This is a genomic window from Nitratireductor pacificus pht-3B (assembly GCF_000300335.1).
Taxonomy (GTDB): Bacteria; Pseudomonadota; Alphaproteobacteria; order Rhizobiales; family Rhizobiaceae; genus Nitratireductor; species Nitratireductor pacificus.
The window spans coordinates 1-172,843 of sequence record NZ_AMRM01000009.1; the positions used below are offsets into that span (position 1 = coordinate 1).

At 66.5% G+C, this 172,843-nt stretch carries 164 protein-coding genes, 1 pseudogene and 1 riboswitch; of the genes and pseudogenes, 71 read left to right on the top strand and 94 right to left on the bottom strand.

Translation table 11 applies throughout. From position 1 onward, the window contains the following. Positions 1-140: 140 nt before the first annotated feature. The 12 genes from trxA to NA2_RS09490 all read right to left on the bottom strand — a co-directional run bounded on the left by trxA (position 141) and on the right by NA2_RS09490 (position 17,815). The gene (gene trxA / locus NA2_RS09435) at positions 141-464 is read right to left on the bottom strand and encodes a thioredoxin (RefSeq protein WP_008596445.1); all 324 of its coding nucleotides are present in this window, start codon (positions 462-464) and stop codon (positions 141-143) included. A gap of 75 nt (positions 465-539) precedes the next feature. Continuing rightward, positions 540-4,064 (bottom strand): double-strand break repair helicase AddA, encoded by a 3,525-nt coding sequence (gene addA / locus NA2_RS09440; RefSeq protein WP_008596446.1) that lies wholly within the window; start codon positions 4,062-4,064, stop codon positions 540-542. Further along, positions 4,061-7,186 carry a double-strand break repair protein AddB gene (gene addB, locus NA2_RS09445; protein WP_040677391.1) on the bottom strand — a complete coding sequence of 1,042 codons (3,126 nt, stop codon included), beginning with the start codon at positions 7,184-7,186 and terminating at the stop codon, positions 4,061-4,063. Before addB ends, addA begins: the two co-directional genes overlap by 4 nt. Continuing rightward, positions 7,176-7,901 carry a nucleotidyltransferase family protein gene (locus NA2_RS09450; protein ID WP_008596449.1) on the bottom strand — a complete coding sequence of 242 codons (726 nt, stop codon included), beginning with the start codon at positions 7,899-7,901 and terminating at the stop codon, positions 7,176-7,178. The genes addB and NA2_RS09450 overlap by 11 nt, the downstream gene beginning before the upstream one ends. Before the next feature lie 8 nt (positions 7,902-7,909). After that, a complete protein-coding gene (locus NA2_RS09455; RefSeq protein ID WP_008596451.1) occupies positions 7,910-9,418 on the bottom strand; it encodes a bifunctional tRNA (adenosine(37)-N6)-threonylcarbamoyltransferase complex ATPase subunit type 1 TsaE/phosphotransferase in 1,509 nt (502 codons plus the stop codon). Between the two features lie 9 nt (positions 9,419-9,427). Next, positions 9,428-11,950, bottom strand: a complete 2,523-nt coding sequence (locus tag NA2_RS09460) for a sensor histidine kinase (protein ID WP_040677394.1) — start codon at positions 11,948-11,950, stop codon at positions 9,428-9,430. Between the two features lie 203 nt (positions 11,951-12,153). Beyond that, positions 12,154-13,554 carry an adenosylhomocysteinase gene (gene ahcY / locus NA2_RS09465; RefSeq protein WP_008596453.1) on the bottom strand — a complete coding sequence of 467 codons (1,401 nt, stop codon included), beginning with the start codon at positions 13,552-13,554 and terminating at the stop codon, positions 12,154-12,156. Positions 13,555-13,797: 243 nt separating this feature from the next. Then, positions 13,798-14,118 carry an HPr family phosphocarrier protein gene (locus NA2_RS09470; RefSeq protein ID WP_008596455.1) on the bottom strand — a complete coding sequence of 107 codons (321 nt, stop codon included), beginning with the start codon at positions 14,116-14,118 and terminating at the stop codon, positions 13,798-13,800. Beyond that, entirely contained in the window at positions 14,115-14,516 is a 402-nt protein-coding gene (locus tag NA2_RS09475) for a PTS sugar transporter subunit IIA (protein WP_008596456.1), read from the bottom strand. Before NA2_RS09475 ends, NA2_RS09470 begins: the two co-directional genes overlap by 4 nt. Before the next feature lie 294 nt (positions 14,517-14,810). Beyond that, entirely contained in the window at positions 14,811-15,269 is a 459-nt protein-coding gene (locus NA2_RS09480) for an HPr kinase/phosphorylase (protein ID WP_008596457.1), read from the bottom strand. A gap of 6 nt (positions 15,270-15,275) precedes the next feature. Next, positions 15,276-17,051, bottom strand: a complete 1,776-nt coding sequence (locus tag NA2_RS09485; RefSeq protein WP_008596458.1) for a sensor histidine kinase — start codon at positions 17,049-17,051, stop codon at positions 15,276-15,278. A 62-nt stretch (positions 17,052-17,113) separates the two neighbouring features. After that, positions 17,114-17,815: a response regulator transcription factor gene (locus NA2_RS09490; RefSeq protein WP_008596459.1), complete on the bottom strand. Its 702-nt coding sequence runs from the start codon at positions 17,813-17,815 to the stop codon at positions 17,114-17,116. Positions 17,816-18,115: 300 nt separating this feature from the next. Between NA2_RS09490 and NA2_RS09495 the strand changes: the two genes are divergently transcribed. The 4 genes from NA2_RS09495 to NA2_RS09510 all read left to right on the top strand — a co-directional run bounded on the left by NA2_RS09495 (position 18,116) and on the right by NA2_RS09510 (position 21,850). Further along, positions 18,116-19,726, top strand: coding sequence for a phosphoenolpyruvate carboxykinase (locus NA2_RS09495; protein ID WP_008596461.1), 1,611 nt, complete (start codon positions 18,116-18,118; stop codon positions 19,724-19,726). A gap of 205 nt (positions 19,727-19,931) precedes the next feature. Further along, on the top strand, positions 19,932-20,366 hold the full coding sequence (arfB, locus tag NA2_RS09500) for an alternative ribosome rescue aminoacyl-tRNA hydrolase ArfB (protein ID WP_008596462.1): 435 nt from the start codon (positions 19,932-19,934) through the stop codon (positions 20,364-20,366). 119 nt (positions 20,367-20,485) lie between these two features. Next, positions 20,486-20,941 (top strand): peptidoglycan-binding protein LysM, encoded by a 456-nt coding sequence (lysM, locus tag NA2_RS09505; protein ID WP_008596463.1) that lies wholly within the window; start codon positions 20,486-20,488, stop codon positions 20,939-20,941. Between the two features lie 282 nt (positions 20,942-21,223). After that, on the top strand, positions 21,224-21,850 hold the full coding sequence (locus tag NA2_RS09510) for an alpha-ketoglutarate-dependent dioxygenase AlkB family protein (RefSeq protein WP_008596464.1): 627 nt from the start codon (positions 21,224-21,226) through the stop codon (positions 21,848-21,850). Here the strand turns inward: NA2_RS09510 and coaA are convergent. Genes coaA through hisB form a run of 9 tightly spaced genes read right to left on the bottom strand, consistent with a single transcriptional unit; the run spans position 21,837 to position 27,059 of the window. Further along, entirely contained in the window at positions 21,837-22,796 is a 960-nt protein-coding gene (gene coaA, locus NA2_RS09515) for a type I pantothenate kinase (protein ID WP_008596466.1), read from the bottom strand. The genes NA2_RS09510 and coaA overlap by 14 nt on opposite strands. Positions 22,797-22,831: 35 nt before the next feature. Next, on the bottom strand, positions 22,832-23,152 hold the full coding sequence (locus NA2_RS09520) for a phosphoribosyl-ATP diphosphatase (protein WP_008596467.1): 321 nt from the start codon (positions 23,150-23,152) through the stop codon (positions 22,832-22,834). Continuing rightward, entirely contained in the window at positions 23,149-23,949 is an 801-nt protein-coding gene (gene hisF, locus NA2_RS09525; protein ID WP_008596468.1) for an imidazole glycerol phosphate synthase subunit HisF, read from the bottom strand. Before hisF ends, NA2_RS09520 begins: the two co-directional genes overlap by 4 nt. Next, positions 23,946-24,272, bottom strand: coding sequence for a hypothetical protein (locus NA2_RS09530; protein ID WP_008596469.1), 327 nt, complete (start codon positions 24,270-24,272; stop codon positions 23,946-23,948). Before NA2_RS09530 ends, hisF begins: the two co-directional genes overlap by 4 nt. Then, positions 24,269-25,003, bottom strand: coding sequence for a 1-(5-phosphoribosyl)-5-[(5-phosphoribosylamino)methylideneamino]imidazole-4-carboxamide isomerase (gene hisA / locus NA2_RS09535; RefSeq protein ID WP_008596470.1), 735 nt, complete (start codon positions 25,001-25,003; stop codon positions 24,269-24,271). The genes NA2_RS09530 and hisA overlap by 4 nt, the downstream gene beginning before the upstream one ends. A 4-nt stretch (positions 25,004-25,007) precedes the next feature. After that, positions 25,008-25,322 (bottom strand): DUF1330 domain-containing protein, encoded by a 315-nt coding sequence (locus tag NA2_RS09540; protein ID WP_244423621.1) that lies wholly within the window; start codon positions 25,320-25,322, stop codon positions 25,008-25,010. Continuing rightward, positions 25,319-25,969, bottom strand: a complete 651-nt coding sequence (gene hisH, locus NA2_RS09545; RefSeq protein WP_008596474.1) for an imidazole glycerol phosphate synthase subunit HisH — start codon at positions 25,967-25,969, stop codon at positions 25,319-25,321. Before hisH ends, NA2_RS09540 begins: the two co-directional genes overlap by 4 nt. Before the next feature lies 1 nt (position 25,970). Next, a complete protein-coding gene (locus tag NA2_RS09550; protein WP_008596475.1) occupies positions 25,971-26,447 on the bottom strand; it encodes a DUF2628 domain-containing protein in 477 nt (158 codons plus the stop codon). A gap of 3 nt (positions 26,448-26,450) precedes the next feature. Beyond that, a complete protein-coding gene (hisB, locus tag NA2_RS09555) occupies positions 26,451-27,059 on the bottom strand; it encodes an imidazoleglycerol-phosphate dehydratase HisB (protein WP_008596476.1) in 609 nt (202 codons plus the stop codon). Positions 27,060-27,252: 193 nt separating this feature from the next. Here hisB and hslV point away from each other — a divergent pair, with 193 nt between their 5' ends. From hslV to NA2_RS09575, 4 genes are all read left to right on the top strand, one after another. Then, entirely contained in the window at positions 27,253-27,801 is a 549-nt protein-coding gene (gene hslV, locus NA2_RS09560) for an ATP-dependent protease subunit HslV (protein ID WP_008596477.1), read from the top strand. Further along, positions 27,791-28,345 carry a GNAT family N-acetyltransferase gene (locus tag NA2_RS09565; RefSeq protein WP_008596478.1) on the top strand — a complete coding sequence of 185 codons (555 nt, stop codon included), beginning with the start codon at positions 27,791-27,793 and terminating at the stop codon, positions 28,343-28,345. Before hslV ends, NA2_RS09565 begins: the two co-directional genes overlap by 11 nt. Continuing rightward, the gene (gene hslU / locus NA2_RS09570) at positions 28,342-29,652 is read left to right on the top strand and encodes an ATP-dependent protease ATPase subunit HslU (RefSeq protein WP_008596479.1); all 1,311 of its coding nucleotides are present in this window, start codon (positions 28,342-28,344) and stop codon (positions 29,650-29,652) included. Before NA2_RS09565 ends, hslU begins: the two co-directional genes overlap by 4 nt. A 135-nt stretch (positions 29,653-29,787) precedes the next feature. Continuing rightward, positions 29,788-30,765 (top strand): DUF1402 family protein, encoded by a 978-nt coding sequence (locus NA2_RS09575; protein WP_040677404.1) that lies wholly within the window; start codon positions 29,788-29,790, stop codon positions 30,763-30,765. 195 nt (positions 30,766-30,960) lie between these two features. On the opposite strand, the gene NA2_RS09580 is transcribed toward NA2_RS09575, so the two are convergent. The 4 genes from NA2_RS09580 to NA2_RS09595 are packed head-to-tail and all read right to left on the bottom strand — an operon-like array spanning position 30,961 to position 33,751. Beyond that, entirely contained in the window at positions 30,961-31,344 is a 384-nt protein-coding gene (locus NA2_RS09580) for a helix-turn-helix domain-containing protein (RefSeq protein WP_008596481.1), read from the bottom strand. Continuing rightward, complete coding sequence (locus tag NA2_RS09585; protein WP_008596483.1) at positions 31,341-31,904, bottom strand: Smr/MutS family protein; 564 nt, start codon at positions 31,902-31,904, stop codon at positions 31,341-31,343. The genes NA2_RS09580 and NA2_RS09585 overlap by 4 nt, the downstream gene beginning before the upstream one ends. Beyond that, on the bottom strand, positions 31,901-33,040 hold the full coding sequence (gene mltA / locus NA2_RS09590; RefSeq protein ID WP_008596484.1) for a murein transglycosylase A: 1,140 nt from the start codon (positions 33,038-33,040) through the stop codon (positions 31,901-31,903). Before mltA ends, NA2_RS09585 begins: the two co-directional genes overlap by 4 nt. A gap of 3 nt (positions 33,041-33,043) precedes the next feature. Continuing rightward, positions 33,044-33,751: a Tim44/TimA family putative adaptor protein gene (locus NA2_RS09595; RefSeq protein ID WP_008596486.1), complete on the bottom strand. Its 708-nt coding sequence runs from the start codon at positions 33,749-33,751 to the stop codon at positions 33,044-33,046. Positions 33,752-33,961: 210 nt separating this feature from the next. Here NA2_RS09595 and NA2_RS09600 point away from each other — a divergent pair, with 210 nt between their 5' ends. Then, on the top strand, positions 33,962-34,468 hold the full coding sequence (locus NA2_RS09600; RefSeq protein ID WP_008596487.1) for an FxsA family protein: 507 nt from the start codon (positions 33,962-33,964) through the stop codon (positions 34,466-34,468). A 116-nt stretch (positions 34,469-34,584) separates the two neighbouring features. Next, on the top strand, positions 34,585-35,094 hold the full coding sequence (gene secB, locus NA2_RS09605; RefSeq protein ID WP_008596489.1) for a protein-export chaperone SecB: 510 nt from the start codon (positions 34,585-34,587) through the stop codon (positions 35,092-35,094). 102 nt (positions 35,095-35,196) lie between these two features. Here the strand turns inward: secB and dnaQ are convergent, their stop codons facing one another. The 5 genes from dnaQ to NA2_RS09630 all read right to left on the bottom strand — a co-directional run bounded on the left by dnaQ (position 35,197) and on the right by NA2_RS09630 (position 38,876). Then, positions 35,197-35,898 carry a DNA polymerase III subunit epsilon gene (dnaQ, locus tag NA2_RS09610; protein WP_008596491.1) on the bottom strand — a complete coding sequence of 234 codons (702 nt, stop codon included), beginning with the start codon at positions 35,896-35,898 and terminating at the stop codon, positions 35,197-35,199. Positions 35,899-35,992: 94 nt separating this feature from the next. Beyond that, positions 35,993-36,592, bottom strand: a complete 600-nt coding sequence (coaE, locus tag NA2_RS09615; RefSeq protein ID WP_008596493.1) for a dephospho-CoA kinase — start codon at positions 36,590-36,592, stop codon at positions 35,993-35,995. Next, entirely contained in the window at positions 36,589-37,440 is an 852-nt protein-coding gene (locus NA2_RS09620) for a shikimate dehydrogenase (RefSeq protein WP_008596494.1), read from the bottom strand. Before NA2_RS09620 ends, coaE begins: the two co-directional genes overlap by 4 nt. After that, positions 37,433-38,038 (bottom strand): Maf-like protein, encoded by a 606-nt coding sequence (locus tag NA2_RS09625; protein WP_008596495.1) that lies wholly within the window; start codon positions 38,036-38,038, stop codon positions 37,433-37,435. Before NA2_RS09625 ends, NA2_RS09620 begins: the two co-directional genes overlap by 8 nt. Position 38,039: 1 nt before the next feature. Then, positions 38,040-38,876 (bottom strand): pyruvate, water dikinase regulatory protein, encoded by an 837-nt coding sequence (locus NA2_RS09630; RefSeq protein WP_040677432.1) that lies wholly within the window; start codon positions 38,874-38,876, stop codon positions 38,040-38,042. A gap of 396 nt (positions 38,877-39,272) precedes the next feature. Here NA2_RS09630 and hemE point away from each other — a divergent pair, with 396 nt between their 5' ends. The 3 genes from hemE (at position 39,273) to rho (ending at position 42,286) form a co-directional block, all read left to right on the top strand. After that, complete coding sequence (gene hemE / locus NA2_RS09635) at positions 39,273-40,298, top strand: uroporphyrinogen decarboxylase (protein ID WP_008596497.1); 1,026 nt, start codon at positions 39,273-39,275, stop codon at positions 40,296-40,298. Continuing rightward, a complete protein-coding gene (gene hemJ / locus NA2_RS09640) occupies positions 40,298-40,831 on the top strand; it encodes a protoporphyrinogen oxidase HemJ (protein WP_157188187.1) in 534 nt (177 codons plus the stop codon). The genes hemE and hemJ overlap by 1 nt, the downstream gene beginning before the upstream one ends. Before the next feature lie 189 nt (positions 40,832-41,020). Beyond that, positions 41,021-42,286 carry a transcription termination factor Rho gene (gene rho, locus NA2_RS09645; RefSeq protein WP_086005960.1) on the top strand — a complete coding sequence of 422 codons (1,266 nt, stop codon included), beginning with the start codon at positions 41,021-41,023 and terminating at the stop codon, positions 42,284-42,286. 45 nt (positions 42,287-42,331) lie between these two features. Here the strand turns inward: rho and NA2_RS09650 are convergent, their stop codons facing one another. Then, positions 42,332-44,338 (bottom strand): thioredoxin domain-containing protein, encoded by a 2,007-nt coding sequence (locus NA2_RS09650; RefSeq protein WP_008596500.1) that lies wholly within the window; start codon positions 44,336-44,338, stop codon positions 42,332-42,334. Between the two features lie 63 nt (positions 44,339-44,401). Here NA2_RS09650 and mnmE point away from each other — a divergent pair, with 63 nt between their 5' ends. The 5 genes from mnmE to NA2_RS09675 all read left to right on the top strand — a co-directional run bounded on the left by mnmE (position 44,402) and on the right by NA2_RS09675 (position 50,270). Continuing rightward, positions 44,402-45,733: a tRNA uridine-5-carboxymethylaminomethyl(34) synthesis GTPase MnmE gene (gene mnmE, locus NA2_RS09655; protein ID WP_420798701.1), complete on the top strand. Its 1,332-nt coding sequence runs from the start codon at positions 44,402-44,404 to the stop codon at positions 45,731-45,733. Between the two features lie 262 nt (positions 45,734-45,995). Next, positions 45,996-47,864 carry a tRNA uridine-5-carboxymethylaminomethyl(34) synthesis enzyme MnmG gene (mnmG, locus tag NA2_RS09660; protein ID WP_008596502.1) on the top strand — a complete coding sequence of 623 codons (1,869 nt, stop codon included), beginning with the start codon at positions 45,996-45,998 and terminating at the stop codon, positions 47,862-47,864. Then, positions 47,861-48,526 carry a 16S rRNA (guanine(527)-N(7))-methyltransferase RsmG gene (gene rsmG, locus NA2_RS09665; RefSeq protein ID WP_008596503.1) on the top strand — a complete coding sequence of 222 codons (666 nt, stop codon included), beginning with the start codon at positions 47,861-47,863 and terminating at the stop codon, positions 48,524-48,526. The genes mnmG and rsmG overlap by 4 nt, the downstream gene beginning before the upstream one ends. A gap of 23 nt (positions 48,527-48,549) precedes the next feature. Beyond that, positions 48,550-49,338: a ParA family protein gene (locus tag NA2_RS09670; protein ID WP_008596504.1), complete on the top strand. Its 789-nt coding sequence runs from the start codon at positions 48,550-48,552 to the stop codon at positions 49,336-49,338. A gap of 59 nt (positions 49,339-49,397) precedes the next feature. Continuing rightward, positions 49,398-50,270: a ParB/RepB/Spo0J family partition protein gene (locus tag NA2_RS09675; protein WP_008596505.1), complete on the top strand. Its 873-nt coding sequence runs from the start codon at positions 49,398-49,400 to the stop codon at positions 50,268-50,270. A 108-nt stretch (positions 50,271-50,378) separates the two neighbouring features. Here NA2_RS09675 and holA read toward each other — a convergent pair whose 3' ends face one another. The 8 genes and pseudogenes from holA to NA2_RS09715 form a co-directional block, all read right to left on the bottom strand. Continuing rightward, positions 50,379-51,419, bottom strand: a complete 1,041-nt coding sequence (holA, locus tag NA2_RS09680; RefSeq protein WP_008596506.1) for a DNA polymerase III subunit delta — start codon at positions 51,417-51,419, stop codon at positions 50,379-50,381. 63 nt (positions 51,420-51,482) lie between these two features. Next, the gene (locus NA2_RS09685) at positions 51,483-52,295 is read right to left on the bottom strand and encodes an ATP-binding cassette domain-containing protein (RefSeq protein WP_008596507.1); all 813 of its coding nucleotides are present in this window, start codon (positions 52,293-52,295) and stop codon (positions 51,483-51,485) included. Then, a pseudogene (locus NA2_RS09690) lies at positions 52,288-52,728 on the bottom strand (AAA family ATPase); the annotation flags it as partial. The gene NA2_RS09685 and the pseudogene NA2_RS09690, both read right to left, overlap by 8 nt. Positions 52,729-52,853: 125 nt before the next feature. Next, the gene (locus NA2_RS09695; RefSeq protein ID WP_008596509.1) at positions 52,854-53,741 is read right to left on the bottom strand and encodes an ABC transporter ATP-binding protein; all 888 of its coding nucleotides are present in this window, start codon (positions 53,739-53,741) and stop codon (positions 52,854-52,856) included. Next, complete coding sequence (locus NA2_RS09700; protein WP_008596510.1) at positions 53,738-54,583, bottom strand: ABC transporter permease; 846 nt, start codon at positions 54,581-54,583, stop codon at positions 53,738-53,740. The genes NA2_RS09695 and NA2_RS09700 overlap by 4 nt, the downstream gene beginning before the upstream one ends. Next, positions 54,576-55,583, bottom strand: coding sequence for an ABC transporter permease (locus NA2_RS09705; protein ID WP_008596511.1), 1,008 nt, complete (start codon positions 55,581-55,583; stop codon positions 54,576-54,578). The genes NA2_RS09700 and NA2_RS09705 overlap by 8 nt, the downstream gene beginning before the upstream one ends. Before the next feature lie 74 nt (positions 55,584-55,657). Further along, positions 55,658-57,193 carry an ABC transporter substrate-binding protein gene (locus tag NA2_RS09710; protein WP_008596512.1) on the bottom strand — a complete coding sequence of 512 codons (1,536 nt, stop codon included), beginning with the start codon at positions 57,191-57,193 and terminating at the stop codon, positions 55,658-55,660. 99 nt (positions 57,194-57,292) lie between these two features. Next, positions 57,293-58,867, bottom strand: coding sequence for a phytoene desaturase family protein (locus NA2_RS09715; protein WP_008596513.1), 1,575 nt, complete (start codon positions 58,865-58,867; stop codon positions 57,293-57,295). 121 nt (positions 58,868-58,988) lie between these two features. Here NA2_RS09715 and NA2_RS09720 point away from each other — a divergent pair, with 121 nt between their 5' ends. From NA2_RS09720 to NA2_RS09740, 5 genes are read left to right on the top strand one after another with little or no spacing between them, the layout of a single operon-like run. After that, on the top strand, positions 58,989-59,777 hold the full coding sequence (locus NA2_RS09720) for a cyclase family protein (protein ID WP_008596514.1): 789 nt from the start codon (positions 58,989-58,991) through the stop codon (positions 59,775-59,777). Positions 59,778-59,793: 16 nt separating this feature from the next. Continuing rightward, on the top strand, positions 59,794-61,374 hold the full coding sequence (locus tag NA2_RS09725; protein WP_008596515.1) for a phytoene desaturase family protein: 1,581 nt from the start codon (positions 59,794-59,796) through the stop codon (positions 61,372-61,374). Continuing rightward, a complete protein-coding gene (locus NA2_RS09730; RefSeq protein WP_008596516.1) occupies positions 61,374-61,856 on the top strand; it encodes a MarR family winged helix-turn-helix transcriptional regulator in 483 nt (160 codons plus the stop codon). The genes NA2_RS09725 and NA2_RS09730 overlap by 1 nt, the downstream gene beginning before the upstream one ends. A gap of 47 nt (positions 61,857-61,903) precedes the next feature. Then, complete coding sequence (locus NA2_RS09735; protein WP_008596517.1) at positions 61,904-64,057, top strand: thiamine pyrophosphate-dependent enzyme; 2,154 nt, start codon at positions 61,904-61,906, stop codon at positions 64,055-64,057. A 9-nt stretch (positions 64,058-64,066) separates the two neighbouring features. Further along, complete coding sequence (locus tag NA2_RS09740) at positions 64,067-65,605, top strand: indolepyruvate oxidoreductase subunit beta family protein (protein ID WP_008596518.1); 1,539 nt, start codon at positions 64,067-64,069, stop codon at positions 65,603-65,605. Positions 65,606-65,675: 70 nt separating this feature from the next. Here the strand turns inward: NA2_RS09740 and NA2_RS09745 are convergent, their stop codons facing one another. From NA2_RS09745 to NA2_RS09765, 5 genes are read right to left on the bottom strand one after another with little or no spacing between them, the layout of a single operon-like run. Next, complete coding sequence (locus tag NA2_RS09745) at positions 65,676-67,157, bottom strand: aldo/keto reductase (protein ID WP_008596519.1); 1,482 nt, start codon at positions 67,155-67,157, stop codon at positions 65,676-65,678. Between the two features lie 6 nt (positions 67,158-67,163). After that, positions 67,164-68,153 carry a branched-chain amino acid ABC transporter permease gene (locus NA2_RS09750; protein WP_008596520.1) on the bottom strand — a complete coding sequence of 330 codons (990 nt, stop codon included), beginning with the start codon at positions 68,151-68,153 and terminating at the stop codon, positions 67,164-67,166. Next, positions 68,150-69,064, bottom strand: a complete 915-nt coding sequence (locus NA2_RS09755; protein WP_008596521.1) for a branched-chain amino acid ABC transporter permease — start codon at positions 69,062-69,064, stop codon at positions 68,150-68,152. Before NA2_RS09755 ends, NA2_RS09750 begins: the two co-directional genes overlap by 4 nt. Continuing rightward, positions 69,061-69,816 carry an ABC transporter ATP-binding protein gene (locus NA2_RS09760; RefSeq protein ID WP_008596522.1) on the bottom strand — a complete coding sequence of 252 codons (756 nt, stop codon included), beginning with the start codon at positions 69,814-69,816 and terminating at the stop codon, positions 69,061-69,063. Before NA2_RS09760 ends, NA2_RS09755 begins: the two co-directional genes overlap by 4 nt. Further along, positions 69,813-70,634, bottom strand: coding sequence for an ABC transporter ATP-binding protein (locus NA2_RS09765; RefSeq protein ID WP_008596523.1), 822 nt, complete (start codon positions 70,632-70,634; stop codon positions 69,813-69,815). Before NA2_RS09765 ends, NA2_RS09760 begins: the two co-directional genes overlap by 4 nt. Positions 70,635-70,922: 288 nt before the next feature. On the opposite strand from NA2_RS09765, the gene NA2_RS09770 reads away from it, so the two are divergent. The 5 genes from NA2_RS09770 (at position 70,923) to NA2_RS09790 (ending at position 75,815) form a co-directional block, all read left to right on the top strand. Further along, positions 70,923-71,630, top strand: a complete 708-nt coding sequence (locus NA2_RS09770; RefSeq protein WP_008596524.1) for a GntR family transcriptional regulator — start codon at positions 70,923-70,925, stop codon at positions 71,628-71,630. Beyond that, the gene (locus NA2_RS09775; protein ID WP_008596525.1) at positions 71,623-71,973 is read left to right on the top strand and encodes a TIGR04076 family protein; all 351 of its coding nucleotides are present in this window, start codon (positions 71,623-71,625) and stop codon (positions 71,971-71,973) included. Before NA2_RS09770 ends, NA2_RS09775 begins: the two co-directional genes overlap by 8 nt. A 7-nt stretch (positions 71,974-71,980) precedes the next feature. Beyond that, positions 71,981-73,030, top strand: a complete 1,050-nt coding sequence (locus NA2_RS09780) for an aldo/keto reductase (protein ID WP_008596526.1) — start codon at positions 71,981-71,983, stop codon at positions 73,028-73,030. Positions 73,031-73,155: 125 nt separating this feature from the next. Then, the gene (locus NA2_RS09785; RefSeq protein ID WP_008596527.1) at positions 73,156-74,412 is read left to right on the top strand and encodes an ABC transporter substrate-binding protein; all 1,257 of its coding nucleotides are present in this window, start codon (positions 73,156-73,158) and stop codon (positions 74,410-74,412) included. Between the two features lie 179 nt (positions 74,413-74,591). Then, the gene (locus NA2_RS09790) at positions 74,592-75,815 is read left to right on the top strand and encodes an argininosuccinate synthase (protein ID WP_008596528.1); all 1,224 of its coding nucleotides are present in this window, start codon (positions 74,592-74,594) and stop codon (positions 75,813-75,815) included. A 300-nt stretch (positions 75,816-76,115) separates the two neighbouring features. Here NA2_RS09790 and NA2_RS09795 read toward each other — a convergent pair whose 3' ends face one another. Continuing rightward, positions 76,116-76,931: a lytic murein transglycosylase gene (locus tag NA2_RS09795; RefSeq protein ID WP_008596529.1), complete on the bottom strand. Its 816-nt coding sequence runs from the start codon at positions 76,929-76,931 to the stop codon at positions 76,116-76,118. Positions 76,932-77,144: 213 nt separating this feature from the next. Between NA2_RS09795 and NA2_RS09800 the strand changes: the two genes are divergently transcribed. The 5 genes from NA2_RS09800 (at position 77,145) to rpsP (ending at position 80,953) form a co-directional block, all read left to right on the top strand. Continuing rightward, positions 77,145-77,765, top strand: a complete 621-nt coding sequence (locus NA2_RS09800; protein ID WP_008596530.1) for a DUF1236 domain-containing protein — start codon at positions 77,145-77,147, stop codon at positions 77,763-77,765. A gap of 307 nt (positions 77,766-78,072) precedes the next feature. Beyond that, a complete protein-coding gene (ffh, locus tag NA2_RS09805; RefSeq protein ID WP_008596531.1) occupies positions 78,073-79,632 on the top strand; it encodes a signal recognition particle protein in 1,560 nt (519 codons plus the stop codon). 10 nt (positions 79,633-79,642) lie between these two features. Beyond that, entirely contained in the window at positions 79,643-79,975 is a 333-nt protein-coding gene (locus NA2_RS09810) for a chorismate mutase (RefSeq protein WP_008596532.1), read from the top strand. 3 nt (positions 79,976-79,978) lie between these two features. Next, positions 79,979-80,482, top strand: a complete 504-nt coding sequence (locus tag NA2_RS09815) for a GNAT family N-acetyltransferase (RefSeq protein ID WP_008596533.1) — start codon at positions 79,979-79,981, stop codon at positions 80,480-80,482. A 24-nt stretch (positions 80,483-80,506) separates the two neighbouring features. After that, positions 80,507-80,953: a 30S ribosomal protein S16 gene (rpsP, locus tag NA2_RS09820; RefSeq protein ID WP_008596534.1), complete on the top strand. Its 447-nt coding sequence runs from the start codon at positions 80,507-80,509 to the stop codon at positions 80,951-80,953. Positions 80,954-81,241: 288 nt separating this feature from the next. Here the strand turns inward: rpsP and NA2_RS09825 are convergent, their stop codons facing one another. After that, a complete protein-coding gene (locus tag NA2_RS09825) occupies positions 81,242-82,276 on the bottom strand; it encodes an aspartate-semialdehyde dehydrogenase (protein ID WP_008596535.1) in 1,035 nt (344 codons plus the stop codon). 374 nt (positions 82,277-82,650) lie between these two features. Between NA2_RS09825 and NA2_RS09830 the strand changes: the two genes are divergently transcribed. Together NA2_RS09830 and NA2_RS09835 are read left to right on the top strand one after the other, a co-directional pair. Continuing rightward, positions 82,651-83,046 (top strand): DUF6152 family protein, encoded by a 396-nt coding sequence (locus NA2_RS09830; protein WP_040677408.1) that lies wholly within the window; start codon positions 82,651-82,653, stop codon positions 83,044-83,046. A gap of 22 nt (positions 83,047-83,068) precedes the next feature. After that, entirely contained in the window at positions 83,069-83,521 is a 453-nt protein-coding gene (locus NA2_RS09835) for a hypothetical protein (protein WP_008596537.1), read from the top strand. Between the two features lie 99 nt (positions 83,522-83,620). On the opposite strand, the gene leuB is transcribed toward NA2_RS09835, so the two are convergent. Further along, a complete protein-coding gene (gene leuB, locus NA2_RS09840; RefSeq protein ID WP_008596538.1) occupies positions 83,621-84,730 on the bottom strand; it encodes a 3-isopropylmalate dehydrogenase in 1,110 nt (369 codons plus the stop codon). Positions 84,731-84,967: 237 nt separating this feature from the next. Next, the gene (gene leuD / locus NA2_RS09845; protein WP_008596539.1) at positions 84,968-85,573 is read right to left on the bottom strand and encodes a 3-isopropylmalate dehydratase small subunit; all 606 of its coding nucleotides are present in this window, start codon (positions 85,571-85,573) and stop codon (positions 84,968-84,970) included. A gap of 116 nt (positions 85,574-85,689) precedes the next feature. On the opposite strand from leuD, the gene NA2_RS09850 reads away from it, so the two are divergent. The 3 genes from NA2_RS09850 (at position 85,690) to NA2_RS09860 (ending at position 87,240) form a co-directional block, all read left to right on the top strand. Beyond that, positions 85,690-86,580 carry an HpcH/HpaI aldolase/citrate lyase family protein gene (locus NA2_RS09850; protein WP_008596540.1) on the top strand — a complete coding sequence of 297 codons (891 nt, stop codon included), beginning with the start codon at positions 85,690-85,692 and terminating at the stop codon, positions 86,578-86,580. Beyond that, positions 86,577-86,783, top strand: coding sequence for a DUF1737 domain-containing protein (locus NA2_RS09855; RefSeq protein WP_008596541.1), 207 nt, complete (start codon positions 86,577-86,579; stop codon positions 86,781-86,783). The genes NA2_RS09850 and NA2_RS09855 overlap by 4 nt, the downstream gene beginning before the upstream one ends. 76 nt (positions 86,784-86,859) lie before the next feature. Continuing rightward, the gene (locus tag NA2_RS09860; protein ID WP_008596542.1) at positions 86,860-87,240 is read left to right on the top strand and encodes a DUF6693 family protein; all 381 of its coding nucleotides are present in this window, start codon (positions 86,860-86,862) and stop codon (positions 87,238-87,240) included. A 79-nt stretch (positions 87,241-87,319) separates the two neighbouring features. On the opposite strand, the gene NA2_RS09865 is transcribed toward NA2_RS09860, so the two are convergent. Continuing rightward, positions 87,320-87,742: a metallopeptidase family protein gene (locus NA2_RS09865; protein ID WP_008596543.1), complete on the bottom strand. Its 423-nt coding sequence runs from the start codon at positions 87,740-87,742 to the stop codon at positions 87,320-87,322. Positions 87,743-87,937: 195 nt separating this feature from the next. Between NA2_RS09865 and ybgF the strand changes: the two genes are divergently transcribed. From ybgF to NA2_RS09895, 6 genes are all read left to right on the top strand, one after another. Further along, positions 87,938-88,897 (top strand): tol-pal system protein YbgF, encoded by a 960-nt coding sequence (gene ybgF / locus NA2_RS09870; RefSeq protein WP_008596544.1) that lies wholly within the window; start codon positions 87,938-87,940, stop codon positions 88,895-88,897. Then, positions 88,891-90,192, top strand: coding sequence for a tRNA lysidine(34) synthetase TilS (tilS, locus tag NA2_RS09875; RefSeq protein WP_008596545.1), 1,302 nt, complete (start codon positions 88,891-88,893; stop codon positions 90,190-90,192). The genes ybgF and tilS overlap by 7 nt, the downstream gene beginning before the upstream one ends. 142 nt (positions 90,193-90,334) lie before the next feature. Next, on the top strand, positions 90,335-92,275 hold the full coding sequence (gene ftsH / locus NA2_RS09880) for an ATP-dependent zinc metalloprotease FtsH (protein WP_008596547.1): 1,941 nt from the start codon (positions 90,335-90,337) through the stop codon (positions 92,273-92,275). A gap of 303 nt (positions 92,276-92,578) precedes the next feature. Next, positions 92,579-93,931, top strand: coding sequence for a phosphoglucosamine mutase (gene glmM / locus NA2_RS09885; RefSeq protein ID WP_008596548.1), 1,353 nt, complete (start codon positions 92,579-92,581; stop codon positions 93,929-93,931). Positions 93,932-94,228: 297 nt separating this feature from the next. Next, positions 94,229-95,074 carry an outer membrane protein gene (locus tag NA2_RS09890; RefSeq protein WP_008596550.1) on the top strand — a complete coding sequence of 282 codons (846 nt, stop codon included), beginning with the start codon at positions 94,229-94,231 and terminating at the stop codon, positions 95,072-95,074. A 206-nt stretch (positions 95,075-95,280) separates the two neighbouring features. Further along, the gene (locus tag NA2_RS09895; RefSeq protein WP_008596551.1) at positions 95,281-96,123 is read left to right on the top strand and encodes an outer membrane protein; all 843 of its coding nucleotides are present in this window, start codon (positions 95,281-95,283) and stop codon (positions 96,121-96,123) included. Between the two features lie 371 nt (positions 96,124-96,494). Here the strand turns inward: NA2_RS09895 and polA are convergent, their stop codons facing one another. Then, entirely contained in the window at positions 96,495-99,428 is a 2,934-nt protein-coding gene (polA, locus tag NA2_RS09900; RefSeq protein ID WP_008596553.1) for a DNA polymerase I, read from the bottom strand. Positions 99,429-99,857: 429 nt separating this feature from the next. Next, positions 99,858-100,289, bottom strand: coding sequence for a Fur family transcriptional regulator (locus tag NA2_RS09905; RefSeq protein ID WP_008596555.1), 432 nt, complete (start codon positions 100,287-100,289; stop codon positions 99,858-99,860). 197 nt (positions 100,290-100,486) lie between these two features. Here NA2_RS09905 and NA2_RS09910 point away from each other — a divergent pair, with 197 nt between their 5' ends. Genes NA2_RS09910 through NA2_RS09925 form a run of 4 tightly spaced genes read left to right on the top strand, consistent with a single transcriptional unit; the run spans position 100,487 to position 104,020 of the window. Next, entirely contained in the window at positions 100,487-101,380 is an 894-nt protein-coding gene (locus NA2_RS09910) for a metal ABC transporter substrate-binding protein (protein ID WP_040677412.1), read from the top strand. Next, entirely contained in the window at positions 101,377-102,282 is a 906-nt protein-coding gene (locus tag NA2_RS09915) for a manganese/iron ABC transporter ATP-binding protein (protein WP_008596560.1), read from the top strand. Before NA2_RS09910 ends, NA2_RS09915 begins: the two co-directional genes overlap by 4 nt. Then, positions 102,279-103,154, top strand: a complete 876-nt coding sequence (locus NA2_RS09920) for a metal ABC transporter permease (RefSeq protein WP_008596561.1) — start codon at positions 102,279-102,281, stop codon at positions 103,152-103,154. The genes NA2_RS09915 and NA2_RS09920 overlap by 4 nt, the downstream gene beginning before the upstream one ends. Beyond that, entirely contained in the window at positions 103,151-104,020 is an 870-nt protein-coding gene (locus NA2_RS09925; protein WP_008596562.1) for a metal ABC transporter permease, read from the top strand. Before NA2_RS09920 ends, NA2_RS09925 begins: the two co-directional genes overlap by 4 nt. Positions 104,021-104,164: 144 nt before the next feature. On the opposite strand, the gene NA2_RS09930 is transcribed toward NA2_RS09925, so the two are convergent. The 13 genes from NA2_RS09930 to NA2_RS09990 form a co-directional block, all read right to left on the bottom strand. Then, positions 104,165-104,572 carry a RidA family protein gene (locus NA2_RS09930; RefSeq protein WP_008596564.1) on the bottom strand — a complete coding sequence of 136 codons (408 nt, stop codon included), beginning with the start codon at positions 104,570-104,572 and terminating at the stop codon, positions 104,165-104,167. Positions 104,573-104,607: 35 nt separating this feature from the next. Further along, entirely contained in the window at positions 104,608-105,294 is a 687-nt protein-coding gene (locus NA2_RS09935) for an ABC transporter ATP-binding protein (RefSeq protein WP_008596565.1), read from the bottom strand. Next, positions 105,291-106,040 (bottom strand): ABC transporter ATP-binding protein, encoded by a 750-nt coding sequence (locus NA2_RS09940; RefSeq protein ID WP_008596566.1) that lies wholly within the window; start codon positions 106,038-106,040, stop codon positions 105,291-105,293. The genes NA2_RS09935 and NA2_RS09940 overlap by 4 nt, the downstream gene beginning before the upstream one ends. Beyond that, positions 106,033-107,004, bottom strand: a complete 972-nt coding sequence (locus NA2_RS09945; protein ID WP_008596567.1) for a branched-chain amino acid ABC transporter permease — start codon at positions 107,002-107,004, stop codon at positions 106,033-106,035. The genes NA2_RS09940 and NA2_RS09945 overlap by 8 nt, the downstream gene beginning before the upstream one ends. 9 nt (positions 107,005-107,013) lie before the next feature. Next, positions 107,014-107,934: a branched-chain amino acid ABC transporter permease gene (locus NA2_RS09950; RefSeq protein ID WP_008596568.1), complete on the bottom strand. Its 921-nt coding sequence runs from the start codon at positions 107,932-107,934 to the stop codon at positions 107,014-107,016. A 209-nt stretch (positions 107,935-108,143) separates the two neighbouring features. Beyond that, positions 108,144-109,280 carry an ABC transporter substrate-binding protein gene (locus tag NA2_RS09955; protein ID WP_008596569.1) on the bottom strand — a complete coding sequence of 379 codons (1,137 nt, stop codon included), beginning with the start codon at positions 109,278-109,280 and terminating at the stop codon, positions 108,144-108,146. 185 nt (positions 109,281-109,465) lie between these two features. Then, complete coding sequence (kynA, locus tag NA2_RS09960; RefSeq protein ID WP_008596570.1) at positions 109,466-110,305, bottom strand: tryptophan 2,3-dioxygenase; 840 nt, start codon at positions 110,303-110,305, stop codon at positions 109,466-109,468. Further along, positions 110,302-111,924: an AMP-binding protein gene (locus NA2_RS09965; RefSeq protein WP_008596571.1), complete on the bottom strand. Its 1,623-nt coding sequence runs from the start codon at positions 111,922-111,924 to the stop codon at positions 110,302-110,304. The genes kynA and NA2_RS09965 overlap by 4 nt, the downstream gene beginning before the upstream one ends. A 10-nt stretch (positions 111,925-111,934) precedes the next feature. After that, positions 111,935-113,077 (bottom strand): acyl-CoA dehydrogenase family protein, encoded by a 1,143-nt coding sequence (locus NA2_RS09970; RefSeq protein ID WP_008596572.1) that lies wholly within the window; start codon positions 113,075-113,077, stop codon positions 111,935-111,937. Between the two features lie 200 nt (positions 113,078-113,277). Beyond that, a complete protein-coding gene (locus NA2_RS09975) occupies positions 113,278-114,090 on the bottom strand; it encodes an enoyl-CoA hydratase family protein (protein WP_008596574.1) in 813 nt (270 codons plus the stop codon). After that, positions 114,087-114,563, bottom strand: coding sequence for a MarR family winged helix-turn-helix transcriptional regulator (locus tag NA2_RS09980; protein WP_008596575.1), 477 nt, complete (start codon positions 114,561-114,563; stop codon positions 114,087-114,089). Before NA2_RS09980 ends, NA2_RS09975 begins: the two co-directional genes overlap by 4 nt. Beyond that, positions 114,557-115,315 carry an SDR family NAD(P)-dependent oxidoreductase gene (locus NA2_RS09985; protein WP_008596577.1) on the bottom strand — a complete coding sequence of 253 codons (759 nt, stop codon included), beginning with the start codon at positions 115,313-115,315 and terminating at the stop codon, positions 114,557-114,559. Before NA2_RS09985 ends, NA2_RS09980 begins: the two co-directional genes overlap by 7 nt. A 166-nt stretch (positions 115,316-115,481) precedes the next feature. Then, complete coding sequence (locus tag NA2_RS09990; protein WP_008596579.1) at positions 115,482-117,773, bottom strand: bifunctional salicylyl-CoA 5-hydroxylase/oxidoreductase; 2,292 nt, start codon at positions 117,771-117,773, stop codon at positions 115,482-115,484. A gap of 223 nt (positions 117,774-117,996) precedes the next feature. Here NA2_RS09990 and NA2_RS09995 point away from each other — a divergent pair, with 223 nt between their 5' ends. The 7 genes from NA2_RS09995 to NA2_RS10025 all read left to right on the top strand — a co-directional run bounded on the left by NA2_RS09995 (position 117,997) and on the right by NA2_RS10025 (position 124,566). After that, positions 117,997-118,827: an alpha/beta hydrolase gene (locus tag NA2_RS09995; protein ID WP_008596581.1), complete on the top strand. Its 831-nt coding sequence runs from the start codon at positions 117,997-117,999 to the stop codon at positions 118,825-118,827. A 78-nt stretch (positions 118,828-118,905) separates the two neighbouring features. Continuing rightward, positions 118,906-119,142, top strand: a complete 237-nt coding sequence (locus tag NA2_RS10000; protein WP_008596582.1) for an Lrp/AsnC ligand binding domain-containing protein — start codon at positions 118,906-118,908, stop codon at positions 119,140-119,142. 183 nt (positions 119,143-119,325) lie between these two features. After that, complete coding sequence (locus NA2_RS10005; protein WP_008596583.1) at positions 119,326-119,823, top strand: hypothetical protein; 498 nt, start codon at positions 119,326-119,328, stop codon at positions 119,821-119,823. 151 nt (positions 119,824-119,974) lie between these two features. Continuing rightward, complete coding sequence (locus NA2_RS10010; RefSeq protein ID WP_008596584.1) at positions 119,975-120,250, top strand: acyl carrier protein; 276 nt, start codon at positions 119,975-119,977, stop codon at positions 120,248-120,250. A 1-nt stretch (position 120,251) separates the two neighbouring features. Continuing rightward, positions 120,252-121,466 carry a beta-ketoacyl-[acyl-carrier-protein] synthase family protein gene (locus tag NA2_RS10015; protein WP_040677414.1) on the top strand — a complete coding sequence of 405 codons (1,215 nt, stop codon included), beginning with the start codon at positions 120,252-120,254 and terminating at the stop codon, positions 121,464-121,466. 171 nt (positions 121,467-121,637) lie between these two features. Then, the gene (locus NA2_RS10020; protein WP_008596587.1) at positions 121,638-122,894 is read left to right on the top strand and encodes an imelysin family protein; all 1,257 of its coding nucleotides are present in this window, start codon (positions 121,638-121,640) and stop codon (positions 122,892-122,894) included. Between the two features lie 157 nt (positions 122,895-123,051). Beyond that, the gene (locus NA2_RS10025; protein WP_008596588.1) at positions 123,052-124,566 is read left to right on the top strand and encodes a di-heme oxidoreductase family protein; all 1,515 of its coding nucleotides are present in this window, start codon (positions 123,052-123,054) and stop codon (positions 124,564-124,566) included. A 242-nt stretch (positions 124,567-124,808) separates the two neighbouring features. Here NA2_RS10025 and nrdF read toward each other — a convergent pair whose 3' ends face one another. From nrdF to NA2_RS10055, 6 genes are all read right to left on the bottom strand, one after another. Continuing rightward, complete coding sequence (gene nrdF, locus NA2_RS10030) at positions 124,809-125,798, bottom strand: class 1b ribonucleoside-diphosphate reductase subunit beta (RefSeq protein WP_008596590.1); 990 nt, start codon at positions 125,796-125,798, stop codon at positions 124,809-124,811. Between the two features lie 12 nt (positions 125,799-125,810). After that, positions 125,811-128,051, bottom strand: coding sequence for a class 1b ribonucleoside-diphosphate reductase subunit alpha (gene nrdE, locus NA2_RS10035; RefSeq protein WP_081582652.1), 2,241 nt, complete (start codon positions 128,049-128,051; stop codon positions 125,811-125,813). After that, on the bottom strand, positions 127,949-128,353 hold the full coding sequence (nrdI, locus tag NA2_RS10040) for a class Ib ribonucleoside-diphosphate reductase assembly flavoprotein NrdI (protein WP_008596592.1): 405 nt from the start codon (positions 128,351-128,353) through the stop codon (positions 127,949-127,951). Before nrdI ends, nrdE begins: the two co-directional genes overlap by 103 nt. 8 nt (positions 128,354-128,361) lie before the next feature. Continuing rightward, positions 128,362-128,583 (bottom strand): glutaredoxin-like protein NrdH, encoded by a 222-nt coding sequence (gene nrdH / locus NA2_RS10045; RefSeq protein WP_008596594.1) that lies wholly within the window; start codon positions 128,581-128,583, stop codon positions 128,362-128,364. A gap of 103 nt (positions 128,584-128,686) precedes the next feature. Further along, positions 128,687-128,896: riboswitch (cobalamin riboswitch) on the bottom strand. A gap of 39 nt (positions 128,897-128,935) precedes the next feature. Then, the gene (locus tag NA2_RS10050) at positions 128,936-130,354 is read right to left on the bottom strand and encodes an MFS transporter (RefSeq protein ID WP_051011614.1); all 1,419 of its coding nucleotides are present in this window, start codon (positions 130,352-130,354) and stop codon (positions 128,936-128,938) included. Positions 130,355-130,567: 213 nt separating this feature from the next. After that, positions 130,568-135,367 carry an NAD-glutamate dehydrogenase gene (locus NA2_RS10055; RefSeq protein WP_008596596.1) on the bottom strand — a complete coding sequence of 1,600 codons (4,800 nt, stop codon included), beginning with the start codon at positions 135,365-135,367 and terminating at the stop codon, positions 130,568-130,570. A gap of 122 nt (positions 135,368-135,489) precedes the next feature. On the opposite strand from NA2_RS10055, the gene NA2_RS10060 reads away from it, so the two are divergent. Further along, positions 135,490-136,056: a peroxidase-related enzyme gene (locus NA2_RS10060; RefSeq protein WP_008596597.1), complete on the top strand. Its 567-nt coding sequence runs from the start codon at positions 135,490-135,492 to the stop codon at positions 136,054-136,056. A gap of 12 nt (positions 136,057-136,068) precedes the next feature. On the opposite strand, the gene NA2_RS10065 is transcribed toward NA2_RS10060, so the two are convergent. Next, positions 136,069-136,617 carry a L,D-transpeptidase family protein gene (locus NA2_RS10065; RefSeq protein WP_008596598.1) on the bottom strand — a complete coding sequence of 183 codons (549 nt, stop codon included), beginning with the start codon at positions 136,615-136,617 and terminating at the stop codon, positions 136,069-136,071. Between the two features lie 163 nt (positions 136,618-136,780). Between NA2_RS10065 and NA2_RS10070 the strand changes: the two genes are divergently transcribed. Then, positions 136,781-137,464, top strand: a complete 684-nt coding sequence (locus NA2_RS10070; RefSeq protein ID WP_008596599.1) for a response regulator transcription factor — start codon at positions 136,781-136,783, stop codon at positions 137,462-137,464. Positions 137,465-137,517: 53 nt separating this feature from the next. After that, positions 137,518-137,973, top strand: a complete 456-nt coding sequence (locus tag NA2_RS10075; protein ID WP_008596600.1) for a Crp/Fnr family transcriptional regulator — start codon at positions 137,518-137,520, stop codon at positions 137,971-137,973. Between the two features lie 159 nt (positions 137,974-138,132). Here NA2_RS10075 and NA2_RS10080 read toward each other — a convergent pair whose 3' ends face one another. From NA2_RS10080 to tesB, 6 genes are all read right to left on the bottom strand, one after another. Beyond that, positions 138,133-138,939 (bottom strand): exodeoxyribonuclease III, encoded by an 807-nt coding sequence (locus NA2_RS10080; RefSeq protein WP_008596602.1) that lies wholly within the window; start codon positions 138,937-138,939, stop codon positions 138,133-138,135. A gap of 119 nt (positions 138,940-139,058) precedes the next feature. After that, entirely contained in the window at positions 139,059-139,700 is a 642-nt protein-coding gene (locus NA2_RS10085) for an outer membrane lipoprotein carrier protein LolA (RefSeq protein WP_008596603.1), read from the bottom strand. 107 nt (positions 139,701-139,807) lie between these two features. Beyond that, on the bottom strand, positions 139,808-142,357 hold the full coding sequence (locus NA2_RS10090) for a DNA translocase FtsK (RefSeq protein ID WP_040677445.1): 2,550 nt from the start codon (positions 142,355-142,357) through the stop codon (positions 139,808-139,810). A 334-nt stretch (positions 142,358-142,691) separates the two neighbouring features. Then, entirely contained in the window at positions 142,692-144,038 is a 1,347-nt protein-coding gene (gene amt, locus NA2_RS10095; protein WP_008596605.1) for an ammonium transporter, read from the bottom strand. Positions 144,039-144,065: 27 nt separating this feature from the next. Next, a complete protein-coding gene (locus NA2_RS10100; RefSeq protein ID WP_008596606.1) occupies positions 144,066-144,404 on the bottom strand; it encodes a P-II family nitrogen regulator in 339 nt (112 codons plus the stop codon). Between the two features lie 219 nt (positions 144,405-144,623). Further along, positions 144,624-145,487 carry an acyl-CoA thioesterase II gene (gene tesB, locus NA2_RS10105; protein WP_008596607.1) on the bottom strand — a complete coding sequence of 288 codons (864 nt, stop codon included), beginning with the start codon at positions 145,485-145,487 and terminating at the stop codon, positions 144,624-144,626. A 123-nt stretch (positions 145,488-145,610) separates the two neighbouring features. On the opposite strand from tesB, the gene NA2_RS10110 reads away from it, so the two are divergent. The 3 genes from NA2_RS10110 (at position 145,611) to NA2_RS10120 (ending at position 148,631) form a co-directional block, all read left to right on the top strand. Beyond that, positions 145,611-146,861 carry a ubiquinone biosynthesis hydroxylase gene (locus NA2_RS10110; RefSeq protein WP_008596608.1) on the top strand — a complete coding sequence of 417 codons (1,251 nt, stop codon included), beginning with the start codon at positions 145,611-145,613 and terminating at the stop codon, positions 146,859-146,861. An 82-nt stretch (positions 146,862-146,943) separates the two neighbouring features. Next, positions 146,944-147,387, top strand: coding sequence for an OsmC family protein (locus tag NA2_RS10115; protein WP_040677448.1), 444 nt, complete (start codon positions 146,944-146,946; stop codon positions 147,385-147,387). A gap of 128 nt (positions 147,388-147,515) precedes the next feature. Next, positions 147,516-148,631, top strand: coding sequence for a Glu/Leu/Phe/Val family dehydrogenase (locus tag NA2_RS10120; RefSeq protein ID WP_008596611.1), 1,116 nt, complete (start codon positions 147,516-147,518; stop codon positions 148,629-148,631). A gap of 211 nt (positions 148,632-148,842) precedes the next feature. Here NA2_RS10120 and msrA read toward each other — a convergent pair whose 3' ends face one another. Then, a complete protein-coding gene (gene msrA / locus NA2_RS10125) occupies positions 148,843-149,487 on the bottom strand; it encodes a peptide-methionine (S)-S-oxide reductase MsrA (RefSeq protein ID WP_008596612.1) in 645 nt (214 codons plus the stop codon). A gap of 169 nt (positions 149,488-149,656) precedes the next feature. On the opposite strand from msrA, the gene NA2_RS10130 reads away from it, so the two are divergent. Then, positions 149,657-150,970, top strand: a complete 1,314-nt coding sequence (locus tag NA2_RS10130; protein ID WP_008596614.1) for an MFS transporter — start codon at positions 149,657-149,659, stop codon at positions 150,968-150,970. A gap of 99 nt (positions 150,971-151,069) precedes the next feature. On the opposite strand, the gene NA2_RS10135 is transcribed toward NA2_RS10130, so the two are convergent. The 6 genes from NA2_RS10135 to NA2_RS10160 all read right to left on the bottom strand — a co-directional run bounded on the left by NA2_RS10135 (position 151,070) and on the right by NA2_RS10160 (position 155,669). Next, on the bottom strand, positions 151,070-151,849 hold the full coding sequence (locus tag NA2_RS10135) for a succinate dehydrogenase iron-sulfur subunit (RefSeq protein ID WP_008596616.1): 780 nt from the start codon (positions 151,847-151,849) through the stop codon (positions 151,070-151,072). Positions 151,850-151,861: 12 nt separating this feature from the next. Beyond that, positions 151,862-153,694, bottom strand: a complete 1,833-nt coding sequence (gene sdhA / locus NA2_RS10140; protein WP_008596617.1) for a succinate dehydrogenase flavoprotein subunit — start codon at positions 153,692-153,694, stop codon at positions 151,862-151,864. An 8-nt stretch (positions 153,695-153,702) separates the two neighbouring features. Then, positions 153,703-154,086 (bottom strand): succinate dehydrogenase, hydrophobic membrane anchor protein, encoded by a 384-nt coding sequence (gene sdhD / locus NA2_RS10145; protein ID WP_008596618.1) that lies wholly within the window; start codon positions 154,084-154,086, stop codon positions 153,703-153,705. 2 nt (positions 154,087-154,088) lie between these two features. After that, entirely contained in the window at positions 154,089-154,496 is a 408-nt protein-coding gene (gene sdhC / locus NA2_RS10150) for a succinate dehydrogenase, cytochrome b556 subunit (RefSeq protein WP_008596619.1), read from the bottom strand. Positions 154,497-154,816: 320 nt separating this feature from the next. Continuing rightward, a complete protein-coding gene (locus tag NA2_RS10155) occupies positions 154,817-155,191 on the bottom strand; it encodes a hypothetical protein (RefSeq protein ID WP_244423622.1) in 375 nt (124 codons plus the stop codon). Further along, positions 155,181-155,669, bottom strand: a complete 489-nt coding sequence (locus NA2_RS10160; protein ID WP_008596621.1) for a GNAT family N-acetyltransferase — start codon at positions 155,667-155,669, stop codon at positions 155,181-155,183. The genes NA2_RS10155 and NA2_RS10160 overlap by 11 nt, the downstream gene beginning before the upstream one ends. A gap of 135 nt (positions 155,670-155,804) precedes the next feature. Here NA2_RS10160 and NA2_RS10165 point away from each other — a divergent pair, with 135 nt between their 5' ends. The 3 genes from NA2_RS10165 to NA2_RS10175 are packed head-to-tail and all read left to right on the top strand — an operon-like array spanning position 155,805 to position 158,348. Further along, positions 155,805-156,167 carry a hypothetical protein gene (locus tag NA2_RS10165; RefSeq protein WP_008596623.1) on the top strand — a complete coding sequence of 121 codons (363 nt, stop codon included), beginning with the start codon at positions 155,805-155,807 and terminating at the stop codon, positions 156,165-156,167. 40 nt (positions 156,168-156,207) lie between these two features. Then, positions 156,208-157,518, top strand: a complete 1,311-nt coding sequence (locus NA2_RS10170) for a hypothetical protein (RefSeq protein ID WP_008596625.1) — start codon at positions 156,208-156,210, stop codon at positions 157,516-157,518. Then, complete coding sequence (locus tag NA2_RS10175; RefSeq protein WP_008596627.1) at positions 157,515-158,348, top strand: COG3904 family protein; 834 nt, start codon at positions 157,515-157,517, stop codon at positions 158,346-158,348. Before NA2_RS10170 ends, NA2_RS10175 begins: the two co-directional genes overlap by 4 nt. Positions 158,349-158,363: 15 nt before the next feature. Here the strand turns inward: NA2_RS10175 and NA2_RS10180 are convergent, their stop codons facing one another. Both NA2_RS10180 and NA2_RS10185 read right to left on the bottom strand, forming a co-directional pair. Next, positions 158,364-158,576 carry a helix-turn-helix domain-containing protein gene (locus NA2_RS10180; RefSeq protein WP_008596628.1) on the bottom strand — a complete coding sequence of 71 codons (213 nt, stop codon included), beginning with the start codon at positions 158,574-158,576 and terminating at the stop codon, positions 158,364-158,366. Between the two features lie 3 nt (positions 158,577-158,579). Continuing rightward, the gene (locus tag NA2_RS10185; protein ID WP_008596630.1) at positions 158,580-159,125 is read right to left on the bottom strand and encodes a DUF2975 domain-containing protein; all 546 of its coding nucleotides are present in this window, start codon (positions 159,123-159,125) and stop codon (positions 158,580-158,582) included. Between the two features lie 82 nt (positions 159,126-159,207). Between NA2_RS10185 and NA2_RS10190 the strand changes: the two genes are divergently transcribed. Further along, positions 159,208-159,795: a hypothetical protein gene (locus tag NA2_RS10190; RefSeq protein ID WP_008596632.1), complete on the top strand. Its 588-nt coding sequence runs from the start codon at positions 159,208-159,210 to the stop codon at positions 159,793-159,795. A 167-nt stretch (positions 159,796-159,962) separates the two neighbouring features. Here NA2_RS10190 and leuC read toward each other — a convergent pair whose 3' ends face one another. Together leuC and NA2_RS10200 are read right to left on the bottom strand one after the other, a co-directional pair. Further along, positions 159,963-161,378, bottom strand: coding sequence for a 3-isopropylmalate dehydratase large subunit (gene leuC / locus NA2_RS10195; protein WP_008596633.1), 1,416 nt, complete (start codon positions 161,376-161,378; stop codon positions 159,963-159,965). Positions 161,379-161,625: 247 nt separating this feature from the next. After that, positions 161,626-162,180, bottom strand: a complete 555-nt coding sequence (locus NA2_RS10200) for a MarR family winged helix-turn-helix transcriptional regulator (protein ID WP_008596635.1) — start codon at positions 162,178-162,180, stop codon at positions 161,626-161,628. A 91-nt stretch (positions 162,181-162,271) separates the two neighbouring features. On the opposite strand from NA2_RS10200, the gene NA2_RS10205 reads away from it, so the two are divergent. After that, the gene (locus tag NA2_RS10205; protein ID WP_008596636.1) at positions 162,272-163,033 is read left to right on the top strand and encodes a hypothetical protein; all 762 of its coding nucleotides are present in this window, start codon (positions 162,272-162,274) and stop codon (positions 163,031-163,033) included. Positions 163,034-163,071: 38 nt separating this feature from the next. Here the strand turns inward: NA2_RS10205 and NA2_RS10210 are convergent, their stop codons facing one another. From NA2_RS10210 to NA2_RS10230, 5 genes are all read right to left on the bottom strand, one after another. Continuing rightward, positions 163,072-163,614, bottom strand: coding sequence for an MgtC/SapB family protein (locus NA2_RS10210; protein ID WP_008596637.1), 543 nt, complete (start codon positions 163,612-163,614; stop codon positions 163,072-163,074). Positions 163,615-163,637: 23 nt separating this feature from the next. After that, a complete protein-coding gene (locus tag NA2_RS10215) occupies positions 163,638-164,459 on the bottom strand; it encodes an amino acid ABC transporter permease (RefSeq protein WP_008596638.1) in 822 nt (273 codons plus the stop codon). A gap of 38 nt (positions 164,460-164,497) precedes the next feature. After that, positions 164,498-165,304: a transporter substrate-binding domain-containing protein gene (locus NA2_RS10220; RefSeq protein ID WP_008596639.1), complete on the bottom strand. Its 807-nt coding sequence runs from the start codon at positions 165,302-165,304 to the stop codon at positions 164,498-164,500. Between the two features lie 121 nt (positions 165,305-165,425). After that, entirely contained in the window at positions 165,426-165,881 is a 456-nt protein-coding gene (locus NA2_RS10225; protein ID WP_008596640.1) for a thermonuclease family protein, read from the bottom strand. A 51-nt stretch (positions 165,882-165,932) separates the two neighbouring features. Then, a complete protein-coding gene (locus tag NA2_RS10230) occupies positions 165,933-166,199 on the bottom strand; it encodes a DUF1674 domain-containing protein (protein ID WP_081582654.1) in 267 nt (88 codons plus the stop codon). A 63-nt stretch (positions 166,200-166,262) separates the two neighbouring features. On the opposite strand from NA2_RS10230, the gene htpX reads away from it, so the two are divergent. The 3 genes from htpX (at position 166,263) to NA2_RS10245 (ending at position 170,462) form a co-directional block, all read left to right on the top strand. After that, positions 166,263-167,276: a zinc metalloprotease HtpX gene (gene htpX / locus NA2_RS10235; protein ID WP_008596647.1), complete on the top strand. Its 1,014-nt coding sequence runs from the start codon at positions 166,263-166,265 to the stop codon at positions 167,274-167,276. Beyond that, complete coding sequence (locus NA2_RS10240; RefSeq protein WP_008596650.1) at positions 167,273-168,652, top strand: RsmB/NOP family class I SAM-dependent RNA methyltransferase; 1,380 nt, start codon at positions 167,273-167,275, stop codon at positions 168,650-168,652. The genes htpX and NA2_RS10240 overlap by 4 nt, the downstream gene beginning before the upstream one ends. A gap of 151 nt (positions 168,653-168,803) precedes the next feature. Then, a complete protein-coding gene (locus NA2_RS10245) occupies positions 168,804-170,462 on the top strand; it encodes a heparinase II/III family protein (protein ID WP_008596652.1) in 1,659 nt (552 codons plus the stop codon). 20 nt (positions 170,463-170,482) lie between these two features. On the opposite strand, the gene NA2_RS10250 is transcribed toward NA2_RS10245, so the two are convergent. Beyond that, entirely contained in the window at positions 170,483-171,484 is a 1,002-nt protein-coding gene (locus NA2_RS10250; RefSeq protein WP_081582655.1) for an AraC family transcriptional regulator, read from the bottom strand. Between the two features lie 77 nt (positions 171,485-171,561). On the opposite strand from NA2_RS10250, the gene NA2_RS10255 reads away from it, so the two are divergent. Continuing rightward, positions 171,562-172,758 (top strand): MFS transporter, encoded by a 1,197-nt coding sequence (locus NA2_RS10255; RefSeq protein ID WP_008596655.1) that lies wholly within the window; start codon positions 171,562-171,564, stop codon positions 172,756-172,758. The last annotated feature ends 85 nt before the right edge of the window (positions 172,759-172,843 follow it).

The following is a 172,843-nucleotide window of genomic DNA, read 5'->3' on the forward strand; positions in this document are numbered from 1 at the left end:
TGGTGAGCTTGTCGAACCACGCAGGTGGTCACTGCAATGGGGCGTCAGGCCATTCCACCCGACTGCAGAAAGCCATACCCCAGCCAACAAAAAAACCCGGCGCGATGCCGGGTTTTTTGTATCAGTGAAAGTGTGCGGGATCAGGCGACGTTGCCGCTGATCCAGGCGGAAAGCGCGGTCTTCGGTGCGGCACCGACCTTGATGTCGGCCACTTCGCCGCCCTTGAACAGCATCAGCGTCGGGATCGAGCGGACGCCGTACTGCGCCGCGATCTCGGGATTCTCATCGATGTTCAGCTTGGCGATCTTGACCTTGCCGTTCAGCTCGGTGGCGATCTCGTCCAGCGCCGGGGCGATCATCTTGCAGGGGCCGCACCATTCGGCCCAGAAATCGACGACCACGGGCTCGGCTGCCTGCAGCACATCGGACTGGAAATTGCTCTTGTCCGTTTTCACGGTGGCCATCGGAAGTCTCCTTGTCGGCAAAAGAAGTCACACCACATGTGGGGGCGGCGCGAAGCTGCGTCAAGCTCCCTTGTGTCACGCGGAGCCGAGTCGGGCAAGCGCCTCGACCAGCCGCGCCGCAGGCACCGGCAGGAGCAGCGGCGCCTCGGTGAAGAGAAGCGCCGCATGGACGGTGTGTCCGGGGTAGAGCGGTTTCAAAAGCTCGGCATAGAGCGCGAGCTGGGCCACATAGGCCGGCGGCGCGCGGTCGAGCGTTTCGGGCGCGGGGCGGTTGGTCTTGTAATCGACGATCAGCACCGTGTCGCCGGTCACCGCCAGCCGGTCGATCTTGCCTGACACCGACCGGCGCGCCCCGGCGAGGTCCAGCTCGCCGGTGACCGCGACTTCCGCCCGCGAGCCCTCGGCGAAAAGGGGCTGGAACCGCGGATCGTCGAGAATGGCTTCGACGGACCGCCACGCGGCCTCGCGCTCCGCCGCGCTCCAGTCCGCGCCGGCGCGCGCCAGATAGCGCCGGGCGGCCTCTCCGCGCGTCTCCGCCGGGCAATCGGGCAGCATCTGCAGCAGGCGGTGGACGGCCAGGCCGCGCCGGATGGCGAAAGCCGGTGCGTCGGCGCCATCGAGCACCGGCGAGCGGGGCGAGGCGACCGGTTCGTGCTCCGCCTCGATCAGCGCGCCGGCGCGCGAGGGCGACAGGGGGCGCGGCAGGTTCACCTGCGCCGGCGGCGGCGCGAGCAGGGCAGGCGGCAGCACCGGCGTTTCGGCCGCCGCCGGGGCTGTCTCCGCCACCGGCTTGCGCGGCGGCGCGTCGCTGACCCTGTAGCGATAGACTGGGGCGCAGATTTCCGGACCGGCCAGTTCCTCGGCCTCCGCCGCGCCCGACAGGGCATCGCGCACGATGTTCTGCCAGGTCAGCGCCTGCGGCTCGCGCATGCCGTGATAGCCGCAGACGATCAGCCTGTCCTCGGCGCGCGTCATGCCGACATAGAGCAGGCGGCGGTATTCCTGCTCGGCCTTCTCGCGGGCCTCCCCCTCGAAGCCGGCGACGGCAGCATTGGCGACATCCTTGCCGGCGCGCCAGAGGAACCCCTTGCCCTGCCACCCCTTGCCGGCGGGCGAGAACGGCATCAGCTTCGGCAAATGCTGTGCCGAGAAGGGCGCGCTGCCGGGATCGACCAGAAACACCACCGGCGCCTCCAGCCCCTTGGCGGCGTGAACGGTCATGATGCGCAGCTCGTCGCGCGTCTGGTCCATCTCGCGCTTGATCTCGGGTGCCTGCCCATCGAGCGCCGACAGGAGCGCCTCCAGCCCGTGCAGGCCGGCGCGCTCGCCCGCCAGCGCGAAGGACAGGAACTCGTCGAGGATATCGTTGGCCTCATGGCCGAGCCGGGCGACGAACAGCCGCCGCGCGCCTTCCCGCCGGCGCGTGCCGGACAAGAGCCCCGCATAGAACTCGAAGGCCGGGCGGAACGCCGCCTCGTTCTGCCAGCCCTGCAGGGTCTCGACCATCTTCTCCAACGCCGGGTCTGTGAGCGCCTGGGCGCGCATGGCGTCGAACAGGGGGGTCGCGGCGCCGCGCTTCCAGGCGAGGCGGAACAGGCGTTCCTCGTCCATGCCGAAGAGCGGGCTTTTCAGCACGGCGGCCAGCGACAGATCGTCGTGCGGCTGGATCAGGAAGCGGCCGAGCGCGATCAGGTCCTGCACGGCGATGTGCGCCGTCAGCCGCAGGCGGTCGGCGCCGGCCACGTCGATATGGCGGTTTTTCAGGCTGCGCGACAGGGCGTGGACGAAGCGGTCGCGCTTGCGCACCAGAACCAGCACGTCTCCCGCCGTCAGGCGCTTGCCCGTGCCTTCGATGATCTCGCCGTCGCGGATCCAGCCCTCGACCGTCGCCGCGATGGTTTCCGCCAGCCGCACGGCGGGCGCCGAGGCGTGGTCGATCGCCTCGGTCCAGTCGTCCGGTTCCTCGACGATCTCGGGCGCGATCGGCGACCAGACCTCCACATAGCCGGGCTGTGCTGCGCGTACCGCCAGATGCTCGATGGGTTCGGGATCATGAGTCAGCCCCTGCGCCACGTCCGCCCTGGAAAACACCAGATCGGCGGCGCGCAGAACGTCCTCGGTGGAACGGAAGGAATAGCGCAGTTTCAGGCGTTCGAAGGGACGCTCGGCCGCGCGCACCTTTTTCTCGAAGGCGCGTCCGCTTTCGCCGAAGGCGGCAGGTTCCGCGCCCTGGAACGAGTAAATCGACTGCTTCTCGTCGCCGACGGCGAAGATGGTGCGCATGAGACCTTCGCGGGCACTTTCGCCGGCAAAGAACTCTTCCGCCAAAAGCCGCACGATCTGCCACTGCTCGGGGCTGGTGTCCTGCGCCTCGTCGATGAGGACATGGTCGATGCCCTTGTCCAGCTTGTACTGCACCCAGGGACCCGCATCGGCGCGCGCCAGCAGGCGGATGGTGCGCATGATCAGGTCGTTGAAATCGAGAAAGCCGCGCGCGCGCTTCAGCCGCTCATAGCGGGCGATCATGCCGTCGGCGATCGTCAGCGCGGCGCGCGTCGCCTCCAGCATGCGGAACAGCGCCAGCCGGTCCGCCGTGTCGCGGATGAGGCCAGCCGCCTCCGCATAGCGCTCGACGATGCCCGGCACGGCGTTGCGCAGGGCCGCCTTGAAGGTGCTTTCGCCATAGATGCCGCCATCGGCCTTGAGAAAACCCTTTCGCAGATGCTCCAGCCGCCGCAGCGGGTCGCGTTCCTCGAAGGCGAGCGTCGCTTCCGGCACGATGCTCTTCAGCACCGTCTTCGCATCCACGGCCTCGGCCTCGGCGACGAAGGCGCAGAAGGCGCCGGCATCGAAACCGGGAAGCGGCCAGACGGAGGATGCGATCGCCTCGGCGTCGTCGTCCGGCGCGAAGCCAAACGCCTCGAAAAGTGCTGCATAAGGCACCGGGTCGTTGCCGATCTCGTCGATGAAGGCGCGCAGGCCATCGCGGCGGGCGACGATCTCGGACAGGAGATCCTGCAGGCCGCTTTCGCCGCCGCGCTCCAGCACCGCAGCGAAGGCTTCCGCCAGGGAATCGCCATCGCCCATCGCCGCCGTCAGCAGGTCGCGCCGCGCCTCGGCCAGCAGCGCCTCCTCCATCTGCGAATCCAGCAGCTCGAAATGGCCGGCAATGTTCGCCTCCAGCGGAAACTGGTGCAGGATCGCCTCGCAGAAGGCGTGGATGGTCTGGATCTTCAGGCCGCCCGGCGTCTCCAGCGCGCGGGCGAACAGCCGGCGCGCGCGGGCCAGCATGGCGGCGTCGGGCGCACGTCTTTCCAGATCCGCGATGATCGCCGAAAGGTCGGCGTCGGGCATCAGGCTCCAGCCCGCCAGGTCGCGGAACACGCGGTTCGCCATGTTGGCGGCGGCGGCACGGGTGTAGGTCAGGCAGAGGATTTTTGACGGGTCCGCGCCCTGCAGCAGCAGGCGGATGACGCGCTGCGCCAGCACATGGGTCTTGCCGGAGCCGGCATTGGCAGACACCCAGGCGGAGTTGGCGGGATCGGCGGCCAGCGCCTGCGCCTTCAGCGTGTCCGGCGGGATGGTGAAGGCCTTCTTCATTCGCCGTCCCCGCCATCGCCCGCATCGCCGCCGGCCGACCATTCGAGCACGCGGGCCAGATGGTCGTAGTCGCCATCCACATCGCCCTCGCGGAAGGGGAGGACGCGCGACTTGTAGCCGGTTTCCGCGCGGTGATAGTGCGCCAGAAGGCTGGCCAGCCTGCCCCAGGCCTCCTCGGCCATGCCGGGAGCGGTCTTGTCGCTGTCCTTCATCTTGAGGATCGATTCCTGCAGCACCTCGCCATTGGCCCGGAGCCGGACATAGGCGAGTTCGGCGGGTTCGGCCGGGCCGATGACGGAGAACGCGCCACGCTGGAGAAGGGCCGCCTCGAGCGCCAGTTGCGGCGACAGCAGCGTGTGCGCCTGACGCCGCGAGGGCGACGCGCCGGTCTTGTAGTCGAGCACCTCGGCACCGCCGTCGTCGCGGATGTCGATGCGGTCCGCCCGGCCCGACAGGGTCAGCCCGAGGCCCGCGACCTCCGTCGCCTCGGCCGCGATCTCCGCATGACGCGCGGCGATGCCTTCGGCGCGGCTGCGCTCCCAGTCGACAACCGAGGCGGCGGTGCGCTCGAAACGCGGCCACCACACGGCTGCGACATCAGCCGGCAGGGCGATCTCCTCAAAGCGGCGGCGGCCGGCGGCGATCAGCCGGTCAAGCGCATCCGGCCCGGCCGGGTCGCCCTCCTCACGGATGAAATCCTGCAGGATGTCGTGGAACAGATTGCCCCGTTCGGCGGCGCCCGGATCGCGGATCAGCGGGTCGAGCGCCGACAGCTCCAGGACGCGCCGCGCATAGACCGCATAGGGGTCGCGGCGCAGCGTCTCCACCTCGGTGATGGAGAAGCGCACCGGTCGCGCCTCCACGGGCGGCGCGGGCTCGGGCCGGGGGGCGAAATCCTCGTCCGGCTTGTCGTCGAGCAGGCGCGCCCAGCCGATCAGCTCCCGGCCGCGCGCGCGCATCGCCCCGGCCTCATCCTCGCCGGCAAAGGCCATCAGACGCTGGAGCCAACGGGAGGCGACGGCCGGCGCGTCGCCGGCGCGGGCCGCGCGCGTCAGCACCACCTTCGGCGCGCCCATGGCCATCATGAAATCATGCGCCGCCTGGCCGATGCGCCGTTCCGGCGGTTCCAGTGAAAGCTCGGCCTTCATGAGCCGCGACATGAAACGGTCGGACGAGGGGATGTTCGGCCACGTGCCCTCGTTCATGCCGCCCAGCACGACCGTATCGACGCTCTGCAGCCGCGCCTCCAGCGCGCCCCAGATGGCGACCCGCCGGTCGGCGCCCATGGGCGGCTTGACTACTTCCGTCGCGATCAGCGCCGCGAACACGGAGGGCCACTCGGCCGCATCGAAGGGCAAGCCGGTCTGCGAGCCAACCAGGCCGCGCAGGAAAGCCGCCATCGCCTGGCCGCGCTCGCCGTCATACAGCGGAGCGAGGCTGCCATCCTCGGCGCGGCCCAGCGCCTCGAGCGATTCGACAGTCAGCCGAGCCATCTCCGGCAGGCTTGCGGAACGTGTCCCGCGCATGTCGCTTAGCCGGCTTATCGAATGCTCCAGCGCGGCCAGGACCGCGCGAGCCTCCGTCAAGGCCGCATCGTTGACGCGGGCAAACCAGAACGGCTTGCGCCGGGTTTCCCCCAGCGCCTCCCACCGGGTCTCGAACAGGGCCGAGAGGGTGCGGATGTCGGGCCGGCCGGTGCCGCCGCGCAGCGCCACCAGCTCGATGGTTTCGGCCGCTCGGCGCACCGTGGCGCGGCGCATGCCGAGCCGGAGCAGGGGATGCTTCAGGAGCGCCACCAGCCCGACCGGCTCGCCCGGCCGGAACACGGTTTCGAGCAGCAGGCGCGCCAGCGTTGCCGACGCCGTGTCGGCCAGCGGCGTGCCGCCCGAATCGTCTGCCTCGATGCCGAAACGGGCAAGCTCCACCGCGACGCGCCGGGCGAGACCGCGATCCGGCGTCACCAGCGCGGCCGTCGCGTCCGGCTCGGCGATGGCGAGCCGCAGCGCCACGGCGATGGACAGGGCTTCCTCCCGCTCATTGGCGGTTTCGACAAGCGTGACGTCGGCGAGGGCGCCATGCTCGGCAGCGCCGGCGGCCAGGGCGCGGTTCTCCATCCAGGCGTCGGTGGTTTCGGCGGGCCGCAGCGCCTCGCCGACCAGCGCGCGGCGCGCAGCGAGCATGGGTTCGGGCCGGCCGAGTTCGACCACGTCGTCGCGCGTGACGCCGATCGCCGCGAGCAGCTTCTTCAGGCCCGTCTGCGGGTGGCCGAAGGCCGAGGGGTGCTCGGCCGCGCCGATGGCCTCCCAGGCCCGCGCATCGATCTGCCGGTCCAGGCCCGGCAGAACGACGGCACCCCTGTCGAGGCCGGCAATGGTGGCGAGAAGGCGCGCCGTGGCGGGGATGGAACCGGTCGAGCCGGCAGCGATGACCGGACCGGCGAGGCCGCCCGCCTTCAGCCGCGCCGCCTCGGCGGCCAGCATCGCGTTGCGGTGCGCCGCCGGGTTGGAACGGTCGAGTTCCTGCAGGAGCTGCGGCCAGTGCGCCGTGACGATCCGCAGGAACTCCAGCGTGACCTGCCACCAGTGCGCCAGCGCATCGGGGGCCAGGCTGGCCAGTTTCGTCCAGTCGGCTTCCTCGGTCTCGATCTCGTCCATCAGCCCGGCCAGATCGCGCGCCAGCCAGATGGAGTCCGATGCGGAGGACGGCACGACCACGCCTTCCTCGAACAGGGCCGCCACATGGGCCGGCAGGCGCGCCTTCCACGCCTGAACCAGCGGCGCGAGCAGCAGGATGCGGTCGAGCGCGGCGATGGGCGGCGCATGATCCACCGCCGCCGCACCGTCCATGTCGAACAGCGCGGCTTCCTCGTCGAACTCGCCCAGGGGGCGGATCGACGGCAGGATCGCGGCGTGGCCGGCCAGTTGCTCCACGAACACGCCGCGCAGCGCGCGGGCGGCGCGGCGGGTCGGCAGGTAGATGGTCGCGTCGGCAAGCGCCAGCGGGTCGCCGGTACGATGAAACCCCGGTACCAGACGTCCGTCGAGAAGCGCCTCGGCCAGGGCCGGCAGAAAGGGCACGCCGGACGGTATGGAGAAGATTCGGGGCTGGGATTTAGCCGGCATCGCGTTTCTGCGCGCGCGCCGCGACGACCGCTTCCGCCGGCGCGATGGCGTCAGGCGTGCCGACGGTGATCCAGTCGCCGTCCATCTTCATGCCGAACAAGCGTCCGCCGGCGGCGGCGGCGTCGAAATAGCGGTTGAGCGACTGGGGCGCATCATCGGCTTCGGCGAAGATGCGGGGAGCGAGAAGGATCGCGCCGGCGTAGATCACGCCCGTCTCGCCCTTTTGCGCGCGGCGCAGCCGCCCGGCACCGTCCATGACGAAATCCACCGAACCCGTGTGGCCCGTCGCCTGATCGAAATCCGCAACCATGAGGAGAATATCCATGGCCGCGTCGTCCCAGGCAAGGGCCAGTTTCTCCAGATTGGGTTGCGGGCCGTCGAGCCAGAAGGTGTCGGCATTGAGGATGAAGAAGGGGGCGGCGCCCAGATGCGGCAGCGCCCTGATCACCCCCCCGGCCGAATCCAGCAATTGCGCGCGCTCGTCGGAAATGACGATGCCTGGCGCCGTGCGGCCGGCAAGATGCGTTTCCATCTGATCGGCCAGATGGTGGACATTGACCACCGCCGTGCCGACGCCGGCGCGCGCCAGCGTATCGAGCGCCCAGTCGATCAGCGTCCGGCCGGCCACCTTCACCAGCGGCTTGGGCAGCGTCTCGGTGATCGGCCGCATGCGCTTGCCGAGCCCCGCCGCCAGAACCATCGCCTTGTCGGGCATTCTCGCGCTCACACCTCGTCTCCCGTCAGGAACCCGGCCGCGCGGTAGAACGCCTTGAGCTCCGCCAGGACCGGGTGGCGCATGGCGCGGTTCAGGTAGGCGCGGATGCGCGGCAGATGGCGGATGTAGAACGGCTTGTGATCGCGCTGCTCGAGGCGGACGAAGATGCCGAGCAGCTTCGAGTTGCGCTGCGCCGCGCAGATCGCATAGGCCTCGTCGAAACCGGCGCGGTCGAACGGCCCCTGTTCGGCGCGGGCGGCGCAATAGGCCTCGACGACCTGCCGCTCCAGCGCCTCGGGCATGGTCACGCGGGCATCGAGCGCCAGCGACGCGACATCGTAGGCGGCCGGTCCCAGAAGTGCGTCCTGCAGGTCGATCAGCCCGAGCCGGTCGAACCCGTCGCGCTCGGCGCGCCAGATGATGTTCGGCGAATGGAAGTCGCGCAGGACGAGGTTCTTCTCGGCGCTTTCCAGCCGCTCGAACAGACGCTCCCAGCAGGCCATGTAGCCGGCGCGCTCCTCCCGGTCGGCGGGGCGGCCGGCCATGAACGGCATGTACCAGTCGGTCAGGAGGCTCACCTCGATGCCGAGCGCCTCGCGGTCATAGGGCGGCAGAACGTGGCGGACACCCCCGGCGACCGGCAGCTCGGCCGGCCAGTCGGCGCCATGGATGGCCGCCAGCAGGCGCGCCGCGGCCAGGTAGCGGTCGGCGATCGGCTCGCCCTCCGGCGACAGGAAGGCGGTGTCGCCCAGATCCTCGACCAGCAGCAGACCGGCGGGCAGGTCCTGCGCATAGATGTCGTAGGCCGAAAAGCCGCGCGCGCGCATGGCCCTCGCCATCGCCACCGAAGCGGAGACGGACTGCGCCAGATGCGCGACGTGGCTGTAGGGGCGGCCGCTGTCGAGCAGCGGCTCGTCGCGGCGCTCCGGCGCGTTCATCAGGATGCGCCGCTCGTCGCCCGCCGTGGTGATCGCTTCGTAGGCGCGCAGCGAAGCATCGCCAAGCAGGAACGCGCGATGTGCCCGCTGTTCTCCGGAGCGGTTAAGGAAGTCGCGGATGAGGAAGCTGCGCTCGATCCGGTGCATCGCCTCGTCCGGGCCGGTCATGACGGCGAGGCGGCCTTCGCCGCTGTCGTGCAGGTCGAGGCGGATGGCCCCGGCCAGCGCATCGCCCGCGCGCTCCGGCCATTCGACCAGCGCCACTCCGTCCTGCGCCGCCTCGGCCAGGCCCAGCTCCTCCAGCTCGTCGGCGGCGGCAAGCCGGTAGAGGTCGAAATGATGAACGGGAATGCGCGCGTCGTAGCTCTGCACCAGCGTGAAGGTGGGGCTCGGCACGTCGAGCGCCGGATCGCCGGCAAGGGCGCGGATGACGGCGCGGGCCAGCGTCGTCTTGCCGGCGCCGAGATCGCCCTTCAGCGCCAGCACGTCGCCGGGCCTGAGCGCGATGGCGATGTCCTCGCCGAAAAGCGCGCTGGCCTCTTCATCGGGCAGGAAACGCTCCAGGACGCGGGCGGTCATGCGGCGCGGCTACTCGGCGGCGGCGCGCGCCTGGGTCGGCGCGGAGGGGAAGCGGCAGGTCACCGTGGTGCCGCGCCCTTCGCCCGTTTCGATATCCACCGAGCCGCCATGCAGCTCGACGAAGCTCTTGACGATGGAAAGGCCGAGACCGGCGCCGCGCTTGCGGCCGCCGTTCACGCGCGGCTCGAAGCGCCTGAAGATCGTCTCGAGCACGTCCGGCGCCATGCCGGGGCCATCGTCATGGACGCGGAACTCCACCGCGTTGTCGCGCCAACGGACGGTCATCACGATGGTGCTGTTCTCGGGCGCGTAGTTTGCGGCGTTGGACAGCAGGTTGAACAGGACCTGGCGCACGCGGTTCTCGTCTGCGTGGAAGGTCAGCGCCGCATCGTCCATGTCGATCTCGAGATGGATGTCGTGCTCGCGCAGGCGCTCGGCGATCAGGCCGGCGGCGGTGCTGACCATGTCGCCGACGCGGACCTCTCCGATCTCCAGCTCCATGATGCCGGCATCGACCGTCGCCAGGTCGAGGATGTCGTTGACGACGGTCAGGAGCACCGAGGAGGACGAGCCGATATGGTCGAGATAGTCGCGCTGGCGCTGCGTCAGCGGCCCGGTGTCGGGCTGGGTCAGAAGTTCGGTGAAGCCGATGATGTTGGTCAGCGGCGAGCGCAGCTCGTAGGAGACATGCTGGACGAAATCGTTCTTCAGCTTGTCGGCCTTCTGCAGGGCGTCGTTCTTTTCCTTCAGCGCCCGCTCGACATTGACGCTGTCGGTCACGTCGACAAAGGTCATCATCACCTGGCCGTTCGGCAGGTGGATCGTCGCATGGCTGAGCACGGTGCCGTTGGCCAGCTCGACCTGACCGTGCTGGTTGCGGCGCTCGTCGTCGAAGCCGGTGACGGAGGCGACGAAGGCGGCCCAGGGACTGGATTTCGCCAGCGGGTCGCAAACGGCCCGGATGTCGGCGATGTGCGCGCCCGGCGCGATCAGCATTTCGGGCAGGTTCCACAGGGTCTGGAAGGCCGGATTGGACAGGCGCAGGCGGCCATCGGCGCCGAACACGGCGACGCCCTCGGCCAGATTGTCCAGCGTCTCGCCCTGGACGCGCATGGCCGCGTTGTAGCGGCTTTCCAGGTCGAGCTTCTCGGTCAGGTTCTCGAACACCCAGGTGACGCCGCCCCGGGGCTGCGGATTGGCGATGACGCGGATCGTCCGGCCATCGGGCAGGTGCCACCAGTGTTCCTGCGGCTTGACGCCGCGATAGGCCGACAGGAGCGCTTCCTTCCAGCGCCGCCATTCGGGCTGCTCGGCCAGCGTGCCGTCGCTGCGCAGCCGGTCGAGAAGGAGCGCGTTTTCCGGCGCGCTTTCCAGGAAGGGCGTGTCGAGATCCCACAGCTTCTGGAACGACTGGTTGAAGAAGCGCAGCTTCTGGCCCTCGTCGAAGATCGCCACCGCCGTGGTGAGCTGGTCGAGCGTCTCCGCATGGCTCTGCAGCGTGCTCTCGTGCTCGCGGCGGATCGCCTCGATCTCGCTGATGTCCGCCGCGATGCCGGCAGAGCCGCTGGTGCCTGCATAGTCGGTGACAGCGAAGACGCGGCGCTCGCCGCGCACCACCGCCGACAGGGACTGCTTGTAGACGTCGCTGGCCTCGCGATGCCGGTTCGTGATCTCCTCGCGCGCCGCGGTGGGCAGGAACTCGCGCCGCTCCGCCGTCACCGCCGCGCTGTCCGCGGCATCCACCGCGCCGGCAAACGCCTTGTTGACCCAGGAGAGCTGTCCGGCCTTGTCGCGCAGCCAGAACGGCATGTCGAGCGCATCGATCAGGCCGAAAATGTTCTCACGGTCGGCAAGCAGTGCCTGCTGATCGAGCTTCAGCCGCCCCAGTTCCTGCTGGCTGGCCGACAGCGAGACGAAGCGCAGCGCGGTGTGCTGGGCCGACTTGCGGCCCTGCGCCTCGAGCACCGTTCCCGTGCGGGTCTCGACGGCGAGGTCGAAGTTCTCGCCAGTCTCGCGCAGGGCTTCCACGGCGCGGTCGATCGCCGACGCCGAGCGCGGCATCAGCCATCGCCCGAACGCCAGGAAGGCCGAGCGCTCTTCCGGCGCGCCGCTGCCCACTGGCAGATCGCCGACAATGGCCGGGCGGTCGGCCGCGGCACTCCAGACAACGGTACGCTGGTCCTTCAGATTGAGTAGGGCTTCGGAGCGGCCGAGCGCCCCGCTCAATTCGGCGACGCGCGTGCGAAGCTCCCCGTTCTCCGCCGCGATGCGGGCGCGCTGGCGGATCAGCCAGATAGCCGAGACGAAGGCGGCGCCCATGATGCCGGCAAAGATGGAAAGCTGGATGACCTCGAGTGTCCCGACGGACAGGTTCGGAGCAAGCTGCGCGACGGCCTGCGCCGCCGCGGGAAACGGAGTTGCCGCGGTCGTCGCCAGCGCCCAGAGCCACGTCTTCCCCCGAAGGACGCCTGCTTTTCGCTGTCGGCCCAAAGGGCCAGTAGATCCGCCGTTCAGCGGGTCCAGCCCCGGCATGTCTCGTTCCTTCTCCGCCGCATGATCTGGCAAGACCGCCCCTTCATTTCACCAGGCAAACGGCCCGGAAGGTCAGCCGCCTCGCGAATCACTTCACTGTACAGTGTGGGCGAATCGCCGTGAAGAAGGGGCGCCGACAAAAATAATGCCGGGCCAAAAGTCAATGGCCCGGCATCAATATATTGTGGCTTGGTTAAGCTGGATCAGTATCTGTAGTGTTCTGGCTTGAAGGGGCCCTGCGGCGTGACGCCGATATAGTCGGCCTGCTCCTGCGAAAGCGCGGTCAGCCTGGCGCCCAGCTTGTCGAGGTGCAGGCGGGCGACCTTCTCGTCCAGATGCTTCGGCAGCACATAGACCTCGTTCTGGTACTTCACACCGCGCACGAACAGCTCGATCTGCGCCAGCACCTGGTTGGTGAAGGAGGCCGACATGACGAAGCTCGGATGACCGGTGGCGTTGCCGAGGTTGAGGAGGCGGCCTTCGGACAGGAGAAGCATGCGCTTGCTGTCCGGGAAGGTGATCATGTCCACCTGCGGCTTGACGTTGGTCCATTTCAGGTTGCGCAGCGCCGCAACCTGGATCTCGTTGTCGAAATGGCCGATGTTGCCGACGATCACCATGTCCTTCATCTTGCGCATGTGATCGAGGGTGATGACGTCCTTGTTGCCGGTCGTCGTGATGACGATGTCGGCGGTGGGTGCCGCCTCGTCGAGCGTGACGACCTCGAAGCCGTCCATCGCCGCCTGAAGGGCGCAGATCGGATCGACCTCGGTGACCTTCACCCGGGCGCCGGCGCCGGCCAGCGACTGGGCCGAGCCCTTGCCGACATCGCCGTAGCCGCAGACGACAGCAACCTTGCCGGCCATCATCACGTCGGTCGCCCGGCGGATGCCGTCGACCAGCGATTCCTTGCAGCCGTACTTGTTGTCGAACTTCGACTTGGTGACGGAATCGTTGACGTTGATCGCGGGGAAGGGCAGCAGGCCCTTCTTCTGGAGCTGGTAGAGGCGGTTGACGCCCGTGGTCGTCTCCTCGGTGACGCCCTTGATGGCTTCCTTCTGGCGGGTGAAGAAGCCCGGCGTCGCAGCCATGCGCTTCTTGATCTGCGCGAAGAGGATCTCCTCTTCCTCGCTGCCCGGTTTCGAGAGGACGTCCTCGCCGGCTTCGGCGCGCGCGCCGATGATGATGTACATCGTGGCGTCGCTGCCATCGTCGAGGATCATGTTGGACGGCTGGCCGTCGGCCCACTGGAAGATCTGGTCCGTGTAGGCCCAGTACTCCTCAAGCGTTTCGCCCTTGATGGCGAAGACCGGCGTCCCGCCGGCGGCGATCGCGGCGGCAGCGTGGTCCTGGGTCGAGAAGATGTTGCAGGAGGCCCAGCGCACCTCGGCGCCGAGCGCCTTCAGGGTCTCGATCAGGACGGCGGTCTGGATCGTCATGTGCAGGGAGCCGGAGATGCGCGCACCCTTCAACGGCTTGTCGGCACCGAACTCCTCGCGGCAGGCCATCAGGCCCGGCATCTCGGTTTCGGCGATCTCGATCTCCTTGCGGCCCCAGTCGGCCAATGCGATGTCGGCGACCACATAGTCCTTGTCAGCGCTCATCAGCGTAAACTCCGATTTCATGATAATGGCGGGCTTCCGGCGAACGCACGGGCCCGAATGCTGCGCCCTGCCTACCAGATCGCAACCCATGCGACAATCCATATAAAGAAATCTTTATTCGTGCATGTCTCTACGGCGCCTCGCGTCCTTCCGGACGCATAGAGGACGACCCAAATCGCTGATGGAGCATCGGAGTGACCGAAAACCGGCTTCCCCTTTTCGATCCGCTGCCCTGGCGCGCGCTCAGACCTCTTCGCCGAAGCGCGCGGCGATCAGCGCGCCCAGCGCATCGAGCACTGCCTCGGCCTGCGGCCCCTCGGCCCGGACAAGAATGCTGCAGCCGGGGCTGGCGGCCAGCATCATCAGGCCCATGATGGAGGTGCCTCCGACGGTGATGCCGTCCTTCTCGACCGCGACGTCCGCATCGTGCGCATCGACGGTCTGCACGAACTTTGCCGAGGCACGGGCATGCAGGCCGCGCTGGTTGACGATGGTGAAGCTCCGGCTGACCACCCTGGCGGCGTTCGGCTTTGCGTTCTGCTTCTCGGTGGAAACGCCGCTCATTTGCCGGACAGCACCTGGCTGGCGACGTTGATGTACTTGCGGCCGGCGGCCTGCGCCTCCTCGAGGGCCTGCGCCATGTCGTCGGTGACGCGGGCGGAGGAGAGCTTGATCAGCATCGGCAGGTTCATGCCGGCGATCACCTCGACGCGGCCGGCGTCCATCACCGAGATGGCGAGGTTGGAGGGCGTGCCGCCGAACATGTCGGTCAGGATGATGACGCCGGCGCCCGTATCGGCGCGCGCGACCGCATCGACGATGTCGCGGCGGCGCTGCTCCATGTCGTCCTCTGCGCCGATGGAGACGGTCTCCATGTTTTCCTGATGGCCCACCACATGTTCAACGGCGTGGCGGAATTCCTCGGCCAGCTGGCCGTGCGTGACCATGACAAGCCCGATCATCGGCGCGTCATCCGGCCGACGTCGCTGCTATGCGAAACTGTGCTCGAGGCTGTCACACTGTCACTCCATCCGAATGGCATCCGCGGCAGGACCGCGTATCCGGTTACCCGTTGTTCAAGCGCGGTTCCCGTCATCAGCCCCCTTGCGGGTTCCGTGACGGCCGCGCCCGGGACAGCGATCCGGTTCACACAACACACGGATGCCGCCCACGACTGCCTCACGACAAGAGCGCTATCTTGTCAACGCACAAGCCGTTGACAAGCCCAAAACTGCGGCGATTCGCCTAAATTGTGTTCAGCGGGTGACGTGTTTGCCGTCGAACGGGGGCAAACCGAGACAGGCGGCGACGGCCTGCACCGCACCGCGCGCCGACCGCGCCGGCAGGTCCAGGCACGGCAGGACGACCCCTTCGCAGGCGATCGTCCGCTGATCGTGAACGCGTGGCGCGTGACCGGGATCGACCAGCCGAATCACCAGGTCGATCACCGCCGCGGGAACGTGTTCGATGGAGGCGGGTCCGAAACCGCGTGCCTCGGCCAGCCCGCCGATGGTCCCCGGCGCACGGGCAACCAGCCTGCCGTTATGGGCGGCGAGGAAAACCTGGTCGTCGGACACGAGGCGCGCGAACAGGCCGGCGGCCGAGAAGGCGGCGATCAGCTCCAGAGCCAGCATCGTCTTGCCGGCGCCCGACGCGCCCTCGATGACGATGCCGCTGTCGGCAAGGACAAGCGCCGTCGCGTGGCGATTGCGCATCCGCCGTCAGCCCTCCGCCGGCAGGGTCACGGTGAAGCGCGCGCCCCTGATATCGCCCGGCTTGGCGCCGACGATGTTCTCCGCGGTCAGCGTTCCGCCATGCGCTTCGACGATCTGGCGGCTGATCGACAGGCCGAGGCCGGAGTTCTGGCCGAAGGCCTCGCCCGCCGGCCGGTCGGTATAGAAGCGCTCGAAGATGCGGTCGATGTTCTCGACGCGGATGCCAGGGCCGTTGTCCTCCACGGTGATGAGGATCCGCCGGCCGGCGCGCGAAAGCACGACGGCGATGCGGCCCGTTCCCTCGGGCACGAAGGAGCGGGCGTTCTCGATCAGATTGGTGATGACCTGGCCGAGCCGCAGGTCGTGTCCCTGGATGAAGAAGCCCCTGCCGCCGGCGCCCTGCGGCGCCCGCGCCTCGAAGGTGATCTTCGCCGGCTTCTTCGCCGAGCCGGCCTCCACCGTCGCGCGAATCAGCTCGCCGACGAACTTCTCCAGGTCGATCCGCTCCGCGTCCTCCCGCGACAGTTCGGCGTCGAGGCGCGAGGCATCCGAGATGTCGCTGATCAGCCGGTCCAGACGGCGCACATCGTGCTGGATGATCTCCAGCAGGCGGTCGCGCGAGCGCTGGTCCTTGGCAAGCGGCAGGGTCTCGACGGCGCTGCCGAGCGAGGTCAGCGGGTTCTTCAGCTCATGGGCCACGTCGGCGGCAAAGCTCTCGATGGCGTCGATGCGCGCATAGAGCGCCTTGGTCATGTCGCGCAGCGCCGCGGACAGATTGCCGATCTCGTCCTGGCGGTGCGAGAAATCGGGGATCTCCTCGCGCGAGCGCGCGCCGCGGCGCACCCGGACGGCAGCCGCGGAAAGCCGGCGCAGCGGATTGGCGATGGTCGATGCGAGCAGAAGGGAGAGGATCGCGGTGACCAGGGCCGCGACGACGAAGACGCGCAGGATCGCCTTGCGCTCGGCGGCGACGATCTTGTCGATGTCGCCGCCCTGGGTCGACAGGAGCAGCACGCCGAGCACCGCGCGGAAACGCTGGATCGGCACGGCGACCGAGACGATCTGCTCGCCCTGCTCGCTGAGGCGGACGACCTTGGTGGTGGTGCCGGTCAGGGCGGTCATCACCTCGGGATAGGCGATCCCGTTGCCGCCGGGCTGTTCGCGGTAGATCGGCAGGTCCGTGCGGCGGAAAAGCCCGCGCGCCCTCTGCCAGATGCGCTCGAAGAGGTTCGGCTCCTCCTCCTCGATGGCCGGCAGCTGATAGCGCAGGACCTGGCCGAGATACTGGGAATCGAGCAGCAGATTGGCATCGGGATCGTAGATGCGCGCGCGGGTGCGGGTCTGCGGGATGAGCCGCCGGAGCAGCGGCGCGACACGCTCGGGGTTGATCGGGAATTCGAGGCTCTCGAGCTGGTCGGCGCGCGGCGGCAGGCTCTCGCCGGCCTGCAGCTCCAGGAGCTTGTCCGGATCGACGAGGATCGAATCGGTCTCGACCTCGGCGGAACTGGCGATGGCGCCGGCGATGATCTCGCCCTGGGTCATCAGGCTTTCGACGCGGGCGTTGATCAGCTCCTCACGGAATTCGTTCAGATAGAGAACGCCGACCACCAGCACGCCGAGCGCCGCCAGGTTCAGGAACAGGATGCGGCGCGTCAGGCTGGAAAAGACGTAGTGGCCGAGCAGACGCCGCAGCGGCACGGCAAGCCGGCCGAACGGAGCCTTTCCGCCCGGGCGTGTGGCCTTCAGCGGCCGCGCTTCCGTCTTTTCCGTGTCTGCCTTCATCGCCACCGTCTTGCCCGGACTGTCAGGCCGCCGGCAACCGCTTCCGCCCCGCCGGCAGGAACTCAGATCTCGCGGAAGCGGTAACCCACGCCGTAGAGCGTTTCGATCATGTCGAACTCGACGTCAACCGACTTGAACTTCTTGCGCAGCCGCTTGATGTGGCTGTCGATGGTGCGGTCGTCCACATAGACCTGTTCGTCATAGGCCGAATCCATCAGCGCGTCGCGGCTCTTGACCACGCCGGGCCGCTGCGCCAGCGAATGCAGGATCAGGAACTCGGTCACGGTCAGCGTCACCGGCTCGCCCTTCCAGGTGCAGGTGTGGCGCTCCTGGTCCATGACGAGCTGGCCGCGCTCAAGCGATCGCGACTGCTTGCCCGGCGCCTTGGCGGCCAGTTCCCGCGTGCTGGCGCGGCGCAGGACAGCGCGCACCCGCTCGACCAGCAGGCGCTGCGAGAAGGGTTTGCGGACGAAATCGTCGGCGCCCATCTTCAGGCCGAACAGCTCGTCGATCTCGTCATCCTTCGAGGTCAGGAAGATCACCGGCACGTCGCTCTTCTGGCGCAGGCGGCGCAGCAGCTCCATGCCGTCCATGCGCGGCATCTTGATGTCGAGAATGGCCAGATTGGGCGGCCGCGCGCCAAGACCTTCCAGAGCCGAAACCCCGTCCGTATAAGTCTCGACGCGGTATCCCTCCGCCTCCAGCGCAATGGACACGGATGTCAGAATGTTGCGGTCGTCGTCGACAAGCGCGATCGTTGCCATCTCAAGCGGCTCCCTCATGGGCGTTTCGTCCCTCTCTGCATCGATGGGTGCGCAGATGCAGGACAAATTGGGTACAAAATGTGGCACAGAACACGGGCTGTGTCACACCACCGCAGCCGACGGCGCACAGGCGCTGGCCGATACACCTAAAAGTTGCCCACAGGCATTCAGTGGATTTAAACGATTTAGACGATTTTAAAATCTTTAAATCGATTAATGGTTTGAAATCCCTCGGTTATTTGTGTTTTCACCTTTGACCGCCCGCGCAGACGGGCATCTCTAGGGATTCTGGTGAACAGTATGAACGAAACCGGCATGCGCAACCCGGATTGCGGTATCGAAGCCTGCGGTCTGAAAACGACGGGCGTCGTCCGTTACAATCTTCAGGCCGCCGCGCTCTACGAGGAAGCGATCCGGCGCGGCGAGGCGCGGCTGTCGGCGCATGGCGCGCTGGTCGCCGAGACCGGCCAGCACACCGGGCGTTCGGCGAAGGACAAGTTCGTCGTCCGCGACGCGGCGACCGAGGGCGCCGTCTGGTGGGACAACAACAAGCCAATGGCGCCCGAGCATTTCGCGGCGCTGCACGCCGATTTCCTCGCCCATGCGGCCGACCGCGACCTGTTTGTCCAGGACCTGGCGGGCGGGGCGGACCCGGAGAACAGCCTGCCGGTGCGCGTCGTCACCGAATATGCCTGGCATTCCCTGTTCATTCGCAATCTGCTCCTGCGGCCCGAAGTCGAGGCGCTCGCCTCCTTCATGCCGCGCATGACCATCATCGACCTGCCGTCCTTCCGCGCCGACCCGGCACGGCACGGCTGCCGCACGGACACGGTGATCGCCGTCGACCTGACGCGCATGATCGTGCTGATCGGCGGGACGTCCTATGCGGGCGAGATGAAGAAATCCGTCTTTACCGCCCTCAATTATCTGCTGCCGGCGCGCGGCGTGATGCCGATGCACTGCTCGGCCAATGTCGGTCCCGACGGCAACGCCGCCGTCTTCTTCGGCCTGTCCGGCACCGGCAAGACGACGCTCTCGGCGGATCCGTCGCGCACGCTGCTCGGCGACGACGAGCATGGCTGGGGCGAAACCGGCCTGTTCAACTTCGAGGGCGGCTGCTACGCCAAGACGATCAACCTGTCGCAGGAGGCGGAGCCGGAAATCTTCGCCACGACGCGCCGCTTCGGCACGATCATGGAGAATGTGGTGCTCGACGCGCACGGCATGCCCGACTTCTCCGACAACAGGCTGACGGAGAACACGCGCTGCGCCTATCCGCTGCATTTCATCCCGAATGCCAGCGACACGGGGCGGAGCGGCCAGCCGAAGAACATCATCATGCTGACGGCGGACGCCTTCGGCGTGCTGCCGCCCATCGCCAAGCTGACGCCGGCGCAGGCCATGTACCACTTTCTCTCAGGCTACACGGCCAAGGTGGCGGGCACGGAGAAGGGCGTGACCGAACCGGAAGCGACCTTCTCGACCTGCTTCGGCGCTCCCTTCATGCCGCGCCATCCGTCCGAATACGGCAATCTGCTGCGCGACCTGATCGCCCGGCACGGCGTCGATTGCTGGCTGGTCAACACCGGCTGGACCGGCGGCGCCTACGGCACCGGCAGCCGCATGCCGATCCGGGTGACGCGCGGCCTCTTGAACGCCGCACTGAGCGGCGCGCTCAACAGCGCCGAATTCCGCACCGACCCCAATTTCGGCTTCTCGGTCCCGGTGGACGTGCCCGGCATCGACGCCGGCCTGCTCGATCCGCGCTCGACCTGGGCTGACAAGGCCGCCTATGACGCGCAGGCGCGCCGGCTGGTGGAGATGTTCATCGACAGTTTCGCCAAGTTCGAGACCCATGTGGACGCCAGCGTCCTGGCCGCCGCGCCGGGCCGCGCGGAAGCCGCCGAATAGACGGAACTTGCACATAAGCGCATCCATGCGCATCTTCGGGCCCGGCGGAAACGCCGGGCTTTTCGTTGCCCGGTCGGGAAACACTAGAGCGCCGTGCGTCCATTTGGACGCACAAGGACGCTCTATCTATTTGTTTTTTCTGCATTTATGCGGACGTCAGGTGATTCCACCTGACTGCAAAATGCTATAGGGCTGGAAGCGTGTGATGGCCGAGGGCGATCTGATCATCGGGAATGGCGTCGTCGTCCACGAGGACGAGCTGCAGGAGCAGTTCATCCGCTCCTCGGGGCCCGGCGGGCAGAACGTCAACAAGGTGGCGACCGCCGTGCAGCTCCGCTTCGACGCGGCCAATGCGCGGGGCCTGCCCGAACGCGTGCGTGTGCAGGCGCTGAAGCTGGCGGGCAGCCGGGCCACGAAGGAAGGCCATATCGTCATCGAGGCGAGCCGCTTCCGCACCCAGGAGCAGAACCGCTCCGACGCCCGCGACCGGCTGGCCGAGCTGATCGCGCGCGCCGCCGAGCCACCGCCCAAGCCGCGCAAGAAGACCCGCCCGTCGCGCTCCGCCGTCGAGCGGCGCCTGAAGGCCAAGGCAGGCCGCGCCACGGTGAAGAAGATGCGCGGCAAGGTGTCTTCCGAATAGACCAGGCCGGCGGCCGGATGACCGTTCGCACCGTAAACTTCCGCGCGGACCTGTTTTGGAGTTGAAATCTTGGCGTGTTACCCGTCAAATGACGCATATTTCTAAACCGGAGACTTTCCATGGGTATTTTCGATTTCGTCAAATCGGTGGGCAAAAAGCTGGGCGTTGTGGACGAAGAGGCGCCGGAGGCGACCGAGCTGAAGAAGGAACTCGATTCCCATAAGCTCGGCACGGACAAGGTCGACGTCGTCGTCGAGGGCGACAAGGTGGTGCTGAAGGGCGAAGTCGCCGACCAGTCGGCGTTCGAGAAAGCCGTGATCGCCGTCGGCAACACGCTGGGCGTCTCCAAGGTCGAGGCGGGCGAACTGAAGGTCGCCGCGAACGCCGCCAAGGAACCAGTGTTCTACACGGTCAAGAAGGGCGACAATCTCTGGAAGATCGCCGAAGCCCATTACGGCAAGGGCAAGGGCGCCAAGCACACGGTCATCTTCGAGGCCAACAAGCCGATGCTGTCCCATCCGGACAAGATCTATCCCGGCCAGGTGCTGCGCATCCCGGATCTTGCCGAGGCGTAATCTCCGGCAACGGGACAGGGACGACGGCGGCTTTCGGGTCGCCGTTTTCTTTTGCGGGTGTAAGATTCCTTCGCGACGGTGCACGGCGCGTGCCGTGTTCGGTCGTGCGTGGTTCGACAAGCTCACCATGAGAGGTGTGGGGCCTGGCAGAACGCTCTGGTTCCGCGGTGTCGCGGGCAGGTTCTGCATGCACATACCCATCCTCATGGTGAGCTTGTCGAACCACGCACCACATCAATGCAACGGGGCATCATCCACCATGCCCGATGCAAGGAGACCCGATTGCCCATCCTGACCGAAGGCGTCCGTCATCTGCCGGGCCATCTTGACCGCGCCGCGCAGGAGGCACTGGTTGAGGAGATCCGCACAGTGGTGCGCGAAGCGCCGCTGTTCGTGCCGGCCATGCCGCGCACCGGCAAGGAAATGAGTGTGCGCATGACCAATTGCGGCGTTCTCGGCTGGGTCACCGACAAGGAGCGCGGCTACCGCTATCAGGAGACGCATCCGGTGACGGGCGCGCCATGGCCGCCAATCCCCGCGCGCCTCATCGCGCTGTGGGACGAAGTGGCCGGGCACGCCGCCGCGCCCGAGGCATGCCTCGTCAATTTCTACGGCGAAGGCGCCAAGATGGGCCTGCACCAGGACCGCGACGAGCAGGAGTTTTCCGCGCCCGTCGTATCCGTCTCGCTGGGGGACACATGCCTGTTCCGCGCCGGCGGCCCGAAACGCGGCGACAAGACCGTTTCGGTGAAGCTGCAGAGCGGCGACGTGGTGGTGATGGGCGGCGCGGGCCGTCTCGCCTTTCACGGCGTCGACCGCATCTATCCTGGCACGTCGACGCTGCTCAAATCTCCGGGCCGGATCAACCTGACGCTGCGGCGCGTGACGCCCGCCGTCACAGCTTCCTGAGCGCCACTTCCTCCGTAAGGTGGTTGGCGCCCTTGCGCAGGATCAGGTCGGCGCGCGGCCGCGTCGGCAGGATGTTGTTGCGCAGGTTCTTCAGGTTGATGTTCTGCCAGAGCCCCTCGGCGATGGCCAGTGCCGCATCGGGCTTCAGTTCCGCATAGCGGTGGAAGAAGGATTCGGGATCCTTGAACGCCGTGTCGCGCAGCCGCATGAAGCGGTCGACATACCACTGGTGGATCAGCTCCTCCGGCGCATCGATGTAGATCGAGAAGTCGAAGAAATCCGACACCACGGGCACCGCCGTGCCGTCCTGCGGCAGGTCGCGCGTCTGCAGAACGTTGATGCCCTCGAAGATCAGGATGTCGGGGCGGTCTATGGTGCGGAACTCGCCGGGCAGGACGTCGTAGGTCAAGTGCGAATAGAGCGGCGCGCGGACATCCGGCATGCCGGCCTTGATGCTGGACAGGAAACGCAGCACCGCGCCGAGATCGTAGCTTTCGGGAAAGCCCTTGCGCTCCATCAGGTTCTCGCGGCGCAGGACCTCGTTGGGGTAGAGGAACCCGTCCGTCGTGACGAGGTCCACCTTGGGGCTGGACGGCCAGCGCGCCAGGAGTTCCTTCAGGACGCGGGCGGTGGTGGACTTGCCGACGGCGACCGAGCCGGCGATGCCGATGATGAAGGGGGCCTTCACCACGTCGTCGGAGTTGAAGAACACCTGCCGCTGACGGAACAGGAGCTGGCTCGCCTCGACATGCGCCGAGAGAAGGCGCGACATGGAGAGGTAGATGCGACGTACCTCCTCCAGATCGACCGGGTCGTTGAGGGAGCGCAGGCGCCGCACTTCGTCCTCGGTCAGGTCGAGCGGCGTGTCGGCGCGAAACTGCGCCCATTTGTCGGCCGTAAATATGCGGTAGGGGGAGTATTTCTCCCCCGAGACAAGCTGGTCCATGAAATCCGCGGCCCCCTTCCTCGCCGCCATCTGCATCAGTCCTTCCGCGCCGCCTTTTCCGCCAGGCCAGATTGCCCCGTGCGGCTTTCGAGCTCCCGCATCACCTCGTCGAGCGGGACGCCTTCCAGCGCCAGCACGACGAGCCAATGATAAAGGAGATCGGCGCTTTCGGAAACGAGGCCCTGGCGGTCGTGCTTCACGGCGGCGATGACGGTCTCCACCGCTTCCTCGCCGAGCTTCTGCGCGGCCTTTTCCGTGCCCTTGGCGAAGAGCTTCGCCGTCCAGGAGCCGGCATCGCCCGAACGGGCGCGCTCGGCGATGATGGCTTCGAGTTTGGCGAGATCGAACGCGCTCATGCCTGCTCCGGGGTCTGCACCGGGTCGAGCCGCATCGGGATGCCGGCTTCGGCCATGTGCCGCTTGGCTTCACTGATCGTATAGGTGCCGAAGTGGAAAATCGAGGCGGCGAGGACCGCCGCCGCATGGCCGTCGCGCACGCCGGCGACCAGATCGTCCAGCGTTCCGACGCCGCCAGAGGCGATGACCGGCGCGCGCACCGCATCGGCGACCGCCCGCGTCAAGGCGATGTCGTAGCCGACCTTGGTGCCGTCGCGGTCCATCGAGGTGAGCAGGATCTCGCCCGCGCCGAGATCGACGACGCGGCGGGCGAAGTCCACCGCGTCGATGCCCGTCGCCTTGCGCCCGCCATGGGTGAAGATCTCCCAGCGGCTGGCCTCGCCTTCACCCGACACTTTCTTGGCGTCGATGGCGACGACGATGCACTGGTTGCCGAACTTGTCGGCGGCGCGGCCGACGAAATCCGGATCGTTCACCGCGGCTGTGTTGATCGACACCTTGTCGGCGCCGGCCAGGAGAAGCCTGCGGATATCGGCCACCTCGCGCACGCCGCCGCCGACGGTCAGCGGCATGAAGCACTGCTCGGCGGTGCGCGCCACCACGTCGAAGATGGTTTCGCGGTTGTCGCTGGAGGCGGTGATGTCGAGGAAGCACAATTCGTCGGCACCGGCGGCGTCATAGGCCTTCGCGGCCTCCACCGGATCGCCGGCATCGACCAGATCGACGAAGTTGACGCCCTTGACGACGCGGCCGTCCTTGACGTCGAGGCAGGGGATGACACGGGCTTTCAGGGTCATGCGGCCTCGGCCTTTCTGCGCGAACGGATCCAGAAGATGATTGCGACGACGGTCCAGACTGCGAGGCCCGCGACGCCGAGCGGTATCGTCATCAGCATGAGCCAGCCGAGCACGAACATGGTGTTGAGCATCCCGCCCAGATCGACGCCGGCGACGACGCAAGGATGGATATTGCCTTCATTCAGCGTGCAATCGGTGGATCCGGCGATGAGGGTGGCGATCAGCACTGAGATGATCGGCAGGCTCGCCAGCAGGACGATCGCCACGAAGGCCACCGCGAAAAGGATCACGACACGCCGGCGGGATCCTGCCGCGCCTGTCATGCCGCGTTCCCACGCAGCACTTCCAGCGCTTCCGCCGGATCGATGCGGCCGTCATAGAGGGCGCGGCCGGAGATGGCGCCTTCCAGCTTCCGCGCGTCGGGCATGGTCATGCGGACGATGTCGGCGATGGAGGCGAGGCCGCCGGAGGCGATGACCGGGATCGAGACGGCCTCGGCGAGATCGATGGTCGAACCCCAGTTGATGCCCGTGAGCACGCCGTCGCGGTCGATGTCCGTGTAGATGATCGCGGCAACGCCCGCACCCTCGAAGCGGCGGGCCAGCTCGACCGCCGCCAGGTCGGAGGTCTCGGCCCAGCCCTCGACGGCCACCTTGCCGCCGCGCGCATCGATGCCGACGGCGATCCGGCCGGGGAAGGCCCTGCAGGCCTCCTTCACCAGATCGGGATCGCGCACCGCCACCGTGCCGAGGATGACGCGCGCCAGCCCCTTGTCCAGCCACGCCTCGATATGCGCCAGCGTGCGGATGCCGCCGCCGAGCTGAACCGGGTTCTTCGTTGCCGCGAGGATCGCCTCGACCGCCGCGCCATTGACGCTTTCGCCGGCGAAGGCACCGTTCAGGTCGACCACATGCAGCCATTCGAAGCCCTGATCCTCGAAGGCTTTCGCTTGGGCGGCGGGATCGGGGTTGTAGACGGTCGCCTCGTCCATGTCGCCGAGCTTCAGGCGCACGCACTGACCGTCCTTCAGGTCGATGGCGGGGAACAGGATCATGCGGTCAGACGCCCTCGATGATGGTGAACTTCGCCGTCGAATTGGCGAGACGGATTTTCAGCGCTTCCTGGTATTCCGGCGATTCGTAGCAGGCGACGGCCTGCTCGTAGGATGCGAACTCGATGATCACCTGCCGGTCGCCCGCCGGACCCTCGGGATCGGTATGCCGGCCGCCACGGGCAAGGAACTTCGCGCCATACTTCTCGAAGGCTGCCGCATTGGCCGCGATATAGCCCTTGTAGGCTTCGGGGTCGGCGATCTCGACCATCGCGATCCAGTAGCCCTTCTTCGTCTGCGTGCTCATGGTCTCAGCAGTCATGGCGCCCACCTCAGGAAGTTGGCGATCAGGGCCAAGCCGAGCGCCTGGCTCTTTTCGGGATGAAACTGCGTGCCCGCGAGATTGTCGCGCGCCACGGCCGCTGTGATCGGCCCGCCATAATCCGCCGTCGCCAGAACCTCGGCGTCGTTCGTCGCGGCCAGATGGTAGGAATGGACGAAATAGGCGTGCAGGCCCTCGGGTCCGGTGGGAATTCCCTCGAACAGCGGGTGGGAGTGTTTCACGTGAATCGTGTTCCAACCGATCTGCGGGATCTTCAGCGCCGGGTCCGACGGCGTCATTTCCGTCACGTCGCCGTCGATCCAGCCGAGGCCCTGTGTCACGGACTTTTCCAGCCCGCGCGCGCTCATCAGCTGCATGCCGACGCAGATGCCCAGAAAGGGGCGCGCCTTGCGGATCGCGACGTCGTCGATGGCCTCGGCCATGCCGGGCACCGCGTCGAGGCCCCGGCGGCAATCGGCATAGGCGCCGACGCCGGGCAGCACGATCCGGTCGGCGGTGCGCACCCGTTCCGCGTCGGCCGTCACCTCGATGCCGGCGGCGATGCCGGCCTCGCGGGCGGCGCGCTCGAAGGCCTTCGCCGCAGAGCGCAGATTGCCCGAGCCGTAATCGATGATCGCAACCTGCATCTCAGCGCGCTCCGGGATAGGAGAACAGGCCGAGCGCCGGGCCGGTATCGCGTCCGGCCGTCTTCGCCGGCGGAGCCGGGAGTTCGGGCAATGGCGCCACCGGCGCCGGTTGCTCCTCATCGAACAGTTCGGTCATGTAGCGGGTTTCGGCATCCGCCCCATTGTCGGCCTCCACCACGCCCCATTGCCGCCAGCCGCGCCGGCGCAGCATGGCCACGCGCAGGCCGCGCGCCTCGAGGCCGAGGAACAGCGACAGGCAGAGCGACATCAGGGTCGAGGCGGCGGACCAGCCCTGCACCGTGCCGAGCGTGCCCAGCAGCAGAGCGGCGGCGAGGGCGGCAGCGGCCTCCAACCACATGCGGTGCCACAGGAACCACAGGAACGGCACGATAAAGGCCAGAAAGGCGAAGCCGTCGCGCACGAGGACCGCGTCCCCGGCTCCCGCCTCCTTCGGCACCATCACCACATAGCTTGCCATCGCCTATCCCTTCAGGCTGCCCTTGGTGGACGGCACCGCATCCCGCTGGCGCGGGTCCGGCTCGCAGGCGGCGCGCAGCACGCGCGCCACGGCCTTGAAGCAGGTCTCGGCGATGTGGTGGCTGTTGACGCCGTAATGGTTGGTGACGTGCAGGGTGATGCCGGCGTTCTGCGCCAGCGCCTGGAAGAACTCGCGCACCAGCTCGGTATCGAACGCGCCGATCTTCTGCGTCGGGAAGACCACGTCCCAGACGAGGAACGGCCGGCCCGAAACATCGATCGCCGCCCGGGTCAGGCAATCGTCCATGGCAAGGTCGAGCGAGGCATAGCGGGTGATGCCACGCCGGTCGCCGAGGGCGTCCGCAATCGCCTTGCCGATGGCGATGCCGCAATCCTCGACCGTGTGGTGGTCGTCGATGTGCAGGTCGCCGTCCGCCTTCAGCGTCAGGTCGATCAGGGAATGACGCGAGAGCTGCTCCAGCATGTGGTCGAAAAAGCCGACTCCGGTCGCCACGTCGTAGCGGCCTTCGCCGTCGAGGTCGACACGGACGCTGATCGCCGTCTCGTTGGTCTTGCGGCTGATCTCGGCCGTGCGCGTCTTGCTGGAAACCATGGCCCGTCTTCCCTGGTGGTTCAGAAGGCCTGCCTTCTAGCAGCATGTTTCCGCAGCGCCAAGCGCCCTCGTGGTTCGACAAGCTCGGACAGCATGGCGTTTGCAATCCGCCGGCGCCCACTTACATAATCGCTCTGACCGCGCCGCGCCTCTTCCGGCGGGTGCTTTTGCGGAACCTCTCTGGGAGTGCGCGATGAGCGACAACAATTCCATGCACGCCACGACGATCGTCACCGTGCGCAAGGGCGGCAAGGTGGTGATCGCCGGCGACGGGCAGGTCAGCCTCGGCAACACCGTGATGAAGGGCAATGCGCGCAAGGTGCGGCGCATCGGGAAGGGCAATGTGATCGCCGGGTTCGCCGGCGCGACCGCCGACGCCTTCACCCTGCTGGAGCGGCTGGAAGCGAAGCTGGAACAATATCCCGACCAGCTGATGCGCGCCTGCGTCGAGCTGGCCAAGGACTGGCGCACCGACCGCTATCTGCGGCGACTGGAGGCGATGATGCTGGTGGCCGACAAGAACGTCACGCTGGCGCTGACCGGCAATGGCGACGTGCTGGAGCCGGAGCAGGGCGTGATGGCCATCGGCTCGGGCGGCAATTTCGCGCTCGCCGCGGCGCGCGCGCTGATCGACACCGACAAGAACGCCGAGGACATCGCGCGCAAGGCGATGGAGATCGCCGCCTCGATCTGCATCTACACCAATGACAATGTCGTGGTGGAAACCCTTGATGCAGAATGAAACGGGACCGAACGACGCTGGCCGGATCGCCTTCGCGCCAGTGACGGCGGAGCACTACCCCTTGCTTCTCGACTGGCTCAACCGGCCGCATGTGCGCGAATGGTGGGGCGACCCCGAAACCGAGGTGAACAATATCCGCGCCAAGGTCGAAGGACGCGACAGCACGCGGCCCTTCATCATCGAGCTCGACGGCCGGCCGATCGGCTACATCCAGTACTGGTTCATCGCCGATAACAGCGACGAGACCACCCTGGCCGACGCGCCGTGGCTCGCCGAACTGCCGGTCGATGCCGTCGGCATAGACCTGACGATCGGTGAGAAAGACCTGCTGTCCCGAGGGATCGGCAGCGCGGCGGTCGGTCTGATGGTGCGGCAGCTCCTGGAAGCGGGACACGCCAACATCATCATCGATCCGGCCCCGGAGAACGCGCGCGCGGTGCACGCCTACGAGAAGGCCGGGTTCCGGGCGGTGCCCCATCTGGTCGGGCGCACCGAAGGCGCCCTGATCATGCAGTACGACACGAATAACGGAACGAACACATGAGTACTTTTTCCCCGCGCGAGATCGTCTCCGAGCTCGACCGCTACATCATCGGCCAGAAGGACGCCAAGCGCGCCGTGGCCATCGCGCTGCGCAACCGCTGGCGCCGGCAGCAGCTCGAGCCCGACCTGCGCGAGGAGGTCATGCCGAAGAACATCCTGATGATCGGCCCGACCGGCGTCGGCAAGACCGAGATCTCGCGCCGCCTGGCGAAGCTCGCCGGCGCGCCCTTCATCAAGGTCGAGGCGACCAAGTTCACCGAAGTGGGCTATGTCGGCCGCGACGTCGAGCAGATCATCCGCGACCTGGTGGAGGCGGCCATCGGTCTGACCCGAGAGAAGATGCGCGAAAGCGTCAAGGCGCGCGCCCATATGAATGCCGAGGAGCGGGTTCTGGAAGCGCTGGTCGGCAAGACCGCCAGCCCGGCGACGCGCGACAGTTTCCGCCAGAAGCTGCGCAATGGCGAGCTGGACGACAAGGAGATCGAGGTCGAGGTCTCGGATTCGGGCGGCGGCATGCCCGGCTTCGAGCTTCCCGGCATGCCGGGCGCCAATATCGGCGTGCTCAACATCAACGACATGCTGCAGAAGGCCATGGGCGGGCAGCAGACCAAGAAGCGCAAGACGACCGTCAAGGAATCCTACGGCCTGCTGATCAACGACGAATCCGACAAGCTGCTCGACCAGGACGAGGTGGTGCAGCGGGCGCTCGATTCGGCGCAGAACGACGGCATCGTCTTCCTCGACGAGATCGACAAGATCGCCAACCGCGAAGGCGGCATGGGCGCCGGCGTGTCGCGCGAGGGCGTGCAGCGCGACCTGCTGCCGCTGGTCGAGGGCACCACCGTGGCCACCAAATATGGACCGGTGAAGACGGACCACATCCTGTTCATCGCCTCGGGCGCGTTCCATGTGTCGAAACCGTCCGACCTCTTGCCGGAGCTGCAGGGCCGACTGCCGATCCGCGTCGAGCTGCGGGCGCTGGAGAAGGAGGATTTCCGCCGTATCCTGACGGAAACGGAAGCGAGCCTGATCAAGCAGTATGTGGCGCTGATGGCGACGGAAGGCGTCGAACTGGCCTTCACCGACGACGCCATCGACCGGCTTGCGGCGATCGCCGTCGACCTCAACGCCACCGTCGAGAACATCGGCGCGCGGCGGTTGCAGACGGTGATGGAGCGCGTCCTCGACGATATTTCCTTCCATGCGCCGGACCGTTCCGAGACGAAGCTCACGGTCGATGCGGACTATGTGGAGAAGAATGTCGGCGACCTGGCGAAGAACACCGATCTGTCGCGCTTCATCCTCTAGCGTCAGGTGTGGCATCCGTGCCGCGGTCGGGCGGACGCGTGCGCCGGTTAGAGAAAGTCTCTCGACTCGGTTGCAGCGTTTGCCTAATTTGCGCGCCATCCAGACACGATGAATCGGGGGCGCAGGCGGCGCATAATGGCATCACGGGCTCAATTGGTTGTCGGCTTGTGTCTCGGCCTTCTCGGCGCGAGCGCCCTTCCCGTGGCCGCGGCAAAGCTGGTGCCGGAGGGCAACCGCAACGCTGAACAGCCCGCCGTGCCGGGCGGTTCTGCCAAGCGTACCCGCTCGGGCAAGACGACCTTCGACGCCAAGTACGACAAGGTCTACCAGCTCCTGAAGAATGACGGTGCTCTGATCTCCAAGATCAGCGCCGTGGCGACGCGCTACAATGTCGATCCCGTGCATATGGTGGGCGCCATCGTCGGGGAGCACACCTACAATGTGGACGCCTACGACCGGCTGCAGACCTATTACGTCAAGGCCGTTTCCTACCTGAAGAGCGATTTCTCCTTCAAGCACAATGGCGAGACCGTCAGCCAGTTCGTTGCCCGGGAGGAATTTTCGGACTGCAACGGCAAGAGCGACAGCTACGATCTGTGGATCTGCCGGGAGAACGTGTGGGACGCGGTCTTCCGCGGCAAGACCGTCGACGGCAAGAGCTGGCCGAACGACCGCTTCGGCGCGGTCTTCTTCCAGCCCTTCTATGCCGGCCAGACCTTCGGCATCGGCCAGCTGAACCCGCTGACCGCGCTGCAGATGACCGACACGGTTCACGCGGTTTCGGGCTTTCGCAAGCTCGACGACGGCGACCCGCAGGAGGTCTACCGGACCATCATGGACCCGGACAAGTCGCTGGCCTACATGGCCGCGGTCGTGAAGACGTCCATCGCCGCCTACCGCAAGATCGCCGGTTTCGACATCTCGGCGAATCCCGGGCTGACGGCGACGCTCTACAACCTCGGCAATCCCGAGGCGCGCGCGGCCCGTCTGGCCGCGGAAAACCGCCTGCGGGCAACGCGGGGCGAAGCCGCGAAATGGCCCGAGGAGAATTACTATGGCTGGCTCGTCAACGACAGGCTGGACGAGCTGAAGGCGCTGTTCCAGGGATCATAGAGCTTACCCTTGTTGCGGAGGGGCGCGCCTGATCTGGCGGCAACAGCCTTGTGCGTGGTTCGACAAGCTCACCATGAGGAAGGTACTGGCTGCAGAGCCGGCGTGCGATCTCGTGCAACAAGCTCCCTGCCGAACCCGAACGTCCTCATGGTGCGCTTGTCGAACCACGCACCCCGTCCATGCCATCAGCGCGGATCATTGCTTGCCGCCCTTCGGCCTGTCGCCCGCCATCGCCCTGACCTGATCGAGCAGCACCACGATCTCCGCATCCTTCATCTTGCCGATGTGGAGGGCGAGCAGGTTGGCGAGTTCCGTCGCGCGCGGCGACAGGCGCGCGGTATCGACCACGACGCGGGGATGCGACAGCTCGGCGATGCGCTGCAGCTCGTCCGCCTCGTCCCAGATGACGTTGAAATAGCCGATGATCTTCTGCACCATCGCCCAGTTGGGTGGGCTGGCGCGGCCATGCTCGAGCGCCGAGAGATAGGCCGGGCTGACGCCGATGGCCGCCGCCATGTCCTTCTGGCTCAGCCCGCGCTCACGCCGGAGCTTGCGGATCTTCTCGCCGAGCGGCGTCACGGGCCGGTCCCGCCGTGCCGCTTCAGGCGGATGTAGAAGGCGCCGCCGCCGCCGTGCCGCCGGCTGGCTTCGTCGAGGCCGCTGACCAGCGTAGAGAAGGGCGGCGTCGCCAGCCATTGCGGCAGCACGCGGCGCAGCACGCCGTCGCTGCCGAGCGAGGCGCCCTTGCCGGTGATGACCAGCACATGCCTGAGGCCGCCAGCATGGGCGCGGCTCAGAAAGGAAAGCAGCAGGCCATGCGCTTCCGACTGGGTCAGCCCATGCAGATCGACCCGCCCGTCGATCGGCAGGCGGCCGCGCGCCAGCTTGGTGTGCGTCGGCCGGTCGATCCGGCGCGCCGGATGCGGTTTCGCCAGGGTGGGGGCCGCGGCAGGCGGCGGCGCGGTCTTGCGACCCTCCTGCGCGACGGCGACCAGCCGCGCCAGCTCGGCCATCGTATCGTCTGCGGGGACGGGCGGCGTCTCCAGAACCTTGCCCTTCAGCGGCTCGGTGGTCTGCGCCACCCTGTTCCAGAGAATCCGGTCCTCGAGGCTCAGGCGCTTGGGCGTGTGGCGGGTCATCGCCCGGTCTCCACCAGGCTGCGTGGCACCAGCGCGTAGAAATCGGCGGGATGGCGCACGACGCCGGCGATCTCGCCTGCCGCTGCACCCGTGCCGGCGAACAGGTCGCCGCGCGCCGGGCCAGTGATGGCCGAACCGGTGTCCTGGGCAACCATCAGGCGGCGGAACGGCGCGCCGTCGAACGCCGTCAGCGTTGGCGCGTCGATGAAGAACGGCGTGCCGAAGGTGTGCAGGAGGCGGTCCACGGCGATCGAACGGCCCGGTTCGAGCTGAACCTTGGCGGCCGCCACCGGCCCGATGGACGGATCGCCCGGTTCGGTCTCGCGGAAGAAGATGTAGGACCGGTTGCGCCACAGGATCTCGTCGATGCGCTCCGGGTTGTCGCGGAACCAGGCGCGGATCGTCTGCATGGTGACGGTTTCGAGCGCCAGCTCGCCGAGCCCCACCAGAACCTTCCCGGCGCCGGTGAAGGGATGGCCGCTCTTGGCCGCATAGGTGACGCGCATGGTCGTGCCGTCGGTCAGGGCCAGGCGCGCCGCGCCCTGCACGTGGATGAAGTAGGCATCGACCTGGTCTTCCAGCCAGACGAGCTCCAGCTTCCGGCCGTCGAGCGCGCCCCAGTCGATCGCCCCGCGGTCGTGATATTCGACCAGCCGCCCGTGATTGTCGCGGGCGAAGGCGAAGGAGGGTTCCATGCCGGCCGGCCGGTTCGTGTCGTCCACGTCCACGAGGTCCTGCGGCCTTGCGTGGAGCGGTACGCTGAACCGTTCCGTACGGACACGGGAGGCCTGTGCCTCCGGCTCGTAGAAGCCGGTGACGAGGCCCGGCCCGCCATCGGGCGCGGCGACGTGGCACGGCGTGAAGAAGCGTTCGAAGAAGGCGCGGGCCCCGGCCTCGTCGGGCGCCCGCATGGCGCGGGCCGCCTCATGTGCCGGAGCGAAGGCCGCGAGCGCGATGCCGAGGCTGCCCGTGCGGTAGGGTTTGACCAGAACCTGGCCCGCGGAGCGCGCGAACGCCCGGAACGCCGGGAGAAGCGTATCGGCCCGCCAGCCGGGCACGGCGTCGAAGGGGACCGGCGTCAGAAGGGACGAAAGCGCCGCGGGCGCTGCGGCCGTATGCGCTGCCGTCCCTGGCAAGGATCAGTCCTCGGCTTCGGTAGCGACGAGCTTCCAGTTGGGGTCGCGGGCGCGGGTGTCGCGGGCGAAGGTCCAGACGTCCTTGACCTCGGCGACCGTCTCCGGATCGCCGTCGATCACCTCGCCGGCGCTGTCGCGCGTGGCGGAGATCAGCTCGCTGACGACGCGCAGGGTGACATGCGCCTCGCTGCCCTTCATCTCGGCGGCGATGATGTCCATGCCGTCGATGCCGACAAAGGAGGATTCGATCTTCTCCTTGCGCTTCTCGCGCTCGTCGATGGCCGCGACGAAGCCCTCGTAGACCTCGCGCGAAAGCAGGTTCTTCAGGGTGCGCCGATCGCCGTCAGCATAGGCCATGACGATCATCTCATACGCCATCTTGGCGCCCTCGACGAAGCTCTTCGGCTGGAACGAAGCGTCGGCATCGCGGATGGCGCGCATGCCCTTGTTCAGCTCGGTGCCGGGCTTGGCCACCTTGTCGATGTCGGCATAGGTCTGGTCCGGCTCGGCCGCGCCCTTGCGGCGCGGCAGCGAGACGACGTTCTCGCGCTCCCCGGCGCCGTTCTCGGCGGCCGGCTTGCGGTTTGCCGAATAGGGATCGAAGGGCGGGCGCTCATTGCCCGTGCGGCGACCCAGAACATTGCGCAGCTGGAAAAAGATCACCGCCGCGGCAATGAGGAAGAAGATCGTGCCGAAATCGAAGAATTCCATATTGTCCAGCCAAACAAGCCACTTTGATCCGCAACGCCAACCGGCTCTGGGAGAGGCGCATGGTCGACGGCACCCCGTCCTTATGGGAAATCATATAGAACGCAGGGAGCCATCATTCAAATTTCCGGTCAGAATACCTATGTTTTCGTCACTGACCAGCATGGAGCGGTCAGAATCTCTCGCAAAAACGATCAACAGGGCTAATGCTTCGTGCGATTTTCCATCGTTCCCTTCCTTCTCCTCGCCATTCCGCTCGCGGAGATCGCCACATTCGTCATGGTCGGCAGCCAGATCGGCGTCTTTCCAACCCTCGGCCTCGTGCTGGTGACGGCGGTGGCCGGCTCGATCCTGCTACGCATCCAGGGCTTCGGTGTCGTTCGCCGCATCCAGGAAACGATGAACCAGGGCGGAACGCCCGGACGCGAACTGGTGCACGGCGTGATGATCCTCGTCGCCGGCGTCCTGCTTCTGACGCCGGGCTTCATCACCGACACGCTGGGTTTCCTCCTTTTCGTGCCCGCGGTGCGCGATGCGGGCTGGTCTTTCCTGCGCAAGCGGGTGGTGGTGATGGGCATGCCCGGCGGATCCGCCTCTTCCGGGCCGGCATCCGGACGGAGCCGGCGCGACGGCGGGCCGCGCACCATCGACCTGTCGAGCGACGACTATAACGAGACCGACGCGAAGAACTCGCCCTGGCGGAGGCCCGGGCAGGAGTAGGCAGGCGTTCGCCCGATCCGCGTGCCTTGCCTTGTCATGCAGCGGTGCCCATGCTAGCGAGCAGGCAACATCAGGGGAGCCGCGCGGCTGCCGAAACAGACCGAGGAAGAACACGCATGGCCAAGAAACCAGAAGAAAAAGCGGAAGCCGCGAAGGAAGCAACCGCCGCCGGCAACGGCGCGCAGCCCTCGCTGAACGTGCTGACGCAGTACGTCAAGGATCTCTCCTTCGAGAGCCCGGGCGCACCGCAGTCGCTGCGCGGCCGCTCCGAAGCGCCGGCGATCAACATCAACGTCAACGTCAACGCCAACCCCCTCGGCGAGAACGATTACGACGTCGTGCTGACGCTGAACGCCAAGGCGGAGGCCGACAAGGCCGTCCTGTTCAATGTCGAGCTGGTCTATGGCGGTGTCTTCCGCATCGCCGGCTTCCCGCAGGAGCACATGCTGCCGGTGCTGTTCATCGAATGCCCGCGCCTGCTGTTCCCGTTTGCCCGCCAGGTGATCGCCGATGCGACGCGCGGTGGCGGTTTCCCGCCGCTGATGATCGACCCGATCGACTTCGCCCGCATGTTCCAGCAGCGGGTCGCCGAGGAACAGGCAAAAGCCAAGGTCATGGCTTCCTGATCCAATCCAGAGCATCGGACCGAAAAGTGAAATCCGGTTTTCGGTTGGTCCGATGCTCCATCGGCGATAGGGCCGGTGGCAATACCGCCGGTTCGTAACTGCTCAGGCGCGCAGCGTACGCCAGAGCGCCTTTTCGCCTAATTTCTCCACCAAAGCATCGTGAGCGGCGCGTTCCGCGTCGCTCAGCCTCGGGGCAAGCGGCGCGGGCCTTTGCGCGATGCTGACGGCCTCGCCCGCATCGCCGGCGTTTTCCTGCGGTCCGCCAGCCGAAATCTCCAGCCCGAGTGCTGCCTGCTTGCCGCCGATCAGCTCGATATAGACTTCCGCCAGCAGCTCGGCATCGAGAAGCGCGCCGTGCTTCGTGCGGCGGCTGTTGTCGATGCCGTAGCGGCGGCAGAGCGCGTCGAGCGAGTTCGGCCCCATCGGATGCTTGCGTCGGGCGATCGCCAGCGTATCGACGACGCGGCCCGGATCGACGGGCGGTTGCCCGAGCCGATCGAACTCCGCATTGATGAAGCCCATGTCGAAATTCGCGTTGTGGGCGACGAGCCTGGCGCCGTCGATGAACTCCATGAATTCATCGAGGATCGCTGCGAAGACGGGCTTGTCCGCCAGGTCGGCGTCGCTGATGCCATGGACGGCCAGCGCATCGGGATGAACCGACCGGCCCTGGGCGTTGATGAAGCGATGCAGCGTGCGGCCGGTGGGAAACCGGTTGACCAGTTCGACGCAGCCGAGTTCGATCACCCGGTCGAGGCGCGGGTCCAGTCCGGTGGTTTCCGTGTCGAAGATGATTTCCCGCATCGCTCCGCTCGCTCAATCCTGTCGTTTCCATATCCGCACCGCGTCGGGACGCCGGGCAGCATGCGCGCTGCCGCATCTCCGGGCAAGAACGGCCTCAGCCGGGCCCGCTTTCATCTGGGGACAGCGCGGCGAGGATCGTCCTGACCGCGGCGCGCGCGGTCTCCTTGCCGCCACCCGTATCGATGACGAAATCGGCGCGGCGGCGCTTCTCCGCGTCGGGCACCTGGCGCGCCAGGATCGCTTCGAATTTTTCCTCGGTCATGCCGGGACGACGCAGCACCCGGGCGCGCTGTTCCTCGGCCGGCGCGCTGACGACCACGATCCTGTCGACCCGGTCCATGCCTCCGGTCTCGAACAGGAGCGGAGCATCGAGGAGGACGATGGGCGCGCCGCGCGCCCGGTGCTCTGCCACGAAGGCATCGGCATCCGCGCGCACCAGCGGGTGAATGATCGCCTCCAACGCCTTCAACGCTTCCGGATTGCCGAGAACCGCCTGCGCCAGCCGGCTGCGATCGACGGCGCCATCGACGACGACGCCTGGAAAACGGGCTTCGATGAGCGGCGCGGCCGCGCCGGCGTAAAGGCGATGCACCGCGGCATCGGAATCGTGAACCGGAACGCCTTCGTCGGCGAACATCTTCGCCGTGGTCGACTTGCCCATGCCGATGGAGCCGGTCAGGCCGAGAACGATCATGCGCCGTTCCCCAGATCGGCCAGCACATGGCTGCGCAGTGCGTCGGTGACAGCCGGGCGGACGCCGAACCAGCGCTCGAAACCCGGAGCCGCCTGATGCAGCAGCATGCCCAGACCATCGACCGTCGCCAGGCCGCGCGCCTCGGCGACGGCCAGAAGATCGGTCCTCAGCGGCGCATAGACGATGTCGCTGACGATGGCATGGTCGGGTAATGGCTCCAGAGCGATTTCCAGCGGCGGCTTGCCGGTCATGCCGAGCGCGCTGGTGTTGACCAGAAGGTCGGCGCTGGCAAGCAGAACGGGCAGTTCCTGCCAGCCATGCGCGCTCGTTCCGCCGCCGAAACGCAGGGTCAGCTCGGTCGCGCGATCCAGCGTCCGGTTGACGATGCGGACATCCTTGTAGCCGGCTTCCTGAAGCGCGTGGATGATCGCGCGCGCGGCGCCGCCGGCGCCGAGCACCACCGCGGTACGGCCATTGCGCCAATGCGGCGCGGACGCATCGAGATGCGCGGCATAGCCATAGGCGTCGGTGTTGCCGCCGCAAAGCGTCGCGCCCTCGAACCAAAGCGTGTTGACCGCGCCGATCATCTCGGCGGCGGTGTCGCGCCTGCCGACCAGGTGAAACGCCGCTTCCTTGTGCGGCAGGGTGACGTTGCCGCCGGCAAAGCCGGCTTCGGCGATACCCCGCAGGAACGGCTCGAAATCGAGCGGCGCCACGTCGATGCGCTCATAACTGCCGGGAATCTGGTGCACGGCAAGCCAGTGCCCGTGGATGAGCGGCGAGCGGGAATGAGCGATGGGATGCCCACAGACAAAGGCGTGCGGACCGGCGGTTTGCGGATCAGCCATCGATGGCCCCCAGCGTGCGCAGTTCGGCGAGCAGCGGCAGGAGAGGCAGGCCGACAATGGTGAAATTGTCGCCCTCGATCTTCTCGAAAAGCTGGATGCCCTCGCCCTCGATCTGGTAGGCGCCGACGCTGCCCAGCGCCTTCTCGCCGACCCGCGCCAGATGACGCCCGATGAAGGCCGGATCGAGCTGCCGCATGGTCAACCGGGCGATGCCGACGTGACGCCACAGCACCGCGCCCGCCTGCGCCAGAACCACGGCGCTGTTGAGCTGATGGGTGCGGCCCGACAGTTTCAGCAGATGGTTGCGGGCGCCTTCCATGTCGGCCGGCTTGTGAAACACCTCGTCCCCCAGCGACAGGGTCTGGTCGGCGCCGATCACCAGCGCATCGGCAAAACGTTCGGAAACCTCCACCGCCTTGGCCTCGGCCAGCACCTGTGCCACGGTTTCGGGATCGGCCTCGCTGCCTTCAAGCGCTTCCTCGACGGCGCGCTCGTCGATGGAGGAGCGCTCGACGCGGAACCGGAGCCCGGCGTTTTCCAGCAGCATCCGGCGAAACGGGCTGCCGGAAGCGAGGATGATCTGCGGCGCATCAGTCATGTCAGGCCTCCCTGCTTTCACGCGATTTCGCATGCAGCGCCAGAATGGCGGCGGCGGTTTCCTCGATGGAGCGGCGCGTGACGTCGATCACCGGCCAGCCGTGCCGGGCGCAGATCTGCCGCGCGTAGGCGATCTCGCGGGCTATCGTGCCACGATCCGTGTAGGGATTGAAATCGTCCTCGTTGACCGTGCCAAGAATGCGGTTCTGGCGGATCTGCGAGATGCGTTCCGCCGAGGCGACGAGGCCGACGACCAGCGGCTTCTTCGCCAGCGCCAGATCCTCCGGCAGCGCCATATCGAGAACGATCGGGACGTTGGCCGTCTTCACGCCGCGATTGGCCAGATAGATGCTGGTCGGCGTCTTCGAGGTGCGCGAGATGCCGACGAGGATCACGTCGGCTTCCTCCATGTCGAGCGGCAGCTGGCCGTCATCATGGTCCATGGTGAAGTTCAGCGCCTCGATGCGGCGGAAATACTGGGCGTCGAGCACATGCTGGGCGCCGACGCGGCGGCCGGCCGGCGTGCCCAGATAGGACTGGAACACCATCAGCACCGGTTCGAGCACCGAGACGCAGGGCAGGCCGAGCGCGGCGCAGCTCTCGTCGATCCGGCGGGCGAGGTTCTGGTCGACCACCGTATAGAGGACGATCCCCGGCTCCTCCTCGATCTCCTCGAGGACGCGGGCGAGCTGCCGGTCGTTTCGAATCAGCGGGTAGATGTGCTCGATCGAGCGCGCGTCCTTGTATTGCGCGGCCGCCGCCCGTCCCGCGGCCAGCAGGGTCTCGCCGGTCGCATCAGAAATCATGTGAAGATGGAAGAAGCGTTGTGGTTGCTGCACGGATTTCTGCCTGCCCATGTGGATGGCTGTTGATAACGCGCGGCGCGGCGATTGGCGAGGCTGGCCCCTTTGAAAAACGAGCCGATTCATCCACAGCGGCGGGTTCTGTGGAACGGAGACCACCAATGTGGAGAACAATCGTCACTCCGGAAAAAGCTCAAGATGATGCACAGGGGAAGAGATGATCAGGATCGGCCAAGCGCCTGACCAGCAAACAGGAATCCAGACGATCCCCGTTCTTCTCAAGCAGTGGGAACGTCGAGGGCGCGGCAATTGGCCCGGCCGGATCCGGCGGCTTTCCGTGGACAGAATTGAATCCACGTTACAAACAGACTCATAGAATCAATAGATTCCTCATAGAGAATTATCTTTGACTCCTGACTGTGGAGCAGCCTGATGGGGCAACGACGAATCCTCGACGTGCTGAGAGGCGAGACCGTCTTTCCGCCACCTGCATGGATGATGCGGCAGGCGGGACGCTATCTGCCCGAGTACAGGGAAACGAGGAAACAGGCGGGGAGCTTTCTCGACCTGTGCTACAATCCCGATCTGGCCGTGGAAGTGACGCTGCAGCCGATCAGGCGCTTCGGGTTCGACGCTTCGATCCTGTTCTCCGACATTCTCGTCGTGCCGCATGCGCTCGGCCGCGACCTACGCTTCGAGGAAGGCCGCGGGCCGCTGATGACGCCGATTGACGCGGCGGGTATCGCCAAGCTCGACGACGCAGGCGCACGTGATCATCTGGCGCCGGTCTATGAGACGGTGCGTCGTCTGCGGAAGGAGCTTCCCGACGAAACCACCTTGCTCGGCTTCTGCGGTGCGCCCTGGACGGTGGCGACCTACATGATCGCCGGGCACGGAACGCCAGACCAGGCACCGGCCAGGCTGTTCGCTCACCGGGAGCCGGAGGCGTTTGCCGCGCTGATCGGCCTTCTGGCGGACTGCTCGGCGGATCATCTGGTGCGCCAGATCGATGCAGGCGCGGATGCGGTGCAGATCTTCGATTCCTGGGCCGGCGTTCTCGACGAACTGTCCTTCGAGCGCTGGTGTGTCAGGCCGGTAGCGCGGATGGTGGCGCGGGTGCGGGAATCGCATCCCGATGTGCCGATCATCGGCTTTCCGAAGGGTGCGGGTGCGCTCTATGCCGGTTACCGCCGGCAGACGGGGGTGACGGCGCTTGGACTGGACTGGACCGTGCCGATGGGAACGGCGCGGCGCCTGCAGGCCGAAGGCGCGGTGCAGGGCAATCTTGACCCGCTGCGGCTGGTGGCCGGCGGGGATGCTCTGCTCGAGGCCGTGGATGCGATCGTCGGCGGCCTGAAGGATGGTCCCTTTGTGTTCAATCTCGGACATGGAATCACGCCGGACACGCCGATCGCCCATGTGGAAGCGATGCTGAAACGCGTCAGGGAGCAGGGATGATGGCTGCTCGGCAGGACACGGGTGGAAGGAAAGCAGCCTTGAGGGCCTTTGTCGCGCTGGCGATCTTCGCCGTTCTGGCGGCGCTTCTGTTCTATTTCGATCCGGACGGCTTCTATCCGTGGGCGAAGGCGATCCATGTGATCGCGGTCATCTCCTGGATGGCCGGCATGCTCTATCTGCCGCGGCTCTTCGTCTATCACGCCGAGACCGAGCCGGGATCGCAGCAGTCCGAGACCTTCAAGGTGATGGAAGGACGCCTGCTGCGGCTGATCATCAATCCGGCGATGATGGTGACCTGGGTGCTCGGCCTGTGGCTCGCCTGGAAGGGATTCGGCTTCCAGGGGGGCTGGCTGCACGCGAAGATCGCGCTGGTGTTCGCGATGTCGGGCGTGCATGGCTATTTCTCGGGCGCCGTGCGTCGTTTCGCGGCCGATGCAAACACGCGGCCGGCGCGTCATTGGCGTATAATGAACGAGGTCCCGACGCTGCTGATGATCGTCATCGTCATCCTTGTTATCGTCAAACCCTTCTGATACTGGAATCCGAAGCCGCATTCGACAACGGTACCGGCTAGGCTATCTTGCTCTTTGGCAAGGACAGCGATAAAACACGGTTCCTTCCTTTTTGTCCGGTTCCCCGATCCCTTCCGTATCGAGTGAAGCTGGCCGGCCCCGTATCCGCCGCATCTCCATCATTCCACCGCCTTTTCCAGAGTCCGCCACATGCAGGAAATGAAACTCCAAGAGCTGAAAAGCAAATCGCCGACCGATCTGATCGCGTTCGCCGAATCGCTCGAGGTCGAGAACGCCAGCATCATGCGCAAGCAGGAGCTGATGTTCGCCATCCTCAAGAAGCTCTCGACGCAGGACATCGAGATCATCGGCGAGGGCGTGGTCGAGGTCCTTCAGGACGGGTTCGGCTTCCTGCGCTCGGCGACCGCCAACTATCTGCCCGGCCCGGACGACATCTACATCTCGCCCTCGCAGATCCGCCGCTTCTCGCTGAAGACCGGCGACACGGTCGAAGGACCGATCCGCAGCCCGAAGGAAGGCGAGCGCTATTTCGCGCTGCTGAAGGTCAATACGATCAACTTCGAGGATCCGGAGAAGATCCGGCACAAGATCCATTTCGACAATCTCACGCCGCTCTATCCCGACGAGCGGCTGAACATGGAGATCGAGAACCCGACGACGAAGGACCTGTCGGCGCGCGTAATCGACCTGGTGGCGCCGCTCGGCAAGGGCCAGCGCGGCCTGATCGTCGCGCCGCCGCGGACCGGCAAGACGGTTCTGCTGCAGAACATCGCCCATTCGATCACGTCGAACCATCCGGAATGCTTCCTGATCGTTCTCCTGATCGACGAGCGTCCCGAGGAAGTGACCGACATGCAGCGCTCCGTGAAGGGCGAGGTGGTGTCCTCGACCTTCGACGAGCCGGCGTCACGGCACGTGCAGGTGGCCGAGATGGTCATCGAGAAGGCCAAGCGGCTGGTCGAGCATGGACGCGACGTGGTGATCCTGCTCGATTCCATCACGCGCCTCGGCCGCGCCTACAACACCGTCGTGCCGTCCTCCGGCAAGGTTCTCACGGGCGGCGTGGACGCCAATGCCCTGCAGCGCCCGAAGCGCTTCTTCGGCGCGGCGCGCAACATCGAGGAAGGCGGTTCGCTGACCATCATCGCGACGGCGCTGATCGATACCGGCAGCCGCATGGACGAAGTCATCTTCGAAGAGTTCAAGGGCACCGGCAACTCGGAAATCGTGCTCGACCGCAAGGTGGCCGACAAGCGCATCTTCCCGGCGATCGACATCCTCAAGTCCGGCACCCGCAAGGAAGACCTGCTGATCGCGCGCCAGGACCTGCAGAAGATCTTCGTCCTGCGCCGCATCCTGGCGCCGATGGGCACCACGGACGCCATCGAGTTCCTCAACGACAAGCTGAAGCAGACCAAGGCCAATTCCGAGTTCTTCGATTCGATGAACACGTGATCATGGACCGGCGCGTTAAGCGCCAGTTAACCATGTCTTCCGCCGTTACTCGCGCAGCGCTTCCTCGAGCGCCGAAGGCTCGGTAAAGGGCGGCAGGCAGGTCTGGCCGATGCACAGATAGGCTGCGGGGCGCGTGGTATCCACTACCACATCACCCGGCAGAGTTACCTTCTCTCCGCCTGTCGAAACAACGCTGTCGAAACGCCTCGGATCAGGGTTTCGATTCGCTACCGGAATGAACACTACGCTCCCCGCCGGCTCGACCATCACCAGTTTGCGGGCCGAAACCGCCACAGAAGCCGCATGAACGGTGCCGGCCTGTCCATAGGGTTGCCTGGCGGCACGGCCGAGCGCGGTTCGCGCGGTTTCATGCAGAAGGCCTGTCATCTCCTCGTCACCGGTAAGCGTGGCCAGGGCGGCAAGGGCTTCGATCACCTGGCTGGTGGCGGAAGGGATCGCCTCATCCACGTCGCCTCGGATTCGCATGGGCACGTCGCCTGAATCGGAGGCCGACATGTAGAAGCCCGAACCCGCCTTGTCCTGGTGCCAGCGCTGAAGCTGGCCGGCCCATTTCCGCGCCTGCTGCAACAGCGCATCGTCGCTGGTGGCGCCGTAAAGCGCCGTTGCGGCGGAGATCATCGCGGCATAGTCGCTGGACAACGCGGGAAACAGCTGCTTGTCGCCACGTATACTGTGGGGCAGGCGGCCGTTCTCCATCGATTCGCAGACGAAACGAAATGCGGTCCGAGCGGCTTGGGTCCAGTCGGGCCGGTCGAGCAGCCGTCCCGCGGTCGCGAGCGCTGTTATGGTCATCCCGTTCCAGTCGACCAGCAACTTGTCATCGCGCCCAGGCTGCGGCCGGGCCTGCCGGGCGACCAGGAGCCTGTCGAGGAGCGTGCGCATGCGGGTCTCCGACGCAGGATCGGTAGCGGCGGGATGATTGAGCCTGTGCAGGATCGGGTCCCTATGCCAGTCGGCTGGCTTCTCCAGGGTGAACACATCCAGAAAAGCCCCGGCCTCCGAGCCAAGCACTTCGCCCAGCTCCTGCCGGGACCAGACATAGGTCTTCCCCTCCTCGCCATCCGTGTCCGCATCGAGGCTCGATGCGAATCCACCGCCGTCGACGCGCATCTCACGCAGGAGCCAATCCACGGTCTCTTCGATTCGGATACGGAACAATTGATCGTGCGTCCGGGCGTAGACCCAGCACAGAAGCTGCAGGAGCTGCGCATTGTCGTAGAGCATCTTCTCGAAATGCGGGACAACCCAGCGATCATCGACGGCATAGCGGGCAAGGCCGCCGCCGACGTGATCATAGATCCCGCCGGACAGCATGTGCCGAAGACTGTCGGCGACGGCTTCGATCCGCGTCCGGTCGCCGTGCTGGATGCCATCCAGCCAGAGGATCTTCATGAAGGGGGCGTTCGGAAACTTCGGCGCGCCGCGCAAGCCGCCAAGCGCCGGATCGATCATGCCGTGGACGCGCGCCGCGAGGTCACGCAGCATCGCGTCCGGTTCCGGCGGCTCTCCGGGCGGCGGCGCGAGGCTCGCCTGGACATGGGCCTTGAGGTTCCCGGCGCTTTTCGTCAGCTCGTGACGCTTCTCCCGCCAGGCGGCATCGATTGCCTGCAACACCTGGACGAAGCCCGGCCGGCCGAAGCGCGGCTCCGGCGGAAAGTAGGTTCCGCCCCAGAACGGACTGCCGTCCGGCGTGAGGAACATGGTCAGCGGCCAGCCGCCCTGCTCCCCGGTGGCCGCCAGCGCGGCCATGTAGATCTGGTCGATCTCCGGGCGTTCCTCCCGATCTACCTTGATATTGATGAAAAGTCGGTTCATGACGGCGGCCACCGCGTCGTTCTCGAAGGATTCATGCGCCATGACGTGGCACCAGTGGCATGCGGCATAGCCGATGGAGAGCAGGATGGGCCGGTCGAGCGCCTGCGCCTCGGCCAGCGCTTCGGGGGACCAGGCGCGCCAGTGGACGGGATTGTCCCTGTGCTGCTGAAGATAGGGACTGGTTTCCTCGGCAAGCAGGTTCCTGGCTGGCAGCACGGCGGGGCCTCATGAGATTCGATCGGCGACAGGGATCAGAGCGGGGACGGTAGGGCGCTTTCGATGACAGGGCAAATGCAGATGCGCGAAACGATCTTCGCACTCTCGAGCGGCGGGCTGCCGGCCGGCGTCGCGATCATCCGCCTGTCGGGCCCCGGCGTGACCGATGCGCTGGCAGCGATGGCGGGGGAGGTTCCTCCGGCGCGCCGCGCGCGGCTGACGGATATCCGTCGTGAGGACGGCGCTCTGCTGGACCGGGGCCTCATCCTGTTCTTCCCGGCGCCGCACAGTTTTACCGGTGAGGATTGCGGCGAACTGCATCTGCATGGCGGGCGTGCCGTGGTGCAGGCGGTGCTTGACCTGCTGGGCCATCGTCCGGACTTCCGTGCGGCGGAAGCGGGCGAGTTCACCAGGCGGGCCTTCCTCAACGGCAAGCTGGACCTGACCGGTGCCGAGGCACTGGCCGATCTGATCGCGGCCGAAACCGAGGCGCAGCACCGGTTTGCGCTGGCAAGCGGCGATGTCCGGCATCAGCAGCTCTACGCCGGTTGGCGGCGGACCCTGATCCGCGCCCGGGCGATGATCGAGGCAGAGCTGGATTTCGCCGACGAGGAGGATGTGCCGGGATCGGTTTCCGGCATGGCCTGGCGGGAGATCGAAGACCTCTGTTCGCAGATGGCGAAGCATGCCGACGGTTATCGCGATGCCGAGATCATCCGCGACGGTTTCCGGGTCGTGATCCTCGGAGCGCCAAATGCCGGCAAGTCCAGCCTGCTCAACGCCATGGCGCGGCGCGACATCGCCATCGTCACCGACGAACCGGGAACGACGCGCGATGTGCTGGAGGCCGTTCTGGACATCGGCGGCGCAAAGGTGATCGTTACCGATACGGCGGGGATCCGTGCGAACCCGGGGCGCATCGAGGCGATGGGCATGGACCGCGCAATGGACCGCGCGCGCGATGCCGACCTGATCCTTCTGCTCGAGGATGCAGACAATCCGCAGCCCGTCGCGCCGCCGGAGAATGCCCGTCACATCCGCGTCGCCAACAAGATCGATCTTCTGGCCGGACGACTCCTGCCGGACGGCTATGACTGCGCGGTTTCGGCGGCGTCGGGAGAAGGGCTGGATGCACTCTTTTCCGAGATCGGGACGATCAGCGGAACGAGCACGCGCCGCGCCGCCGACCTGCTTCCCTTCAGGGAACGGCATGTGCGCCTGATACGGGCAGCCATCCGGCATGCGCGCCGCGCGGCTGACATGAATGGCCTTGACCTGGAGTTGCGCGCGGAAGAACTGCGTCTGGCGGCGGACGCGCTTGGCCGTATTGCCGGGACGATTGACGTTGAAGACCTGTTGGATACGATCTTCTCGCAGTTCTGCATCGGCAAGTGACTCACGTGAAACACGGAGTGCCGCGTCGCCGTCCGTGACTCACGTGAAACATTCACGCCGGATGGGGGCTGACTCACGTGAAACACTGATGCGCGGGGTGGCGACAATAGCGAAAGATTGTTTCACGTGAAACGTATTCTTGCACCGCGTCCCTTGACGCAGCAGCGATAAGGGGACATGTCTCCGCCATTCTGATCTCAGAAGCAGGACAATCGCGCGCAACCGACCGCAGCGGCACCCTGCGTTCAGGCAGGGACAGGCCATGATTGAACAGTATGACGTGGTGGTGATCGGCGGCGGTCACGCAGGTTGCGAGGCAGCGGCCGCTTCCGCGCGCACCGGCGCTCGAACGGCGCTGGTGACGCTGCGCGCCGACACGATCGGCGTCATGTCGTGCAACCCGGCCATCGGCGGGCTGGGCAAAGGTCACCTCGTTCGAGAAGTCGATGCGCTCGACGGGATCATGGGCCGCGCTGCCGATGCGGCCGGCATACAGTTTCGCCTGCTCAACCGCCGCAAGGGACCGGCCGTGCGCGGCCCGCGCACCCAGGCGGATCGCAAGCTCTACCGGCTTGCCGTGCAGGATGCGGTGCGCCAGCAACCGGGTCTCGATGTCATCGAAGGCGAGGCGCTGGAGCTCTCGATCAGTGAAGGCCAGGTTTCCGGATTGATCATCTCCGGCGAACGGCGTCTGCAATGCGCGGCAATCGTCCTGACGACCGGCACGTTCCTGCGCGGCTTGATTCACATCGGTGAGAAGACTATTCCTGCCGGCCGGATGAACGAGCAGGCGGCCATGCGCCTTTCGGGCTCGCTCGAGGAAGCGGGCTTCCGGCTTGGACGCCTGAAGACGGGCACGCCGCCGCGGCTGGACGGCCGCACCATCGACTGGTCCGGGCTGGACATGCAACCGGCCGACGACGATCCGACACCGTTCTCGTTGCTGACGAACCGCATCGTCAACCCGCAGATCGCCTGCGGTATCACACGCACCACCGACGAAACGCATGCGGTGATCCGCGCCAATCTGCATCGCTCGGCGATGTATTCCGGCGCCATCGACGGCATCGGCCCGCGTTACTGCCCTTCGATCGAAGACAAGATCGTCAAGTTCGGCGATCGCGAGGGACACCAGATCTTTCTCGAGCCGGAAGGGCTCGACGACGATACGGTCTATCCGAACGGCATCTCGACATCGCTGCCTCAGGATGCGCAGGAAGCGCTGCTGAAAACGATACCCGGGCTTGAGCGCGCCGTGATCCTGCAGCCCGGCTATGCCATCGAGTATGATCACGTGGATCCGCGCGAACTGGCGCCGTCGCTCGAATCGCAGAAGGTGAAGGGCCTGTTCCTGGCCGGGCAGATCAACGGAACCACCGGCTATGAGGAGGCCGCGGCGCAGGGTATTCTCGCCGGCATCAACGCGGCCAATCGCGCCTCGGGGGGCGATGCGGTGGTTCTCAGCCGGGCGGACGCCTATATCGGTGTCCTTGTCGACGACCTCGTCACGAAGGGTGTCAGCGAGCCATACCGCATGTTCACGTCGCGGGCGGAGTATCGCCTCTCCCTGCGGGCCGACAATGCGGACGCGCGGCTGACGCCGCTCGCGATTCGCCTGGGCATCGCCTCCGCCGAGCGCGCGCGCCGCTTCTCCGAGCAGGAGGAACGGCTCGCCGCGGCGCGGGAACTGATTCGGAGCCGGTCCATCAGCCCGAACGAGGCGGCGAAGCATGGCATCATGCTCAACCGTGACGGGGTGCGGCGCAGCGCCTACGACCTCCTGTCTTATCCGGATGTCGATCTGGCGCGGATCACCCGAATATGGCCGGAACTGTCTGAAATTCCTTCTCTTTTATGTGAGAAGCTGGAAACCGAAGCACGCTATGCCGTGTATCTGGAACGGCAGAGCAATGATGCGGCGATGCTGCGCCGCGAGGAAGCGCGGGAGATTCCCGGAGACCTCGACTTCTCCGCCGTCCCCGGACTTTCAAATGAGTTGAAGCAGAAGCTGGCACTGCGCCGGCCGCGCAACGTCGCCGACGCGCAGAAGATCGACGGCATGACGCCAGCGGCGCTTGCCTTGATCATCGCGATGATACGACAGATGGACCTTGAACGAGGCGTGGCGTGAGTTCCGAACGGTTTGCACAACTGCAGACAATCGCCGGTCCGGTTTCACGTGAAACATTCGATCGCCTGACGGCCTTCGAGGCGGTCTTTCAGCGCTGGGCGAAGCGCATCAATCTGTCCGCACCGTCGACACTTGGCGCGCTCTGGGAGCGGCACATCCTTGACAGCGCGCAGCTCCTGCGCCTGGCGCCCGAAGCGAAGCACTGGGTGGATGTCGGTTCGGGTGGCGGATTTCCTGGTGCGGTGATCGCGATCCTGCTCGGCGACCGGCCCGATTGCTCGGTCCAACTTGTGGAGAGCAATCGCAAGAAAGCGGCATTTCTCGTGGCGGCGCTGAACGAAGTGGGGATCGCACCGCGCGTCCACGCCCGGCGAATCGAGGACAGCTACGCACTGACCGGAACCCCCGAAGTCGTTACGGCCCGCGCCCTGGCGCCGCTGCCGCTGCTGCTTGCACTGACGGAGCCGTGGCTGGCACATGGTGCGCGCGCGCTGTTCCACAAAGGCCGGGATTACCGGCGCGAAGTTGAAGAAAGCATTAACGAGTGGCGATTCGATCTGGTAGAACATGCTGACAAGGTTGATGCGGCCGCTGTTATTCTGGAAGTGAGTAACCCACGTCGAATTTCGCCGGGAGCGGCGTCGCGCAAACCTTCCGTATAGGTTCATTCGGGGTACCAGCAGCGATGCACAGCGGAACGCGAATCATCACGGTGGCAAACCAGAAGGGTGGGGTCGGCAAGACCACCACGGCGATCAATCTCGCCACGGCCCTGGCGGCGATCGGCGAGAACGTGCTGGTTGTCGATCTCGACCCGCAGGGCAATGCCAGCACCGGCCTGGGCATCGACCGCAAGGAGCGGCATGTGTCCTCCTATGACGTGCTGACCGGCCGCGCCGGCCTCATCGAGGCGGCGATGGAGACTGCGGTGCCCGGCCTGTCCGTGGTGGCCTCGACGCTCGATCTGCTCGGCATCGAGATGGAAATCTCCGGCGCGCCGGACCGCGTTCTGAAGCTGCGCAACGCGCTGAGGGACGAGGCCTATCCTTACTCTTACGTCTTGGTCGATTGTCCGCCGTCGCTCAATCTGCTGACGCTGAATGCCATGGCGGCCGCCGATTCGGTACTGGTGCCGCTGCAGTGCGAGTTCTTCGCCCTCGAGGGCCTGAGCCAGCTTCTCGAGACCGTCGAGCAGGTGCGCGGGTCGATCAACCCGAATCTGGGCATCCAGGGCATTGTCCTGACCATGTTCGACCGTCGCAACAATCTGGCGAACCAGGTCGTCGAGGATGTGCGCGCCCATATGGGCGACACGGTCTACGATACGGTCATTCCGCGCAATGTCCGGGTTTCGGAGGCGCCGTCCTATGGCAAGCCGGCGATCCTGTATGACCTGAAATGCTCGGGCAGCCAGGCCTATCTGCAACTCGCTTCGGAGGTGATCCGTCGCGAGCGGCGGTTGCGGGCCGCGTAGCATGGTGGCGGGGGTGCCGTTGCGAAACATGTCAGTCTGGTGCTTGGTGGTGTTGTAAGATGAACGAAGATCCCTCACGTAAACGCCTCGGACGGGGCCTCGCGGCCCTGATCGGCGAGATGGACAAGCCCGAAGCGGCCCGGCAGCAGCCAGTGCGCGCCGACCGGGCCGTGCCGATCGAGTTCATCTCCCCCAACCCGCGTAACCCGCGCCGCCAGTTCATCGAGGCGGATCTCAGCGATCTGGCGCAGTCGATCCGCGAACACGGGATCGTGCAGCCAGTGGTGGTCCGCTCCGGTTCCGCCCCCGGCCGTTTCGAGATCATCGCCGGCGAGCGCCGCTGGCGGGCGGCGCAGAAGGCCGGGCTCAACGAAGTGCCGGTGATCCTGCGGGAAGTGGACGACAAGGCGGCGCTGGAACTGGCGATCATCGAGAACGTGCAGCGCGCCGACCTCAACCCGCTGGAGGAGGCGCGCGGCTACCAGCAATTGATCGACGAGCACAGCTATACCCAGGCGGACCTCGGCCAGGTGATCGGCAAGAGCCGCAGCCATGTGGCAAACACGCTGCGGCTGCTCAAGCTGCCGGACGTGATCGGTGATCTGATCGTCGACGGGTCCCTGTCGGCCGGCCATGCGCGGACGCTGGTGACGGCGGAAGACCCGCTTGGCCTTGCGCGGCGCATCGTTGAGGAAGGCCTTTCCGTGCGGCAGGCCGAGGCGCTGGCCAGCGCCCCGCCTCCCGCCCAGTCTCCGGATGGCGGCAAGGAGCGCAAGGAGAAGGATGCCGACACTCTGGCATTGCAGAAGCTTCTCAGCGACCAGACCGGCCTGAAGGTGGTGATCAACCACAAGGAACGCGGCGGCGAGATGCGCATCGCCTATCGCAGCCTGGAGCAGCTCGATGAGCTCTGTCGCCTGCTGAAGCAGTAGATCAGCGGCGACCTATCTCTCTGTTTTTTAGTCTTTTTGCAGTTCTACTGGAGTTGGGTCTGCGCCTATTCCCGGCTGTCCTGTCGGAGAATTATGGTTAGCCGAAGGTTAACGTCGGCCCCGCGCGCCCTCTATGGCGAGCGCCATCAGAGCCTGGCGGGCGATCGGCACGGCTAATGCCGGTTTCTGCCGGGTGCGCAGGATCGCGGCCTGCAGGCGCTCGCCGGCGTTCTGCAACGCGCTGCTGCTCCAGCGGCTCAGAGCCGTTTCGACGGTCTTGCGGCGTGAGAAGAAGACAGGCGGGCGCGCAGAGGCGACCGCCGCGCTCGCCGACTGCCCGCCGGTATCCATGGCGTGGCGCAGGGCCTGCAGCGCGTGGATCTGCCGCAGCGTCGCGGAAAGCACTAGGAAGGGCGGATTGCCGGCCGTCAGGAAACGGCGAAAGGCGCTGTCGAATGCCTTGAACTGGCCGACGATGACGGCATCGACAGCCTCGTCGGCGCTCAGGCCGGAGACATCGCCCGTGAGCATGCGGATATCCTCCGCCGTCACCTGGCCGTTGCCGGCGCAGTAGAGCGCCAGTTTCTCGAGCTCGCCGCGGGTCGCCAGCCGGTCCCCGCCGAGATTGGCCTTCAGGAGCTGGCGCGCGTCCAGCGCGATGCCGAGGCCTGCGGCGCCCAACGCCTCGTCGATCACCGCGTCGATGCCGCGCCCGTCATCGGCGTAGCAGGGAAGCGCCATGCCGCTGCTGCCGCGCTCGACCGCCGAGCGCAGGGACGCGCCCTTGCGCAGGTCACCGGCCTCGACAAGGATGATGCAATCGGCCGGCGGCGCTTCCAGAAGGGCGGTGATGTCGGCGACGAGCGCCTTCTGGTTTCCCGCACCCTTCACCCAGATCAGGCGCTGCGGTGAGAACATCGGCACGGTCAGCGCCTCGTCGGCCAGCCTGCCAGGCTGCTGCTCCACTTCCGCGGCGTCGAGGCGCACGGTGGTGAAGGGGTCGTCGAGAGGGAGCTTCGTGGCTTCCGCAAAGCGGCGCGCGCGCTCGCTGACAAGGCCACGGTCGGGGCCGTAGATCAGGACGATGCGGGCCGCCTTTTCGGGCTGGGCCAGCCATCGATCGACTTCATGTGCTTTCTTCTGCGCCATATCCGCTCAATATCACGGGAAACCGGCTTGGACATCCCGCCCGTGCGGTGGGCTGTGCAAACTTCACCGCGTGAGCCAGTCGTCGTCGATCTCGGGCAGCGGTATCGCGGCTATCAGCTCGCGCGTGTAGTCCTCGCGCGGCGCGGCAAACAGGGCTTCCGTCGGGCCGGCCTCGACGATGCGGCCGGCGCGCATGACGATGGTGTTCCTGCACAGCCGGCGGATCACGGAGAGGTCGTGGCTGATGAAGGCGATGGTCAGGCCCATTTCGCTGGCGAGCTGATCGAGCAGGGTCAGGATCTGCGCCTGTGTCGAGACGTCGAGGCCCGAGACGATCTCGTCGGCGAGGACGAATTTCGGCTCGAGCGCCAGCGCGCGGGCGATGCCGACCCGCTGGCGCTGTCCGCCGGAAAGCTGGTGCCTGTAGCGCGAAGCGAAATCCTCCGGCAGGCCGACACGGGTCAGCGCCGCGGCGACGCGTTCGCCGATGCGGTCCGAGAGGCCGTGATGGCGCATCGGCGCCGCGATGATCGCGCCGATGGTGCGGCGCGGATTGAGCGACGACATCGGATCCTGAAAGATCATCTGCAGATCGCGGCGCAGCGGCTTCAGTTCCGTTTCCGGCAGATGGGCGATTTCCCGGCCGTCGAAGGCGATGCTGCCGGCGCTTGGTTCGAGCAGGCGGACCAGGGCGCGGCCGAACGTCGACTTGCCGGAACCGGATTCGCCGACGATGCCGGTGATGCAGTTGCGCTCGATGGCGAGATCCAGGCCATGGAGGATGTCGAGCATGGGGGCGGAGCCGAGAAGCGGCTTCCGGGTCATGTCGGGCAGGGAGACCTTCAATCCCCGGACGGTGAACAGGGGATCAGCCATGCGCGCGCTTCCACTCATTGTCTGCGTTCTGCACCTCCAGCGCGAGCTCCGCCAGAACCGCGCTGCCGACCGGCTGCAGGCTGGAGGCCGGGTCCGTGTAGCGCGGTGTCGCCGCCATCAGCGCCCTGGTATAGGCATGCTGCGGCGTGGCGAAGAGTGCCGGCGTCGGCGCGCGCTCGACCACCATGCCGGCATAGAGAACGGTGACGCTCTGGCTGATCTTGGCCACCACGCCGAGATCGTGGGTCACGAACAGGATCGCGGTGCCGTGCTGGCGCTGCAGATCGGCGATCAGCCGCAGGATCTGCTTCTGCACGGTGACGTCGAGCGCCGTGGTCGGCTCGTCGGCGACGATCAGGCGCGGTTCGGCGGCAAAGGCGGCGGCGATGAGCACGCGTTGGCGCATGCCGCCGGAAAGCTCGTGTGCCGGTGATGCAGTTGCGCTCGATGGCGAGATCCAGGCCATGGAGGATGTCGAGCATGGGGGCGGAGCCGAGAAGCGGCTTCCGGGTCATGTCGGGCAGGGAGACCTTCAATCCCCGGACGGTGAACAGGGGATCAGCCATGCGCGCGCTTCCACTCATTGTCTGCGTTCTGCACCTCCAGCGCGAGCTCCGCCAGAACCGCGCTGCCGACCGGCTGCAGGCTGGAGGCCGGGTCCGTGTAGCGCGGTGTCGCCGCCATCAGCGCCCTGGTATAGGCATGCTGCGGCGTGGCGAAGAGTGCCGGCGTCGGCGCGCGCTCGACCACCATGCCGGCATAGAGAACGGTGACGCTCTGGCTGATCTTGGCCACCACGCCGAGATCGTGGGTCACGAACAGGATCGCGGTGCCGTGCTGGCGCTGCAGATCGGCGATCAGCCGCAGGATCTGCTTCTGCACGGTGACGTCGAGCGCCGTGGTCGGCTCGTCGGCGACGATCAGGCGCGGTTCGGCGGCAAAGGCGGCGGCGATGAGCACGCGTTGGCGCATGCCGCCGGAAAGCTCGTGCGGATAGGCGGCGATGACGCGGTCGGGTTCGCGGATATGCACCTCGGCCAGCATCTCGCGAATGCGGTTGCGGGCACGCTCGGCCGGCCAGCCGAGGATGTGGGTCAGCCGATCCGACATCTGCGGGCCAATCCGGCGCGACGGGTTCAGTGCCGTCAGGGGATCCTGCGGGATGAGCGCGGTGCGGGCGCCGATCAGGCGGCGTCGCGCGGCGGCGCCGAGCGTCTCCAGCTCCGTTCCCTCCAGGGCGATGGACCCCTCAACCTGCCGGACACTGGGCGGCAGGACGCCGAGCAGGGCCTTGCCGATCATGCTCTTGCCGGCGCCGCTTTCGCCGACCAGCGCATGGACCTCGCCGGGCTTCACGTCGAGCGAGACGGAGCGCAGGACGCGGCTGCCATTGGGCAGGATGGCCGTCAGGCCGCTGATGGAAAGGCAGGACGGTCTGGCGTTCATCGGAGCACCGGGTCGAAGCGGCTTTTCAGCCCTTCGCCGAACTGGCTGAAGGAGAGCACGGTGAGAAACAGGGTTACCAGCGGGAAGACGAGAATCCACCAGGCCTGATGGATCGACAGGCGCCCCTCGGCGATGATGCCGCCCCAGGTCGGATCGTCGGTCGAGATGGACAGGTTGACGAAGGACAGGATGGCCTCGACGATCACGGCGATGCCCATCTCGAGCGACAGAAGGGCGACGATGGGCGGCAGGACATTCGGCAGCACCTCGCTCAGCATGATCCGCCAGCGGCCGAAGCCGGCGATGCGGGCGTTCTCGATGTAGTCCATGCGGGCCTGAACCATTGTCTCGGCGCGCACCACGCGGCAGAAACGGGTCCAGTCGATGACGGCGATGGCGATGATGACGGAGTGCAGGCCGGTGCCCAGCACGGCGACCAGCAGGATCGCGAACAGGACGGGCGGAAAGGCCATCCAGATATCGACGATCCGCGAGATGATGCGGTCCGCCCAGCCGCCGTAGTAGCCGGCTATCAAACCGAGCGCCGATCCCAGGACGCAGGCCGAGAGGGCGGCGGTGAAGGCGACCAGAACGGCGATGCGCGCGCCGTAGATCAGGCGCGAGAGCAGATCGCGGCCGAGGCTGTCCGTGCCCAATGGATAGCCGGATTCAGACCCGTTCATCCAGAAGGGCGGCAGGCGCTCGTAGAGGAGGTCCTGCGCCAGCGGATCCTGCGGCGCGAGGAGGGGCGCGGCGACGGCGGCAATGAAGACGAGCGCCAGCCAGAAGCCGGCAAGCCAGAGACGCGCGCCGGAGCGACGGGTGATGCGGGCGCTATCCATGGCGCAATCTCGGGTTCAGGAGAGCGTAGGAAAGATCGACGGCCAGGTTGATCAGCACGAAGATCAGGGCGAAGACGAGGACGATGCCCTGGATCAGCGGAAGGTCGCGGTTGATCACCGCGTCGATGGCCATGTTGCCGAGCCCCTCGTAGGAGAACAGGCGCTCGACGATCACCGTGCCGCCGATGAGGAAGGTGAACTGCACGCCGATCAGGGTGAGGGTCGGCAGGGCGGCGTTCTTCAGGGCCTCGCGCAGGATGACCTGCGTCTCGGAAAATCCCTTCACGCGCGCCAGAACCACATAATCGAGGTCCATCACCTCCTTCAGCGATTGTTTCAGCAGCAGGGTGATGATGGCGGCAAGCGGCAGCGCCAGGGCGAGCGCCGGCATGAACATGTGCGACAGCAGGTCGGCGGTGAGGTCGAAGCGTAGCCGGAGGATGCTCTCGACCAGATAGAACTGGGTGGAGAACGGCAGGTCGAGACTGGGCGATACCCGGCCGGAGATTTCGAAGATCGGCGCGAGAACGCCGAACAGGAGGATCAGGACAAGGCCCCAGAGAAAATCCGGGATGGACAAGGCCGCGCCTCCAGCCACGTCGATGCCGGCCTCGACCGCGGTGCCGCGCTCGCGCGCGCCGATGACGGCGAGCGGCCCGCCGATGATCAGAGCGATCAGCAATGCGACGGTGGCGAGTTCCAGCGTCGCGGGCAGGCGGCCGAGCACAAGGGACAGTACGTCCTGGCGCAGCGAGATCGAGGTGCCGAAATCCCCCTGAACGACGCCGCCGAGCCAGATGAGAAACTGGTGCGGCAGGCTCTTGTCCAGACCGTAGAGGGCGCGCAGGCGCGCGATGTCCTCCGGTCCGGCGCCGGGCGGCAGCATCATGGCGATGGGGTCGCCCGGGGCCACGCGAATGACGATGAAGACCACGACCGCGACGCCGAACAGCGTCACCGCCATGGTGATGAGACGCAGCAGGAATTTTTGCAGAATCACATGCGAATCCAGATTTCAGGACAAGCGCCGGCGGGATCGCGCAGAGTCCCGCCGGCCAGTTTATCTCGGCAAGGTCAGGCGGGCGTCATCAGCGCCGGCAGCAGGGCGCCCGAGATGTGCGGCACCACATTGACGCCCTTCGCATGGACGATCGGCTGCACATACTGGATCAGCGGGATGACATAGGCCTGCTCGGCAATGTGCTTCGACACGGCTTTCCAGCCGTCGATGCGCCTGGCCTCGTCTGCCTCGCCCCAGAGCGGGTTGATCATGTCGATCACGTCCTGCCCGTCCCAGACCGAGTGGGGGCTTGGGCCGTACATGGCGAAGCCGGTCGATGTGGTCGGGTCGCCGATGGCGTTGCCCCAGTTGTAGAAGGCGGCGGGCGCGAGCTGGTCGGCGGCGCGCAGCTCGAAATGCTTGGCGATCTCGTAGACCTCGATCTCCGCCTCGATGCCGACCTTGCGCCACATGCCGACGATGGCCTGGATCATCTCGTAATCCTTCGGCTTGAAGCCGCGCGTGGTCTGGATCTTGAACTTTACCGGGTTGTCGGTCGAATAGCCGGATTCGGCCAGCAGCGCGCGCGCCTTGTCGGGATCGTAGGGCACCTTGATGCTGTCGTCGAAGGCGGCGTATTCGGGCGCTTCCAGCGTGTCGATGGGCTTGCCGTAGCCGCGCAGCAGGCGGTCGACCAGCAGCTTCTTGTCGATCGACATGACGGCGGCCTGGCGCACATTGCGGTCGGTCATCACGTCGATGTCATTCAGGAAGATCATGCCGATGTCGGAAATGGGCGTGGCGGCGCCGGCAAGCCCGTCCTTGGCGATCAGCCGGTCATATTCCTCGTAGGGGATTTCCAGCGTCACCTGCGAGCGGCCGGATTCCACTTCGGCGACGCGGCTGGCGGCATCGGTCACGAACTTGATGGTGACGTTCTCGAAGGCAGGCTTGCCGCCCCAGTAGTTGGGGTTGGCCTTCAGGCGCAGGAAGGCGTTGCGCTCGAACTTGTCGACCATGTAGGGGCCGGTGCCGATGGGCGCGGCCTCGAACCCTTCGGCTCCGACCTTCTCGTAATAGGCTTTCGGCAGCACATAGCCGGTCAGGAACGACATCCATTTGAACAGGGTCGGCTCGAAGGAGAGCACATCGCCGGTGATCCTGTTGCCGTCGATGCTGAAATTGCCGACCTTCGACCAGACGAACTGAATCGGGTTGCCGGTTTCCGCCTTTGCGGCGCGTTCGAGCGACCAGACCACATCCTCCGCCGTGAAGGGCGAGCCGTCATGCCAGGTGACGCCCTCGCGCACGGTCATGTGGATCTTGCTGCGGTCGTCGCTCCAACCCCATTCGGTGATCAGGCCGGGGGCGAAGGAGAGATCGGGCTTCTGGGCGATGAACTGGTCGAAGACCGACTGGTAGAAGCCCTGAACGGTGGGATTGACCGCCGAGGGACCGGTGGTCGGGTCCCAGGACGGCAGGTTGACGTTGTAGGCGATGGTGAGTTCCTCGCCGGCGGCGCGCGCCGAGACCGGCAGGCCGAATGCCGTCGCGCCGAGTGCGGCGGCGCCGTAGCCCAGGATGTGTCGTCTGTTTGGTGTCCAGCTCATTTTGGTTCCCCTTGTGTTTGCCTTGCTGGCCGCCGGCTCGAGCCCGTTGCGGTTTGCAGGTATCGTTGTGGTCGCTGGTCTGGTCGTCAGGTCCGGGTGTCAGCGCCCTCCCAGTTGCTGGGCGAGCATGAAGCCGGAGGCCGCGCCAACGCCGGCGCCCGGCCAGGTCGCGGCGCCCGCCAGATGCAGGTTCGCGACCGGCGTGTTCCAGCCGGCGAAACCGGGCGCCGGGCGGAACAGAAAGTTCTGCGACAGGTGATGGCTGCCGCAGATCTGGTCGCCGCCCACGAGGTTCGGGTTCTCCCGTTCCAGATCGAGCGGCGAGAAGACGGCGCGACCGAGGACCTTTGCCGAGAGGCCGGGGGCATAGCGCTCGATGATCGACAGCGCGCGATCGGCATAGGCCTCCTTGACGGCGTCCCACGCCTCCGGGACGATCCGGCCGGCCGCGTCCGACCGGATCTCGGCGGGCAGCATGCGCACCTGCACCCACAGCACATGCTTGCCGTCCGGCGCGCGCGAGGGGTCGATTGCGGTCGGCTGGCCGACCACAAGCACCGGCTCGTCCGGCAGCGCGCCGGCCACGGCCTGCTGGTAGGTGCGCGCCATCATGTCAAGCGAGGGCGCGAGATGCACATAGGCGAAGCGCTGCAGCTCCGCGCCTGCCGACCAGTCCGGCAGGCCGTCGAGCGCCAGGTGGATCATCATCGTGCCGGGGGCATGGCGGAAGCCGCGCGCCGCCCTGTCGAAGGCCCCGTCGCCGCTGCCGCCGGGCAGGAGACCCGCGCCGAGGGCGCGGGGCGCGACAGTGGCCACCACGGCGCGGCGCGCCTCGAGAACCTCGCCGCCTGCCAGCCGCACGCCGGTGGCGCGGCCGTTTGCACGGATGATCTCCTCGACCGGCGCGTCGGTGCGGATGACGCCGCCATCGGCCCTGAGCATGCCTTCCATGGCGCGGATCATGGTGTCGGCGCCACCCTGGCCGATGACGAGGCCGAATGCCTGTCCGGCCATCGATTCCAGATAGGGGAACACGGCGCCCCCGGCGATGTCGGGCGCGAAGTCGAGATGCATCCCCCAGGCGGCCAAAGTCGCCTTCACCGCATCGCTCTCGAAATGGGCGTCGAGCCAGGCGCGGGGCGAGGAAAGAAGCAGGCGCACCAGCTTCAGCGAGCCGCCGACGCCGGCGGAGCGCCAAGCCTTCCAGCCGAGCCCGGCGAGCGCCCGCAGCGTCATGGGCGAGCCGAGGACGGCGAAGATCAGCGCCGCCTCGCCCGGGAATTCGGCAACCAGCCGCCGCCAGGTGTCCGCGTCGCGCGGCGACAGAGCGGCGAGGCGCGCAACGGTCTTCTCGATGTCGGTGCTGACGCCGAACCAGCGCCCGTCGGGAAAGACGCTGGCGAAGCAGTCGCTGGCCGGCGCCAGCGCAAAGTCATGCGATTTCAATTCATCTGCATATAATTTATGGAACGCGGAACCGGCAAAGAGGCTCAGGTTCATCGCGCCGAAGTCGTGATGGTATCCCGGCAGCGTGAATTCCTCGGTGCGGACGGCGCCGCCTATGGCGGAATTCCGCTCCAGAACGCACACCGACCAGCCCTTCCTGGCCAGATGCGCCGCACAGGCCAATCCGTTGTGACCGGCGCCGATGATGATCGCGTCGTAGGTATCCACGTTGGCGGTAGCTCCCTCCCAGGAGCAAAGATAATTGCATATGCATTCTTTTTCGTCTAGATCACCTGAATGCATGTACGGCGCTCAGCCGTGGGTTCTGATGCTTCTTGGGAGGAGAAACATGACTCAGTCCGCTCTCGGCGCGTTCGCCGACCAGCTTCTTTCGGGCAAGATCGAGGTGGTGGACCTGTCCGCCGTGCTCGGCCCCAACACACCGCTCCTCAAGCTGCCGCCGGAGCTGGCGGTGGACACGCCGAAGATCGAGGTCCACAAGATCTCCGAGTATGACGACAAGGGACCGTTCTGGGCCTGGAACTGGCTCAAGGTGGGCGAGCATTCCGGCACCCATTTCGATGCGCCGATCCACTGGATCACCGGCCGCGATTTCCCGGACGGCGCGACCGATACCATCGCGCCGAAGAACTTCGTCGCACCGGTCAACGTGATAGACTGCTCGAAGGAGGTGGCCGAGAACCACGATTTCCTGCTCACCGTCGATCACATCAAGGCATGGGAAGCCGAGCACGGCGCGATCCAGGCCGGCGAATGGGTGGTGCTGCGCAGCGACTGGTACAAGCGCAACGGCTCGGAAGCCGACTTCCTGAACGCCGACGAGACCGGCCCGCATTCTCCCGGCCCGACGCCCGAGGCGATCAGCTATCTGATCGACAAGGGCGTGATCGGCTGGGGCAGCGAGACGATCGGCACCGATGCCGGCCAGGCCGGGGGCATGGAGCCGCCCTTCCCGGCGCACAATCTGATGCACAAGGCCAACCGCTACGGCCTGGCCAGCCTTGCCAATCTCGACAGGCTGCCGGCCAAGGGCGCGATCCTGATCGCCGCGCCGCTGAAGATCGAGCACGGCACGGGCAGCCCCTGCCGCGTGCTGGCGCTGGTCTCCAAGGGCTGAGCGGCCGGATATCGCCATGTCCGCCCCCGGTCCGAACCCGGATACGATCATTGTCGGCAGCGGCATCAACGCGCTGGTCGCCGCCGCCCTCCTGGGCGGCAAGGGCCGGCGCGTGCTGGTGCTCGAGCGTAATGAGCGCATCGGCGGTTGCATCCGCACCGAGGCGATCACCGAGCCGGGCTTCACGCATGACGTGATGGCCACCACCTTCGTGCTGTTCGTCACCTCGCCGGCCTATGCGGCGCTGGCAAGCGATCTGGCACGGCACGGGCTGGAGTTCTGCAACTCCGATACGCCGACGGGCGTGCTGCGGCCGAATGGCGATTTTCTCATCCATCGGCGCGACCGCGCGGCGAATGTGGCGGCGTTCGACGCCGCCGAAGCCGGCGACGGCGCGCAGTACATGGCCGATGTCGCCTCCGTCGAACAGAATGCCGGGCTGATCTTCGGCCTGCTCGGTGGACGGGTGTGGAGCCTCGCGACGGCGCGGCTGCTGGCGGGCGAAGCCTGGCGGCGCGGCCCGCGGGCGCTGGCGGCCTTTTTCGGCGAGGCGCTGACGCCGGCGCGCGGCTGGCTTGAGAGCAGTTACGGCTCCGAAACGACGCGCGCACTCTGGGCGCCCTGGGCCCTGCATGCGGGGCTGGGGCCGGAGGATGCGTTCTCGGGACAGATCAGCAAGGTGATCGCCTTCGCGCTGGAGGCCGCCGGCGCGCCGGTGGTCAAGGGCGGCGGGCAGAAGCTGCTCGATGCGTTTCAGGCGCTGATCGAGGAGCGCGGTGGCATGATCCGTACCGGCGCGGACGTTGCGGAGATCCTGACGGAGAACGGCAGGGCGCGTGGTGTCCGGCTCGCCTCCGGCGAGGAGATCATGGCGTCGACGATCGCCTGCTCTGTAACGCCGGACCAGCTCTACGGACGGCTTCTGGCGACGAAGCCGCAGCCGGAAGCGCAGGCGGGAACGCGCCGCTATCGCTACGGCAAGGGCAATTTCCAGCTTCACTACGCGCTCGACCGGCCGCCGGCCTGGCGCGGCGCGGGGCTGGGCGAGGTGGCGCTGCTGCACCTGACGCCGGGCCTCGACGGCGTCTCGAAGGCCTGCAACGAGGCGCTGCGCGGGATGCTGCCGGCCGAACCGACCATCTGCGTCGGCCAGCCGCATGCGCTCGACCCGTCGCGCTGTCCGCCCGGCAAGGCGATCCTGTGGCTGCAACTGCCCGAGGCGCCGCGGCAGGTGCGCGGCGACGCCGTCGGTCAGATCGAGGTTCCGGCCGACGGCAGCTGGACGCCGGCGCTGCGCGAAGCCTATGCGGACCGGGTGGAGGCGATCCTCGGCCGGCATATCGACGGTTTCGGCGAGACGATCCTCGCGCGGCGGGCCTATTCGCCGGCGGATCTGGAAGCCATGAACGTCAACCTTGTGGGCGGCGATCCCTATGGCGGCTCGTCGACCATGGACCAGTCCTTCCTGTGGCGCCCGTTCAAGGACAGCAGGAACCACGGGACACCGGTGAACGGGCTTTATCATATCGGCGCATCGACCCATCCCGGGGCTGGTCTCGGCGGTGGCTCGGGCTATCTACTCGCGGAGAGGCTGTGATGGACGAGCGGGCCGAAGGCAGGAATCCAAGGGTCACGACGCTGGGGCAGATCGGCCTGCAGCAGTTCGCACCCTATCTGATGAACCGCATCATGGGCCGCTACAATGCCAGCCTGCGGCTCGATCTGCGGCGGCAGGGGCTGACCGTGCCGCAGGTTCGCGCGCTGGCGGTGCTGGCCGTCGGCGACGGCATGTCGATCAACGAGCTCTCCGTCTACACGGTCATCGAGCAATCGACCATGAGCCGCACGCTCGATGCGCTGGAGACGCAGGGGCTGGTGCGGCGCGAGGCGTGCCAGGACGACAGCCGCACGCGCAAGATCTTTCTGACCGAGAGCGGCCGCGAGGAGTTCAACCGCGCCTGGCCGGCCATGCACGATGCGTTCGAGCACATGTTCGACGGCATCGATGACGCCGAGTACACGGCCTTCATCGGAACCCTCCAGAAGGTTCTCGGCAACATTCGCAAGCATGACTTTTAAGCATCCCTTCCGCGTCTGGCGCGGATCCGTTTACGGGAGACTGAACCATGGCTGAACGTTCCTTTGTCAAGGAAGTCGAGAAGCTTCGCCTCGGAGCGGGCGAGACCTTCCACGGCGAGGGCATTCTCGCCATCACCAAGGCGCTGCTGCAAAGCGGCGTCGGCTATGTGGGCGGCTACCAGGGCGCGCCGATCAGCCATCTGATGGACGTCTTGGCCGACGCACAGGACATTCTGGGCGAACTCGGCGTCCACTACGAGGCGAGCGCTTCGGAAGCGACGGCGACGGCGATGCTCGCCGCTTCGGTGCATTATCCGATCCGCGGCGCCTGCGCCTTCAAGTCGGCCGTCGGCCTGAACGTGGCGTCGGACGCGCTGGCGAACCTCGCCTCGGGCGGCGTCACGGGCGGCGCGCTGATCATCGTCGGCGAGGACTATGGCGAAGGCTCCTCGATCATGCAGGAGCGCAGCCACCCGTTCGCCATGAAAAGCCAGGTCTGGCTGCTCGACCCGCGCGCCAACCTGCCGTCCATCGTTCAGGCGGTGGAGGACGGTTTCGAGCTGTCGGAGGCGTCGAACACGCCGGTCATGCTGATGGTGCGCATCCGCAGCTGCCACGTGTCGGGCAGTTTCGAGACCAAGGACAACCGCCGCCCGGCGATGACGGTCGCCGACGCGCTGGAATCGCCGCGCCGCGACACCAACCGCATCGTGCTGCCGCCCGCCTCCTTCCTGCACGAGAAGGAGAAGGTGGAGAAGCGGCTGCCGCAGGCGGTGGAGTTCATCCGCTCGCGCAAGATCAACGAGTTCTTCGGGCCGGAAACGGGCAAGGCCGGCATCATCCTGCAGGGCGGCATGTACAATGCCGTGATCCGCGCCCTGCAACGGGTCGGCCTGGCCGATGTCTACGGCGAGACGGACGTGCCGCTCTACGTGCTGAACGCCGTCTATCCGCTGGTCGATGATGAGGTCATCGCCTTCTGCGACGACAAGGATTCCGTGCTGATCGTCGAGGAAGGCCAGCCGAACTATCTGGAACAGGCCATCGCCTCGATGATGCACAAGGCAGGGCTGGAGACGCGCATCCTCGGCAAGGAAATGCTGCCGATGGCGGGCGAGTATACCGGCCAGGTGATGCTCGACGGGATCAGCGCCTATCTGCGCGCCCATGCGCCGCAACTGCTTCCGGCGCAGATCCTGGCGCCGAACGCGGCCGGCGACAACGCGCTCGCCGCGGACCTCGCCAAGGTGGTGCCTGGTCGTCCGCCGGGTTTCTGCACCGGCTGTCCCGAGCGGCCGATCTTCGCCGCGACCAAGCTGATCGAGCAGGAACTCGGGCCGCATCACATCGCCTCCGATATCGGCTGTCACCTGTTCTCGATCATGCCCCCCTTCGAGCTGGGGGCGACGACGATGGGCTACGGCCTCGGCCCGGCCTCCGCCTCGGCGTTCAATGCGCCGGACGCCAAGCGGCGCTCGATCTCTTTCGTCGGCGATGGCGGCTTCTGGCACAACGGCCTGACCTCCTCGATCGGCAATGCGGTGTTCAACCAGAATGACGGCGTCATCGTCGTCGTTGACAACTACTATTCGGCGGCCACCGGCGGGCAGGACATCCTGTCGTCGCGCGCCGACAACCGCTCCAAGTCGACCCAGCATCCGATCACCGACGCGGTGAAGGGGATGGGCGTCAAGTGGATACGGCATATCGACCGTACCTATGACGTGAACAAGGTGCGCGCCGCGCTGCGCGATGCGCTGACGACGGAGGAGAAAGGGCCGAAGGTCATCGTCGCCTCGTCGGAGTGCATGCTCAACCGGCAGCGCCGCGAGAAACCGCTGGCCGCCAAGGCCATCGCCGGCGGAGAGCGGGTCGTGAAGCCGCGCTTCGGCGTCGACGAGGACGTCTGCACGGGCGATCACGCCTGTATGCGGCTGTCCGGCTGCCCGTCGCTCTCGGTGAAGACGCTGGATGATCCGCTGCGCGACGATCCGGTCGCGGCGATCGACCACAGCTGCGTCGGTTGCGGCAATTGCGGCGAGGTGGCGGACGCCGCCGTCCTGTGCCCGTCCTTCTACCGGGCCGACGTGGTGCACAATCCCGGCCGCTGGGACCGGTTCATGGACGGCGTCCGGCGCGGCGTGACGCATTTCCTGCAAAGCCGGCGCGAAAAGCGCCGCCTGACCTTCGTCGAGGCTTGAGGACGCGACATGGTGACCGGCAGCAAGAAGAACAGCGACCAGAAGATCACCAAGCTCGCCGTGCTGGCGGTGGGCGGCCAGGGCGGTGGCGTGCTCACCAACTGGATCACGGATGTCGCCGAGCGCAATGGGTATCTGGCGCAGTCCACCTCGGTGGCCGGCGTCGCGCAGCGCACCGGAGCGACGATCTATTATGTCGAGATGTGCCCGGATACGGGCCGCAGGCCGGTGTTCGCGCTGTCGCCGGCGCAGGGCGACGTGGATATCCTGATCGCCGCAGAGCTGATGGAAGCGGGCCGCGCGGTGATGCGCGGTTTCGTGACGCCCGACCGCACGACGCTGATCACCTCGGCGCACCGCATCGCCGCCGTCTCTGAGAAGATCGAGCCGGGCGACGGGCGGGCCGACGGGCCGAGGGTGCATGAAAGCGCGCGGCAGGCGGCAAGCCGCTATGTCGCCTTCGACATGGAGAAGATCGCCGTCGAGGCGGGTTCGGTCATCTCGGCCAGCCTGTTCGGCGCGCTGGCGGGATCGGGCGCCCTGCCCTTCCCGCGCGAAAGCTACGAGGAAACCATCCGCGCCTCCGGCCGGGGCGTGAAGGCCAGCCTGGTGGCCTTCGGCATGGCCTATGACCGCGCGACGGGCGCCAGCGCGCCCGAGCCGGCGGAACCCGCCGGCAAGACAGACAAGGGCGTTTCCGTGCACGGTCCGGACCGCCTCGTCGCGGAATGGAACCGGCTTGCGGCGCGCGCCGGCGGGTTCCCCGGGCCGGTCGCCGCGATGGCGCTGGCCGGGCTGCGCAAGGTGGTCGACTATCAGGACCTCGCCTATGGCGCCGACTATCTCGACCGGGTCGGGCAGGCGCTGGCGCTGGACGACGCGGCGCGGGAGCATGCGCTGTCGACCGCCGCGGCCAAGCATGTGGCCAACGCGATGTGCTATGACGACATCCTGCGCGTGGCGGACCTGAAGACCCGCACGGCGCGGGAAGCGCGCATCCGCCGCGAGATGAGCGTCCGCGAGAACAATGTCCTGCAGGTGACGGAGTATTTCCATCCGCGCATCGAGGAAGTCTGCGGCACCCTGCCGGCGCGCTTGGGGCGCTTCATCGAGAACCGGCCGGGCCTCGCCGGATGGATCGACCGGCGGATCAATCGCGGCCGGCGCATCCGCACCGACAGCCTGACCGGCTTTGGCGCGCTCTGGGTCATCGGTACGCTGCGCCCCTGGCGGCGTGGACTGCTGCGCCATCAGGTGGAAACCGCGCATTTGGAGCGGTGGTACAGTCTGGCGCTCGAAACGGCGGGGCGCGACTATGCGCTCGGCGTGGAGATCCTCAATTGCCGCCGGCTCATCAAGGGCTATAGCGATACGCATGCGCGGGCGCATTCCAAGTTCGACCGCGTGCTTTCCGGCCTGCCCCTGCTCGAAGGCCGGAAGGACGCGGCAGACTGGCTGCGCCGCCTGCGCGAAGCGGCTTTGAAGGACGAGAAGGGCGACATGCTCGATGGCGCGCTGAAGACCATCGCGACGCTCGAGGCGGCGTAGAATGCTTTCGGCCTGGGCGGGCGCCGACAAAAGCTGAGAACGATCAACCTCGCAGCCGTCAGCATCATGCTCAGTCGACGACCGCCTCGGCCTCGATCTCGACCAGATAGTCGCCGACGAGATTGCCGGCTTGCAGCAAGGTGTTGGCGGGCCGCGTGGCGGCGAAGGCGCGGCCATGGGCGCGCGAGACCGGCTCCCATTGCGCGGCATCCTTCAGATAGACGCGGGTGCGAACCACGTCGTCCATGCTGCCGCCCAGAGCGTGGAGAGCGGCGGCGATCTTGTCGAGAATATAGGTCGTCTGCGCGCCGGGATCGTCGGGCGCGACGCAGCGGTTGACGCCATGCGTCGCCGTCGTTCCCGAAACGTAGATGGTGTCCCTGACACGCAGCACGCGACTGTAGCCGGCGATATCCTCCCAGACGCTGCCCGACGAGACGCGCATCCGCTCCGGCCGCCGGGGCATGTGATCCGGATCGTAGACGGAGGGCAAAGTCTGGAGATGATGGCTCAGATCGCCGGACGCGGTGAGATAGGGCGGGCGGCGGTACTCGTCGCCGCAATCGCCCGGCACGGGCCGCGTCGCCGTGAAGGCGGCGGCCAGCCGTTCGCGGTCCTCGTCGTCGAGCGAAAAGCCGAAGACCCGGAGGTTGTCGGCGCGATGCTCGCTTTCGCCGAGCCGCGCCCCGACGATGGCGGCGGCTACCGAAGGATGCTCCAGCACCCAACGGGTGGCGACGTTGGAGATCGAGACGCCATGCCTGCGGGCGATGTGCCCGGCCGCCGCCAGAATGCCCTGGAACGCGACCCAGCCACCGGTCACCTCGATGAAGCGCTTGTATTTCTGGCGGCTCCAGTCGGCGATCTCCGAGGGTTCCTTCTCCCCCAGCCATCTTTCGGAAAGGAACCCGCCGCAGAGCGTGCCGTAGGCAAGGAGCTTCACGCCGGTTCTGCCGCAGAGCGCGGTCAGGTCGCCGCCGGCGCGCCGGTCGACCAGCGAGAAGGACACCTGGTTGCTGACGACGGGAATGCCGTCGGCCAGCGCGACGGCCAGATGCGCGGCGTCGAAATTGGTGACGCCGATCTCGCCGATCAGCCCTTCCTCGCGCAGCTTCGCCATTTCGTGCAGCGCGTCGAGCCAGGCCGGATGCTCGAAGGTCCACCAGTGGAATTGCAGCAGGTCGACCCTGCCGACGCCGAGGCGCTCGAGGCGTTCCACAACGCCCCGGCGCACCACCTCAGGGGTCATCGGGCCCGGCTCGGGGCACCATTTGGTGAAGGCGAGCGGCCGTCTCGCGCCGGTGGGGCTGCGGGCCAGCAGCCGGCCGGCAATCAGCTCGGCGCTGCCATAGTGATCGGCCATGTCGAACGTGTCGAACCCGGCGTCGGCATAGGCCTGCAGCGCGTCGGCGGCGCTGTCCGTGTCGAGCGCTTCGCCGTTCTTCTCAAGGTCGGCCACCTGCCAGAGACCGCAGATGAGCCGGCGAACCGCCAGCGTCTCGGATAAGCGGACGATCTCCGGCCCGGCTGCGGAAGCGGCACGCTCGGTCATGGTCTTTCACTCCGGCCGGCTCTCGGCGGTTTGCGCTTTTCCCGCGCGGGACGGCAGATGGCGCGAGATGGTGCGTATCTCACCCAGTATGCCCTGCGGACGCAACAGCAGCACTGCACATATTGCAACGCCAATGATGGCGATCTGCAGCGAGGCGGCGCGCGCCTGCTGGGCGGGATCGAAGACCGCCGCAATCAAAGCGGCCGAAACCGCCCAGATGCCCCAGACCAGAACCGCGCCGAGAATGGCGCCGCGATTGTTGCCGGAGCCGCCGACGATCAGCATCGCCCAGACCTGGAAGGTCAGCATGGGCAGATAGTTTTCCGGCGCGATGAAGCCGATGAAATGGGCCTGAGCGGCGCCAGCCAGCCCCATGATGCCGCCACCGATGGCAAAAGCCTGCAAGCGAAAGCGCGTGGCGCTCTTGCCGAGCGCCAGCGCGGCGGTCTCGTCCTCACGGATGGCGCGCAGGACGCGGCCCCAGGGGCTGCGCACCAGCCGCTCCAGCCCGAGATAGAGAAGCAGCACGACAATGACGAGAAGCGCCAGGTTGAGAAGGCTGAACAGCAGCGGGTTGCCGGCCTCGGCGGCGAATGGGCGCGGGATGAAGCCGATGCCGAACGGCCCGCCGGTCACCGGCTCGAGATTGAGCGCGCAGAGCTGGACGGCGGCGGCGATGCCAAACGTGGCGATGGCCAGATAGTCGGCGCGGAGGCGGATCGTCAGGCGGCCGACCAGATAGGAGACCAGCGCGGCGGCCAGCGCGCCGCCGAGCCAGCCGACCGCCATGGGCAGGCCGAAGCCGCCCAGCCTGCCGGCGGTGTCAGGCGTGGTGAGAAGCGCCGAGACATAGGCGCCGATGGCGACGAAGCCGGCAATGCCGACATTGAACAGGCCGGTCTGTCCCCATTGCAGGTTCAGGCCCAGGCACATGATGGCGTAGGTCAGCGCGACCGTGAGGAAGAAGCAGCCATAGGCGATCAGCTCGACGCTCATGCCTGCGGCCTCCCGAAAAGGCCGTGCGGGCGCAGCAGCAGGACGAGAACCAGGATGATGAAGGCAACGGCGGTGCGCCATTCCGCGCCGACGAGCTGAACAGTGCCCGCCTCGGCCAGCCCGACGATCAGCCCGGCCAGCATGGCTCCCGGCACGCTGCCGATGCCGCCTAGGATCGCCGCGGCGAAGAGCGGCAGAAGCAGGTCGAAGCCCATATAGGGACGCAGCTGCACCAGAAGGCCGGCCATGATACCGGCCACGCAGGCGAGGACGGCGCCGAGCAGCCAGACGACGCGGATGACCCGGCGCACATCGACGCCGACCACGCCGGCCAGCGCCTGGTTCTCGCTGACGGCGCGCATCGAGCGGCCGATGGCGGTGCGGGTCAGAAGCAGATGCACCGCGACGACCAGCGCGATGGCGAGGACAAGGGCGAGAAGCTGGTCGGGCGTGGCGCGCATTCCGCCGCCCAGCGGCAGCGCGATCTGCAACTCGCGGGTAAAATAGGCCGGCTTCGACGTGAAGACGAACTCGAGCAGGCTGCGCAGGGTCAGCGCCGCGCCGAAGCTGGCCATGACCATGACGATGATCGAGCTACGCCGCGCCCGCAGCCGACCGAACAGGACGGCGTCCACGGCGAGCGCCAGCAGGCCCGTCAGGGCCATCGCGGTGATGGCGGCAAGCGGCAGCGACCAGCCGAAGGAGAAGGGTCCGAGCGGCGCTAGCAGCCCGGCGGAGAGAACGCCGAGCGCCGAACTCAACGCCAGCGCCGCATAGGCGCCGAAGGTCAGCAGCTCGCTATGGGCGAAATTGGCGAAGCGGAGGATGGAATAGGTCAGCGTGACGCCGATGGCCCCGAGACCGTACATTGCGCCGGCGATCAGCCCGTCGACCAGGATCTGCGGATTCATCGCTGCTCCTCGCGTCCGGCGGGGGTGGCGCCGAGATAGAGCTGGGCGACGATCGGATCGTCTGCCAGCGTGGCCGCCGGCCCGTCATGGCGCAGCTCCCCTTCGACCAGGATGACCGCCCGATGGGCGATGGCGAGCGCCGCCTTCACGTTCTGCTCCACAAGTACGATGGTGATGCCCGCGGTATTGATTTCCTTCAGCCGGCTGAACACCTCGCCGACGATTTTTGGCGAAAGGCCGGCGGACGGCTCGTCCAGGATGAGGACGGATGGCTTGACGATCAGTGCCCGGGCGACGGCGAGCATCTGCCGCTGCCCGCCGGAGAGATTTCCGGCGCAGGCCGAACGCCGGGCGGCGAGATCGGGAAACAGCTCGTAGACCTCGGCGATGCGGGCGGCCTGTTCGCTCCTGGGCAGGATGTCGGCGGCGAGCTGCAGATTGTCCTGGATCGTCAGCGTGGCGAAGATGTTCTCCGTCTGGGGGACGAAGGCGAGGCCGTGACGCACCTTCTCCTGAACGGGCGAAGCGGTGATGTCGGCGCCGGCGAGAAAGGCCTGGCCGGCGTGGATCGGCACCAGCCCGGCGATCGCCTTGACCAGCGTGGACTTTCCGGCGCCGTTCGGCCCGAGGATCACCACCAGCTCGGCCGGAGCGACCTCAAAATCGACGCCGCGCACGATCGGCAGGTCGCGCTCGTAGCCGGCGACCAGCGCCCGGGTGGCCAGCGCGGGCGGGGGCGCCGCTGCATTCATGCGGCGGTTCCGAGATAGGCTTCGATCACGGCGGGGTCGCGGGCCACGTCGCGCGGCGTCCCCTCGGTCAGGTGACGGCCGGCGGCCATGACGACGACGCGGCTGCAGAGCCGTGCGACCATCTCCATGTTGTGCTCGATCAGGAAGATCGACTTGCCGTCGGCATTGAGGCGTCGGATGCGCTCGATGATCACCTCGAGCAGGGTCGGGTTGACTCCCGCGGCGGGTTCGTCGAGCAGGATCGCCGTCGGCTCGGCCATCAGGATGCGGGCGAGCTCGAGCAGCTTGCGCTGACCGCCCGATAGCACGCGGGCCGGCTCGTTCTCGAGATGCGAGAGCGTGACGAAGTCGAGCAGGGCGCGGGCCTTGCCGACCGCCTGCCGCTCCTCGCGGGCGACACGGGCGCCCTGCAGGAAGTTCATCCAGATGCGCTCGCCGGCCTGATCCTGCCGGCCGGTCAGCACGTTCTCGAGAACGGTCATCTCGGAAAACGGGCGCGGGATCTGGAAGGTGCGGCCGACGCCGCAGGCGATGCGCTGGTCGGCGCCTTCCGCCGACACGTCGCGCCCGCCGATCAGGATACGGCCTTCCGTCGGCCGGAGATTGCCGGCGATCAGGTTGAACAGGGTGGTCTTGCCGGCGCCGTTGGGGCCGATCAGGCCCAGCATCTCGCCTCGGTGCAGGGAAAGCGACATGCCGTCGACCGCCCGCAGCCCGCCGAACTGGATCGCCAGATCCTTCGCTTCGACAAGCACCGCGCCTTCCGCCGCTGCAGGCGTCAGGGAGGCTTGGGCCTGATTCTGATCGACATCGGGCATGGGATCGCTTGCCAAATCGTGATCTATGATGTTTGATCAAACTTTACATTGCTGCGGAAAGCAACCGGAAAAATTGCGTGACCGCCGATGCCGCCTTCCCGGAAGGCCGATCGGCAAAAACCGGCCTGGGACAAGCCCGAAGGCCGAACGCAGGGAAGCGAGGTGCCGCATGACGGCGGATCGAAACGGCGGAGCCTGGTGGCTGTACTTATGCAGCGGGATCGGACCCGCCCCGGCAATAGCGGCCCCGCGCGGCGCCGGCGGATGTTCCGCCCTGGGCGGCCGCTTATGGTGAGCCGCACACCCCTTTCACCGGTCGGCAGGGAAACCCTGCAGGACCGGGTCTATGCCGAGCTGCGCCGGTCCCTGATGCATGGCATGCTCGACGCCGGCGCCATCCTGCGCATCCAGGATCTTGCGGCAACGCTGGACACAAGCACGATGCCGGTGCGCGAGGCGCTGGGGCGGCTGGTGTCGGAACAGGCGCTGGAAGCCCTGCCCAACCGTTCGGTGCGCGTGCCGGTCATCACGCGCGAACGGCTCGATGATCTGGCGCGCGCGCGCTGCCTCGTCGAGGGCGCGCTTACCGGCCTCGCCAGCGCAAGGCTGACGGATGAAGATTTCGACGCGCTGCGCGACCTGACCGGGCGCTGCGAGGCGGCCTTCGGCGGCGACGATCCCGACAAGGCGCACACGACCTCGGAACTCAATCACAGCTTCCATTTCCACATCTACCGCGCGGCGGGTTCGGCGGTGCTGATCCCCGTGGTGGAAAGCCTGTGGCTGCAATCGGGACCCTATGTGCGGGCGGCGGCGCAGGTCCACGACGAGGGCGGCGGTCTCCGCGCCATGCATTTCCACTGGGCGCTGATTGAGGCGCTGGAGCGCCGCGACGCGGATGCGTCCGTCAAGGCGCTGACGCAGGACATCACCCGTTCGTTCGATCTGGTGCGCGGCAGTCTCGAGGCTCGGGAAAAGGTGATGCGCTATGGCTGACGGGGCGGATGACGGTTTCGATCTCTATGATCTGCGCGTGGAGGTGATCGTGCCGGAAGGCGAGCCGATCTATTGCGGCGCGAAGCCCGGCGATCATTTCGAACTGCGCGGCGAGATGCTGCATCTGCCGCCCGGCCAGGGATTCTCGATCTACTCGGTGGCCGCGGTCCTGCCGCTGCTCGCCGCGAAGCAGCGTCCCACGCACGCGAACGACTGGATGACCACGGACGCTGAAGTGGCCTGCCCCGATCCGAACTGCGCCTCCCGGCTGCGCATCACCCGCACGGGCAAGCGGCGCTTCAGCCATGCCGAAACCACAGCCGTCCCCCTGACGAAGGACTGAACAGACCATGCAGCGCATCCAGCTTGCCCCGGATTACGAGATTTCGCGTGTCATCCGCGGCGGCTGGCAATTGTCCAGCGGGCACAGCGCGGCGCAGAGCGCCGATCCGGTCGCCGACATGGCCGCTTTCGCCGATGCGGGCATCACGACCTTCGACTGCGCCGACATCTATACCGGCGTCGAGGAGATGATCGGCCGTTTCCGCGCGCATTATGCCGACCTGCGCGGGGCCGAGGCGTTGGCGCGCATCAAGGTGCATACGAAATGCGTGCCCGACCTGAGCCTGCTGCCGCAGCTGACGCGGGCGCATGTGGCGGGCATCGTTGAGGAATCGCTGCGCCGGCTGAAGCAGGAACGCCTCGATCTGGTGCAGTTTCACTGGTGGGACTATGCCGTGCCGGGGTGGCTGGAGGCGGCCGGCTGGCTGGACGAACTGCGGCGCGAAGGCAAGATCGACCGGCTCGGCGGAACCAATTTCGACACCGCCCACATGCGGGCCATCGCGGAAAGCGGTGTGCCGCTCACATCCATGCAGGTGCAGTATTCGCTGCTCGATGGCCGGCCGGCCAAAGCGATGGCGGAAGCCGCCGCGGCGCACGGCGTGTCGCTCCTGTGCTACGGCACGGTCGCCGGGGGATTCCTCAGCGAGCGCTGGCTGGGCGTCACCGAGCCTGAAGCGCCGCTCGAGAACCGCTCGCTCACCAAGTACAAGCTGATCATCGACGATTTCGGCGGCTGGGACCTGTTTCAGGCACTGCTGACGGCGCTCGACGCGGTCGCCCGGCGGCACGGCAGCACCGTCGCCACCGTCGCCAGCGCCGCCATGCTGCTCAGGCCGTCGGTGGCCGGGGTGATCATCGGCGCCCGCAACCGCTCGCACCTTGCCTCGAATCTCGCCATCTCGGACCTCGTGCTGACGGAACGGGATGCGGGGGAGATCAAGGCGGTGCTGGCCGAGGCCCGCGCCATCGAGGGGGACGTGTTCGACCTGGAGCGCGACCGCGAGGGCCGGCATGGCTCGATCATGAAATACAACCTCAACAAGGGGGCGGCCTGACCGCTCCCCGAACGAGCGCCGCGACAAGACGGCGCCGCCAACAGGGAAGACCGGAACGGGCCCACCGGAAAGCGGGCCACGGACAACCGAACCAGACCAGGGAACCAAGGAACGGGAGAACAGCCATGAGGAAGACATTGCTTGCCGCGACGTTCATCGCGGGGCTCGCCCTGCCGGCGGCGGCGCAGGACTGCGACATCACTATCGGCGTCGTCATGGAGCTGACCGGACCGGCCGGCCAGTACGGCCAGGCCGGCGCGAAGTCGGTGGAGATGGCGTTCCGCGACTTCAACGAGGCCGGCGGCGTCGACGGCTGCAAGCTGGTGACGGATACGCGCGACAGCCAGAGCCAGGGGACCGTAGCGGTCGATCAGGCGACGCAGCTCGTCAATGTCAGGAAGGTGCCGGTCATCATCGGCGGCATCATCTCGTCGGTGTCGATCCCGATCCTGACCTCGGTGACGGCGGCGGCCGGCGTGGTGCAGGTGTCGCCCGCCTCGTCCTCGCCGACGCTGACGGCGCTCGGCCGCGACGGCAAGACAAACGGCGTTTTCTTCCGCACCATCACCTCCGATGCGCTGCAGGGGACCGCCGCCGCCAAATACGCGCTCGACCAGGGGCTGAAGAAGCTCGCCATCATCCACGTCAACAACGATTTCGGCGTGAACATGGTGCGCGAGTTCCAAGCGGCCTACAAGAAGCTCGGCGGCACCGTCACCTCCGTTACGCCGTATAACGAGCGGCAGGCGAACTATGCATCGGAGGCGAGCGCTGCGATGGCGGGCGATCCCGAGGCGCTGTACCTCGTCAGCTACCCGGTCGACGGCGCGACCATCGCCCGCGCCTGGATCTCCGGCGGCGGCCCGCAGAAGTTCCTGCTCAACGACGGCATGAACTCGCAGGAGTTCATCGAGGCAGTCGGCGCAAAATTCCTCAACGAGGCCTACGGCACGTCCTCGGGCACCAGCCCGACTGCCTCGACGGAATATTTCTACGGCAGCTACGAGGCCTTCTCCGGCGGCATCAAGCCCGACGCACCCGCCGCCGACCGCTCCTACGACGCGGGCGCCATCGTCGCGCTGGCGGTCGCCAAGGCCGGCAAGGCGGATTCGGCGGCCATCAAGGCGGCCATCCCGGAAGTGGTCGCGGCGGACGGCACCGTCATCCATGCCGGCAAGGACGAGTTCGCCAAGGCGCTCGCCCTGATCAAGGACGGCAAGTCGATCAAGTATGAGGGCGTGATCGGCCCGGTCGGTTTCGACCAGTATGGCGACATCACCGGTCCGTTCCGTCTCTGGCGCGTCCAGGACGGAGCCGTCACCACGGTCGGAGAGATCAGCGCCGACGAGGTGGCCAAGGTCAAGGCAGAGGTCGCCAAGTAACCCGGGAGAGGGGTCTCCGGGGGACGAAGGGGGTTGCGCCATTCCGGCGTGGCCCCTTTCATTTCCGCGGGCTGGCCTTGCCCGCACGGCCATTCCTGATAATAGTCGGCGCAATCTGTGGGGCGCTGCTCCGGCGGGTGCGCCGGCTTCGCCGAGATCCTCGAAGACCGGAAGACATCATGACGACACCCAAAGACGTGAAAAAGGTCGTGCTCGCCTATTCGGGCGGCCTCGACACCTCGATCATCCTGAAATGGCTGCAGACGGAACTCGGCGCGGAGGTGGTGACCTTCACCGCCGATCTCGGCCAGGGCGACGAGCTGGAACCGGCCCGCAAGAAGGCGGAGATGCTCGGCATCAAGGAGATCTACATCGAGGACGTGCGCGAGGAGTTCGTCCGCGATTTCGTCTTCCCGATGTTCCGCGCCAACGCCCTCTATGAAGGCACATACCTGCTCGGCACGTCGATTGCCCGGCCGCTGATCTCGAAGCGGCTGGTGGAGATCGCCGCCGAGACCGGTGCCGACGCCATCGCGCATGGCGCGACCGGCAAGGGCAACGATCAGGTGCGTTTCGAGCTTTCCGCCTATGCGCTGAACCCCGACATCAAGATCATCGCCCCGTGGCGCGACTGGACCTTCAAGTCGCGCACCGACCTCCTGAACTTCGCCGAGGCGCACCAGATCCCCGTGCCGAAGGACAAGCAGGGCGAGGCGCCGTTCTCGGTGGACGCCAATCTCTTACACTCCTCTTCCGAGGGCAAGGTGCTGGAAGACCCGTGGAACGAGCCGCCGGAATATGTCCACCAGCGCTCCGTCTCGCCGATGGACGCCCCGGACCGGGCGACGGAAATCACCATTTCCTTCAAGGCGGGCGACGCGGTGGCCATCGACGGCAAGGCGATGTCGCCGGCGACACTGCTTGCGGCGCTCAACGATCTCGGCCGCGACAACGGCATCGGCCGCATCGATCTCGTCGAGAACCGTTTCGTTGGCATGAAATCGCGCGGCGTCTATGAGACGCCGGGCGGCACGATCCTGCTCGCGGCGCACCGGGCGATGGAATCGATCACGCTCGACCGCGGCGCTGCGCATCTGAAGGACGAGCTGATGCCGCGCTATGCGGAGCTGATCTACAACGGCTTCTGGTTCTCGCCGGAGCGCGAGATGCTGCAGGCGGCGATCGACAAGAGCCAGGAGGACGTCGAGGGCGAGGTGCGCCTGAAGCTCTACAAGGGCAATGTCATCGTCACCGGCCGCAAGTCCGACAAGTCGCTCTATTCGGACGCGCTGGTCACCTTCGAGGACGACCAGGGCGCCTACGACCAGAAGGACGCTGCCGGCTTCATCAAGCTGAACGCGCTGCGGCTCAGGACGCTGGCGGCGCGGAAGCGCGGGCGGTAGGGCGATTCAGGCGCTGCGCGAGCGGCGTCCTCCTTCTCCCCGCATGCGGGGAGAAGGTCCCGGCAGGGGGATGAGGGGCGGTCCGATCCCGGAACAAGGCCAGACGCTCGTCTGCAGCGCCGCGCATCATTCTGAGACGCGCAGTGATTCTATAACGCTTTGAAATAATGCATATTTGCCGGCGGTAGGGAGGAAGAAGGCGCTTGTTTCAACGCCTCCCGGCCCTCCGCTATGGCTCCGGGCGTTCGCAGCCTGTGCTCATGCCACCGGCATGAGCACTCCGCTTGCGCGGACCGCGCCTCACCCATCAATCTCCTTGGCCATGATGGCGATGGCCTGCTGGTAGACGCTTGCGGCGTTCCAGCCCTGGATGGCACGGAAATTGGGCTGGCCGGGCTGATAGCCGGCGCCGGCGCGCCAGCCGTGCGCGCGCAGGAAATTGGCCGTCGAGGCCAGTGCGTCGGCAGAGGACCGGACCATGTCGACGCGGCCATTGCCGTCGCCGTCGACCGCATATTTCAGGGCGTTGCCGGGCAGGAACTGCGTCTGGCCGATCTCGCCATGGGCTGCGCCCTTGGCCGAGGGGCTCAGCATGCCGCGGTCGACCATCTGCAGGGCGCCGTAGAGATGGCCGGTGAAGAACTCCGAGCGCCGGCAATCATAGGCGAGCGTGGCGACCGCCGAGATCGTGTGCTGGTTGCCGAGGAAGCCGCCGAAGCCGGTCTCCATGCCCCAGATGGCGATCAGCGGCCCGGCCGGGACGCCGTAGCGCTTTTCCAGGTTCGCGAACAGGGCGGCATGCTTCTTCTTCATGCCCTTGCCGCGCGAGATGATGGCGTTGGCGCCGCGCTTCTGCATGAAGGAGTTCAGCGACAGCTTGAAGCTCCTCTGGCCGCGGTCGGCGGCGATGGTCTTGCTGGCATAGCTGGTGCTGGCCAGGGCATCGAGGCCGCGCTTGCCGATGCCGCGCGACGCGGCTTCGCGGCTGAACTGTGCCTTCCAGTTCTCGAAGCCGCCGGCATTGTTTCCGCACTGGGCGGCAGACGCGCCGCCCGCGGCCAGAAGTGATGCACATACAGTTGCGGCGATGAGCGCCGCCCTGCCCCCGAAAGCCATGCTGCTCTCCTTAAGACAAAAAAGGCCATAAAAGTTGATCCTGCCAGCGTTTGCGGGCGATGTCACCCGCTGCAGGGCCTTTGTGGCCTAGCACAGCGGTGATTACCGATCCGTTTCATCGTTTATTTTCCGTTTCCGTCGGAAGACCCCGAGGGAACCATTTCCGCCGCGTCGCCGTTGGTCGCCCCGGTCGAGTCTGACAGGAGAACGACAATGAACAGGATGCTTCTCAGGAATGCGGTCGCCGCGACGGCGCTGATGACCTTTACCGGCCTCGCGGCAGCCGATGTCGTGGCGGTGGCGACGACCGATCTCAACATCCGCTCGGGTCCCGGCCCGCATTATCCCGTGGTCGGCGCCATCGGCGCCAACCAGGAAGCCGTCATCGGCGGCTGCCAGGAAGGCAGCAAATGGTGCGTGGTAACCGCCAACGGCGTCGACGGCTGGGCCTATTCCGACTACCTGATCGCGCCGTTCGGCGGTGAGGAACGGATCGTCGTGACCGAACGCCCGGCGGAGGCCCTGCCGCCCGTCTCGTTCGAAGCGACGTCGAGCGTCGAGACCGGCGTGGTGCGCGGCGAGCTGATCGGTCGCAAGACAGCGTTCGGCACGATCGAGCCGATCCCGGCGCCGCCGGCCGAGGTGCGCACCTATGTCGAGACGAACACGATCGACCCGGTCTATCTGGACGGCGAAGTGGTGGTCGGCGCGGCCCTGCCCGAGACGGTGGAGGTGCGCGAGATTCCCGACTACGACTACCGCTACGTCTATGTGAACGAGCAGCCGGTGCTGGTCGAGCCGGAGACGCGACGCATCGTCTACGTGCTGCGTTAGTTTCATTCCAAGCATGTCCCAACGGGCGTTCCCTGCCCCGGAAGAGCGTCGTCGGCCCCGCTGGCGGCGCTCTTCTTGACTCCGGACCGGATTTCCTGTCTACAGACGCGGAATTTCCGCGACGAGTGACAACTCCGAGCAGCCGACCAGGGCGCCTTTCGGCGGAAAGCGACGATCCTGGAGGTCAACACCCGGCAGCGCGATGCGCCCCCGGGTGCTTTTCGGCTTTGCGACGGGTTTGAAGCTGCGGCGCGGATGCATTACCTCTCGCATCCTATGCGGATGATGCGAGACATGAGGAACGCGGATGTTTGAATCGCTCCAGGAACGCCTTGGTTCCATCCTGAACGGCCTAACGGGCCGTGGCGCGCTGTCGGAGGCCGATGTCTCGGCAGCCCTGCGTGAAGTGCGCCGGGCGCTGATCGAGGCGGACGTCGCGCTCGACGTGGTGCGTTCCTTCACCGACCGGGTGCGCGAGAAGGCCGTCGGGGCGGAAGTCCTGAAGTCGATCAAGCCCGGCCAGATGGTCGTCAAGATCGTCCATGACGAGCTGGTGGAGATGCTCGGCGCCGAGGGCGAGACGATCGACTTGAACGCGCCGGCTCCGGTCGTCGTCATGATGGTCGGCCTGCAGGGGTCGGGCAAGACCACCACCACCGGCAAGATCGCCAAGCGGATGACCGAGCGCCAGGGCAAGAAGGTCCTGATGGCCTCGCTCGACACGCGCCGGCCCGCCGCGCAGGAGCAGCTCCGGCAGATCGGCGAGCAGACGGGCGTTGCCACGCTGCCGGTCGTTCCCGACCAGTCTCCCGTCGACATCGCCAAGCGCGCCGTGCAGGCGGCGAAGCTCGGCGGCCATGACGTGGTGATCCTCGATACGGCCGGCCGCACGCATATCGACGAGCCGCTGATGGTCGAGATGGCCGACATCAAGCGCGTGTCGAACCCGCACGAGATCCTGCTGGTCGCGGACTCGCTGACCGGCCAGGACGCCGTCAACCTGGCCAACAATTTCAACGACCGCGTCGGCATCACGGGCCTGGTGCTCACCCGCATGGACGGCGACGGGCGCGGCGGCGCGGCGCTCTCCATGCGCGCCGTCACCGGCAAGCCGATCAAGCTGATCGGCGTCGGCGAGAAGATGGACGCGCTGGAGGAGTTCCATCCCAAGCGCATCGCCGACCGCATTCTCGGCATGGGCGACATCGTCTCGCTGGTCGAGAGGGCCGCCGAAACCATCGACGCGGAAAAGGCCGCGGCGATGGCGAAGAAGATGCAGGACGGCAAGTTCGACCTGAACGACCTCGCCGACCAGCTTCGCCAGATGCAGAACATGGGCGGCATGGGCGGCATCATGGGCATGATGCCCGGCATGGGAAAGATGAAGGACCAGATGGCCGCCGCCGGCCTGGACGACAAGATGTTCGGCCGGCAGATCGCCATCATCCAGTCGATGACCGCCAAGGAACGGGCCAATCCGGACCTGCTCAAGCACAGCCGCAAGAAGCGCATCGCCGCCGGTTCCGGCACGGATGCGGCGCAGATCAACAAGCTCCTGAAGATGCACCGACAGATGGCCGACATGATGAAGGCCATGGGCGGCAAGGGCCGCAAGGGCGGCATGATGCGCGGCCTGATGGGCGGCATGGCGCAGAAAATGGGGCTTGGCGGCCTCGGGGGCGGCATGCCCGACCTGTCGAAGATGGATCCGAAGCAGCTCGAGGCCCTGCAGAAGCAGGCGCAGGCCGCCGGTCTCGGTTCCGGCGGCGGCCTGCCGAAGGGCGGCATGCCGGGCCTGCCAGGTCTCCCCGGCGGCGGTCTACCGGGACTGCCGGGCGGGCTGCCCGGCCTGCCGAAGAAGAAGTGAGGACGGGGGCATGAGCGGCGATATGGATGCGGCAAGGGCACGGCTTCTGGAGCTGCGGGCGTCGATCGACAACATCGACGCGGCGCTGGTGCACATGCTCGCCGAGCGGTTCCGCTGCACGAAGGCCGTCGGCCACCTGAAGGCGACGCACGAACTGCCGCCGGCCGATCCCGAGCGCGAGCGCCAGCAGATCGCCCGCCTGCGCCGACTGGCCGACGACGCCCATCTCGATCCCGATTTCGCCGAGAAGTTCCTGAACTTCATCATTCACGAGGTGATTCGCCATCACGAGGCGATCGCCGAGGAGCACGGCAATGGCGCAACCCGGGAAGGAGACGCCTGAGCGATGACGCCGGTTCTCGAAAGCGAGCGCCTTATCCTGCGCGGCTGGAAGCCGGAGGATTTCTCCGCCTACGCGGCCTTTTGCGCGGATCCGGAGCGCACGCGCCATATCGGCGGGCCGCGCGACGCATTCCAGGCGTGGACCAGCTTCGCATCGATGCCCGGCGCATGGGCGCTCCACGGTTACGGCATGTTCGCCGTGCAGCCGAAGGACAGCGACGGCGTCGCCGGCCATGTGGGCCTGTGGCATCCGCCGCTGATCGACGAGCCGGAGCTCGCCTGGAGCCTCTATGAGGGTTTCGAGGGCAAGGGCTACGCGGTCGAGGCGGCGCGGCGCGTCCAGGTCTGGGCGGCCGAGATGCTGAACCTGCCGCCGCTCATGAGCTTTGTCCATCCGGACAATCTGGCCTCACAGGCCGTTGCCAAAAGACTGGGCGCCGAACCCATGTCTCCGACTGAACTGCGCGGCGAGCCGCGCTTGAGATTCCGGCACGTCGTGCCGGCTTGACGCCATCATCGAAAGGAAGAAACCATGGCACTGAAAATCCGTCTGGCCCGTGCGGGCTCCAAGAAGCGTCCCTATTACCACGTGGTGGTGGCCGATGTGCGCAGCCCGCGCGACGGCCGTTTCATCGAGAAGCTGGGTTCCTGGAACCCGATGCTGCCGAAGGACGGCGACCGCGTCGTCCTGAACGAGGAGCGCATCAAGCACTGGATCGCTAACGGCGCCCTGCCGACCGACCGCGTGCTGCGCTTCCTCGACCAGGCCGGCCTCGCCAAGCGCCCCGAGCGCAACAACCCGAACAAGGCCGAGCCGGGCAAGAAGGCCCAGGAGCGCCTTGCCGAAGCCAAGCAGGCCGAGGAAGACGCCAAGGCTGCCGCCGCCGAGGCCGAAGCCGCAGCAGCCGAGGCTGCCGCCGCTCCTGCTGAGGAGGCTCCGGCCGAGGAAGCTCCGGCTGCCGAGGAAGCCGCCAGCTAAGCGGTTCCGCGTATCTGGAATGCGAATGGCGGGCCGCGAGGTCCGCCATTTTTGTTTGGATCTGTGTTGGAAGGGCCGGCGCCTGCCCCTCATCTGCCTGCCGGCACCTTCTCCCCGCTTGCGGGGAGAAGGAGGATGACCGCAACGCTGGTGTCCCCCTCTCCCCGTTTACGGGGAGAGGGTAAGGGTGAGGGGCGAGCGCCAACCATCGAGAAGCGCCGCAGTCCAACAAAAAAGGCGGACCCGGGAGCCCGCCTTTTCATCGCTTTGATCGTGAACGCAGCCGCCTCAGGCAGCCTTCTTCTTCGGCTGGATCAGGCCGCGGGCGACGAGCAGCTCGGCGATCTGGATCGTGTTCAGCGCCGCGCCCTTGCGCAGATTGTCGGAGACCACCCACATGGCCAGACCGTTCTCGACCGTCGCGTCCTCGCGGATGCGGCTGATATAGGTGGCGTCCTCGCCGGCGCTCTCATAGGGCGTGACGTAGCCGCCGTCCTCCTGCTTGTCGATCACCTGGCAGCCGGGGGCCTCGCGCAGGATGTCGCGCGCCTCGTCCGGCGTCATCGGCTTCTCGAACTCGATGTTGACGGCCTCGGAGTGGCCGATGAAGACCGGCACGCGCACGCAGGTGGCCGTCAGCTTGATCTTCGGGTCGAGCATCTTCTTGGTCTCGGCGACCATCTTCCACTCTTCCTTGGTGAAGCCGTCCTCCATGAAGACGTCGATGTGCGGAATGACGTTGAAGGCGATGCGCTTGGTGAACTTGCTGGTCGAGATCGGATCGGCGACGAAGACGGCGCGCGTCTGCTCGAACAGTTCGTCCATGCCTTCCTTGCCGGCGCCGGAAACCGACTGATAGGTCGAGACCACCACGCGCTTGATCGTCGCCACGTCGTGCAGCGGCTTGAGCGCGACCACGAGCTGCGCGGTCGAGCAGTTCGGGTTGGCGATGATGTTCTTCCTGGTGAAGCCCGCCAGGTCGTCGGGATTGACCTCGGGGACGATCAGCGGGACGTCCTGGTCGTAGCGCCAGGCCGACGAATTGTCGATGACGACGCAGCCCTGCTTGCCGATCTTCGGGGAATATTCCTTCGAGACCGTGCCGCCGGCCGACATCAGGCAGATGTCCGTGTCGGAAAAGTCATAGGTTTCAAGCGCCTTGACCTTCAGAGTCTTGTCGCCATAGGAAACCTCCGTGCCGACCGAGCGGCGGGAGGCGAGCGCCACCACCTCGTCGGCGGGGAAGCCGCGTTCCTCGAGAATGTTGAGCATTTCGCGGCCGACATTCCCGGTGGCGCCGGCGACAGCTATCTTGAAACCCATCTGGTCTAACTCCTGTCCCTCTCCGCGTGGTTTTGAATGGAAACCCGCTTGGCCATGCGGGTATCTCCTCCCCGGCTTGGCCCGGGGAGAGAACGAGCAGCCAGGAGGATCAGACCGTTTTCGTGGTCGTTTTGGCCGTCGTTTTGGTAAAGCGGAAACCCGCGCCATCGTTCCCGACGGCGTTCGGCAGGCTCAGGGCATGGGGCGCTGTGGAAAAAGCGCGCATGTCGAGACGATCTCCGTTCACGCGCGCTGTTTTACGCCGAATCCGGGCGAAGTCAATGCGCCGGGCCGGTGCTCTCCGGAATGTGAGTTGACCTCGGCGGTCCCGGCCATAGGCTGGCGTATCGGCATCGGCAATCCTGGAGCGTGCCATGAAAAGCGGAATGCCAAGACGCGCCCGCAGCGGGGCGCCGTTCGTTGTCCTCGGGATCGCGCTGCTCGTCGCGCCCGCCCTGGCCCATCACGGGTGGTCATGGACGGATGACGGCCAGTTCAGGCTCGAGGGCACCATCAACGACATTTATATCGGAAACCCCCATGCCACGCTGGACGTGGATGTGGAGGGCGCGATCTGGCGGGTGGAACTGGCTCCACCCTCCCGCACCATCGCCGCCGGCTTCGACGAGGATGCGGCGGATCCCGGTGACGAGGTGGTCGCCATCGGCAACCGTTCGCGCGACGAGAGCGAGCGCCGCATGAAGGCCGCGCGCATCATCGTAAATGGCGCCACCTACGACGTCTATCCCGGACGGGCTCCGCCGGCATGACGGCGCGGCCCGACGGAGGGCGATGTTGGAGTTCCTGTCGGCGATAGAAGCGAGCGGGCCGGTGGAGGCGCTCAAGCGCTCTTTCTACGTCTATCCGCTGGTCAACGCCCTTCACATCCTGTCGATCGGCGCGCTGCTGACGGGGGTGTTCCTGATGGACCTGCGCCTTCTCGGATTCTTGTCCGGACAGCCATTCACACCCTTCGTGCGGCTGATGCGGCGCCTGGCCCTTGCCGCGTTTCCGGGCGCTGCCGTCACGGGTGCACTCATGTTCGGGGTGCGCGCGACGGACTATGTCGCCAATCCCGCCTTCCAGGCGAAGATGGCCCTCATCCTGCTGGCGGCGGCGAACGTGCTGGCGTTCCGCCAGCTTCCGGAGCCACGTGATGGCCCTGCGGGACGGGCGCTCGCAATCCTGTCGATCGCTCTCTGGCTCGCGGTGCTCGTTTGCGGGCGCTTTATCGGCTTCCTCTGACGCCTTCGTCCGGGCCGGCTTCGGCGCGGGCCTTGCCGGCATCATCAAGCTGGCGTTGCCGTGGGCGCCGGCTCGAAGCCCGCGCCCACCGGCCTCAATTCACGACAGCGCGCGGTACTTCGCCAAGACGGCGTCGCCCATGGCGCCGGTGCCGACCTCGGTGGCGCCGTCCGACATGATGTCCCTGGTCCGCAGCCCGTCGTCGAGGACGGCGGCGATCGCCTTCTCCAGCCGGTCGGCTTCCTCGACCATGTTGAACGAATAGCGCAGGCACATGGCGAAGGAGGCGATCATGGCGATCGGGTTGGCGATCCCCTTGCCGGAGATGTCGGGGGCGGAGCCGTGCACCGGCTCGTAGAGCGCGCGGCGGGTGCCGGTCTTGGCGTCGGGTGCGCCGAGCGATGCGGAGGGCAGCATGCCGAGCGAGCCGGTCAGCATCGCCGCCACGTCCGACAGCATGTCGCCGAACAGGTTGTCGGTGACGATGACGTCGAACTGCTTGGGCCAGCGCACGAGCTGCATGCCGCCGGCGTCGGCCAGCATGTGGGTCAGCTCGACATCGGAATATTTCGCCTTGTGCGTCTGGGCGACCACTTCCTTCCAGAGGACGCCCGACTTCATGACGTTGTGCTTTTCCATGGAGCAGACCTTGTTGCTCCTGGTGCGCGCCAGTTCGAAGGCGACGCCGGAAATCCGCTCGATCTCGAACGTGTCGTAGACCTGCGTGTCGATGCCGCGCTTCTGGCCGTTGCCGAGGTCGATGATCTCCTTCGGCTCGCCGAAATAGACGCCGCCGGTCAGCTCGCGGACGATGAGGATGTCGAGGCCCTCGACCACGTCGGGCTTGAGCGACGACGAGGCAGCGAGCGCCGGGTAGCAGATCGCCGGCCGCAGGTTGGCGAACAGCTCCATCTCCTTGCGCAGGCGCAGCAGGCCGGCCTCGGGACGCACCTCGTAGGGCACGCCGTCCCATTTCGGTCCGCCCACCGCACCGAACAGGGTCGCGTCGGCGGCCAGCGCCTTCGCCATGTCGGCGTCGGAGATCGACTGGCCATGCGCGTCATAGGCCGAACCACCGACAAGCCCTTCCTCGGTTTCGAAGCCGGCATTGAAGTCGGCGTTCATCATGCCGATGAGCTTCTTGACCTCGGCCATTGCCTCGGGGCCGATGCCGTCGCCGGGAAGAAGGAGAAGTTTGCGCGTTGCCATGGGATGCCTCTCGAAGGGAATTCGAGGCATTTGCTAATCCGATGCGCCGGATTCCGCAAGGCTGCTGCCGTACGAAGCGGTACGGTTGCGGTCGATCGGCTGACGTTCCGGCATGGATGCCCGGCTCGGGGCCGGGCATGACGAGAGGCGGAGTGATCGAGGCCGGCGGTGAGTCTATCTTCTTGTTTTTCCGCATTTATGCGGACGTCAGGTGATTCCACCTGACTGCAAAATGCTCTAGGCCCAGGGATGGCTTTCGGCGTACTTGTTCTCGAAAGTGTCGATCGACGGTCCCTTCTCGAGCGTCAGGCCGATGTCGTCGAGGCCGTTCAGCAGGCAATGGCGCTTGAAGGCGTCGATCTCGAACCTGACGACGCCGCCATCCGGGCCGCGGATTTCCTGCTCCTCGAGGTCGACCGTCAGCGTGGCGTTTGCGCCGCGCCGGGCGTCGTCCATCAGCATGTCCAGCTCTTCCTGGCTGACCTTGATGGGCAGGATGCCGTTCTTGAAGCAGTTGTTGTAGAAAATGTCGGCGAAGCTGGTGGAGATGACGCAGCGGATGCCGAAGTCGAGCAGCGCCCATGGCGCATGTTCGCGGCTCGAGCCGCAGCCGAAATTGTCGCCGGCGACAAGAATGCTCGCGTTGCGGTAGGCCGGCTTGTTGAGCACGAATTCCGCGTTCTCCGAGCCATCCTCATTGTAGCGCATCTCGGCGAAAAGCCCGGTGCCGAGGCCGGTGCGCTTGATCGTCTTCAGATAATCCTTCGGGATGATCATGTCGGTGTCGACATTGACGATGGGCAGGGGGGCGGCAACGCCCGTCAGCTTGGTGAACTTGTCCATGTGTCGCGGTCCGTCTCGTCTGCTCGGCCATTCTCTATGCGCTTCTCCTTACACAAGCCGGCGGACCAAAGCAAAGCTCTCTTGCGCGCCGGGCACGGCTGCGCCATGAAAAGGCCATGCAGGACACGACCTCCCCGCTCCGCCGTTCCGTTCTCTATGTGCCGGCCAGCAACGACAAGGCGCTGGCCAAATGCGCCTCGCTCGCCTGCGACACGGTGATCTTCGACCTGGAGGATGCGGTCGCTCCCGAGCGGAAGCCGGCGGCGCGCGAACGATTGCGGGAATTCCTGGCGGGGGACGGACGGCCGGGCTGCGAAGTCGTCGTGCGGATCAATGCGCTCGGCAGCGAATGGGGAACCGAGGACCTGCTGGCGGCGCGCGCCGTGAAGCCCGACGGGATCCTCCTGCCGAAGGTCAACGGGCCGCGCGACATTCTCGACGCCGACGCGGCGCTCGACGAGATGGATGCACCACGCAGCGTGAAGCTCTGGGCGATGATCGAGACGGCGCGGGCGGTGCTCAATCTGGGGCCGATCGCCGAGCTTGGACAGAACCCGGCCGCCCGCCTCGCCTGCCTGGTGGCCGGCACCAACGATCTCGCCAGGGAAACGGGCATGTCCCTCGCGCCGGAGCGGGGCTACATGACGCCGTTCCTGCTGCAGATGGTGATGGCCGGCCGGGCCGGTAGCCTCGGCGTGATCGACGGCGTTGCCAACGACTTTCGCGATCTCGAAGCCTTCGGGCGGGCCTGCCAGGACGCGCGGGCGATGGGTTTCGACGGCAAGACGCTGATCCATCCGGCGCAGATCGGGCCGGCCAACGCCGCCTTCGCGCCGCAGCCCACCGAAGTGGCGGAGGCGCGAGCCATCGTCGCCGCCTTCGCCTTGCCGGAGAACCGGGAGCGCGGCGCGATCTCCCTGGAGGGCAGGATGGTCGAACGCCTGCATCTGGACATGGCGCAAACCCTGCTTGCCCGCGCGCGGGCCATCGAGGAGAAACAGCAATGAGGCTTTATCGGTTTCTGACCGGACCGGACGATTCGAGCTTTTGCCACAAGGTGACGGCGGCCCTGAACAAGGGCTGGCTGCTGCACGGCTCGCCGACCTACACCTTCGATTCGTTGGCAGGCGTCATGCGCTGCGGACAGGCCGTCTACAAGGAGGTCGAGGGCGCCGACTACACGCCGGAGACGAAACTCGGCGACTGGTAGCTGCGCCGTGTCGTTTCCAGTTGCATCAACCTGAGATTGTTGTTTCAATCCCTCCATGCAATTGGGGGATTGCGAAATGACAACCATCAGCATCGTGAACAACGGTCAGGCGGAGCGCCCTTCGGGTGACGGCGTCAGACTGCGCTGCGAATACTCCATCATGGAAGCGATCGGCTATCTGGTGATATGGGTGGTCGTTTCCATCCTGACGCTCGGCATCGGCGCCTTCTTCGCCATCTACTATTTCTACAAGGCGATCATCAACAAGACCTATGTGATCAACCGCGAGGGTCACCAGCTCGCCAGGCTGGAATGCGACCTCAACCTCGCCGAGGTCATCGGCCATGTGATCCTCTGGATCATCATCACCATCGTGACGCTGGGGATCGGACTTCTGTTCTACGTGTTCAGGACGCTCCGGCTGTGCATGAACAAGACCCGGATGGTGCGGCTCTGAGCGTCCGCCAGACCCGTTTGGCGATCCATTGAAACGCTGAACGGGCCTATCGCACTGCTTTTCCGCGCCTGTGCGGCCGTCAGGCGACGGTGTCCTCAATGCGCGCCATGTCGTCGTCCGACAGGCCGAAGTGATGGCCGACCTCGTGGATCAGCACGTGGGTGACGATGTCGCCCAGCGTCTCCTCGTTCTCGGCCCAGTAATCCAGGATCGCGCGGCGATAGAGGGTGATACGGTTCGGCCCCTCGCCCGTCGCGGGGTTCCAGCGCTCGGCGATGCCGCGCCCCTCGAACAGGCCGAGCAGGTCGAACGGCGTTTCCAGCGCCAGATCGTCCATGATCTCCTCCGTCGGGAACTCGGCGATCTGGATGATGATCTCGCCGGTCAGCTCGCGGAAATCCCCGGGCAGGTTCGCATAGGCCTCCAGCGCCAGGAGTTCCATTTCCTCGATCGACGGAGAGAGCTGGTCCTGCCAGGCGCGTGTCTGATAGATGCGTGCCATTCCATATCCTTTGAGGCGCCATATAGCGGGTTCCTCGCCAGCTTTCGAGGGGTAACTCGCACGGAATGCTTATGCGGGTTCGCGCCCAAATCAAAATTTGGCCGAAGTCTCGCGCCCTGATAAAGAGCAACTGGGGTAACAATGGCCCCGATCTCTTATTGCGAAAGCGAGTCGGGAATGTTTTTTCGAATGCTATTGGGCGGTGTTCTGGCACTGCCACTTGTCTTCGCCGGGCCATCGGTGGCCCGGGATCTGGAGCTGTCGCCGGGTGACGGCCTGCTGCGGCCACAGCATGCCGTGCTGAAGCCGGCGCTGCAGGACCGCGGGCATGTCGTGCTGGCGCAGGCTGCCGATCCCAGGGTGCTGGGCCTCGAGGAAGAATTGCGCCAGCTCAACGGCCGCGTGGAGGAGCTGAACTTCCAGATCCTGCAGATGCAGGACCAGCTCCGGCGGATGATGGAAGACAATGAATTCCGCTTCCAGGAGCTGGAGAAGCAGGGCGGCGGCGCGGCGGGAGCCGACACGCCGCAGCAGAGGTCCGAAGCGCCGCGTCCGCCGTCGGGCGCGGCCGGCGGAACGGATCAGACGGCAGGCGCAGACACCGCCCCCACAAGGGGCGAGCCGCCGCAGACGCTCGGCAGTGTCCGTTTCGACGCCAATGGCAACATCATCGGTGGAGAGGCCGGCGCGCCGGTTGATCTTATTCAACCCGGCCAACCCAGCCAACCCGGTGCTTCGCAGGGAAGCGACGTTGCGGCCCTGCCTTCGGCGGATACGCCGGAGGAACTCTACCGGAACTCCTACGAGTTCATTCTGTCCGGCGACTACAAGACGGCGGAAGCGGGCTTCCGCGATCATATCGAGCGCTTTCCCGCCGACGGACGGACGGCGGACGCGCATTTCTGGCTCGGCGAAGCGCTGCTCGGGCAGGATCGCTACCGCGACGCGGCCGAGGTCTTCCTGCGCGCCAGCCGCGACTACCCCAATGCCAAGAAGGCGCCGGACATGCTGCTGAAGCTCGGCATCTCGCTCGCGGCAATGAACCAGCGCGACGTGGCCTGCGTCACCTATCGTGAAATCGGCCAGAAATACCCCAATGCCTCCGGCTCGCTGCAAGAGCGGGTCAAGCAGGAACAGGCGCTCGCCGGTTGCTGACACCGGTGATGCAGCCGGACGCGTTTTTCAGCCGCTATTCGCTGGACAGACACAAGCATCTGGTCGCAGCGGTTTCCGGCGGCGGCGATTCCCTCGCCCTTCTCCTTCTTCTCAGCAGTTTTCTTTCCAGCCGCCCGCATGCGCCCCGGCTGACGGCGGTGACCGTGGATCATGGCCTGCGCCCCGAAGCGGCGGCCGAGGCGCGTTTCGTGGCCGATTTCTGCAGGATGCGCGGGATCGCGCACCGCATCATGGTCTGGCGCGGGCAAAAGCCCTCGACCGGGATTTCCGAGGCGTCGCGGACGGCACGGATGGCGCTCCTGGCGGAAGCGGCCCGGGATCTCGGCGCCGATGTCGTCTTCACCGGGCACACGCGCGACGACCAGGCCGAAACCGTGTTCATGCGCGGCGCGCGCGGAAACGGCCGGGGCGCGGCAGGCATCGCGCCCGCTGCGCTCCATGAAGGCGCGACATGGTTCGTGCGGCCGCTCCTGTCCGCGCGGCGCACGGCGCTGCGGGCCTTCCTCGCCGCCGAGGGCGTCGGTTGGATCGACGATCCGAGCAACGACAATCCCGCCTATGAACGCGTCCGCGCGCGGCAGGCGCTGAGCGCCGACGCGGTGGAGGATCTGGCGGTCCGGGCCGACACCGCCGCGCGGGAGCGCATCGCGCTCGGCGAACGGGCGGCCGGTCTGATCGAGGCGCATCTGCGCCGCGCCGCGCCGGGCCTCTACCGGGTGGATGGCGGCCTGTTCACGGGCGAGGACGAGACCGCCGCGCTCTATGCGTTCCGCCTGGCGGCGGCGATGGCCGGCGGCACCGCGCAACTGGCCGGCGCGGCGGCGGCGGAACAGGCATTCGCGGCCGCGCGGAGCGGATTTTGCGCCACGTTGTCGCGGGCTGTGTTCGATGTCCGCCGGGCGGGCATCCACCTCCATCGCGAGCGGCGCAACCTGCCGGCGGTTGAAGCGGGAAGCTTTCCGTTTCTCTGGGATGGACGCTACTGGATCGAGACCGCAGCGGGAACCAGGATCGCCGCGTTTGGAAGCGAGGCGCGGGCGGCGGTGGCCGAAGGGGCCGACGGCTTGCCGCAGGATCTTGTTTTTGCTGGACAATCGACCGAACCGGCGGACTGGCGGGACGGTCGGCTGCTGGGGGCTGCGACGGGTCTCGGCGGGATGCCCGCCCGGCGTGTGTCCGCCCCCTGGGCGCGGCTCCTGCCGTCCTTCGACATGGCGCCGGCAAATGCCCTCACCCGCCTCGCCCTCGGCAAAACCGTTATGGATGCGCCATGACCCGAACACAATCGGCGCAGAGGCTTAACCTAAAGGCGAGCTGGCCCGGCGGCTCGGCTTGGCAAGAATGCACCGGCTCCCTATGTTAAGCTGAAACACTGAAACGGATTGTCGCCATCTGTGGCGCGTATGCGGGAACTCCATGAATCCGAATTACAGAAATTTCGCGCTGTGGGCGATCATCGCCGTGTTGCTGATCGCGCTGTTCAACCTGTTCCAGGCTCCCCAGCAGCGTGGCGCGACGCGTGACATCGCCTATTCGCAGTTCCTCCAGGAACTGTCTTCGGGCGGCATTGAGTCGGTGACCATCACGGGCAACCGCATCACGGGCACCTATACGGGCAACCGCACGCCGTTCCAGACCTACTCGCCGGGCGATCCGTCGCTGGTGCAGCGGCTCGAGGAGCGCGGCGTGACGATCAAGGCCCAGCCGGAGAGCGACGGCTCGAACTCCTTCCTCGGCTACCTGATCTCCTGGCTGCCGATGATCCTGATCCTCGGCGTGTGGATCTTCTTCATGCGCCAGATGCAGTCGGGTTCCGGCCGCGCGATGGGCTTCGGCAAGTCGAAGGCCAAGCTTCTGACCGAGGCGCATGGCCGCGTCACCTTCCAGGACGTGGCGGGCGTGGACGAGGCCAAGGAAGACCTTGAGGAGATCGTCGAGTTCCTGCGCGATCCGCAGAAGTTCCAGCGGCTGGGCGGCAAGATCCCGCGCGGCGTGCTGCTCGTCGGCCCTCCCGGAACCGGCAAGACGCTTCTGGCGCGCTCCGTGGCGGGCGAAGCCAACGTGCCGTTCTTCACCATCTCAGGCTCGGACTTTGTCGAGATGTTCGTCGGCGTCGGCGCGTCGCGTGTGCGCGACATGTTCGAGCAGGCGAAGAAGAACGCGCCCTGCATCATCTTCATCGACGAAATCGACGCCGTCGGACGCCATCGCGGCGCCGGTCTCGGCGGCGGCAATGACGAGCGCGAGCAGACGCTGAACCAGCTTCTGGTCGAGATGGACGGCTTCGAGGCCAATGAAGGCATCATCCTGATCGCCGCCACCAACCGTCCGGACGTGCTGGACCCGGCGCTGCTGCGTCCGGGCCGTTTCGACCGCCAGGTGGTGGTGCCGAACCCGGACGTCGCCGGCCGCGAGAAGATCCTGAAGGTGCATGTGCGCAACGTGCCGCTGGCGCCGAATGTCGACCTTAAGGTGGTGGCCCGCGGCACACCGGGCTTTTCCGGCGCCGACCTCGCCAATCTGGTGAACGAGGCCGCCCTGATGGCGGCGCGGCGCAACAAGCGCCTGGTCACCATGCAGGAATTCGAGGACGCCAAGGACAAGGTCATGATGGGTGCCGAGCGCCGCTCGCACGCGATGACCCAGGAAGAGAAGGAACTGACCGCCTATCACGAGGCCGGACACGCCATCGTTGCGATGATGGTGCCGAAGGCCGACCCGGTGCACAAGGCGACCATCATTCCGCGCGGCCGCGCGCTCGGCATGGTGATGCAGCTTCCCGAGGGCGACCGCTACTCGATGAGCTACAAGTGGATGATCTCCCGCCTCGCCATCATGATGGGCGGGCGCGTCGCCGAGGAACTGAAGTTCGGCAAGGAGAACATCACCTCCGGCGCGTCGTCCGACATCGAGCAGGCGACCAAGCTCGCCCGCGCGATGGTGACGCAGTGGGGCTTCTCCGACGAGCTCGGCCAGGTGGCCTATGGCGAGAACCAGGAAGAGGTCTTCCTCGGCCATTCGGTCGCCCGCCAGCAGAACATGTCGCAGGAGACGCAGCAGAAGATCGACAGCGAGGTCCGCCGTCTGATCGACGAGGCCTACGCCACCGCGCGGGCCATCCTGACCAAGCAGAAGAAGGGCTGGGTGGCGATCGCCGAGGGGCTGCTCGAATACGAGACGCTTTCCGGCGATGAAATCCAGGCGCTGCTGCGCGGCGAGAAGCCGGCCCGGGACATGGGCGACGACACGCCGCCTTCGCGCGGTTCGGCGGTGCCGAAAGCCGGCGCGCGCAAGCCCGGACGCAAGAAGGACGGCGAGGAGCCGGAGGGTGGAATGGAGCCGCAGCCCCAGGGCTGACAGAGCTTAGCGCCCTGTTTCCATCACATCGCGTGAAACCGCCGTGAACATGGTTCGCGGCGGTTTTTGCTTGATTGCCTATAAGCTTCCGCTCGCGAAAGCGTGGTGAAATGTTTATTCTGGGCAATCATTAGGGTTTTGTTAAGCATCATGGGCAAGCTGACGTTTATATTGGAAGCGTTACATTGCCTCACAGAATTTGATGCGGTCGGAAGCCGCTCCTGTGGCAAGTAGGGATTGAGGGACGCCGCTTTGACACGTGATTCCGGCAAGGTGCGCCTGAGGGGCAGGACTAAGGACAAGATGGCGAAGAAGTATTTTGGTACGGACGGTATCCGCGGCCGCGCGAACCGTTTTCCGATGACGGCGGAAATCGCGATGAAAGTCGGCATGGCCGCCGGCCTTTCCTTCCAGAACGGCAGCCACCGCCATCGCGTGGTGCTCGGCAAGGACACGCGGCTTTCCGGCTACATGATCGAGAACGCGCTGGTTTCCGGCTTCTGCGCCGCGGGCATGGACGTGTTCCTGCTCGGACCGATCCCGACGCCTGCCGTCGCCATGCTGGTGCGCTCGCTGCGCGCCGACATCGGCGTGATGATCTCCGCCTCGCACAATCCCTATCACGACAATGGCATCAAGCTGTTCGGCCCGGACGGCTACAAGCTGTCCGACAAGATCGAGGGCCGCATCGAGGCGATGCTCGACAAGGAAGTGGAGCTGGCGCTGGCCGACAATGGCGGTCTTGGCCGGGCCAAGCGCGTCGACGGCGTGCACGACCGCTATATCGAGTTCGCCAAGCGGACCCTGCCGCGCTCCATGTCGCTGGCCGGCCTGCGCATCGTCGTCGATTGTGCCAATGGTGCGGCCTACAAGGTGGCGCCGGCGGTTCTGTGGGAGCTGGGCGCCGAGGTGGTGCCGATCCATGTGGAGCCGAACGGCGTCAACATCAACGAGGAATGCGGCTCGACCCATCCGATGAGCCTGGCCAAGAAGGTGCACGAGGTGCGCGCCGATATCGGCATCGCGCTCGACGGCGATGCCGACCGGGTGGTGATCGTCGACGAGAACGGCACGGTCATCGACGGCGACCAGATCATGGGGCTGATCGCCCGCTCCTGGCACGAGATGGGCCGGCTGGCCGGCGGCGGCGTGGTAGCGACCGTGATGTCCAATCTCGGGCTCGAGCGCTTCCTGGGCGATCTCAAGCTCGACCTGCACCGGGTCAAGGTCGGCGACCGCTACGTGGTCGAGCGGATGCGCGCCAGCGGGCTGAACGTGGGCGGCGAGCAGTCGGGCCATGTGGTGCTTTCGGATTTCTCGACCACCGGCGACGGGCTGGTGGCGGCGCTGCAGGTGCTGGCCTGCATCAAGCGCCAGGGCAAGCCGGCCAGCGAGGTCTGCAAGGTTTTCGAACCGGTGCCCCAGCTCCTGAAGAATGTGCGCATCAGCGGCGGCAAGCCGCTCGAAAGCGCGCCGGTGAAGGCGGTCATCGCCGACGCCGAGGCGCGGCTGGGCGACAAGGGCCGCCTCGTCATCCGTCCCTCGGGCACGGAGCCGCTGATCCGGGTGATGGCCGAGGCCGACGATCCGTCGCTGGTCGAAAGCGTGGTCGACGAGATCGTGCACGCGATCGCCGATTCCAAGAACGCCGCCTGACTCCTGCGGTAGTGCCTGGCAGGCAGGTCTCCGGGCCTGCCGCAGCGCCTGTGCGTCCTTGCGCATGCGCGAAGGACGCGCGATCTCCCTGCATTTTCGCACCCGATCGGGAGCCGGTCGATCCTGTCTGCCTGCAGCGCTCCGGCGTCATGCACGCCGATTCTCGCATAACGTGCATCCGCGTTGTGGTTAAGGCTTAAGGTTAAGCGCACCTTAACCTTTTCATTCGAATATCCCGTCAACTTGCAATCAGCCAACGTGCCCAGGGGGGCGCGGCGACGTCAAGGATGGGAAGCCATGTCAAAGTTTTCAAAGGTGCTCGGGGCGGCCTTGCTGTTCATCGTCCCGACTGTCGGCTTTGCTGCCGATCTGTATGAACCGCCGATCATCGAAGCGCCGCCGCCGCAGATCATCGAGCCTGCCCCATCCTTCGGCGGCTGGTATATTCGCGGTGACATCGACTATCACTGGTCGAAGCTGCGCGGCACTGAATACATCACCTATGGCGCGGGCGGCGGCACCGACAGGTTCGACACGACGAAGCTGAAGGGTGCCATGTCGCTCGGCGCCGGCGTCGGCTACCAGATCAGCAGGCACCTGCGTACGGACCTGACCGCCGACTACTGGTTCAAGTCCGATTTCGACGGCACCACCTCGGGCACCTGTGGCGGCGGCGGGGCCTGCGTTTCCACCGACAAAAGCGCCTACAGCGCCCTGCTTCTGATGGCCAACGCCTATGTTGATCTCGGAACCTATTACCGCGTCACGCCCTATGTGGGCGCGGGCATCGGCGGCGCCTATGTGAAGTGGGACGACCTGACCAACTCGATCTCGGGCGGCGGCACGGTCGTGCACAAGGGGTCCAGCAACTGGCGCTTCGCCTACTCGCTGATGGCCGGCGCTTCCTACTGCCTGACGCAGAACCTGAACCTGGATGTCGGCTACCGCTACACGCGTCTCGCCGGCGGCCGGATGTTCGAATATGCCTCGGGCGTTGCGCCGGGCTTCGACAAGGGCATCAACGTCCATGAGGCCCGTGCCGGCCTGCGCTACCAGTTCGGCCCGGGCAATGCCAATTGCGCACCCGCGCCGCAGGTCGTCAGCTACGAGCCGCCTCCGTTCGAGCCGCCGGTCTACAAGTAACCCTGTCCCATCGGACCCTGGAACCGCCCGGCCATCGCGCCGGGCGGTTCTGCTTTTGCGTGCTGGTTGCAGACGTCGGGGGACATGCTCAACAAATCCGCTAACCCGGCGTTAGCCTTAACTGTCGCTTAACTGGGATGGTTAACAATGCTCCCGAACAGCGGCGGGGGCACTCCTGATCCGTCGCATCTCGCGGAGTTCGGATTATGTGCTTAATTTCCCGTCTGCTCGTTTCGTCAGCGGTGCTGACGCTGGTCCCGCTCGGCGCGGCCGGCGCGGCCGACTACGATCCGCCGATCATCATCGAGGAAGCGCCCGACGTGGTGCCCGTCGAGATCGGCTCCGGCTGGTACCTGCGCGGCGACATCGGCTATTCGCTGAAGACCGAGGCGAGGGACCGGTTCACCTACCGTACCTTCGATGGCGTGAACTACGGCGCGAACAGCTTCGATACCGGCTCCCTGTCTAAGGATTTCAGCTTCGGCCTCGGCTTCGGCTACTCCTTCACCGACTGGCTGCGCGCGGATGTGACGCTCGACCGGTTCAGCGCCGGCTTCAGCGGTTCGACCTCGAGCGGCAGCCCCTGTACGGCGGGCAGCCCGGTGGGAACCACCTGCCGTTCTGAGGACAGCTCCGAATTCGTGGCGTATTCGGCGCTGCTCAACGGCTATGTGGATCTCGGCACCTATGTCGGCTTCACGCCCTATGTGGGCGCCGGCGTCGGCTACACCTATGTCAACTGGGACGATCTCAGCAACAGCGCCTATTGCGTCGGCGGCGCCTGCCCGAGCCCGGCGCTGGCCGGCACCTCGACCCATGCGGGCGAATCGGACTGGCGCTTCACCTATGCGCTGATGGCCGGCGTGTCCTACGACTTCTCCAACAACATGAAGGTCGATCTCGGCTACCGCTACCGCAACATCGCCAGCGGCGACATGTTCGCCTTCGACGCGCCGACCGCAGCCGCGGGCGCCACGGGCGTGCAGGGCAGCGACGGTGGCTTCTCAAGCCACGAGATTCGGGTCGGCCTGCGCTACGAACTCTGGTAGGCGATCGCCGTCAGGGCTTCTCGAGTCATGAAACCCCGCCTTCGCCGGCGGGGTTTTTCTTTGACCGCCGGTCTGCCGGTTGTGGTTCGGATTTCCGGCAACAGCGCCGTGCGTGGTTCGACAAGCTCACCATGAGGGATGGCGTGGGGCTGCAAGACCCGTTTGTCACGTCTCGAAATCAGGCTCCCTGCCAACCCCCGACAGTCCTCATGGTGAGCTTGTCGAACCACGCACCGGCTCAAAGCAATGGGCTGCGAGTGTCCGTCTCATGCCACACTGCCAGACGCACGTGTTCTGGACCGGGACGAAAGAAAGCGCGGCGATCAGGGCAAAAGCAATCGCGCAAGCTTGAGAGCCGAAGCATCATCCCGTCAGTGGGCTTCATCCCAGTTGTCGGCGGCGCGGGCGTCGACCTGCAGCGGCACGGACAGGTTCCGCGCGGGCAGGGCGGCGTTTTCCATCACGTGGCAGATGACGGGAATCGCTTTCTCGACCTTTTCTTCCGGCGCCTCGAAGATCAGTTCGTCATGCACCTGCAGGAGCATGCGGACATCGTCCAGCCCGGCATTCAGAAGCGCTTCGTCCATGCGCGCCATGGCGCGGCGGATGATGTCGGCGGCCGATCCCTGGATGGGCGCGTTGATCGCCGCGCGCTCGTTGAAGGCGCGCAGCTGGGGATTAGAAGAACGGATCTCCGGATAATGGGCGCGCCGACCGAAGATGGTCTCCACATAGCCGTTGGCGCGCGCCTGCGCCTTGGTGTCGTCCATGTAATCCTTGATGCCCGGGAAACGCTCGAAATAGCGCTTGATGTAGGCGCTGGCCTCCTCGCGTGGGATGGCGAGCTGATTGGCGAGGCCGAAGGCGGAGATGCCGTAGATGATGCCGAAATTGATCGCCTTGGCGCGCCGGCGCACCTCGGCGGGCATGCCCTCGACGGGCACGTCGAACATCTCCGACGCCGTCATGGCGTGGATGTCGAGGCCGTCGGCGAAGGCTTTCTTCAGTTCGGGGATGTCGGCCACATGGGCGAGCACACGCAGCTCGATCTGGCTGTAGTCGGCCGAGATGAGCTTGGCGCCGGCAGGCGCGATGAAGGCGGTGCGGATCTTGCGGCCTTCCGCCGTCCGCACCGGAATGTTCTGCAGGTTCGGTTCCGAGGAAGACAGCCGCCCCGTCGTGGTGGACGCCATCGCGTAGGAGGTGTGAACCCGTTTCGTTTCGGGGTTGATGTAGCCGGGAAGGGCGTCCGTATAGGTGGACTTGAGCTTGGTGACCTGACGCCAGTCGACGATCTTGCGCGGCAGCTCGTGACCGGCGGCGGCGAGGTCTTCCAGCACCTGGGCCGAGGTGGACCACTGCCCGGTCTTCGTCTTGCTGCCGCCCGGCAGGCCCATCCTGCCGAACAGGATCTCGCCCAGCTGTTTCGGTGAACCGATGGTGAAGCGCTCGCCGGCGAGCTGGTAGATCTCATCCTCGATGCCGGCGGCCGTCTGGGCGAAATCGCCCGAAAGGCGCGACAGGATCTGCCGGTCGACCTCGATGCCGCGATGTTCCATCCGGCAGATCACCGGGATCAGTGGACGCTCGAGGCGCTCATAGACGCTGGTCAGGCCGTGCGCGGCCAGGCGGGGCTTCAGGACCTGCCAGAGGCGCAGGGTGACGTCGGCGTCCTCGGCGGCATAGGCCGTGGCGCGCTCCAGATCGACCATGTCGAAGGTCACCTGGTTGCGCCCCGAACCCGTCAGCTCCTTGTAGGGGATCGGCGCGTGGCCGAGCCAGCGCTCCGACAGCGCATCCATGCCGTGGCTCACCGTCCCGTGGCTGCCGGTTCCAGCGTCGAGCACATAGGAGATGAGCATCGTGTCGTCGCAGCTGACGATCTCGACGCCGAGGCGGTACATCAGCAGCCAGTCATATTTCAGGTTCTGGCCGATCTTCAGCACGGAAGGATCGGCCATGACCTGCCGGATGGCATCGAGCGCGTCCTTTTCGGCAATCTGGCCTTCGATCACGCCGCCGCCCAGCAGATCGCCGGAGCCGCTCTTGTGACTGAGCGGCACATAGGCGGCCCGGCCGGGCCGCGTCGCCAGCGAAAAGCCGCACAGTTCCGCCTGCATCGGGTCGAGCGAGGTGGTCTCGGTATCGAAGGCGAGAAGCCCCGTCTCATAGGCATCGTCGATCCAGGCGCGCAGCGTCTCCAGATCGCGGATGCAGACATAGGCGGTCCGGTCGAAGGTCTGGGCCGGCGCGGCCTCGGCGATCCTATCCGCCAGCTTCTGCGGGGTCGCGCCGGCATCGTCCGCCGGCGTCGCCGCGTCGGGCGCTGCGGCGGTCGAAGCACCCATGTCGGGGCCGTGCGCGGCCTCCCCGGTTTCGACCTCCACCGCGGCGGCCTCGATCTCGGCCACCTCGGCGCCCGTGGCCTCGGCGACGCGGCGGGTCAGGGTCGAGAACTCCATCGCCTTCAGGAAGCCGATCAGCTTCGGCCCGTCCGGCGGGGCCAGCTCGAAGGTGTCGATCTGGAACTCGACCGGCGCGTCGGTGCGCAGGCGCACCAGCTCGCGGGAGATACGCGCCTTGTCGGCGAACTCGATGAGGTTCTCGCGGCGCTTGTTCTGCTTGATCTCGCTCGCGCGCGCGAGCAGCGTGTCGAGGTCGCCATATTCCTCAAGCAGCTGGGCGGCGGTCTTGGGGCCGATGCCGGGCACGCCGGGAACGTTGTCGACGGAATCGCCGGTCAGCGCCTGCAGGTCGATCATCTTTTCCGGCGGAACGCCCCATTTCTCGACCACTTCCGGCACGCGGATCTCGCGGTCCTTCATCGGGTCGTACATGGAGACGGAGCCATCGACGAGCTGCATCAGGTCCTTGTCGGAGGAGACGATGGTGGTCTCGCCGCCGGCCTCCGTGGCGAGCCGCGCATAGGTGGCGATCAGATCGTCGGCCTCGAAGCCGGGAAGCTCGATGCAGGGCAGGTCGAAGGCGCGCGTGGCCTCGCGGATCAGGCCGAACTGGGGGATGAGGTCTTCGGGCGGTTCGGAGCGGTTGGCCTTGTATTCCGGGTAGAGATCGTTGCGGAAGGTCTTCGAGGAATGGTCGAAGATCACCGCGAAATGGGTGGGCGTGACGCCGACATCCGTGTCGCGGGCGCTTTGCAGCAGCTTCCAGAGCATGTTGCAGAAACCGGCGACGGCGCCGACCGGCAGGCCGTCGGATTTGCGGGTCAGCGGGGGCAGCGCGTGATAGGCGCGAAAGATGTAGCCCGAGCCGTCGACGAGGAAGAGGTGATCGCCTTTTTTCATGGCTGTACGGGTAGCGCGCCGGCCCCCGCCTGTCCATCGCAAAGGGCGCAAACGGCGGCTCGCCGCGCGATGTGCTGACAGAAACGGACGCCGTGCAGGTCGCCCGAATCAGGGCAGCCGGCTATCGATCACGTCTTTGTTACGAACTTGTAATGGTCGTGCCCTTGAATAGCCACGTTCGCGCACGAAATATCACACAGCGGCAATTTTTCGCCGTGGTCCGGCCAAGGCTCGTCCCCCGCCTTTTCCGGGCAATAGCGGCAGCCTCATCCCCCCTCTCCGGGCTGCCGCGGTGTTTCAAGCATGGCCGCCGTGGTATCCCCTCCACCACGGCGGCACTTGCGTTTCTGGGGGATGGCCGACAGGCCAGAGAGTGTTCCAAAAGCAACGACGCCAACCCCGCGCCGCTCATCAGGACCGTTCGCAGGTTCAGCCCTTCTTGCGCTTGCGCCCGTACAGCTCCAGCCGGTGGTGGACGATGTCGTAGCCCAGCGAGCGGGCGATTTCCTCCTGCAGCGCCTCGATTCTGTTCGAGTGGAATTCGATCACGTCGCCCGTGTCGAGGTCGATCAGGTGGTCATGATGCTCGCCGCCGGCCTGCTCGAAACGCGCGCGGCCACCCTCGAAGGCATGGCGATGAATGGCGCCCATGCCCTCGAGCAGCTTCATCGTGCGGTAGACGGTCGAGAGCGAAATGCTCGAATCGATCGCCGACGCGCGCTGGAAAATCTCCATCGCATCGGGGTGATCCTCCGTTTCGGTCAGGATCTGCAGGATGATCTTGCGCGGGCGCGTGATCCTGATGCCCGCGCGGCGCATCTCGCGCTCGTAATCCGGCTTGTGGTTCTGATGCTGATTCATGGCCCGACTATGCGCCAGATGACAATCAGTTGCAAAGAGCCAGCCGCTGCACGCCGTGCAGCATGCCCAGGAAACCGACCTTCCGGGTGTCGCGTTGCTTTTTAATGCAAATGATTTGCAAGAGCGTTGACGAGCGCCCTGCTTTCGGTCTAGCTTCCGTAGCGTGATTTCATTGCGCTTCGCCCAAGGGGATTCTTATGCGTTTAGCCAGAGGTCTGGCCGTGTTGCTCGTCGCGGCCTTTTCCATATCGCCCGCCTTCGCGCAGGATGAGCGTTTCAAGGCCGTCACCACATTCACCGTCATCGCCGACATGGCCCGCAACGTCGCGGGCGATGCCGCCGTGGTCGAATCGATCACCAAGCCGAATGCGGAGATCCATAACTACCAGCCCACGCCGGGCGATATCCTGCGGGCGCAGGACGCCGACCTGATCCTGTGGAACGGATTGAACCTCGAACTCTGGTTCGAGCGCTTCTTCCGCAATCTGAAGGATGTGCCGAGCGTCGTGGTCTCGGAAGGCGTCGAGCCGATGGGCATCGCCGAGGGGCCCTATACGGGCAAGCCCAATCCGCATGCCTGGATGTCGCCCAGCGACGCGCTGACCTATGTCGACAACATCCGCGATGCCTTCTCCGAGCACGATCCGGAGAATGCAGAGACTTATGCGAAGAACGCCGAGGCCTACAAGGCGGAGATCAGGGCCGTCGTGGATCCGATCCGCGAGCGCCTCTCGGCCATTACAGAGGATCACCGGGTTCTCGTCACCAGCGAGGGCGCCTTCAGCTATCTCGCCCGCGATTTCGGCCTGAAGGAACTCTACATCTGGCCGATCAACGCCGACCAGCAGGGCACGCCGCAGCAGGTGCGCCACGTGATCGACCAGATCAGGGAAACCAGGGCGCCCGCCGTCTTCAGCGAAAGCACCGTCTCTCCCGATCCGGCGCAACAGGTGGCGCGCGAGACCGGCGCGAAATATGGCGGCGTCCTCTACGTGGACTCGCTCAGCGACGCCGGCGGCGCGGTGCCCACCTATCTGGATCTCCTTCGGGTCACCAGCGAAACGATCGCCGAAGGACTGGCCGGCAAATGAACGCCCCCGTGATCGACAAGAACAGGAAGCCGGCAGCCCAGTCTGCCGGCATCGACGTTCGGGACGTGACCGTCACCTACCGGAACGGCCACACGGCGCTGCGCGACGCCAGCTTCTCCATTCCCACCGGAACCATCGCGGCGCTTGTCGGCGTCAATGGCAGCGGCAAGTCCACGCTGTTCAAGGCGATCATGGGCTTCGTGCCGCTCGCCAGAGGCGCGGTTTCCATCCTCGGCCAGCCCGCCGGCCGCGCCCTGAAGCGCAATGTCGTGGCCTATGTGCCGCAGGCCGAGGAGGTGGACTGGAACTTTCCCGTTCTCGTCGAGGACGTGGTGATGATGGGCCGCTACGGCCATATGAACTTCATGCGCTGGCCGCGCCGTCAGGATCACGAGATGGTCGAGGCGGCGCTCGAGCGCGTCGGCATGGCCGATTTCCGCAAGCGCCAGATCGGCGAACTCTCCGGCGGCCAGAAGAAGCGCGTCTTCCTGGCGCGCGCGCTGGCGCAGGAAGGCCGGGTGATCCTGCTCGACGAGCCGTTCACCGGGGTCGATGTGCGCACGGAAGAGTCCATCATCGCGCTCCTGAAGGCGTTGCGCGCGGAGGGGCATGTGATGCTGGTCTCAACGCATAATCTCGGCAGCGTGCCGCGTTTCTGCGACCGGACCGTCCTGATCAACCGCACGGTCCTTGCCGCCGGGCTGACGCAGGAGGTTTTCACCCGCGCCAATCTGGAAAAGGCCTTCGGCGGCGTCCTGCGCCAGTTCACGCTGGGCGGTGCGGACCTGCACGAGGACGCAGCGGAGGATTCGCGCCGGCTGACGGTGCTGACCGACGACGAGCGGCCCTTCGTGATCTATGGCGACGAGGACGGACGCTCCGCGGGGGATGGCCGGAAATGAGCGCCTATCTGCTCGAACCCTTCTCCTACGGCTACATGGTCAACGCCATGTGGGTCAGCGCCCTGGTGGGCGGGGTCTGCGCCTTCCTCTCCGCCTATCTGATGCTCAAGGGCTGGTCGCTGATCGGCGACGCGCTGTCGCACTCGATCGTTCCGGGCGTCGCCGGGGCCTACATGTTGGGCCTGCCGTTCTCCATCGGCGCGTTCTTCGCCGGCGGGCTTGCGGCGGGCACGATGTTCTTCCTCAACCAGCGCACCAAGCTGCGCGAGGACGCCATCATCGGCCTGATCTTCACCTCCTTCTTCGGCCTCGGGCTGTTCATGGTCTCGCTGTCGCCGGCGGCGGTGAACATCCAGACCATCGTGCTCGGCAACGTGCTCGCCATCACGCCTTCGGACACGCTGCAGCTCGTCATCATCTCCGGTGTCACGCTGGCCGTGCTGGCGGTCAAGTGGAAGGATTTGATGGTCGCCTTCTTCGACGAGAACCACGCGCGCTCCATCGGCCTCAATCCGGGCCGGCTGCGGTTCATCTTCTTCACGCTGCTCAGCGCCTGCACCGTCGCAGCCATGCAGACGGTGGGGGCCTTCCTCGTCATCGCCATGGTGGTGACGCCCGGGGCGACGGCCTATCTCCTGACCGACCGCTTTCCGCGGCTTGTGGCGATCGCCGTCGCCATCGGCGCGCTTTCGAGCTTTGTCGGCGCCTATGCGAGCTATTTCCTCGATGGCGCCACGGGCGGGATTATCGTCGTGCTGCAGACGCTGGCCTTCCTGACCGCCTTCGTCCTCGCGCCGAAGCACGGGCTTCTCGCCGCGCGCCGGCGCGCGCGCGAAGCGCTGGAAGGCGATATGCAGGGGATGGGCGCATGAACGGCTTTGTCGACACGTTGATGCTGCCCTTCGCCTTTCCCTTCATGCAGCAGGCCTTCATCATCTCGGTGCTGATCGCCGCGCCCATGGCGCTGCTGTCCTGCTTCCTGGTGCTCAAGGGCTGGTCGCTGATGGGCGATGCCGTCAGTCATGCGGTGCTGCCGGGGGTGGTCATCGCCTACATCATCGGCATCCCCTTCGCCATCGGCGCCTTCGTGGCCGGCATGACCTGCGTCGTGGGCATCGGCTATCTGAAGGAAAACAGCCGGGTGAAGGAGGACACGATCATGGGCGTGGTCTTCTCCGGCATGTTCGGGCTGGGCCTGCTGCTCTACACCAAGATCCGGACCGAGGTGCATCTCGACCACATCCTGTTCGGCGACATGCTGGGCGTGACCTGGGGCGATATCGCGCAGACGGGCGTCATCGCGCTGTTCGTGTGCGTGGCGATCCTGGTGTTCCGCCGCGATCTGCTCCTGAACGCCTTCGACGGGCAGCACGCGAAGGCCATCGGCCTGCCGGTGCGGGTGCTGCATTACGGGCTGCTGTCGATCCTGTCGCTGACCATCGTGGCGGCGCTGACGGCGGTGGGCATCATCCTGGCGATCGCGCTTCTGATCGGGCCAGGGGCGGTGGCGTTCCTGCTGGTCCGGCGGTTCGACCGGATGCTGCTCGTCAGTCTGGCGGTGGCGCTGTTCTCGTCGTTTTTCGGCGTCTATCTGAGCTTCTTCCTCGACAGCGCGCCGGCGCCGACCATTGTGCTCCTGATGACGGGACTGTTCGTGGCGGCCTTCATCCACACGCTGCGCCGCAGCGCGCGGGAGGATGCGGCGCGGGTAGACGCTGTCGGGCCCCTCTCTCAGTAGGCGTCAGGGCAATCGCATAGGGTGGTGCAGTACCCCCACCCCTTACCCCTCCCCTCAAGGGGGAGGGGGATCATCGAGCGAACTGCGTTTCTTCCCTCCCCCTTGAGGGGAGGGATCGAGGGTGGGGGTCGCAGGCAGGTGGCTTCAGTCCGGCAGGACCGCCGTCGCCTCGATCTCCACCTTGGCCCGGTCCTCGATCAGCGCGGTGACCTGCATCACGCTCATGGGCGGGAAGTTGCGGCCCATCACGGCGCGGTAGGCCTCGCCAAGCTCGCGCAGGCGGCTTGTATAGGCCTGCTTGTCGGTGATGAACCAGGTGAGCCGCACCACATGCTCCGGCCCGGCGCCGGCTTCCTTCAGCAGCGTGACGACGTTCTCCAGCGCCTGCCGCACCTGGGCGATGAAGTCGTCGGTCTCGAATTCCTGGCTGCCGTTCCAGCCGATCTGGCCGCCCAGGAAGACGGTGCGCCCCCGTGCAACGACACCATTGGAATATCCCCTGGCGGGAACCCAGTCGTCGGGCTGGAGAATCTGGTGAAGCGGGACAGTCATGCTATTTCCTTCATGCTTGGGAACGGGGGGCGTGGTCACACGCCGAGAAAGCGCTCTTGGATGTCTTCCGTGAGTGCGGAGGGCGCGCCGGTCCATGCGGTGCGGCCTTTTTCGAGAATGACGCAGCGGTCCGCCACGGGCAGGAGCTCGCTCAGCGTCTTGTCGACGATCAGGATCGACTGGCCTTCCGCGCGAATGGCGCGGATGGCGCGCCAGATGTCCTGCCGGATGACCGGGGCGAGGCCCTCGGTCGCCTCGTCGAGGATGAGCAGGCGCGGATTGGTGGCGAGCGCCCGGCCGATGGCCAGCATCTGCTGCTCGCCGCCGGAAAGCGTGCTCGCATACTGGTCGCGCCGCTCGGCGAGCCGGGGGAACAGCGCGTTCACGCCGTCCAGCGTCCACTTGCCCGGGCGGGCGGCGGCGAGGATGTTTTCCTCCACCGTCAGGTTGGGGAAGCAGCGGCGGCCTTCCGGCACCAGCCCGACGCCGAGCCGGGCGATGCGGTGCGGCTTCATCCGCGTGATGTCCCTGCCGGCGAAGGCGATGCTGCCGGACTGGGCCGGGGTCAGGTGGCAGACGGAGCGGATCGTCGTCGTCTTGCCCATGCCGTTGCGGCCCATCAGCGCCACGGCCTCGCCCTCCTCGACCGAAAGATCGACGCCGAACAGCGCCTGCGACTTGCCGTAGAAGGTTTCCAGCCCCTGGATGTCGAGCAGCCTCATGCGCCCTCTCCCAGATAGGCTTCGCGGACATCGGGATGATTGCGGATCTCGTCGACCGTTCCCGTGGCGATGATGCGCCCGTAGACGAGAACGGAAATGCGGTCGGCGAGGGCGAAGACCGCGTCCATGTCGTGCTCGATCAGCAGGATCGGGGCCTCACGGCGCAGGCCGTCGAGAAAGCCGGTCAGCGCCTGCGAACCCTCCGGCCCCATGCCGGCCATCGGCTCGTCCAGCAGGAAGGCCCTGGCGCCGAGCGCCAGTGCGATGGCGATCTCGAGCTGGCGGCGTTCGCCGTGCGAAAGCTCGGCCGCCGGCACATCGGCACGGTCCGAAAGGCCGACGCGGGCGAGCGCCGCGCGGGCGGGTTCCGTCAGGCTCGCGTCGCGCATGACGGGCCGGAAGAAGCGGAAGCTCGATCCCTCGCGCGCCTGCACGGCCAGCATGACATTGCGCAGGGCGGAGAACTCCGGCGCCAGCGACGAGACCTGGAAGGTGCGGCCCATGCCTAGCCGCGCCCGCGCCGCAACGTCGAGCGGCTTGACGTCGCGCCCGGCGAAGCGGATCTCGCCGCTGTCCGGCTTCAGCGATCCGGCGATCTGATGGATCAGCGTCGACTTGCCGGCACCGTTGGGGCCGATCAGCGCGTGGATCTCCCCCGGCCTGAGGTCAAGGCTGACACCGTCCGTCGCCTTCAGCGCGCCAAAGCTCTTCTTCAGGTTGCGGATCTCGAGGATGGGTTCAGCCATGCCGCGCCCTCCCGGCAAGCATGCCCATCACGCCGCCGCGGGCGAACAGCACCACGCCGAGCAGGATCAGGCCGAGGAAGAGCTGCCAGTGCTCCGTAATGCCGCCCAGGGCGAATTCGAACAGGACATAGACGATGGCCCCCGCAAGCGGCCCCGCCAGCCGCCCGACGCCGCCGAGGATGATCAGCACGATCAGCTCGCCCGACATGTGCCAGGAGAACATGGAGGGGCTGACGAAGCGGTTGAGGTCGGCGAACAGCGCCCCGGCCACCGCCGTCATCATGGCGGAGACGACAAAGGCCGCGAGCCGGATGCGGAACGGGACGATGCCGACGGCGGCAAGCCGCGTCTCGTTCTGCCGGCCAGCCTGCAGCGCCGCGCCGAAGCGCGAATCGCGGATCAGCGCGAACAGGACGAGGCCGGCCGCCAGCAGGGCGAAGCTGATCAGGAAGAAGCTCATCGGCACCAGCGTGTTGGCGCCGGGGAAGGCGTTGCGCACATAGATCGACAGGCCGTCCTCGCCGCCATAGGCGGGCCAGGAGATGGCGAAATAGTAGATCATCTGCGCGAAGGCGAGCGTGATCATGATGAAGTACACGCCGGAGGTCCTGAGCGAGATCAGGCCGATCAGCATGGCGACGATGCCGGCGATGACGGCGCCGGCGATCCAGATGACGATCATCTGGTTGGTGCCCGGCAGGCCGAGCAGCAGGGGTTCGCCGTTGAAGGCGTGGGTGGCGAGGATACCGGCGGCATAGCCGCCGATGCCGAAGAAGGCGGCATGGCCGAAGGACACCAGCCCGCCGAGGCCGAGCGCGATGTTCAGCCCCGTCGCCGCCAGCGCCAGAATGGCGATGCGCGTGGCGAGCGTGATGTAGAACGGCTCGCCCATCGCCTGCGCGGCGAACGGGGCGGCCAGCAGGCCGAGGACCAGAAGGGCGGTGACGATCGTTTCGCGGCTCATCCCGTCACCTCACGCGCTCGCCGCGAACAGGCCGCGCGGCCTGAAGGCGAGGATCAGGGCCATGACGATGTAGATCAGCATGGAGGCGAGCGCCGCGCCGACGGTAGCGGCGTCCGAGGGGGGCATGAACAGGCCGAAGAGATGCGGCAGCAGGAAGCGGCCGAGCGTCTCGGTGAGGCCGACCAGCACCGAGCCGATCAGCGCGCCCTTGATGGAGCCGATGCCGCCGATGACGATGACGACGAAGGCGAGGATCAGCACCGGTTCTCCCATGCCCACCTGCACCGACTGCAGCGCGCCGACCATGGCGCCCGCGAGGCCGGCAAGCGCGGCGCCGAGGGCGAAGACCAGCGTATAGAGCGTGCCGATGTCGATGCCGAGCGCGCCGATCATCTCGCGGTCGCTTTCGCCGGCGCGGATGCGCATGCCGAGCCGGGTCTTGCCGATCAGCAGGTACAGGCCGATGGCGACGGCGATGCCGACGCCGATGACGGCGAGGCGGTAGACCGGATATTGCGCGCCGCCCGGCAGATGCACGGCGCCCGACAGAAGCTGCGGAATGTCGAGATAGAGCGGGAACGAGCCGAAGACCCAGCGCGTCCCTTCCGAGAAGATGAGGATGAGCGCGAAGGTGGCGAGCACCTGGTCGAGATGGTCGCGCTCGTAGAGTCGCCTTATGACGAGGATCTCGACGAGCGCGCCGGCGGCGGCAGCGGCGGCCAGGCTGGCGACCAGACCCAGCCAGAACGAGCCGGTCGCGGCGGCGACGGTCGCGCAGGCGAAGGCGCCGATCATGAACAGCGAGCCGTGGGCGAGGTTGATCAGACCCATCACGCCGAAGATCAGCGTCAGTCCGGCCGCCATCAGGAACAGCATGACGCCGAACTGAAGTCCGTTCAGGATTTGCTCTATGAGGAGGGCTAGGGACACGGGAGGTTTCGCGGTCTGGTTTTTAGGGTGGGCAATCCAGGCCCGTCATCCCGGAAAGCCGGGGGCTTATCCGGGACCCATTGGAAGAACGTTGTCGGGCGCAGCCCGGTCCTCGTTCAGACGCCGCCATCCTCTGCGGAGATCGGCCGCGCTTCTCAATGGGTCCCGGCTCTCCCTTCGGTCGGCCGGGATGACGGTCTGACCTTGCTCTACATCTTGCACTCGGCGGCGTAGGCGTCCTTGTGGTCGGTGAAGGCGGTGCCGACGATCTTGTTGGTCAGCGTGTCGCCGTCCTTCACCACCTCGCGAACGTAGAAGTCCTGGATCGGGTGGTTGTTGGTGTTGAACGAGAACTTGCCGCGCACGGAATCGAACTGCGCCTCTTTCAGCGCGGCACGGAAGGCGTCCTTGTCCTTGACGCTGGCCTTGGCCGCCGCCGAGAGGATCAGGTTCGCCGTGTCATAGGCCTGCGCGGCGTAGACGGACGGTAGGCGGCCATATTCGGCCTTGAAGCCGTCGACGAAGGCCTTGTTGGCGGCATTGTCGAGATCCGGGGCCCAGGAAGCGGTGTTCTTGACGCCCAGCGCGGCGTCGCCGATGGCCGGCAGCACGTCCTGGCTGAAGGAGAAGGCAGGCCCGAGCAGCGGCAGGCCGACGCCTGACTGCGCGTACTGCTTGGTGAAGGCGATGCCCATGCCGCCGGGCAGGAAGATGAACACCGAATCGGCGCCGGACGCGCGGATCTGGGCGATCTCGGCGGCGTAGTCGGTCTGGCCGAGCTTGGTGTAGACCTCGCCGGCCAGCTCGCCCTTGTAGTAGCGCTTGAAGCCGGTCAGCGAATCCTTGCCGGCCGGATAGTTGGGCGCCATGATGAAGGTCTTCTTGTAGTCCTTGTTGGCGGCCTCACCCATCGCCTCGTGGAAATTGTCGTTCTGGTAGGCGACGTTGAAGTAGTTCGGGCCGCAGCCGGCGCCGGCCAGCGCCGAGGGGCCGGCATTGACCGACAGGTAGATGATGTCCTGCGCCGTGACGGCGGGCACGACGGCCATGGCCAGGTTCGACCAGATGATGCCGGTCATCAGATCGACCTTGTCGCTCTGGACCATCTTGTCGGCGATCTGCACGGCCAGTTCCGGCTTCTGCGCGTCGTCCTCGGTGACGACCTCGATCTCGCTGTTGCCCGACTGCTTGATGGCGAGCATGAAGCCATCGCGCGCGTCGATGCCGAGGCCGGCGCCGCCGCCCGACAGGGTGGTGATCATGCCGATCTTGACCGGCTCGGCGAAGGCATTGCCGGCGAGGCCGGCGGAAAGCGCCAGCAGGCTGGCGGCAAGAATGTTTCTCATGGAAGTCTCCCTTTTATGTTCCCGTGTATCTGCAAGGGCAGGTGCCCGCCCCTCATCCGCCTGCCGGCACCTTCTCCCCGCGGGCGGGGAGAAGGAGGACGGTTGCGACGTCTATCACTCCCTCTCCCCGCTTGCGGGGAGAGGGTAAGGGTGAGGGGCCGGCGCGGCGGTTGATCATCGTCTCCTCACATATCAGTCCGTACCCGCCAAAGCTCGGGGAATAGTTCCACATCCAGCATCCTGCGCAAATAGGAAACACCGGATGTGCCGCCCGTTCCTCGTTTCAGGCCGATGATCCTCTCCACCGTGGTGACGTGGTTGAAGCGCCAGCGGCGGAAATAATCCTCGAAATCGATCAGCTTCTCGGCCAGCTCGTAGAGCGCCCAATGCTCGTCCGGCCTGGCGTAGACGGCCTTCCACGCGGCCTGCACCTCGTCGTTCGCCTCACGGCGCTCGCGCCAGCTCGTGCGCTCCGCATCGGCGCCGATGTCGAAGCCGTTGCGCGCCAGAAGCCGCAGCGCCTCGTCGTAGAGGCTCGGCTCGGCCAGGATCTCCTCCAGCCGGGCCGTGACGTCCGGCAGGTCGGAATGCGGCTTCAGCATCGAAAGGTTGCGGTTGCCGGCGAGGAACTCGATGGAGCGATACTGCCAGGACTGGAAGCCGGACGACTGGCCGAGCGCGTCGCGGAAGGTGGAGTATTCGCTGGGCGTCATGGTGCGCAGCACGTCCCAGGCGCTGTTGAGCTGCTCGAAGATGCGCGCCACGCGGGTCAGCATCTTGAAGGCGGGGCGCACGCGATCCTCGGCGAGCGCCGCCTTGGCCGAGCGGATCTCGGAGATCGCCAGCATCATCCACAGTTCGGAAGTCTGGTGCTGGATGATGAACAGCAGCTCGTCGCGGGCCGTCGACAGCGGCTTCTGCGCATCGAGGATCTTCTCAAGATGCAGGTAATCGCTGTAGGACATGGGCGGCTTGATGTCGGCCGCGCCGTCGTCATCCGGCTCGATATGTTCACGCGTCGTCATTCGTCACCCTCACGCAGGCGGAATCGCTGGATCTTGCCGGTCTGCGTCTTCGGCAGGGCGTCGATGAACCTTACCGAACGCGGATATTTGTAGGGGGCGATCACCGCCTTGACGTGATCCTGGAGGCGCTTGACGGAGGCCGCGTCGGGCGCCACACCCTTGGCCAGCACCACATAGGCCTCGACGATCTGGCCGCGCTCCTCGCTGGCCGCGCCGATGACGGCGCATTCCACGACATCGGCATGCGACAGCAGCGCCGCCTCCACTTCGGGACCGGCGATGTTGTAGCCGGCGGAAACGATCATGTCGTCGGAGCGGGCGGCGAAATGGAGATGTCCGTCCTCGTCCTGGAAGAAGGAATCGCCGGTCAGGTTCCAGCCGCCGCGCACATAATCCTTCTGTCGCTCGTCGGCGAGGTAGCGGCAGCCCGTCGGCCCGCGCACCGCGAGCCGGCCCACCTCGCCGCGCGGCAGCTCGTTCATGTCCTGATCGACGATCCGCGCCTCGTAGCCCGTCACGGGCCGGCCGGTGGTCGCGGGATGCATGTCGTCGAAGCGGTTGGAGATGAAGATGTGCAGCATTTCCGTCGCGCCGATGCCGTCAAGAATCGGCTTGCCGGTCTTCTTCGTCCACTCCTCGAACACCGGCCCGGGCAGCGTCTCGCCCGCCGAAACGGCGACGCGCAGCGACGACAGGTCGGCGCCCTCGTCCATCGCCGCCATCATGGCGCGGTAGGCGGTCGGCGCGGTGAAGCTGACGGTCGCGCGATACTTCTCGATGATCTCGATCATGTTCGGCGGCGTGGCGCTCTCGAGCAGCGTCGCGGCCGCGCCGAAGCGCAGCGGGAAGATCGCCAGCCCGCCGAGGCCGAAGGTGAAGGCGAGCGGCGGCGAACCGACGAACACGTCGTCCGGCGTCACCTGCAGGACTTCCTTCGCATAGGCGTCGGCGATGATCAGCAGGTCGCGATGAAAGTGCATCGTCGCCTTGGGCGTGCCCGTGGTGCCGGAGGTGAAGCCGAGCAGGGCGACATCGTCGCGCCCCGTCTTCACCGCCTCGAACCGGACGGGCTTGTCGAGCGCGACGCGGTCGAGCTCGGCGTCGAAATTGGCCGTGCCGTCGAAGCCGACGACCTGTTTGAGGAATTTGCTTTCCTTGGCGCAGGCGACCAGCTCGTCCTTGATGCGGGTGTCGCACAGGGCGAGACCGATCTCCGCCTTGTCGACGATCTTCGCCAGCTCGCCGGCGCGCAGCATCGGCATGGTGTTGACCACGACCGCGCCGGCCTTGGTGGCGGCCAGCCAGCAGGCGACCATGGCCGGGTTGTTGGCCGAGCGGATGAGGATGCGGTTGCCGGGCTTGACGCCATAATCCTCGACAAGCGCGTGGGCCAACCGGCTGGTCCAGTCGGCCAGCTCCTTGTAGGTGCGGCGGCGGCCATTGCCGATCAGCGCCACATGATCGCCGAAGCCGCGCTCGACCATGCGGTCGGAGAGTTCGACGCCGGCGTTCAGATATTCGGGGTAGTCGAAGCCGTCGAGCAGGAAGTCCGGCCACTGGTCCTCGGGCGGGAGATTGTCCCGCGCGAACGTGTCTGTGTGCCCCGTGGGTCCGAGCATGTGTTCACCCTCATTTTATCGTTTGCCGCGCGATGACGACTTTCTGGACGTCTGATGCGCCCTCATAGATGCGGAGCGCCCTGATCTCCCGGTAGAGGCTCTCCACGACGTGCCCGCGGCGGACGCCGTCGCCGCCATGGATCTGCACCGCCTTGTCGATCACCTCCTGCGCCCGGTCGGTAGCGAAGAGCTTGGCCATCGCCGCCTCGCGGGTGACGCGCGGCGCGCCCATGTCCTTGGTCCAGGCGGCACGGTAGATCAGCAGCGCGGCGGCATCGACGTCGAGCGCCATGTCGGCGATGTGACCCTGCACCATCTGCAGTTCGGCGAGCGGCGCGCCGAACAGCTGGCGGCCGGCGGCGCGCTCGATGGTCTCGTCCAGCGCCCGGCGGGCAAAGCCGAGCGCCGCCGCACCGACCGTCGAGCGGAACACATCGAGGACGGACATGGCGATCCTGAAACCCTCGCCCGGCTTGCCGATCATGGCCGAGGCCGGCACCCGCACTTCGTCGAAGGAAAGGCGGGCCAGCGGATGCGGTGCGATCACGTCGATGCGTTCGGCGACGGTCAGGCCAGGCGTGTCGGCGGGGACGAGGAAGGCGGAGATGCCCTTCGCGCCGGGCGCCTCGCCGGTGCGGGCGAAGACCGTGTAGAGATCGGCGATGCCGCCGTTGGAAATCCAGGTCTTCTCGCCGGAGAGAACATAGTCGCCGCCGTCGCGCGTCGCGACCATGTCCATGTTGGCGACGTCCGAACCGGAGCGCGGCTCGGAAAGGGCGAAGGCGGAGAGCGCCCTGCCGGCGCGGGTCCTGTCGAGCCATTGCTGCTGCTCCGGCGTGCCGAAGAAGCTGATTGCCCCGGTGCCGAGGCCCTGCATGGCGAAGGCGAAATCGGCCAGCCCGTCATGGCGCGCCAGCGTCTCGCGCGTGAGGCACAGGGTGCGCACGTCCAGCGGGCCGGGATTGGCCGTATCGAGCGCGGTCGGTTTCAGGAGGCCGGCATCGCCCAGACGCGCGACCAGATCGCGGCAGGCGGCATCGACATCGCCGTGATCGACGGGGAGGTTGGCGGCGCACCAGTCTTCCAGCCGCTCCGCCCAGTCGCGGTGACGCTGCTCGAAGAAGGGCCAGTCGAGGAAGGAGCGGTCAGGCATGGATTTGGATCCTTCCAAGGTCGCGTTTCTTCGCGCCCCCCTCTGGCCTGCCGGCCATCTCCCCCACGAGGGGGGAGATCGGCTGACATTGAAGCTTTCGCCAATCGTCAGGCGCAACGACCGTATTCGCGTAATCTCCCCCCTTAAGGGGGAGATGGCCGGCAGGCCAGAGGGGGGTAAAGCCTGTCGCCGTCATCGCATCAGTTTCCCTCGAAAACCGGCTTTTCCTTAGCCACGAAGGCACGGTAGGCGCGTTCGAAATCGCGGGTCTGCATGCAGATGGCCTGGGCCTGGGCTTCCGCCTCGATGGCCTGCTCGAGGCCCATCGACCATTCCTGGTTCAGCTGGGTCTTGGTGATGCCGTGGGCGAAGGTCGGGCCGGCGGCGATGCGGGCGGCCATGTCGAGTGCTTCCGTCTCCAGCGCATCGGCGGCGACGAGGCGGTTGAAGAAGCCCCAGCGCTCGCCTTCCTCGGCGCTCATGGAGCGCCCGGTGTAGAGCAGTTCGGCGGCGCGGCCCTGGCCGATGATGCGCGGCAGCATGGCGCAGGCGCCCATGTCGCAGCCGGCGAGGCCGACGCGGGTGAACAGGAACGCCGTCTTCGCCTCCGGCGTCGCCAGCCGAAGGTCGGCGGCCATGGCGATGATGGCGCCGGCGCCGACGGCCACGCCGTCGACGGCCGCGATGATGGGCTTGTTGCAGGCGATCATCGCCTTGACGAGATCGCCGGTCATGCGGGTGAAGGCGAGCAGGCCCTTCATGTCCATACCGACCAGCGGGCCGATGATGTCGTGAACGTCGCCGCCGGAGCAGAAATTGCCGCCATTGGGGAGGAACACAACCGCGTCCACATCGTCGGCATAGGGCAGGGCGCGGAAGGTGTCGCGCAGCTCGGCATAGGATTCGAAGGTGAGCGGATTCTTGCGGTCCGGCCGGTCGAGCTGGACGACGGCGACGCGACCCTCCATGCGCCAGAGGAAATGTTGCGGTTTGAGACCCGCCATGGCGCTCATGCCTCGCCCTCCCAGTTGCTTTCAAATGCCTTCAGTGTCGCCGACAGGGCCTTTGCCTCGTCCTCGGGCAGACCGGTCAGCAGCTCGTCGATCCAGCGCTCATGCGCCTGGGCCATGGCGGCGAAGGCCTCCTTGCCGGCGGGCGTCAGCTTCACGATCGAGGTGCGGCGGTCCCCCGCGCGTTTGGAGCGGCTGGCGAGGCCATCATTGACCAGGCGCTCGACAATGCCGGTGACATTGCCGTTCGAGACGAGGAGGAAGCTCGAAATGTCGCTCATCGCCATGCCCTCGGGGGCGCGGTCGAGCGCCGACAGGACATCGAAACGCGGCAGGGTTGTGTCGAAGCGCGTCTTCAGGCGTTCGCGCAGCACCGCCTCGATCAGGCGCGAGGCGCGCAGGATCCTGATCCACAGGCGCAGGCGTTCCTTGGCCGGGGCGCCGGAACGAACGGCAGTCAGGGGAGCGCTCACCATGTTTCACCTCCAGAGATGGAAATCGACTGGCCGGTGACCGATGCGGCTTCGGGGCTGACGAGCCACAGGGCTGCAGCCGCCACTTCCCGCGGCTGCACCAGCCGTCCGTGGGGATTGGCTTCGACGAAGCCCCTGCGGGCCTCCTCGTGGCTGCGCCCGGTCTTCTCGACCACGCGCTCGATCGATTCCTCCAGCATGTCCGTCTCGACATAGCCGGGGCAGATGGCGTTGACCGTCACGCCGGTCTTCACGAGCTCGGCCGACAGGGCGCGCATCAGGCCGATCACGCCGTGCTTGGACGCCACATAGGGCGCGACATAGGCATAGCCTTTCAGCCCGGCGACGGACGCGACGAAGAGAATGCGGCCGCTGCCGCGCCTGGCCATCGGCGAGAGCGCCGGCTTCACGGTCAGGAACGCGCCGGTCATGTTGACCTGAACGGTGCGGTTCCAGTCGTCCAGAGATGTGCGGTGGGCCGGGGCGCTGGTGGCGATGCCGGCATTGGCGATGACGATGTCGAAAGCGCCGCGCGCCGCCTCCGCCGCCTCGTAAAGCGCCTGCACGGAGGCCTCGTCGGTCACGTCGGCGGTCATCGCGTGGATGCGGGCATGGCTGGCCGCCACCTTTTCCAGCGGTTCGGCGCGCCGGCCGCAGATGGTGACGTCGATGCCGGCTTCCGCGAGCGCCATTGCGATCGCCGCGCCGACGCCCGAGCCGCCGCCGGTGACGAGCGCGTGGCGGGAAGCGGTCATCGGTGCGCTCCCCGGTTTGCCGCAGGCGCCCGCCCCTCATCCTCACCTTCTCCCCGCACGCGGGGAGAAGGGGGCATAGAGGTCGCCGCTTCCTCCTTCTCCCCGCGTGCGGGGAGAAGGTGCCGGCAGGCGGATGAGGGGCCGCGCAAACGCTCGAAAGGCATCGTCACACCTTCCCCGTCATCTGCTCGGCGCGCTCGGCAAGCCGGTAGGCCTGGTCGCGGCCGGGAAGATAGGGATCGGGCCAGGCGACGCCCTTGTCGCACAGCGTCACCGCGGCGTGCAGTGTCCAGTAGGGGTCGGCCAGGTGCGGCCGGGCGAGGCAGACCAGATCGGCGCGGCCGGCCATCAGGATCGAATTGACGTGGTCCGGCTCGTAGATGTTGCCGACGGCGATTGTCGCCATGCCGGTCTCGTTGCGGATGCGGTCGGAGAACGGGGTCTGGAACATGCGGCCATAGACGGGCCTGGCGCGCTTCGAGGTCTGGCCGGCCGAGACGTCGCAGATGTCGACGCCGGCTTCCTGCAGCATGCGGGCGATCTCGACGGCGTCGGCCGGGGTGATGCCCTCGTCGCCGACCCAGTCATTGGCCGAGATGCGCACGGAGATCGGCTTGTCGTCGGGCCAGACGGCGCGGACGGCGTGGAAAAGCTCGAGCGGATAGCGCATGCGGTTTTCGAGGCTGCCGCCATATTCGTCGTCGCGCCGGTTGGTCAGCGGCGAGATGAAGGAGGAGAGCAGATAGCCGTGTGCGTAGTGCAGCTCGAGCATGTCGAAGCCGCAGCGCTCGGCCATCTCCGCGGCGGCGACGAACTGGTCGCGCACCATGTCCATGTCGGCGCGGTCCATGGCCTTGGGCGTCTGGTTCCTGTCGGACCAGGCGACCGCCGAGGCGGCGAGGAGCGGCCAGTTGTCCTGATCGAGCGGCGCGTCCATCTCCTCCCAGCCGAGCTGGGTCGAGCCCTTCGGTCCGGAATGGCCGATCTGGGCGCAGATCCTGGCGTCGGTCTCGTTGTGGACGAAATCGACGATGCGCTTCCAGGCCGTCTCGTGCTCGGGCTTGTAGAAGCCGGGGCAGCCGGGCGTGATCCGCCCTTCCGGGCTGACGCAGGTCATCTCGATATAGACGAGGCCCGCGCCGCCCTTGGCGCGCTCGCAGTAATGGACGAAATGCCAGTCGGTCGGCGAGCCGTCGACCGCCTTGTACTGGGCCATCGGCGAGACGACGATGCGGTTCTTCAGCGTCATGCCGCGCAGCTTGTAGGGCGCGAACATCGGCGCGCGCGCCAGGTTCGAGCCGGCGCCGGCCTGGTTCTGGAACCATGCCTCGGCGCCCGACAGCCACTCGGCGTCGCGCAGGCGCAGGTTCTCGTGGCTGATGCGCTGCGAGCGGGTGAGCAGCGAATAGTTGAACTGGACCGGGTCCAGGTCCAGGTAGCGCTCCACCTCCTCGAACCACTCGAGCGAGTTGCGGGCGGCCGACTGAAGGCGCAGCACCTCCAGCCGCCTGGCGTCCTCGTATTTCTCGAAGGCTTCTTTCAGCGTCGGCTCGGTGTGGAGATATTCGGCCAGCGCGATGGCGCTCTCCAGCGCCAGCTTGGTGCCGGAACCGATGGAGAAATGGGCGCTCGCCGCCGCGTCGCCCATCAGGGCGATGTTCTCGTGCGACCAGCGCTCACACAGCACGCGCGGGAAGTTGATCCAGGCCGAACCGCGAATGTGGTTGGCGTTGGTCATCAGGGGGTGGCCGCCGAGATGATCCTTGAAGATGCGTTCGCAGACGGCGATGGAGTCCTGCTGGCTCATGCCGCCGAAGCCGAACTTCTCCCAGGTCTCCTCGGAGCATTCGACGATGAAGGTCGCCGTCTCGTCGTCGAACTGGTAGGCGTGCGCCCAGACCCAGCCGTGCTCGGTCTTCTCGAAGATGAATGTGAAGGCGTCGTCGAACTTCTGGTGCGTTCCGAGCCAGACGAACTTGCACTTGCGGACGTCGATGTCCGGCTTGAACACGTCGGCGAACATGGTCCGCGTCCTGGAGTTCAGCCCGTCGGCGGCCAGCACCATGTCGTTCTCGGCCATGAAAGGACGCGGATCGTCGATCTCGGTCTGGAATTCGAGCCTGACGCCCAGCTCCCGGGCGCGCTCCTGCAGGAGGATCAGAAGGCGCATGCGGCCGATGCCGCAGAAGCCGTGGCCGGTCGACAGGGTGCGCGTGCCCTTGTGAATGACGGCGATGTCGTCCCAATAGGCGAAATACTCGCGGATGCGCTCGGCGCTGACGGGGTCGTTCTCGGCGAGGTTGTCGAGCGTCTCGTCGGACAGGACAACGCCCCAGCCGAAGGTGTCGTCCGGCTTGTTGCGTTCGTAGACCGTCACGTCATGCGCGGGATCGCGCAGCTTCATCGAGATTGCGAAATAGAGCCCCGCGGGACCTCCGCCAAGAATTGCGACTTTCATGCTCGCGCTCCGTCCTCCCAGGATCGCCTTCCACCTGGCTTTTAAGAAGGAAAGCATCGCACCGGCGGCGGGACATTTCAAGTATGAAATTTTAAGGTTGAAATATAGTCTGCCTGTGGTCAGTGTAACGCAGATGCGGGGCCGATGACAGGGAGCGGCCATCGCGCTATGCACAGCTTTGCCCGGCGGCAGCCCTCCGGGCCTTCGACGGAGGAGAGCCGACATGTTCTACCGGGAAATCGCCGACTGGGACGATGCCTATGCGAACGGCGCCAACATTCCGGGCGGCGACCGCTGGCCCGACCTCTGGGTCGCGCCGGCAAGGGCCTACCGCGAAAAACTGTCGGCTGCGGGCCGAGCCGAGCTCGACATCGCCTATGGGGACGGCGCGCGCAACCGGTTCGACCTGTTCCTGCCCGAGGGAAGCCCGCGCGGTCTGGTCGTCTTCATCCATGGCGGGTTCTGGCTGCGGCTCGACAAGAGCTTCTGGTCGCATCTGGCGGCGGGAGCCGTGGACAGCGGCTATGCGGTCGCCATGCCCTCCTACACGTTGTGCCCGGAGAACTCGATTGCGGGCATCACCGCGGAGATCGGCCGGGCGGTGACGGCCGCCGCCGGGCGCGTCGACGGTCCGCTGATCCTGACCGGCCATTCGGCGGGCGGCCATCTGGCCAGCCGCATGGCATGTGCTTCCTCGCCGCTTCCCGAAGGCGTGCGGGCGCGGCTGCGGCACGTACTCTCCATTTCCGGCGTGCACGACCTGCGGCCGATGATGCGCACGGCGATGAACGAGGGCCTGAAGATCACCGCCGAGGAGGCGCAGGCGGAAAGCCCGGCGCTCCTTTCGCCGCTGCCGGGCATGCAGCTGACCTGCTGGGTCGGGGCTGCGGAGCGCGGTGAATTCCTGCGGCAGAACGCCCTGCTCGCCAACATCTGGACCGGGCTGGGCGCGCGCACGGCAATCGTCGAGGAACCGGACAAGCACCATTTCGACGTTATTGACGGTCTGGCCGACGCGGATCACCAGATGGTGCGCTGTCTGTTGACAGTCTAGGCCGATGCGCCGAATCTCGCGGCAATCTGTTATTCGATGCGCGTCCCGGCCCAGGCCGGGCGCGTCCCTGGAGCCTTCATGAGACCCGTTTTCGTTCAAGTGCGTTGCAAGCCCGGCAAGACCTACCAGGTCGCCGACGAGATCTACAAGCGCGAGATCGCTTCGGAACTCTACTCGACCAGCGGTGACTACGACCTTCTGATGAAGGTCTATATCGAGGACGGAGTCGATGTCGGCAAGTTCATCAGCGAGAACATCGCCAATGTACCGGGCATTCGCCGCTCGCTGACAACGCTGACCTTCAAGGCGTTCTGAATCCGAAGGACGGGTGGGGGTACTGCGCCGCCATATGCAATTGCCCTGCCGCAAGGGGGGGAAACGTGGCGTTCGCCGGCCTGTCGCGCATTCCCGGTCCGTTTCGAGGGAACCCGTACCCTGCCGTTACCGTTGCGTTTGTCGAGCGAACATGTTTTCTGCGCGCGAACACAGGATGAACTCATGAGCATGACGATCGGATGCCGGCCGTGGCGGCCGGAAACCGAATTCCACTGGATTGCCACGCTGGCGCTGGCCGCGGCCCTCGCGCTGCAGACGCCCCTTCTGGCGCAGGGGCTCGACCGGGAAGAAGCCATCGACGCCATTGTCGGCTCGGACGTCAAGACGGAGGAGGTCGAGGCCGCCTCGGCCACCGACCGCCTCGTTGCGGCCATCGCGGCAACGGCGGAGAATGCCGAGCGCGTGCGCAAGACATTCTCGCTGGAGGAGGTCGACATCGTCTTCCTGCAGGACCTGGACAAGGGCCCGGACGGCGTCAGAAAGGTCCTCGCCGAGAAGGAAAGCGCCATCGCCATGCTGCGCGAGGCCATCGAGGGCAGCGCCCTGTTCTATCACGCGGTCGATTCCCGCTCCGTCATGGTGCGCAACATCGTGGCGCTGGAGTATGGCGACGGGGACAAGGTGACGATTTTCGTCGAAGGCCCGCAGGACAATCAGTGAGTCTCGCCCAATCGCGCCCGAATATGCGTCGGGCGCACTTGCCGCACGGGCTGGTTTGGTTTCTTATGTCCGGCAGTTGTAGCGAGTTTGGCACGGACACCTCAACCGGTGGTATTGCGGCCGGCGCAAAGGTGGACCGAGGAGATGGTTTATGAATGCTGACAGTCGCGTGAGCGTCGACGACATCGGCCAGACAATTCTTGAGAAGATCAAGGTCCATGCACAGGAAGATGCCTCGAGCATCTCGCTGGACACGCCGCTCGCGGATCTCGGCATCCATTCGCTCGAGCTGACGGAAATCATCTTCGACGTCGAGGACGAGTTCAACATCGAGGTCGAGATGAATACCGCCGAGGCCTGGGAAAGCCTCGAAACGGTGCGCGACATCGTTGCCGCCGTGTGCGAACTGGTGGATGCCAAGAGCTAGGATGTCCGCACCGCGCATTGTCATAACCGGACTTGGCGGTATCTGTGCGCTGGGAACGGACGTTTTGTCCATCTGGTCGGGCATGCGGGAAGGGCGTCAGGCCATCGGGCCGATCACCATCACGGCGCTGCACGAACTGAAGGCGCGCATCGGCGCCGAGATCAAGGAACTCCCCGATCACGGGTTCGATCATCGCCGTCTGGTGACGATGGACCGGTTCAGCCTGCTGGCGGCGATCGCCTCCAGGGAAGCGCTTTCGCAGTCGGGCTTCGCCGTCGATTCCACCAATACGGGCCGCATCGGCGCGGTGGTCGGCACGGGTGTCTGCGGCTGGGAAGCCATCGAGGAGAGCTATCGCGGCATTCTGCTCGAGGGCAAGCCGCGCACGGGCATCTTCACCGTGCCGCGCGCCATGCCCGGCGCCGCCGCCGGCCAGGTCAGCATGACGATGGGCCTGCGCGGCCCGGTTTTCGGCGTTACCTCGGCCTGCTCCTCCTCCAATCACGCCATCATCGCGGCGGCGGACCAGCTCCGGCTGGGGCGCGCCGATGTGATGCTCGCCGGCGGCACCGATGCGCCGCTCATCTACGGCATCCTCAAGGGCTGGGAGGCGCTGCGCGTGCTCGCCCCCGAAACCTGCCGGCCCTTTTCCGCCGACCGTCAGGGCCTAGTGCTGGGAGAGGGCGCGGGCATGGCGGTGCTGGAAACGCTCGAGCACGCGCAGGCGCGCGGCGCGACCATCCTGGCGGAACTGGCCGGCGGCGGCATGACCGCCGACGCCTCCGACATCGTGGCTCCGACGGTCGACGGCCCGGTGAACGCCATGCAGGCCTGCCTTGCGGAAGCCGGGCTGACGGCGCAGGACGTGGACTACATCAATGCACACGGCACGGGCACGAAGGCCAACGACAAGATTGAAACCCAGGCGATCCGCCGGGTTTTCGGCGCCCATGCCGACAAGCTCTCCGTATCCTCGACCAAGTCGATGCATGCCCACTGCCTCGGCGCTTCCGGCGCGCTGGAGCTGATCGCCTGCGTGAAGGCCATTCGCGAGAGTGTGGTGCCGCCGACCGCGGGCTACCGCGTGGCCGACCCCGACTGCGACCTCGACGTGACGCCCAACACGGCGCGCGAGCGGGATGTCCGCGTGGCGCTGAGCAACGGCTTTGCGTTCGGCGGCACCAATGCCGTGATCGCGGTCAAGGCGATGGAATAGCCGTCGCGGGCGCAGTGCCGGGCCCAAACACCCGGCAAGCCTTGCCATCCGAAACCTGATAATTTAAGTCTACTAATGACTGACGGATGCCGCCGGTGCGTATCACCGATGCGCCGATCGGGGGCCTCCCGTGTCTGGACATCGTTCGGAATCGCATGAGAGGGGTTTATCATGAAGCGCATCTTACTTTTGAGCACGGCTCTGATGACGGGGGGCATCGTCCCGGCGGCGGCCGTTGAGCCGCAGGCGGTCGTCTCGACCTATGCGGACATTGCGCTGGCGACCTTTGAGGACAGCCTGAGCACCGCGGAGACCCTGCGCGAGGCCATCGGCAAGCTGGTCGAGGCGCCGTCGGAGGAAACGCTCGGCGCGGCGCGCGCGGCCTGGCTCGCGGCGCGCGTTCCCTACCAGCAGAGCGAGGCCTACCGCTTCGGCAACGCCATCGTCGACGAGTGGGAAGGCCGCGTGAACGCCTGGCCGCTGGACGAAGGGCTGATCGACTATGTGGATGCCGGCTATGGCACGGAGTCCGACACCAACGCGTTCTACACCGTCAACATCATCGCCAATGACAAGATCAGCAGCGGCGGCACCGAGATCGACGCGACGACCATCACGCCGGACGTGATCCAGTCGCTGCACGAGGTGGGCGGAATCGAGGCCAATGTCGCGACCGGCTACCACGCCATCGAGTTCCTGCTCTGGGGGCAGGATCTGAACGGAACGGAAGCCGGCGCCGGCGCGCGTCCGGCAAGCGATTTCGACCCGGCCAACTGCACGGGCGGCCATTGCGAGCGGCGCGTCCAGTATCTGACAGCGGCGGCCGACCTGCTGATCGCCGATCTTCAGGAAATGGTGGCCAACTGGCAGACCGACGGCGAGGCGCGCGCTTCGGTGACCGGTGATGCCAAAGCCGGACTGACGGCGATGCTGACCGGTCTCGGCTCGCTGTCCTACGGCGAGCTCGCCGGCGAGCGCATGAAGCTCGGCTTGCTGCTGAACGATCCCGAGGAAGAGCACGATTGCTTCTCCGACAACACGCATAACAGCCACTACTACGACCTGGTGGGCATCCGGAACGTCTATTTCGGCTCCTATGAGCGGGTCGACGGTTCGAAGGTGGAAGGGCCGAGCCTGGCCGATCTCGTCGCCGAGAAGGATGGCGCGCTCGCCGAGGAGCTGAAGACGAAGCTGGACGTGACGCTGACGGCCATGACGGCGCTGAAGGAGCGTGCCGAGGGCGGCGAGGCCTATGACCAGATGATCGGTCAGGGCAATGACGAAGGCAATGCGGTGGTGCAGGCGGCGATCGACGGCCTTGTCGACCAGACCCGCTCGCTGGAGCGCGCCATCGCGGCGCTCGATCTTTCCGGCATCGAGCTGGAAGGCTCCGACAGCCTCGACAACCCCAACGCCGTTTTCCAGTAGGACGAGGAAGCGCCGGGCCGGCAAGCGGCCCGGCGCTCTTCCGAGAGATGCCGTGCGTCCACTCGGACGCACAAAGGACGATCCAAATTATTGATGGAGCATCGGAATGACCGAAAACCGGATTCCACTTTTGGGTCCCATGCTCTAGACCGTACCGATGAACCCAATCTTCCGTGGCGTCGCGATTGCCGGTCTGCTTTCCTTCATGGCAGTGGCCAGCGGTGCCACCAGCGTACCGCAGCGCGACGACCTGACCGACGATGACCGTCAGCGGGTGGCCAGCGTCACCGCGCCGGCCACAGCATTCGACCAGCCGGAGCGCTTCGAGCGCATGCAGGCGGGAGCGGCCACCTCGACCAAGCGCATCAATGCGGACGCCTTCTCCCATGCCTCGGCGAATCTGGAATTCGAGGAGTTGCAGCGTTTCCTGCTCGGCAACGGGCTGTTCCGCAAGGATTGGGTCTCGGCACCGTCCTCGACGCAGGCGTCGGACGGGCTCGGCCCGCTGTTCAATGCCCGCGCCTGCCAGTCCTGCCACATCAAGGACGGGCGCGGTCACGCTCCGGCGACGGTCGACGATCCGGCGGTCTCGCTCCTGGTGCGGCTTTCCGTTCCGCCCGGTGAAGCGGAAGCGGCCGCCATCGCGGACGGACGGCTCGCGGCGGCGCCCGAGCCGGTCTACGGCCAGCAGCTCCAGGATTTCGCGGTGGCCGGGCTGAACGCCGAGGGCCGCGTCGAGATCACCTATGAGGACGTGCCGGTAGAACTGTCCGGCGGCGAGACCGTGACCTTGCGCAAGCCGACGCTGACGCTCAAGGATCCGGGCTTCGGTGCCTTCCATCCGGGCATGATGACCTCCGTGCGGGTCGCGCCTCCGATGATCGGCCTCGGCCTGCTGGAAAGCATCCATGAGGCCGATATTCTCTCCGGCGAGGATCCGGACGACCGCGACGGCGACGGCATTTCGGGTCGCGCGGCCCGGGTGCGCGATGCCGAGGGCGTGTGGCGGCTCGGCCGTTTCGGCTGGAAGGCGATCATGCCCACGGTAGCGGAGCAGTCGGCGGGCGCCTTCTCCGGCGACATGGGGCTTTCGACACCGATCGCGCCGGACCATTGGGGCGACTGCACGGGAGCGCAGCAAGCCTGCCGCGCCCTTCCGCATGGCGCGCAGGAACGCCTCGGCGCGGAGGAAGTGCCGGGCGACCTGCTCGATCTCGTCTCGTTCTACTCGCGCCACCTGGCGGTGCCGGTGCGCCGCAAGGTGAACGACGCCAACGTGCTCGCCGGCAAGAAGATCTTTTACGAGGCGGGCTGCGCCACCTGCCACCGGCCGAAATACGTGACGCGCCGCGACGTGCCCGATCCCGCGCTGCGGTTCCAGCTCATCTGGCCCTATACGGACATGCTACTGCACGACATGGGCGAGGGCCTGGCGGACCATCGCGGCGAGGGAACGGCCGACGGCTATGAGTGGCGCACGCCGCCCCTTTGGGGAATCGGTCTCAGCAAGGTGGTGAACGGCGAAGCCAGCTTCCTGCACGACGGCCGCGCACGCACCCTACTCGAGGCCGTGCTCTGGCATGGCGGCGAGGCGCAGGCGGCGCGGGACAGGATCGTGGAGATGGAGAAGCAGGACCGGGAGAACCTCATCCGCTTCCTGGAATCGCTCTGAGCACGGCGAGCGGAACCCGCCAGACCTGTTCATGGTTTCAGAGAAACGCTGCTCCGTTCTATCTCCTCGCTTTTTCACGTTTATGCGGGCGTCCGGTGATACCACCTGACTGCAAAACGGATTAGGCCCGTTCAACGTTTCACAGAAACGCCGAACGGGCCTATCTCTTTGTTTTTCCGCGTTTATGCAGGCGTCAGGCGATACCACCCGACTGCAAACGCTGTAGTGCGCGTGTGCCGCGATCAGAAATCCCAGTCCTCGTCCTCGGTCGCCACGGCCTTGCCGATCACGTAAGAGGATCCGGAGCCGGAGAAGAAGTCGTGGTTCTCGTCGGCATTCGGCGACAGCGCGGCCATGATCGCCGGGTTCACCTGACAGACGCTGTCCGGGAAGAGCGCCTCATAGCCGAGATTCATCAGGGCCTTGTTGGCGTTGTAGTGAAGGAAGTGCTTGACGTCCTCGGTCAGGCCCACGCCGTCGTAGAGGCTTTCCGTGTATCGCGCCTCGATCTCGTAGAGGTCGAACATCAGGCTGAACGCAAACGCCTTGATCTCCTCGCGCCCCGCCTCGCTCAGGGTTTCAGCCATGCGCTGGAACTTGTAGCCGATATAGTAGCCGTGCACGGCCTCGTCGCGGATGATGAGGCGGATGAGGTCGGCCGTGTTGGTCAGCCGCGCGCGGCTGGACCAGTGCATCGGCAGGTAGAAGCCGGAATAGAAGAGGAAACTCTCCAGGAAGACGCTGGCGATCTTCTTCTTCAGGGGCGAGGAGGCGGCGCCGTATTCGTTCAGGATCAGGCGCGACTTGGCCTGCAGGTGCTCGTTCTCCTCCGACCAGCGGAAGGCATCGTCCACGTCGGCGGTGCGGCAGAGCGTCGAGAACACGGACGAATAGCTGCGCGCATGCACCGCTTCCATGAAGGCGATGTTGGTCAGAACCGCTTCCTCGTGAGGGGTCAGCGCGTCCGCCATCAATGCTGGCGCGCCTATGGCGTTCTGGATCGTGTCGAGCAGCGTCAGGCCTGTGAAGACCCTGATCGTGAGCTGCTGCTCGTCCTCCCGCAGGGCCGCCCAGCTCTGGATGTCATTGGACAGGGGCACCTTCTCGGGAAGCCAGAAATTGACCGTCAGGCGGTTCCAGATCTCCAGGTCCTTGTCGTCCTGGAGCCGGTTCCAGTTGATCGCGCGGGGAACCTTGAGCACGCGCGGGGGCATCTGGGTGTGAATGGTCATGGTGTCGGCTCCTCAAAGCGAACAGGATACGCAGCCCTGCACTTCGGTCCCCTCGAGGGCCATCTGACGCAGGCGGATGTAGTAGATGGTCTTGATGCCCTTCTTCCAGGCGTAGATCTGGGCGCGGTTGACATCCCGCGTCGTCGCGCTGTCACGGAAGAACAGGGTCAGCGACAGGCCCTGATCCACATGCTCCGTGGCGGCGGCATAGGTGTCGATGATCTTTTCCGGGCCGATCTCGTAGGCGTCGCGATAATATTCGAGATTGGCGTCGGTCATGTAGGGCGCCGGATAATAGACGCGGCCGATCTTGCCTTCCTTGCGGATCTCGATCTTCGAGACGATCGGATGGATCGAGGATGTGGCGTTGTTGATGTAGCTGATCGAACCCGTGGGCGGGACGGCCTGGAGGTTCCGGTTGTAGAGGCCGTCGGTCATGACCGCCTCCTTCAGCGCGAGCCAGTCCTCCCGGGTGGGCAGCACGATACCGGCCGCGTCGAACAGCTCCCAGGCACGCTCCGTCTCCGGTTCCCAGGCACGCTCCGTATACTTGTCGAAGAAGCTGCCATCCGCGTAGCGGCTCTCCTCGAAACCCCTGAAGCTCTGCCCGCGCTCGCGCGCCAGCCTGTTGGACGCGCGCAGGCAATGATAGGCGACGGCGTAGAAATACATCCCCGTGAAGTCGACGCCTTCCGGCGACCCGTAGTGAACTCGCTCGCGGGCGAGATAGCCGTGAAGATTCATCTGCCCGAGGCCGATGGCGTGGCTCTCGTCGTTGCCGCGGCGCACGGAGGGCACGCTGTCGATGGCGCTCATGTCGGAAACCGCCGTAAGGGCGCGAACCGCGGTCTCCACGGTCGCTCCGAGGTCTCCGCCATCCATCGTCCTGGCGATGTTCAGCGAACCGAGATTGCACGAGATGTCCGTGCCCAGATGGCTGTAGGAGAGGTCTTCGTTGAACGCTGAAGCCTCGTTGACCTGCAGGATCTCCGAGCAGAGGTTCGACATGTTGATGCGGCCGCTCACCGGATTGGCGCGGTTGGCCGTGTCCTCGAACAGGATGTAGGGATAGCCGCTCTCGAACTGGATCTCGGCGATGCTCTGGAAGAACGCCCGCGCCCTGATCTTCTTCTTGCGGATGCGCGGATCATCGACCAGCTCGCGGTATTTCTCCGTCACGGAAATCTGCGAGAAGGGCACGCCGTGGATGCGTTCGACATCGTGCGGCGAGAACAGGTACATGTCCTCGTCCTGCCTGGCGAGCTCGAAGGTGATGTCGGGGATGACGACGCCGAGCGACAGCGTCTTGATGCGGATCTTCTCGTCGGCGTTCTCACGCTTGGTGTCGAGGAAGCGCAGGATGTCCGGATGGTGCGCGTTCAGATAGACGGCGCCGGCGCCCTGGCGCGCGCCGAGCTGATTGGCGTAGGAGAAACTGTCTTCGAGGAGCTTCATCACGGGAATGACGCCCGAGGACTGGTTCTCGATGCCCTTGATCGGCGCCCCGGCCTCGCGGATGTTGGTGAGCAGGAGAGCCACGCCGCCGCCGCGCTTCGAGAGCTGCAGCGCCGAATTGATGCCGCGGCCGATGGATTCCATGTTGTCCTCGAGGCGCAGCAGAAAGCAGGAGATCAGTTCGCCGCGCTGTTTCTTCCCGGCATTGAGGAAGGTCGGCGTCGCCGGCTGGAAGCGGCCCGAGATGATCTCGCCCATCAGCCGCATGGCGAGATCTTCGTCGCCCGCCGCAAGGGTCAGCGAGACCATCACCACCCGGTCCTCGAAGCGTTCGAGATAGCGTTTTCCGTCGAAGGTCTTCAGGGTGTAGCTGGTATAGTATTTGAAGGCGCCGAGGAACGTCGGGAAGCGGAACCTGCAGGCGTATGCGGCCTCGAAGATGGCCTTGACGAAGGCCGGGTCGTACCGGGCGAGCACCTCGTTCTCGTAATAGCCCTCGCGCACCAGATAGCTGAGCTTCTCCTCCAGGGAATGGAAGAAGACCGTGTTCTGGTTCACGTGCTGGAGGAAGTACTGCCGCGCGGCCTGGCGGTCGGCGTCGAACTGAATCCTTCCTTCGGAATCGTAGAGGTTCAGCATCGCGTTGAGCGCATGGTAGTCGAGGTTTGCCGTGGCCGCGGAGCTGGCCTTGCGGTCTAAGACTGTCGTTTCCAAAATTCTGTCATCCCGTGTTGGACGCGGACCAGATCTGTGTCGGTTCCGGCGAGCTCGAATCGATAAAGCAGGGGCACACCGCATTTGCGCGACACGACGTCTCCGGCATGGGCGAACAGGCTGCCGAAATTCCGGTTGCCCGAGGCGATCACGCCTTTCAGGAGCGAGCGTACGCGCGCGTCGCCGAGAAACCGGATCACCTGGCCCGGAACCGCACCCCTGCCCGCGCCGTCCGAGAAGGTCGGCAGGACAAGGACGAACGGCGTCGAGGGCGCGGGAGGCTCGGCCGACCTGTTGCGCGGAATGCGGCTGGCCGGTTGCCCGAGCTTCTCGATGAAACGGTGCGTGTTGCCGGATGCGCTCGAAAAATAGATGAGCGATCCCATCTTCGGGATCAGCTCAGGGCTGCGATCTTGTCGGGCCGGAAGCCACCCCAATGATCGCTGCCGGCGACGACGACCGGAACCTGCCGGTAGCCGAGCGACTGCACGAGCGCGGAGGCCTTCATGTCCTCGCTGAGGTCGATCACCTCATAGGAAACGCCGCGCTGGTCGAGCGCGCGATAGGTGGCGTTGCACTGAACGCAGGCAGGCTTGCTGTAAACGGTAACGGTCATTCTCTTGCACCCCGAAGAAGCTCTTCATTCTTGAACGGCGAGGGGCACGAGAAGGCGCGTGGAAAGACTGCACCATCAAGCGTCGCCCGGACCCACCGTCCGCTGACGTTGTTCGTTCAAGGCAGGTCTCCTGACTTACGGGTCAACGCTGATCACATCCGCCTTCCCGGGCGAACCCAGTGGCTTTCGGATGACAACTCGCCGTTCACAGTTGCGGGGGCAGCGCCGGAATTGCCTTGCAGGCAGGGCTCACCGGCTTCCCTCTTAGCCGGCAATTCTTGCGAATCACCGGACCTCGAACACTAACTATAGTATGAGGGGCGCTTTCAAAGTCAACATGAAGGGGTGGCGTTCAGGCGGCAGACGCCTCCCCATGCCGGCTCTTCACGAAGGGCAGAAGCGCAAGGCCGATCAGGAACAGAACGAGGATGGGCGTCACGCCGAGCCGCTGCGCATCCTCGTTCGAGAGGCCGAACGCCTCCGAGGCGAAATAGCCCGTTGCCAGCGCGATGGCGAAGGGGCCGATGAAACTGGTCGCCTTGCCCGAAAGGGCGTAGAGGCCGAAGGCCTCTGTCACGCGCGGGCGCGGCACCTGGTCGACCAGCAGTGTGCGCGAGGCGGCCTGGATCGACCCGCCGGCCGCGCCGATGAACGCGCCGGCGACGAAGAAGGCGATGTCCGGCAGACTGGTCGCGCCCGACAGGGGCAGGAACAGGATTTCGTCCCGCGTGGTCGAGATGACGAGCAGCGCGCAGAGCGTCAGGACGACGATCGACACGCCGACGACCAGTTTTGGCCCGAACGCCCTGTCCATGCGGCCGCCCAGCCACGCGCCGAGCGCGCCGGTGACGTTGGCCAGGATGCCGAACAGGCCGATCTGGGTGATCGACCAGGAGAGCACGCCCGCGGCATAGATGCCGCCGAAGGCATAGAGCGCGTTGAGCGCGTCGCGGTAGAACATGGACGACAGCAGGAAGCTGAAATAGCTGCGCTCGCGCGGCAGCCGCTTGAGCGTGTCGGCCAGCCGGGCCATCCCCTCGCGCACGGCGCCGGTCGCCGCCTTGCGCCGGGCCACGTCCGGCGTGAAGAGGAGCATCGGCAGGACGAACACCAGATACCAGAGCGCCGTCAGCGGCCCGGACGCCCGGTCGCCCTCGCGCAGGCCGGCGTCCAGTCCGAAGATTGGCTCCAGGCCGAGCAGCGTGCGTCCCGTCTCCGGTTGCGCCGACATGAAGCCGAGCACCAGAACCAGCGAGACGAGCCCGCCGAGGTAGCCGAGCCCCCAGGCCGACCCGGACAGCCGTCCGAGTTCCGAGCGCGGGACGAGGTCCGGCATCATCGCGTTGTTGAACACCGCGGCGAACTCCATGCCGAACACGGCGAGCGCCACGGCGATCAGCACCAGCCCGACATGGCCGGCTCCGGGCATCGCGAACCACAGCGAGGCACAGGCCAGGACGCCGATCAGCGAGAAGGCAAGAATCCACGGCTTGCGCGGGCCGGTGGCGTCGGCGATGGCGCCGAGCACCGGCGAGGAAAGCGCGATGGCCAGCCCGCCGATCCCCGTGGCGAGCCCCCATAATTCCTGGCCGCGCGCCGCGTCGGGCGCGACGGCGGAGGCGAAATAGGGGGCGAAGACGAAGGTGATGATCAGCGTGTGAAAGGGTTGTTGCGCCCAGTCGAACAGCATCCAGCCCCAGATGCCGCGTCGGGGGACGGCGGGATGCGGGGACATCTGGTCGGCGGAGGAAACAGTGCTCTCATGAGTCATGTCGCGTTCCTTCACGCCCCCCTCTGGCCTGCCGGCCATCTCCCCCTCAAGGGGGGAGATTGGCGGTTACGGCCGGCTTCGCCAATGATCAGGCGTTGCAGAACAGACGAGACATCGATGCAGGCGCGATCTCCCCCCTTGAGGGGGAGATGCCCGGCAGGGCAGAGGGGGGTGCGCCCGGGCGCCTTCGCCCCGGCCATCACGCCGCCGCCGTCACACACTCAGGTCACTCATCAGTCCCGAGGCGACGGTGAGGCGCGAGACGGTGATCTCGCCGCCTTCCACAAGCGACTGCAGGCGCTCGCGGACGCGCACCACGTGCTCGCCGCCGGCCTCCACCCATTTCTCCGCCGGGTCGTCCGCCTTACCGTGCTCCGAAAGCGCCGCGATGGTCATGCCGCGCCGCGCCGCGCTGATCATGTCCATGGCGCGGAACAGGGCGAGCCCGTCGTAATAGTCGGTCGGCACGATGGCGTTGGCGGCTTCCTCGATGCGGCCGATGCGGAAGGCGTCCATGATGCCGAAGAAGGCATGCGCCGCCTTGGAGAGATCGGCGCCCGACCGGTCGGCCACCAGCGCGATGTCGGGAACCATCTCCGACACTTCGAGGAAGGCCAGCCGCTCGGCCAGCTTGTCCGGCGCGCCGGCGCTGACGAGCTGGCCCTGCCGCGTCGACAGGTGCTCGCGGATGACCGCCGGCAGCATCGCCGCCATCTTCGGCTCGAGTGCGGCGCGCGCCTTGCGCAGGCGGTCCACCCGCTCGCCGAGCGGCGCGTGGGCCGTCTCGTTCTTGAGCTGCCAGGAGGTGGCCGAATAGATCAGCCGCCAGATCATCTGGTACAGTTCGAGCTGCGCCGTGCCGTCGATCCTGTTGTCGAGCGCGTCGATGGCCGCATAGAGCGCTGGCAGCTCAAAGCCCTCGCGCACCACGGTGAAGGCGGCGATGATGTCGGCCGCCGGCCGGCCGGTGACGTCCTGCAGGCGGGTGACGAAGCTCGGCCCGCCGCGGTTGATGACGTCGTTTGCGAGCACCGTCGCGACCACCTCGCGGCGCAGCCTGTGGCCGCGGATCTCCGCGTCGTATTTCTTCGCCATCCGGTCCGGGAAATAGCCGAGCAGGTCGACCTCCAGATGCGGCTCGTCGGGAACCTTGCTGGCGACGATCTCGTCGAACAGCACGATCTTGGCATAGGCGAGCAGGACGCCGATCTCGGCGCGCGTCAGCGGCTCGCCGCGGTTCTCGCGCTCGGCCAGCTCCTGCGGTCCGGGCAGGAACTCGACGGCCCGGTCGAGCAGGCCGCGCTGCTCGAACAGCGTCATCATGCGCGCCTGGTGCGGCAGTTCGGTGATGCCGCGCTTCTCCACCTGCGAGATGGCCAGCGTCTGCTGGTAGTTGTTGGCGAGCACGAGCTCCGCCACCTCCTCGGTCATGTCGGCCAGCAGCCTGTCGCGGGCCGGGCGCGCCAGCGACCCGTCGCGCATCGCGCTGGCCAGCGCGATCTTGATGTTGACCTCCACATCGGAGGAATTGACGCCGCCGGAATTGTCGATGGCGTCGGAGTTGCAGCGGCCGCCCTTCAGGCCGAACTCGATGCGGGCGAGTTGCGTGACACCCAGATTGGCGCCCTCGCCGATCACCTTGGCGCCCACCTCGCGCGCGGTGATGCGGATCGCGTCGTTGGCGCGGTCGCCGGCATCCTGGTTGGTCTCGGAGCTGGCGCGCACATAGGTGCCGATGCCGCCGAACCACAGGAGATCGACCGGCGCCCTGAGGATCGCCGTCATGATCTCGGTGGGCGAGGCGGTGGTCCTGTCGAGGCCGATGGCGTCGGCCGCCGCCTTGCTCAGCGTGATCGATTTCTGCGCCCGCGAGACGATGATGCCGCCCTTCGACATCTTCGACTGGTCGTAGTCCTGCCAGCTCGAACGCGGCAGGTCGAACAGGCGCTTGCGCTCGGCATAGGAGATGGCCGGATCGGGATCGGGATCGATGAAGATGTCGCGATGATCGAACGCGGCGATCACCTTGGTGCAGGTGGACAAGAGCATGCCGTTGCCGAACACGTCGCCCGACATGTCGCCCACGCCGACCACCGTGAAGGGCTCGGTCTGGATGTCGCGGTTCATCTCGCGGAAGTGCCGCTTGACGGCCTCCCACGCGCCGCGCGCCGTGATGCCCATCTTCTTGTGGTCGTAGCCGGCCGAGCCGCCCGAGGCGAAGGCGTCGTCGAGCCAGAAGCCGTGCGCCTGGCTGATGCCGTTGGCCGTGTCGGAGAAGGTTGCCGTGCCCTTGTCGGCGGCGACGACGAAATAGGGGTCGTTGACGTCGCGGCGCACCACGCCCTTCGGCGGCACGACCTTGTCGCCGTCCAGATTGTCGGTGATCGACAGGAGGCTGGAGACGAAGTTGATGTAGGCGGCGCGGCCGGCCTCGAAGATCTCCTGCCGGTTGCCGCCCGCCGGCAGGCGGCGCGGGAAGAAGCCGCCCTTGGCGCCGACCGGCACGATGACGGCGTTCTTCACCTGCTGCGCCTTGACGAGGCCGAGCACCTCGGTGCGGTAATCCTGCGCCCGGTCCGACCAGCGCAGGCCGCCGCGCGCCACCGGGCCGAAGCGCAGATGCACGCCCTCCACCTCGGGTCCGTAGACGAAGATCTCACGCCACGGGCGCGGCTGCGGCAGGCCGGTGATCGCGCGCGAATCGAACTTCAGCGCCAGCGAGCGGGCGGCGCCCTCTTCCTTCGGCGCGTAGTGGTTGGTGCGCAGCGTCGCCTCGATCAGGTTGAGGAAGCGCCGGACGATGGTGTCGTCGTCGAGGTTCGGCACCTGGTCGAGATCGGTCTCGATCGCCGCCTCGATGGCGCGCGCCTCCTCGTCGGCCTTCTTGCCCGCCGCTTTCTCCGGATCGAAGCGGACGACGAACAGCGCGAACAGCTTCGCCGCGATTTGCGGATAGCGGTTCAGCGTCGCGGCGATGAAGTCCTGGCTCTGCGGGATGCTGGCCTGATGCAGATAGCGGCTGTAGGCGCGCAGGATGGCGATCTCGGCGACCCGCAGCCCGGCCGTCTGCGCCAGTGCGTTGAGCCGGTCGTTGTCGTGCTCGCCATGCCAGACCGACAGGAACATCTCCTCGAACAATGCCCCGCTGTCGGCGAGATCGATCGCCCCGTCGAAAGCGTTCTCCAGCTCCATGTCGTGGATGAAGACCTGCGCCGTGTCGCCGTCGTCGCCGTCGCCCACTTCGAAGGTGCGCTCGCTGATGACCCGGAAGCCCATGTTCTCCAGCAGCGGCACGCGCTCCGTGAGCGGCACCGGCGTGCCGTGATGGTAGATCTTCAGCGCCGCCTGGCTCGCTGCCTGGTCGTCGTGGCGGTGGAAATCGATGGCGATCCGGCTCTCGGCGGAGAGCGTCGCGATGCGCTCCGCATCGATCAGCGCCGTCTGCGCGGAAAAGCCGTTGCGGTAGCTTTCGGGGAAGCCCGCCGCCACCTGGGCGAGGCCGGCGGCGGCGCCGGTCTGCTCGACCGCCTCCTGCAGCGCGTCGTCCCAGGTGCGCACGATGTTGCGGATGCCGGCTTCCAGCGCCTCGGTCTCGACGCGCGGCGTCTTGCCGCCGGAGCGGCCGATGATGAAATGGACGCGCGCCAGCGACCCTTCCGGAAAGGCCGGGTAATAGGCCGACAGCCGCCCCTCGAAGGCCGTCTTCAGATAATTTCCGATGGCGACGCGGGCCTGCGAATCGTAGCGGTCGCGCGGCACGAAGACGATCACCGAGACGAAGCGGTCGAACTGGTCGACCCGGTAGAGCGCCCGGACGCGCGGCCGCTCGCCGAGCGCCAGGATCGCCTGCGCGTGCTTGCGCAGGATCGGCACGCCGATCTGGAACAGCTCGTCGCGCGGGTAGGATTCCAGCACGTTGATGAGCGCCTTGCCGGAGTGATCGGTCGGCGCGAAGCCGGATTTGGCGATGACCGCCTCCGCCTTCGAGCGCAGATAGGGTATCTTCATCACCGAGCGCGTGTAGGCGGTCGAGGTGAACAGGCCGACGATGCGCAGCTCGCCCGTCAGCTTGCCTTCGGGGCTGAAGGTCTTGACGCCGATATAGTCGAGATAGGCGCGCCGGTGGACCACCGACTTGGCGTTGGCCTTGGTGACGATCAGCGGGTCCGGCCCGTGCAGGAAGGCGCGGATTTCCGGCGTCGTCGAGACCGCTTCCTTGCCGCGCCGCAGCACCAGCACGTCGGGATCGGCGAGGATGCCCAGACCCTTCTTGTCGGCCCGTTCGAGCGTGCCGCTCTTCTCGCCGCCCGTATAGAGGAACTCGCGCATGCCGAGGAAGGTGAAATTGTCGTCGCGCAGCCATTCCAGGAAGGCGATCGTTTCGGCGACCTCGTCCTTGTCGAGGGGCACCGGCGCGTAGCGCAGCTCGGTGATCTCCTGGTCGAGCCGCGCCAGCATCGGCTTCCAGTCGGCCACGGCCGCGCGCGTCTGCTTCAGCGTCCGGCCGAGGCGGCTTTCGAGATCCCTGCACTGCTCCGCCGACATTCTCGGCAGATGCACATGGATCAGACTGACCTTCTCGAAGCCGGCCGTCTGCCTGGCGGTCGCGGCGTCCCCGGCGATCGCTTCGACGCCCTTCTTGCCATGGCGCACCAGCACGACCGGATGCAGGACCAGCGTCGGCTCCGCGCCGCCCTCGCTCAGCTCGCCAAGCACGGAATCGAACAGGAACGGCATGTTGTCGTTGACGACGGTGACGGCCGTGACCTGTCGGCCCAGCCGCTCGATGCCCGAATCGTTGTCGATGCGCAGGAGGCTCTTGCCCGGCTGGTGTGCCTCAAGCGCCGCCGCAGCAAGCTCGGCCGCCCTGCCGAGCGCGTGATCCTCATAGGCCTGCAGGTCCTCGGCGGGCGCGCGCGACCGGAATAGCTGGAGCAGGCACTCGACACTCCCGGACCCGCTCTTGGATCCTGCCGTTTTCGCGGTTCTGGAGGTCTTGGTCTTGGCAGTCATGCCGAATGTCCCCGGTTTATGAACGACTGGTCCATCGTATTCAGACGAAAGCTGTTTGACGACCCGTCATTGCTCCGTGCAGGCTGAAAACACGGAATTATTCTGAAAAGGATATCTGGATCATGACAAAACCCGTCACCGCGCTTCATTTTCCACCATTGGAGGGCCTGAGCGAGGCCACCGAAGCCTATTTCGAGAAATGCCGCGAGAAGCTGGGCCTCGTTCCCAACGTGCTGCTTGCCTATGCCTTCGACGAGGCCAAGCTCAATGCCTTCACGCAGATGTACAACGACCTGATGCTCGGCAATTCGGTCCTGACCAAGCTCGAGCGCGAGATGATCGCCGTCGTCGTCTCCAGCGTGAACCACTGCTTCTACTGCCTGACCGCCCACGGCGCGGCGGTGCGCCAGCTCTCGGGCGATCCGGTGCTCGGCGAGACGATGGTGATGAACTACCGCGCGGCGAAGCTGGAGCCGCGCCAGAAGGCGATGCTCGATTTCGCGGTCAAGCTGACGGAAAGCCCGGCAAAGATCGAAGAGGCGGATCGCCAGGTGCTGCGCGACGCGGGCTTTTCCGAACACGACATCTGGGACATCGCCGCGATCACGGCCTTCTTCAACATGTCGAACCGGATGGCGGCTGCCGTCGACATGCATCCGAACCCGGAATACCATGCCATGGCGCGCTGAGGCAGGTGTGTCCTAGCGGTGCACCCTAATTCGTGTCCGCCGACCGATCAGCGGCAGGATGCGCGCCATGTCGCGCGGCGAAACGGCGATGCATCCCTCCGTCGGCGGGAAACCTGGTTTGGCGACGTGCAGGAAGATGGCGCTACCGCGCCGGCGCATCGCCGGGCGCATGTTCCAGTCGCTGACCATGCAGACGTCGTAGAGCCGGTCGTCGCGCAGCATCGTCTCATGGCTGGCCGGATAGGGCAGGCGGACCGGTCGGTTGTAGTTCCGGTCTCCGGAGGCGTCGCACCAGCCGTCGCGCGCGTCGATCGCCGTCAAGGCAAAGCGCGACCTCGGCGGCCCCGAAGGCAGGCGATCGGTGCGAAAATAGCCGTACAGAAGGCGCAGCGTCGCCACCGGCGTGGCGCCGTCGCCCTCGCGCTTGAGCATCACGGTTCCGCTGCGCCCGAGCGCGCAGGGGAAGACCAGCGGCCCGACCGTCAGCAGCCCCTGTGCCGGACATCCGGGCCGGCGGCGCACCTCGATCAGATTCACCGTGTTGCCGGTTTGTCCGTGCATGATTCGAAATCCCCAATTATTGGAATATGATCCGCCTGTGGAACAAATGGTCGCCATGGTCTTTTCGCACTGTCAGGTTCCGCATAAAGCTGGAATGGTCAACACAGGCTTTCCATTTGAACCAGCTGAACTTTCCGGACAGGCCTGGATACTGGATTGAAAGATGACGTCACGCACCATCCTCATCGTCGATGACGACGAAGACCTCCGGGCAACGCTGGTCGAGCAACTGGCGCTGTACGAGGAATTCGACATCCTGCAGGAAGCTACCGCCACCAAGGGTGTGCAGGCGGCGCGCGGCGCCATCGTCGATCTGCTGATCATGGATGTCGGCCTTCCGGACATGGACGGCCGCGAGGCCGTCAAGCTCCTGCGCAAGGGCGGCTACCGGGCGCCGATCATCATGCTGACGGCGCAGGACACGGATTCCGACACGATCCTCGGCCTGGAAGCCGGCGCCAACGACTATGTCACCAAGCCCTTTCGTTTCGCCGTTCTCCTGGCGCGCATCCGCGCGCAGCTGCGCCAGCACGAGCAGAGCGAGGATGCCACCTTCTCGGTCGGGCCCTACACGTTCAAGCCGTCGCAGAAGCTCCTGATCGACGAGCGGGGCGGCAAGATCCGCCTCACCGAAAAGGAAGCGGCGATCATCAAGTATCTCTACCGCGCCGAGGAAAAGGTGGTGACGCGCGACGTGCTTCTCGAGGAAGTCTGGGGCTACAATTCCGGCGTCACGACCCACACGCTGGAAACCCACGTCTACCGGCTGCGGCAAAAGATCGAGCGCGATCCTTCCAAAGCCGAAATTCTTGTGACAGAAAGCGGAGGATACAAGCTCGTTCCGTGAAGGCGCCATGAAGGCGTTTGGGGATAGCCGGGAACGGGTCGGGGACAACAGGAATGGCGCTGGACGATGATATCCGCGTTCTGTCCGGCGTGGGTCTTTTTGCAGGGTTCACGCAGGAGCAGTTGCGGCTGATGGCCTTCGGCGCCGAAAGCATGACGCTTGGCGCCGGACGCAACATCTATGTCGAAGGCGGCCTGGCCGACTGCGCCTTCATCGTCGCCAGCGGAAACATCGTCCTGTTCACCGAGCAGGAGGGCGCGCGCCATGTCCTCGAGCAGATGGGGCCGGGCGCGATCCTGGGCGAAATGGCGCTGATCACCGAAAGCCGGCGACTCACCAGTGCTGCGGCGGAGACCGATGTGCGCCTGATTCGCCTCAGCCGGTCCACGTTTCACCGTATTCTCGAGGAATTTCCGGACACCGCCGTGCACCTGCACCAGCGGATCGCCGCCAATCTCCATTCGATGCTCGCCCGCATGGAACGCGTCGCCTCGCGACTTATCCGGTAGGCTTCTGCCGGGCGGTCCTTGTGGGCGCCTGCCCCTCATCCGCCTGCCGGCACCAGCCGGGGTCGAGCCACGGATCTCGACCCGTCCTTCGGACCCCCGCAGGCGGGGAGAGGGAGGATGGTTGCGGCGTACAAGAACAGCGGTTGATGCGGTACGGTTTCAGTCGAAATCAAAGCCTGCGATCACGGGGACGTGGTCGGACGGCCGGTCCCAGCCGCGCGCCTCACGCAGCACCTCGATGCGGTTCAGCGAGGGCGAGAGATTGGGCGAGGCCCAGACATGGTCGAGCCGGCGTCCGCGGTCGGAAACGTCCCAGTCCTTCGCCCGATAGCTCCACCAGGTGAACAGCTTTTCCTCCGGCGGGATGTGCTGGCGCATCAGGTCGACCCAGCCGCCCTCATGCCGCAGCCGCTCCAGACCTTCCGTCTCCACGGGGGTGTGGCTGACGACCTTCAGCAACTGCTTGTGCGACCAGACGTCTGTTTCCAGCGGCGCGATGTTCAGGTCGCCGACGAGGATGCTGCCCGAGACGTCGTCATGCTCGGCGCGCAGCGCGTGCATCTCCGTCAGGAAATCGAGCTTGTGGCGGAATTTCGGGTTGATGATCGGATCGGGCTCGTCACCGCCGGCCGGAACGTAGAAATTATGCAGGAGCAGGCGGCGCCCGCCGGCATTGACGGCGACCGAGAGGTGCCGGCTGTCGCCCATGCGGCAGAACTCGCGCTTCTCCACCAGCTCCAGCGGCCGGAGCGCCACCGTCGCGACGCCGTGGTAGCCCTTCTGTCCGTGGATCGCCATGTGCTCGTAGCCGAGCTTGCGAAACGCGGAGGCGGGAAACTGGTCGTCCTGGCACTTGGTTTCCTGGAGACACAGCACGTCCGGGCGGTAGCGCTCGAGAAACTGCTGCACGAGCGGCATGCGCAGCCGCACGGAATTGATGTTCCAGGTGGCGATGGTGAAGGGCATGAGGCGGTCCGGGATGATTGTGCGGACCCCGAACCTGCCCGCAACGCGCCGCGATGACAAGCATGGCCTTCCCGTCACGCGGTCGGGAAGGCGCTGTCCACAGCTTCAGCCGGCTCCGATCAGCGCTTCTGCCGGTTGATCTCGTCGACGCGGCGATAGTCGATCCTGAACACGCTCGGGTCGAAGGTCACGCCCTGCCTGACGTTGAAGATCATCACCGTCGTGTCCTTGCCCTGCGCGTCGGTGATCGTCCACTGGCGCAGATCGTAGGATTTCGAATCGAACATCATGGTGATGGTCGCGTTGCCGAACACCGACTTGTCGACCATCTTGATGGTCGTCAGGTCGTCGTCCTGCTTCACGGAATGCACCTTGCCGCCCGACAGGTCGATGCGCTCGTCCAGCAGAAGCTTCAGCGGCGTCTTCGACAGCGGATAGAGATCGGCCGTGTTCAGCTTCCTGTTCTGGATGACGACCGAATCGCCGTCGGAGGTGACGCGGAAGCCCGACGGCTCCTCGTAGTCGAACCGGATCTTGCCCGGCCGCTCGATGTAGAACTTGCCGCCAGTCTGCTCACCGCGCGGGCCGAACTGGACGAACTCGCCGGTCATCGTGCGGACGCTGGAAAAGTGCGATGCGATGCGCTGGGCGCTCTCGGCTGTCGCGCCAAGGGAGGGGGAAGCGAACGCGCCTGCGGCGATGACCGCCACCGCGACCATCGTCACGCCCCGCCTCAGAATGCCGGTTACCCGATCTTTCATCCTACTCGATCTCCAAATTTTCGTATCGGATAGCCCCCTACTGGGGCTGAAATTGGGCTGCCCGATGAACGATCCGGCCGGCATTTGCGTTCCGCCGGCCGCGCGCGTCAGGCCTCGTCCTGCTCGGTCGGCACGAGGATCTCGCGCTTTCCGGCGTGGTTGGCCGGACCGACGATGCCTTCTTCCTCCATCCGCTCGATGATCGAGGCGGCGCGGTTGTAGCCGATGCCGAGGCGGCGCTGGATGTAGCTGGTCGAGGCTTTGCCGTCGCGCAGCACCACCGAGACCGCCTGGTCGTACGGGTCGTCGGAATCGGCGAAGTTGCCGCCGCCGCCACCGCCGCCGGAACCCGAGCCGCCGTCTTCCTCGTCGTCGTCCTCGGTCACCGCGTCGAGATAGTCCGGCACGCCCTGCACCTTCAGGTGCGAGACGATGCTCTCCACCTCGCCGTCGGAGACGAAGGGGCCGTGCACGCGCTGGATGCGTCCGCCGCCGGCCATGTAGAGCATGTCGCCCATGCCGAGAAGCTGTTCGGCGCCCTGTTCGCCGAGGATGGTGCGGCTGTCGATCTTCGACGTCACCTGGAAGGAGATGCGGGTCGGGAAGTTGGCCTTGATCGTGCCGGTGATGACGTCGACCGAGGGGCGCTGCGTCGCCATGATGACGTGGATGCCGGCGGCGCGCGCCATCTGCGCCAGGCGCTGCACGGCGCCTTCGATGTCCTTGCCGGCGACCATCATCAGGTCGGCCATCTCGTCGATGATGACGACGATGAACGGCATCGGCTCCAGGTCGAGATGCTCGCTCTCGTAGATCGCCTCGCCGGTCTCCCGGTCGAAGCCGGTCTGCACCGTGCGGGTGATCACCTCGCCCTTCTTGTTGGCGGCGGCGACGCGCTGGTTGAAGCCCTCGATGTTGCGCACGCCCACCTTGGACATCTTGCGATAGCGGTCCTCCATCTCGCGCACGGTCCATTTCAGCGCGACGACCGCCTTCTTCGGGTCGGTCACGACCGGCGTGAGCAGATGCGGGATGCCGTCATAGATCGACAGTTCGAGCATCTTCGGGTCGATCATGATCAGGCGGCACTGCTCCGGCGTCATGCGGTAGAGCAGCGACAGGATCATCGTGTTGATGGCGACCGATTTGCCGGAGCCGGTGGTGCCGGCGACGAGTAGATGCGGCATCTTGGCGAGATCGGCGATCACCGCCTCGCCATTGATGGTCTTGCCCAGCCCGAGCGCCAGCTTGGCCTTGCTGGTCTCGAAATCGCGGCTGGCCAGCAGCTCGCGCAGGTAAACCGTCTCGCGCGTCGAATTGGGCAGCTCGATGCCGATCGCGTTGCGCCCGGGAACCACGGCGACGCGGGCGGCGATGGCGCTCATCGAGCGGGCGATGTCGTCGGCCAGGCCGATGACGCGCGACGACTTGATGCCGGGCGCCGGCTCCAGCTCGTACAGTGTGACCACGGGGCCGGGCCGCACATGGATGATCTCGCCCTTGACGCCGAAATCCTCGAGCACGCCCTCCAGCAGGCGCGCGTTCTGCTCCAGCGCATCCTTCGACAGCATCGGGTCGCGCGCCGAAGCCTTCGGCTCGGCGAGCAGGTGGAGCTGCGGCAGCTCGAACGCGCCGTTGTCGAGCAGCGAGGTCTGCGCCTCGCGGCGCACGCGGGCGCCCTCGACCGGACGCGGGGCGGGGTTGTCGACGCGCTTCTCCGCCACGCCGGCCCGGGCCGCCGGCGCATCCGGCGCCGCCTCGCGGGCATAGGTGTAATCCTCGTCGTCGTTGTCGTCGTAGGCGGCGGCGTTGCGGCCGAGCGTCGGCGTGTGCCCGAAGTCCGGCTCGACGCGCATGTCCATGTCGAAATCGTCGAACCGCTCGTCGCCGCCTTCCGGTTCATCGTCACGGGCCGCCTCGCGGCCGCGGCGTCCCGACTGGCCGAGATTGCGCCTGAAGAAGGCCTGCATCGAGAGCCACCAATGCGCCATGTAGCCGAGGATGACGAAGCCGCCATCGGAATCGTCCGCGTCATCGAACGGCGTCTCGTCTTCCGAATCGGTGTCGAACGCACCGTCATCGGGCCGGCCGAGCGCGCCCGCGCCGTAGAGAAGCAGCCATCCGGCGGGGAAGGCCAGAACCGCGGCGATGATGAAGCCGATCAGGCCGCCGGGATAGCTGCCGGTCAGTTTGGCGGGCAGCGACAGGAGCATGTCGCCCAGGACGCCGCCCAGTCCGGTCGGCAGCGGCCAGGTGGTGGGCGGAGCGAAGGAGCCGACCACGCCGGCGGCGATCACCGCGCCGGCGAACCAGGCGCCGGCGCGCCTGAGCGGCCGGTCCACGCTCTGCCCGACAAGCAGAATCACGCCCCAGAAGACGGCCGGCACCAGGCCTGCGACGGCGGCGAGGCCGTAGAACTGCATCGCGAGATCGGCAAAGACGGCGCCCGGATAGCCCAGCGCGTTGGTGACGGGATTTGCGGTGGCGTGGCTGAAACTGGGGTCGGCCACGCTCCAGGTGGCGAGGCTGCCGAGGGCAAAGACGACGAAGGCGAGCAGCGCCAGTCCCACCAGCCGCGCCGCCTGCCGGCGCAGGAAGGCCTGCAGCCCATAGGCATTGTCACCCATCGCCAAGAATGCAGAAGTCCCGGAACTCATGCGCCCATTCTCCGCCTGCGCGTTTCCAGAGCGGTTCATCGTTTCATGGAGAACGCCGAACCGCTCTGTCTCCTTGTTTCTCCGCATTTATGCGGACGTCTGGTGATCCCACCCGACTGCAAAATGCCTGAACGGCGCAACGCGCGCCGTGATTGCTTCGCGGGAACCCTAGCGAGGGGAAGGTTAAGGCGGCATTAACCATGCAGGCCGGGCGACGGATTTCTCGTCCCCCGGGATGTGGCAGATGGAGAAGAGGCCCGGACAAGCCGGGCCTCTTCGGGTGACAGCCGGCACGAGCCAACCGGCTGTCGAGCTGGATGCTTCGGGCCGCCGCTCAGCGGCCATGCACTGCGATGAACTCCGGATAGGCCTCGACGCCGACCTCGGCGAGGTCCAGTCCGTTCATCTCGTCTTCCGGGCTGACCCTGAGGCCCATCGCGGCCTTGAGGATCGACCAGACGATGAACGATGCCACGAAGGTGAACACCGCATAGGCGACGACGCCGACGAGCTGCACGCCGAAGCTGGCGTCGCCATTGGTCAGCGGCACGGCAAGCGTGCCCCAGATGCCGGCGATCAGGTGGACGGGAATCGCGCCGACCACATCGTCGATCCTGAACTTGTCGAGCAGCGGTACTGTGAGAACCACGATGATCCCGCCGACGGCGCCGATAACGATCGCCATGAACGGGCTGGGGGTCAGCGGCTCGGCGGTGATCGAGACGAGGCCGGCCAGGGCGCCGTTCAGCACGAAGGTGATGTCCACCTTCTTGTAGAGGAGCTGGGTCAGGATCAGCGCGGCGACCACGCCGGCGGCCGCAGCAAGGTTGGTGTTGGCGAAGATGCGGCTGATGTCGGACGCGTCGGCATTGGTGCCCATGGCGAGCTGCGAGGCGCCGTTGAAGCCGAACCAGCCGAGCCACAGGATGAAGGTGCCGAGCGTGGCGAGCGCCATGTTCGAGCCGGGGATCGGTGCGACCCTGCCGTCCGAAGCGTATTTCCCGTTGCGCGCGCCGAGCAGGAGGGCGCCGGCGAGGGCCGCCCAGCCGCCGACCGAATGAACGAGCGTCGAGCCGGCGAAATCCTGGAAGCCCATCGCGTCGAGCCAGCCGGTGCCCCATTTCCACGAACCGGCGATCGGATAGATGAAGCCTGTCAGGACGACGACGAAGATCAGGAACGGCCAGAGCTTGATCCGCTCCGCCAGCGTGCCGGAGACGATGGAGGCGGCGGTGGCGACGAAGACCATCTGGAAGAACCAGTCCGAGGCGACGGAATAGCTGCCTTCATTCGCGGTGCCGGCGTCCGGCCAGCCATAGGGGGCGAGGGTGCCGATATAGCTGGCGACGTCCACATACATCAGGCTGTAGCCCACCGCCCAGTACATGATGCCGGCGATGGAGTAGAGCGCGACGTTCTTCAGGAGCTGCATCGAGACGTTCTTGGTGCGCACCATGCCGGCCTCGAGCATGGCGAAGCCGGCCGCCATCCACATGACCAGGAAGCCGCCCATCAGAAAGAGCAGGGTGTTGAAGATGAACGCCGTCTCGGCGGCCGAGGCGAATTCGGGAGCCGCGGCTTCCGCGGTCTCCTGCGCCAGCGCCGGAAGGGACAGGGCGGCGAGCGACAGGCCTGCAAGCGCAAGGGGCCGGGCGGCGCGTGTAAGAACAGGATGTATCATGAGTTTCTCCATCGGATTGCGTGCCGCTCAGAGCGCTTCGGCATCGGTTTCGCCGGTGCGGATGCGCACGGCCTTGTCGAGGGCATGGACGAATATCTTGCCGTCGCCGATCTGCCCGGTGCGGGCAGCCTCGGCGATGGCGTCGACGACGCGGTCGGCCATGTCGTCCTCGACGGCGACCTCGACCTTGACCTTAGGCAGGAAGGTCACCGCGTATTCCGCGCCGCGATAAATCTCCGTATGCCCCTTCTGCCGCCCGTAACCCTTCACTTCCGTCACGATGAGGCCGTGGATGCCGAGGCCGGTCAGCGCGTCGCGCACGGCCTCCAGTTTGAAGGGCTTGACGATCGCCATTACGATTTTCATGGCAGTTCACCTTTGCTTTTGCGGGATCCCGCGGGTTGCCTGCATCGCCGGCCACCCGCAGGCGGGCCGCGACGGCAAAGGAGAATCAAATGCCGTGCCAGTTGCGCTTTCGGCGCATCATGTCGTTGTTTTAAATGGTATTTTCGCGCAATCCCGGTGCGATCCCGGTTGCGTTGCAATCGACGGCTGTCTAATTCTTAAGCAAATATCGGCAATTGCCTATTTTGTGCGCAAGCGCACCAGGCCTTCCTGCGCCACCGAGGCGACCAGCGTTCCGTCGCGTCCGTAAAGGCTGCCGCGCGAGAAGCCGCGCGCGCCCTGCGCCGAGGGGCTGTCCTGCGTGTAGAGCAGCCAGTCGTCCAGCCTGTGCGACCGGTGGAACCACATGGCATGGTCGAGGCTGGCCATCTGGATGTCCGGGTCGAAGCCATTGCGGCCATGCGCGAAGGTCGAGGTGTCGAGCAGCGTCATGTCCGACAGATAGGCCAGCACCGCCGCCTGCAATGCGCGGTCGTCCGGCACCGGGCCGGTGGTGCGGATCCACACGTCCTGGCGCGGCGGCAGCTTGTCGCGGCTGGTGTAGTGCTCGATGATGACCGGGCGCACCTCGATCGGCCTTTCGCGCGCCCAGTAGCGGCGGATGTTCTCCGGCACCCGGTCGCCGAACTCCTCGAGAAACTCACGCTGGGTCCGCAGGTTCTCCGGCGGGGTGACGTCCCGCGGCATCGGAAGTTGGTGATCGAGGCCGGGTTCCTCCTTCTGGAAGGAGGTGGACAGCGAGAAGATCGCGTGGCCGTGCTGGATGGCGACGACGCGCCGCGTAGTGAAGCTGCCGCCGTCGCGGATGCGGTCCACCTCGTAGATGATCGGCACCGCCGGGTCGCCCGGCCGCATGAAATAGCAGTGCAGCGAATGCACGTGCCGCTCCGCGTCCACCGTGCGCTGCGCCGCGACCAGCGCCTGGCCGATCACCTGCCCACCGAAGACGCGCTGCCAGGCCGACTGCGGACTGCGACCACGAAACAGATTGTGTTCCAACTGCTCAAGATCGAGTATGGCGAGAAGGTCTTGCATGGCCGACATAAAAGGGTCCCCTCCGGCGACTATCCTGTGCGCGCTGCTGGTTTCCAAGACGATGGCGGGCGTCAAGTCAAGGTAGGGCCGCCGGTCGGCGCAAGGTTGTAGAGAGAACAGGAGCGAATCGTCATGGCCAAGACTACGGGCACAAGGGACGGCGCCGCGCGCGCGGTGGACATCCTGATCGCCGGCGCCGGCTATGTGGGTCTCGCCACCGCCGTCTCCATCGCCAGGTCGCATCCGCGGCTGCGCATCGCGGTGGTGGATGCCGCGCCGGAAGGCGTCTGGCAGCGGGACGGCCGCGCTTCCGCCATTGCCGCCGCCGCCTGCCGCATGCTGCAGCGGCTGGATTGCTGGCAGGAGATCGAACCCGAGGCGCAGCCCATCACGGAAATGGTGATCACCGATTCGCGCACCGCCGATCCCGTGCGCCCGGTCTTCCTCACCTTCGGCGGCGAGGCGGAGGAGGGCGAGCCGTTCGCCCACATGGTGATGAACCGCAACCTGAACGGCGCGCTGCGTGCGCGCGCGGCCGAGTGCGGCATCGAGATCATCGAGGGCGTCGCCGTCGAGAGCTTCATCGATGCCGGCGGGCATGTGGAGGCGCATCTGGGCGATGGAACCCGGTACCGTGCCCGCCTGCTGGTCGCCGCCGACGGCGTCCGCTCACGCCTGCGCGAGATGGCCGGCATCAAGACCGTCCACTGGGAATACGGGCAGTCCGGCATCGTCTGCACCGTGGCGCATGAGCGCCCGCATCATGGCCGGGCGGAAGAGCATTTCCTGCCTGCCGGCCCCTTCGCCACCCTGCCGCTCAAGGGCAACCGCTCGTCCATCGTCTGGACCGAGCGCACCGCCGACGCGGAACGGCTGGTGAAGGAAGACGACCTCGTCTTCGAGCAGGAGCTGGAACTGCGCTTCGGCCTCAAGCTCGGTGAGATCCGCGTCGAGGGCCAGCGCCGCGCCTGGCCGCTCGGCCTGACGCTGGCGCGCGACTTCGTCAAGCCGCGCTTCGCGCTGGCGGGCGACGCGGCCCACGGCATCCATCCGATCGCCGGACAGGGCCTCAATCTCGGATTCAAGGATGCCGCCGCGCTGGCCGAGGTGATCGTCGAGGCGGAGCGGCTCGGCGAGGATATCGGCGCGCTCAACGTGCTGCAGCGCTACGAACGCTGGCGGCGCTTCGACACGGTGCAGATGGGCGTCACGACCGATGTGCTGAACCGGCTTTTCTCCAACGATCTCATGCCCGTGCGAGCCCTGCGCGATTTCGGCCTCGGACTGGTTGAACGAATGCCGGGCATGAAGCGTTACTTCATCCAGCAGGCCTCGGGCCTGTCGGCCGGAACGCCGCGCCTGTTGCGGGGCGAGGCCATCTAGGGGCAAGGCCGATCAAGCAAGATTAACGGGCCCTGACCCTGACTTTTATCCCGAAGACACTATTTCCAGAATGGAGAAGACCATGGCTACCGAACGGCATGCGAACGTCACTTGGAAGGGTTCCCTGGTAGAGGGCGCGGGCAGCCTCGACACGCAGAGCGGGGCGCTGAAGGGCCTGCCGCTGGGCTTCAAGGCCCGCTTCAAGGACGAGAGCGGGACATCCGGCACCAATCCCGAGGAGCTGATCGCCGGTGCCCATGCCGGCTGCTTTGCCATGCAGCTCTCGCACATGCTGGCCGAAGGCGGAACGCCGGCCGAAAAGCTGGACGTGCGCGCCGACGTCTCGCTCCAGCCGGCTGAGGGCGGCGGCTTCGAGATCGTGAAGAGCGCGCTGACGCTGGTCGGCAAGGTGCCGGGCCTCGCGGAGGACAAGTTTCTCGAGGTCGCCAACAAGGCCAAGGCCTCGTGCCCGGTTTCAAAGGCGCTCGGCGCGATCGAGATCACGCTGGACGCCAGATACGGCTGACGACAGATTTGCGATGAAATCCGTCGGCCGGCGCAATGGAAGGTCGTTCGATGGGCAGACTTCGCAACCAAAAACCGCGCGATGCAGCTAAAATTCCCTTACGAAACAAGTCGTTCGGGAGGAATGGCATGCTGCAGACCCACGCGCCGCGAACCGTCAGGGTTCCGGTGGAAAACACCACGCTGACGATCACCGACATCACCGCCGATGCCGCCGGGCTGGACGCGTTCGACAATCACGAGCGCGTCTGGCACGGGCGCGATACGGTGCGCGGCCTGAACGCCATCGTCGCCATTCACAACACGGCGCTCGGCCCCGGCCTCGGCGGCACCCGCGTGTGGCCGCACGAGACCTTCGAGGCGGCGCTCACCGACGTGCTGCGCCTGTCGCGCGGCATGACCTTCAAGTCGGCCATCGCCGGGATGGATTTCGGCGGCGGCAAGGCGCTGATCATTGCCAACTCGAAGACCGACAAGACCCCGGCCCTGCTGGAAGCCTATGCGGAGATGCTGGCCGCGCTCGACGGGCAGTACTACACGGGCGAGGATGTCGGCTTCACCGTCGCCGACGCCGATTTCCTGCGCGCCCGGACGCCCAACGTCACCGGCACCACGGTCGGCGGCAGCGGCAATCCCTCGCCCGTCACCGCCCATGGCGTGTTTCTCGGGGTGAAGGCGGCGCTGAAGCATCGCGGCATCGACAGGCTCGAGGGGGTGCATGTGGCGGTGCAGGGCCTCGGCTCGGTCGGCTGGACGCTCTGCGAGAAGCTTGCCGCCGAGGGCGCGCGGCTGACCGTGACCGATATCGACGATGCGCGCATCCGCCAGGCGGTGGAGGCCTTCGGCGCGACGGGCGTCGCGACCGATGCCATTCTCCCGGTGCCGGCGCAGGTCTTCGCGCCCTGTGCGCTGGGCGGTGTCCTTTCCGCCGAAACGATTCCCGCGCTCGGCGCGAAGATCGTGGCAGGCGCCGCCAACAACCAGCTCGCGAGGCACGAGGACGCGCGGCTGCTGATGGAACGCGGCGTTCTCTACGCGCCGGACTACGTCATCAATGCGGGCGGCCTGCTGAACGTCGCGGCGGAGCTGGCGCCCGGCGGCTATGACCGGGATGCAACCATGGAGAAGGTTGCGAAGATCCCCGACACGCTGGCCGACATCTTCCGGCGCGCCGAGGAACAGAACCGCCCGACCAACGACATCGCGTCCGAGATCGCCGACGAACGCATCGCCGCAAGGCGGTAGGTGTGTGGGGGGGGCGAGAGCCGCCGCCTGCGGATCGGTGGTTCAGGCATGGATGCCCGGCTCGCGGGCCGGGCATGACGAATTGTGGGAAAGGGTGGCGCAGGTCTCCCGCCTCGGCGATTGACATCATCACCTCCTGCCGCTCGTCATCCTCGGGGCCCGATCCGAGGATCCATGCCTCAAGGGCCAATCAGCAGCAAAGCCGCCGCGGCTACTTCCCTATGCCGGTGAAGGCCGCTTCGCCCCAGACCTGGCGGACCCGCGCGTCGCGGCCGCAGCCCTGGCGGTATCCCTTGTAGGCGTCCTTCTTCTTCACCAGCCCGAAGCGGGAAAGGATGCGCTCGTCGCTCCGGTAATAGTCCTGGTGGTAGTCTTCCGCCGGCCAGAAGGTCGCGGCCGGCAGCACCGGCGTCACCACCTTGCCGCTGAGCGCCGCGTCGGCATCGCTTTTCGCCTTCTCGGCCGCTGTCTTCTGCGCGTCGTCCAGGGCGTAGATTGCGGTCGAGTAGCTTTCGCCCCGGTCGCAGAACTGGCCGCCGGCGTCGGTCGGATCGACGGTCCGGAAGAAGATCTCGGCCAGGCGCTCGTAGCTCACTTTCGAATCGTCGAAATCGATCTTCACCACTTCGCGGTGGCCGCCCGACGAATAGTTGCGATAGGTGGGGTTCTGCGTCGCGCCGCCGGCATAGCCGGAGACCGTCGAGACCACCCCCGGAACCTTGTCGAAATCCGCCTCTACGCACCAGAAGCAGCCGCCGGCGAAGATGGCCGATCTGATTTCGGCAAGGGAAGGTTGTGTGCCGCCCGCGAGGATGGCGGAGGAAAACGCTGCAGCCAGGAACGAACGTCGCGTCATAAGGGTCTCTCCTGTGTTCAGGAGAGACCTACCCTGCGGGGCAGTGAATTCAAATCAAGCTGTTACACGCTTGCGTGAGGGAAGATCCATCGGGCCGTCAGGTCACCCATGGACTCATGGCCGATAGGTGGGCAGACTTCCGCACGAAACGATATGTGCGTGATGGGCGATGCTCGATATTCTCAGAAACAGGACCTACAGCCGGCTGTTTGCCGCGCAAGTGATCGCGCTGCTGGGCACGGGGCTGATGACCGTCGCGCTCGGCCTTCTGGCCTATGACATCGCCGGTGCCAATGCGGGCGCTGTGCTGGGCACCGCACTTGCCATCAAGATGATCGCATATGTCGGTGTCGCTCCTGTGGCGCAGGCACTGGCCGACAATCTACCCCGTCGTTCGCTTCTCGTGTCGCTCGATCTTGCTCGCGCGGCCGTCGCCCTGTCACTGCCCTTCATCACGGAAGTCTGGCAGATCTACGCCCTGATCTTCCTGCTGCAGGTGGCCTCGGCAAGTTTCACCCCGAGCTTTCAGGCGGTCATTCCCGATATCCTCCCGGATGAAAAGGACTATACCCGCGCCCTTTCCCTGTCGCGCTTGGCGTACGATCTCGAGAATCTCATTTCGCCGATGCTCGCGGCGGCGCTCCTGACCGTTATCGGATTCCACTATCTGTTTGCGGGGACGGTCGCAGGCTTCCTGATCTCCGCCGCGCTGATCGTCAGCATCACGCTTCCCGTGACGAGCGCTGCGAGGCGCGGCGGCTTTGCCGAGCGCACGACACGCGGCATGCGGATCTATCTCGCCACACCCAGGCTGCGCGGGCTGCTGGCGATCTGCCTCGCCGTGGCGGCTGCCGGCGCGATGGTGATCGTGAACACGGTGGTCATCGTGCAGGCTCGCTTCGGCCTTGGTGAAGTCGAGGTCGCATGGGCCTTCGCTGCCTTCGGCAGCGGATCGATGCTGGCAGCACTGGCGCTGCCGCGGCTGCTGGACAGGGTTGAGGATCGGCTGGTGATGATCGCCGGCGCTGCCGCGCTCGTTGCGGGAATGGTGATCGGCTCCGCGATCGATGGCTTCGCCACGCTGCTGCCGCTCTGGCTGTTTCTCGGAGTGGCTTACAGCACGGCGCAAACGCCGTCCGGCCGACTGCTTCGGCGCTCGGCGCGACCTGAGGACCGGCCGGCGATCTTTGCCGCGCAGTTCGCTCTTTCCCATGCCTGCTGGCTCGTCTGCTATCCGCTTGCGGGCCGCCTCGGCGCCAGCCTCGGGCTTGAAGTCACGTTCCTCGTGATGTCGGTGGTGAGCGCGGTTGCGGTTGTGCTGGCCATCAGGCTCTGGCCCGCCGGGGAGACGCCGGAAATCCCGCATGAGCATCCGGAACTCGATCCTGCCCACCCGCACCTGCGCGCGCATGGGACCGACGGGGCGCACCGTCACGCCTACGTGATCGACGATCTGCACCCCCGTTGGCCGCGCGCCGCCTGACGCGCTGCGGAGGGCACAAACAGGGACGAGCCGGCAAAGCCGGCCCGCGATCCATTGCTGCGAGGATCCCTCTCCGTCCCCGGGAGCAGGGAGATGGGATCAGACCCGCCGCTCGACCATCATCTTCTTGATGTTGGCGATGGCCTTGGCCGGGTTCAACCCCTTCGGGCAGGCCTGGGTGCAGTTCATGATGGTGTGGCAGCGGTAGAGCCGGAAGGGGTCTTCCAGATTGTCCAGCCGCTCGCCGGTCGCCTCGTCCCTGCTGTCGATCAGCCAGCGATAGGCCTGCAGAAGCACGGCGGGGCCGAGATAGCGCTCGCCGTTCCACCAGTAGCTCGGGCAGGAGGTCTGGCAGCAGAAGCACAGGATGCACTCGTAAAGCCCGTCGAGCTTGGTGCGGTCCTCGTGACTCTGCTTCCACTCGGTCGCCGGTTCCGGCGTCACGGTCTGCAGCCAGGGTTCGATCGAGGAAAGCTGGGCATAGGGTACGGAAAGGTCCGGCACCAGATCCTTCACCACCGGCATGTGCGGCAGGGGATAGATCTTCACCGAGGCGTTGATCTCGTCCATGCCCTTGGTGCAGGCGAGCGTGTTGGTGCCGTCGATGTTCATCGCGCAGGAGCCGCAGATGCCCTCGCGGCACGAGCGGCGGAAGGTCAGCGTCGGGTCGATCTTGTTCTTGATGTAGATCAGGCCGTCGAGCACCATCGGCCCGCAATCGTCCATGTCGATGTAATAGGTATCGACGCGGGGATTGTCGCCGTCGTCCGGAGACCAGCGATAGACCTTGTATTCGCGCAGGTTCTTCGCGCCCTCGGGCTTCGGCCAGATCTTGCCCTGCTGGACCTTGGAATTCTTGGGAAGGGTGATTTCGACCATGACTTCCTCGGCTCAGTAAACCCGCGCCTTGGGCGCGATTTTCTTCAGGTCAATGCCGCCGTCCTCTTCTTTCAGCAGCGGCTCGGTATGGACGGGACGGTAGCTGAGCGTGACCTTGCCCTTGGCGTCCACATGCGAGAGCGTGTGCTCGCGCCAGTTCTTGTCGTCACGCTCGGAGAAATCCTCACGCGCGTGCGCGCCGCGGCTCTCCTTGCGCGCCTCGGCCGCGTAAACCGTGGTGATCGCGTTGATCATCAGGTTCTCCAGCTCCAGCGTCTCCATCAGGTCGGAGTTCCAGATCAGCGAACGGTCGGTGACCTGGATGTCGGGAAGCTCGTTCCAGACCTCGGAGATGCGCTTGCAGCCCTGCTCCAGCGATTCCTGCGTGCGGAACACGGCGGCGTCCTCCTGCATGGCGCGCTGCATCTTCTCGCGCAGCGCCGCGGTGGGTGTCCCGCCGCTGGCGTGGCGGATGCGGTCGAAGCGCTCCATGATCTTGTCGCAGGCGGCCTCGTTGAGCGCCGGGATCGCCGCCTCCCGGTCGACCACCTCGCCGGCGCGGATCGCGGCGGCGCGGCCGAAGACCACGAGGTCGATCAGCGAGTTGGAGCCCAGACGGTTGGCGCCGTGCACCGAGGCGCAGGCCGCTTCGCCGACGGCCATCAGGCCGGGCGCCACCGCATCCGGGTTCTCCTTGGTCGGGTTCAGCACCTCGCCCCAGTAGTTCGTTGGGATGCCGCCCATGTTGTAGTGCACGGTCGGCAGGACCGGGATCGGCTCGCGCGTCACGTCGACGCCGGCGAAGATTTTTGCCGATTCAGCGATGCCGGGCAGACGTTCGTGGATCACCGCCGGGTCGAGATGGTCGAGATGCAGGAAGATGTGGTCCTTGTTCTTGCCGACGCCGCGTCCCTCGCGGATCTCGATGGTCATGCAGCGCGAGACGACGTCGCGCGAGGCGAGGTCCTTGGCCGACGGCGCATAGCGCTCCATGAAGCGCTCGCCCTCGGAGTTGACCAGGTAACCGCCCTCGCCGCGCACGCCCTCGGTGATCAGGCAGCCCGCACCGTAGATGCCGGTCGGATGGAACTGCACGAACTCCATGTCCTGCAGCGGCAGCCCGGCGCGGGCGACCATGCCGTTGCCGTCGCCGGTGCAGGTGTGCGCCGAGGTGCAGGAGAAATAGGCGCGGCCGTAGCCGCCCGTCGCCAGCACCACCATCTTGGCGGAGAAGCGGTGGATCGTGCCGTCCTCGAGGTTCCATGCCACGACGCCGGTGCAGACTCCGTCGGTCATGATCAGGTCGAGGGCGAAATACTCGATGAAGAACTGCGCATGGTTCTTGACCGACTGGCCGTAGAGCGTGTGCAGGATGGCGTGGCCGGTGCGGTCGGCCGCCGCGCAGGTGCGCTGCACGGGCGGGCCGTCGCCGAAATTCTGCATGTGGCCGCCGAACGGGCGCTGGTAGATGCGGCCGTCCTCGGTGCGCGAGAAGGGCACGCCGTAGTGCTCCAGCTCGTAGACCGCCGCCGGGGCCTCGCGCGCCAGATACTCCATGGCATCGACATCGCCCAGCCAGTCGGACCCCTTCACCGTGTCGTAGAGGTGCCACTGCCAGTGGTCGGGGCCCATGTTCCGGAGCGAGGCGGCGATGCCGCCCTGCGCCGCAACCGTGTGCGAGCGGGTCGGGAAGACCTTGGTGATGCAGGCCGTCTTCAGGCCCTGCTCGGCCATGCCGAGCGTGGCGCGCAGGCCCGCGCCGCCGGCGCCGACGACGACGACATCGAATTTGTGGTCGACATAGGTATAGGCGTCAGCCGCCTTTTGATCGTTTGCCTTTGTCATTACCAGGTTCAGCCTCCGAAGGAGATTTTCAGGAGGGCGTAGAGGGAGACCGCGCCCAGAACGAGGGGAAAGAAGATGTTGAGGATCAGCAGCGCGATCTTGGCGCCCTCGCCATGCACATAGTCCTCGATGACCACCTGCATGCCGAGCTTCATGTGATACAGCACCGACAGGAGCGCGAAGGCGAGAAGCAGCGTGATGACCGGGTTGGCGAGCGCGGCGCGGACGGCCTCATAGGGCGCGCCGTTGTAGACGATGACGAAGCCGATGAAGAAGATCAGGAGCGGGATGTTGGCGATCGCCGTCAGCCGCTGGTGCCAGAAATGGCCCGTGCCTTCCTTGGCCGAGCCAAGGCCGCGGACGCGGTTCAGGGGTGTGCGCATGTCGCTCATGATCACAATCCTCCGCGCACGGCGTAGCCGGCGATCCACAGAAGGACGGTCAGGATGATCGAGCCGGCGAGCGTCGCCTTGGCCATCTTCGTGGCCGTCGCCTTCTCCAGGCCGCGGCCGGTGTCCCAGACGAGATGGCGCAGGCCGCCCAGCATGTGGTGCACGAGCGCCCAGGTGAAGCCGAACAGGACCAGCCGGCCGAACCAAGAACCGTAGATGCCGTTGACCATCTCGAACGCTTCCTTCGAGATCGCCGCGGCCGCCAGCCAGGCGACGAAAAGGACGATGCCGAAATACAGGGCTGAACCCGTGATGCGATGGACGATCGACATCAGCATGGTCGGGATCAGGCGGTAGACTTGCAGGTGCGGCGAAAGCGGTCTGGCGTGGATTGTGCTGGATTTGCTCATGGCTTCCCCAATTCTCTAGAGCATCGGACCGAAAGATGGACTCCGGTTCCCGGTGGTTCCGATGCTCCGTCAATAGTTCAGATCGTCCTCGCGCGTCCGGACGGACACGCGGCGATCCAGCGGCACGGCCCGGTCCGTGTCGCGGTTGCGACGCTCGGCCCGGACCCTCCGACAGTCGCTTTCTAATGCGGTTTTTGCAGTGCGTCAAAGCCGCAAAAGCGTTCCGGCGTCGATATTTAACCCCCTGCAGGACAGGCCGGGAAAGCGCCTCATCGGCTTCAAACGATTGAAGCGATCGTTTTCCGGTTTCGCCGTCCAGATCAGCGGGTGCAGCTGATCGGCGTCTTGCCGTTCACCATCCACAGCGCCTCTTTTCCCTCGAGGACGACCGCATAGAGCGCCTCGCCGAAACGGGCGTCCTGTCCGGGCGGCGACGCGGGCAGGTCGAGGTCCAGTCCGCGCGGGCTGTGAACGCTGACGCGCGGTCCGTTGCGCTCGACGGTCATCCGCATGTCGTCCTCGCAGCTGTAGGTGACGGGGCCGCTGAACGCCGCGACGTTGCCGGCCTGGCCGGACGGGGCGGAAGCGGTGGTGCAGCCGGCGGCCAGCGCCAGAAGCAGAGACGCGGCGCAGATGCCACGGGACCCTGCCGACGATCCAAGACCCGGCGCGCCCATCGCGCCGCTATTGCCCATTGCCGCCGGAGCGGTCGGAGCCCGCATCGAAGCGGATGACGTGGCCGGTCCAGTCGGCCGGCGCCGCCACATGCTCGTAGAGCTTGCGCCCCTCTTCCGGGTGGCGCGGCGCATTGAGCGTCAGGCGGGCCCAGCCGCGCTCCTCCGCCTGGTCGGCCACCACGTCGACCAGGGCCTTGCCGATGCCCTTGCGGCGGTGATCATGGTGGACGTAGAGGTGATCCATCATGCCGTAGCGCATGCCCGTCACCGGCTCCGGCAGGTCGTAGAACAGCGCGAAGCCGACAAGCTGGCCGTCCAGATAGGCGCCGAGCATCTCGACGGCCCGGTCCTGCAGCAGGGTTTCGGCGTAGAACTCATCCGGCCGGCGCGGCGCGCCGCGCTTCAGCGATTGCGTGTAAGCGGCCAGCAGAGGCGCGAGGACATGAGCGTCCCGGAGGCGCAGCGGCTGGATGTCGATCTGGTGATTCTCGCCCATGGCCAACCCTTCCCCGAAATTAACCACATCTGTCAATCGCCATATTTGTCGACCATGCTCCCCGTGACAAAGGTTAAGAAAGGCTTAATGTATGGGCCGAGGGGGCCACGGTGAGCGATAAGGAGCTGTCGCGCCATGCCTTTAAAGTTCTTGTTCGTGGCTGCGGCGCTTGCTGCCGCCGCTTTCGCAGTACCGGCCCAGGCCGGCGGCTACGGCGATGCCCAGGGCGGCCGCGTCTATTCGGACGCCTACGGCAATCTGGTGATCCACAGCCGGGCGGGATACAAGCGCATCCTGGTCGGCAAGGGCCATATGGCCGACGACTATGCCGATCTCGGCATCGAGACGCCGCGCGTCGCCTATCTGCGGCGCGAGAGCGGCAAGCTTTATCTGCGCCGCGCGGAGCCGTGCAGCCAGGGCGTGCTCATCAAGGGGCGCAGCTACATGTACGGCCTGCCCGACGGTGTCCTGCCGGTGCTGACCGGCCCCTGCCACTGATCGCCCGCCGCAAAAGCCAGATCGAGCGACGGGAGACGTGATGAGCCGAGAGGCCGAAACCGCCCGCAACCTGCGCGCCCATGTCGAGCAGATGCAGACGATGACCCGCTTCGTGCTGGCCACGCTGGCGCTGGCCAGCGGCGTCTACACCTATCTCGGCGTGCGCAGCCTTCTCGATGGAACGGCGACGCTCGTCTTCTTCGCGGCCGTGATCTATTCGGCGGCGGTTTCCGTCGGCATCTACGGGTTCTGGACCTATCTCCTGCGCTTCCTGCCGGAGATGCGCGACGCCGGGTCGCGGATGGCCCTGTTCGGCGTGATGGCCATCGGCTGCCTGATGATCGTCGCCATGTCCTCCTGGCTCAACGCCGCGGCGCTGGCCGGTTCGGCGGCGGTCGAGCAGCATCTCGCCGAAACGCTGGAAGACTATACGGGCGATCTCGACCAGGCACATTCGAACGCGCTCGGCGCGCTGTCGCTGCTGCCGGACATCCAGCGCGCCTCGGAGCGCTTCGCCCGCCTCGCCGACGACGAGCGCAATTCCGGCGCGCTGACGGGCACCTCCGGCTCGGGCAGCGTCGTGCAGCTCCTGACACAGATGTCGGCACAGATGCGCGAACTGGAAAGCACGATCCAGAACTCGCGCGAGACGGTCGGCGACCTGTTCCAGCGCGGGCAGGAGCGGCTTGCCGCCATGCGCACGCTGGTCTCCGCGCCCGGACCGATCCAGCCGCGTTCCGATCGCTTCGCCGAGGAAGCGGTGGCTTTGGCGGGTGTCGTCGCATCCCTTGAGCAGACCTCCATCGCGCCGTCGGTCGCCCGCGCGGCGGCCGACCTGTCGGCAGGCTTCATCGCGCCGGTGGCCGACGGCAGATCCGCCGATCTGGCCGACCGCCAGGACGCGGTCATGGCAACGGTCCGCACTTCGGTCGCCACCCAGTCGAAGGCGCTGTCGGATGCCGCAGGCGAGATCCTGGCGCAGCCGAAAGTCGCCGAGCGGCGCTATGTGCCGCTGTCCTCGGCCGAGGCGGTCCTGCGCTATGCCGGCAATTTCCTGCCGAGCTGGGCGGGCGCGATCTCCATCGACCTTCTGCCGGCGGTGCTGGTGGGCATCATGGCGGTGGTCTACGGCACCATCCGTCGCGGTGAGGCGGGGCTGACCGACGCCGACCGCATCACCGCCGCCGACATGCTGCGCTCGCTCGAGCTGCACGACATGATCCTCGCCCACAAGAAGGCGGCGCAGGACGCGGAGGATGCATCCGAGGAGGCACTTCCGCAGGCAGCGCCGGCATCGGCCGAGAACATCACCCCATTGTCCCTGTCAGACCGCAAACGGCACGAACCATGAGCGACCATCTCGTCTCCTCCGTCGACGCAAAGCCGCGCCGCAACCTGCTCGCCCGCTATGTCAGCCGTTTCGACGACGGCGCGCTGATCCGCGCCGCCTTCGTCGGCGTGCTGATCGGTTCGGCGGCGGTGCTCGGCATGGATCTGCGCGAGCTGGTCGACCGCAATGGAGGCCTGTGGCCGAAGGCTGCCCCGCAGCCGTTCGAGCAAAGCGTGACCGTCCTGCCGCCGGTCGTCGATGGCGGGGAGGCGCGCCGGCAGTCGGCCGATCCGCGGCAGTTCGTCACCGCGGACCGGGAGGCGCTGCGCAACGCGGTGCGCTTCACCCTTGAGGCCGGCGGAATCCTGTCTGTCGAGGGGGCGATCGATCCCGGCGCCTCGGCCCGCTTCGCCGCCGAACTCGAGGCGCGCGGCGAGTATGTCTCGACCGTGTCCTTCAATTCGCCGGGCGGGTCGCTGGACGACGCCATGGCGATGGCCCGGCTGGTGCGCGAGCGGGCGCTCGCGACCCGCATCGAGGACGGCGCGCTCTGCGCCTCCTCCTGCCCGCTCATCTTCGCCGGCGGCGTGACGCGCGAGGCCGGCGACCGGGCCGCCGTCGGCGTCCATCAGTTCTATGCCGCGGAAGAACTGGCCAATCCGGCACAGGCCATGGCCGACGCGCAGATGATCACCGCCCGCATCTCCCGCCATCTGGCCGAGATGGGCGTCGATCCGGCGCTGTGGCTGCACGCGCTCGATACGCCGCCGCGCGCGCTCTACTACCTGACGCCCGAGCAGATGAAGGACTACCGGCTCGCCACGGGTCCGCTGAAACTGGCGCGGAACTGAGTTTCCAGCCGCAGGTCAGCTTTCGTCCGGGCGATACTCGAGAATATCGCCGGGCTGGCAGTCGAGCGCCTCGCAGATTTTCTCCAGCGTCTCGAAGCGCACGCCGCGCACCTTGCCGGACTTGAGCAGCGAGACGTTCTGCTCCGTGATGCCGATCAGCTCCGCCAGCTCCTTCGAGCGCATCTTGCGGCGGGCCAGCATCACATCGAGATTGATGATGATGGGCATGGGTCAGACGAAACCCCGCTGGTCCGCCCGCACGTCGGCGGCGACGGCCATCAGATGGCTCGTCATGTACATGATGCCTGCAATCAGCAGCGACAGCAGCTCGGAGCTGCCGAATCCGACCGCCAGCATCTTCTGGCCGGGCGGGTTGCCGAGGGTCAGGACCAGCACCATCAGGGCGCGCAGCACGATGCTGCCGCTCGCCACCGCGACGAAGGCGAGGCCGGCACGGCGCATCCAGCGTGCAGATTCGCCGGACAGGGGTTCGTCCGCGGCGAACGCCCCGAACATGCGCCAGACGCAGTAGAGCGCAGCGAGCAGGAAGCCGAGCTGAACGGCGATCAGCACCACCGTCACGCCGACCGACGACGAGGTCAGGGCGATGGGGCCCGTGATGGAAAGCCCCTCGCGAACCAGATGCGCGAAGCCCGTCGGCTGCACGAACGAGGTCGCAAGAGCCCACGCCACGCCGAGCAGGACCAGCGCGGTGCATCCCATCACGATGGTTTGCATGAGGCGGCTGAGCCGTCGCAGGCGGTTCATATCGGGCATTTCATTCTCCTTTGTCTTGAATAAATTATCATATTACAGTAATTAATCGTCGGATATCATTCATTCCATGAAGGGTCAAGCGATGCCTGTCTCGATTTTTTCCGGCCATCTGCGCGCCGCCGCCTTGCTCTGCGCCATGACGCTTTCGGGCTGCATGGCGACCAGCCCGCGCGCGCTGTACGCACTGTCGACCTTCGATCCGTTGACGGCGGATCCCCGTGATGTCGCGGTCGCTGTCAGGACAGACCGCAACCTGCTCCTTCGGCATGGCGACGTGGAACTGCGCATGGCGCTGGCAGCGGACGACACTTTCGATGAGACGTTCGTGCTTGCCGTTTCCGGCGTCGGCGCGAACCAGCGTTTCGAACAGCCCGTCGCGCCCGGCAATCATGTCCTAATGGCGGCGATCGCGCCGGAAGACCGGGCGCGTTTCGAGCGCATCCAGCGCCGGGCGCGCGAGGCGCGGGCGGCCGGAACGACGAAAGGCAGGGGAACGTTGAGCGTGGCGATCAGAGGCGGATGCCGCAATGGCCCGCTCGACGCTGGGAGCGTGTCGGCACGGAGCTATATGCGCACGGCGGCTGGAGGAAGCTTCTTCCCCCTCACCGGGGAGATCGGACTCCGCGAGATGCTCGGGGCGGAGGCCGTTGCAGCCATTCCTTCCTGCTAAAGCGCGCGCGTCTTATAGGATGCGCAAAGGACGCTGCAGCACTTTGAAAGCGACATGCATCAGACCGGCTCAACGTTCCACAACACCGCTGCACCGGCCTATCTCTTTGATTTTCCGCGTTTATGCGGGCGTCGGGCGCTTCCGCCCGATCGCCAGACGCCGTGGGATCAGCCCCGCGGCCATTCGCGGATATCGACGAAATGGCCGGCAATGGCCGCCGCCGCCGCCATGGCGGGCGAGACGAGGTGCGTGCGGCCCTTGAAGCCCTGGCGGCCCTCGAAATTGCGGTTCGAGGTCGAGGCGCAGCGCTCGCCCGGCTTCAGCCGGTCGTCGTTCATGGCCAGGCACATGGAGCAGCCCGGCTCGCGCCAGTCGAAACCGGCGGCCTTGAAGATCTTGTCCAGGCCCTCGGCCTCGGCCTGCGCCTTGACCAGGCCGGAACCGGGCACGATCATCGCGTTGACCCGCTCGCTGACCTTCCTGCCTTCGGCGACCTTGGCCACCTCGCGCAGGTCCTCGATGCGGCCATTGGTGCAGGAGCCGATGAAGACCCGGTCGAGCGCGATGTCGGTGATCCGGGTTCCGGGCGTCAGGCCCATATATTCGAGCGCCCGCTGCTTCGACTGGCGCTTGGTTTCCTCGGCGATCTCGTCCGGATTGGGCACAACGCCGGTGATCGAGACGACGTCCTCGGGGGAGGAGCCCCAGGTGACGATGGGCGGCAGGTTGGCGGCATCGAGCCTGACCACGCGGTCGAAATGCGCGCCCTCGTCCGTGTGCAGCGTGTCCCAATAGGCCCGCGCCATGTCCCAGGCCTTTCCCTTCGGCGCCCTGGGGCGGCCGTTGATATAGGCGTAGGTGGTCTCGTCCGGAGCGATCAGGCCGGCGCGCGCGCCTCCCTCGATCGACATGTTGCAGACCGTCATGCGGCCTTCCATGGAAAGCGCGCGGATCGCTTCGCCGGCATATTCCATCACATGGCCGGTGCCGCCGGCCGTGCCGATCTCGCCGATGATGGCGAGGATGATGTCCTTCGCCGTCACGCCCTCGGGCAGCTTGCCGTCCACCTGGATCAGCATGTTCCTGGCGCGGCGCTGGATCAGCGTCTGGGTGGCCAGCACATGCTCGACCTCGGAGGTGCCGATGCCATGCGCCAGCGCGCCGAACGCGCCATGGGTCGAGGTGTGGCTGTCGCCGCAGACAATGGTCATGCCCGGCAGGGTGAAGCCCTGCTCGGGGCCGACGATGTGCACGATGCCCTGACGCTCGTCGGCGGCATCGTAGTATTCGATCCCGAAATCGGCGGCGTTCTTCGCCAGCGCATCGACCTGGATGCGGCTTTCCTCGTTCTTGATGCCGAACTTGCGGTCGGGCGAGGTCGGGACGTTGTGGTCGACCACGGCGAGCGTCTTCTCGGGATGCCGGACGGAGCGGCTGGCCATGCGCAGCCCCTCGAAGGCCTGCGGGCTCGTGACCTCGTGCACCAGATGCCGGTCGATATAGAGCAGGCAGGTGCCGTCGTCCTGTTGATCGACCAGGTGGTCGTCGAAAATCTTGTCGTAGAGCGTACGTGCTTTGGTCATTGTCTTCATCCTCAGCGGAGCGAAATGGAAGGCTTGCCGGCAAATCGAACGATCGCCGGCTGGCGTGTCCGCCTAGGGAAGTCGGCTCAGAAGCGAGCCGGAGACCCGCGCGAAGAAGCGGCCCGGCAGGCGTTTCACATCCTGCAGAACGAAGCGCTTGTAGGTCGGGCTTCCGAAAAGTTCTTCCATGAGAGCCTCTTACCAGCGTTTACCGGTGTCGGCAATCGCCGTGGAGGCGGGACCGCCGTCAGGCCGCTTCCTGCTCGACGCAGATGCGGGATGCATCGTCGTCATCGAGCGGTTCCGCAAGCAGGCCGCACAAATGCCGCCCCGGTCCCCGCGCATCTTTGCGGAAGTGGCGACAGGCGTGGCACAGCCCGAAGGGCCTTCCGCCATCGGCGGTGATGCGCGCCTTCAGCAATGCCGAGAGGCCGAGGCGCAGCGCGCGGCGCTCCAGTTCGCTGATCGCGTCCATGGCCCGCTCGAAGCGCTGGGTCTCGTCGTGCGGCAGGAGCGCCAGGGCGGCCTCCGTCAGCTCAAGCCGCACGGAGCGGCGGTCGGCGGGATCGGTCGATTTCCGGACGAAACCGGCCCTCTCGAGCGCCATCAGCGTCTGGGAGACGGTGCCCTTGGTGGTGCCGAGATAGGCCGTCAGCGCGCTCGGCGTGCACGAAAAGCGATTGGCGCGCGCCAGATAGCGCAGCGCTTCCCACTGCACCGGCTTCAGTCCGGCGGCGTGGCCGTCATGGCTGACGATACGGGCCAGCCGCCCGATCATCGCGGATATGTCGTGATCGCTCATTGCCAAACAGTATTGTCTCGACACCATAATTGCAAGTTTCTTCTATCTGTGGTAGCGAATTTGTATCGAGTCGATATTAATGGAGATTCCCATGATTTTTCCACTCCTTGCCCGTTCGTGTTCCGCTGGCCGTGTCTCGGCTCCGGCTACGGCCCTTTCCCTCGCTCTGGCGGTGACGCTGGCTGGTCCGCTTGCCGCGCACGAGATCGAAAGCCCGGCCAACGCGGGGGTCGAACCTGCCTTCGACATCCGCCGCGCCGGCGCCGCAGCCACCGAAAGGCTGATGACCTTCTCGATGGAGCTTTCCGGGGAGGCGGGCAGCGTCAAGCCGGCAGCGACCGGCGCGCTGCCGGGAGCCGGCGTCGCGGCCTATGTCTGGCCGACCGGGCTCGATCCGGAGGTCGCCGGATTCGAGAAGGCTTCGGGCATCCTGGCGCTGGCCGTCACGGCGCATCCCGATTTCGACGATACGCCGCTGTTCGACGAGAACGGCGACGGGGATCCGGCCAATGACGGCGCCGACTGGCATTCGCACTGGGTGGTGCTGGAGAAGGCGGAGCCCTGCAAGGCGGGCTACAAGGTGCGGGACGTCTCGCCCGGCGTCGATGCGCTGCCGGCAACGGCCCCGATGCTGCCGATCGCGCTCGACAGCCCCGGCATGTCGCCGCGCCTCGACGGCAGGATCGTCCGCATCACCGTGCCGGTTGCCGACGGCGCCGATGTCGCCTTCGATGCGGTGACCGCGGAGTTGCGGGTGCATCCCGAAGGCAAGACGCCGCTTCTCTGCGTCACCGGCGTCCACGACATCGCTTCGGGCGATCTCTCGCTGCCGGGCCGCGCAACCAGCGAATAGGCGGGCGTCGGGTGATCCCGCCTGGACTGCAAAATGCTCTAGCGGCGCTGTTTGGGCTGCTTCAGCTCGAGCCCGGTCTCGAGCCGGCGCATGACCGCCAGGATGACCGCGCCCAGGAGGCAGGCCAGTGTGGCGATCACCCAGAGGCCGAGCCCGGCCGCGAGGCCGGTTGCGGCCGCCAGCCACATGCCGGCTCCGGTGGTGAGGCCGCGGACAGCGCCGCGCTTGAAGATGATGAAGCCGGCCGCGAGGAAGGCCACCCCGGCCGTGATCGCCTCCACGAGGCGGATGGGGTCCGCCCGCACGCGTTCGTCGTCGAACATGGGCATGGCCACGATCTCGATGGTGATGAGGGCGAACACCGCCGAGGCGAGGCAGACCATCATATGGGTGCGCAGCCCGGCGGGGCGGTCCGCCAGCTCGCGTTCGAAACCGAGCACCCCGCCGAGAAGCACAGCCAGCACGAGACGCACCGCGATGACCTGCCACGGCAGGCTGGTTGACGGTGCGAATTCAGCCACCAGAAGATCCATGGAGGCGAGAACGCCGGGAGCGGGCGGGAGTTCCCTGGGCCCGTTCATCATTTCATGGAAACGCCGGCGCGCTACCCCCGCGCCTGGTTTCTGCGCATTCTCCGCTCGAGCGCCCGAAGGCCGAGCGACAGGCCGACAGTCAGGATCAGATACACATAGGCGACGATCGAATAGGTCTCGAAGAAACGAAACGAGCCGGAGGCGTAGATCTTGCCCATCTGCGTGACGTCGGCGACGCCGAGGACCGAAACCAGCGAGGAATCCTTGACCATGGCGACGAAGTCGTTGCCGAGCGGCGGCAGGATGGTGCGGATGGCCTGCGGCAGCACGATCAGGCGAAAGCGCTGGAAGCGGGTCAGGCCGAGCGCCTTCGCCGCCTCGACCTGGCCTGCCTCGACCGACTGGATGCCGGCGCGGAAGACCTCGGCGATGAAGGCCGAGTAACCGATGGTGAGCGCGATGATCGCGCGCCACAGCAGCGAGATGTCGCGCACCCGCAGCTCGTCGACCACTCCCGCTTCCCGAAGCGGAGCGGTCAGCGCGTTCCAGCCGCCGACAAGAAGCGGCACGCCCGCAAACGCGATCCAGAACAGGAGCACGAGGACGGGTACGCCGCGGATGATCTCGACATAGAACCGCGCCACTTGACGAAGGACCAGTGAACCCGAGAGGCTCATCAGGGCGATGCCCAGGCCGAGAGCGGTGGCAAGGGCGAAGCCCACCACCGTCACGAACACGGTGATGCCGATGCCCTTCGAGACGATGGCGAAGACCTGCGAATAAAGATCGCTGGCGACGATCAGCACCGCCACGCCGACGGCGATCGCCCCGGCGGCGGCGAGCCACCAGGGGAAGTCCTTCTTCTCGGCTTTTCCGGGGGCGTTGACGGCCATCGGCTTCAGGAAGGCAGGCGGGACGTTTCCGGCACGCCCTACTGGCCCATCTTGTAGTCGAGGAACCACTTCTTGTTCAGCGCGTCCATCGTGCCGTCCGCCTTCAATGCGGCGATCGCCGCGTTGATCGGTGCGACGAGATCGGAGCCCTTGGCGAAGATGAAGCCGAAATCCTCGGAACCCAGGGGCTCGCCGACGAGCTTCAGCGCTCCATCGGAGGCCTCCACATATCCCTTGCCGCCCGTGCTGTCGGTCAGCACCATGTCGACATCGCCGGCGCGGAGCGCCTGGACGGAGGCGCCGAAGGTCTCGAACAGCTTGATGCGGGGATTGGCCTCGTTTCCATCGAGAACTTCGTACACGGCCGTGTAGAAGGGCGAGGTGCCGGGCTGAGCGCCGATCAGCGTATCCTCCAGCGCGCCGAAGCTCTTCCCGTCGTCGAAGCGGTCCTCGTCGCTGCGCACCAGCATCAGCATCTCGGAGCGCATGTAGGGATCGGAGAAATCGACCTTCTCCTTGCGGTCGTCGCGGATGGTAATGCCGGTCATGCCGATGTCGTACTGCGCGTCCGAAACCGACTGGATCATCGCGTCCCAGCTCGTGTTCTGGTAGGTCACGGAGATGTTGAGGCGCTTGGCGATCTCGTTCATCGCGTCGTATTCCCAGCCGATCTGCTCGCCGGACTTCGGATCGACGAACTGCAGCGGCGGATAGGCATTCTCCGTCACGACGACGACTTCGCGGCCGCCGAGATCGGGCAGATCCTGCGCCGTCGCGGCAGGCAATGCGGAAAGCATGAAACCGGCCGCGAACGGCACGGCCAGAAGGGACGCACGCAACGTCATGGCTAATCTCCCTGTGGCGAGGCCGGGGCGCGGCCGGGTGACAGGCCCTTCTTTAACCGGTTCATGGCGCCAGGGAAATGCCGCCTCACGCTATCCCGTGTTTTCCCTAAAGCCGGAACCGTCAGCAGACAAAGGGAAGCCGGCGCCCGCCATTGTAAGCGTTGACGTGCCGGGCATCCAGCAGACGCGCCGCCACATCGCCGCCGGGCTCGGTCGTCACATCGGCGAGAACCCGACCGTAATACTTCCCGCCGCTGATGGAACTGATCCACACCGCGCCGCCGGCGAGAAGGCCGGCAAGTGCGGCGCGCGCCCGGAAGCCCGCCGCCTTCTCGGCCTTGCAGCGGCTGCGAAGCTCCGGCGCATCGACGCCGCGGACGCGCACGCTGACCGTGATGCGCTGGCCCGGCCAGACATGCGCTTCGGCGATGAAGGTGTCGCCGTCGACGACCCGCAGGACACGTGCTTCGACAGGGCCGGGGGTCGTTTCCCTGTGCGCGGCGAGCGCCGGACCTGAGCCGCCCATGACGACGGCAAGCAGGATGCAGACGAGGCTGTTCGGGTAGGTACGGAACATAAGAGGAATATATTCCTCTATCCGCCATCCCGCAACCCCGCAGGGCAATGCTCAGAAATCGGCTGCGATGCCCTTCACTTCCCAGTCGCCGTAGCGGGCAGGGTCCTGGCCGCCGCGGCCGCCCAGCTCCTTCGGCGCGCTGGCCGCCTGGCGCTCATAGTCGGCGCGTCGCGCCTCCGCTTCCGCAAGGGCGCGCTGCGCGGCCGGGGAAAGCACCTTCGCAGGCGCCGGGTCGGTCGGTCTGGTTACATCGTTCACGATCAGCCCTTCGGTTCGGAGAACGGTAATATTGATTACACGAAGCGGTACTCCCATCATATAAGGCGATTATCCGCGCGATTGAAAGCTCTGTGACCGCGCGGAAACGGAGCCTGGACGACGATGAACACGATACGCACAGCGATGCTTCTGGCCTTCATGACGGCCCTGTTCATGGGGGTGGGCTTCATGATCGGCGGGACCGGCGGCATGATGATCGCCCTTCTGATCGCGGCGGCGATGAACCTGTTCAGCTACTGGAACGCCGACAAGATGGTGCTGCGCATGCATCATGCGGTGGAGGTCGACGAGCGCAACGCGCCCGAATACTACGCCATCGTGCGCGATCTCGCGGCCCATGCGGGCCTGCCCATGCCGCGCGTCTACCTGATCCAGAACGACCAGCCCAACGCCTTCGCCACCGGGCGCAATCCCCAAAACGCCGCCGTCGCGGCGACGACCGGCCTGCTCGAGCGCCTGAGCTACGAGGAGGTGGCGGGCGTCATGGCCCATGAACTCGCCCATGTGCAGCACCGCGACACGCTGACCATGACCATCACCGCGACGCTGGCCGGCGCGATCTCGATGCTCGGCAATTTCGCCTTCTTCCTCGGCGGCGGGCGCAACAACAACAATCCGCTGGGCTTCATCGGTGTCCTGGCGGCGATGATCGTCGCGCCCTTCGCGGCGATGATGGTGCAGATGGCCATCAGCCGCACGCGCGAATATTCGGCGGATCGGCGCGGGGCGGAGATCTGCGGCAATCCGCTCTGGCTCGCCTCCGCCCTGCAGAAGATCGCCTCGCGCGCCAAGCAGATTGTCAATCCGGATGCCGAACGCAATCCGGCCACGGCGCATATGTTCATCATCAATCCGCTGTCGGGGGAGCGCATGGACAATCTGTTCTCGACCCATCCCGACACGGCAAACCGTGTTGCCGCCCTGGAGCAGATGGCGCGCGAGATGAGCATGGCGGATGCCGAGCCTGCTCCGCGCGGCACAGGCGGCGACGGGACCGCGCGGGACGAAGGTCCGTGGGGTGCCCGCCCGGCGAAGCCGGATGAGCGCCCGAAGGCGGCTCCCGGCGAGCAGCGCTGGGGCCGCGACGCCAAGGGTCCGAAAGGTCCCTGGTCGTGAGGCGGCCCGCCGGGCGCGCCCAGGCAGACCGACATCCGAACAAAACCGCCGATCCCGACAAGCCGGGCCTGGAAACGCGCCGCGTCGCCGTCAAGCTGCTGGCCGCCGTGGTGGATGCCCACGCCTCGCTCGACGGGCTGACGGACCCGGCGCATGGCCAGCCGGGTTTCCGCGCGCTCGATGCGCGCGACCGCTCGCTGGTGCGCGCCATCCTGATGAGCGCCCTGCGCCATCGCACCACCATCGAGGCGCTGCTCGCCCGGCGCCTCGACCGCCCGCTGCCGGGGAATGCCCGTGCCCTGTCGCACACGCTGCATGTGGCGGCGGCGCAGATCCTGTTCCTCGACGTGCCCGACAGCGCCGCCGTGGACCTCGCCGTGGCGCAGGCCAAAGCCGATCCGCGGCTGGCGCGCTTCTCCGGCCTGGTCAACGGCGTGCTGCGCAATCTGATCCGCGTCAAGGCGCGGGCGCTGCCGGCGGCTCTCGCCCAGACCCGCGAAGCGCCCGACTGGTTCGCCGAACGGCTGGAGGCGGCCTATGGGCCGGAGAAGGCCGCGGCGATCCTCGCCATGCACCGTCTCGAGCCGCCGGTGGATTTCTCCGTCAAGGAGGATCCCGCCCGCTGGGCCGAAGCGCTCGGCGGCATCGTGCTGCCGACGGGCTCGGTGCGCGTTGCGAAACTGGAAGCCGGCGTCGATACGATGCCGGGCTTCGCCGAAGGCGCGTGGTGGGTGCAGGACGCGGCCGCCAGCCTGCCGGCGCGGCTGCTCGGCGACGTCGCCGGAAAGCGCGTCGCCGATCTTTGCGCGGCACCAGGGGGCAAGACGGCGCAGCTCGTCCATGCCGGCGCGGATGTCACCGCCGTCGACCTGTCGAAAAGCCGGCTGAAGCGGCTGGCTGAAAACCTCGCCCGTCTCCGGCTCGATGCGGAGATCGTCGAATCCGACATCCGCAAGTTCGTTCCCGAAGCGCCGTTCGACGCGGTGCTGCTCGATGCACCCTGTTCCTCGACCGGCACGGTGCGCCGGCACCCGGACGTCCCCTGGACGAAGGCGCCGGAGGACATCGACAAGCTCGCCGCCCTGCAGCGCGCGCTGCTCGATCACGCCGTCACGCTGGTCAGGCCCGGCGGCGCCGTGGTCTTCTCCAACTGCTCGCTCGATCCCGCCGAGGGCGAGGCGATGCTCGCGGCGTTCCTCGCCGAGACGCCGGAGGCAGCGCTCGACCCGATCCTGCCGGGCGAGCTGCCCGGTATTGCCGCCTTCGTCAGCCCCGAGGGCTATCTGCGGACGACGCCGGCGGACAGCCTTGGCACAACGCCGCTCATGCAGGGGCTGGACGGTTTCTTCGCCGCTCGCATCCGGCGCGCCGGCTGATCAGCGCCGGCAACTTTCATCTTCGCACAAATGGTTGAATCATTTAGACTCTCGCCGATGTGGGGATACCGGAAGAAAATCGCAGCCATTGGATAGGGTAAGGGGGCACGCCCCCCATCAATTATGGGGACTCTTCGCGCGGCAGGCATGGATGCGCCTGCGGCGACGCCTGCGCGCCGGTCCGTCCTATCGCTGGCGCTACTCCGGGCGCACGCCAGAACGCCTGCTGATCGCCCCGCCGGACCTGCGCCTGGCCGACGCCCAGGTGGCGCGCGACATCTATCACGGCCGTTTCCTGCTCGGTGGCCAGCTCGTGGAGACGGGCGGGCAATCGCCGTTCCAGATGCAGGCCGGCAATCCGGCCTGGCAGGAATCCCTGCACGGCTTTCGCTGGCTGCGCCACATGCGCGCCGCAGAGAGCGAACTGGCGGCGGCCAATGCCCGCGCCCTCGTCGAGGACTGGATCGCGACCTACGGCAAACGCGTCTCCAGCCCGCCCTGGGAACCGGCGATCGCGGCGCGGCGCGTCATCTCCTGGCTGCAGCATTCCTCCGTCGTGCTGCAGGGCGCGGAGCTTCCCTTCTACCGGTTGTTCCTGAAGAACCTCGCGGTGCAGATGCGCTATCTGCGGGCCATGGCCTCGGAGATGCCGGACGGCGAGGACCGCCTTCGCGCGCGGGTGGCGCTCGCCCTGTGCGCGCTCTCGCTGCCGACCCCGGCCACGGCGCTGCGCACGGCCAGCCGCAACCTCGCCTTCGAGCTGGAACGCCAGATCCTGGCCGATGGCGGCCATGTCTCGCGCAACCCGCGCGCGGTTCTCGAGCTGCTGGCCGATCTGCTGCCGCTGCGCCAGACCTACACCAACCAGTCCGAGCAGCCGCCGCAGGCGCTGGTCGAGGCGGTCGAGCGCATGCTGCCGGCGCTGCGCTTCTTCCGCCACCGGGACGGCAGCATCGCCCGCTTCAACGGCATGGGCATCACGCTCTACGACCGCGTCGCGGCCATCCTGCGCTATGACGACACGGACGGCGCGCCCCTGCTGCACGCGCCGCATTCAGGCTATGAGCGCCTGGCGCTGGGGGGCACCACCGTGCTTGCCGATGCCGCCGCCCCGCCGCCGCCCGACCTGTCGCATTTCGCCCATGCGGGGTGCCTTTCCTTCGAGATGTCGTCGGGGCGCCACCAGTTCATCGTCAACAGCGGGGTCGATAGTTTCGGCGACGACAGCTTCCGGCCGCTGGCGCGCACCACCGCGGCCCATTCGACCGTCACGCTGAACGACACCTCGCAGGCACGTTTCAGCCTCTCTTCCCAGTGGAACGGGCTGATCGGAACGCCGCTTCTCTCGGGGCCCCGCCGGGTGGCCTGCCGGCGCGACGACGGCGAGGGCGTGCATCGCTTCGTGGCCAGCCATGACGGCTATGCGGCGCGCTTCGGCCTGATGCATGAGCGCGAGCTCGCCCTGTCGCAGAACGGCATCCTGCTGGAAGGCACGGACCGCGTCTGCCGGCCGGACGGTTCACGCGCCCGGGCGGTCGGCGGCGACGCCGTCGCGGTCCGGTTCCACGTCCATCCCGACATCGACATCTATCGCGATCCCGAGGGCCGCCTGATCCTGACCGGGGAGGCGACGGACACGTGGCTGTTCACGGCTGAGAGCGCGGCACCCGTGGTCGAGGAATCGATCTTCTTCGCGGGCCTCGGCGGGCCGCGCAGAAGCCGCCAGATCGTGCTCTACGCCGCCGCCTCGGAGCAGTCCGAGATCCATTGGCGGCTGCAGAAGACGCACGCCATCAACGGCGATGGCTGACAGGCGGATGCCCGACCGCGTTACAGCGGCGGCGCCTCGGCCGGGCGCTCCGGCCTGGCCGCTGCCCGCGCGTGGCCAGGCGTCTGACCTGTCACGCGCTTGTAGGCACGGCTGAAGGCCGCCTGCGAGGCATAGCCCAGGCGCCGCGCCGCCATATCGATGGACATGCGGTCACGGGCGATCCATTGCTCCGCCAGACGCATCCTGAGGGCAGCGACATAGCGCAGCGGCGTCGTTCCCGTTGCCGCGACGAAGCGCTCGGCGAAGACGGAACGCGAGCTGCCCATTTCCGCCGCCATTTCGGCGACGCTCCAGTCGCGGCCCGGGTCGCGGTGCAGCGCGGCGATGACCCGGCCGAGCCGGGGATCGCGCAGCGCTTCCACCCAGCCGGTCGCGTCGCCGCAGCCGCATTCGACCCAGCCCCGGACGATCGTCGCGGCGACCACGTCGGCGAGCCGCGCCAGTATGCCCGCCGTGCCGGCCCGGTCCGTGGCCATCTCGCGCTCCATCGCCGCCAGAAGCGGCGGGATCTCCGGCTGGCGGCCGAGCAGTGCGCCAACCGACATCACCGCCGGCATCAGGCCGACCAGCGGATGCAGCGTGTCCAGCTCGAACTCCATCTGGCCGGTGAAGATCAGCACGTCCTTCGTCCGGCAGGTTCCCGGCGCATACTCCGTCAGCGCGCAGACTTCGGCGCAGAGCGGCGTCGTCTCGAAGCTCTCCAGCGGACGCGAGGAAACGCCCGGCGCCGAGACGATGGCGTGGGCATCGCCGCGCGGCAGCAGCACCGCGTCGCCGCAGCCCAGCCGGGCGGGATCGCCCGCCGCCGGCCGGATATGCACGTCGCCCGCGGCAATGAAATGAAACCGGGCATGGGCCGTCGCGGGGAAGCTGATGCCGAAGGGTGGCGCAAGCCGCAGCTTGCCGTAACTGGCACCGCGCAGGCGCATGCCCATGAGCAATTCGCTCAGCGGGTCGCGGTCGGAGCGGGTCGATGAAGGTCCGGAGTTTCGATCAAGCATTCCGGAGAATATGGCATGGATCGTCCGGAGACGCCACCCATCTGAGGGCGACCGATTCATGAACGGAGTTTCCTCGGATGAACGACGCGACGAATGCAGATGCCGCCGGCGAAGAGCGGCCCGCCTGGTGGGCGGTGGTTTCCATGAGCCTCGGGGTCTTCGGCCTGGTTGGCTCCGAATTCCTGCCGGCCAGCCTGCTGACGCCCATCGCGGCCGAGCTCGGCGTCACCGAGGGCATGGCCGGGCAGGCGGTGACGACGACGGCGGCCGTGGCGCTGATCACCAGCCTGGTCATAACCGCGCTGATCCGCCGGATCGACCGGCGCAAGGTCCTGCTCGGCTTCTCCGTGTTGCTGATCCTGTCGAACCTGCTCGTGGCCGTGGCGCCGAACCTTCCCCTGCTGCTTGCCGGGCGCATCGCGCTGGGCGTCGCCCTCGGCGGCTTCTGGACCCTCTCGGCAGCCACCGTGATGCGGCTCGTCCCCGAGCGCTTCGTGCCGCGCGCCCTTTCGGTGCTGTTCACCGGCGTCTCGGCGGCGACCCTGTTCGCCGCGCCCGCCGGCAGCTATCTGGGCGATCTGGCGGGCTGGCGCGTCGTGTTCCTGGCTGCCGCGGGGCTGGGCGCGCTTGCCCTCGTCACCCAGTTCCTCGCCCTGCCTTCGCTCGCGCCACGCGGCCATTCGCGCTTCGGCACGATGATCGAGGTGGTATCGCGGCGCACGGTCGGGCTGGCCATGATCGCCATCCTGCTTGTCTTCACCGGTCACTTCGCCTTCTTCACCTATATCCGCCCGTTCCTCGAGAACGTCACCCAGGTCGGCGTGACCGGCATCTCGGTCATCCTGCTCGGCTTCGGCATCGCCAATCTCGCCGGCAACTATCTCGGCGCGTTCCTGTTCGAGCGGTCCATGCGGTTCACGCTCACCGTCATGCCGCTGGTCATGGGCACGCTGGCGCTCGTCCTGTCGCGCCTCGGCGGCAACGTGGCCGTCGATGCCGCCATGGTCGCGATCTGGGGCCTGGCCTTCGGCGCGGTGCCGGTCGCCTGGTCCACCTGGATCACCCGCGCCGTGCCCGACGAGACGGAAAGCGCCGGCGGCCTGTTCGTCGCCGCCATCAACCTCGCCATCGCCACCGGCGCGGCGGCGGGCGGCTTCATCTTCGATACCAGCGGCATCGAGAGCGTCTTCGCCGTCAGCGGCGCGGTGCTCATCGTCGCGGCCGTCACCATCCTGACCGCCGTCGTCACGCGGCCCGCCGCCGAGGCGGCGTGAGGCGGGCTTGCGGGCGGCGGCAGCCCTGCCGCCCGCGCCTTCGCCGGCCTGAAGCATCGGACCGAAAAGTGGAACCCGGTTTTCG

Coding starts and splice junctions, on each gene's coding strand:
- trxA (WP_008596445.1), bottom strand. CDS start 464: ATGGCCACCGTGAAAACGGACAAGAGCAATTTCCAGTCCGATGTGCTG.
- addA (WP_008596446.1), bottom strand. CDS start 4,064: ATGAAGAAGGCCTTCACCATCCCGCCGGACACGCTGAAGGCGCAGGCG.
- addB (WP_040677391.1), bottom strand. CDS start 7,186: ATGCCGGCTAAATCCCAGCCCCGAATCTTCTCCATACCGTCCGGCGTG.
- NA2_RS09450 (WP_008596449.1), bottom strand. CDS start 7,901: ATGCCCGACAAGGCGATGGTTCTGGCGGCGGGGCTCGGCAAGCGCATG.
- NA2_RS09455 (WP_008596451.1), bottom strand. CDS start 9,418: ATGACCGCCCGCGTCCTGGAGCGTTTCCTGCCCGATGAAGAGGCCAGC.
- NA2_RS09460 (WP_040677394.1), bottom strand. CDS start 11,950: ATGCCGGGGCTGGACCCGCTGAACGGCGGATCTACTGGCCCTTTGGGC.
- ahcY (WP_008596453.1), bottom strand. CDS start 13,554: ATGAGCGCTGACAAGGACTATGTGGTCGCCGACATCGCATTGGCCGAC.
- NA2_RS09470 (WP_008596455.1), bottom strand. CDS start 14,118: ATGAGCGGCGTTTCCACCGAGAAGCAGAACGCAAAGCCGAACGCCGCC.
- NA2_RS09475 (WP_008596456.1), bottom strand. CDS start 14,516: ATGATCGGGCTTGTCATGGTCACGCACGGCCAGCTGGCCGAGGAATTC.
- NA2_RS09480 (WP_008596457.1), bottom strand. CDS start 15,269: ATGCGCAATCGCCACGCGACGGCGCTTGTCCTTGCCGACAGCGGCATC.
- NA2_RS09485 (WP_008596458.1), bottom strand. CDS start 17,051: ATGAAGGCAGACACGGAAAAGACGGAAGCGCGGCCGCTGAAGGCCACA.
- NA2_RS09490 (WP_008596459.1), bottom strand. CDS start 17,815: ATGGCAACGATCGCGCTTGTCGACGACGACCGCAACATTCTGACATCC.
- NA2_RS09495 (WP_008596461.1), top strand. CDS start 18,116: ATGAACGAAACCGGCATGCGCAACCCGGATTGCGGTATCGAAGCCTGC.
- arfB (WP_008596462.1), top strand. CDS start 19,932: ATGGCCGAGGGCGATCTGATCATCGGGAATGGCGTCGTCGTCCACGAG.
- lysM (WP_008596463.1), top strand. CDS start 20,486: ATGGGTATTTTCGATTTCGTCAAATCGGTGGGCAAAAAGCTGGGCGTT.
- coaA (WP_008596466.1), bottom strand. CDS start 22,796: ATGGACCAGCTTGTCTCGGGGGAGAAATACTCCCCCTACCGCATATTT.
- NA2_RS09520 (WP_008596467.1), bottom strand. CDS start 23,152: ATGAGCGCGTTCGATCTCGCCAAACTCGAAGCCATCATCGCCGAGCGC.
- hisF (WP_008596468.1), bottom strand. CDS start 23,949: ATGACCCTGAAAGCCCGTGTCATCCCCTGCCTCGACGTCAAGGACGGC.
- NA2_RS09530 (WP_008596469.1), bottom strand. CDS start 24,272: ATGACAGGCGCGGCAGGATCCCGCCGGCGTGTCGTGATCCTTTTCGCG.
- hisA (WP_008596470.1), bottom strand. CDS start 25,003: ATGATCCTGTTCCCCGCCATCGACCTGAAGGACGGTCAGTGCGTGCGC.
- NA2_RS09540 (WP_244423621.1), bottom strand. CDS start 25,322: ATGACTGCTGAGACCATGAGCACGCAGACGAAGAAGGGCTACTGGATC.
- hisH (WP_008596474.1), bottom strand. CDS start 25,969: ATGCAGGTTGCGATCATCGATTACGGCTCGGGCAATCTGCGCTCTGCG.
- NA2_RS09550 (WP_008596475.1), bottom strand. CDS start 26,447: ATGGCAAGCTATGTGGTGATGGTGCCGAAGGAGGCGGGAGCCGGGGAC.
- hisB (WP_008596476.1), bottom strand. CDS start 27,059: ATGGTTTCCAGCAAGACGCGCACGGCCGAGATCAGCCGCAAGACCAAC.
- hslV (WP_008596477.1), top strand. CDS start 27,253: ATGAGCGACAACAATTCCATGCACGCCACGACGATCGTCACCGTGCGC.
- NA2_RS09565 (WP_008596478.1), top strand. CDS start 27,791: ATGCAGAATGAAACGGGACCGAACGACGCTGGCCGGATCGCCTTCGCG.
- hslU (WP_008596479.1), top strand. CDS start 28,342: ATGAGTACTTTTTCCCCGCGCGAGATCGTCTCCGAGCTCGACCGCTAC.
- NA2_RS09575 (WP_040677404.1), top strand. CDS start 29,788: ATGGCATCACGGGCTCAATTGGTTGTCGGCTTGTGTCTCGGCCTTCTC.
- NA2_RS09585 (WP_008596483.1), bottom strand. CDS start 31,904: ATGACCCGCCACACGCCCAAGCGCCTGAGCCTCGAGGACCGGATTCTC.
- NA2_RS09595 (WP_008596486.1), bottom strand. CDS start 33,751: ATGGAATTCTTCGATTTCGGCACGATCTTCTTCCTCATTGCCGCGGCG.
- secB (WP_008596489.1), top strand. CDS start 34,585: ATGGCCAAGAAACCAGAAGAAAAAGCGGAAGCCGCGAAGGAAGCAACC.
- dnaQ (WP_008596491.1), bottom strand. CDS start 35,898: ATGCGGGAAATCATCTTCGACACGGAAACCACCGGACTGGACCCGCGC.
- coaE (WP_008596493.1), bottom strand. CDS start 36,592: ATGATCGTTCTCGGCCTGACCGGCTCCATCGGCATGGGCAAGTCGACC.
- NA2_RS09620 (WP_008596494.1), bottom strand. CDS start 37,440: ATGGCTGATCCGCAAACCGCCGGTCCGCACGCCTTTGTCTGTGGGCAT.
- NA2_RS09625 (WP_008596495.1), bottom strand. CDS start 38,038: ATGACTGATGCGCCGCAGATCATCCTCGCTTCCGGCAGCCCGTTTCGC.
- hemE (WP_008596497.1), top strand. CDS start 39,273: ATGGGGCAACGACGAATCCTCGACGTGCTGAGAGGCGAGACCGTCTTT.
- hemJ (WP_157188187.1), top strand. CDS start 40,298: ATGGCTGCTCGGCAGGACACGGGTGGAAGGAAAGCAGCCTTGAGGGCC.
- rho (WP_086005960.1), top strand. CDS start 41,021: ATGCAGGAAATGAAACTCCAAGAGCTGAAAAGCAAATCGCCGACCGAT.
- mnmE (WP_420798701.1), top strand. CDS start 44,402: ATGACAGGGCAAATGCAGATGCGCGAAACGATCTTCGCACTCTCGAGC.
- mnmG (WP_008596502.1), top strand. CDS start 45,996: ATGATTGAACAGTATGACGTGGTGGTGATCGGCGGCGGTCACGCAGGT.
- NA2_RS09670 (WP_008596504.1), top strand. CDS start 48,550: ATGCACAGCGGAACGCGAATCATCACGGTGGCAAACCAGAAGGGTGGG.
- NA2_RS09675 (WP_008596505.1), top strand. CDS start 49,398: ATGAACGAAGATCCCTCACGTAAACGCCTCGGACGGGGCCTCGCGGCC.
- holA (WP_008596506.1), bottom strand. CDS start 51,419: ATGGCGCAGAAGAAAGCACATGAAGTCGATCGATGGCTGGCCCAGCCC.
- NA2_RS09685 (WP_008596507.1), bottom strand. CDS start 52,295: ATGGCTGATCCCCTGTTCACCGTCCGGGGATTGAAGGTCTCCCTGCCC.
- NA2_RS09695 (WP_008596509.1), bottom strand. CDS start 53,741: ATGAACGCCAGACCGTCCTGCCTTTCCATCAGCGGCCTGACGGCCATC.
- NA2_RS09700 (WP_008596510.1), bottom strand. CDS start 54,583: ATGGATAGCGCCCGCATCACCCGTCGCTCCGGCGCGCGTCTCTGGCTT.
- NA2_RS09710 (WP_008596512.1), bottom strand. CDS start 57,193: ATGAGCTGGACACCAAACAGACGACACATCCTGGGCTACGGCGCCGCC.
- NA2_RS09720 (WP_008596514.1), top strand. CDS start 58,989: ATGACTCAGTCCGCTCTCGGCGCGTTCGCCGACCAGCTTCTTTCGGGC.
- NA2_RS09725 (WP_008596515.1), top strand. CDS start 59,794: ATGTCCGCCCCCGGTCCGAACCCGGATACGATCATTGTCGGCAGCGGC.
- NA2_RS09730 (WP_008596516.1), top strand. CDS start 61,374: ATGGACGAGCGGGCCGAAGGCAGGAATCCAAGGGTCACGACGCTGGGG.
- NA2_RS09735 (WP_008596517.1), top strand. CDS start 61,904: ATGGCTGAACGTTCCTTTGTCAAGGAAGTCGAGAAGCTTCGCCTCGGA.
- NA2_RS09740 (WP_008596518.1), top strand. CDS start 64,067: ATGGTGACCGGCAGCAAGAAGAACAGCGACCAGAAGATCACCAAGCTC.
- NA2_RS09745 (WP_008596519.1), bottom strand. CDS start 67,157: ATGACCGAGCGTGCCGCTTCCGCAGCCGGGCCGGAGATCGTCCGCTTA.
- NA2_RS09750 (WP_008596520.1), bottom strand. CDS start 68,153: ATGAGCGTCGAGCTGATCGCCTATGGCTGCTTCTTCCTCACGGTCGCG.
- NA2_RS09755 (WP_008596521.1), bottom strand. CDS start 69,064: ATGAATCCGCAGATCCTGGTCGACGGGCTGATCGCCGGCGCAATGTAC.
- NA2_RS09760 (WP_008596522.1), bottom strand. CDS start 69,816: ATGAATGCAGCGGCGCCCCCGCCCGCGCTGGCCACCCGGGCGCTGGTC.
- NA2_RS09765 (WP_008596523.1), bottom strand. CDS start 70,634: ATGCCCGATGTCGATCAGAATCAGGCCCAAGCCTCCCTGACGCCTGCA.
- NA2_RS09770 (WP_008596524.1), top strand. CDS start 70,923: ATGGTGAGCCGCACACCCCTTTCACCGGTCGGCAGGGAAACCCTGCAG.
- NA2_RS09775 (WP_008596525.1), top strand. CDS start 71,623: ATGGCTGACGGGGCGGATGACGGTTTCGATCTCTATGATCTGCGCGTG.
- NA2_RS09780 (WP_008596526.1), top strand. CDS start 71,981: ATGCAGCGCATCCAGCTTGCCCCGGATTACGAGATTTCGCGTGTCATC.
- NA2_RS09785 (WP_008596527.1), top strand. CDS start 73,156: ATGAGGAAGACATTGCTTGCCGCGACGTTCATCGCGGGGCTCGCCCTG.
- NA2_RS09790 (WP_008596528.1), top strand. CDS start 74,592: ATGACGACACCCAAAGACGTGAAAAAGGTCGTGCTCGCCTATTCGGGC.
- NA2_RS09795 (WP_008596529.1), bottom strand. CDS start 76,931: ATGGCTTTCGGGGGCAGGGCGGCGCTCATCGCCGCAACTGTATGTGCA.
- NA2_RS09800 (WP_008596530.1), top strand. CDS start 77,145: ATGAACAGGATGCTTCTCAGGAATGCGGTCGCCGCGACGGCGCTGATG.
- ffh (WP_008596531.1), top strand. CDS start 78,073: ATGTTTGAATCGCTCCAGGAACGCCTTGGTTCCATCCTGAACGGCCTA.
- NA2_RS09810 (WP_008596532.1), top strand. CDS start 79,643: ATGAGCGGCGATATGGATGCGGCAAGGGCACGGCTTCTGGAGCTGCGG.
- NA2_RS09815 (WP_008596533.1), top strand. CDS start 79,979: ATGACGCCGGTTCTCGAAAGCGAGCGCCTTATCCTGCGCGGCTGGAAG.
- rpsP (WP_008596534.1), top strand. CDS start 80,507: ATGGCACTGAAAATCCGTCTGGCCCGTGCGGGCTCCAAGAAGCGTCCC.
- NA2_RS09825 (WP_008596535.1), bottom strand. CDS start 82,276: ATGGGTTTCAAGATAGCTGTCGCCGGCGCCACCGGGAATGTCGGCCGC.
- NA2_RS09830 (WP_040677408.1), top strand. CDS start 82,651: ATGAAAAGCGGAATGCCAAGACGCGCCCGCAGCGGGGCGCCGTTCGTT.
- NA2_RS09835 (WP_008596537.1), top strand. CDS start 83,069: ATGTTGGAGTTCCTGTCGGCGATAGAAGCGAGCGGGCCGGTGGAGGCG.
- leuB (WP_008596538.1), bottom strand. CDS start 84,730: ATGGCAACGCGCAAACTTCTCCTTCTTCCCGGCGACGGCATCGGCCCC.
- leuD (WP_008596539.1), bottom strand. CDS start 85,573: ATGGACAAGTTCACCAAGCTGACGGGCGTTGCCGCCCCCCTGCCCATC.
- NA2_RS09850 (WP_008596540.1), top strand. CDS start 85,690: ATGCAGGACACGACCTCCCCGCTCCGCCGTTCCGTTCTCTATGTGCCG.
- NA2_RS09855 (WP_008596541.1), top strand. CDS start 86,577: ATGAGGCTTTATCGGTTTCTGACCGGACCGGACGATTCGAGCTTTTGC.
- NA2_RS09860 (WP_008596542.1), top strand. CDS start 86,860: ATGACAACCATCAGCATCGTGAACAACGGTCAGGCGGAGCGCCCTTCG.
- NA2_RS09865 (WP_008596543.1), bottom strand. CDS start 87,742: ATGGCACGCATCTATCAGACACGCGCCTGGCAGGACCAGCTCTCTCCG.
- ftsH (WP_008596547.1), top strand. CDS start 90,335: ATGAATCCGAATTACAGAAATTTCGCGCTGTGGGCGATCATCGCCGTG.
- glmM (WP_008596548.1), top strand. CDS start 92,579: ATGGCGAAGAAGTATTTTGGTACGGACGGTATCCGCGGCCGCGCGAAC.
- NA2_RS09890 (WP_008596550.1), top strand. CDS start 94,229: ATGTCAAAGTTTTCAAAGGTGCTCGGGGCGGCCTTGCTGTTCATCGTC.
- NA2_RS09895 (WP_008596551.1), top strand. CDS start 95,281: ATGTGCTTAATTTCCCGTCTGCTCGTTTCGTCAGCGGTGCTGACGCTG.
- polA (WP_008596553.1), bottom strand. CDS start 99,428: ATGAAAAAAGGCGATCACCTCTTCCTCGTCGACGGCTCGGGCTACATC.
- NA2_RS09905 (WP_008596555.1), bottom strand. CDS start 100,289: ATGAATCAGCATCAGAACCACAAGCCGGATTACGAGCGCGAGATGCGC.
- NA2_RS09910 (WP_040677412.1), top strand. CDS start 100,487: ATGCGTTTAGCCAGAGGTCTGGCCGTGTTGCTCGTCGCGGCCTTTTCC.
- NA2_RS09915 (WP_008596560.1), top strand. CDS start 101,377: ATGAACGCCCCCGTGATCGACAAGAACAGGAAGCCGGCAGCCCAGTCT.
- NA2_RS09920 (WP_008596561.1), top strand. CDS start 102,279: ATGAGCGCCTATCTGCTCGAACCCTTCTCCTACGGCTACATGGTCAAC.
- NA2_RS09925 (WP_008596562.1), top strand. CDS start 103,151: ATGAACGGCTTTGTCGACACGTTGATGCTGCCCTTCGCCTTTCCCTTC.
- NA2_RS09930 (WP_008596564.1), bottom strand. CDS start 104,572: ATGACTGTCCCGCTTCACCAGATTCTCCAGCCCGACGACTGGGTTCCC.
- NA2_RS09935 (WP_008596565.1), bottom strand. CDS start 105,294: ATGAGGCTGCTCGACATCCAGGGGCTGGAAACCTTCTACGGCAAGTCG.
- NA2_RS09940 (WP_008596566.1), bottom strand. CDS start 106,040: ATGGCTGAACCCATCCTCGAGATCCGCAACCTGAAGAAGAGCTTTGGC.
- NA2_RS09945 (WP_008596567.1), bottom strand. CDS start 107,004: ATGAGCCGCGAAACGATCGTCACCGCCCTTCTGGTCCTCGGCCTGCTG.
- NA2_RS09955 (WP_008596569.1), bottom strand. CDS start 109,280: ATGAGAAACATTCTTGCCGCCAGCCTGCTGGCGCTTTCCGCCGGCCTC.
- kynA (WP_008596570.1), bottom strand. CDS start 110,305: ATGACGACGCGTGAACATATCGAGCCGGATGACGACGGCGCGGCCGAC.
- NA2_RS09965 (WP_008596571.1), bottom strand. CDS start 111,924: ATGCTCGGACCCACGGGGCACACAGACACGTTCGCGCGGGACAATCTC.
- NA2_RS09970 (WP_008596572.1), bottom strand. CDS start 113,077: ATGCCTGACCGCTCCTTCCTCGACTGGCCCTTCTTCGAGCAGCGTCAC.
- NA2_RS09975 (WP_008596574.1), bottom strand. CDS start 114,090: ATGAGCGCCATGGCGGGTCTCAAACCGCAACATTTCCTCTGGCGCATG.
- NA2_RS09980 (WP_008596575.1), bottom strand. CDS start 114,563: ATGGTGAGCGCTCCCCTGACTGCCGTTCGTTCCGGCGCCCCGGCCAAG.
- NA2_RS09985 (WP_008596577.1), bottom strand. CDS start 115,315: ATGACCGCTTCCCGCCACGCGCTCGTCACCGGCGGCGGCTCGGGCGTC.
- NA2_RS09990 (WP_008596579.1), bottom strand. CDS start 117,773: ATGAAAGTCGCAATTCTTGGCGGAGGTCCCGCGGGGCTCTATTTCGCA.
- NA2_RS09995 (WP_008596581.1), top strand. CDS start 117,997: ATGTTCTACCGGGAAATCGCCGACTGGGACGATGCCTATGCGAACGGC.
- NA2_RS10000 (WP_008596582.1), top strand. CDS start 118,906: ATGAGACCCGTTTTCGTTCAAGTGCGTTGCAAGCCCGGCAAGACCTAC.
- NA2_RS10005 (WP_008596583.1), top strand. CDS start 119,326: ATGAGCATGACGATCGGATGCCGGCCGTGGCGGCCGGAAACCGAATTC.
- NA2_RS10010 (WP_008596584.1), top strand. CDS start 119,975: ATGAATGCTGACAGTCGCGTGAGCGTCGACGACATCGGCCAGACAATT.
- NA2_RS10015 (WP_040677414.1), top strand. CDS start 120,252: ATGTCCGCACCGCGCATTGTCATAACCGGACTTGGCGGTATCTGTGCG.
- NA2_RS10020 (WP_008596587.1), top strand. CDS start 121,638: ATGAAGCGCATCTTACTTTTGAGCACGGCTCTGATGACGGGGGGCATC.
- NA2_RS10025 (WP_008596588.1), top strand. CDS start 123,052: ATGAACCCAATCTTCCGTGGCGTCGCGATTGCCGGTCTGCTTTCCTTC.
- nrdF (WP_008596590.1), bottom strand. CDS start 125,798: ATGACCATTCACACCCAGATGCCCCCGCGCGTGCTCAAGGTTCCCCGC.
- nrdE (WP_081582652.1), bottom strand. CDS start 128,051: ATGCGGTGTGCCCCTGCTTTATCGATTCGAGCTCGCCGGAACCGACAC.
- nrdI (WP_008596592.1), bottom strand. CDS start 128,353: ATGGGATCGCTCATCTATTTTTCGAGCGCATCCGGCAACACGCACCGT.
- nrdH (WP_008596594.1), bottom strand. CDS start 128,583: ATGACCGTTACCGTTTACAGCAAGCCTGCCTGCGTTCAGTGCAACGCC.
- NA2_RS10050 (WP_051011614.1), bottom strand. CDS start 130,354: ATGACTCATGAGAGCACTGTTTCCTCCGCCGACCAGATGTCCCCGCAT.
- NA2_RS10055 (WP_008596596.1), bottom strand. CDS start 135,367: ATGACTGCCAAGACCAAGACCTCCAGAACCGCGAAAACGGCAGGATCC.
- NA2_RS10060 (WP_008596597.1), top strand. CDS start 135,490: ATGACAAAACCCGTCACCGCGCTTCATTTTCCACCATTGGAGGGCCTG.
- NA2_RS10065 (WP_008596598.1), bottom strand. CDS start 136,617: ATGCACGGACAAACCGGCAACACGGTGAATCTGATCGAGGTGCGCCGC.
- NA2_RS10070 (WP_008596599.1), top strand. CDS start 136,781: ATGACGTCACGCACCATCCTCATCGTCGATGACGACGAAGACCTCCGG.
- NA2_RS10075 (WP_008596600.1), top strand. CDS start 137,518: ATGGCGCTGGACGATGATATCCGCGTTCTGTCCGGCGTGGGTCTTTTT.
- NA2_RS10080 (WP_008596602.1), bottom strand. CDS start 138,939: ATGCCCTTCACCATCGCCACCTGGAACATCAATTCCGTGCGGCTGCGC.
- NA2_RS10085 (WP_008596603.1), bottom strand. CDS start 139,700: ATGAAAGATCGGGTAACCGGCATTCTGAGGCGGGGCGTGACGATGGTC.
- NA2_RS10090 (WP_040677445.1), bottom strand. CDS start 142,357: ATGAGTTCCGGGACTTCTGCATTCTTGGCGATGGGTGACAATGCCTAT.
- amt (WP_008596605.1), bottom strand. CDS start 144,038: ATGATACATCCTGTTCTTACACGCGCCGCCCGGCCCCTTGCGCTTGCA.
- NA2_RS10100 (WP_008596606.1), bottom strand. CDS start 144,404: ATGAAAATCGTAATGGCGATCGTCAAGCCCTTCAAACTGGAGGCCGTG.
- tesB (WP_008596607.1), bottom strand. CDS start 145,487: ATGTCGGCCATGCAAGACCTTCTCGCCATACTCGATCTTGAGCAGTTG.
- NA2_RS10110 (WP_008596608.1), top strand. CDS start 145,611: ATGGCCAAGACTACGGGCACAAGGGACGGCGCCGCGCGCGCGGTGGAC.
- NA2_RS10115 (WP_040677448.1), top strand. CDS start 146,944: ATGGCTACCGAACGGCATGCGAACGTCACTTGGAAGGGTTCCCTGGTA.
- NA2_RS10120 (WP_008596611.1), top strand. CDS start 147,516: ATGCTGCAGACCCACGCGCCGCGAACCGTCAGGGTTCCGGTGGAAAAC.
- msrA (WP_008596612.1), bottom strand. CDS start 149,487: ATGACGCGACGTTCGTTCCTGGCTGCAGCGTTTTCCTCCGCCATCCTC.
- NA2_RS10130 (WP_008596614.1), top strand. CDS start 149,657: ATGCTCGATATTCTCAGAAACAGGACCTACAGCCGGCTGTTTGCCGCG.
- NA2_RS10135 (WP_008596616.1), bottom strand. CDS start 151,849: ATGGTCGAAATCACCCTTCCCAAGAATTCCAAGGTCCAGCAGGGCAAG.
- sdhA (WP_008596617.1), bottom strand. CDS start 153,694: ATGACAAAGGCAAACGATCAAAAGGCGGCTGACGCCTATACCTATGTC.
- sdhD (WP_008596618.1), bottom strand. CDS start 154,086: ATGAGCGACATGCGCACACCCCTGAACCGCGTCCGCGGCCTTGGCTCG.
- sdhC (WP_008596619.1), bottom strand. CDS start 154,496: ATGAGCAAATCCAGCACAATCCACGCCAGACCGCTTTCGCCGCACCTG.
- NA2_RS10155 (WP_244423622.1), bottom strand. CDS start 155,191: ATGGGCAATAGCGGCGCGATGGGCGCGCCGGGTCTTGGATCGTCGGCA.
- NA2_RS10160 (WP_008596621.1), bottom strand. CDS start 155,669: ATGGGCGAGAATCACCAGATCGACATCCAGCCGCTGCGCCTCCGGGAC.
- NA2_RS10165 (WP_008596623.1), top strand. CDS start 155,805: ATGCCTTTAAAGTTCTTGTTCGTGGCTGCGGCGCTTGCTGCCGCCGCT.
- NA2_RS10170 (WP_008596625.1), top strand. CDS start 156,208: ATGAGCCGAGAGGCCGAAACCGCCCGCAACCTGCGCGCCCATGTCGAG.
- NA2_RS10175 (WP_008596627.1), top strand. CDS start 157,515: ATGAGCGACCATCTCGTCTCCTCCGTCGACGCAAAGCCGCGCCGCAAC.
- NA2_RS10180 (WP_008596628.1), bottom strand. CDS start 158,576: ATGCCCATCATCATCAATCTCGATGTGATGCTGGCCCGCCGCAAGATG.
- NA2_RS10185 (WP_008596630.1), bottom strand. CDS start 159,125: ATGCCCGATATGAACCGCCTGCGACGGCTCAGCCGCCTCATGCAAACC.
- NA2_RS10190 (WP_008596632.1), top strand. CDS start 159,208: ATGCCTGTCTCGATTTTTTCCGGCCATCTGCGCGCCGCCGCCTTGCTC.
- leuC (WP_008596633.1), bottom strand. CDS start 161,378: ATGACCAAAGCACGTACGCTCTACGACAAGATTTTCGACGACCACCTG.
- NA2_RS10200 (WP_008596635.1), bottom strand. CDS start 162,180: ATGAGCGATCACGACATATCCGCGATGATCGGGCGGCTGGCCCGTATC.
- NA2_RS10205 (WP_008596636.1), top strand. CDS start 162,272: ATGATTTTTCCACTCCTTGCCCGTTCGTGTTCCGCTGGCCGTGTCTCG.
- NA2_RS10210 (WP_008596637.1), bottom strand. CDS start 163,614: ATGAACGGGCCCAGGGAACTCCCGCCCGCTCCCGGCGTTCTCGCCTCC.
- NA2_RS10215 (WP_008596638.1), bottom strand. CDS start 164,459: ATGGCCGTCAACGCCCCCGGAAAAGCCGAGAAGAAGGACTTCCCCTGG.
- NA2_RS10220 (WP_008596639.1), bottom strand. CDS start 165,304: ATGACGTTGCGTGCGTCCCTTCTGGCCGTGCCGTTCGCGGCCGGTTTC.
- NA2_RS10225 (WP_008596640.1), bottom strand. CDS start 165,881: ATGTTCCGTACCTACCCGAACAGCCTCGTCTGCATCCTGCTTGCCGTC.
- NA2_RS10230 (WP_081582654.1), bottom strand. CDS start 166,199: ATGATGGGAGTACCGCTTCGTGTAATCAATATTACCGTTCTCCGAACC.
- htpX (WP_008596647.1), top strand. CDS start 166,263: ATGAACACGATACGCACAGCGATGCTTCTGGCCTTCATGACGGCCCTG.
- NA2_RS10245 (WP_008596652.1), top strand. CDS start 168,804: ATGCGCCTGCGGCGACGCCTGCGCGCCGGTCCGTCCTATCGCTGGCGC.
- NA2_RS10250 (WP_081582655.1), bottom strand. CDS start 171,484: ATGCTTGATCGAAACTCCGGACCTTCATCGACCCGCTCCGACCGCGAC.
- NA2_RS10255 (WP_008596655.1), top strand. CDS start 171,562: ATGAACGACGCGACGAATGCAGATGCCGCCGGCGAAGAGCGGCCCGCC.